This window comes from Pedobacter sp. KBW06 (genome assembly GCF_003852525.1).
Lineage (GTDB): Bacteria > Bacteroidota > Bacteroidia > Sphingobacteriales > Sphingobacteriaceae > Pedobacter.
The window spans coordinates 1282672-1513357 of record NZ_QAJL01000003.1; the positions used below are offsets into that span (position 1 = coordinate 1282672).

At 43.2% G+C, this 230686-nt stretch carries 171 protein-coding genes and 1 pseudogene (2 of these 172 running past the window's edge); 59 read left to right on the forward strand and 113 right to left on the reverse strand.

Annotation, left to right across the window (positions count from 1 at the left end; translation table 11 throughout):
* From DBR43_RS20195 to DBR43_RS20225, 7 genes are all read left to right on the forward strand, one after another.
* Positions 1 to 1125, forward strand: the 3' portion of a protein-coding gene (locus DBR43_RS20195) for a RagB/SusD family nutrient uptake outer membrane protein (RefSeq protein ID WP_124584088.1). Its footprint begins 279 nt before the window's first position; the window shows 1125 of its 1404 coding nt (coding positions 280–1404); its start codon lies beyond the left edge, outside the window; the stop codon is at positions 1123 to 1125.
* A 27-nt stretch (positions 1126 to 1152) separates the two neighbouring features.
* On the forward strand, positions 1153 to 1977 hold the full coding sequence (locus DBR43_RS20200; protein WP_233603058.1) for a hypothetical protein: 825 nt from the start codon (positions 1153 to 1155) through the stop codon (positions 1975 to 1977).
* Positions 1978 to 1982: 5 nt separating this feature from the next.
* Positions 1983 to 3374: a TlpA family protein disulfide reductase gene (locus tag DBR43_RS20205; RefSeq protein ID WP_124584092.1), complete on the forward strand. Its 1392-nt coding sequence runs from the start codon at positions 1983 to 1985 to the stop codon at positions 3372 to 3374.
* Between the two features lie 25 nt (positions 3375 to 3399).
* Positions 3400 to 4575, forward strand: coding sequence for an NHL repeat-containing protein (locus DBR43_RS20210; RefSeq protein ID WP_124584094.1), 1176 nt, complete (start codon positions 3400 to 3402; stop codon positions 4573 to 4575).
* Positions 4576 to 4607: 32 nt separating this feature from the next.
* A complete protein-coding gene (locus tag DBR43_RS20215) occupies positions 4608 to 5162 on the forward strand; it encodes a hypothetical protein (RefSeq protein WP_124584096.1) in 555 nt (184 codons plus the stop codon).
* A gap of 411 nt (positions 5163 to 5573) precedes the next feature.
* Positions 5574 to 6872, forward strand: coding sequence for a family 78 glycoside hydrolase catalytic domain (locus DBR43_RS20220; RefSeq protein WP_124584098.1), 1299 nt, complete (start codon positions 5574 to 5576; stop codon positions 6870 to 6872).
* Positions 6862 to 8067, forward strand: a complete 1206-nt coding sequence (locus DBR43_RS20225) for a glycosyltransferase family 2 protein (protein ID WP_124584100.1) — start codon at positions 6862 to 6864, stop codon at positions 8065 to 8067. The genes DBR43_RS20220 and DBR43_RS20225 overlap by 11 nt, the downstream gene beginning before the upstream one ends.
* Here DBR43_RS20225 and DBR43_RS20230 read toward each other — a convergent pair.
* The gene (locus DBR43_RS20230) at positions 8056 to 8436 is read right to left on the reverse strand and encodes a hypothetical protein (protein ID WP_124584102.1); all 381 of its coding nucleotides are present in this window, start codon (positions 8434 to 8436) and stop codon (positions 8056 to 8058) included. The two genes, DBR43_RS20225 and DBR43_RS20230, sit on opposite strands and share 12 nt — an antisense overlap.
* 264 nt (positions 8437 to 8700) lie before the next feature.
* Here DBR43_RS20230 and DBR43_RS20235 point away from each other — a divergent pair, with 264 nt between their 5' ends.
* On the forward strand, positions 8701 to 9270 hold the full coding sequence (locus DBR43_RS20235) for a Crp/Fnr family transcriptional regulator (RefSeq protein WP_124584104.1): 570 nt from the start codon (positions 8701 to 8703) through the stop codon (positions 9268 to 9270).
* 94 nt (positions 9271 to 9364) lie between these two features.
* Complete coding sequence (locus DBR43_RS20240) at positions 9365 to 9778, forward strand: MauE/DoxX family redox-associated membrane protein (RefSeq protein WP_124584106.1); 414 nt, start codon at positions 9365 to 9367, stop codon at positions 9776 to 9778.
* Between the two features lie 144 nt (positions 9779 to 9922).
* Here the strand turns inward: DBR43_RS20240 and DBR43_RS20245 are convergent, their stop codons facing one another.
* Complete coding sequence (locus DBR43_RS20245) at positions 9923 to 11122, reverse strand: GTP-binding protein (RefSeq protein WP_124584108.1); 1200 nt, start codon at positions 11120 to 11122, stop codon at positions 9923 to 9925.
* 109 nt (positions 11123 to 11231) lie between these two features.
* Between DBR43_RS20245 and DBR43_RS20250 the strand changes: the two genes are divergently transcribed.
* The 5 genes from DBR43_RS20250 (at position 11232) to DBR43_RS20270 (ending at position 14618) form a co-directional block, all read left to right on the forward strand.
* Complete coding sequence (locus tag DBR43_RS20250; RefSeq protein ID WP_124584109.1) at positions 11232 to 11612, forward strand: MerC domain-containing protein; 381 nt, start codon at positions 11232 to 11234, stop codon at positions 11610 to 11612.
* A 221-nt stretch (positions 11613 to 11833) separates the two neighbouring features.
* Complete coding sequence (locus DBR43_RS20255) at positions 11834 to 12463, forward strand: ABC transporter ATP-binding protein (protein ID WP_124584110.1); 630 nt, start codon at positions 11834 to 11836, stop codon at positions 12461 to 12463.
* Positions 12460 to 13686 (forward strand): ABC transporter permease, encoded by a 1227-nt coding sequence (locus DBR43_RS20260; RefSeq protein ID WP_124584111.1) that lies wholly within the window; start codon positions 12460 to 12462, stop codon positions 13684 to 13686. The genes DBR43_RS20255 and DBR43_RS20260 overlap by 4 nt, the downstream gene beginning before the upstream one ends.
* 57 nt (positions 13687 to 13743) lie before the next feature.
* A complete protein-coding gene (locus tag DBR43_RS20265) occupies positions 13744 to 14181 on the forward strand; it encodes a hypothetical protein (RefSeq protein WP_233603060.1) in 438 nt (145 codons plus the stop codon).
* A gap of 2 nt (positions 14182 to 14183) precedes the next feature.
* Positions 14184 to 14618 carry a Fur family transcriptional regulator gene (locus DBR43_RS20270; RefSeq protein WP_124584112.1) on the forward strand — a complete coding sequence of 145 codons (435 nt, stop codon included), beginning with the start codon at positions 14184 to 14186 and terminating at the stop codon, positions 14616 to 14618.
* Between the two features lie 9 nt (positions 14619 to 14627).
* Here DBR43_RS20270 and DBR43_RS20275 read toward each other — a convergent pair whose 3' ends face one another.
* The 6 genes from DBR43_RS20275 to DBR43_RS20300 all read right to left on the reverse strand — a co-directional run bounded on the left by DBR43_RS20275 (position 14628) and on the right by DBR43_RS20300 (position 23842).
* Complete coding sequence (locus DBR43_RS20275; protein ID WP_124584113.1) at positions 14628 to 15698, reverse strand: dipeptidase; 1071 nt, start codon at positions 15696 to 15698, stop codon at positions 14628 to 14630.
* Positions 15699 to 15709: 11 nt separating this feature from the next.
* Entirely contained in the window at positions 15710 to 16180 is a 471-nt protein-coding gene (locus DBR43_RS20280; RefSeq protein ID WP_124584114.1) for a RidA family protein, read from the reverse strand.
* Positions 16181 to 16213: 33 nt separating this feature from the next.
* A complete protein-coding gene (locus DBR43_RS20285; RefSeq protein WP_124584115.1) occupies positions 16214 to 17749 on the reverse strand; it encodes a SusD/RagB family nutrient-binding outer membrane lipoprotein in 1536 nt (511 codons plus the stop codon).
* Between the two features lie 11 nt (positions 17750 to 17760).
* On the reverse strand, positions 17761 to 20931 hold the full coding sequence (locus tag DBR43_RS20290) for a SusC/RagA family TonB-linked outer membrane protein (protein WP_124584116.1): 3171 nt from the start codon (positions 20929 to 20931) through the stop codon (positions 17761 to 17763).
* Positions 20932 to 21318: 387 nt separating this feature from the next.
* Positions 21319 to 21819 carry a peptidylprolyl isomerase gene (locus DBR43_RS20295; protein ID WP_069377787.1) on the reverse strand — a complete coding sequence of 167 codons (501 nt, stop codon included), beginning with the start codon at positions 21817 to 21819 and terminating at the stop codon, positions 21319 to 21321.
* A gap of 7 nt (positions 21820 to 21826) precedes the next feature.
* Positions 21827 to 23842 carry a thioredoxin domain-containing protein gene (locus tag DBR43_RS20300; RefSeq protein WP_124584117.1) on the reverse strand — a complete coding sequence of 672 codons (2016 nt, stop codon included), beginning with the start codon at positions 23840 to 23842 and terminating at the stop codon, positions 21827 to 21829.
* A 105-nt stretch (positions 23843 to 23947) separates the two neighbouring features.
* Here DBR43_RS20300 and DBR43_RS20305 point away from each other — a divergent pair, with 105 nt between their 5' ends.
* From DBR43_RS20305 to DBR43_RS20315, 3 genes are read left to right on the forward strand one after another with little or no spacing between them, the layout of a single operon-like run.
* Positions 23948 to 24130 (forward strand): hypothetical protein, encoded by a 183-nt coding sequence (locus tag DBR43_RS20305; protein WP_124584118.1) that lies wholly within the window; start codon positions 23948 to 23950, stop codon positions 24128 to 24130.
* An 11-nt stretch (positions 24131 to 24141) separates the two neighbouring features.
* Positions 24142 to 24651, forward strand: a complete 510-nt coding sequence (locus DBR43_RS20310) for a hypothetical protein (protein ID WP_124584119.1) — start codon at positions 24142 to 24144, stop codon at positions 24649 to 24651.
* Positions 24648 to 25745, forward strand: a complete 1098-nt coding sequence (locus DBR43_RS20315; RefSeq protein WP_124584121.1) for a mandelate racemase/muconate lactonizing enzyme family protein — start codon at positions 24648 to 24650, stop codon at positions 25743 to 25745. The genes DBR43_RS20310 and DBR43_RS20315 overlap by 4 nt, the downstream gene beginning before the upstream one ends.
* A gap of 10 nt (positions 25746 to 25755) precedes the next feature.
* Here the strand turns inward: DBR43_RS20315 and DBR43_RS20320 are convergent, their stop codons facing one another.
* The gene (locus DBR43_RS20320; protein ID WP_124584123.1) at positions 25756 to 26316 is read right to left on the reverse strand and encodes a GNAT family N-acetyltransferase; all 561 of its coding nucleotides are present in this window, start codon (positions 26314 to 26316) and stop codon (positions 25756 to 25758) included.
* A gap of 139 nt (positions 26317 to 26455) precedes the next feature.
* Between DBR43_RS20320 and DBR43_RS20325 the strand changes: the two genes are divergently transcribed.
* Positions 26456 to 26929, forward strand: coding sequence for a MarR family winged helix-turn-helix transcriptional regulator (locus DBR43_RS20325; RefSeq protein WP_124584125.1), 474 nt, complete (start codon positions 26456 to 26458; stop codon positions 26927 to 26929).
* On the opposite strand, the gene DBR43_RS20330 is transcribed toward DBR43_RS20325, so the two are convergent.
* Both DBR43_RS20330 and DBR43_RS20335 read right to left on the reverse strand, forming a co-directional pair.
* Positions 26926 to 27849, reverse strand: a complete 924-nt coding sequence (locus DBR43_RS20330) for a glycoside hydrolase family 25 protein (protein ID WP_124584127.1) — start codon at positions 27847 to 27849, stop codon at positions 26926 to 26928. The genes DBR43_RS20325 and DBR43_RS20330 overlap by 4 nt on opposite strands.
* A 77-nt stretch (positions 27850 to 27926) precedes the next feature.
* Entirely contained in the window at positions 27927 to 29297 is a 1371-nt protein-coding gene (locus DBR43_RS20335) for a dipeptidase (RefSeq protein WP_124584129.1), read from the reverse strand.
* A 162-nt stretch (positions 29298 to 29459) separates the two neighbouring features.
* On the opposite strand from DBR43_RS20335, the gene DBR43_RS20340 reads away from it, so the two are divergent.
* The 6 genes from DBR43_RS20340 to murA all read left to right on the forward strand — a co-directional run bounded on the left by DBR43_RS20340 (position 29460) and on the right by murA (position 36956).
* Positions 29460 to 30224: an inositol monophosphatase family protein gene (locus DBR43_RS20340; protein WP_158622557.1), complete on the forward strand. Its 765-nt coding sequence runs from the start codon at positions 29460 to 29462 to the stop codon at positions 30222 to 30224.
* Between the two features lie 47 nt (positions 30225 to 30271).
* On the forward strand, positions 30272 to 30787 hold the full coding sequence (locus DBR43_RS20345; protein WP_124584133.1) for a PH domain-containing protein: 516 nt from the start codon (positions 30272 to 30274) through the stop codon (positions 30785 to 30787).
* Position 30788: 1 nt separating this feature from the next.
* Positions 30789 to 32294 carry a PH domain-containing protein gene (locus DBR43_RS20350; protein WP_124584135.1) on the forward strand — a complete coding sequence of 502 codons (1506 nt, stop codon included), beginning with the start codon at positions 30789 to 30791 and terminating at the stop codon, positions 32292 to 32294.
* Positions 32295 to 32414: 120 nt separating this feature from the next.
* Positions 32415 to 34724: an ATP-dependent helicase gene (locus DBR43_RS20355; RefSeq protein ID WP_124584137.1), complete on the forward strand. Its 2310-nt coding sequence runs from the start codon at positions 32415 to 32417 to the stop codon at positions 34722 to 34724.
* Positions 34725 to 34905: 181 nt separating this feature from the next.
* Complete coding sequence (locus DBR43_RS20360; RefSeq protein WP_124584139.1) at positions 34906 to 35592, forward strand: DUF4290 domain-containing protein; 687 nt, start codon at positions 34906 to 34908, stop codon at positions 35590 to 35592.
* Between the two features lie 38 nt (positions 35593 to 35630).
* On the forward strand, positions 35631 to 36956 hold the full coding sequence (gene murA / locus DBR43_RS20365) for a UDP-N-acetylglucosamine 1-carboxyvinyltransferase (protein ID WP_124584141.1): 1326 nt from the start codon (positions 35631 to 35633) through the stop codon (positions 36954 to 36956).
* A 76-nt stretch (positions 36957 to 37032) separates the two neighbouring features.
* On the opposite strand, the gene DBR43_RS20370 is transcribed toward murA, so the two are convergent.
* The 4 genes from DBR43_RS20370 to DBR43_RS20385 form a co-directional block, all read right to left on the reverse strand.
* Positions 37033 to 38394 carry a pyridoxal-phosphate dependent enzyme gene (locus DBR43_RS20370; RefSeq protein WP_124584143.1) on the reverse strand — a complete coding sequence of 454 codons (1362 nt, stop codon included), beginning with the start codon at positions 38392 to 38394 and terminating at the stop codon, positions 37033 to 37035.
* 137 nt (positions 38395 to 38531) lie between these two features.
* Positions 38532 to 39638, reverse strand: a complete 1107-nt coding sequence (gene dprA, locus DBR43_RS20375; protein WP_124584145.1) for a DNA-processing protein DprA — start codon at positions 39636 to 39638, stop codon at positions 38532 to 38534.
* 536 nt (positions 39639 to 40174) lie between these two features.
* Positions 40175 to 40807, reverse strand: coding sequence for a 16S rRNA (guanine(527)-N(7))-methyltransferase RsmG (gene rsmG, locus DBR43_RS20380; protein ID WP_124584147.1), 633 nt, complete (start codon positions 40805 to 40807; stop codon positions 40175 to 40177).
* On the reverse strand, positions 40798 to 41919 hold the full coding sequence (locus DBR43_RS20385) for a glycosyltransferase (RefSeq protein ID WP_233603062.1): 1122 nt from the start codon (positions 41917 to 41919) through the stop codon (positions 40798 to 40800). The genes rsmG and DBR43_RS20385 overlap by 10 nt, the downstream gene beginning before the upstream one ends.
* A 130-nt stretch (positions 41920 to 42049) precedes the next feature.
* Between DBR43_RS20385 and tgt the strand changes: the two genes are divergently transcribed.
* The 5 genes from tgt (at position 42050) to DBR43_RS20410 (ending at position 49030) form a co-directional block, all read left to right on the forward strand.
* Positions 42050 to 43180 (forward strand): tRNA guanosine(34) transglycosylase Tgt, encoded by a 1131-nt coding sequence (tgt, locus tag DBR43_RS20390; protein ID WP_124584149.1) that lies wholly within the window; start codon positions 42050 to 42052, stop codon positions 43178 to 43180.
* Positions 43181 to 44284: an LptF/LptG family permease gene (locus DBR43_RS20395; protein WP_124584151.1), complete on the forward strand. Its 1104-nt coding sequence runs from the start codon at positions 43181 to 43183 to the stop codon at positions 44282 to 44284.
* On the forward strand, positions 44285 to 45178 hold the full coding sequence (locus DBR43_RS20400) for a DMT family transporter (RefSeq protein ID WP_124584152.1): 894 nt from the start codon (positions 44285 to 44287) through the stop codon (positions 45176 to 45178).
* A gap of 755 nt (positions 45179 to 45933) precedes the next feature.
* Positions 45934 to 48744: a TolB family protein gene (locus DBR43_RS20405; RefSeq protein WP_124584154.1), complete on the forward strand. Its 2811-nt coding sequence runs from the start codon at positions 45934 to 45936 to the stop codon at positions 48742 to 48744.
* Between the two features lie 4 nt (positions 48745 to 48748).
* Positions 48749 to 49030 (forward strand): lipopolysaccharide assembly protein LapA domain-containing protein, encoded by a 282-nt coding sequence (locus DBR43_RS20410; protein ID WP_124584156.1) that lies wholly within the window; start codon positions 48749 to 48751, stop codon positions 49028 to 49030.
* A gap of 6 nt (positions 49031 to 49036) precedes the next feature.
* On the opposite strand, the gene DBR43_RS20415 is transcribed toward DBR43_RS20410, so the two are convergent.
* Together DBR43_RS20415 and ispE are read right to left on the reverse strand one after the other, a co-directional pair.
* Complete coding sequence (locus DBR43_RS20415; RefSeq protein ID WP_124584158.1) at positions 49037 to 49453, reverse strand: OsmC family protein; 417 nt, start codon at positions 49451 to 49453, stop codon at positions 49037 to 49039.
* A 6-nt stretch (positions 49454 to 49459) separates the two neighbouring features.
* The gene (gene ispE, locus DBR43_RS20420) at positions 49460 to 50263 is read right to left on the reverse strand and encodes a 4-(cytidine 5'-diphospho)-2-C-methyl-D-erythritol kinase (protein ID WP_124584160.1); all 804 of its coding nucleotides are present in this window, start codon (positions 50261 to 50263) and stop codon (positions 49460 to 49462) included.
* Positions 50264 to 50694: 431 nt separating this feature from the next.
* Between ispE and DBR43_RS20425 the strand changes: the two genes are divergently transcribed.
* From DBR43_RS20425 to DBR43_RS20445, 5 genes are all read left to right on the forward strand, one after another.
* The gene (locus DBR43_RS20425) at positions 50695 to 51489 is read left to right on the forward strand and encodes a thymidylate synthase (RefSeq protein WP_124584162.1); all 795 of its coding nucleotides are present in this window, start codon (positions 50695 to 50697) and stop codon (positions 51487 to 51489) included.
* Positions 51486 to 51971 (forward strand): dihydrofolate reductase, encoded by a 486-nt coding sequence (locus DBR43_RS20430; RefSeq protein ID WP_124584164.1) that lies wholly within the window; start codon positions 51486 to 51488, stop codon positions 51969 to 51971. Before DBR43_RS20425 ends, DBR43_RS20430 begins: the two co-directional genes overlap by 4 nt.
* 114 nt (positions 51972 to 52085) lie before the next feature.
* On the forward strand, positions 52086 to 55046 hold the full coding sequence (gene secDF, locus DBR43_RS20435; protein WP_124584166.1) for a protein translocase subunit SecDF: 2961 nt from the start codon (positions 52086 to 52088) through the stop codon (positions 55044 to 55046).
* Positions 55047 to 55326: 280 nt separating this feature from the next.
* Positions 55327 to 56631: an NAD(P)/FAD-dependent oxidoreductase gene (locus DBR43_RS20440; RefSeq protein WP_124584168.1), complete on the forward strand. Its 1305-nt coding sequence runs from the start codon at positions 55327 to 55329 to the stop codon at positions 56629 to 56631.
* Positions 56609 to 57472 (forward strand): hydroxymethylglutaryl-CoA lyase, encoded by an 864-nt coding sequence (locus tag DBR43_RS20445; RefSeq protein ID WP_124584170.1) that lies wholly within the window; start codon positions 56609 to 56611, stop codon positions 57470 to 57472. The genes DBR43_RS20440 and DBR43_RS20445 overlap by 23 nt, the downstream gene beginning before the upstream one ends.
* Positions 57473 to 57501: 29 nt before the next feature.
* Here DBR43_RS20445 and DBR43_RS20450 read toward each other — a convergent pair whose 3' ends face one another.
* Positions 57502 to 57927, reverse strand: a complete 426-nt coding sequence (locus DBR43_RS20450; RefSeq protein ID WP_124584172.1) for a GNAT family N-acetyltransferase — start codon at positions 57925 to 57927, stop codon at positions 57502 to 57504.
* Positions 57928 to 58220: 293 nt separating this feature from the next.
* Between DBR43_RS20450 and DBR43_RS20455 the strand changes: the two genes are divergently transcribed.
* Positions 58221 to 60131: a gliding motility-associated C-terminal domain-containing protein gene (locus tag DBR43_RS20455; RefSeq protein ID WP_124584174.1), complete on the forward strand. Its 1911-nt coding sequence runs from the start codon at positions 58221 to 58223 to the stop codon at positions 60129 to 60131.
* A gap of 95 nt (positions 60132 to 60226) precedes the next feature.
* Here DBR43_RS20455 and fbaA read toward each other — a convergent pair whose 3' ends face one another.
* On the reverse strand, positions 60227 to 61306 hold the full coding sequence (gene fbaA / locus DBR43_RS20460; protein ID WP_069377817.1) for a class II fructose-bisphosphate aldolase: 1080 nt from the start codon (positions 61304 to 61306) through the stop codon (positions 60227 to 60229).
* Between the two features lie 108 nt (positions 61307 to 61414).
* Between fbaA and DBR43_RS33530 the strand changes: the two genes are divergently transcribed.
* Entirely contained in the window at positions 61415 to 61678 is a 264-nt protein-coding gene (locus tag DBR43_RS33530; protein WP_410522655.1) for a CBU_0592 family membrane protein, read from the forward strand.
* Here DBR43_RS33530 and DBR43_RS20465 read toward each other — a convergent pair.
* Complete coding sequence (locus DBR43_RS20465) at positions 61617 to 62273, reverse strand: TetR family transcriptional regulator (RefSeq protein ID WP_124584176.1); 657 nt, start codon at positions 62271 to 62273, stop codon at positions 61617 to 61619. The genes DBR43_RS33530 and DBR43_RS20465 overlap by 62 nt on opposite strands.
* Before the next feature lie 193 nt (positions 62274 to 62466).
* On the opposite strand from DBR43_RS20465, the gene DBR43_RS20470 reads away from it, so the two are divergent.
* The 3 genes from DBR43_RS20470 to accD all read left to right on the forward strand — a co-directional run bounded on the left by DBR43_RS20470 (position 62467) and on the right by accD (position 68509).
* Positions 62467 to 65730, forward strand: coding sequence for a SusC/RagA family TonB-linked outer membrane protein (locus DBR43_RS20470; protein WP_124584178.1), 3264 nt, complete (start codon positions 62467 to 62469; stop codon positions 65728 to 65730).
* A 34-nt stretch (positions 65731 to 65764) separates the two neighbouring features.
* Positions 65765 to 67555, forward strand: a complete 1791-nt coding sequence (locus DBR43_RS20475; RefSeq protein ID WP_124584180.1) for a RagB/SusD family nutrient uptake outer membrane protein — start codon at positions 65765 to 65767, stop codon at positions 67553 to 67555.
* Between the two features lie 108 nt (positions 67556 to 67663).
* Entirely contained in the window at positions 67664 to 68509 is an 846-nt protein-coding gene (gene accD / locus DBR43_RS20480) for an acetyl-CoA carboxylase, carboxyltransferase subunit beta (RefSeq protein ID WP_124584182.1), read from the forward strand.
* A 66-nt stretch (positions 68510 to 68575) separates the two neighbouring features.
* Here the strand turns inward: accD and DBR43_RS20485 are convergent, their stop codons facing one another.
* The 4 genes from DBR43_RS20485 to glmM all read right to left on the reverse strand — a co-directional run bounded on the left by DBR43_RS20485 (position 68576) and on the right by glmM (position 74311).
* Positions 68576 to 70870, reverse strand: a complete 2295-nt coding sequence (locus DBR43_RS20485) for a GH92 family glycosyl hydrolase (RefSeq protein ID WP_124584944.1) — start codon at positions 70868 to 70870, stop codon at positions 68576 to 68578.
* 352 nt (positions 70871 to 71222) lie between these two features.
* Positions 71223 to 71756, reverse strand: coding sequence for a GNAT family N-acetyltransferase (locus tag DBR43_RS20490; RefSeq protein ID WP_124584184.1), 534 nt, complete (start codon positions 71754 to 71756; stop codon positions 71223 to 71225).
* A 12-nt stretch (positions 71757 to 71768) separates the two neighbouring features.
* Complete coding sequence (locus tag DBR43_RS20495) at positions 71769 to 72923, reverse strand: cysteine desulfurase family protein (RefSeq protein WP_124584186.1); 1155 nt, start codon at positions 72921 to 72923, stop codon at positions 71769 to 71771.
* Positions 72923 to 74311, reverse strand: coding sequence for a phosphoglucosamine mutase (gene glmM / locus DBR43_RS20500; RefSeq protein ID WP_124584188.1), 1389 nt, complete (start codon positions 74309 to 74311; stop codon positions 72923 to 72925). The genes DBR43_RS20495 and glmM overlap by 1 nt, the downstream gene beginning before the upstream one ends.
* A 175-nt stretch (positions 74312 to 74486) precedes the next feature.
* Between glmM and DBR43_RS20505 the strand changes: the two genes are divergently transcribed.
* From DBR43_RS20505 to DBR43_RS20515, 3 genes are read left to right on the forward strand one after another with little or no spacing between them, the layout of a single operon-like run.
* Positions 74487 to 75218 (forward strand): class I SAM-dependent methyltransferase, encoded by a 732-nt coding sequence (locus DBR43_RS20505; protein ID WP_124584191.1) that lies wholly within the window; start codon positions 74487 to 74489, stop codon positions 75216 to 75218.
* Positions 75215 to 75778: a phosphatase PAP2 family protein gene (locus tag DBR43_RS20510; RefSeq protein ID WP_124584193.1), complete on the forward strand. Its 564-nt coding sequence runs from the start codon at positions 75215 to 75217 to the stop codon at positions 75776 to 75778. Before DBR43_RS20505 ends, DBR43_RS20510 begins: the two co-directional genes overlap by 4 nt.
* A complete protein-coding gene (locus tag DBR43_RS20515) occupies positions 75778 to 76506 on the forward strand; it encodes a ZIP family metal transporter (protein ID WP_124584195.1) in 729 nt (242 codons plus the stop codon). Before DBR43_RS20510 ends, DBR43_RS20515 begins: the two co-directional genes overlap by 1 nt.
* Before the next feature lie 8 nt (positions 76507 to 76514).
* On the opposite strand, the gene DBR43_RS20520 is transcribed toward DBR43_RS20515, so the two are convergent.
* The 9 genes from DBR43_RS20520 to DBR43_RS20555 form a co-directional block, all read right to left on the reverse strand.
* Complete coding sequence (locus tag DBR43_RS20520; RefSeq protein ID WP_317126000.1) at positions 76515 to 76979, reverse strand: MarR family winged helix-turn-helix transcriptional regulator; 465 nt, start codon at positions 76977 to 76979, stop codon at positions 76515 to 76517.
* Positions 76979 to 77140, reverse strand: coding sequence for a DUF5522 domain-containing protein (locus DBR43_RS33010; RefSeq protein WP_158622558.1), 162 nt, complete (start codon positions 77138 to 77140; stop codon positions 76979 to 76981). The genes DBR43_RS20520 and DBR43_RS33010 overlap by 1 nt, the downstream gene beginning before the upstream one ends.
* A 1-nt stretch (position 77141) precedes the next feature.
* Entirely contained in the window at positions 77142 to 78083 is a 942-nt protein-coding gene (locus DBR43_RS20525; RefSeq protein ID WP_124584197.1) for an MBL fold metallo-hydrolase RNA specificity domain-containing protein, read from the reverse strand.
* Positions 78083 to 78679 (reverse strand): dephospho-CoA kinase, encoded by a 597-nt coding sequence (coaE, locus tag DBR43_RS20530; protein WP_124584199.1) that lies wholly within the window; start codon positions 78677 to 78679, stop codon positions 78083 to 78085. The genes DBR43_RS20525 and coaE overlap by 1 nt, the downstream gene beginning before the upstream one ends.
* On the reverse strand, positions 78679 to 79626 hold the full coding sequence (locus DBR43_RS20535; RefSeq protein WP_124584201.1) for a CdaR family protein: 948 nt from the start codon (positions 79624 to 79626) through the stop codon (positions 78679 to 78681). The genes coaE and DBR43_RS20535 overlap by 1 nt, the downstream gene beginning before the upstream one ends.
* 81 nt (positions 79627 to 79707) lie before the next feature.
* Positions 79708 to 80049 carry a preprotein translocase subunit YajC gene (gene yajC, locus DBR43_RS20540; RefSeq protein ID WP_124584203.1) on the reverse strand — a complete coding sequence of 114 codons (342 nt, stop codon included), beginning with the start codon at positions 80047 to 80049 and terminating at the stop codon, positions 79708 to 79710.
* Positions 80050 to 80077: 28 nt separating this feature from the next.
* Positions 80078 to 80542 (reverse strand): DUF1573 domain-containing protein, encoded by a 465-nt coding sequence (locus DBR43_RS20545; RefSeq protein ID WP_124584205.1) that lies wholly within the window; start codon positions 80540 to 80542, stop codon positions 80078 to 80080.
* A 5-nt stretch (positions 80543 to 80547) separates the two neighbouring features.
* Positions 80548 to 81498, reverse strand: coding sequence for a transcription antitermination factor NusB (gene nusB / locus DBR43_RS20550; RefSeq protein ID WP_124584207.1), 951 nt, complete (start codon positions 81496 to 81498; stop codon positions 80548 to 80550).
* Positions 81499 to 81544: 46 nt separating this feature from the next.
* The gene (locus tag DBR43_RS20555) at positions 81545 to 82633 is read right to left on the reverse strand and encodes a Glu/Leu/Phe/Val family dehydrogenase (protein ID WP_074606233.1); all 1089 of its coding nucleotides are present in this window, start codon (positions 82631 to 82633) and stop codon (positions 81545 to 81547) included.
* A 113-nt stretch (positions 82634 to 82746) separates the two neighbouring features.
* Between DBR43_RS20555 and DBR43_RS20560 the strand changes: the two genes are divergently transcribed.
* Positions 82747 to 84549 carry an ABC transporter ATP-binding protein gene (locus DBR43_RS20560; RefSeq protein ID WP_124584209.1) on the forward strand — a complete coding sequence of 601 codons (1803 nt, stop codon included), beginning with the start codon at positions 82747 to 82749 and terminating at the stop codon, positions 84547 to 84549.
* A gap of 178 nt (positions 84550 to 84727) precedes the next feature.
* Positions 84728 to 85057 (forward strand): DUF3276 family protein, encoded by a 330-nt coding sequence (locus tag DBR43_RS20565; protein ID WP_069377834.1) that lies wholly within the window; start codon positions 84728 to 84730, stop codon positions 85055 to 85057.
* A 112-nt stretch (positions 85058 to 85169) separates the two neighbouring features.
* Here DBR43_RS20565 and DBR43_RS20575 read toward each other — a convergent pair.
* The 29 genes and pseudogenes from DBR43_RS20575 to DBR43_RS20715 form a co-directional block, all read right to left on the reverse strand.
* A pseudogene (locus DBR43_RS20575) lies at positions 85170 to 86306 on the reverse strand (redoxin domain-containing protein).
* A gap of 9 nt (positions 86307 to 86315) precedes the next feature.
* Entirely contained in the window at positions 86316 to 87506 is a 1191-nt protein-coding gene (locus tag DBR43_RS20580) for a thioredoxin family protein (RefSeq protein ID WP_124584215.1), read from the reverse strand.
* Positions 87507 to 87620: 114 nt separating this feature from the next.
* Positions 87621 to 89066 (reverse strand): RagB/SusD family nutrient uptake outer membrane protein, encoded by a 1446-nt coding sequence (locus DBR43_RS20585; RefSeq protein WP_124584217.1) that lies wholly within the window; start codon positions 89064 to 89066, stop codon positions 87621 to 87623.
* A 12-nt stretch (positions 89067 to 89078) separates the two neighbouring features.
* On the reverse strand, positions 89079 to 92552 hold the full coding sequence (locus tag DBR43_RS20590; RefSeq protein ID WP_158622560.1) for a SusC/RagA family TonB-linked outer membrane protein: 3474 nt from the start codon (positions 92550 to 92552) through the stop codon (positions 89079 to 89081).
* Positions 92553 to 92939: 387 nt separating this feature from the next.
* A complete protein-coding gene (locus tag DBR43_RS20595) occupies positions 92940 to 94103 on the reverse strand; it encodes a FecR family protein (RefSeq protein ID WP_124584221.1) in 1164 nt (387 codons plus the stop codon).
* Positions 94104 to 94206: 103 nt separating this feature from the next.
* A complete protein-coding gene (locus DBR43_RS20600; protein WP_124584223.1) occupies positions 94207 to 94785 on the reverse strand; it encodes an RNA polymerase sigma factor in 579 nt (192 codons plus the stop codon).
* A 104-nt stretch (positions 94786 to 94889) separates the two neighbouring features.
* Positions 94890 to 96017 carry a TlpA disulfide reductase family protein gene (locus DBR43_RS20605; RefSeq protein ID WP_124584225.1) on the reverse strand — a complete coding sequence of 376 codons (1128 nt, stop codon included), beginning with the start codon at positions 96015 to 96017 and terminating at the stop codon, positions 94890 to 94892.
* 41 nt (positions 96018 to 96058) lie between these two features.
* Positions 96059 to 96979: a hypothetical protein gene (locus DBR43_RS20610; protein WP_124584227.1), complete on the reverse strand. Its 921-nt coding sequence runs from the start codon at positions 96977 to 96979 to the stop codon at positions 96059 to 96061.
* 22 nt (positions 96980 to 97001) lie between these two features.
* The gene (locus tag DBR43_RS20615; RefSeq protein WP_124584229.1) at positions 97002 to 98459 is read right to left on the reverse strand and encodes a RagB/SusD family nutrient uptake outer membrane protein; all 1458 of its coding nucleotides are present in this window, start codon (positions 98457 to 98459) and stop codon (positions 97002 to 97004) included.
* A gap of 11 nt (positions 98460 to 98470) precedes the next feature.
* Positions 98471 to 101980 (reverse strand): SusC/RagA family TonB-linked outer membrane protein, encoded by a 3510-nt coding sequence (locus tag DBR43_RS20620; protein WP_158622561.1) that lies wholly within the window; start codon positions 101978 to 101980, stop codon positions 98471 to 98473.
* 205 nt (positions 101981 to 102185) lie between these two features.
* Positions 102186 to 103340 carry a FecR family protein gene (locus DBR43_RS20625; protein WP_124584233.1) on the reverse strand — a complete coding sequence of 385 codons (1155 nt, stop codon included), beginning with the start codon at positions 103338 to 103340 and terminating at the stop codon, positions 102186 to 102188.
* A gap of 109 nt (positions 103341 to 103449) precedes the next feature.
* The gene (locus DBR43_RS20630; RefSeq protein ID WP_124584235.1) at positions 103450 to 104049 is read right to left on the reverse strand and encodes an RNA polymerase sigma-70 factor; all 600 of its coding nucleotides are present in this window, start codon (positions 104047 to 104049) and stop codon (positions 103450 to 103452) included.
* Positions 104050 to 104166: 117 nt separating this feature from the next.
* Positions 104167 to 105294, reverse strand: coding sequence for a TlpA disulfide reductase family protein (locus tag DBR43_RS20635; protein ID WP_124584237.1), 1128 nt, complete (start codon positions 105292 to 105294; stop codon positions 104167 to 104169).
* 111 nt (positions 105295 to 105405) lie between these two features.
* The gene (locus DBR43_RS20640; RefSeq protein ID WP_124584239.1) at positions 105406 to 106434 is read right to left on the reverse strand and encodes a DUF4465 domain-containing protein; all 1029 of its coding nucleotides are present in this window, start codon (positions 106432 to 106434) and stop codon (positions 105406 to 105408) included.
* 14 nt (positions 106435 to 106448) lie between these two features.
* Positions 106449 to 107942: a RagB/SusD family nutrient uptake outer membrane protein gene (locus DBR43_RS20645; RefSeq protein ID WP_124584241.1), complete on the reverse strand. Its 1494-nt coding sequence runs from the start codon at positions 107940 to 107942 to the stop codon at positions 106449 to 106451.
* Positions 107943 to 108042: 100 nt separating this feature from the next.
* Complete coding sequence (locus DBR43_RS20650) at positions 108043 to 111438, reverse strand: TonB-dependent receptor (RefSeq protein WP_158622562.1); 3396 nt, start codon at positions 111436 to 111438, stop codon at positions 108043 to 108045.
* A gap of 273 nt (positions 111439 to 111711) precedes the next feature.
* A complete protein-coding gene (locus DBR43_RS20655) occupies positions 111712 to 112914 on the reverse strand; it encodes a FecR family protein (protein WP_124584245.1) in 1203 nt (400 codons plus the stop codon).
* A 64-nt stretch (positions 112915 to 112978) separates the two neighbouring features.
* Positions 112979 to 113572, reverse strand: a complete 594-nt coding sequence (locus tag DBR43_RS20660; protein ID WP_124584247.1) for an RNA polymerase sigma factor — start codon at positions 113570 to 113572, stop codon at positions 112979 to 112981.
* Between the two features lie 150 nt (positions 113573 to 113722).
* Positions 113723 to 114199, reverse strand: coding sequence for a hypothetical protein (locus tag DBR43_RS20665; RefSeq protein WP_124584249.1), 477 nt, complete (start codon positions 114197 to 114199; stop codon positions 113723 to 113725).
* A gap of 193 nt (positions 114200 to 114392) precedes the next feature.
* Positions 114393 to 116153 carry a cellulase family glycosylhydrolase gene (locus DBR43_RS20670; protein WP_124584252.1) on the reverse strand — a complete coding sequence of 587 codons (1761 nt, stop codon included), beginning with the start codon at positions 116151 to 116153 and terminating at the stop codon, positions 114393 to 114395.
* Positions 116154 to 116308: 155 nt separating this feature from the next.
* On the reverse strand, positions 116309 to 117187 hold the full coding sequence (locus DBR43_RS20675) for a family 16 glycosylhydrolase (RefSeq protein ID WP_233603064.1): 879 nt from the start codon (positions 117185 to 117187) through the stop codon (positions 116309 to 116311).
* A gap of 69 nt (positions 117188 to 117256) precedes the next feature.
* A complete protein-coding gene (locus DBR43_RS20680) occupies positions 117257 to 118657 on the reverse strand; it encodes a PKD domain-containing protein (RefSeq protein WP_124584254.1) in 1401 nt (466 codons plus the stop codon).
* An 11-nt stretch (positions 118658 to 118668) separates the two neighbouring features.
* Entirely contained in the window at positions 118669 to 120162 is a 1494-nt protein-coding gene (locus DBR43_RS20685; RefSeq protein WP_124584255.1) for a RagB/SusD family nutrient uptake outer membrane protein, read from the reverse strand.
* A gap of 16 nt (positions 120163 to 120178) precedes the next feature.
* Positions 120179 to 123298 carry a SusC/RagA family TonB-linked outer membrane protein gene (locus DBR43_RS20690; RefSeq protein WP_124584257.1) on the reverse strand — a complete coding sequence of 1040 codons (3120 nt, stop codon included), beginning with the start codon at positions 123296 to 123298 and terminating at the stop codon, positions 120179 to 120181.
* 219 nt (positions 123299 to 123517) lie between these two features.
* Positions 123518 to 126439: a triple tyrosine motif-containing protein gene (locus tag DBR43_RS20695; protein WP_124584259.1), complete on the reverse strand. Its 2922-nt coding sequence runs from the start codon at positions 126437 to 126439 to the stop codon at positions 123518 to 123520.
* A gap of 252 nt (positions 126440 to 126691) precedes the next feature.
* Positions 126692 to 129565, reverse strand: coding sequence for a TonB-dependent receptor (locus tag DBR43_RS20700; protein ID WP_233603066.1), 2874 nt, complete (start codon positions 129563 to 129565; stop codon positions 126692 to 126694).
* Between the two features lie 101 nt (positions 129566 to 129666).
* Positions 129667 to 130542, reverse strand: coding sequence for a hypothetical protein (locus DBR43_RS33235; protein WP_199757094.1), 876 nt, complete (start codon positions 130540 to 130542; stop codon positions 129667 to 129669).
* Positions 130543 to 131157: 615 nt separating this feature from the next.
* A complete protein-coding gene (locus DBR43_RS20710; RefSeq protein WP_124584263.1) occupies positions 131158 to 132177 on the reverse strand; it encodes a cytochrome d ubiquinol oxidase subunit II in 1020 nt (339 codons plus the stop codon).
* A gap of 4 nt (positions 132178 to 132181) precedes the next feature.
* A complete protein-coding gene (locus tag DBR43_RS20715) occupies positions 132182 to 133510 on the reverse strand; it encodes a cytochrome ubiquinol oxidase subunit I (protein ID WP_124584265.1) in 1329 nt (442 codons plus the stop codon).
* Positions 133511 to 133713: 203 nt separating this feature from the next.
* On the opposite strand from DBR43_RS20715, the gene DBR43_RS20720 reads away from it, so the two are divergent.
* A complete protein-coding gene (locus DBR43_RS20720) occupies positions 133714 to 134655 on the forward strand; it encodes a GLPGLI family protein (RefSeq protein ID WP_124584267.1) in 942 nt (313 codons plus the stop codon).
* The gene (locus DBR43_RS20725; RefSeq protein WP_124584269.1) at positions 134652 to 137318 is read left to right on the forward strand and encodes a carboxypeptidase-like regulatory domain-containing protein; all 2667 of its coding nucleotides are present in this window, start codon (positions 134652 to 134654) and stop codon (positions 137316 to 137318) included. The genes DBR43_RS20720 and DBR43_RS20725 overlap by 4 nt, the downstream gene beginning before the upstream one ends.
* On the opposite strand, the gene DBR43_RS20730 is transcribed toward DBR43_RS20725, so the two are convergent.
* Both DBR43_RS20730 and DBR43_RS20735 read right to left on the reverse strand, forming a co-directional pair.
* Complete coding sequence (locus tag DBR43_RS20730; RefSeq protein ID WP_124584271.1) at positions 137302 to 138738, reverse strand: M56 family metallopeptidase; 1437 nt, start codon at positions 138736 to 138738, stop codon at positions 137302 to 137304. The two genes, DBR43_RS20725 and DBR43_RS20730, sit on opposite strands and share 17 nt — an antisense overlap.
* Before the next feature lie 4 nt (positions 138739 to 138742).
* Positions 138743 to 139105 (reverse strand): BlaI/MecI/CopY family transcriptional regulator, encoded by a 363-nt coding sequence (locus tag DBR43_RS20735; protein ID WP_073233275.1) that lies wholly within the window; start codon positions 139103 to 139105, stop codon positions 138743 to 138745.
* 175 nt (positions 139106 to 139280) lie between these two features.
* Here DBR43_RS20735 and DBR43_RS20740 point away from each other — a divergent pair, with 175 nt between their 5' ends.
* Positions 139281 to 140135, forward strand: a complete 855-nt coding sequence (locus DBR43_RS20740; RefSeq protein WP_124584273.1) for a hypothetical protein — start codon at positions 139281 to 139283, stop codon at positions 140133 to 140135.
* On the opposite strand, the gene DBR43_RS20745 is transcribed toward DBR43_RS20740, so the two are convergent.
* On the reverse strand, positions 140107 to 142674 hold the full coding sequence (locus DBR43_RS20745) for a M1 family aminopeptidase (RefSeq protein ID WP_124584275.1): 2568 nt from the start codon (positions 142672 to 142674) through the stop codon (positions 140107 to 140109). The genes DBR43_RS20740 and DBR43_RS20745 overlap by 29 nt on opposite strands.
* A gap of 116 nt (positions 142675 to 142790) precedes the next feature.
* Here DBR43_RS20745 and DBR43_RS20750 point away from each other — a divergent pair, with 116 nt between their 5' ends.
* On the forward strand, positions 142791 to 143639 hold the full coding sequence (locus tag DBR43_RS20750; protein ID WP_124584277.1) for a DUF2911 domain-containing protein: 849 nt from the start codon (positions 142791 to 142793) through the stop codon (positions 143637 to 143639).
* Between the two features lie 50 nt (positions 143640 to 143689).
* On the opposite strand, the gene DBR43_RS20755 is transcribed toward DBR43_RS20750, so the two are convergent.
* The 12 genes from DBR43_RS20755 to DBR43_RS20810 all read right to left on the reverse strand — a co-directional run bounded on the left by DBR43_RS20755 (position 143690) and on the right by DBR43_RS20810 (position 161152).
* The gene (locus DBR43_RS20755) at positions 143690 to 145408 is read right to left on the reverse strand and encodes a sodium:solute symporter (protein WP_124584279.1); all 1719 of its coding nucleotides are present in this window, start codon (positions 145406 to 145408) and stop codon (positions 143690 to 143692) included.
* 88 nt (positions 145409 to 145496) lie between these two features.
* Complete coding sequence (locus tag DBR43_RS20760) at positions 145497 to 147935, reverse strand: PIG-L family deacetylase (protein WP_124584281.1); 2439 nt, start codon at positions 147933 to 147935, stop codon at positions 145497 to 145499.
* 95 nt (positions 147936 to 148030) lie between these two features.
* Positions 148031 to 148630, reverse strand: a complete 600-nt coding sequence (locus DBR43_RS20765; RefSeq protein ID WP_124584283.1) for a hypothetical protein — start codon at positions 148628 to 148630, stop codon at positions 148031 to 148033.
* Between the two features lie 112 nt (positions 148631 to 148742).
* Positions 148743 to 149369 carry an FMN-dependent NADH-azoreductase gene (locus DBR43_RS20770; protein ID WP_124584285.1) on the reverse strand — a complete coding sequence of 209 codons (627 nt, stop codon included), beginning with the start codon at positions 149367 to 149369 and terminating at the stop codon, positions 148743 to 148745.
* A gap of 56 nt (positions 149370 to 149425) precedes the next feature.
* Positions 149426 to 150037 carry a Crp/Fnr family transcriptional regulator gene (locus DBR43_RS20775; RefSeq protein ID WP_124584287.1) on the reverse strand — a complete coding sequence of 204 codons (612 nt, stop codon included), beginning with the start codon at positions 150035 to 150037 and terminating at the stop codon, positions 149426 to 149428.
* Between the two features lie 13 nt (positions 150038 to 150050).
* The gene (locus tag DBR43_RS20780; protein ID WP_124584289.1) at positions 150051 to 151403 is read right to left on the reverse strand and encodes an MATE family efflux transporter; all 1353 of its coding nucleotides are present in this window, start codon (positions 151401 to 151403) and stop codon (positions 150051 to 150053) included.
* Positions 151404 to 151409: 6 nt separating this feature from the next.
* Positions 151410 to 152699 carry a lysine N(6)-hydroxylase/L-ornithine N(5)-oxygenase family protein gene (locus DBR43_RS20785; RefSeq protein WP_124584291.1) on the reverse strand — a complete coding sequence of 430 codons (1290 nt, stop codon included), beginning with the start codon at positions 152697 to 152699 and terminating at the stop codon, positions 151410 to 151412.
* Positions 152700 to 152802: 103 nt separating this feature from the next.
* Positions 152803 to 155238: a GNAT family N-acetyltransferase gene (locus DBR43_RS20790; RefSeq protein WP_124584293.1), complete on the reverse strand. Its 2436-nt coding sequence runs from the start codon at positions 155236 to 155238 to the stop codon at positions 152803 to 152805.
* Positions 155210 to 156733: a pyridoxal phosphate-dependent decarboxylase family protein gene (locus DBR43_RS20795; RefSeq protein WP_124584295.1), complete on the reverse strand. Its 1524-nt coding sequence runs from the start codon at positions 156731 to 156733 to the stop codon at positions 155210 to 155212. The genes DBR43_RS20790 and DBR43_RS20795 overlap by 29 nt, the downstream gene beginning before the upstream one ends.
* An 86-nt stretch (positions 156734 to 156819) precedes the next feature.
* The gene (locus tag DBR43_RS20800) at positions 156820 to 159432 is read right to left on the reverse strand and encodes a TonB-dependent receptor (protein WP_158622563.1); all 2613 of its coding nucleotides are present in this window, start codon (positions 159430 to 159432) and stop codon (positions 156820 to 156822) included.
* An 81-nt stretch (positions 159433 to 159513) separates the two neighbouring features.
* Entirely contained in the window at positions 159514 to 160479 is a 966-nt protein-coding gene (locus DBR43_RS20805; protein ID WP_124584299.1) for a FecR family protein, read from the reverse strand.
* Between the two features lie 127 nt (positions 160480 to 160606).
* Entirely contained in the window at positions 160607 to 161152 is a 546-nt protein-coding gene (locus tag DBR43_RS20810) for an RNA polymerase sigma-70 factor (protein ID WP_124584301.1), read from the reverse strand.
* 268 nt (positions 161153 to 161420) lie between these two features.
* On the opposite strand from DBR43_RS20810, the gene DBR43_RS20815 reads away from it, so the two are divergent.
* Positions 161421 to 162410: a YhcG family protein gene (locus tag DBR43_RS20815; protein ID WP_124584303.1), complete on the forward strand. Its 990-nt coding sequence runs from the start codon at positions 161421 to 161423 to the stop codon at positions 162408 to 162410.
* 46 nt (positions 162411 to 162456) lie between these two features.
* On the opposite strand, the gene DBR43_RS20820 is transcribed toward DBR43_RS20815, so the two are convergent.
* The 12 genes from DBR43_RS20820 to DBR43_RS20875 all read right to left on the reverse strand — a co-directional run bounded on the left by DBR43_RS20820 (position 162457) and on the right by DBR43_RS20875 (position 180607).
* Positions 162457 to 163722, reverse strand: a complete 1266-nt coding sequence (locus tag DBR43_RS20820) for a glycoside hydrolase family 88 protein (RefSeq protein WP_124584305.1) — start codon at positions 163720 to 163722, stop codon at positions 162457 to 162459.
* A 29-nt stretch (positions 163723 to 163751) separates the two neighbouring features.
* Positions 163752 to 165569 carry a RagB/SusD family nutrient uptake outer membrane protein gene (locus tag DBR43_RS20825; RefSeq protein WP_124584307.1) on the reverse strand — a complete coding sequence of 606 codons (1818 nt, stop codon included), beginning with the start codon at positions 165567 to 165569 and terminating at the stop codon, positions 163752 to 163754.
* Between the two features lie 17 nt (positions 165570 to 165586).
* A complete protein-coding gene (locus tag DBR43_RS20830; RefSeq protein ID WP_233603068.1) occupies positions 165587 to 168706 on the reverse strand; it encodes a SusC/RagA family TonB-linked outer membrane protein in 3120 nt (1039 codons plus the stop codon).
* 118 nt (positions 168707 to 168824) lie between these two features.
* Positions 168825 to 170936, reverse strand: coding sequence for a chondroitinase-AC (gene cslA, locus DBR43_RS20835; RefSeq protein WP_124584309.1), 2112 nt, complete (start codon positions 170934 to 170936; stop codon positions 168825 to 168827).
* A 16-nt stretch (positions 170937 to 170952) separates the two neighbouring features.
* Complete coding sequence (locus tag DBR43_RS20840) at positions 170953 to 172383, reverse strand: sulfatase (RefSeq protein WP_124584311.1); 1431 nt, start codon at positions 172381 to 172383, stop codon at positions 170953 to 170955.
* 76 nt (positions 172384 to 172459) lie between these two features.
* On the reverse strand, positions 172460 to 176524 hold the full coding sequence (locus DBR43_RS20845) for a hybrid sensor histidine kinase/response regulator transcription factor (protein ID WP_233603074.1): 4065 nt from the start codon (positions 176522 to 176524) through the stop codon (positions 172460 to 172462).
* Between the two features lie 139 nt (positions 176525 to 176663).
* On the reverse strand, positions 176664 to 177095 hold the full coding sequence (locus tag DBR43_RS20850) for a DoxX family protein (protein WP_124584315.1): 432 nt from the start codon (positions 177093 to 177095) through the stop codon (positions 176664 to 176666).
* 61 nt (positions 177096 to 177156) lie between these two features.
* Positions 177157 to 177762, reverse strand: coding sequence for a TetR/AcrR family transcriptional regulator (locus DBR43_RS20855; RefSeq protein ID WP_124584317.1), 606 nt, complete (start codon positions 177760 to 177762; stop codon positions 177157 to 177159).
* A gap of 114 nt (positions 177763 to 177876) precedes the next feature.
* Positions 177877 to 178470, reverse strand: coding sequence for an alpha-ketoglutarate-dependent dioxygenase AlkB family protein (locus DBR43_RS20860; RefSeq protein WP_124584320.1), 594 nt, complete (start codon positions 178468 to 178470; stop codon positions 177877 to 177879).
* A gap of 157 nt (positions 178471 to 178627) precedes the next feature.
* Positions 178628 to 179200 (reverse strand): insulinase family protein, encoded by a 573-nt coding sequence (locus tag DBR43_RS20865; protein WP_158622564.1) that lies wholly within the window; start codon positions 179198 to 179200, stop codon positions 178628 to 178630.
* A 166-nt stretch (positions 179201 to 179366) separates the two neighbouring features.
* Complete coding sequence (locus tag DBR43_RS20870; protein ID WP_124584324.1) at positions 179367 to 179831, reverse strand: hypothetical protein; 465 nt, start codon at positions 179829 to 179831, stop codon at positions 179367 to 179369.
* A gap of 311 nt (positions 179832 to 180142) precedes the next feature.
* Complete coding sequence (locus DBR43_RS20875; protein WP_124584326.1) at positions 180143 to 180607, reverse strand: hypothetical protein; 465 nt, start codon at positions 180605 to 180607, stop codon at positions 180143 to 180145.
* A gap of 189 nt (positions 180608 to 180796) precedes the next feature.
* On the opposite strand from DBR43_RS20875, the gene DBR43_RS20880 reads away from it, so the two are divergent.
* Both DBR43_RS20880 and DBR43_RS20885 read left to right on the forward strand, forming a co-directional pair.
* On the forward strand, positions 180797 to 181492 hold the full coding sequence (locus DBR43_RS20880) for a LytR/AlgR family response regulator transcription factor (protein ID WP_124584328.1): 696 nt from the start codon (positions 180797 to 180799) through the stop codon (positions 181490 to 181492).
* Positions 181493 to 181541: 49 nt separating this feature from the next.
* Complete coding sequence (locus DBR43_RS20885; protein ID WP_124584330.1) at positions 181542 to 181916, forward strand: hypothetical protein; 375 nt, start codon at positions 181542 to 181544, stop codon at positions 181914 to 181916.
* An 18-nt stretch (positions 181917 to 181934) separates the two neighbouring features.
* Here the strand turns inward: DBR43_RS20885 and DBR43_RS20890 are convergent, their stop codons facing one another.
* From DBR43_RS20890 to DBR43_RS20915, 6 genes are all read right to left on the reverse strand, one after another.
* Complete coding sequence (locus tag DBR43_RS20890; protein WP_124584332.1) at positions 181935 to 182477, reverse strand: DinB family protein; 543 nt, start codon at positions 182475 to 182477, stop codon at positions 181935 to 181937.
* Positions 182478 to 182552: 75 nt separating this feature from the next.
* Positions 182553 to 184316 carry a cbb3-type cytochrome c oxidase subunit I gene (locus tag DBR43_RS20895; RefSeq protein ID WP_124584952.1) on the reverse strand — a complete coding sequence of 588 codons (1764 nt, stop codon included), beginning with the start codon at positions 184314 to 184316 and terminating at the stop codon, positions 182553 to 182555.
* A 181-nt stretch (positions 184317 to 184497) separates the two neighbouring features.
* Positions 184498 to 185367 (reverse strand): helix-turn-helix domain-containing protein, encoded by an 870-nt coding sequence (locus tag DBR43_RS20900; protein WP_124584334.1) that lies wholly within the window; start codon positions 185365 to 185367, stop codon positions 184498 to 184500.
* 137 nt (positions 185368 to 185504) lie between these two features.
* Positions 185505 to 185900 carry a hypothetical protein gene (locus tag DBR43_RS20905; RefSeq protein WP_124584336.1) on the reverse strand — a complete coding sequence of 132 codons (396 nt, stop codon included), beginning with the start codon at positions 185898 to 185900 and terminating at the stop codon, positions 185505 to 185507.
* A 63-nt stretch (positions 185901 to 185963) separates the two neighbouring features.
* Positions 185964 to 187343 (reverse strand): arginine decarboxylase, encoded by a 1380-nt coding sequence (locus DBR43_RS20910; RefSeq protein WP_124584339.1) that lies wholly within the window; start codon positions 187341 to 187343, stop codon positions 185964 to 185966.
* Positions 187344 to 187439: 96 nt separating this feature from the next.
* Positions 187440 to 190874, reverse strand: coding sequence for a pyruvate carboxylase (locus DBR43_RS20915; protein ID WP_124584341.1), 3435 nt, complete (start codon positions 190872 to 190874; stop codon positions 187440 to 187442).
* 183 nt (positions 190875 to 191057) lie between these two features.
* Between DBR43_RS20915 and DBR43_RS20920 the strand changes: the two genes are divergently transcribed.
* Positions 191058 to 191993 (forward strand): DUF6268 family outer membrane beta-barrel protein, encoded by a 936-nt coding sequence (locus tag DBR43_RS20920; protein WP_124584343.1) that lies wholly within the window; start codon positions 191058 to 191060, stop codon positions 191991 to 191993.
* 57 nt (positions 191994 to 192050) lie between these two features.
* Here DBR43_RS20920 and DBR43_RS20925 read toward each other — a convergent pair whose 3' ends face one another.
* From DBR43_RS20925 to DBR43_RS20940, 4 genes are all read right to left on the reverse strand, one after another.
* On the reverse strand, positions 192051 to 192749 hold the full coding sequence (locus DBR43_RS20925) for an ABC transporter ATP-binding protein (RefSeq protein WP_199757096.1): 699 nt from the start codon (positions 192747 to 192749) through the stop codon (positions 192051 to 192053).
* A 9-nt stretch (positions 192750 to 192758) separates the two neighbouring features.
* Positions 192759 to 194930 carry a TonB-dependent siderophore receptor gene (locus DBR43_RS20930; RefSeq protein WP_124584344.1) on the reverse strand — a complete coding sequence of 724 codons (2172 nt, stop codon included), beginning with the start codon at positions 194928 to 194930 and terminating at the stop codon, positions 192759 to 192761.
* Positions 194931 to 195029: 99 nt separating this feature from the next.
* Positions 195030 to 196454, reverse strand: coding sequence for an ABC transporter permease subunit (locus tag DBR43_RS20935; protein WP_124584345.1), 1425 nt, complete (start codon positions 196452 to 196454; stop codon positions 195030 to 195032).
* Positions 196455 to 196457: 3 nt separating this feature from the next.
* The gene (locus DBR43_RS20940) at positions 196458 to 197885 is read right to left on the reverse strand and encodes a DUF3526 domain-containing protein (protein ID WP_124584347.1); all 1428 of its coding nucleotides are present in this window, start codon (positions 197883 to 197885) and stop codon (positions 196458 to 196460) included.
* A 78-nt stretch (positions 197886 to 197963) separates the two neighbouring features.
* On the opposite strand from DBR43_RS20940, the gene DBR43_RS20945 reads away from it, so the two are divergent.
* The 4 genes from DBR43_RS20945 to DBR43_RS20960 are packed head-to-tail and all read left to right on the forward strand — an operon-like array spanning position 197964 to position 205732.
* On the forward strand, positions 197964 to 200165 hold the full coding sequence (locus tag DBR43_RS20945) for a peptidase domain-containing ABC transporter (protein ID WP_124584349.1): 2202 nt from the start codon (positions 197964 to 197966) through the stop codon (positions 200163 to 200165).
* A 28-nt stretch (positions 200166 to 200193) separates the two neighbouring features.
* The gene (locus DBR43_RS20950; protein ID WP_124584352.1) at positions 200194 to 202884 is read left to right on the forward strand and encodes a lantibiotic dehydratase; all 2691 of its coding nucleotides are present in this window, start codon (positions 200194 to 200196) and stop codon (positions 202882 to 202884) included.
* 3 nt (positions 202885 to 202887) lie between these two features.
* Complete coding sequence (locus DBR43_RS20955) at positions 202888 to 203775, forward strand: thiopeptide-type bacteriocin biosynthesis protein (RefSeq protein WP_124584354.1); 888 nt, start codon at positions 202888 to 202890, stop codon at positions 203773 to 203775.
* 10 nt (positions 203776 to 203785) lie between these two features.
* The gene (locus DBR43_RS20960) at positions 203786 to 205732 is read left to right on the forward strand and encodes a lanthionine synthetase LanC family protein (RefSeq protein ID WP_158622565.1); all 1947 of its coding nucleotides are present in this window, start codon (positions 203786 to 203788) and stop codon (positions 205730 to 205732) included.
* Between the two features lie 52 nt (positions 205733 to 205784).
* On the opposite strand, the gene DBR43_RS20965 is transcribed toward DBR43_RS20960, so the two are convergent.
* Both DBR43_RS20965 and DBR43_RS20970 read right to left on the reverse strand, forming a co-directional pair.
* Entirely contained in the window at positions 205785 to 205976 is a 192-nt protein-coding gene (locus tag DBR43_RS20965; protein WP_124584358.1) for a pinensin family lanthipeptide, read from the reverse strand.
* Between the two features lie 346 nt (positions 205977 to 206322).
* A complete protein-coding gene (locus tag DBR43_RS20970; protein ID WP_124584360.1) occupies positions 206323 to 207018 on the reverse strand; it encodes an alpha/beta fold hydrolase in 696 nt (231 codons plus the stop codon).
* A 469-nt stretch (positions 207019 to 207487) separates the two neighbouring features.
* On the opposite strand from DBR43_RS20970, the gene DBR43_RS20975 reads away from it, so the two are divergent.
* On the forward strand, positions 207488 to 208300 hold the full coding sequence (locus DBR43_RS20975; protein WP_124584362.1) for a DUF6266 family protein: 813 nt from the start codon (positions 207488 to 207490) through the stop codon (positions 208298 to 208300).
* Positions 208301 to 208341: 41 nt separating this feature from the next.
* Here the strand turns inward: DBR43_RS20975 and DBR43_RS20980 are convergent, their stop codons facing one another.
* Both DBR43_RS20980 and DBR43_RS20985 read right to left on the reverse strand, forming a co-directional pair.
* The gene (locus DBR43_RS20980; protein WP_124584364.1) at positions 208342 to 209274 is read right to left on the reverse strand and encodes an MBL fold metallo-hydrolase; all 933 of its coding nucleotides are present in this window, start codon (positions 209272 to 209274) and stop codon (positions 208342 to 208344) included.
* 5 nt (positions 209275 to 209279) lie between these two features.
* A complete protein-coding gene (locus tag DBR43_RS20985; protein ID WP_233603075.1) occupies positions 209280 to 211418 on the reverse strand; it encodes a carboxy terminal-processing peptidase in 2139 nt (712 codons plus the stop codon).
* Between the two features lie 582 nt (positions 211419 to 212000).
* On the opposite strand from DBR43_RS20985, the gene DBR43_RS20990 reads away from it, so the two are divergent.
* The gene (locus DBR43_RS20990; RefSeq protein WP_124584368.1) at positions 212001 to 212531 is read left to right on the forward strand and encodes an ankyrin repeat domain-containing protein; all 531 of its coding nucleotides are present in this window, start codon (positions 212001 to 212003) and stop codon (positions 212529 to 212531) included.
* 3 nt (positions 212532 to 212534) lie between these two features.
* Here the strand turns inward: DBR43_RS20990 and DBR43_RS20995 are convergent, their stop codons facing one another.
* Complete coding sequence (locus DBR43_RS20995; protein WP_124584370.1) at positions 212535 to 212969, reverse strand: PleD family two-component system response regulator; 435 nt, start codon at positions 212967 to 212969, stop codon at positions 212535 to 212537.
* A 144-nt stretch (positions 212970 to 213113) separates the two neighbouring features.
* Here DBR43_RS20995 and DBR43_RS21000 point away from each other — a divergent pair, with 144 nt between their 5' ends.
* Complete coding sequence (locus DBR43_RS21000; protein WP_124584372.1) at positions 213114 to 214325, forward strand: GAF domain-containing sensor histidine kinase; 1212 nt, start codon at positions 213114 to 213116, stop codon at positions 214323 to 214325.
* A 4-nt stretch (positions 214326 to 214329) separates the two neighbouring features.
* On the opposite strand, the gene DBR43_RS21005 is transcribed toward DBR43_RS21000, so the two are convergent.
* The 9 genes from DBR43_RS21005 to DBR43_RS21045 all read right to left on the reverse strand — a co-directional run.
* On the reverse strand, positions 214330 to 216042 hold the full coding sequence (locus DBR43_RS21005; protein WP_233603078.1) for a hypothetical protein: 1713 nt from the start codon (positions 216040 to 216042) through the stop codon (positions 214330 to 214332).
* Positions 216043 to 216099: 57 nt separating this feature from the next.
* Complete coding sequence (locus DBR43_RS21010; protein ID WP_124584374.1) at positions 216100 to 217389, reverse strand: MFS transporter; 1290 nt, start codon at positions 217387 to 217389, stop codon at positions 216100 to 216102.
* Positions 217382 to 218437 (reverse strand): glycoside hydrolase family 130 protein, encoded by a 1056-nt coding sequence (locus tag DBR43_RS21015; RefSeq protein WP_124584376.1) that lies wholly within the window; start codon positions 218435 to 218437, stop codon positions 217382 to 217384. Before DBR43_RS21015 ends, DBR43_RS21010 begins: the two co-directional genes overlap by 8 nt.
* Positions 218438 to 218443: 6 nt before the next feature.
* On the reverse strand, positions 218444 to 219931 hold the full coding sequence (locus DBR43_RS21020) for a RagB/SusD family nutrient uptake outer membrane protein (RefSeq protein ID WP_124584378.1): 1488 nt from the start codon (positions 219929 to 219931) through the stop codon (positions 218444 to 218446).
* 11 nt (positions 219932 to 219942) lie between these two features.
* Complete coding sequence (locus DBR43_RS21025) at positions 219943 to 223020, reverse strand: SusC/RagA family TonB-linked outer membrane protein (protein ID WP_199757097.1); 3078 nt, start codon at positions 223018 to 223020, stop codon at positions 219943 to 219945.
* A gap of 173 nt (positions 223021 to 223193) precedes the next feature.
* Positions 223194 to 224777, reverse strand: a complete 1584-nt coding sequence (locus tag DBR43_RS21030; protein ID WP_124584380.1) for a membrane dipeptidase — start codon at positions 224775 to 224777, stop codon at positions 223194 to 223196.
* A gap of 21 nt (positions 224778 to 224798) precedes the next feature.
* The gene (locus DBR43_RS21035; RefSeq protein WP_124584382.1) at positions 224799 to 225896 is read right to left on the reverse strand and encodes a hypothetical protein; all 1098 of its coding nucleotides are present in this window, start codon (positions 225894 to 225896) and stop codon (positions 224799 to 224801) included.
* Positions 225897 to 226031: 135 nt separating this feature from the next.
* On the reverse strand, positions 226032 to 230105 hold the full coding sequence (locus DBR43_RS21040) for a two-component regulator propeller domain-containing protein (protein ID WP_233603079.1): 4074 nt from the start codon (positions 230103 to 230105) through the stop codon (positions 226032 to 226034).
* A gap of 197 nt (positions 230106 to 230302) precedes the next feature.
* Positions 230303 to 230686, reverse strand: partial view of a nuclear transport factor 2 family protein gene (locus tag DBR43_RS21045; RefSeq protein WP_124584386.1) — the final stretch only. Its footprint extends 732 nt past the window's final position; the window shows 384 of its 1116 coding nt (coding positions 733–1116); the start codon falls outside the window, past its right edge; the stop codon is at positions 230303 to 230305.

Sequence of the window (230686 nt, forward strand, 5' to 3'; positions counted from 1 at the left end):
GCACAACGGCTAACCGGAGAACAAAACTGGCTGAATACTTATCAAACGGTCTATACTGCTAATCTGGTCCTGGAAAATCTGGAAAAGATCCGAAAGGAAGGAGGTAATGAATCCGCGGTCAATCCGGTAAAAGGCGCGGCACTGTTTTACCGGGCATTTGCGTTCTGGCAGATCGCGCAATTATATACAAAACCATATTCAGCTGCCACTGCAGGCCAAGATCCTGGAATTCCGCTCCGGTTAAGTCCCGACATGAATGACAAATCTTCCCGTGGTACTGTTCAGGAAACCTACGACCGCATTGTACAGGATCTATCAGATGCAATAAACCTATTACCAAATACGTCCAGCATTTCGAGCAGACCAAATAAGGTTGCCGCTTATGCGATGCTCGCCCGGGTTTACCTGACCATGCAGGACTATCCGAATGCACTGATCAACAGCAATTCCGCATTATTACTCAAAAACACTTTGCTTGATTATAACAATCTTAGCAAAACCTCATCTACTCCCTTCACCAGGTTCAACAATGCTGAGGTAATTTTCCATGCGGTCTGTGCCAGGTCAAATATCCTGGAGCCAGGTATCATCGCCAGCTTAAGTATCGCGAAAATAGACCGTACACTGGCAGCTTCCTATGTAGCCAATGACTTACGGAGTAAAATCTTCCTAAAAGCGAACTCAGGTCCTCTCCACATTGGAACGTTTCGCTTTACAGGAAACTATGAACCCACCACTTCTTCTACATTTTTCGTTGGCCTGGCTGTCGATGAATTATACCTGATTCAGGCCGAATGTTATGCAAGAGCCGGAAATACGGAAGCCGCTATGAAATCGCTCAACGATCTGCTTGTAAAAAGGTGGTCAACGGGAACCTACACTAGCATGAGCGCTACAACTCCCGAAGGGGCCTTATCTAAAATCCTGGAAGAACGCAGAAAGGAATTGCTGATGAGGGGATTGAGATGGAGTGATCTAAGGCGTCTGAACACGGCCGACATCGTAAGAAGGGTTGACGGAAACGGTGCAATCGCCGCTACTTTACCCGCTAACAGTCTTCTTTATGTTTTATTGATTCCGGCAGATGTAATCAATGTTGGTCATATTCCACAAAATGCAAGATAGTTTCAAAAAATGAAAAAACACCTTTTTATGATGATGATCATACTAACCGCAACCGGAATGTATGCTCAGGATGCTATTGGCATAAAGCCTTTAAAGGGACAGTCCTATTTTGAAGATGAAAGTCCTGTATTTCAACTCGATGAGGCACTAACTTCTAATAAAAGCAGTTGGCTGCGATATGATGTACTTAGTGGATACCGTGAAGGCCTTGCCCCTATTAAACGTGAATTCGGCGTAAATTTCAAAGCCCTGGTTGATACTGTAAACGGTCTTCATTTCGTCAAAATGTATAATCTTTCTATTGAAGATATGCTGACCCATGGGTTAAGAAAGCCTACCTACGTAGTACTGGAGGTTAAAGATCCTTCTAAGTACCGTTATGATCCAAAATATGGTTCTGAAATTGAGTGGCTGCGCAAACATGGCTACTGCTATGAATTGATGATTCCAAAAGGAACAATGAAATCGATGAAGATAGTAGACGAAAACATCGAGAGGATTTTTGGGGTCAAATGCAGTACTCAAAAACGAAAAGTGCCTGCTCTAGTACTTTTCAGGACGTCAACTGCGGAAAAATTCAAAGCCTCTGGTGGAAAAATGTTGCAAGATGACGAGAAAGGCATCTACCGTAATGTAAGCATCGGTACAATAGGTGGCCCATGGTATCGTAAAGATATTCTTCCTTTCATCAATGAAACTGGTTATAAAGGACTTATTGATGTCGATTTAGGGATAAATGTAGCATCACTTGCAGGCCTACCAGCTTTAAAGGAAGCGTTAAAACGCTATGATCTTGATATCAAAGAAGAACCACGTGAGATAGAAGTGTTTGTAATTACTGAATTAAAATGAGCCCTATGAAATATACACGCCAGCTTTACTTTCTCCTGTTATTGCTCTTTATCAATGGAATCAATATACAGGCTCAGACATTGGATGTTTCCGATAAAATAAAACTTATTCCAAACCTTCCTGATTTAAAAGTCGGAGATCAGCTTCCCGATTTTATCATCCCTAAAATAATCAGAAGCTCCCGGGAGCAGGCCAATACTGCAGACTTTAAAGATCAATTGCTAATTATTGACTTCTGGTCCATCTACTGCACAGGATGTATTGAAGCATTGCCAAAAATGGACTCTTTACAAAAGCAATTCGGCAATCAGCTAAAAATTCTGCCTGTTACGTTTGAAGCCAAAGAACTAGTTGAAAATTTCTGGAAAAAAAACAAATACATTCAAAATCTGAGCTTACCATCCGTAGTAGAAGATCAATATTTCAGTTCTTATTTCAGACACAAATCGATCCCACATGAGGTATGGATAAATAAAGGTAAAGTCATTGCCATCACCACAGCTCAATATGTTGATGAATCAAACATAAAGAAAGTACTCAGCGGTGCGGAAATAAACTGGCCTGTAAAAAATGATTTTTATAAATTCGATGCTACAAAATGGCCCTTGTTTATGCTGAATGAAGATCAGGTAGGTGCCAGTTCACCTATTCTTCAATATACCGCTATCCGTGGTTACAAAGAGGGCGTAAATTCAGAAGGTTTAAGTGGAGGATCAGGGATTGTCAGAAATGAAAAAAACAAGACCATCCGTACTTTTTTCCTTAATCAATCTATCTATAGCGCTTATTCTGTCAATTGGAATAAATTGATCAGCCTAAAGGATTTGATCAAACCAGTTTTATCGGCTACTGCGAATCAATTCTTATGGGAGGTAACAGATCGCTCCAGATATGTATATGACCATAAGAAGGCCTATCAGGCAGAATGGATTAGAAAAAATGGAATTTGTTTTGAGTCTTTAACGCCTGATACCGGGCAGACTGACGTTCAGATCGCAGCGTCTGTAGTCCGGGATTTAGACAGATTATTGGGCTTGCGGGTCCGTTGGGAAAAAAGGAAGGAGAAAGTTCTGGTATTGATCCGGACCACAAAGGAAGGCAAGCTTAAAGGCAAGCCCCCGGTGATCAAAGGCCAGAGATTTAAAGATGAACCATTATCGCAACTGATTTACACCATAAATCAACAAGAAGGAAACCCCTATGTATTTGATGGAACAGGATATAAGGAACTGGTAGACATCGAACTAAATATCACTTCCTGGACAGATATTCCATCAATAAGGAAGGAATTGAACAGATATGGTTTGGACCTTAAGGAAGAAGAGCGGGAAGTACACAAGTTTGTCTTTTCTGAAGTTAACGGCGGACTATTTATTCGAGATCAAATCACTAAATAATAATCTATAAACCAATTAACAAATTATGAAAAAAGTAAAATTGGCCATATTTGGCGTGTTTCTGGTGGCAGTAACAGGTTGTAAAAAGGCAGAGAACAATGCCCAGGCTCTACAGAAAGACCTATTCGTAAGCACCCTTGCCGGAACCGGAGCTCTTGGTTTTCAGGATGGTCCTGGAATGACCGCACAATTCAACAGCGTAAGAGGCATTACTATGGATCCTAATGGGAACCTCTACGTTTCGGATTTCCGTAACAATCGCATCAGGAAGATCACTCCGGATGGGATTGTCTCTACTTTTGCAGGAAGTACGGCAGGGTATGCCGACGGAACCGGAACCGCCGCAAAATTCAATAATCCCATTGGTATTATAGCAGACCGCAGTGGAAATCTGTATGTGGTTGACAACGGCAATTCCCGGATTAGAAAAATCACAGCGGCAGGAGTCGTTAGCACTTATGCCGGATCGGGAGAAGAGGGCCTTCTAAACGGAAATGCTTTGACCGCACAATTTTTAAATCCAAGATATTTAACGATCGATGCTTCCAATAATCTGTATGTGACAGACAACGGTAATAACTGTATTAGAAAAATCAGCAGCTCGGGTCAGGTAACTACGTTTGCCGGCTCCGGACAATTTGGAGCAGATGACGGTCCGGCAGCAACAGCAACGATCGCTGAGCCTACCGGGATTACCATAGATCCCAGCGGAAATATTTACGTGAGTCATTTAGCAGATTATGGCTTCATCAGAAAAATAACTCCTGGCGGACAGGTTATCAGGATTGCAGGTGACTTTACACCAGGAAGTTATCTTGATGGTGTAGCTGGAGTTGCAAGATTCAGAGACATTGCCAATATGAAGTCTGATGCCGATGGAAATATCTATATCGCAGACAGTGGGAATAGTGTGATCAGAAAATACGATCCAAAAACAAATATGGTCACCACCTTTGCCGGATTCTACAACTACGTTACAGATGGCAATGGCAGACAAAGGTCTACTGGAACATTTAAGGATGGCCCTGCAAATCAGGCTATATTTAACGTTCCTTTTGATTTTGAAATTGGACTGAAGGGAGAGTTCTACGTCGCTGACCAGACAAATAATATGGTTCGAAAAATAGTATCGGTAGATGCACCTTTAAGCCAGTCCGATTTAGATAAGAAAAACTGGAACAAACCTACCAACTGGAAGTAAACGCTAAACACTCATCATCAAACAAAATGAAAATGAAAAAAAACCTACTCATAATTACGCTCTGCAGTCTGTTTGCAATCTCAGCCAACGCACAAAATAATATAGATCATAACAACTCGAAAAAAGATAGCACTGCTTATCAGAGAAAAAATGAATTCAGATTAAACATAGGCCTGGATGAAGGAATACCTACCGCCTACATCTCCAAATATTCCTCCTTCGTAATGGGTGCGTCATTACAAGGAGAATATATGGCCTTAAAAGAACTCGGTGTTACGCTAAGTGCCAACTACCTCTATTTCCTTGGAAAAGATGGCGGTGATGGATTATCCATGCTTCCTGCTTTGGGAGGCGTAAACTTCTACATCACACCAAGAGTCTTTCTGTCCGGACAATTAGGTGCATCCTGGTACATAGGAAAAGAAAGTGAGAATAAGGCTTACCTCACCTATGCACAAGGCATTGGTTTTCAAGCTTCCAAACGTGTGAGTCTTTTAGCCAAATATGAAGGAATAAATGTAGGTCCTTCCAAAACCTACTCTTTTGCCGGTCTACGGGTTGCCTATAGATTTTTCAAAAGTAAATAACACTTAAATACGCTCTCAACGACCATGGGGTTTGCAGCCTTCAACTGCCCCCATGGTTTTAATGATCTGATTATGAAATATAACATCATTAACAACATATACAAGTATAAGTATGAGCGTAGACAAGTCATTGGTCCAGCATGCGGTGGGCTACTTAATTGCCATGTCGAGATTTTCCCTCCTTCTACTTATATACGGTTCCTCAATCAGGCATTTCTCGCTATAAGACGAACCAATCTGGACGTAATGAATCGCCCAGTTATTGTCTATGAGTTTCCAGATTCATCTGCAAGCCCTTCTGGGTCTGCACGTTCAGAGTTTAGAAGTCAATTTCTTCATTCAATTGAGGTTCACCGCAGCATGGGCCTAAATAATTTAACAACCAACAATTGACATTTAACCCTGAAACATATGAATGGAGTGACAATAGGCTATCCCCTGATAGTAAACGCCACATTTAAATGTAATGACAAGATCCTAAAAAGGATGTGGACTCTTGGATGCAGACGTATTCAACATACAGCGGCACAAATCTGCTATAATATTCCATATCAGGAACAATTGCATTTTACAGGTGATACCCGTATTCAAGCGCTTACTGCTTTGTATTTATCGGGCGAAGATCGCCTGATGAAAAAAGCGATTCTTGATTTCTACAATTCCAGATCTGCACGGCAGGTTACGAATGGCTATAATTTAGGCAGTCAACTCAAAATCATCCCAACCTTTTCTCTCTTCTGGATCTCCATAATTTATGATTACTGGATGCATAGAAAAGATGATGATTTCATCATTCAGTTCCTTCCTTCCATTCAGGGAATCCTGGATTGGTACGAACGGCAAATGAAAGGAGATCAGGAAATGGTTGGTGCCATAAAGTGGTGGAATGTGATCGATTTCTACCGGTTCAATGGCTGGGGAACGACTCCCGATCCTGAAAGTGCAAGATCTGCTATTGTTTCACTTCAATACGCCTATATACTGAAACAAGCTGCAAAACTTTTTATTGCTTTCGGAAATCCTGAACGAGGAAAAAAATATACAAATCTGGCAGAAAAAATCAATGACGACACCATGAAGTTATGTTTTAACGAAGAAAAAGCTTTAATGGCAGATACACCAGAGCAAATAACTTATAGTCAGCATGCCAATATCTGGGCAATTCTCAGTGGAGCTGTTGAAGGCAAAAAAGCAAAAAAAGTGATGATTCATTCTCTATTCGATAAGTCAATTACCCAGGTCAGCTTCTTTTACAAATCCTATTTAACTCAGGCATTGAAGAAAACCGAGCTTCAGGATCAGTATTATTCCCAGCTCAAACCCTGGGAACGAACGTTCGACCCGGAATTAAAAACGGTTCCCGAGCGTACTGAACCCGAATATCCCGAACGCAACGCATGGAGCGCACAGCCATGTTATGATTTTCTGACTACCATTTGTGGCATTACCTCTGCTGCTCCGGCTTTTGAACGTATTCAGATTCAGCCATCATTAGGTCCGCTGCTAGAAGTAGAGGGTACTATGTCTCATCCTCAGGGTCGAATTCTTGTAAAATATAAAAGGATTGGGAAAACAGGAATTCATGCTGAAATGGACATTCCGGAAAGCCTTCAGGGAAATTTTGTATGGGATGGTAAAATGTTTTTATTGCATGGCGGAAAGCAAACAATAGAATGTTCAGCTATGAGGGAACTGATGCATGAATACTAAGCCACTTGTATCCTGCATCATGATTGTAACTGGCGAATTTGAACTCCTTGTAGGTGGAATTACTTATTTTCTGGATCAGGATTATTCAAATTTGGAATTGATCATGATACAATGCGGTGGCGATTCGGTAGAATTATTAATTCCACATTGCCCAAGAATTCATTTTATCTATCAACCGGATCCGGCAACATCAGCCGAATCACGAAATAAGGCTTGTACACAAACAAGTGGAAATATTATTGTTCATTGGAATGAAGCGACCTATTATGCTCAAGATTGGATAAGCCGCCAGGTAAACGCACTTAACGCCTCGGGTGCGGATATCTGCGGGCTAAACAAAACGACAGAACTGGATTCATGGTCTGAATTACAAGAAAGACAATTAGAAAATCCGGATGAAACGATCGGCTGGATAGCCGGCGCAACCTTGTGCTACTGGAAAAAGTTATGGTTAACTTATCCATTTAGAAAATCTCAAACCGATGAAAACACAGATTTCATCTTTAATTCGGGAGGAAAAGTCTATTCTCATAACTATTCAAAGGGATATCGTGGCCAAATAGATCTTATCCCAATTCCCAACAAACGTACTTTATTACCCTTGGTATCTTGTATCATGACAACCAGCAACGCTACCATGCTGGTTCCATTTATGCTGCATTGTTTCCTCTGCCAGGACTATCCAAATGTAGAGCTCATCATTGTAGATGATAGTATTCTGACTGCTCCTGAGTTAATTTTGCATTGTCCAAATACCAGTTATTTTTTCCTTGAAGGCAGAGAGACCAACGGCGCGAAAAAGAATATCGCCTGTAGTCATTCAAATGGAAGCATCATTCTACATTGGAATGACCAGGATTGGTATGCTCATGACTGGGTCAAACATCAGGTAACGGCATTGCTAACTTCTGGTGCAGATATGTCCGGACTGAATCTGGTTCAAACCTATTCAATGCCTAATCAAAAGTCCGTAACAACAGAAAAAAGTTCATGGCTATTTGAGGGAACGATGATCTATTGGAAATCTATTTGGGAAAATTATAGATTTAAAACCCTTAAAACAGGGGAAAATGAAGATTTTCAACAACAGCCAGGGCTCAAAATTATTGCCCATGATTATATATCAGGTTTCAATACGAATACCTATGTAAAAAACCAGGACCGTCAGTTACCTGATGATCCTTTAGTGAATTAATGCATCCCTTTTCATTAAAGCTGCATTTATTGCAGCTTTTTTATTGCTGGCAAACAGATAAACGGAAATGGTCCCTTCTTCTCTTTTCACCACCTCCTCAAAGGCAAGCTCAGTATCTTCAATGCTAAATAAGTTAATCACCTCCAACGGCTCTCTACTTTGCTCATTAAAGTTTACCAAATAAGGATTTCTATCCTTATCACAGATAAAGTCCGGATTAAATGCAACTTCCATCACCTTTAATTTTTCATTTCTTGAAAACCTTTTTCTAAAAGCTTCTACTTTTTCTTTCGAGTCAAACACAGCTTCTATGTCATGAACGTGCTCATAATCTCCATAGAAGACGATGTAAACCTTATGATCCCTCATATAATAAAATTAAAATCTCTGTCCCTATACAGAAAAAACTTCCCCTATTTTGAGCGCTAAGCTATATAAATAGATTAAGTTTTTTATAAAAAAAATCGCACTGTACAAAATTGTGCAACTAATTGTAAACCAATTTACAATCGACCTGTAAGCAGAGTGCAATCTGCTCCTGAGAGCCAATTCCGAGAGATGGATTTGTTATTTTAGATAACAGAAATCCAAGGGCATTTCTAAGTATTTTAATGAACCGAATAACTTTTTTAAATGGAAAATGAAGATTTTTTCAATTCTCTGGCAGGCACAAGCAAAACAAGTAATGAACTTAGAACTCAATTCTATAAAATGGTGGAAAAGGAAGTCCACCCACGACATAAAACCATTTTAAATTCCGGACAAGTTTGTAACCACGTTTGGTTTATTGTTCAGGGATTTGCCATGGCTTATATTGAAAAAGAGGATAAAAAAATCCCATATCAGTTCTGGGATAAAAGTGAAATCATGGTTCCGGTGAACAGTTTTTTCAAACAACTTCCTGCAGATGGATGTATAAAAGTTTTAGAGAAAAGCACGCTGTTGGCTATTTCTTTTAGCAACATCAAAAAACTAACAGAAGCCTTTCCGGAATTCAACTTCTTCATGTGCAACTTACTTCTGAATCTTCAATATTCAGCCGAAAGGAGGATTTTTAACCTGACTTCCATAGACCCCGGAGAACGTTATGCACTCTTAATGAAGGAATCTCCCTTTATCATCAGAAAAGCATCTGTAGAGATGATCTCTGCTTATCTGGGCGTTTCCAGAAAAACCCTGAACCGCGTCCGGGCAAAAAGATAACTTAATCATTTTGGGACATATGGCCCTTTTGAAAGAAAGTCTCCGATAGTAACTTTAATTCATCATTTATTTATTAAAAAATTGAAGAACCAATATGAACACCTATCCATTTATCATCATCATTAGCATTTTGCTTATTATCATGTGGGCCTATGCCGCGATTTCTAAATTAGCAGACCTAAAGGGATTTAAACAAGCATTGGCCACGCAGGTGTTTCCGAAATGGATAGGAAAAATCCTGGTTTGGGTATTGCCCATCTCTGAATTGGGAATTGTGGGCCTTCTGCTTTTTCAGAAAACTCAGATCCTGGGAATGTATGCTTCATTTGGATTAATGCTGCTCTTTACCCTATATGTTGGAGGTGCAGTCTATAACATTTACGAACGTACACCTTGTGCATGCGGCGGATTATTCGCAAAGCTTGGCTGGACAAAACATTTTCGCGTGAACATCTTTCTCACGCTAATTTCAATCATTGGGATTGTACTTCTGGAGTCAGGCAGATAATTGATCGCCGGGAAAACCTTTATCTTCCGGGCGGCCCTTTATTACGATCCTGCATTTACCCTTTGTTGCCTATCGTTGTTTTTATTTCTGGCTGTTTAGGGCCTTGAGTCAGACCTTACAGCCAGAATAAAGACTCCATAAATATCAAAGCATTCGTTCAAAGGGATTTTTAAATTCTTCATGCTGTGCATACCTGATCAGCTCATCATCGTTCAACAAGCAGGAATTTAATTCCTTGTTCAGTTGTACTTTATCCAGGTCCTGGCCTATAAATACCAGTTCATTTAAACGATCTCCAAAATAACGGTCCCATTTCCGTTCAATATCATCCCGGTTATCCGCATAATCTACATAGTTAAGCCTTTCCTGTAAAGGCATACTTGCCCACCATGTGCCTGCATTTTCCACTTTCAAAGAGCCTCCTGCCTGAGAGAAATTCAGTGCACGATCAGGCATCGGTGCCAGCCAGAATAACCCTTTAGTCCGCAACACATTGTTTGGAAAACTGACATTCAGGTAATCCCAGAAACGTTCAGGATGAAAAGGGCGTGGAGAGCGAAAGACTGTGCTGCTGATTCCGTACTCTTCTGTCTCAGGTTCATGTTCAGTATTTAACTCTCTGATCCAACCCGCCCCCTGCGATGATTCTTCAAAATCAAACAGGCCGGTGTTCAATATTTCGGAAAGTGCAACCTTACTGAAGGCGGTTTCTACCTGTTTTGCCGAAGGATTCAATTTGTGGATCACTGCTCTGATCAGCTTTAGATCATCCCCGGTAATCAGGTCTGTCTTATTCAGGAGAATAACATTGGCAAATTCGATCTGATCGGTGAGCAGGTTCACAATCGTACGCCTGTCTGCGCGGTCATCTACCCAATCCCGGTCGAGCAGCAATTCATTAGTTCCAAAATCCTTCTTAAAGTTAAAGCAGTCGACCACTGTAACCATAGTATCCAGTCTGCTGAACCTGCTTAAATCGATTCCCATTGCTTCATCAACATAGCTGAAGGTTTGTGCCACCGGAATGGGCTCCGAAATCCCCGTACTTTCGATAATCAGGTAATCGAACCGATCTTCATTTGCCAGTTTTTCCACTTCGGCAATCAGGTCTTCCCGAAGGGTGCAACAGATACAACCATTACTCATTTCTACCAGTTTCTCTTCCGTTCGTGATAAGGTGTGCGTGTTTTCAACAGTGCGGGCATCAACATTGAGCTCACTCATGTCGTTTACAATCAGCGCGACCTTCAGGTCCTGCTTGTTGTGAAGAATATGGTTTAGCAAGGTAGTTTTACCGCTTCCCAGAAATCCACTGAGCACAGTAACAGGTAATAGTTTTCTCATATCATTGCAATTAAGTTGCAAATATACATTGCATTATTTCAAATGCAACAATATTGCTTTTATATTTGTAACTCAATAGTTCATACGCTTTATGTTTAAAAATTCTAAGATGAAACCCTTATTAAGATCCAGCCGTTTAGATCAGGTAGGCATGACAGCCTCCATAGCTTGTGCCATCCACTGTGCCGCACTTCCATTCCTCATCACCACCCTACCTTTATGGGGTTTAAGCTTCCTTGCTCATAGCTGGGTGGAAGTTAGCATGATCTGTCTTTCCCTCCTCATTGGTACCTGGTCATTGGCCCGCTCCTATCCTAAACATAAAAAAGTGCTTCCTGTCCTGGTTCTCATTCTTGGCTTTGCCTTAATCGGCTGCGGCCATTACCTCATCACCGATCTGGAAGCCGTTTTAATTCCCCTGGGTGGATTTACCATTGCCGCGGCGCACCTGATCAACTGGCGCTATACCCGCAGTTGTACACATCAATAATTTAAATGAATGCAGTAGCAAATACTTTACACGGATAGTACCTGCAATCTTATTGCATGTACTATTTTTGCAAATACACATCACATGAACAAGAAACTTATATTTGGCGTATTTTTACTTTTTGTAAGTATGATCAACCCAGGTTGTAACCATACACAAATGGATAGCAAACAGCTATACCTGAAATATGTAAAAAGCCGCATGATAAATAGCAAACATTTATGATCTCTTTAAAATCTGTATCACATAGTTATGCCGGCCAGAAGGACATCGGCTTTAGCGACTGGCAAATCAATGATGGGGAACAATGGCTGCTTCTTGGTGAATCAGGGAGCGGAAAGACGACCCTTCTCCATATCCTGACTGGCATATTAAAGCCAAAACAAGGAGAAGTACAGATCAACAACACCTCCATTTACGGGCTATCAGCTAAAGATCTTGATCAGTTCAGAGGCAGGAACATTGGCATCATTTTCCAGCGACCACACCTGATCAAGAGCCTTAGCATTTCAGAAAATCTTGTTTTAGCTCAAAGTTTTGCTAAGCTCCCTACAGATTTAAAACGTGTAAACGAGGTATTGGAGTCCTTAGGAATTGAAGGCAGGAAAAATGCCTATCCTGATGAATTAAGCCAGGGACAATTGCAAAGGGTTTCTATCGCCAGAGCAGTAATTAATAAACCAGCTTTACTGATTGCAGATGAGCCTACGTCCAGTCTGGACGATAAAAATGCGGCAACAGTACTGGAACTGCTGATGCAGCAATCCGGTGCCAATCAGGCTACCCTGGTAGTCGCTACGCACGACAAAAGAGTGAAGGATGCATTTACCAATACTTACGAACTATCATGAGCCCGTTAAAGATCAGTTGGAAGAGCTTATGGTCTAAACCGTTGTCTTCCGCACTAAATATGCTGCTAATTGCTTTTGGCACTGGAATTCTAACCATTTTATTGTTGGCTTCCAATCAGATTGCCCAAAAGCTGGACAACAATTCTAAAGACATTGACCTGGTAGTTGGGGCCAAAGGCAGTCCACTACAGTTAATCCTCAGCAGCATTTATTACATCGACTTTCCGACAGGGAATATCCCGTTAAAAGAAGCAACAGCGTTGTCGCGCAGCCCATTTGTAAAAAGAGCTGTTCCTCTTGCCCTGGGCGATAACTATAACGGAACCCGAATTGTTGGGACCGACAGTAACTTTGTAGCCATCTATAAATTGAAAGTGCAGACCGGAAAATTATGGACTAAGGATTTTGAAACAACCATTGGCGCAAGCGTTGCAGAAAGTCAAAAATTAAAAGTAGGTGATACCTTTTACGGTGCTCATGGTCTGACGGGCAGCAGTGATGTTCACAAAAGTCATCAATACACAGTATCGGGAATCTTGGCACCTCAGGGAAATGTGACAGACAACCTCATCCTAACCAATATCGCCAGTGTGTGGAAAATGCACGACGACCATGAAGAAGGGGAAGCCCATGAGCATAAAGAAGGTGAGAATCATCATAAAGAGGAACATGGTGATGAAGGAAAAGAACTGACCTCATTACTGATTCAGTATCGTTCTCCAATGTCAGTAGCCATCTTTCCAAGAATGGTAAATGAAACGACCAATATGCAGGCCGCTTCACCAGCTCAGGAGAGCACCCGCTTATTTTCTTTAATTGGTGTTGGAGTGGAAACCTTACAATGGTTTGCTGTATTGATTATGCTGATTGCAGCGATCAGTGTCTTTGTAAACCTTTATAATTCGCTTAAGGAGCGTAAATACGATCTGGCCATCATGCGTACACTCGGTGCTTCCAGGGGGAAACTCTTCCTGATCGTCATCGCCGAGGGTATTATTCTTACCCTTGCAGGTACACTAATCGGAATTGCTTTAGGTCATCTTGCACTTCAATTTATAGGAAACTACCAGGAGAGCAGTCAGGCGAGGTTAACCGGCCTGGTTTTCCTGAAGGATGAAATTTATTTATTTGTTGCTGGCCTAGCTATTGGTATATTTGCAGCTATTATTCCTGCAGTGCAGGCTTATCGGTCAAATATTTCCAGAATTCTGTCAAAAAATTAGAAGAAATATAAAAAGATCAATAAGTTAAGCTTAAGGATCATAAATAAACATATGATGATGAAACGATTAATTCTTGTAGTTCTATTGTTTACCGGATTTGCGGTTAAAGCTCAACACAATCCTGATGATCAGATCTTATCTGACAACTGGGATGTGGTAGGCGGTGTTGATTTTAAGATCGTAAAGGATTCAGAAATGTATGCAGTTTATACTCCTGAGATCAAGAAACATGCGAACAAAACTTTTGAACTGGAAGGTTATATCGTTCCCATTAAGGATGGCATGAAACAGACGAAATTCATGCTTTCAACGTTACCTATAAACCAATGTTTTTACTGTGGAAAGAATGGTGTTCCCATTATGGTATTGGTAGAAATGGCGGAGCCGATCAAATTCACCTACAAGACCATTGTAGTGAAAGGTACGCTTAAATTAAACCCAGGCAATGCGATGGATAACCCTCCTATTTCCCTGGTAAATGCAAAATCAATATAATCATGAGACTAGATCCCGTAAATATTTTAAAAGAGCACGACCTGAAACACACCAGACAAAGGGTGCGTGTACTGGAAGAAATTGCTTTGGATACTGTAGCCATCTCTCAGCCGGAGCTGGAGAAAAAGCTGGGTAAGGAAATCGACAGGGTAACTTTATACAGAATCCTGAACACTTATGAAGATAAGGGGATTCTTCACCGCATCATGGACATGAACGGGACGGCAAACTATGCCATCTGCTCCTCTTCCTGTTCAGAAGACCACCACCATGACGAACATGTACACTTCAACTGTACCACCTGTTCAAAGATCTATTGCCTTGAAGTAGTTGTACCTAAGCTGAAAATGCCAAAGGGCTTTACAGCAAAAACCGTAAACACTACTGCTTACGGTACTTGTGAAAAATGTAATGCCCTTGCGGAAAATCCAGCTTAATTGACGTCCTTAGCTCCAGGCTTTGTATAAGAAATTAAGCCAGTTTTGATGAAAAATATGGTCCAGGTCTTCCGCAGAATAACCTTTTGCGGAAAACATGGCAACCATCTTTTGCAAGTCTGAAATGGTATCCAGATCTAATGGGGATTGTTCTGTTCCAAAAGCCCCATCCAGGTCGGAGCCTATTCCTATATGATGTGCATTTCCTGCAAGCTGACAAATATGGTCCATGTTGGCTACCACCTTCTCCAGATCACAATTCATACTTTGTGGTGTAGATACACCCCTCTGCCAGTTAGGTACAAGCATCCAGGCATCTAAAGCACCCCCAATCACTGCACCGCGTTCAATCAGGGCAAGAAGTTGTTCATCACTATATTGACGGTTATGATTTACAAAAGCCCTGCAATTGTTATGGCTCGCCCAGACAGGTCCTGAGAAATGATTTAAGGCCTGCCAGAATGCGTCGTCACAAAGGTGTGTGGCATCCAGAATGATGTTCAGGCGCTCCATTTCTTTAAGTAAAGCCAGGCCCTGAGCACCCATTTCCCCGGTTGCATCCGTTCCATTGGCATACCTTCCCGGACCATAATGTGCCGGACCGATCGCTCTTAACCCATATTGATGCGCTCTTTCCAGGTAGCTGAGGTCTACGATAGAATCTGCACCTTCAAGGCTCAGGATATAGCCAATTGCCTTATTTTCATTAGGAGTTCCGTCATTCCATCGTTCATAATGCACTTTCAGTTGTTTCGCATTGCTGATCTGCACCATTTCCCCGGCTTCTTCCATCGTTTTATACCAGGAAAGCTGTGCCTGTGTCTGTGCCCATGCCTGCTCCGGAGAGTTCCAACCCGGAATAACACTTCCGGGCTTTACGTAACGGGCAATCTGCGTGGCGACAACAATACCGATGTTTCCTTTCCTGAGCTCAGGAAAGGAAACCGTAGACCTTTCCCGGTCAGGCTTATCCGTCATTCCCTTTTCCACGGCACGAATCGCCTGCACGGGCAACCTTAAATCTCTGTTCCATTCCATGGCATTCATACTGAGATCCAGGTGAGCATCTATTATAAACATAGTCTAACACATTATTGATGTAATTCAAAAACAGCTTCTACTTCTACCGGAATATTATCCGGCAAAGAGCCCATCCCTACTGCACTACGTACGCCGATTCCATTCTCATGTCCCCAAACTGAAGCAAATAATTCGCTGCATCCATTGATAATATAAGGGTGTCTTTCAAAGTCTGCGGAACAATTCACCATCCCTAACACTTTGATAACGCGTTTTACGACATCAAGACTACCAAAGTTAGTCACGATAGTAGACAACATGGTGAGTCCTACCTGGCGGGCTGCCAACTTCCCTGCTTCCATATCCATATCTTCCCCAATCCGGCCAATAATCAACGACTTATCCGTTTGTACCGGCCCATGTCCTGATAAATATAAATATTTACCGTCTACTAAAAACGGCTTATAAATTCCTAATGGCTGCGGGGCTGGAGGCAACACTAGATCTAATTTCAAAAATGCTTCTTGGGCTGATAAGTTCATGGTATTTATTATAAAAATTGAGTATTAAATTGTTTACTGTTTATCCCACCATACACGGGTGGTTAAGGTATTTGCTCCCTGACGCGAAATGGCATCCTGGAAATTTTTCGCATTGCTTGCGCCTTCGGCATTCGGGTAAATTAACCTTCTTGGAATGGTTCCGCCTGTTACATTCCCTGGATAATTGACTGGAACCAATATCGGATATCCTGTTCTTCTCCAATTGGAAAACACTTCATATTCATCGATATATAAGGCCGCCCAGATCTGGGTATGGATCTGCTCCATTTGCTGATCAAACGTTCCGGCAACATTGAATGGGTGAGCGGTAAGGTATTGATTGATTTTATCTGAGGAAATTGCATAAGCACTACCGTACATAGCAGCATTATCAAATGATCCGGTCACCCCCTTAACATAAAACTGGCTTGCAGTTCCAAGGGTGTTCCATCCGCGGGCTGCAGCTTCTGCGAGGTAAAGGTTGGTTTCCGCATTTCCAAGCACCAATAATGGCGCGTCAAGTCTGAATACGGTATTCTGGTTAGGCTCAGAATACGTACCCAGGTCATTCGCCGAAGGCGCTGTTCCGGTTCCATTTGGAAATCCTTTTTGAATGGCAGGACCAGAATCCTGTGTTGTTCCAACCCAAACCCCGGAATAAACACTCAGTCTCGGGTCGTTGTTATTTTTCAGATAATTGATAAAGGTTGCACTTAGCTTTCCACCTTCAATGTTATTTTTACCGAAAGAGTTCGCAGAAAAATCCCTGCTTCTTGATTCCCTTGCTGTAGGATTACGGTTCAGGTCTTGCGGACCATCACTATACTTCATGATCGCATTATCCTCTTTATTCAGAATAACGCCACCGGCGATTGCCTTTTTCACCCAGGTCTCAGAAAGAGCGGCATCCTTTTTAGTTAACCTTAAGCCAAGACGAAGCATCAGTGAATAGGCAAACTTCTTCCACTTCCCGGCATCTCCACCGTAAATAAAATCGTTACCTCCATATGAGGCTTTTGCGGCATCAAGTCCGCTGGCAGCTTCATCCAACTCTTTCAGCATATCTTTATATATGGTTTCCTGTGCATCGTATTTAGGGGTAAAGTTAAGACTCGTGAGCCCTTTTCCAGCTTCACTGTAGGGTACATCGCCATAAAGATCAGTCATTCTGTGGTAAATGTATACCCGCCAGATGCGTGCCACATTTAATTTATTGACCTCCGAAGGAGTTGCTTTAACTGCCCGGATCACTTCCTCAATTTCATTTACGGCAGTGGGATAACCGTCCGTGAAATAGGGCGCCTGATAAAAATCATTGGCAAAATATTTATCTCCTATCCCGGAAACTTCTTTATAGGTCGCATAATGCTGGATAAAGCCACCTAGATTTAACACCCCGGTCAGGTAATAACTGTTACTCATCGTGCTGAGCAGCGATTTGGAAAACAAAAATGCAGGAGTCGGCGTAGACAAGGAATTCGGGTTTTTATTCAGGTCACCAAAATCTTTTTTACATCCTGATATGGCCAGGATCATTACCGCACTTATATAGTATATGTATCTTTTCATCGGAATATTTTTTAAAATTTAACACTTAAGTTTAATCCATAACTTCTGGTACGGGGCACGCCAAACTGCTCAATCCCCTGGGCATTTCCTGCACTAAATACAGATTCAGGATCTACATTTGGTGTTTTCTTGTACAGAATAAAAAGATTACGACCTACGAGGGAAAGCGTTGCAGAACTCAATTTGGATAGCATTTTCACCTTACTAACCGGCAACTGATAACTCAGTACAACCTGACGAAGTTTGATAAAGCTGGCATCATACACAAACAATGAAGAGATATTCCTGAAACCATCACCGTAGTATTTTTCCAGCAAGGATGGGTCGATTACCATATTCACCGGTTTTCCGGATACATCTACTCCATTGATGGGGACTCCAGTATCCCGACCTGCAAGCGTCATTTTCGTTAAACCCATTCTTGTACCATACAAATCTGTCCCGGAATAAAGACTTCCTCCAAACTTGCCATCAATCAATACATTCAGGCTAAATCTTTTATATTTAAAATCGTTGGAAAAACCAACAGACCATGGATGCACACCTTGTCCAAGCTCTTCAAGCGGCCCTGGAACTGGTGTAGCTACGCCTCCTGAAACATTATATACTGTCTTTCCATTTGCATCCTTCAGTTCCCTTCTTCCCATAATGATACTATATGGACTTCCCACCTGGCTATAGATATAAGCATATCCGTTTACTGCACTAGCCATGACAATAGAATTCAGGTTCTCAGCAAGCTTTAATACTTTGTTTTTGTTATAAGCAGTGTTCACACTTGTGCTCCAGGAGAAATCAGGTTTGTCTATGATTTTTCCGGTGATTAAGAGCTCTACTCCTTTATTGCTGATCTCTCCCACGTTCAATAGGGCAGTACGGTAGCCCGAGCTTGTAGATACGGTAGTTTCTACAATGTCTTTGGTCGTACTCCTATCATACCAGGCAAAATCAATTCCCAACCTGTTATCGAATAAAGAAGCCTCAAATCCCGCTTCGAAAGTGGTAGAAGTTAATGGGCTTAAATTTGGATTAGGAATTCTGGTACTCGTTACCTGCTGCAGCTGCTGCCCCAGGTGCCCATTCTGAATCATCGTATAAGAAGGGTTTAACGCATAGGGTTCCGGTGTAGCTCCTCCAACCTGTGCCCATGAAGACCTTAACTTTGCAAATTGAATCCATGAAGGCATTTTAACAATCTGAGAAAGGATCACACTCGTTCCAATAGAAGGGTAAAAAATAGTGTTGTTTTTTGGAGCAAGTGTCGAAAACCAGTCCTGGCGACCAGTTACTGTCAAAAACACCAGATTTTTGTAGTCGAAATCCGCTGATCCGAATAAAGAAGAAGTCTTGGTTTTCCCATAAGGATAGGTTTGATTTACTGTTCCAAGGTTGGAAACAGAATAAAATCCAGGCGTAATAAAATCTTTCCCCTGAATGATCACCTCATCTCTGGTAGAAGACCGGTTATTGACGCCAAACAAAGCATTCAAAGAGAAATCTTTAAACAGATTTTGCTTGTTGTAATTGATCGTAGCCTCGGTGTTGATGGTGGTAAGGTTAGAACGTTCCTCTTTGGCACCACCTAAAGGGGTGTATAGAGACTTACTTGGAACCACTCCAAAATATTTAAAGTTGTTATAATCCTGACCAATTCTCGCATTGAAAAATAGTTCAGGTAATACATTTAATTTCACATTTACCATGGATAAAAAACGATTCCTGGTATCGTTCTTTTCAAACTTATTCACTACAAAATAAGGATTACTGGCAATGGGAACAGGGTTCCAGGCCACTTCATCTCCGTTCGCATCATATCCAGGAGAGAGGTTACGGATATCTACCGTATTTCCAATCAGATAAGTTCCCCAGTTCGGATTGCCATAAGCATCGTTTACCACGGTTCTGTTTTTAGCATTTTCAAGGTTATATTGTGCTACCGCATCAATTCTTAACCACTTGCTCAACACAAGTTCACCCGCAAAGTTGAAGGTCTTTCTATTGAAATTGGTATTGGGAACAATCCCTCTGTTGTTCATATCAGAAGCTGAAAATCTTCCATTGGCAAATTCATTTCCTCCGGTAAGCGCGAGTGTATTGGTCGTCGTAGTTCCGGTCTGGTAGAAATTCTGAATGTTGTTTTTTTGTGGACTGTAAGGTCTTTTGACCCCATCAAACTGGATCACATCAGAACCATCCATTTTGGCACCCCAGGAAGATCGTCCCGCAGCGATCGCTTCCGCCTGAGTAAGGGGTTTAACACCATTTTTACCGGACCCATATTCATATTGCCATTCTGGGATCACCAGTGGTGATTCCATTGTAAATGCAGAGTTAAAATCGATGCCGACACCTTTCTGTGCAGCACCTCTCTTGGTCTTAATGAGAATTACCCCATTAGAGGCCAATGAGCCATACAGGGCCGCAGCCGTTCCTCCTTTTAACACAGTGATGCTTTGAATATCGTCGGGATTGATTCCCGAAATCCCATCTCCTCTGTCTATGTTTAAACCATTGGCAATCCCGTCAGAAGTATAACCCTCAGTTTGTGGAAGCCCCAATAAGGTATTGTCAATAGGCATATCATTTACTACGTATAAAGGTTGGTTATTTCCATTCAGGGAACCGTTACCACGGATAATGACGCGGCTGGAACCACTCGGTCCTGTAGCTGTACTGGTTGCATTTACACCAGCAACTTTTCCTACCAGCGCATTGGCAAGATTTGTTTCCCTTGCCTGGGTAAATTCAGTCCCTTTCACCTCAGTCAGCGCGTAAGCCAAAGCTTTCCGGTCCTTCTTGATGCCCATGGCAGTCACGACTACCTGGTTTAAAGTGTTCTCCTCAGCAACAGACAGAACCACATCGATCATCGTTTCACTGTTTACAGATACCTCTTTCCTTTTGTACCCGACATAAGTGAAAATCAGGACCTGGGGACCATCTGGAATCCTCAAAGCAAAGTTTCCATTCTCGTCAGTCTTGGTTCCGGTTTTCGGATCTGATTTTAAAACCACCGATACACCAGGTATGGACAGCTGATCGTCGGAGGCGGTTACCCTGCCCTTGATTTCCCTTAAGTTTTTATTATAGGTTACCGGGAAGGCCTCTTTTGCAAAAACCCGTCCTGAGCATACCATTAACGGTATCAGCAACATTAAGCATAAATGTAGTTTTCGAATCATGTTTGGTTTTGGTTAGGTGGTTGATTGGTTGGTTGGTTCAGTTTATTAGTCTCAAATATAGAATTGTTTATTTCATATTGCATATTTTTTGCAATAAAATTTTGCAAATAAAATAAAAACAACCTAAAAGTAACATTAGAGTAAGAAAACAACGGAAGTATCAGAATTCAATTGCTTAAATTTCGAGAAAATTCGGTCCATTCAATCTCGAATTCAAAGTCTTAAATCCCTAAAAAAGAAAAACACTTATCGAAAGTCATCAAATTTGCAAAAAATATGCAAACTACTAAAAAAACAACAAACTGATCAACCAGTATGTTGAAAATTAACCAAAAAAAATAGCCTGTATCATACGATACAGGCTATTTTAATATAAACTAAGATCTACTAGTGACCTTCGTGACCATCAGCACCATGTGCATGGCCATGACTTAATTCTTCTTGAGTCGCTTCACGTACAGTAAGGATTTTACCTGCAAAAATCAGGTTTTTTCCAGCCATAGGGTGATTTAAATCTACAGAAACGGCAGTTTCATGGATCGCAGTAACACCTGCTCTGAAATGATTGCCCTGGTTATCCTGCAAAGGAATAACATCACCTACAGCAGGTAATCCAGCTTCCTTAAACATATCAATTGGCAAATCAGCAAAAGCTCCCGGATCCAATTCACCGTAACCATCAGCTGCAGTAAGCTCAAAGCCATACTCATCACCAACATTTAATCCTGCCAAATGCTCTTCAAATTTTGGCAACATCATTCCTGTACCATATAGAAATACAAGTGCATTTTGCTCATCTGCTTTCTCTACAAAAACTTGTTGTCCTTCTTCATTAGTCGTATGCAATTCGTACGTTAATGATACTACTGTATTGGGTTTAATACTCATTATAATGTTATTTAGTTATCAATTTTAATGCTTCATCAACAGTAGCTACTGGCAACTGGCATACTTTATTTCGGCAAATATAGATTTTTGTTTCAATGCTTCCCTTATCTTTTAACAAAGGAAGTGTTGAATTTGTTCCTGACAGAATAATTTTATTGGGAATATAACGACTATTAATTTCCTTTTTCAGCATTCCTGCATTTTTTCCTGTAATCGCGATCTCGCTTACACCGAACACTTCATTTAACAACTGAATGGCCCAGTTTGAATAAGCAGAACCATAGGTTTTAATCTGAGGCTGTACGGCAGCCAGCATTACAGTTGCCTGATCAACATAGCTTTCCTCGTCAAAAAGCAAACCTAAAGCGTGTAAATTTTGCGCCATAACGGAATTCGATGCAGGAATTACATTGTCCATAATTTCATGTTTCCTGGCAATTAGTGCTTCTCCATTCGACGGCGTATAAAAAAACATTGGGCTTTCAGGATCTGCAAAATTTGCAATCACCTGATCAGTCAGCTGTTTTGCCTCATTTAGCCATTTTTCATCAAAATCAGCCTGATATAAGCTGATCAGGGCTTCAATAAAAAAAGCATAGTCATCGAGGAAACCTGAAATTGTTGCTTTTCCGTTTTTGAAATTCCGGAACAGCATCCCTTCCGGAGTTTTTAACTTATCAAGTATAAAATCAGCTGCTCTTTTAGCCAGCTGATAATATTCCTTTTGATCAAAGATCTCTGAACTTTCCGCCAGCGCTTTAATTGCCATCGCATTCCATGCAGTCAGACATTTATCATCAAGTCCGGGCCGCAGCCTTTTACTTCTTTGGGTCAGAAGTTTCAGTTTGACATCGCTTAGCTTCTGTTTCAGTTCCTCCAGATGAATTCCTCTTTCTGCGGCAAATTCTTCATTGGTCTGTTTTCTCAACAGGATATTGGTTTGTTCCTCCTCCCAGTTTCCTTGCTCAGAAATGTGATAATAAGCAATCAGCAAAGCACGATCGTCAAAACTCAATGTTTCGAGTTCCGCCATATCCCAGACATAAAACTTTCCTTCTATACCTTCACTATCTGCGTCCAGCGCCGAATAGAACAAACCTTCGTCCGAAGTCATCTCTCTCGCCAGCCAGGCAATCGTTTCTTCAGCAACCTCTTTAAACAGCGGCAGACGGTGACACTGATAGGCTTCAGCGTATAGACTGATCAGCTGTGCATTGTCATACAACATTTTCTCAAAATGAGGCACATGCCAGTTTCCGTCTACCGAATAACGTGCAAAGCCTCCGGCGATCTGATCATAAATTCCCCCCAGGGCCATTTTCTCCAGCGTTAAAATGGCAGCGGCATCTGCCGCATCATCTTCGGCAAGGAAACTATAACGAAGCATAAATTGCCAGTTGTTGGGCATAGGAAACTTAGGAGCCCGGTTATAACCACCTTCAGACAGATCAAAATATTGTTTCCAGGGTGTTACCACCTCAGTAAGATGCTCCTTCGTATAAGCTTCTCTTTTTATATTTGGGATGATTTTCTCCGCGTTCCTGATCCCATCTGTTAAGCGATCGGCATATTGTATTGCTTTATCTGGTTCATGCTGCCAGAGATCAGCTACATTTTCCAGAATATTTATCCAATCTTCTTTTTTGAAATAGGTCCCTCCATAAATGGGCCTTTGATCTGGTAAACATAAACAGTTTAGCGGCCAGCCCCCACTGCCCGTCATCAGCTGGATGGCCAGCATATAAATCTGATCGATATCGGGCCTTTCCTCCCGATCTACCTTAATACAGATAAAATGGCGGTTCATCACTTTGGCAACCTCCGGGTTTTCAAAACTCTCCCGCTCCATCACATGGCACCAATGACAGGCGGAATAACCAATACTCACCAAAATCAGCTTATTTTCCTTCTTTGCTTTCTCCAAAGCTTCTTTCCCCCATTCATACCAGTTTACAGGATTATAGGCATGCTGTAACAGATAGGGAGAGGAAGCGTTAATCAGACGGTTAGGTTCCATATTCATGCTATAAAGGTAAAAAGATAAGAATCTCCATTATTTTTTATTACACAAAATGACAGAAAACACGAGGGATGGTGATATCTTTAAAGATAATTTACCAACAAGAACATGATCAGATTAAATAAAGATACTCCTTCGGAAGTACTACAGGAAGTAAAGAAAGGCGATTTAGTGACGGATACCTTCAGTAAGACTGGTCTGGTGGAAGACATTGAAACTTCTGATGATGGGCTATATAAGGTTTATAACTTTCACCTCGTTACCGGGAGAACAATTACAGTTAAAAAGTAAAAAATGGAAAAATGAGGTACGCAAGGGGTATCCTGTATGTGATTTATTTTCTGATGTATTTACCAGTAGTCATTCTGGGGGTAATGATCCTCTCCGTCTCTTTGTTATGGAGAGCCTTCCATGATGGTCAGGACGATCGTCTTTTCAGAAATGAATACCAGGAATTCCTGCAATCTATCGAAGGAAAATCCCTTTTTTGCTATAACAACAACACCAGAAGTCAGCTTTTTATTGAAACCATTGTCTTACCGGCTTTAAGTCCGGAGGTCAGCATCATTTTTCTAAATGGAAGGATTCCGGAGTCCGGTTTCAGCCGGAGATTCATTTCCCACATGCTTTATGACATTAACGATCGAACTGGCTTCCCGTATCTCCTGAAGGTTGTCAATGGAGAAATCCTTGATCAATCTGTCAATAATGGACTTTTCAATACATTTAACCAGAACAAAGCGCCTGATCAATTGTTACAAAAAATCAATGCGTTCTACCTGTGTCCGGAACATCAAGCCATCAGCTCATGAAAATCACTCATACCGAAATTTACCGCTTTAGCATCCCTATGGAGCCTTTTGTGATTGCAACAGGTACCATGCATTTTGCACAAAACGTGCTCATCCGTATTTACACCGATGCTGGCATTCATGGCGTTGGGGAGTGCTCGGCCTTCCCGATGATTGTCGGGGAGACACAGGAAACTTGTCTGGCCATGGCCAGGGATTTCGCACAGATTCTGATCGGTAAAGATCCGCTGGACATTCCGGAAAGAATGAATGATCTTCTGGGTTATGCTGCACATAATGGCACCATAAAGAGCGCTTTTGATATGGCCTTATTTGACATTGCCGCCAAACATGCAGACCTTCCTCTATACCGCTTTTTGGGAGGTCAGAAGCGAAGTGTGGAAACAGACATGACCATTGGCATTGATAGCCCTGAAAACATGGCGCTGTCTGCCTTAAAATACCAAAAACAAGGCTGTCGTATCCTGAAGATTAAACTCGGAAAAAAAGTTCATGAGGACATAGAAAGGGTCCGCCAAGTCCGGGAGGCAGTAGGTGATGTGATGACCATACGCCTGGATGCCAATCAGGGATGGAATTTTGACGATGCCCTATATGCACTGGGTGTACTGGCTCCTTTTAATATTGAATTCTGTGAGCAGCCGATGCGGACCTGGTTCGACGATAGGTTACCGGAACTTAAAGCGAATTCTCCCATCAAAATTATGGCAGACGAGAGCTGTTACAATCACCATGATGCCCGTAAACTGATCAATAGCCAGTCCTGCGAATACCTGAACATCAAATTCTCAAAATCCGGCGGTATCCTGGAAGCACAAAAAATCCATGAAATTGCCCTGCAAACCGGCACAAAATGTATGATTGGCAGTATGCTGGAAAGCAGGATTGCCCTGACAGCAAACCTTCATTTTGCCTTGTCCAGTCCGAATGTAGTTTTCTTTGACCTGGACACCTGCCTGTTGGGACATTTAGTTGACCCGGTAATTGGCGGATTAACCTACGACGGCTTCTTTCTCGATGTCCCTGAAAATTCCGGAATCGGTGCAGATGCAGATCCGGCTTTCCTGAAAACCTGCGAGAAATGGATCATTTAAACCACTAAACCTACAGCTGATAAGTCATAAAAACAGCCTGTTCTCCCGGTTCTCCGTCATACAGAGAAAACTGCAGGCCATCAATTTCAAATCCCTGACTCCGATAAAACAAGATTGCAGGGACATTGGTATTCTGAGTTTCGAGCATAATGAGCCTGAACTTCTCTTTTCGGGCCTGTTCAACGGCTGCTCTGATTAAAGCAGCACCAAAGCCCAGACGGTGAAACTCCGCGTTCACCTCCAGGTAATCAATCCATAAAGAATTGTTCCAGGTCCTTTCTTCCGCAATCAATACGCCTACCAGTTGTTCCCGATGATAGGCCCCCAGAGAATGTCCCTGGTCAATGATCAGGTTATAATCTTCCAGATCCTCGGCAGAGGCAGAGCGCTGTTTTTGATATGGAATTTCCAGCTTTCGCAACGAAAAAGAGAAGGAAAAATGAAGTTCATCACCCTCCCTGTTAATGTCGTAAACAGCATCAGAGCGATACCCTGTCTCCCCTAAAGAATGATATTCTTCTACCGTCAGTTTTTCAAGCACTTTGATTCGGATCATAATTTCCTCATTCATACTACCTCCTTTCTACAATATTAACAAAATCAACCCAAACTTTTTCCACAGCACTTGTTATTCCAAAACAAACTCATTAATTTAGTAAACTAAGTTTACTATAGACCCAATATTGGACTAATTATCCCTGACAAACCCAATGGAAGACCACCAAAAACATGCTGTTATCTTCAAACAGCTATACGTTCTCAAAAAGCTCACAGACGATTGGGGCGATAAAAACATCTGCAATCTCCACCAGCCGCATTTCAACATGGCATTTATGCCTTTTTTTATGGCCGTTGGCCTGAATGGAAAGTCCAGCAGTGCCATTGCTGCAAACCTGAAAGTCAGCAGACAGGCAGCAGGAAAAATCATGAAGGAATTGGAGCAGACCGGATTGATTAAAGTAGAAAAGAGTGCAACAGATGCCCGTGCAAACCTGTTGGAACTTACGGAAGCAGGAAGGGCTTTCTACCTCCAGGTGACCGAACAATCGGCCTTACTGGCCAGGAAATATGTAAAACTGATTGGGAAAAAACAATTGGAAATGATGACGGAGACGATGGAAAAAATGATCCATTTCCATGAAAAATTAAATCATTGTCATAACATGGGAGGAACGCATGGCTAATAGCTGAGGATCCTGGGAATCCTTAAACGTTCAAATGCCGTACTATCCCCATTAAAAGCATTAAAGTCCACCACATGATTGATCCCGGTAATCCGGGCTTTATCAGAATGCTGCCAGAAAGACCAGTTGGTATCACTGCTGACTTTCAGCTTTGCCTGATGGTAATGTGCAATCCACAAAGGATATTCATCAAAATGACCTTTCAGGTAGTCTTTATAAAAGGTTAGTCCGGAATAGATCATTGGTTTTACCTTTGTCCTCTTTTCAACATAGCTGATAAATTCCTGAAGCTCTTTCCGCATATTGGCGGGCGCAACTCCATTCAGCTGTTCAATATCTACCACCGGAGGTAAATCCCCCTCTTCGAATTTCACCGTTTGAAGAAAAAACTTGGCCTGCCATTCGCCCGATTTCTGGGGCCTGAAGAAATGATAAGCACCACAAATAATCCCAGCTTTTGCCGCTTCCCTCCAGTTCCGCTGAAAATAGGGATCAACACTCAATATCCCCTCAGTTGCTTTGATAAAAGCAAATTTCACCTGTACCTCATCCTCTTTCATCGCCCTGACCTTCTTCCAGTCGATCTTTCCCTGATAATAGGAAACATCAATGCCATGAATGCTGTATTTCTTGGGAATGCGAATGTCAAAGCTGGAATAGGTCCTGTAGTTGGGATCCTGGCCCCAATCTTTAATCCAGCGCCATGTTGACGTAAAGCCCTTAATCACATATCCATAGTAAAATGGAGAAAGCAGAACGAGCAAAAGTCCGGCGATAGCTATTTTCCATTCCATTGCCAAAGGCTTTTTCTTCTTTGTCACCTTTCTTTTTGCAGCAGGTCTTTTCCCCGGAATCGCGGACTTCGCAGTTCTGGTTGTTTTTCTGGGTGCAGGGGGCTTGGGTGGAACTAATGGCGGCATGGCGTAAAAATACAAAAGGGCAACCGATTTGGCTGCCCTTTTTTGAATAACTATATATTCCTTTTAAAATCAAGAACTTATTTACTCAACTCCGCAAAATATTTGTGGAATAAAGGCAAAGTCTCAATTCCCTTATAGTAATTAAAGATATCGTATTTCTCATTTGGCGAGTGTAAAGCATCGCTGTCTAAGCCAAATCCGAACAATACCGATTTGATACCCAGCGCACTCTCAAATAAAGCAACGATAGGAATACTTCCACCACCTCTGGTAGGGATTGGTTTCTTACCAAATGAATCCAGGATCGCCTGCTCAGCTGCACGATAAGCAACACTATCTGTTGGCGTAACTACCGGTTCACCACCATGATGAGCCGTAACTTTCACCTTCACATAATCAGGAGCAATGCTTTCAAAGTGCTTCGCAAAAATGGCAGAGATTTCTTCAGAAGTCTGGTTAGGAACCAAACGCATAGAGATCTTCGCATTTGCTTTTGAAGGCAATACGGTCTTGGCACCTTCGCCAATATAACCACTCCAGATTCCGTTCACCTCTAAGGTTGGTCTTGTTCCTGTGCGTTCTAAAGTAGAGTAACCTTTCTCTCCCCATTCTGAATTGATGTCCAGGTCTTCTTTATATTCATTCAGATCAAAAGGCGCTGAATTTAATGCAGCTCTTTCTTCCTCAGACAATTCCAGTACCTTATCATAAAAAGCAGGAATCGTGATGTGGTTGTTCTCATCATGTAATGAAGCAATCATCTTACATAAAATGGTTGCAGGGTTCGCTACAGCACCACCATAAACTCCGGAGTGCAAATCGCGGTTTGGACCAACAACTTCCACTTCCATATAAGCGAGGCCACGTAAACCGGTTTCTATAGAAGGATTTTCCATGCTGATCATTGAAGTATCAGAGATCAGCACTACATCTGCTTTCAGACGCTCAGTATTTGCTTTCACAAAAACACCAAGGTTTGCAGAACCTACTTCTTCCTCTCCCTCAATCATAAACTTAACGTTACAAGCCAGGGTATTGGTTTGCATCATCAGCTCAAAAGCTTTTACATGCATGTAAAACTGGCCCTTATCATCACAGGCACCACGTGCATAAATCTTACCATCACGCACCGTAGGTTCAAATGGAGGCGTTTTCCAAAGCTCCAAAGGATCTGCAGGTTGAACATCGTAATGTCCGTAGATTAAAACCGTAGGTAATTTTTCATCAATGATCTTTTCACCATATACTATCGGATAACCCGCGGTTTCACAAATCTCTACTTTATCGGCACCTGCGTCCTTCAGTTTCTGGGCAACAAAATCGGCTGTTTTAAGCACATCACCTTTATATTTAGGGTCAGCACTTACCGATGGGAAGCGTAATAACTCAAACAATTCGTCTAAAAAACGTTGTTTGTTTTCTTCTACATATTTTTTGATCTCTTGCATAACAAATGATTTTGGACAAATATACAAGGTAAAAGATAAACGGAGGTAACGATGTCATGATTAAGCCCTAAACCCTGAATCGTCCAATTCTTCCCGCCTACTGTTCAATTCCGGATGGAGAAATTGCCTTTCCTTTGCAAGGTCAGCAAACAAAGACATCAAATGGAAAAATTACTAAAACAAAGCAGTGAGATCATCATTAAGATAGGTAAAGAATTAAAAGCAACGCAAGTCCCCTCGGTACGGGCCGACAATAAAGAAGCCCTATTCGGTCAGTTTAATATCGCAAACAACTTCTCAGGCAATAAGATAAAAGCAGAACTGCAGAAAATCGCTCCGGAAATCAAATGGTCTTATGCCGAATTTGATGTGGAAAGACAAACGTCAGGAGCTATAAAAGGGCTATATTGGGTTTGCGATGCCATTGACGGTGCAATACATTTTCTTCAGGATTTTTACCCCTGGTGCATTACTTTAACGTTAATGGACGATCAAAAACCTCTGATGGCCTTAATTTATGATGCAGAAAGAGATGAATTGTTTAGCACGATCAAAGGACAAGGCGCTTACTTCAATGGCAGGCCCATCAGCGTAAACGGCAAAAAAAAGCTTTCAGATGCCATCGTGTCTACGGTCCATCCCAATAATATTCCGGAAGAGAACGCACTCGTCAACAAGACCCTTCAAAGTGTAAGTCAGATTATGCCAAAGGTCTTTGCTTTGCGCCTTTTAGGACCTGCATCTTTGCAGCTGGCGTACGTTGCCGCAGGGCGGATCGATGGGTTCTGGGAATATGGAAATGACATCTACGACTGGCTTGCCGGCGCTTTACTGGTAGAAGAAGCAGGAGGATATGCATCAATCACTGATTCCGGAATCATTGCATCCAACAAGGCCCTTTCTCTGGAATTAGGTAAACTACTCTAAAAAATAATTCCCTAACTTCGTTTCGAACGCCATTATAGCAAAAGGAAATGCAGGATTTTACAAATGAAACGTTAGATATAGACGCGCTTCCGAAATACGAAGAAGTAGCATTAAATGCATTAAGCAGGAAATACTGGAAGGTAGTATTATTAAATATATCCATTTTCCTGTTCATCCTCGCTGCGGCAATAGCCACAATTTTACTCCTGGTAGAAGAATTAAGACCTTATTTATACCTGTTTACCGGGATCTACCTCCTTTTCAGCATCCTTTTAATTACGCTTTACCGGGCCAGTATTAAAAGAATCGGCTATGCCATCAGAGAAAAAGACCTGATTTATAAAAGCGGAATCATTTCGATATCTACTTCTATCATCCCCTTTACGAGAATACAACACATTACTTTAAATGAAGGGATTTTCTCCAGGATGTTTCAGCTGGGCGCGCTCCATGTATTTACTGCCGGAGGCATTTCGGGAAGCATCACTATTCCCGGACTGGACATTAATCTGGCAAAAACCATCAAAGAGGAACTGAACAGACAACTGGCTAAAGTCGATTAAGATGGGAACTGATTTTTCTGAACCTAAAAGACAGTCGGCCGCCGGTGTAGCCGTAATGTTTGCTGATCACCTTCAGCGCAGTATTCGGGTATTGGTGTTTCCTATCATCCTGGTCCTGGTCCGCGCCAAAGGCATGAATCATTGGTACCTGATTGCCGGGTTCCTGGTCTTCCTTTTCATTCTGATCATCTATTCTTACCTCAGCTACCTCAGGTTCAGTTTTTTTCTGGATGAAGAAAAACAGGAATTTGTAATTCAAAAAGGCGTATTGAGCAAGGAACACATCAGCATCAGACTGGATAAGATCCAGCAGGTCAACATCAACCAGTCGCTCATTCAAAGAATCATAGGCGTCTATAGTCTCGATATTGACACTGCGGGCAGCGATAAAAAAGAAGCAAGCATCAAAGCAATTGACCACCATACTGCCACGATATTAAGAGAAAGACTTTTAAACAGAGACACTCCCGGTACAACAACAGAAAAATCAACAGACGGGCAGGGGCCAAACCCTGAGCCTCTTCTAAAACTGAGCACCACTACCCTCCTTAAAGTGGGCTTAACTTCTAACTACGGTGCAAGCGTAGCCCTTCTCATGGGTTTTATCTTCGCCATTATGGAGATGCTAAAAAACTATACAGAAGCTTTTCAGCTGGAAGAAAATCCAATAAAAGCACTTTCTACAGAAGGACTAAACCTGATTTCCATAGGGGTACTTCTTTTCTTTGCCCTGCTCATCATTCTCGGAACAAATATTTTACGGAATTTCATTAAATATTTCGACTTTGAAGTCATCAAAAAGAAAGCAGTACTGGCCATCACATCCGGACTTTTTGAAAAGAAACATACCTTATTGAAACCAGCCAGGGTACAGATCAGCAGCTATAGCCAGAATTACTTCCAGAAAAAACTGGACCTGATGAACATGAAGTTCAAACAGGCTTCTTTTGATTCTGCTGATGAGGACGACAAAGACAATAAAAAACACGACATTGAGATTCCGGGATGTGATGAAAACGAGAGAGATGAACTGTTAAAGATGATCTTTGAATGTATTCCCCCAAAAAACAGCACTTTTATTCCAAACTACCGCTTCCTTTTTTTAACAATAATGCTCAAGGTGGTTATTCCGATTTCTTTCTTTCTCCTTATCGGATCGGTACTGGTTCATCTGCGTCCTTATTTCTGGTGGATCATCCCCTACACCATTCTGGTGGTCATAATGCTGTATTTTGAATTTGCACATCACCGTTTATACCTGTCTGAAAACTTTATCATCAAAAAAAGCGGAATATGGGATGTAGAACATCAAATAATGGAACCGCATAAAATCCAGGGGATCACAACCAAACAATACTTCTGGCATAAAAAGGCCAACATTGGACATTTGGTATTACATACCGCTGCGGGAACGATTCATTTTAAATATGGGAATTATGCCGAGATTCACCGTATGGCGAACTATTGGTTGTATTATATAGAATCAGGGAAAAAAGATTGGATGTAACTCCAATAAAAGCCATAGTTTTCTTATTTTTGTGCGAATGTAGTTTCATGTGCCCCTCGCACATCGATATCAGCTACTTGGTTTAAACAATACCTTTAAAAAGCAGAACAGGATAGTATTTTGGATTATTTAGCAGGATTAAACCCCCAACAACGCGCAGCAGTAGAAAATACCCAGGGACCCGTAATGATTGTCGCAGGTGCCGGCTCCGGAAAAACACGTGTAATTACTTACCGGGTAGCACACCTGATTGAAAAAGGGGTCGATGCCTTTAACATTCTGGTACTTACCTTTACCAATAAGGCCTCAAAAGATATGCGTGAGCGTATCTCGAAAGTGATTGGTGCGGAAGCCAAAAATATATGGATGGGTACCTTTCACTCGGTATTCTCCAAGATATTAAGAGTGGAAGCAGAAAAGATCGGATACCCTTCCAACTTCACTATCTACGATACGGACGACAGTAAAAGCCTGATCAGGGCAATATTAAGGGAATTGCAGCTGGACGACAAATTGTACAATGCAAATTTTGTCTACAACAGGATCTCTTCCGCAAAAAACAACCTGGTTTCCCATACAGAATACATGGAGAATGCAGAAATTCAGGCGGAGGACATCAGCAATAAACGCCCTTTAATCGGTGTGATTTATGAGACCTATACCAAACGCTGTTTTAAAGCGGGAGCGATGGATTTCGATGATTTGCTGTTTAAAACAAATGTCTTGTTAAAGAACCATCCCGATGTACTGAACAAATACCAGCAGAAATTCAAATACCTGATGGTTGATGAGTACCAGGATACAAACTTTTCCCAATATACAATTGTAAAGAAACTGGCAGCAGCTTACCAAAACATCTGTGTAGTAGGTGATGACGCGCAAAGTATCTATGCCTTCAGGGGAGCGAACATTCAGAATATCCTTAATTTTGAACGCGATTACCCCGATTTAAAAGTCTATAAATTAGAGCAGAATTACCGCTCTACCCAAAATATTGTAGAAGTTGCCAATAGCATTATCGCCAACAATAAGAACCAATTGGAAAAGAATGTTTTTTCCGATAATGAATCCGGCGACCGCATTAAGGTACAACGTGCTTTTACAGATAATGAAGAAGGTAAAATTGTTGCTGAAGCGATTGTCCAGGAACGCAGTTCCAAAGGATATAACTACAATGATTTCGCAATCTTATACCGTACCAATGCGCAATCCAGAGCAATGGAGGAGGCTTTAAGAAAGCTAAATGTACCTTATAAAATCTACGGAGGACTCTCCTTCTATCAGCGTAAGGAAATCAAGGATTTAATCGCCTATTTCCGTTTAACTTTCAACCCTGCGGACGAAGAAGCGATAAAAAGGGTAATTAATTATCCCAAAAGAGGACTTGGAGATACGACAGTAGAAAAAATTCTGGTTGCAGCAGACCAACACGACATCACGATGTGGCAGGTGATCTGTGATCCTCAGCAATATATTGCAGGAAGGATCGCCAATCAGCTGAACGACTTTGCCGTAATGATTCAAAGCTTCGCTGCCGAAGCGAAAAAACTGGATGCTTACGAAACCGCTTTATATATTGCTCAGCATTCGGGAATATTAAAGGAACTACATTCTGATACTACGGATGAAGGTCGTGGCAGACATGAAAATATCCAGGAATTGTTAAACGGTATCAAGGAATTTGGTGAGCGTGAGGACATTGAAGACCGTAGCCTGGCTGTATTTATGCAGGATATTGCGCTATTGACGAATGACGATAAAGGAGACGATAAAAATAAAGATACGGTCTCTTTAATGACGATCCACTCTTCCAAAGGTCTGGAATTTAAAAATGTATTTGTAGTAGGTTTAGAGGAAAACCTTTTCCCTTCTCAAATGTCTTTAAACTCCAGAACAGATCTGGAGGAGGAACGCAGGCTCTTCTATGTGGCGGTAACACGTGCAGAAAAGAAACTGACCCTGACTTATGCAACGTCCAGATACAGATGGGGAACGCTAACCAACTGTGAACCGAGTCGTTTTATCGATGAAATCAATGCACGCTACCTGGAGATTGAAGTGGCAAAGCCAGCTAAAAGCACTTTAAATGACGATAGCTTCTCTTCGGAAAGAAGAAGCTGGACGCAGCAAAGGGATACTTTCAGCAAGCCAAAACCGGCATCAGCAGCAAGTACAAGCGGAACATCCACGGCACCAAGACCAAAAACAACCTCGATGTTGCCAAAAGCTCACGTTCCTACTCCTGGCTTTACCCCTGATGCAGCAAACCTGTTCCAAAATGGAATGGAAGTAGAACATGAAAAGTTTGGCTTCGGTAAAATTGTAAGTCTGGAGGGTACACTTCCGGATGTAAAAGCAACTGTATTTTTTCAAGGTCTGGGTAATAAGCAGTTATTATTAAAATTTGCTAAATTGCGAATTGTTAAATAAAATATATCTTTACAGAATCTGCATGAGTTTGAACATACCTAATCTAACTTTATTTCGTTATCTCCTGATACGACAAAGCTCTGGCAGAAAATAGCTTACTCAATAAGATTCAATATGCCCAAAAGGGCCGGCCGGACTAAAGACCCGGTCGAATATTAAAATAAAAAGTATAATTATACAGATGAATTTCGATTATAATACCACAAGAAACGAGTTAATCCTCGCCGAATACGGCCGTAATGTACAGAACATGGTGAAGTACATTATTGAATTACCCGACCTTGAAGAACGTAATAAATATGCCCAGGCAGTAATAGACCTTATGGGGTTTTTAAATCCTCATTTGCGTGATGTAGCTGATTTTAAGCATAAATTATGGGATCATTTACACATCATCTCCGGTTATAAGATCGATGTAGACAGCCCATATCCAAAGCCTAGTCCCGAGGATGCTTTGGTAAAACCAGAACACATCGGTTACCCTCAGCAGAAGATCACCTACAAACACTATGGCAAAACCGTAGAAACAATGATCGAGAAAGCTAAAGCAGTAGAAGAGCCGGAACGCAGAGCTGCAATGGTGCAGGGAATTGCCAATTTCATGAAAATGGCTTACGTGACCTGGAACAAAGACAGCGTGGCTGATGAAACCATTCTAAAGAATTTGCGTGAACTATCTGGTGGACAACTGCAATTAGACGACAACATCAATCTAAACAAAGTTGAATTCAAACCTGTAGTGGCCAGACCAGCGAACAACAACAATAACCGCGGAAGGAACAACAATAACGGTAAAGGCAGACAAAACAACAATAACAACAGCAATAACCGTACTCAACGCAACAACAATCCAAAACAAAGACACTAGATTTTACCAATTTTTATACTATACAAGCTCAATACAACATGAACGCATTCGAAATAATTGGTGGAAAAAAGTTAAAGGGTGAAATCCAGCCTCAGGGCGCAAAGAATGAAGCCCTGCAAATTATCTCAGCCGTTTTATTAACTGACCAGAAAGTCACCATCAGCAATATCCCTGATATTAAAGATGTCAATAAACTAATCGAACTTTTAGGAGATTTAGGAGTAACAGTAGAACGCTTATCCAAAGACACTTATACTTTTGAAGCAAAAAACATCAACCTGGAATTCTTCCAATCTGATGTATTTAAAGCCAAAGGAGGCAGCTTAAGAGGATCTATCATGATCGTTGGACCGCTTTTAGCCCGTTTTGGAAAGGCAGCTATCCCTAAACCGGGAGGCGATAAAATCGGCCGCAGAAGACTGGACACCCATTTCCTTGGTTTTGAAAAACTAGGCGCAAAATTTATCTACGACGCTAAAAAAGAGTTCTTTAACGTAGACGCAACAAACTTACAGGGTGCTTATATATTAATGGATGAGGCTTCCGTAACCGGTACAGCCAATATCGTAATGACTGCTGTAATGGCAAAAGGAATCACAACCATTTACAATGCTGCTTGTGAACCCTACCTGCAACAATTGTGTAAAATGCTGAACCGCATGGGTGCTAAAATCAGTGGAGTAGGTTCCAACCTGCTGACGATTGAAGGTGTTACCAAATTAGGCGGAACAGAACACCGCATGTTGCCTGATATGATTGAAATCGGATCCTTTATTGGCCTTGCAGCCATGACAGAATCGGAGATTACCATTAAAAACGTATGCTATTCTGAGCTTGGGATCATTCCTGAAGTATTCAGAAAGCTGGGTATAAAATTCGAATTAAGAGGTGATGATATTTTCATTCCTTCTCAAAAACATTATGTAATTGAATCATTTATTGATGGTTCTATGCTTACCATTGCAGATTCACCATGGCCTGGATTCACACCAGATTTATTGAGTATCGTACTGGTAGTTGCTACACAGGCTAAAGGTTCGGTATTGATTCATCAAAAAATGTTCGAAAGCCGCCTGTTCTTTGTCGACAAACTGATCGATATGGGTGCACAGATCATACTTTGCGATCCACACAGAGCGACTGTAAACGGAATCAACAAACAATATAAATTAAGAGGAATCAGCATGACTTCCCCGGATATCCGTGCAGGTGTTTCCCTTCTGATCGCCGCATTATCTGCAGAAGGAACCTCAACAATTTTCAATATTGAGCAGATTGAACGTGGTTACCAGGATATCGATACACGTTTACGTGCTTTAGGTGCCCAGATTAAACGTGTCGATGCTTCAAGCCCAAGTCATTAGGCCCATTCGAAAACACAGGATATAAAAAAAGTCCCGGAAAATATTCCGGGACTTTTTTTATGCTTCATCAATTCCCCTATCCGGAGATTGCATTGATGATGTCGTATTGCGTAATAATTTCAATTTTACCTTGTTCATCTTCTACCAGTACCGCACTATTTTCTTTGTTAATCAGTGCAGAGATCTTATCAATCGAAGTATTCATATCCACAAAAGGAAAAGTACTGGACATGATTTCCTGAACAGGAGCAGATTTTAAAGACGGGTTCTCCAGAAGCGCTTTAAGAATGTCACTTTCTGCAACCTTTCCTACCACCATCCCCTTCTGAGTTACCGGAATCTGAGATATGTTTAAAGTATTCATGTTATTGATCGCCTCAAGAATTGTCTTCTCACAGTCGATCGTAACGATGTCAGTTGCCTCTCTCTTTGCAAGAATAGCTCTTGCCGTAAGTTTTTCGTCTTTCAGGAAGCCGCGTTCTCTCAACCAGTCTTCATTATACATTTTGCCCATATAACGACTGCCATGGTCATGAAAGATTACAACCACTACATCCTCAGGCTTTAACTTATCCTTTAACTGAAGCAGTCCTGCAATGGCTGAGCCTGCAGAGTTTCCAACAAAGATCCCCTCCTTACGCGCAATGTCGCGGGTCATCAGTGCCGCATCCTTATCTGTTACTTTTTCGAACAGGTCAATGATGTCAAAATTCACATTCTTCGGCAGAAAATCTTCTCCGATACCTTCTGTAATATATGGGTAGATCTCATTCTTATCCAGAATTCCCGTCTCCTTATATTTTTTAAATACAGAACCATAAGTATCAATTCCCCAAACCTGAATGTTCGGATTTTTCTCTTTTAAGTATTTTCCGGTGCCGGAAATGGTACCACCTGTCCCAACGCCAACTACTAAATGTGTAATCTTTCCTTCCGTTTGTTCCCAGATTTCAGGACCTGTCTGCTCATAATGAGCCTGTGAGTTAGAAAGGTTGTCATATTGATTTGGCTTCCATGAGTTTGGAACCTCACGCTCCAAACGCGAAGAAACTGAATAATACGACCTAGGATCTTCCGGCTCTACGTTAGTAGGACATACGATCACTTCCGCACCAAAAGCACGCAAAGCATCTACCTTTTCCTTAGATTGTTTATCCGTAGTAGTGAAAATACATTTGTAGCCCTTAATGATCGCAGCCATAGCAAGACCCATCCCGGTATTTCCGGATGTTCCTTCGATGATTGTTCCACCAGGTTTAAGCTTACCGCTTTTCTCTGCATCTTCAATCATTTTGACTGCCATACGATCTTTAATCGAGTTACCAGGATTGGTGGTCTCGATTTTAGCCAGCACTGTAGCCGGGATTTCTTTCGTAATGTTATTCAATTTTACCAGTGGCGTATTGCCAATGGTTTCCAAAATATTATTGTACCACATGATACAAAAATACAAATTGAGGCTTAGAATTCTATTTACAAATGATAATTCAATATTTAATTTTTTAAATTAAAAATAAACAAAATAACATTTTATTCTACTAGTCCAATAGACTTATCTGCAATCTATTTTATAGGTCAGGAGGAAATATCCTGATTCAACTGGTACAACTTCCCGGGCAGAGAAGTCAAAATCCCCTGCATTTCCAGGTTCAATAAATGCAAAGCAAGCTTACTTTTTGGAATTTCCAGACGCAGCTCCAGCTCATCTATAGCAATTGCGCAACCTGTTAAAACCTGAAGAATCTGTTGCTCCTCCCTACTCAACTCAACCGGGAAATTTGATTTTACAGCCGGCTCCTCCGCTTTGCAATGTTCCCAGCCAAGGTAATAAGCAAGATCTCTCGCATGACTGATCAAGCCGGCCCTATTCGTCTTAATCAGGAAGTTACAACCTTCAGAGCTCTGGTCATTCACCCTTCCCGGAAAGGCAAAAACGTCCCGGTGATAAGAATTCGCTATATCTGCCGTAATGAGTGCCCCGCCTTTTGATGCAGCTTCCACCACAATGGTCACATCTGATATTCCTGCAATGATCCGGTTTCTCTTTGGAAAATTCTCCTTGTCTGGATTTGTGAGTGATGGGAACTCGGTAAGTAAACCACCATTAAGAACCATCTTCTTCGCAATATGACTATGAGCCTGAGGATACATGCGATCTAATCCATGCGCTAAAACCCCTACCGTCGGAATTCCATTTTGGAGACTTTCCTGATGAGCAGTCACATCAATCCCATAAGCAAGCCCGCTTACGATCAGCACCTCATAACCTGCAAGTGTCTCCGCAAGTTGCTTACAGAGCAGCTTACCATAGGCTGTGGCCTGACGGGTACCGACCACACTAATGATCCGGGGATGATTTAAATCTGCATTTCCCCTGTAGTACAATAAGACAGGGGCATCCGCACAGTTTTTTAGTCGGACTGGATAATTATCATCTGTTAGAAATAACACCTGAACCTGATATTTCTTAATGAATTCCAATTGAATTTTCGCTTTGACCATCGCCTCTTTCCCAAGAATCAATGTTGCAGTTTGTAACCCAATCCCTGGTACCTCCATTAATTCTTTCTTACTGGCACTAAAGATCGCTTCAGGACCAGGGAAATGTGCCAATAGATTTTTAGCGGTAATGTGCCCTACATTTTTGATCATGGTAAGGGCGATTTTATGGATTAAGCTCATTGGCTAACTTATAACTTATCGCTTGAATAATCACTATAGAAGAGAAATATCTTGCTGAAAAAGAAGCATTACCGCTCAAAGGCTGAAATCTTTTGGGCTGAAGAAGCCCAAAATTTTTCTATGCCTTTTCCCGGAACGCATCTTTTTCAGGAGAAATATTACTCTAAATAAAGTGTTAAGGGCGCTCTGCCTCAATAGCGATCGTTGTAATCAACAGAGAGGAGAAAGTAGGATAATGAGTTCCCACAGCCCAATGTTTCAGTTAATCGGAAGTAGAAAAAATTAGCATACCTGACTTCAACAACCGATAAATCCGGTTCATAGAGAAGAGGAGATTAAGGCATTAAAAATAACGTAGGCTTTTAATCCGGCCTGGAATGATTTTGAGCAGGATTCCTGTGATGATTGCATGCAGGATTTTATAAAAAAAGCAGATGTGCTTTGAAGACATTCGAATATTTGCCCTTCAGTAAATATTCGGGGATGAAAAGAGCATCTGCTTTTTTTACAGTATTTCTTCAAAGAGAAGAACCTTGTTATTGAGGAATATAAACCACAAATTTGGTTTCGAAAAAATCTTCTTTAAAATAGTCTGCCAGTGGGTACAACTCCGCTTTCAACCTTGATTCTTCAATTTCTTCGGCAAGATCACCACCTTTTAAGTAAAGGATACCATTAGGAATTGCGTTCTTAGAATCTTTATTAAACTTGCCTCTTACCCATGGATAAAAGTCAATAAGCCTTGTCACCGCTCTGGATACGACAAAATCATACTTATCTGTCACCTGTTCAGCCCTTAAATGACTGGCCTTCACATTTTTCAATCCCAGACCGGCTGCAACTTCCGTAACCACTTTAATCTTCTTTCCGATAGAATCAACAAGATGAAACTGGGTTTCAGGGAATAGAATGGCCAAAGGAATTCCGGGAAAACCTCCTCCGGTGCCTACGTCCAATACTTTTTCTCCCGGTTTGAAAGTGCAAAACTTTGCAATACCAAGAGAATGAAGGATATGACGAACATAAAGTTCATCAATATCTTTTCTGGAGATTACATTGATCTGGGCATTCCAGAAACTATATAAATCGTACAACTGATCAAACTGAGCAATTTGTTCATCAGTCAGATCCTTAAAATATTCTTGTATTAGCGTTGATCTTATTTCCACTTTACTTTTTTAACAAATATAGACAGAATGCCGTTAAACACGAGAAAAATGAACAAGAGAATGTCCAGGATGGGAAAACACCATCGTAAATCACTATAATTTAACCGCTTTAAAATGCGGGGATAGATGAAACATCTGACCACAATACTTACAAATAAAACACCTAAAGCAGGATATAATGTCGCTTTGAAGCACGACAATGCAGCAAAGAAAGCATAAAACAGAAACTGAAAGATGATCTGGCAGGAAAGGATAAACTTATGTTTCCCTTTGTATAGCTTTCCTGCTCCGAAATGTCTTTTCTTTTGTCTCAGGTAAGCGCCAAAGCTGGTATTAGGCTCAGACCATACATGACTTTCTTTATTGATCCTGATTTCTGTATTCCCGGAATGTGCATTCGCATTAACAAACAGGTCGTCATCACCAGAAGGAATGTGCATGTGGGCAGCAAATCCTTTGTTCTTGAAGAAAAGCGTCTTTTTATAAGCCATATTTCTTCCCACGCCCATATATGGCATGCCTTTAATCGCATAGGAAAGATAGTTTACAGCGGTAAAAAACGTTTCAAAACGAATCAAAGCATTTAGAATCCCCCGCTTTTTCAGGTATGGAGAATAACCTAAAACGATCTCGACCTTAGGATCTTCAGACTGCTGCATTCCCAATAACCAGTTGGCTGAAGCAGGAACACAGTCGGCATCGGTAAACACCAGCCAATCGTTGGAAGCAGCTTTGATTCCCATCGTAACGGCAAATTTCTTACCGGCAATGAATTTCTCCCCTTCTGAAATCGTTACGATCTTTAACCGCTTATATTGCCTGGCAAACTCCTCTAAAAGTTGTCTCGTTCCGTCCCATGAACGGTCATTTACAACAATTACCTCAAAATCAGGGTGATTTTGCTCCAGAACCGAAGGAAGGTAATTTCTTAGGTTATCTACTTCATTGCGTGCACAAATGACAACGCTTAAGGGTTTTGCATCAGTTTCAGGTATTGGTTCAACCGGAAAAAATGCCAGTTTCAGATGAACAAATAAGCTAAAGTATAATTGTATTAAGAAACAGAAGATCAATGAGCCGAGCAGACAACTCTCTATTAAGGTTAATTCCACGATGTTTTTTTGTAGCTGCCAAATTTCTGCTTTTTAATCTGTAATGTTCCTTTTTGTTGATAAAAAATTTAACCCGTTTATAGCGCTATTTTTGCTACTTTTGGCAGATTTTAGTGGAGCATACAGATTTATGAAATTTACCTTACAGGCAAACGATACACATTCAAAGGCAAGAGCAGGAACAGTAACAACAGATCACGGAGACATACAAACTCCTATTTTCATGCCTGTGGGCACTGCAGGAACCGTAAAAGCAGTTCACCAACGCGAACTTAAAGACGATATTGACGCCAAGATTATCTTGGGGAATACCTATCATTTATACCTGAGACCAGGCTTAGACATTATAGAAGGAAGCGGCGGCTTGCACAAATTTATTGGATGGGACCGTCCGATTTTAACAGATAGCGGCGGTTATCAGGTCTATTCCCTGAGTAAAGTAAGAAAAATCAAGGAGGAAGGGGTGACTTTTCGTTCACATATTGATGGTTCGAAACACCTTTTCACACCGGAATATGCCATGGATATCCAACGTACCATTGGTGCAGATATCATTATGGCTTTTGATGAATGTACGCCTTATCCTTGTGATTATAAATACGCGGCAAATTCCATCAACATGACTCACCGCTGGTTAAAACGTTGCTGCAACAGGTTTGACACAACGGAACCAAAATACGGATTCAATCAAACCTTATTCCCAATTGTACAGGGATCAGTGTATAAAGACCTGAGGAAAAAATCTGCTGAATTTATTGCAGGAATGAACCGTGAGGGAAATGCAATCGGCGGATTGTCTGTGGGGGAACCTGCAGAGGAAATGTATGGAATGACAGAAGTAGTCTGCGACATTCTTCCTTACGATAAGCCAAGATACCTGATGGGTGTAGGAACACCTATTAATATCCTGGAAAACATCGCTTTAGGTGTAGACATGTTCGACTGCGTGATGCCTACCAGAAATGCAAGGAACGGGATGTTATTTACCAGAAATGGTATCATTAACATCGGAAATAAGAAATGGGCGGATGACTTCTCTCCTATCGATGCGGAAAGTGACCTTCATGCCGACCAGGTTTATTCTAAAGCCTATTTAAGGCACCTGATGCATTCCAAAGAGATGCTTGGCGCGCAAATTGCAACCCTGCATAACCTGCATTTTTACCTGTGGCTTGTTAAAACCGCCAGAGAGAAAATTATCAGTGGCGAGTTTTACGCCTGGAAGAACAAAATGGTAACTATATTAGGTAATAAATTGTAAATGAACTTTATCAAGGGCAGGATTAAGATTATCGACTGGTATATCATCAGCAAGTATCTGGGTACATTTATATATACCCTGACATTGTTTGTAGTCATCATTGTGATCTTTGACCTTTCAGAGAAACTGGACGACTTTCTCGGTAACAACCTGACCTTCTGGCAAGTGATTTCCTTATATTATGCGGGCTCCATTCCCTTTTATGTGAATATGCTCTCCCCCCTGATCAATTTCATAGCAGTGATCTTTTTCACCGCAAAGATGGCCGATCAAACGGAGATTGTACCCATATTGAGCGGGGGAGTCAGCTTTAACCGGTTTCTATTGCCTTATTTTATATCTGCATTTATCATTTTTTCCATTAACCTGGCCTCGAATCTATACATTCTTCCATATACCAATCAGATCAAGAACAACTTCGAAAACACCTTTATAAAGAAGAATGATCCGACCAGTAAGACTGATATTCACATGAAACTGGATGATCATACTTACATCTACATGAGGAGCTTTGACAACAGGTCTAAGGTTGGGAGCCAGTTCTCATTAGACAATTTCAAAGGCGATATACTGACCAAGAAGATTGTGGCTGATGAGATCAAATGGGACTCCTTAAAACGATCATGGAAGCTAACCAACTATTCTGTAAGGAACATCGACGGACTTAAAGAAAGTATGGTTAATGGCGCCACAAAAACTAAAGACACCATTCTGGATATGCGTCCTGACGACTTCTCCGCGTATGACAACGTCTTTGAAAACCTCTCTAACAAAGACCTTTCCGATAAAATAAAAAAGGAAAGAATCAGGGGATCAGGCATCATGAACGACTTGCTTTTCGAACGTTACAAACGTTATTTACAACCCCTGTCGGCCTTCGTACTCACCCTGATTGGAGTCGCTTTATCCTCCAGGAAAGTCCGTGGAGGTGTGGGACTTCCGCTGGGAATAGGCATTATTTTAAGCTTCTGCTATATTGTATTGAATCAGTTTGCGAAGATGTTCTCTCTTAAAGGAGGCATTTCACCCCTATTTGCAGTGCTTGTACCTACCATATTTTTCGGGTTACTGGGCTATTATTTACTCCGAAAAGCACCAAAATAAATGAACAATCCAGTAGGTAGTCATCCAAATAGAAACCTGTTAATCTTACATTTCACCGTTTTTATCTGGGGGTTCACTGGCATTCTTGGCGCAGTTATCTCGATCAATGCAGTTCAGTTGGTATGGTATAGAGTACTCATTGCAAGCATTAGCTTACTGGCTTATTTTTTATTCAGCAAGACCAGCTTAAAGATTTCGAGGAAGCAATTTCTCCAATTTTTCTTTACCGGAAGTATTGTCGCCGCGCACTGGATTCTATTTTTTCATGCAATTAAAGTATCTACAGTCTCCGTCACACTCGTTGCCCTCTCTTCTTATACCTTGTTTACTGCGATATTAGAACCGCTGATCAAGAAAAAATCTATTTTAATACCAGATGTTGTCATCGGACTAATTATGATCCTGGGCATCTATATGGTCTTTAAATTCGAATCAGGTTATACCTTAGGGATTATTCTCGGCCTTCTATCTGCCTTAGCCTCGAGCTTATTCAGTACAATCAACTCAACATTGGTGCAAAAAAGCGACCCGAAAATCATTGGCTTTTATGAAATGACCGGTGCTTTTTTCTGGATCACAGTCTACCGTTTGTTCGACAAATCTCTCCTTGCAGAGTCCTTTAATTTAAGCGTTAAAGACTGGTCCTATCTGCTTTTATTGGGCACCATTTGCACGGCTTTAGCTTATGTTGCCGGGGTCTCTGTCATGCGTACTTTATCCGCTTTTCGGGTCGCGTTAATCACCAATCTTGAGCCTGTCTACGGAATCATTTTAGCCTTCATATTCTTTGGCAGCAAGGAGACCATGTCCATTGGTTTTTACCTCGGCGCCATCTTAATTATCGGAGCTGTATTTCTATACCCGATCTATAAAAAGCGCAGGAATTTAAGTTAGTTGTCTTTTCCGGATCAAGTACAAAAGCGGCCACTTTCCACTCATCAATCAGGTCACAAAAGCAACTCAGATTATCCAGAGAAAAGCTAAAAGTCAAGCCGGTTATTTAACCCAATCAGAGGGCATCACCCGACCCCGGCACAAGGGGAAATCTTTAAATAGTTAACAAAACCACAACGACGAAACATAAGTAAATTCAACCCGCAGCTACCAGAACACTCCGACAGAATGTCCTTAAAACCCCTGCAGGACAGACTCATATTCTCATAGAAATGCGCGCTTATAAAATCAAAACCAGCGGCATAAAGATGGGAAAAAAGGCATAAATCCTCATTGCAAAACAACAGCAATTCATCAGAAAATGAATGTTCTTTTTTTATAGAACGCAAATCCCCCGGGGGAGGGGAGAGAAAAATGAGCTCAAAATCACTACATACAATCAGGCAATTCATAGCCGGAAATGATGGATTCAGATGTATAAAAACCAAATATCCAGACTAATATTGGTATTGTAACTAATCATCAAATAGTGTACCTTAAGCCCTGATTCTTACCCCGCATAATTCAAAGTAAAAATCAACAAACGAACACTGATTATTTAGTAAAAAAAGCCAAAAACACAAGTGACAAATCTCAAAGATAAAATCACAACACAATGATTGCCAGGCAACTAAACACAATCAACCAATATTAAAGATCAAATAAAAAAAATCCCAAAAAAATCAAAAAACTAATTATTTTAGCATCTCAAAATAATGACGATAATAGAAAGAAATAAAAAACTAATACTCAGTATAATAACCACATCGGCATTAAGTTTAATATCATATACAGGCTTTTCCCAGATCTTCAACTCAGAACAAAACCCGCCGGGTGTAAAATGGAGACAAATTAACGCTTCCGGATTTAGAGTCATCTATCCCGATGAGCTGGAGAAGGAAGCACAAAGAATGACCAATACGCTGAGACACATCTACCCTTATGTCGGAGCGAGTATCGGACGGAAGAATACCAGCATCCCGATCCTGCTTCAAAACCGGGGAGTGATTGCCAATGGCTTCGTTCAACTGGGACCCAAGAAATCAGAATTCTACACCACCCCACCCCAGCAATTCGATAGCCAGGACTGGCTGAATAACCTTGCGGTCCATGAGCTTCGCCACGTGGCACAATTCGACAAACTGACCGGTGGACAGGCGCATCCTTTTCCTGAAGACGTTTACCTTGCCTGGTTTGGGGTAAGCATTCCGCTCTGGTTCTTTGAGGGCGATGCGGTAAGCACAGAAACCTCCTTAACCAATGCCGGACGCGGCAGGATCCCTTCCTGGATTATGCCTTACCGGACTCAGCTCCTGGAGGGAAAAAAGTTCTCCTACAGCAAGGTGAATTTCGACTCGGAAAAAGACCTTACCCCTGGCTATTATCAGCTTGGATACGTCATGGCTTCCAACCTCCGGAAACAGCTGGGAAGAAACATTTTTGACAGCGTACTGACCGACATCAAACGACGTCCGCTTCGTCCTTACCCCTTCTCCGGAAGCCTCAAAAAATTCAGCGGAAAAGGCAGCAAAGAATGGTTCGTCAATACCAGCGAAAACCTCCGGAAAGAATGGGAACTGCAGGCAGAAAAGACACCATCAAAATCCTACCCTTCCCTCAGCAAAAAAGCAAGCTATGCAACCAGCTGGTTCCTGCCTGTTAAAGTCAACGACCATCAAATCCTGACCTTAAAACAAAGTAAGGCAGAACCTGCACACTTCGCATTGATCGGCCCGGACCGGAAAGAAAAAAAATTACTGTCCATCGGATACCAGGAACAACCCTGGTTCAGCTATGCCAATGGAGTGATCGTCTGGGACGAGGTTAGGTACGACCCGAGGTATAGACAGCGGAGTTATAGTGTCATCAGCAGTTATGACCTCCAAAGCGGGCGGACAAAAAAGCTCAGCTCAAGAAGCAGGCTCTTCTCCCCTACTCTATCGGCCGACGGCAAAAAAATTATCGCCGTACGGTTTGACCTGAGTAATCAGTGTAACCTGGTAGAGATCGATGCCCGCAACGGAACATTGCTGCACACTTATCCGAATCCGGACAACCTGATCCTTCAGACCCCGGCATACCGGCCGGATGGAGAAGAGATCGCTTTCATCTCTGTCAGTGAAAAAGGAAAGGCCTTGCGCCTCATGGACCGCTCCGGAAAAACGAGCGTCCTGATCGAAGAATCCCAGCAGCAACTGAGCAGACCGGTTTATCTTCCTCAGGGAATCGCTTTTAACGCGCACTACAACGGGATCGACAACATTTACTACGTAGATCCTGCCAGCAAAAAGATAAGCGCTCTGAGCGCAGCAAAATACGGCGCCTTTAACCCAAGCCTCACACCCGACCGACAGGCCATTGTTTTCAATAACTATGGTGTTCAGGGTTACGAGATTGCCGAAAGCCCGCTTAAACCAGAACAACCGGGAGAAAACAACTTCGTCTTTCTGGGTGCTGCTGCGGCGGCCCAGGAAAATTCAGGCAATGTATTCTCAGCAATCCCGGACAGCACTTTTGTTTCTAAACCTTACCGGACTTTAGGAAACCTCTTCAGCGTACACAGCATCATTCCGGTCATTGAAGATGAATACCGCGGCGGTTTACAGATCAATTCAGACAATCTGCTCAGCACCATGAACGCTTTCGCCGGCGTAAATTATTTCCGTGACCTCAACCGTTTCGAGTATAATGCGGGATTAACCTACAAAGGGTTTTATCCGGTACTGAGCGCAGTCTACCGCAACCGGCCAAGAAGGACATTCTACAGCAGCAAATCAGGCGTACAGCAGGGCGACTGGCGGGAAAACTATGTCAAGGTTCAGGCTTCTGTTCCCATTAACCTGAATGCGCTGAATGACAGTTACAATTTCTCCCTGAACACGGCAACCAGCTATACCCAAAGGTACCTCCCTGAAAATATGCCGCAGAACTACATCACGACATTGAAGTTTCCAATGGAATATAGTTTTACTTTTACCCATACCACCCGTCAGTCGGAAAGGGACATTGCACCACAATGGGCGCAGATCCTTAGGTTAACTTACCTTCATCAGCCCTTTGATAAACAGCTGGGAGGTGATCTCTTTGCCGCAGAAAGTTTTCTTTACTTTCCGGGTATCGCCAGGAACCACTCCTTCCTGGCCAATTTTAGTTACCAGAGAACCTCAGGAATCAGAAGGTACGACCGGGAGATCAATACCGTCTACGGATACAGCAACATCCCTGCAAGGAGCAAACTGAGCAATACGTTGCTCCTCAATTACCGTTTTCCAATCGTCTTTCCCGATGCAGAGATCGGCCCCCTTGCTTACATCAGAAATCTTCGCGGAGGCTTATTCTGTCATTATGAAAACCTTGGAGATGAAACAAATCTCGCAGAACCTAAAACTTTTGGCTTCGAATTGCGTAGTAGTATGAACCTGCTTCGTTACAAACCACTGTTAGACGTTGGGGGAAGGGTCGTTTTTGTCAACAAAATATACAACCAAAACCCTATATTAGAATTAATTTTAAATTATAGCTTTTAAAGTCATGCGTACTAAAACAATTTTCATTATCATCTTCACCGTTCTCATTACCATCTTTTTAATGATCAATACAGATGTTGTTGAGTTCAACTTCATATTCGTCAAGAAAGAGATCTCTAAGCTGCTGGTTGTTGGGATATGTACTTTTATTGGCTTTATTCTTGGTTATTGGGTTGGAAGGCCAAAAGTAACGGTGAGCAGCTATGACAAAAAAGAAAATCCCCAGGTGAAACCTGAGGATCATAAAAAGATCATTAGCGACGAAGATCGCGATTATATCAGCTAGCCACTCTTACTGATGAATGGTATAGCTGAAGTTTATCGTAGCAGAACGTCCAAGGATATTGGATACCGAGCAATATTTATCGAAGGTAAGTGCCAGGGCACGCTCTACTTTTTGAACATTTAGCGCACCATACAATTCAAAATGAATGTCAATGACATCGAAAACCGGAGGCATTTCCTCTGTTTTTCTGGTAGCCTTGATTTTGATTTTCACATCGTCCAGAGGCTCCTTTTGCTTGTTTAATACATTGACCATGTCAATCCCACTGCAACCTCCAAGGCCGATCAGCAGCATTTCCATCGGTCTGAAGCCTTTCCCTTCTCCACCTATTTCAGGTTTAGCATCCAGCTCCACAGTATGTCCGCCGGAATTTTCTGCTTCAAAATTAAATTTACCGCTTTTTCTTATCAGGTTGATTTCCATAATTCACTAAACGTTGTAAAATACTTTATTGGTTTTTTCGAGTTCAGGAAGTTTTACCGCTGATCCAAAAATTGCATAGACACTAGACCCGCTTCCACTCATCGAAGCATAGATTGCCCCAGTCTGGTAAAGGCTGTTTTTTATGGCTTCAATTTCAGGATATTTCAAAAACACAGAATCCTCAAAATCATTTTTCAGGTTCGCTTTCCAGTCACTCAAAGGCAAATGTATTAAATCTTTTAGCGAAGTAATAGGTTTAGTAGACTTTATTCCATCATAAGCCTCCGCAGTAGAAACATGAACATCGGGTTTAACGAGTACCAGAAAATATTTGCTAAGGTCGATACTGATCTCACTGAACTCATCCCCTTTTCCTTCTGCATAAACCGCTTCGTTCCGGATAAAGAAAGCACAATCTGCACCAAGCCGCCTTGCATAATTTTCCATCTGCTCTTGCGAAAGAGACAATTTGAATTTATCATTCCATAGTTTGATCAGAAAAGCTGCATCAGCAGAACCTCCCCCAAGTCCCGCACCTATGGGAATATTTTTCAGCAAACAGATCTGCTGCGCTGGAAGGTCAAAATCTTTTTTCAGCAAATGATAGGCTTTGAGGCAGATGTTGTCTTCGGTATTTCCCGGAATGTCCGTACCGCGAATGGTACAACTTAAAACATCTGCATCCAGTGTTTCGACAACATCATAAATCTTTACCGGATAAAAAATGGTTTCCAGGTTATGATAACCGTCTGCACGTTTCCCGGTAACATGCAACCCAAGGTTGATTTTGGCGTTGGCAAATGCAAGCATTGATTTTCTGATTGTGTCGCAAACTTACATAAATGAAGGCAAAAGGTAAACTTATGTTTACCCGAGTTTATCTCTTTGTAAACGAATCGTAGGAATAGGCGCCTGGATTCTCCTAATACGCTCCTATTACGCTCTTAGGTTGGAAGGATATTGGAAAGCTATTCAAAGGTTGTTCGAAGTAGTTCAAAGGTTGTTTTATCCTTTCAATAGCTTTCCAATATCCTTCCAGGAACCTGTCAAGAGAGAAGGCTTCCCGGAGCGTATATAAAGCCTATACGAAGCAATCCCGTGAAATACATCCCGAAAAAAAGAACCAATTTGGACAATGCACAATTATTATTTTTTTAATTTTGCACGATCCTATGAAAACCAGGAGAACCGTAGTATCTTGCGGTGAAGCATTGGAGAAAGAAAAAGGAGCTTAACAATACATGAAACAATATTTAGATTTAATGCAGCATGTGCTGGACCATGGCGCACAGAAGCATGACCGGACGGGAACAGGAACCATTAGTGTATTTGGCTATCAGATGAGGTTCAACCTTCAGGAAGGCTTTCCAATGGTCACCACTAAGAAATTACACTTAAAATCCATTATCCACGAACTGATCTGGTTCCTGAGTGGAGATACCAATATAAAATATCTGAAAGATAACGGTGTAAAGATCTGGGATGAATGGGCAGATGCCGATGGAAATCTGGGACCAGTATATGGATCGCAATGGAGGTCATGGCCAACACCTGATGGCCGGAAGATCGATCAGATCAGTCAGATCATCAATACCATTAAAAACAATCCGGATTCCAGAAGAATTATTGTTTCCGCATGGAACGTAGCAGATATTGAAGACATGGCCTTACCTCCATGCCATGCTTTTTTCCAGTTTTATGTAGCAGAGGGCAAGTTAAGCTGCCAGTTATATCAAAGAAGTGCAGATATCTTTTTGGGAGTTCCTTTTAATATTGCATCTTACGCCTTATTGACCATGATGGTTGCCCAGGTATGCGGACTTCAGTACGGAGACTTCATTCATACTCTTGGAGATGCCCACTTGTACAATAACCATATTGAACAGGCCAGACTGCAATTGAGCAGGGAGCCGAAAAAATTACCACTAATGAAGATTAACCCTGAGGTCAAAGACCTGCTGGATTTCAAATTTGAAGATTTCACACTGGAAGGTTATGAGCCACACCCTCATATTAAAGGAGCTGTTGCCGTATGATCCTTTCAATAGTAGTCGCCATTGCCGAAAATAACGCCATCGGCAAAGACAACCAATTGTTATGGCACCTTCCTGCCGACTTAAAACATTTCAAAGACATCACCAGCGGGCATACCATCATTATGGGTAGAAAAACCTATGATTCTATTGGCAGGCCCCTTCCCAACCGACGTAATATTGTCATCACAAGAAACGCAGCACTGAATTTGCCCGGAACCGAAGTGACCAATAGTCTGGAAGAAGCATTGGGTCTTTGCAGCGCAGAAGAAGAGGTATTCATCATCGGTGGTGCCGAACTCTACAAACATGCACTGGAGGCAACAGACAGAATTTACCTGACCAGAGTTCACCATACTTATGACGCGGATACTTTTTTCCCGGAAATAACACCTGGAACCTGGAATGAAACAAGTATAGAAAATCATCAGCCAGATGAAAAAAACGGGCTTGCTTACACGTTTTCAACGCTTGAACGCAAATAGTTAAGCCCCCATAATAAAAACTTTAATAACGTGGCCTATTATTTAAAAAAATAATTAGATTTGCCGACTTGTTAAAAAAATATATAGCTTATATAGACTAATAATTACAAACAAATGCAGGGTAAAGGTTTTATTAAATTTATGGCAATACTTTTAGGTATTGTCTGTGTGTATTCTCTCTCATTCAACTTTGTCACTTCGAAAGTTGAAAAAGACGCAAAAGCTTATGCTAAAGGGAATGTGGATAAGGAAAAAGCTTATTTAGACTCCATGGCCACAGTGCCGGTGTATCCTGTTTTTGGATTTAACTACCAGTTCTGTAAAGAAAAAGAAATTAACCTTGGGCTAGACCTTAAAGGTGGTATGAACGTAACGATGGAGATCTCGTTATCTGAACTGGTTAAATCTTTAGCCGGCAACACCGATGATGCGAATTTCAACAAAGCATTGTCTACTGCACAAACACAACTAAATGCAGGTGGAAAAGATTTCATCGCTTTATTTGTAGATGAGTTCGAAAAACTTTCTCCAAATGTGAAGTTAGCCGATTTCTTCTCGAATCAGGACAACGCTAAATTGCTTAAAGCGAACGCCAGCAATTCAGAGGTAAAAAATTATTTGTCGAAAGAAGCGACAAGTGCGATTGACCGTTCCTTCATCATCATCAGAAGCCGTATCGATGGTTTCGGTGTGGTAAGTCCGAACATGCAGAAACAAGAAGGTACCAACCGTATCCTGATTGAGATGCCAGGTGTTCAGGACAAAGAAAGGGTTCACAAATTATTGCAAGGTTCTGCAGAATTACAATTCTGGCAGGTATACAACAATGAGGAAGTGTACTCGATCATGGAGAACATCAACAAAACACTTGCTTCAACGTTGAAAATTGCTGAAACTGATGCTCCGGCAACAGCTACAGATACTACAGCTAAATCTGAAAGTAAACTTGCAGGTCTGGCTAAAAATAAAGACACTAAAGATTCTGCATCTGTAAAAACGAAAGAACTTACAAAATCGAATCCTTTATTCGCGGTATTAAACGTTCCTACTTACCAGGGAGAAAACGGACAGACTTCATTACGTCCGGGACCAGTGGTAGGTTGGGTAGCTCAAAAAGATACGGCTAAAGTAAACGCTTACTTCAAAAGACCGGAAATTGCTTCTATCATTCCTCAGAGCTTCAAGTTCATGTGGAGTGTTAAACCAATGGATGTAGCCACCACCAATGGTGCTAAGGTTTTTGAATTGTATGCAATCAAAGCAACCGCTATGGATGGCAAGCCAGACTTAGGTGGTGACGCGATCAGCGATGCCCGTCATGATTACGATCAGAAAGGCAGACCGGAAGTAACCATGTACATGACTGGTGACGGTGCTACAAAATGGAAAAAAATTACAGCTGAAGCTGCGGCAGATCCAAACAACAAAAAATCTATTGCAATTGTATTAGACAATACAGTTTACTCAGCTCCTACTGTACAAAACGAAATCCCTAACGGTATTTCTTCTATCACCGGTAACTTTACCGTGAATGATACTCAGGATTTAGCAAACATCTTAAAAGCAGGTAAACTTCCTGCTCCTGCAAGAATCGTTGGTGAGTTCGTTGTTGGTCCTTCATTAGGACAAGCGGCAATTGACAATGGCTTACTGTCATTTGTTCTTGCCTTTATCGTGATCCTAGTTTTCATGGCTTTATATTACAACAAAGCAGGATGGGTAGCTAACCTTGCATTGGTGATCAACTTATTCTTCATCATGGGAATCCTGGTTTCACTGGGTGCTGTATTGACCTTGCCAGGTATCGCAGGTATCGTATTGGTAATCGGTTTATCCGTAGATGCGAACATCCTGATCTTTGAACGTGTAAGGGAAGAGCTGACTTTAGGAAAGCCAACACCAGTTGCCATCAAAGAAGGTTTCAAACATGCGATGTCTTCTATCATTGACTCCAACGTTACGGTATTGGTATTAGGTGTGATCCTTTTCATCTTCGGTACAGGTCCGGTTCAGGGTTTTGCAACCACACTTTGTATCGGTATCCTTTCTTCTCTATTCTGTGCGGTATTGATCTCACGTTTAGTATTCGAATGGTTACTAGAGAAAAAATCAAACATTACTTTTGGTAACAAACACACGATTCACGCTTTCAAAAACATTGCGTTTAACTTCGTAGGACATAGAAAAATCTATTATGCAATCTCTACTGCAATCATCGTTCTTGGTTTCATCTTCTATTTCAAAAATGGCGGATTAAACCTGGGTATCGACTTTAAAGGTGGTAGAACTTATATCGTTCACTTCGATAAAGGAATGCATACGGAAGATGTTAAATCTAAATTAGCGGAAGTATTCCCTGAGTCTGAAACCATCGTTAAAACTGCAGGTGCAGACAATGAATTAAAAATCACGACAACTTTCCACATCACTGATCAGAATGCCGGAGCAGATAAACTGGTAGAGAAAGCGCTGAAAGATGGTTTGGCTAAAACAGGTGTTAACTATACCATCGAAAGTAATGAGAAGGTAGGACCAATCATTGCAAGTGACATCGTGACCAGAGCTTACGGATCTATCCTGTTCTCTTGTTTAGTGATGTTTATCTACATCGTAGTAAGGTTTAAGAAACTGAATTATGGTTTAGGTGCGGTAATCGCGTTATTCCATGATGTGCTACTGGTACTTTCCTTCTATACGATCTTAGATGGTGTTTTACCATTCTCTTTAGAGATCGGACAGGATTTCATTGCGGCGATCTTAACAGTAATGGGTTATACCATGACAGAGACGGTAGTTGTATTTGACCGTATCCGTGAGAAACTGGCAGAAAGCGGAAAAGAAGACCTACATGGTGAAGAACGTAATAAACTGATCAATTTTGCCCTAAACAGCACATTGAGTCGTACTATTTTGACTTCACTAACTGTATTCTTCGTATTACTTGTCATCTTCATCTTCGGTGGAGCAAGTATTCGTGGATTTATCTTCGCCTTATTGATCGGTCGTGTAATCGGTACATACTCTTCGTTATGTATCTCTACTCCAATCGTAATTGACTTAGGAAAAAACAAGTAAGAAATTACTGATCCAAAATACAGAAAGGGCCGTATCAATGATACGGCCCTTTTCTTTTTAATCTAATCTGACACCCTTCTTCGAATGAGTTATATATCTCGTCTTATCCGACTCCTCATAAAAGAATATTCCTCTTCAGAGTGGTGATAGTACTCATGCGATGATGATTTATTTATCTATGTCTGTTTAAAACGAATGCAATTTGACATTATTTAAGCAATAATGGTTCTTTTTTGGACACCTTTTTGATGCTTATGTATCTTTACGAAAACAGATCATTATGGAGCAGCATTTCCCAAAAGGCAACAAAACCAGAATAGTAATTGTAGGCGGAGGATTTGGAGGAATAGAACTGGCAAAAAAATTAAGAAATAAGGATATTGAAATCATTATGGTAGACAAACATAACTACCATACTTTCCAGCCCCTGCTCTATCAGGTGGCTACCGGAGGCCTGGAAGCCGATTCCATTGCTTTCCCACTCAGAAAAATCTTTAAAGGACAAAAGAACCTGACCTTTCGCGTGGCTGAAGTGAAAAAGGTAGATCCCGAAAAGAACTATATAGAAACCTCCATAGGCACCATTGATTATGATCATCTGGTGATTGCTACAGGTTCTACCAGTAATTTCTTCGGCAACACGGAGATCGAGGACAATGCCATGCCGATGAAATCCATTCCCGAGGCATTAAACCTGAGAAGTCTGATTTTGCAGAACTTAGAAGCAGCGCAAATTGCACCGGATGCGCTGACCGTAAATGAGCTCCTTAGTTTTGTGGTGGTTGGCGGCGGACCAACAGGCGTAGAAACCGCAGGCGCAATCGCCGAGCTGAAGAAACACGTGCTGAAAAGCGACTATCCGGAGCTGGACATCAATAAAGTTCATATCTATCTCATTGAGGGCTCACCCGAATTACTGGGTGCCATGTCTCCACAGGCGCAAAAGAAAGCCCATGATTTCCTGACAGAACTGGGCGTAAAAATCATGACAGAATCCAGGGTCCAGTCTTTTAATGGAAAGGAATTATCACTCGCTGATGGCAAAAAAATCCCTTCCTCAAATGTCATCTGGTCTGCCGGAGTAAAGGGCGTCGTTTTAGAGGGTTTAAGTCCGGATGCCGTAGTAAGGGGAAACAGACTGAAAGTAAATGAGGTCAGCAAAGTAGATCATTATGAAAACATTTATGCCATCGGCGATGTGGCAGCAATGATCACAACAGAATTTCCGAACGGACATCCCGGCGTAGCCCCTGCCGCGATCCAGCAAGGTAAATTACTGGCTAAAAATCTATTGAATATCATAGAAAAGAAACCTACGGAAAACTTTAAATATTTTGACAAAGGAGCGATGGCAACCGTTGGTAGAAACCGTGCCGTGGTTGACCTTCATAAAATCAGATTTCAAGGTGTATTCGCATGGTTTACCTGGATGTTTGTACATTTGATGACGCTCGTAGGCTTTAGAAATAAACTCGTGGTTTTTGTAAACTGGGTTTGGAGTTATTTTAGTTACGACCGCGGAACCCGATTAATCATTCGCCCATACCACAAGAAAGAACAACATGAACCAGCAAAAGTCGATTAAACTAGTAGAATGCCCAAGGGATGCCATGCAAGGCATTCATCATTTCATTGATACCGACCTCAAAGCGGAGTATATCAATCTATTGCTGCAAGTGGGTTTTGATACCATCGATTTTGGCAGTTTTGTGTCTCCGAAAGCCATTCCTCAGCTGAAAGATACCGCCGAAGTACTCTCCAAACTTGACCTGAGCCAGTCAAAGTCTAAACTATTGGCTATTGTAGCCAATTTAAGAGGCGTAGAAGAGGCAGTGAAACATCAGGAGATCAGTTACCTTGGTTTTCCCTTTTCGATCTCTGAGACCTTCCAAATGCGCAATACCAATTCCACAATTGCGGCATCACTGGATACGGTGAAACAAATGCTGGAACTTTGTGACCAGCATGATAAAACCGCAGTAGTGTATTTATCCATGGGTTTCGGAAATCCATACGGGGATGAGTGGAACGAGGAAATTGTAGAAAACTGGGCTGGTATACTCGCAGAAAACGGTGTTAAGATTTTATCATTGTCTGATACCACCGGTGTGTCCTCTCCCGAAAGGATAAAAGCAATCCTACCTGGGCTGATCGCAAAATTCCCGCAGATAGAAATAGGTGTCCATTTACACAGTACTCCGGAAACCAGGATTGAAAAGATCGAAGCAGCCTATGAAAGTGGTTGCCTACGCTTTGACAGTGCATTGAAAGGCTTTGGAGGCTGTCCGATGGCCGCTGATGACCTGACCGGAAACCTGGCTACAGAAGACTTGATCTGGTTCCTGGAAAGCAAAGGAGAAAAACTAAACCTCAACATGGAAAAATGGAAAGCTGCAGTACAGCTCTCCTCAAAAATTTTCCTATAAATAACTTCCGGGTAGATCCAATCCGGCTTCTACCCTTTTTTAACCATTTTAAAATGCTGGATTCCGGCCTCTTCAAACTGCGGTCCTTCTGCTACAAAGCCAAACCGGGCGTATAAAGGCATCGCTGTTAACTGCGCATTCAAATAAATATAATGTGCATCCTCAGGAAGGTCAGACAATGCAGCTGCCACCAATGCCTGTCCAATTCTTTTCCCCCTGAATTCCTTCAGCACCGCAAACCTTTCCAGCTTATAACCATTGTCTGTTTTTCTCCAGCGACAAGCACCACAAGGCTGATTATCGATCAGGGCAAGAAAATGAACAGATTCCTCTTCATGCTCCCATTCCAGTTCAGGTGGACAATTTTGCTCCTCTACAAAGACCGTCTTTCTGATCGCGAATACCTTTTCCAGTTCTTCTTTATTCGTTGCTTTATTTACAAACAGTGTTTCCATATTGAATCGATTTATACAAATATGCTAAAAATCTAATGGATGACCTTTCAGGAATCAAAAACAAGATTATATATAAAATTTTGCAATAAAACACACAATAATGACAGACACACAATAGCACTGAAATAACCAACAAATCATTGTCATTCAAATACTTGATTAACAGGTCACATCTGTTTAAATTAGAGAAATGTCTTTAATTCAGAGGGGGGATACCTCTGTATTCTTCGTTTTACAGGGCTAAAAACAGCACTGAAAAACAGGAATTATATAGGACTAAACTGAAACAAAAGATGAATAAAACTATTCTCACAGCCTTTTTATGTTGTTTTTTAGGCTTCATTAACAAAACATCTTCACAGACCTGTCAGGGTAGCCTCGGCGATCCGGTTGTACACATTGATTTTGGAAGGGGCAGCAATTTCTTCGGCCCTCCCTTAGGAAGCAATACCACCTATAACTATGTAGCCTCCGGACAGCCTTCCGATGGTTCCTATACCATTGAAAAGAGTGTAAACAGTGGCGGAGCCTGGTATTTACTCCCCAATCATACTCCTAATGATCCAGATGGTTACCTGATGATGATCAATGCCAGTGTTACCCCTGGCATCTTTTACGAAACAGATGTAGCTACAGATTTATGCCCGAATACAACCTATGAATTTGCGGCCTGGGTATCGAACCTGCTGGTGTTTTCCGGGATCAAACCGAATCTGACTTTTATGATCCTGGCCATGGACAACCAGGTATTGAGTACCTATAGTACGGGTGATATTGCCGAAAGCTCCGGCCCTACATGGAAACAATATGGATTTCTATTTTCTACACCTGCTAATGTGAACAGGGTTAAGATCAGAATCATCAATAATGCAGCAGGTGGGACCGGAAATGACCTTGCACTGGACGACATTACCTTCAGGGCCTGTGGACCCGCCATTACGGTCGGTCTGGACAACACCGGACAGACAGAAAAAATGATTTGTGAAGAAGGTAGTTCGCCCACAACGATTTCCGCCCAGGTAACAGGATCTGCAAACCTTCAATACCTGTGGCAAAGGGATAGTGGCAGCGGCTGGATCGACCTGAATAATGAGACTTCCACACAAATGACCATTGCCGCGCAATCCCTCCCACCAGGCATTTACCAGTACCGCATGGTGATTGCCCAGGCAGCGAACTTTAGTTCGCCCGCATGCAGAACAGCCTCCCCAATCGTCAAGGTACAGGTAAATCCTACGCCAAAGCCCAGCTTAGCCAATCAGCAAAGGGTTTGCGTTGGAAATGTAATTACCCTGGAACTCAATGGTACAACAGGCACCTACTCCTGGACCGGGCCTAATAATTTCAGTTCAACGGAACGGTCACCGGTAATTGAAAAAGCGACATTGGCCCATTCCGGAGTTTACCAGGTAACTGTAACTTCTGCAGGTTGTTCTGCGACTGCTCAAACCTATATTGAAGTCTTTCCTCTAAAGATTGCAGCTGTTGATCAACAGGATGTCTCGATTTGTAAAGGCACTTCAGTTACCTTGCGCGCATCCGGCGGAACGACCTATAAATGGGCCCCGGCAGAAGGATTGTCCGCTACCGATGTAGCCAACCCAATTGCCTCCCCCGGCATTACCACGGTATACGGGGTCACCGTTTCCAATGGTGCCTGCGAAAGTACGGCTTATGTCGTTGTAAATGTCTTAAAAGAAGTAATGGCTGATGCAGGAAGCAACAGGGCGATAATTGAAGGACAATCCATCACGCTGAATGGTAAAGTTTCCGGCGATCATGTCCGTTATTTCTGGACTCCTTCCAATTATCTGGATGATCCCTCAAAACTAAACCCGATCGCCAGTCCGCCTGAAGACATCACCTATACCCTGAACGTCTGGTCTGAGGAGGGTTGTCCAGGCAGTACAGCTGATGTTTCGATTAAAGTATATAAGAAACTGGAAATCCCGAATACCATTACCCCCAACGGGGATGGTATCAATGACATCTGGAATATTGCCGCACTGGAATCCTACCCCGGGGCGGAGGTAAAGATTGTAAACCGTTACGGCGAACGGATTTTTAGTTCCGGATCTTCCGGTCCGAAAAGCTGGGATGGGAAACGCAAAGGAGTAAATGTCCCGGTAGGGACCTATTACTATATGATCGACCTGCACGACGGACAAAAAATCCTCACCGGGTCTATTACGATCTTAAGGTAAATACAACCCTGAAAAGTAAGATAACCGCTAAAAAGTCACTACAAAAAAGCGCGCTGAAAACAAATTCAGCGCGCTTTTAAACTCGTCAATAAAACTTATAGTTTATCGCTTGCGTCTTTACAGTTTAAATCTTCAAAAGCCTGAGTTAAACGTTTAACAAAAGCTTCTTCACCTTTACGTAACCATACGCGTGGATCATAATATTTCTTATTTGGTTTATCTTCTCCATCAGGATTACCGATCTGGCCTTGAAGATAAGCTTCATTCGCTGTGTAATAATCTAAGATACCTTCCCAGAATGCCCATTGCATATCTGTATCGATATTCATTTTGATTGCTCCGTAAGAGATCGCTTCTCTGATTTCTTCCTGAGAAGAGCCTGATCCGCCATGGAATACAAAGTTGATAGGTTTTTCAGCAGTCAATCCGAATTTTTCTTTGATAAAGTCCTGAGAGTTTTTAAGAATTACCGGTTGTAATTTTACATTACCTGGTTTATAAACTCCGTGAACATTACCAAAAGCAGCAGCTACAGTGAATTTATCACTTACTTTACTCAATTCTTCGTAAGCATAAGCTACTTCTGAAGGCTGAGTATATAATTTAGAGCTATCTACATCACTGTTGTCTACACCATCTTCTTCACCACCTGTTACACCAAGTTCGATTTCAATGGTCATTCCCATCTTGGCCATACGGGCAAGATATTTAGCCGAGATCTCCATGTTTTCTTCGATAGGCTCTTCAGATAAATCAAGCATATGAGAAGAGAACAATGGTTTGCCGTGCTCTGCGAAGAATTTTTCTCCATGGTCCAGCAATCCGTCGATCCATGGTAATAATTTCTTAGCCGCATGATCCGTATGTAATACGACTGCAACACCATAATGTTCCGCTAATAAATGAACGTGTTTAGCAGCAGATACCGCACCCAATACACAGGCATTTAAGTTATCATTATTCAATGTCTTTCCTGCGTAAAACTGAGCACCGCCATTTGACAGCTGAATCATAACAGGTGAATTAACCGCCTTAGCCGTTTCCATTACCGCATTAATGGTATTGGTACCGGTAACATTAACTGCAGGTAATGCAAACTGATGTTTTTTAGCCTGTTCAAATAGTTCCTGAACGGCATCTCCGTAAATTACGCCTTTATAGCCTTTTAAACTCATTTTTTATAATTTTTTATATGCCGAAGTTATGAAAAATATCACGCTGACCAAATCTAAGGACAACAAAATCTAAACTTATTTAATAACTTTAACCCGACACATCTTATTATGCTACAGACCTTATTCACTTGCATTGGCTGGCTTGGAGTCATATTCTGTACTTTGGGCTATTTCTTATTAAGCGTCAAGATCCTCACCGCAGAATCCCGGATTTTTCAATTACTGAACATTATTGGCGGGCTTTGCCTCGTGACCATTGCACTGGAAAGTAATGACCTGCCAAATGCCGTAGCAAACCTGCTTTGGATGTTTATAGGTCTGTATGCACTTGGCCGTCAACTAAAAACTCAACGGAATCCGTCGAAGAAATAGCAGGTGCGATCCCTAAAACCTGATAAGCCTTATTTTTATAATAATCCAGCCGCTCCCCGTAAGCCTGCTTATCGCTCTCCAGAGAAAGGTAAAAATAAGCGCCGTCTACCAATACAAAAATTAAATCAGCAGTCCCCTGAGGATCTGAAATCTTTAACATATTCGCCTTATTGCATTGATCGATGATTGTTGCCAGCGTAAACCGAAGCGAATCGAGAATCGCTTTATATTTGACCTTAATCTTCTTCTCCCGGAACGCCAGGGCATAAAAGGTATAGAAAAGCCCATCATCAAAAAGGAGGTTCCATTTTTTGGAGAAGAGCATTTCTATTGTTTTCTGCAGGTCCGCAATCGTAACCCCTTTCTTTTGTTCTACTGTAAAAATCAGCAGATACCTTTCTAAGATGTAATCTATGAGTGCGTAAGTCAGGTCTTCCTTAGTCTCAAAATAATGGATCACAAGGCTTGGATTAATGTCCATCACCTTCGCAATTTTTGCAATTGAGGTATTCTCGTACCCCTCTTTTTTGGCAACCTTATAAAACACTTTTATAATTTCCCGCTGTCTTTCTTCCTTAAGACTTTTTCTGCCCATACTGTTTAATAGTTCTGATACGGCAAACTACTCAAAAGTAATGTTATCACACAAATTTATTTTAATAGATTGAATGAATGTTCAATTAAATTATTAATTTGATCTTAACATTGAAATAACATGAGCACAAGAACTTAGCGCCGCCTTGAAGGGGATAAATTTCTAACCAAACAAACTTAATATTAATGTTATTATGAAAAAAAAATTACCATTTTCTCCCGAATGGAGGAACAAGGTGTATCCATTATTTTGGACGATCTGCCTCCTGCTGAGCAGCACCATTAGCTTTGCACAGACCATCACTTTAAAGGGTGTAGTTAAAGATGCGGAAAGCAACGGTCCCATTCCTTCGGTCAATGTCAGTGTAAAAGGAAGTACGCTGCGGGCCAGTACAGATGTAAACGGAAATTACACCCTGAATCAGGTCCCTTCCGGATCAGTCATCCTTTTTACCTACATTGGATACAAACAGGAAGAAAGAAAACTTAGCGGACAAACCCAACTTAACATCAGCCTGAGTCCGGATTACGGTAAACTAGATGAAGTCGTTGTAGTCGGTTTCGGAAGCAAGAAAAAGATAAACATTGCAGGAGCAATAGACCAGATTTCAGGTAAAGCCCTGGAATCCCGCCCTGCAGCCAATGTCGTACAGGCACTTCAGGGGTTGAGCCCGGGCCTGAACATCACCTATGGTGGCGGCGCACCGGGAACAGTACCTGTCATCAATATCAGGGGTTATACTTCCATTAACGGAGGATCTCCTTTAGTCGTTATTGATGGGATTCCTGCCACGAGTACCGATGATATGCTCCGCTTAAATCCTTCGGATATCTCTTCATTTACGGTATTGAGAGATGCGGCCTCAGCAGCGATTTATGGCGCCAGAGCAGCCTTTGGAGTGATTCTGATCACGACAAAACAAGGGGCCATTGGTAAACAAACCATCAGCTATAACACTTATGCCTCATGGGGGAAACCTACCCTCCTGCCTAAACCGGTAACCGATCCTTATATTTTTTCGAGGGTTTTGGAAACGGCCACAGACAATACCCCATGGGATTATGTAAATTATTCAGATGAGCATTACCGCTGGGCAAAGGAAAGATCTGAAAATCCTTCCATTGCAGATACCAGAATCAACCCCAATGACCCTACAAAATGGGCATATATGGGGAGCAACGACTGGTATGATTACTTCTTTAATAAAGCCAGTTTCTCTCAAAACCATTCCCTTGCCTTTTCAGGTGGAGTGAGTATCAACGAGAAACCATTAAGCTATTACCTTTCTGCCGATTATACCAAAGAGAATGGATTAAATAAGCTGACAGACGATTTCTGGGATAGATACGGACTGCGTTCCAAGCTTGGTTTCTCTCCCTTAAACTGGCTTAAACTCGACAATAACCTGAACGTTTACGAGACAAAAAAGGCATTGCCAAATGCCAGCATCACCGACCTTTATTACTTACGTCCAACGGATGTCGCTAAAAATCCGGACGGAACCTGGGCAAATACTGCCGCAGGTACCCTGGCAGCCCGTTTAACAGATGGTGGAAAGAACGTAGAGAATATGATCGGATTCCAGAACATCACCAGTGCAACCGCTACCTTTTTGAATGGCGACCTGCAGGTAAACGGAGACGCCTCTTTTAAAAGAGAACTTTGGAAATACCATTTCGATTCCAAGAAATATAACATTGGCTACGGTCCGAATGATGTCAGACTGGAAGGCGGCAATGGCTTTGTGACAGAAAACAATGGTTATTTGTATACCAATGCGTTTAACTTATACACCACCTACAAAAAGACCATCGGCGATCATTTCTTCAGTGCCATGGCCGGTTACAATAGTGAAAACTACCGCTACTCAACGGTTAACGCCTCAAGACAAGGACTGATCTCTTCTTCATTGCCTTACCTGAGCTTAACCAATGGAGAAATGAGCGTTGGGGCAGGCTACCAGGCCTACGCCACAACAAGCGCATTTAGCCGTTTAAATTATACCTTCAAAGAACGTTATATCTTAGAGGCGACAGGAAGATATGATGGGTCCTCCCGCTTTCCGGTTTCCAGACGCTGGGGATTCTTTCCTTCGGTTTCCGGCGCATGGATTGCAAGCGCGGAAGAGTTCTTTCAACCACTTGCCAAAGTGCTTTCCACTTTCAAACTCCGGACCTCTTATGGAAATCTTGGAAATCAAAACCCCTCTTCTGATCCATACCTGAGAGATTTTGGATACATCCAGACTTTGCCTGCAGGCCTTTCACCATATCTGATCAATGGAAGTCAGCAACAGGTCATTACCAATGCCCCTGCCCTGGCGGTAGATCCGAACACCTATACCTGGGAAAAAGTATCAACATTGAACATGGGTACGGACATCGGACTGTTTAAAGACAAGTTCCTCATTGCATTTGATTATTTCATTCGTGATACTAAGGGGATGCTCACAGCAGCACAGGAATTACCCGGCGTCCTTGGAACAGCTGTGCCTAAGCAAAATGCAGCAAATTTGAGAACAAAAGGCTGGGAAATCTCTATCACTTACAGAGACCGCTTTGACCTGGGTTCCAAACCTTTCAGTTTCGAAACGAAGTTTACGCTTGCCGATTCCCGTGCGATGATCACCAAATTCAAAAATGATCAGATGCTCTTTTCTAATTACAGGGAAGGCCAATACATTGGCGAAATCTGGGGATTACAGAATGATGGATTGTTTCAGAACAAAGAAGAAATTGCCGCTTTAAATCAAAAGAGCATTGTGCCATGGGGAGCCCTGGACATCGTTCCCGGCTGGCCTAAATATAAAGACCTGAACGGAGATCAAAAGATAGAAAAAGGCCTGAGCAGTAAAGACCCGAAAGACCTTAGAATTATTGGTAACAGTACAGACCGCTATACGGTTGGTGCAAATCTGAATATGGACTGGAATGGTTTCGATTTGGGAATCTTCCTTCAGGGTGTTCTGAAAAGAGATTTCTACCCGCATCATTACCTGTTCTGGGGACCTTATCAGCAGCCTTATGCCAACGTATACCCGTGGAACCTGAACTTTTACCGAGGCGCGGCTGATTCTCCGGAGCAAAGGGCAAAACACTCTGCTTCCTATATCGCTGCCGGTCTTGCCGATGCAAATCTTAATCCGGAATATCCGGTATTGCAATCCTGGCTGGCAGATGCCAACAATGGCCAGGGCTTAGACATCCCGCAAACAAAATACCTGTTGAATGGAGCTTACCTGAGAATTAAAAACATATCACTGGGTTATACCCTGCCTGCACAGCTCACCAAACGTCTTAAACTTGGCCGTCTTCGTGTGTATGTATCCGGAGAAAACCTTTATGAATTCTCTACAATCAAGAAATATGTAGATCCGGAAGCGGTAAACCAGGGTTCAAGTGCCTGGGCCTACCCTTTTCAGAGAAAGTATGCAGTTGGTCTGAATCTGGACTTTTAACCATCAGGTATTCATCATTATTAAAAAATCAGTCATGAAGAAATATATATACATCGCAGTCATAGTGCTCACAAGCAGTCTGACGGCTTGCAAAAAAGGAGATCTGGACCGCTTTCCACAAACACAAATTGCCCCAAACCTCTTCTTCAATTCAGAAGAGGACCTGGCCTTATACGTTAACGGCCTGATCTCACAGCCAGACCGGAACAGCTACCTGAACGACCAGAGCAGTGATAACGTGGCAACCACTGCTGCGGTAGAAGTAAAAAGTGTGATGGGAGGAAATGCCAATGCACAAAACATCACCTCGGGATGGAGCTGGGGCAGGTTACGTAACATCAATTACTTTTTAGAGAGCTACAATAAAGCCAAAGTAAGCGCCGAAATCAAAAACCATTATGCCGGACTGGCCAGGTATTACCGGGCAGAATTTTACCTGGACAAGGTGAAACGCTTTTCAGACGTTCCCTGGTATTCAAATACCCTGAACCCGGATGATCCCAAATTGCTCAACGCAAGGGATCCCCGCGCCCTGGTGATGGATAGTGTCATGGCCGACCTCGATTTCGCTTACAAAAACACAAGAGAAAAGGTCCTCAGCGGAACGCCTGGAAAATGGTCTGTAGCGGTCCTTTATGCCAGAGCTGCGCTTTATGAAGGTACCTACCGTAAATACCATGATGAGCTCAATCTAAAAAGCACCGCCAATACTTTCCTTGAAACTGCAGCAAGAGTGGCAGGAGAAATCATCGCTTCCAATAAATTCTCTATCTATAATACCGGCAAACCCCTACAGGATTATGCCGCTTTGTTTGGAAGTCAGGACCTGAGTACAAACCCGGAAATGATCCTGGTAAATGCCTTTGACATGAGCAAAAACAGAAGCCAGAATGTCAATTCCGTTGTTTTTGGTGATTATGAACAGGCACCGGCAAAAGACCTGATTCAAAGTTACCTGATGAAGGACGGCAGCCGCTTCACCGACTTGCCGGACTATAATAAAATCAGCTTTGTTAAAGAATTCGAAAACCGCGATGCCCGCCTGATGCAAACCATAGCCTATCCCGGATGGATCAGGGTTCCGGATACCAAGCCTTATATCCAGAGTTTAAATAAAAACTTTACCGGCTATCATCAGTTGAAAGGTTATGTAAACAGTACCGATGCCAGCATTCTGAATGGAGTAGATTTTCCGGTTTACCGCTATGCAGAAGTATTGCTAACCTATGCTGAGGCATTGGCAGAACTCGGTACCTTAAGCCAGGGGCAGCTGGACCAGTCGGTCAACCTGCTTAGAAAAAGAGCCGGACAACCCGACCTGAATATGGGAATGGCCAATGCCAATCCAGATCCGCTGATGGTACAGCAATTTCCAAATGTAAGCTCAAATATTGGTGTCATTCTGGAAATCAGAAGAGAGCGCAGAATAGAGTTTGCCTTTGAAAATACCAGATATGATGACATCATGCGCTGGAAAGCAGGAAAACTGCTTACCAAAAGTCCTGAAGGAATGTACTTCCAGGGTTTAGGTAAATATGACCTCACCGGAGACGGTGTGGAAGACATCATTCTGATCGACCGGTCAATGACCATTCCTGCGGAAGAAAAAAAGGAATCCAATTCCTTAGGCGTAAAATTCATGTATTACCGCACCGGTACAATCGGTACTGACGCCACAGTTTACCTGAAAAACGGAACTGCAGGAGGCCTTATCGTGACGGAATCTGCAACCCGTAACTTTGAAGAACCTAAGTATTATTACCGTCCGGTTCCACAACAACAAGTACTTTTAAATCCTAATCTGAAACAAATATTTGGTTGGTAAACACCTGTTTCTTAACTGCCTCATCATAAAGTATGAGGCAGTTATAAACTAGGGCTTCTGTTCTAATTTTTTTTTGTTTCTTTGTACTCGCATTTTTCAACAAATAACATGGCTTGGTTTAAGAGAGAAAAAAAAGGTATCAGTACACTGACAGAAGAAAAAAAAGAAGCGCCAGACGGTTTATGGAACAAGTGTCCTAATTGTAAAAAAGCACTCCACAGTGCAGATCTGGTTGAAAATAAATACGTTTGCCAATATTGTGACTTTCATTTAAGGGTAGGATCAAAAGAATATTTTCAGGTATTATTTGATAATGATGAGTTCAAAGAACTTTTCCCGAACCTGACTTCAGGTGACCCATTGAACTTTACAGACAGTAAACCTTATGTAGACCGCCTGGTAGAAAGTCAGGCTAAGACCGGCTTAAAAGACGCCATCAGGGCTGCACACGGTAAAATCGAAGGCCAGGACCTGGTAATTGCCTGTATGGACTTCAATTTCATTGGTGGTTCTATGGGATCAGTGGTAGGTGAAAAAATTGCCCGTTCTATTGATTATTCGATCAAACATAAAATCCCATTCCTGATGATCTCCAAATCCGGAGGTGCCAGAATGATGGAAGCCGCATTCTCTTTAATGCAAATGGCTAAAACTTCGGCTAAATTAGCGCTCCTAAGCCAGGCAAAAATTCCTTACATCTCTTTGCTCACCGATCCGACAACAGGTGGCGTAACGGCTTCCTATGCGATGCTGGGCGATATTAATATTGCTGAGCCTGGTGCATTAATCGGTTTTGCAGGCCCAAGGGTAATTAAAGAGACGATTAAGAAAGATCTTCCTAAAGGATTTCAAACTGCAGAATTTGTGCAGGAACATGGTTTCCTTGATTTTATTGTTGACCGCAGGGCGATGAAAGCTAAATTAGCTGCCTTCCTTAAAATGCTCAACAACTAATAAAATTCTACTACATAAAAAAAGCGGGAGTACATACTCCCGCTTTTTTTGTGCCCTGTATTTCCGTTATTTATTCGGATCAGTAGAGAAAGAGTAAGGGAAATCTGTTTCCTTAGTTCCTCTTTGTTTATTCGGTGTTGCAGACATGTTAAAGTCCAGCGTTGCACCTTTGGTGAGCTCTGAATGGCTCAACCAGTTTTTAGGATAAGCAGTACCGTTGTATTTCAGTCCCTGTACATACCTGTTGTCTGCACTGTTATTGGCGGCATTGATCGTTACCGTTTTACCATTTTCCAGGTTCAAAGTCACCTTTTTAAATAAAGGCGCACCCAATACATACTGGTCTGTGGCAGGTGTTACCGGATAAAAGCCCATCGCAGAGAACACATACCATGCAGAAGTCTGCCCGTTATCTTCATCTCCACAATAGCCATCAGGTGTCGCTTTGTACATGCGGTCCATGGTTTCCCTTACCCAATATTGCGTTTTCCATGGCGCCCCTGCATAATTATACAGATAGATCATGTGCTGGATCGGCTGGTTGCCATGTGCATACTGCCCCATATTGGCGATCTGCATTTCGCGGATCTCATGGATCACACTTCCATAATAGCTTTCGTCATAGATCGGAGGTAAGCTGAACACAGAATCCAGTTTGCTCACAAACTTCTCTTTACCACCCATTAATTTTGACAATCCGTCGATGTCCTGAAATACAGACCAGGAATAATGCCAGCTGTTTCCCTCTGTAAATGCATCACCCCATTTGAAAGGATTAAACGGCGACTGGAAAGAACCATCTTTATTTTTACCTCTCATCAACCCACTCGAAGGATCGAACAGGTTTTTGTAGTTCATGCTTCGTTTCGCATATAAGTCAAGTTCTGCCTTTGGCTTTTTCAAAGCTTTACCCAATTGGTAAATTGTAAAATCATCATAAGCATATTCTAAAGTACGCGCCGCATTCTCATTGATTTTCACATCATAGGGCACATATCCCAATTCATTGTAATACTTCACTCCTGCCCTTCCAACAGCCTCTAAAGGACCTTCATTATTGGCACCATGCGTCAACGCATCGTACAAGGTATTGATGTCGTAACCGCGAAGGCCTTTAATGTAGGCATCGGCCACTACTGAAGCAGAATTGTTTCCGACCATCACATTGGCATATCCCGGGCTCGACCATTCCGGCAACCATCCTCCTTCTTTATAATCATTGATCAGTCCTTCCTGCATTTCTTTATTGATCGAAGGATATACCAGGTTCAGGAAGGGATATAAGGCCCTGAAAGTATCCCAGAACCCTGTTCCGGCAAACATATAACCTGGCAGGATCTTTCCGTTATAAGGACTCCAGTGTACGATTTTATTGCTGGCATCCAATTCATATAGTTTATTAGGAAAGAATAAAGTGCGGTAAAAACTGGAGTAGAAGGTCCTGGTCTGATCTACCGTTCCGCCTTCTACGGCTACCCTGCTCAGGGTTTTATTCCAGATTGCTTTGGCTTTTGCTTTCGTTGCATCGAAAGAATCGTTCGCCAGTTCGCGTTTTAAGTTCAGTTCCGCCTGCTCAAAGCTGATGAAAGAGGAAGCCACTTTCATCGTTACCTTTTCTCCTTTTGCGGTTTTAAACCCGATAATCGCACCGGAATGATCGGCTTTGATTTCCAGTTCATCCTTCAGCAATTCTTTTCCTTTCCAGGCATTTGCCGAGCTGAAGTCCTTGTCAAAGTACGCCACAAAATAATTCTTGAAGTTTTCCGGAGTCAGCTTATGACTATGTCTGGTGGTATAACCGATGATTTTTCTTTCTTTCGGGAAGATCTTGATGTAAGATCCTTTATCGAAAGCATCCAGTACGACAAAAGAGCTGTCGGATTTTGGAAAAGTAAACCTGAACTGGGCCGCTCTTTCGGTCGGCGTAATTTCCGTTGTTACATCTGCATCTGCAAGGTAGACGCTATAATAATAAGGTTTCGCCACTTCCGCCTTGTGAGAATACCAGCTGGCACGATCGTCCTGCTCAAACTTCTTCTTACCCGTCACCGGCATAATAGAAAATTGTCCGTAATCGTTCATCCATGGAGATGGCTGATGGGTTTGCTTAAAACCACGGATTTTATCGGCATCGTAGGTATAAGCCCAGCCATCGCCCATTTTGCCAGTCTGGGGAGTCCAGAAATTCATTCCCCATGGTAAAGCAATGGTGGGATAAGTATTTCCGTTTGACATGGAAGGCTTACTGGCTGTTCCCATTAAAGGATTGATCCATTCTACAGGATCGCTCAGCTTGCCCACTGTTTGCGCAAAGGCCGAAGAGCAGCCCGCAATTAATAATGCTGTTAGGTATCGTTTCATCATTGTGGTCTTGGGTAAATAAAATTATAATATTTGGTTTAAAATCTTGCTTCTCACTTGTCAAATCGGCATAAAGCCTGAATTAAACATGAATATGGAGGAATTCTTCTTTTCTAATTTTCATCATATTCCTACTTAAAAAACGTTTTAGCTAAACTCTAAAGTAATAGATTTTTGTGGAATAACTAAATAAAAAGTATAACATTTTAGTTAAAGAGCCCTGGAGATAGTAAAACGTTTTATTTATTTTCAAATGAACCCTGAAAATCCAACCTGATCCTGGCCGGATTCAGCCCCGGACCGGCTAAAAATACAATGAAAAAAAGAAGCGATAAAGTGGATTAAAACCGGCTTAACGGACGGAAGCCAGGTAGACTTTATTTTTGATCTTTTCCGCCATCGAACTGGCTTCCTGATCGGACAATATCCTGTTACTCATCAGTAGAAAAGGAAAAGATGCATTCGGGTCAGCATAGGCCGGCTGCCGGTAAGGGAGAGACAGTATATGATAACCCAATCTTTCATAAAAAGCGATCCTTCTGATGGAAAAAGAATCTTCAGGATGTTCTACTTCCAGAATAATCGTTCCCGGTAGCTGTTCCTTATAATGGTTCAGTACGAGCGCGCCGTAATTCTGTCCGCGAAGTGCCGCATCAATTGCAAAATGTTCCACAAAAAAACAATCGTCAATTTCCCACCAGGTAATCAAACCAATGTTTTTATCCGCAGTATACACCAGGTCCAGGTGCATCTCTTTGGTATCCGGAATCAGCTGGAGCAGGGAAGCCCAGTCCCTCCGCTCATGCGGAGGGAAGGCATCCTCATATAATGTTCTGATAAAAGTCAGCGCCGGATCGTTTACCGACGTGATGCGTTGAAACTGCATAGAAAGATGGTTTTACGCAGTAACGTTTTGACTTACAATATGTTTTACTTTATCAATCACGATATCCAGTTCTTCCTTAGTATTGTATTTACTGAAAGAGAACCTTACCGAAGGCCGGTTTGGATCGGCGTTAATGCCAGTCAGTACATGTGAACCAATGTTGGACCCGGAAGAACAGGCACTGCCACCCGAAGCAGAGATGCCATTGATATCCAGGTTAAACAACAACATGTCAGACATGTCCATCGCCGGGAAAGAAACATTCAATACGGTATATAAACTTTTATCCGCATCGGTTTCTCCGTTAAAATTTAGATCTGCAATCTCTGTGCTCAGCCTGTTTTTAAGGTAATCTTTCAGTTCCTGAATATGCTGCTGATGACTTTCCATTTCTGAATAGGCGATCTCCAGGGCTTTCGCCAAACCGATGATGCCATATACATTTTCTGTTCCACCGCGCATATTGCGTTCCTGAGCACCACCATGAATGAATGGTCCGATCTTGATGTTATGGTTTACAAAAAGGAAACCTACCCCTTTCGGTCCATGTAATTTATGTGCTGCGCAAACGATGAAATGTGCTTTTAATTTCCTTACATCATGTACATAATGGCCCATGGTCTGAACCGTATCACAATGATAGATTGCCTCATACTGCTCACAGAGCTCTCCTACACGTTCAATGTCTGTTAGCGTACCCAGTTCGTTATTGGCATGCATCAGGGATACAAAACTGCGTTCATTGTCTTTCAACAATTCTTCCAGATGTGCATAGTCTATATTCCCTTTGTCGTCAATATTCACAAAGCTCAGCTTTTCGATCACCCCTTGCTTCAACAGCATCGTTAAGGTGTGCTCCACTGCATGGTGCTCTATTTTCGAAGTAATGGCATGTTTAATATTATAGGCTGCGATACCACAACGAATCGCGGTATTGTCGGCTTCCGTACCCCCGGAGGTAAAAAAGATCTCTGCAGGAGTCGCATTTAAAAGACCGGCAACTGTTTTTCTTGCTTTTTCCACCAATGTACGTACCTCCCTGCCCTGAGCATGAATTGCAGATGGATTTCCGTAATAATTAGTCATCACGTTCACCATCTCTGTGATCACCTCTGCATCAAGAGGCGTCGTTGCCGCGTTATCCAAATAGATCCTGTTCGTCTGCATTAGTTCAATTTTAAAATTTCTTTAATATCTGATATGATTTTCGAAGCAAGGTTCTCCGCAACGGTTTCGCTGCCAGCCTCACTGTAAATACGAATGATCGGCTCTGTATTTGACCTGCGCAAATGAACCCATTCTTTATCAAACTCTATTTTCAACCCATCAATTGTACTGATAGGCTGGTTTTTATATTTCTCCTGAACCTTCAGCAATAAAGCATCAATGTCCATTTCCGGAGTTAGGGTAATTTTATTCTTAGAAATGTAATAGGCAGGATAGCTACTTCTTAAAAGAGAAACAGACTTACCAAACTTTGCGAGGTGGGTCAGGAATAATCCGATTCCAACCAGTGCATCACGGCCGTAATGAGATTCCGGGTAGATGATTCCACCATTACCTTCACCACCAATGATTGCATTGGTCGCTTTCATTTGGTTTACTACATTCACTTCTCCAACTGCGGAAGCGTGATACGCTCCTCCTGCCCTTTCCGTCACATCTCTCAATGCTCTGGTAGAAGACAGGTTGGAAACCGTATTTCCCGGGGTATTTTTAATCACATAATCCGCTACGGCTACCAGGGTATATTCTTCACCAAACATGCCGCCATCTTCGCATACAAAAGCCAAACGGTCTACATCCGGATCAACCACAATTCCTAAATCTGCATTTTTCTCTTTTACGAGTTTGGAAATTTCGGTCAGGTTTTCCGGCAATGGCTCCGGGTTATGAGGGAAATGTCCATCCGGAGTACAATACAGTTCATAAACTGTTTTTACCCCCAATGCTTTCAATAAAGCCGGTACAAAAATTCCTCCCGTAGAATTTACACAATCAATGGCAATCTTAAAATTGGCTGCTTTGATCGCTGCCACATCTACCAGTGGCAAGGCAAGAACGGCATCTATATGTTTCTGTAAATACGTATCGTTATGGGTTACCTTACCCAGATCATCAACATCAGCAAAACTGAATTCTGCTTTTTCAGCGATCTCCAAAAGTTCTTTTCCATCTGCATCGCTGATGAATTCCCCTTTTTCATTGAGTAATTTTAAAGCATTCCATTGTTTAGGATTGTGACTTGCCGTTAAGATGATCCCGCCACCTGCTTTTTCCAGCGGAACAGCGATTTCTACAGTCGGCGTAGTGGATAAGCCAAGGTCAATGACCTCAATTCCCAAGCCCTGAAGTGTGCCAATCACGAGGTGGTTCACCATTTCTCCTGAGATCCTGGCGTCACGACCGACAACAATTTTTTTAATGTTCGTTTTATTGATAATCCAGGAGCCGTAAGCTGCCGTAAATTTAACGATATCAATAGGAGTCAAACCATTACCGGCAATTCCACCGATGGTTCCTCTTATTCCAGAGATAGATTTTATTAGTGTCAAGTTATTCGGTTTTTTTTTCAAAAATAGCAAAAAAAGAACAGAATGATTGATTTTTAAGGCCCTCAATCGTAAAATTAACATCATTAAAATTGGCGATGAAGCTCAAATAATCCTCTTTGTTGCATTTCAAAATACTATATTTGTCTTTTTCCTAAACATCAAAAATTCCGGCTCTATGCAGCGTAAATGGTTTCAATATTGGTTCAATTCCCCCTATTACCATATTTTATATAGTCAACGTAATGACGCTGAGGCAGAATTCTTAATCGATAACCTATCGGCTTATTTAAAACCTGCAGCAGATTCCAGGATTCTGGACATTGCCTGTGGCAGGGGACGTCATTCCATTTACCTGAATAAAAAAGGCTATGATGTGACCGGAATAGACCTTTCAGAGCAAAGCATAAAATATGCGCAGCAGTTCGAGCAAAAACACCTTCATTTCTTTGTTCATGACATGCGCAAACTGGCCTTCATCAATTATTTTGACATCGCCATGAACCTGTTCACCAGCTTTGGGTATTTTGATACGGAAAAAGACCATGTCAATGCTTTAAAATCCTTCAGAAAGGGCATAAAGCCTGATGGAACGCTGGTTATCGACTATTTCAACACCCAGAAAATCATTAAAAACCTCACGCAGCAGGAAACAAAAACTGTAGAAGGTATAGAATTCCACCTCCATAAATTTGTGTCGGAAGGAAAGATCATTAAACACATTAACTTTGAACACAGGAACAAAACCTTTGCTTTTGAAGAGCGGGTACAAGCCTTCCAGCTGGAAGATTTTGAAAGAATGTTCCTGAAGAGCGGCCTGCAGATCACCGAGACTTTCGGAAGCTATGGCCTGGAGCCATTTGACGAGACCAAGTCCGACCGCCTGATTTTAATCTGCAAAAAAATATGATAGAAAGCCTGCAGCAGTTTGATGTCGAATTGTTTCTTAAAATCCACAGAGGCCTCGCAAATCCATTTTTCGATTGGCTGCTGCCTTTAATGAGGAACCGTTATTTTTGGGCACCCCTCTACCTGTTTATCGTCATTTTCTGTGTAAAAGAGTACAGGAAAAAAGGATGGTACATCATCGGAATGTTGCTTTTTACGGTAGCCGTAGGAGATTTATTGTCCTCCAGGGTCATCAAACCCCTGGTTGCTCGCATCAGGCCCTGCAATGACCTCAGCCTGGCAGATGAACTGATCCGTCGTGTGCCCTGCGGAAGCGGATATAGCTTTCCTTCGGCACATGCCACCAATCATTTTGCCATCGCCCTTTTTCTCATCTTTGTCTTTTACGACAAATGGAAACCTATTTTGCCCATTGCACTGATCTGGGCCTTTATCATTTCTTTTTCACAAATCTATGTTGGGGTACATTACCCGATTGATACCATGGCCGGCGCATTGCTCGGCAGCTCCATCGGAATCGCAACATCTTTTATCTACAAAAAAATACAACCGCAAGTATAATGGAAGTCTGGAAGCTGTTTATTTTATTCTTTAGCGCCTTTTTAGGGGGCTCTGCCATCTTTCTGGTAAAGAGCGATAAGTCGCAGCTGCTAAAGCTCATCCTATCTTTTAGCGGGGCCTATTTATTTGCCATTACCGTATTACACCTGATCCCTGATGCCTACAGCGGTCCGGACCATGCAGAGATCGGCATCTTTATCCTGATTGGTTTCTTATTGCAGATTCTGCTGGAACAGTTCTCCGAAGGTGTAGAACATGGTCATATTCATAAACATGGGGATTCCAAAGCTTTTCCTTATGGCATCATGATCAGTTTATGCCTGCATGCCTTTCTGGAAGGAATGCCTCTGGCAAAAGACCAGCACAATGCTTTGATATTTGGAATTTCATTGCACCATATCCCTGCGGCTTTTGCACTGGCCAGCATCCTGATGCAAAGTAAATTCAACAGAAACAGTGTGCTTTTTTACATCAGCATTTTTGCGGTTATGGCTCCGCTTGGGTTTTATGTGAGTTATGGCCTGAGCAATGGCACCATTGGAGGCGTAGAAAACTACTTCAACAAAATCATGGGAATTGTGATCGGAATCTTCCTTCACATCTCTACCACCATCCTGTTTGAATCCAGTGTAGACCATAAAGTGAGTAAGCGGAAAATGATTGCCGTGTTATGCGGTGTAGGAATCGCCCTGATCGGTTATTTCTCTGCCGGCGGACATGCACATTAAGCAGCCGGTTATCCCCGCATTTTATCCAGCAACTGATTGAGCAGCGTTGCTTCCTCTTCGGTCAGGTTTTCGGAAACCGGTGCAGAAAGGTCAAGCTCCTGGTCCATCCTTTTCAAAAGTGCAAGCCCTTTATCGCTGATCAGGATATCTACCGCCCGTTTATCGTTTGGATTGATCTTTTTGGCAACCAACTCTTTCTGAACCAGGCGTTCTGTGATCCTGGAAGCATCACACATTTTATCCAGCATCCGCTCTTTCAGGAGGTTGATGGTAGAAGGCGCAGGATATTGCCCCCTCAGAATCCTCAGGATATTGAATTGCTGTGGCGTGATCTCATAAGGCTGAATCAGCTGTCTGAAATGTTCATTACACCAGCTATAGGTAAATACCACATTCACAATAGCCTGCTGGTAAATATTTTCAAATTTTGACGTTTTTGTTTCTTTCTGCAACTGCATCTCCAATCTTTTCATTAAGTATCGTTCTCTTCTTTTGGTTTGGTTTTCTTTTTACCAAATCCCCAGGGGCAATGTCTGCATTTATTCTTACAACAATAGCCTCTTTTCAAATGATAAGCTTCGGTGAAAACCATCAGCCCATCCTCATTTAGATAATAGTCTATCCCCTCTTCCATTTTAAGTCAGCAATTTAACTACCAAACTATCCGCATAATGTTTTTTTAATTGTACGCCATCTCCGTGATTGGTCCATACCTGCGTAGGTTTCACCTGCTCTATCGTATAAATGATGTCTTCCCAATCGGCATGGTCAGAAACATACAACTGGATTTCATTGTTGTTTTGCAGGTGTTTCCACCCGGTTGCAAAGACCCTGATCACATTGATCGCGCGGAAATAACTCCTGAACACCATCGGCGGCACAAGATAGACCATATTCGTATGGTTGTTCTTCATCACCTTCCTGTCGTACATCTCATATTTCCCCATGTCTATCCCATTCTGCTCATAAATCTTCACAAAAGGCATCATGCTATGGTGTACCAATATCCGTTTTTCCGGACAATATTTATTCATCAGACTGATCAGACGCTGGCATTTACCTAATGCATAAGCACCCAGCATGATGTTGCTCTGTGTCGCATTCAGTTTCAGAATTTCCTCTTCCGCTGCGGGATGCCTGGTATTGGGATCTGCAAAAGTCGTCTCTGTGATCAGCACATCTGCCTCACGGTATTCAATAGGCTCACAGGTATCATCAGGCTGAAGTTTATAATCTCCCGTATACAGGTACTTAACCCCCTCATACTCCATCAGAATCATCGCAGAGCCCAGGATATGCCCGGCAGGAATAAAACTGATTTTCACACCATTTAAAACAAATGTTTCCTCATAAGCTTTAAGGTGAAATTCTCCCCCGGCAAATTTCTTGTACCGGTGTTTCATAAAAAGTGCCGTAGCTTCTGTGCAGTATACGTTCAGGTTTCCGCCTATGGCATGGTCGCCATGGGCATGGGAAATCACTGCGTATTTTACGATTTCCTTAGGATCCAGATAAAAATCACCATACCTACAAAATAAACCTGTTTTTGTAGCAACTATAAAATCATCTAATATCATTAAGGGAGTATATTTAAAAATTGATGGTGAAGATCCATCAATTGTATAATTAAAGAATCTGTTTCATTATTGCGGACCAGCATATCCGCCATTTTTGCTTTCTCCTCATCGGAGAGCTGTTTATCCATCCTGGCCTGAACCTGTGCCTCAGTGACCCCGTCGCGCTGCATCACGCGTTGTAATTTGAGCGCTAAAGGGGCAACAACCAATACATTCCTATCGCACATCTGATAAGAACCGCTTTCAAAAAGCAGGGCTGCTTCTTTCAGCACATAAGGGACACTTGCCGGAATATCTTTTACCCAGTGTTCAAATGCCCGGAATACGGCAGGATGTACCAATGCATTTAATTTAGCAAGTTCTTCGGCCTGATTAAAGACGATACCTGCAATGTGTTTATTATTCAAGCTGCCGTCAGGAGCATAGCTTTCTGCGCCAAAAGCTGCTTTAACGCCTGCAACCAGGATCGGATCGCTGACCATGATCTGCTTCGCCACTGTATCTGCATAGAATACCGGAATGCCCAGGCTCTCAAACACCTTACACACGGTGGTTTTCCCACTTCCTATACCTCCTGTTATTCCTATTTTTAACATTATTTTTCTATGATAAAATCAATTTTTGCCGGTTGTGACTGTACCAGCTTACAATAATCGGGAAAGCGGATCAGCTTTACCCTCAGCTCATTGTGCTGAAAAATCTTCCACTCATTCATATCTACGACCGCCTCGATAAATTCCTCATTTACCTGCGGATATTTAGAAAGGGCAACCAGCAGGGTAATCTTCACCTTTTTAGGGTAAAGTTTAACATTGTAATACTCCTTGTTATTGATAACCTTAACGGGAACCTCTATTACTTTTTCCGTAAACTCGTCGACCGGCAGTTTGACATCTACACTTGTCGGAAAGATGTTCACGTTCTTCATCTTATTTTGCATCATCGCAATCCTGGCTACCGTTGTCGCCTGAATTTTCTCCATTTTCAGCGTATCTGTATTCCACTCGTTGATGTTTCGGATGTCCTGCTCAGGACCGGAGATCGTCACATAACTGGGATTGATCTGGATCTCGTTCGAAACGCCGTACTGTGGCATATAATGCAGGTTAGAAACCAGGTTTACAGGTACCCGTTTCACCCTTCTTTCAGAAAAATCGAAGTAAAGGGTATCGGGTTTTACAGAAATGATCTTTTGGGAAGTCTCCAGTTGCCGGTTCACATTGAACAGCTGCTCAGAAAAGAGCACAAAATTCCTGTTGTTTAGTTTTTCCAGGCTGATGGAGATCGATTGAGGTTTAATCCTCAGTCGGGCAAACAGGAGCTGCCATCCGGTTCCTTCCACCTGTAAATCTACCGTGTCCGACTGTAAAGGATGAAAAGCTTTCTTCTGAGGGAAATTTCGGTAGTCCAGAACCGTCTTTGCAGTATAGACATATTTATTGTTCAAAGCCATGAACAGCCATGCACCAACTGCCAGGAACAGGCAGGTGACCAGCGCCAGAAAACGCTTTTGCTCTACTTTTGTGAGTTTGATGATTGGCATGGTGGTAAAGTAAACAAATATACTGAAATGCAAAAGCCGCACCAAACAAGGATGCGGCTTTTACCAGTATAGCTGAAAAACCTATGCTTTAGGAGCGTCAGTTTTTGCAAGATCAACTTTAGGAACTGCAGCTTTCGTTGCATCCACAGAGACTGCGGTTTTATCAAAACGGATTTTAGCACCGCTTTCTACTTCGATTACAAACGTAGTATCGTTCATATCAACGATCCTTCCGTGAATTCCGGCAGTAGTTACGACTTTATCGCCTTTTTTCAAGTCTTCAACCAGTTTTTTATGGTCTTTTGCTTTTTTAACCTGTGGTCTGATCATAAAGAAATAAAATACGACCATGATTAAAACCATCGGTACCAGGGTACCTAGCATATTGCTGCCACCTGCTTGTAAGATTACTGTTGATATCATATTGTTGTTTATAAAATTTTTGTATTGCCTATTTTACTTCTTTGATCTCTCCTGTCAGGTGCAATTCTGCAACTGCCGGATTTGCATTGGAAGTCACTGTGATCACTTTATCCTGCATCCCAAATTTACCATGGCTATCAAAAACTACTTTAATCACGCCTTCTCCACCCGGTGGAATTGGTTCTTTCGGAGGTTCAGGAATAGTGCAACCACAAGTTGCTGTAGCATTGCTGATGATCAGCGGGCTTTTACCCGTGTTTTTGAATTTGTAACTGTAGTTTACTTTCTCTCCCGGAGCTATTTTACCGAAGTTATAGATTCCGCTATCGAAGGTAATTACAGGTGCATCGGCTGCTGCAACAGGATTTGCTGAAGCTTCAGTTGTTGCTGTTGTACCTGCCGCTGCAGTACTTTCTGCAGGAGTTTTTGCTGTGTTTTGCTGGCATGATGCAAATGTCATCGCTGCAATTGCCAATAACAAGATTTGTTTCATAATCGTTATTCTTCTATAAGTCCGCGACCGATTTTATGGATGCTGTCTGTCCGCTTCAGGTCACCTAAAATTTTGTCCAAGATACCGTTAATAAATGAATTACTTTTCGGAGTACTGTAATCTTTTGATAGATCCAGGTATTCATTAATCGTCACCTTAACTGGTATAGAGGGGAAGTTTAACAATTCACAGATCGCCATTTTCATCAAAATGGTATCCATTAAAGCAATCCTTTCCGATTCCCAGTTCTTGGTACGCTCTGCGATCAGGTCCTGATATTCCTTGTTGTTTTTCAAGGTATAAACAAAAAGATCTTCGACAAACTTTTTATCTTCATCCCAATCCTGACTGATCGGGGTCAGTTTATTTTTACGGGGATCTTCAGAGGTGAAATTTTTCAAAGTCTTGGCCACCATTCCCTGCATCACTTCTTTATCTACAGACCAGTTGATAAACTTGTCCTCAAAAGCCTGAATGATGTTGTGGCTTTTCAAAATAATCTTTCTGAAAATGTATTTGATAATGGTTTTGGATTCCTCCAGGCTGTTGTCCTCATCGGCAAGATAAGCCAGGTATTCAGGAGTAGTTTTCAGGGTATTGAAAATACCTTTTACAAATTCCGGGTCAGACAACCAGTTGATCTGGTATTTGTTGACCATATCAATAAAGGCTGGGTTCTCTTTCAGAGTTACCGCAAACTTATTGTGGAGCAGTTTCATGTTTGGATTGAGATCCTCTGCTGTAGGCAAATGTTTATTTGACCTTTCTGTAGCATCCGTGCTAGTGTATTCCGTGACCTCAACAAGGAGCGAAAGCATCCAGATGTACATTTCGTACACGCTGTCAATACTCTGCAATAATGCCTTCTTCGAAGAAGCTAAATCTCTCTTGTCTGTCATTTGCCATGCAAAAATATTCTGCAAAGCTTTAATTCTTAAGTGCCTTCTGTTTAACATGAATGTAAGAACGAGTGGTAAATTACCGGTTTATTAAAATTGTTTATTAAAATGATGATTTTATTTTTTTGATGTCGATGATTCTTTGTTCTGCAATGCGGTTCGCGGCCCATATTGTTGGGATGTTGTCTTTCTTAGACATTTTTATCACATCGCGCGTGGCATTGTAAATGTTTTCTGTAAGCTGTATCGTCCGTTTCTTTCCGAAACCGGTTAATTCTGAATAGCAACTGATCAATCCGCCTGCGTTGATCAGGTAATCTGGTGCAAATAAGATCCCTTTATCCAATAACAGTTTGCCATGTGTCTGCTCATCTGCCAATTGATTATTTGCAGAACCCGCGATAATCGCAAATTTCATTTTAGGAATGGTCTTGTCATTTACGGTAGCTCCCAAGGCACATGGTGCATAAATATCTGCATCAATTCCAAAGATTTTATCCGCAGCAATAGGTTTCGCTTTATAAGTACGTGCTACATGTTGTAAACGTTCTTCGTTGATGTCACTGATGTATACTTCTACATTCTCAGCCCTCAATAACTCTACCAGGTGCTCTCCTACATTTCCTATCCCCTGCACTACTACCGAGCGTCCTGCCAGCATATCTGTTCCAAACACCTCTTTTACGCAGGCTTTGATGCCAAGGAAAACGCCTTTTGCGGTATGTGGTGCCGGATTACCTGCCCCACCTAAAGATTCAGGAACTCCGGTAACATGACCTGTTTCCATACGGATATACTCCATATCTTTTGTGGTCGTACCCAAATCTTCTGCGGTAATGAACTCTCCGTTCAGGTTTTTGATGAACCTTCCGTAGCTGCGCATCATCGCTTCCGACTTTCCTTTTCTGGAATCCCCGATAATTACTGCTTTACCACCACCAATATTCAGGCCGGTAATCGCAGCTTTATAGGTCATTCCCCTCGATAATCTGAGTACATCTTCCAATGCTTCAGCCTCTGTAACGTAATTCCACATGCGTGTTCCGCCTAAAGCCGGACCAAGCGTGGTATCATGAATGGCTATAATTGCCTTCAAGCCAGTATCGGGATCATTGCAAAAAACAACCTTTTTATGCCCTGCGGCACTTAATTGGTCTAAAACTGAATTCACAAGAGAACTATTATCAGGCATATAATTTTGTTTATCAGATATGTCGCAAAACTAGCATAAAAAAAACATTATTTACACTGTTTTAACCAAAGTCTTAAAAAAAATTACCTTCATTTGGCTAACTTTACCAACTCATGAAACACCTTAGATTCTTAAACAAATACTTCTATAAATATAAATGGTGGATTATTCCGGGGGTATTTTTTGTAATCATCTCCAATATCTTTGGTGTAATCCCCGCTCAGGTCATTGGGCATGCTTTTAATCTAATTACAGAAAATATACAGATCTATGGTTTGTTCGAAGGTTTCGAACGCCGCAGCATCATCTATGATATCTTTAGTACCAGCCTGTTTTATTTCGGTTTATTGGTATTGGTACTTTATTTAATGAGGGGTCTTTTTCTGTTTTTCATGCGTCAGACCATTATTCTAATGTCAAGACATATAGAATATGACATGAAAAACGAGATCTATGCCCATTATCAGGAACTGAGCCTCGGTTTTTACCGGAGAAACAATACCGGCGATTTGATGAACCGTGCAACGGAGGATGTCAACAGGGTCCGCATGTATGTAGGTCCGGCCATCATGTATACCATCAATACGGCGGTACTGTTTGTACTGGTGATTTATGCCATGTTCTCGGTGAACAGTACACTCGCAATTTTCTCCTTACTTCCTTTACCCGTTCTGGTGGTCATCATTTATTTTGTCAACACCCTGATCAATAAAAGAAGTGAACAGATCCAGGAACAGCTTTCCAGACTGAGTAGCTTTGTTCAGGAAAGATTCTCCGGAATCCGTGTCATTAAGTCTTACGTAAGGGAAGGCCATACCAAAGATGTATTTGCCGCGGAAAGCCAGGGTTATAAAGACAATGCCATGGGGCTGGTTAAAGTCCAGGCTTTATTTTATCCGACCATGCTGCTGCTCGTTGGACTGAGCACCATCCTTACCGTTTATATTGGCGGGAAGCAGGTGATCGAAGGGTCAATCAGCGCGGGAAACATTGCCGAGTTTATTGTATATGTGAATCAGCTCACCTTCCCGGTATCGATGCTGGGATGGGTAACCACCCTCATCCAACGCGCTTCCGCTTCTCAGAAAAGGATCAATGAATTTCTGCAGCTGCAGCCCGACATTGTTTCAGGCAGCAGTGAAACTGTTCCGTTAAACGGAAACATCAGTTTTGAAAACGTTAGCTTTACCTATCCGGACACCGGAATCCAGGCTTTAAAAGACATTAGCTTTGAGATCGAGCAAGGTCAGTTTGTGGCCATCATCGGGCGTACAGGCTCCGGAAAATCAACACTTGCCAACCTGCTGATGCGCATGTATGATGTGGATCAGGGGAAAATAAAAATGGATGGCACAGCCATTGCCCAGCTGAACCTGCAGCATTACCGCAGTCAGTTTGGTTTCGTGCCTCAGGAGGTTTTCCTCTTCTCTGATACGATCCGAAATAACATCGCCTTCGGACTGGACCAGGTAACAGAGGAAGAAGTGACAGATGCCGCTAAAAACGCCGCTGTATATCAAAACATCATCAATTTCGACCTTAAATTTGAAACCATGCTTGGGGAAAGAGGAATCACCCTTTCCGGCGGACAAAAACAACGTGTGTCTATCGCCCGTGCCTTAATTAAGGAACCTAAGGTCCTGATCTTCGACGATTGTCTTTCCGCAGTAGATACCCGCACAGAAGAAGAGATTCTGAATAACCTTGGAAGAGTGATGAAAGGAAAAACTAGTATTCTCATTGCCCACCGGATTTCAACGATTAAAAATGCGAACAAAATTCTTGTTTTAGACGATGGCAGGATCATTGAACAAGGTACACATGCTGATTTACTCCAATTGGGAGGCGCTTATGCTGAAATGTATCAAAATCAATTACTGGAAGAGGAAAGTTCTGGTGATTCTCCGCTTGCATAAGGACTAAAAAAAATGAAAACATGCATTTTAGAGGTCTAAGTACCACAAAAAGCAATAAAATAACGATAAATTAACAATTTTGCACTGAGGAAAGGCATTCCGTGTAATTTTCTATTTTGAAGTTTAATAATTATTGCTTTATATTTACCCGAACCAAAAACCAAGATCAATACCAACCATGGGAGAATTTGACAACAAAGAGAGAGAAGAGGTTTTTTCGAAGAAAGTAAGGGCCGGTAAAAGAACGTACTTTTTCGACGTAAAAGCAACAAGATCAGGAGACTATTACCTAACTTTAACTGAGAGTAAAAAAAGACTGGAAGACGGTGTTTTTGTAAAGCATAAAATCTTCCTATATAAAGAAGACTTTGAGAAATTTGCAGAAGGATTAAATGAGACTGTTGACTATATTAAAAGCCACCAGGATGTTGTAGAAAAACGCTACGAGTATTCTGAGAACCACGAAGGCGCAGGAAACAAGAATCACAATGATGATTTTTCTTTCTAACATATAAAGAAAGGACAATGCCCCTCATGAAACAGGGGCTTTTTTATGCCCTAAAAAAAACGGCCATATTAAATATATGACCGTTTTGATTTGCTAAGTTACCCAGGGGAAATTATTTCAGCAATTCTTCCAGTTTATCATGTAGTGCTTTACCACGAAGATCTTTCGCTACAATGATGCCATTGGCATCCACCAACACAGAATGAGGAATCCCCCTGATGGCATATAACTTCACCATTGGGCTTTCCCAGTACTTTAAATCTGAGATCTGATACCAGGTCAGTTGATCAGCAGCAATCGCTTTTTTCCATGCGGCAGCTCCTTCTGTTTTATCCAGTGAAACCCCCAAAATATTCAGTCCTTTCTCATGAAATTTAGCATAAGCCGCAACGACATTCGGGTTCTCCTATCTGCATGGCCCACACCAGGAAGCCCAGAAATCAATCAGGGTATACTTTCCTTTTTTAACCACCTCATTTAAGGAAAGTGTTGTTCCTTCAGGGGTTAATGCACTAAAATCAGGTGCCTTAATTCCTACAGCCACCCTGGAAAGATCAGCCAGGCGTTCTTTCAGCTTAATTCCATAAGTACTTGCCTTTACCGCTTTGGAAAGTCCGTTATAAACAGATTCCGTAACTGAAGGTTCAATATCTCCGTTAAAAATCAGATAAGGGGTATAGTAAGACTGGGGATTTTTAAGGATAAAATCATTCGTCAGCTTTGCCTGTTCTCCTTCCAGCTCGTCGAATTGTTTGCTGATATTTTTAACCAGCGCTTCGTTTTTTGCGGTACTTGCATCACGGTATTCCTTATTCAGACTTCTGATCTTCGCTGTTGTTGGCGCCATCATCGCTGTAAACCTTTGGTAATCCTCATGAGCCGGAGAACCTGAAAGCGTGACTTTGGAAAGGTCTTCAGCATCCCCTTTCAGGACCATTGAAGAATTGTCTAAAAAGGCATTGTACCTGATGCGCTTATTTTCGACCCTTAAACTGTAAAAATCAGCCCCGTTTTTCACTTGTCCTTTCAGTTCAAATCTGTTGTTTTTTACAATTTGAAAAACAGTATCCATTTTACGCTGGTCGATGCTATGAATCAGCATCACTTTATCACCGTCTTTTAAGCCGGTCAATTCCCCTTTAATGGTAAAACCCTTGGTATTTTGTGCATGGACTCCAGCAATACCAACCAATGAAACTATGGTTAAGGAAAGCATGGAGACTTTTAATGTCTTTTTCATCTGTTGCATTTTATCAGCTTATAATGATTCAATCTTATCCAATAATTCCTGAGACAGCTTCTGAATTTTGGAAGTCTCCGCATCCGCAAGCAATCTTGATTTTTTCGCTGCTTTTAATCCCTCCTCTTTCTTTTTCAGAGAGAGACATACTTTAGCAAACGTACTTTGAATGGAATATTCCTCAGGTGCCAGTTCTACGGATCGCTTTGCCAACAGGTAGGCCTGCGCTAAAATCTCAGGATTTGAAGCAGCTTTATAGTCTGCTCTTCTGGCCAGAAAGCTCAGTTTTTCAGCCTCCGACTTTAAAACTCCTTTCAATGCAGCATCGGTCACCTTTTTATAATCGGCGGTTCTATTTTGTTCCAGATAAAAATCAGCTTCCAGCATCGCCCCTTGTATTCTACGGTCTGCTTTATCAGAAGTATTGAAAAAAGCCAGTTTCTTCATGAAGGCAGCTTCATCTTTGGCATAAATATAACCGTACATACTGCTGCTGATCAGTCGGTCTGTCAGTTCTTCTCTTTCGGCTATTGTACTCCAGGCAGTATACCTTCCTGGATTTGCCATGAAGTAAGCACCCAGACGATCCGTTTCTGATCTGGCCAGTGTCTTTACCGCTTTCCATCCCAATGCGGAGTTCAATTCCTGTTCTGTAATTTTTGTCACAATGTCTTTCCCGATTTGATCCGCAGTTCCACGTTCTGATTTTTGTAAAGTCAGGTAATAATCCAGAACAAAGGGGATATCCCGTTGTCCGGATTCATATTTCTTTTTCATAGAGGAGAAATTTTTACCTGGATCTGAGGCCATTTTCCCTTCCTCCAAAAATTCGGCAACGGGCATCCTGGAAGCCGTTCTATGGATCACTTCCCCTTTATCATTTACAAACAGGAAAGTCGGAAAAGAGCGCACATTGTATTTTTTCGCCAGCGCAATCCCCTCCCCTTTTTCCATATCAATTTTAGCATTGATAAAATTCTTATTGAAGAAAGCCCCTACAGTTGGGTCTACAAAGACATTCTGATCCATCCATTTACAAGGCCCACACCAGGAGGTATAGCAATCTATGAAGATCAGTTTATTTTCGGCAGCAGCCTTTTCCGTAGTTTCCTTCCAGTTTGAAGTCTGGTTAAATTTAATGCCTTCCTGTGCTTTTATGCTTCCGCCAATTAGCAGAAACAGGAACATGGTTATATTTTTTATGGTCATGTGTTCTTTTATAATATATAATAGGATTAAGAACCCGCATCAGCTTAGGCCTGTTTACAAGGCGGCAACTGATTGCAGGTTCCTTTATTTTATGGATTTGATCCAGCTGAGGATTTAACGATCGTACACCGGTATCGAAGGATTAAACTCCAGGACATTTGGTGGCAAGGGAAGGATATACCGCTTATCATTTGCCGGTAAAGTATACGTTTCTGTTCCGTTTTTATGGGTCACTGTTTTTGCGAAACGGGGATCTTTATTCAATCTTTTCAAATCGATCAGACGTGTACTTCCCTGCAAAGGAATTTCTCTTCTTCTTTCTTCAAGTGCCATGCGCAATGCCTCATCTTTAGTTGCTGCCATCAATGGCTGATTACCAGCGATACGCATATCCCTCAATTTGTTCAAATGCTGCAAAGCGAGATCTTTACTTCCGACCCTCGCCTCGCATTCTGCTGCGATGAGGTAAAGCTCCGGTGTGCCGAATCCATAGTTAAACTCTATATAAGCTGCCCAAAGCTTTCTCCCCGGAAAAACAGTAATTGCCCCGCCAAAATTAGCTTGTCCATCACAGAAGAGAAGTTTTAAACGCTGATCTGTAGCATTTGCCGGCAGATCCTTTTGATAAACATCCAATAAATCGGCACTGGCGTACAGTTCCGTAAATACATGTCCATTACTGGAAGAACCAAAGCGGCTCCAGATACTTTCTTTACTTTCATTTGGGCGAGGGAAGACCACCGTCTGATCTGCAATGGAGCAAACCCTTCCCCAGGTTCCCTTTTTATTTGTATAAGTGCGGTAATCAATCAGATTGCTATTTAATTTCAAGGCCTCATTTGCATTCTGCAAGGCTTCTGCATATTTTCCCATATACAGGTACATCCGGCTTAAAAAGGCATAACCAACACTTTTTGTCGGGTGGAAATTATTAGGAACCTTCAGTGCTAAATGAGGAAGTGCTTCATCCAGATCCTTCCGTATCTGACTGTAAACCTCTTCTACCGTACCTCTCTTATACTTCGCGTTGATATCTTCCGTCAACACCAGCGGGACTCCCAGATCCGTTCCTGCAGTGGCAGGATCGTAATGTGCAGCATAAGCATTGACAATGGTCAGGTATTCGAATGCTCGGCCAATTTGTGCTTCCGCTTTAAGCTGCATCCGGTCGGCCATTGTTCTGTCTTTTACATTTTCTATGTTATTGATAATGGTATTGTAAACAAAGATATGCTCATAGGCAGCTTCATAAAACCGGTCTGACTGCCCGGATTCAAAAACACGCCCGGGTTTAAACTCATATAAATTTCGTTTAAAGAGGTCATAACCTAGATAATCAGCAGATTTATTAGGGTCTTTTACTTCCCCGGATTGTGCATCATCGGTTAAGTAAACGGGATACGATGAAGAAACGCCATATAGTGCAGAATTATTTAATAACCTTTCGTAATCGTCATAAAACTCCGGGATCGTATACCCTTTAGGTTTTATATCCAGGTATTTTTTACATCCTGATAGGGCAACTATAGTGATGAATAAAATGGTGAATATCTTTTTCATAATGGTTTAGAATTAAAAATTAGCAGAAAGACCAAAGGTGTAAGTTGGCGGAAGCAGTATTCCTCTGGTAGGAGGAGAAAGCGGACTAAACGCAGAAGAATTGGTCGTTCCCAGCCATACTTCCGGATCCAGATTCTGTTTATTTGCCGACCAGCGCCATGCATTTTGTACCTGAAGGCTAAGCCTTAAACGCTGCACATGGTTTCTTTTCAAGAATTCATTCGCCAGGTTATAGCTCAAAGTGATGTCACGCAATTTGATGTAATCCGCCCGTTGAATTCCCTGATTTCCCGCTTCCCATATATTGGTGATAACAGAACTTGCGGCCGAAGCAAAGCCCGGTGCTATTCCCGGAATCGACTCGTCACCAGTTTTTTTCCAATAATTCAACGCACTCCTATCCATATTAGTGGTATAGTTTAACTCCGCATATTTGGTTAAATAAGGGGAGTAGACATCACGCATCACATGACCTCCGTAATAGATGAACATAAAGAACAGGTCAAAATTCTTATAACTCATGCTGTTGGACAAAGAAACCGCATAAGGAGGAGTCGCAGTCCCTTCATGAATCAAATCTGATACTGTTAGCTGATCAGTACTTTTAACTTCCTTTCCTTCTTTGGTTAAAGCAATCGGCTTTCCTTTATCATCCAGTCCTTTATAGCGAATGCTATAAATTGAATTCATCGGGACCCCTACTCTATTCTGCCCCCTGTCAAGATAAGAATAGACGCTTTTCCCTTCATTTTCCAGTTTGGTCAGTACATTTTTATTGTAATTGAAATTCAATGTAGTATTCCACTTAAAATCATTTGTCGTTAAATTTGTACTGGTTAACGAGATATCTGTTCCACGGTTTCTCATGCTTCCATAATTCAGCATCACAGAACTCCAGCCGATCGTAGGATCGGTAGTCTGAAAGCCCAAAAGATCACTCGTAGATTTATTATAAAACTCAACAGATCCGGAGAAACGGTTCTTAAGGAGGCTAAAATCAAAGGCAAGATTGGTTACATTCGTCTTTTCCCAACGCAGACCAGAATTTGGCGGACTTTGAACATAAGCCTGTGACTCATTCGTATTGGAATTAGGTCCTCCATCCTTGGTAATCATATAAGGACCATTCAATTTGGAGATGTTACCATTGATACCATAGGTACCCCGAACAATAAGACGGTCGAGCCAGTCGTTCTGATTTTCAGAAATCACATACATTAAACCTGCAGACCACAACGGTTTGTATTGGTATTTAGGATCTGTACCGAACAAATTTGACTGATCCATACGAATACTGGCGCTTGCAGTGATCTTATTGTCGTACGTATAAGAACCATTCCCGTAGAAAGAGACAAACCTGTTTTCTGTAGAACTGAATCCTTTCTCAAGTCTGGTTAATTGAAAACGATCATTGATAGACTCTGTGCCCAGTGTAGCTACCGCAAGTGCAGCTTCGTTGATCAATTTATAGCTCAGGTTATAATCATCGTATCCATATTTGTAGATGTTTGTCCCTGTGCTCAGAATCTTACGTTGCTCTGCACCAGCAATCATTTCCAGACGGTGTTTGCCAAATAACTTACTGAAATTAACCTGTGCCCTCAAAGTATGGGAGTTTTTATCACCGCGGATTTCACTCAGCTGTCCGCCAACAGGAATCAGATTCGTAACCGTTCCATCAGGTTTGATCAGCGTCGCATCATTGATCTGTGTTTTTACATTGTAGGCGTTTTTTGTATAATATTGCTTGAAATAATCATCGGTTCTTTCCTTTTGATAAAGCAGATTCAGTGACAGCCCATCTATGATTTTGATATTCGTTCCTATATTGATGTTCAGGTAATTGCTCTCATTATTTAAATGCTTGGTATTCATTTCATTTACAGGAGCAAAATTTTCGTCTTGTAAACGCAAACCATTCAGGCGGTTTATTTCAAACTGTGATTTGGAATTCAGCCAGTTTACCGGATTGCCCTGTGCATCTCTCAACATAAAATAAGAAGCTTTACCAGTATTCAACATCCCCGTTCCACTGATCCCATTGTCATAATCCTCATTCTGTTTGCTGCCCAGTACGCCAATATTCAATTTCAACCATTTGGTCAGATTGAGGGTATTGTTGAAATTGAATCCAATACGATTATTGCTTTGTACGCGATCATAGGGATTAGATCCCATATAATTACCACTAAAATTATAGGTATAAAAATCTGAACCTCCGGATAAGGAAAGGTTATGTTGCTGATCTATCGCAGTCTTACGGATAAACTCACTGACCACCTGGTCATAGCGATCATTGTTCCGGTAAACATCCAAAGCAGTCTGCAGCTCCGCTTCGGTCATGTGTCCTTCCCGCTGTTCGTAGAATAATTTATACACATCATTCATTGCCTTGCGCGGGTCTATCGCCGAATAAGAACCAGAGCGGTAATTGAACATTTCCCTTTGAAAATCTACCAGCTCGGCACTGCTCATTTTGTTGGCATAACCGCGGTCAGGAAGCGGGGTAAACTTGACCGTCCCGTCATAGCTGATCTTTAAAGGACCTTTCTTTCCTCTTTTGGTATTAATCACAATGACCCCGTTTGCAGATCTCGCACCATAAATAGAAGCCGCAGTCGCGTCTTTCAAAATAGTAACACTTTCCACATCAGCAGGGTTTATCGATTGTGGATCACCCTCAAAAGGCGCACCATCGAGCACATATAACGGCGCTGTTTCTCCACTGATGGTGGAGATTCCACGAATCTGTGTTTTCCGTACGCCACCAACTTTGTAACTGGTTAATCCCGCAGACATGCCCTCTATACGGTCCATGATATTGCCCTGTAATTTACCACTCAGGTCTTTATCCGCATTAATTACGCTGAAAGAGCCAGCCGCACGTTCTTTTGGAATGTCCTGGTAGCCGGTAGAAACCACGGATATCTCCGACAATAAAGCAGAATTAATTTCCAATGTGATCGTCATCGGGTTTTCCTGGTTTGCAGGCACCTCTTTTGATTTATATCCGATATAGGAAACCACCAGGATCGCTTTGTCGTCTACCGCATGGAGTTCAAATGCGCCATCCGAATTGGTGATCGCCGTCTTTTTGGTGTTCTTGACCTGCACGGTCGCACCCGGTAAAGGCCCTCCTTTTTCATCAAGCACCTTCCCTTTCAGCTCAATAAAACTGATGTAATTTTTCATCTGATCCAATACAGAGAAATCCTTTTTCTTGATTACGACCGTATTTTCAATGATCTTAAAGCTGAGGTCCTGCCCCTGAAAACAAGCCTCCAGCGCCTGCTCCAGTTTAACGTTCTCGAGATTCAGGTTTACTTTTTTTGCAGCTTTAATCAAATCACTATTGTACAGAAAAGTGAATTTTGTCTGTTTTCTGATCGATAATAATACCCGCTGCAGACTGGCATTATTTTCATGCAGTGTCACACGCTGCCCAAAGGTGCTGGCCGCAGCCTGCAGCAACGATATGGCGATCATTATTGCTATCAAATTAATCCGCATAATAATTTGTCTTCTCGTTAAGGATTTGAGAGCCGAAATCCAGATATCAATGACATGAAATGGTTTAAAATATGGCGTAAGGCGTGGCCTGTCCATACTTGTTGAAGTATTAATAAAATACATACATTTGTAAGGTTGGGTTAAATAAGTAAGGTCTATTGCTACGTGTTTTTCATCCCGATTTATCGGAACAAATGGAAGAAATGGTTAGCCCAACATTGATCCTGGTATCAACAGGATTCCGACCGGGGAAGTGCTTCAACACTTTCCCGGTTATTTATAGGCCAACATTTCAAGCTTCCTACTCTTTGGCTGGTAAATTTCTATTCATCTTTTTTTAGTTTATGGTTTATGATCTGTTGATTAAAGCGATACCACAATTTTATTTCTGGTATTGGTTTGCTTTTCTATTTTAAATTTTACGTTCAGGTACCTCAGCATCTCCAGGAAAGCGGCAGCATTGACGCTTCTTGGCACCTCTCCTGTAAATAAGGTTGGCGGAATGTTGCCATCGTAAACGACGTCTACATTGTACCACCTGGAAGCCTGGCGCATCACGCTCTTTAAATCGGTATCGTTAAAAAGGAACAAGCCGTTTTTCCAGCTCATCACTTCTTCTGTGTTGACTTTGAGCACAGACAACCTGTCTTTCAGCACGGCCTGCTCTCCGGGTTTAAGCAACACGCCCTCTTTTACCTTTGCAGGTTCAGAGACTTTCACGCGGCCTTCCAGTAAGGTGGTCCTTACCGCTGGTTCATCGGTATAGGCATTGACGTTAAAATGTGTGCCCAGCACTTCGACTTCCTGTTTGTCTGTCATGACGATGAAAGGAACACGCTCCTGTTTTCCTTTTTCTTCTTTTAGCTGTTTGGCGACTTCAAAATAAGCCTCTCCTTTTAGTTCTACTTTACGCTCATTGAGGTGGTCAAAGGTCAGCGGGAACCTCAGGGAAGATCCTGAGTTTAACCAGACGTTGGTGCCATCCGGCAAGACAACCTGGTATTGCCCACCGTATGGTGTAGTGATGGTATTGTAGGAATTGGGTTTATTTACATTTGAAAGGTGATAAACCAACCGGCCATCCTTGGATTTGGAAATGTTTACTCCAGACTGACTGGCAAGGGATCCGTTCTTCGCGTCCGACAAGGAAATCTCCGTTCCATTGTCAAGTGTCAGGATCGCCCGGTTTCCACCAGGCACTATTGTTTTGGCAACGACCAGCTGTTCTGCATCGCTGTTTGCGGGTGTTTTCGATAAATAAAAAATGATTCCTGCAGAGAGACTAAGCAACAAAACTGCAGCAGCGGCCAGCTTTGGCCATAAAGAAATCCGGCGGGGACCTTCTTCCGGCAGCTCTAACCTTTCCCAAACCTCATCCAGATCATGACTCCGGTCCTCCATGCTTAAATCTTCATTTAAACTGGCTGTCCTGCTCAGATGCCAGCTTTCTAACAGCGCCTGCTCTTCTTCAGTACAATTACCGGATAGGTACCTGTCTAATAGTTCTTTTGCATCTGGTTTTTTCATAATCAGAAAGGGCCATGGTTGCCCTTATAAAACAACAGACAGGTAAGTTGGCCGGAGGGGGTAAATAAAAATGAAAAAAAATTTAGGGAGGCCGCTCTTAGACTTAATAATGAGAAATTAAAAACAGGAACACCATCAAACCCAGCTTGATTCTCAATATTTTCAAAGCATGTTGTACGTGTTTCCTTACCGTTTGCTCAGAAAGATCCAGCTGTTCTGCAATTTCCTTGTGGCTCAACTGGGATTTTCTGCTGAGCTCAAAAACTTCCCTCATCTTAGGAGGTAAAGCAGAGATTTCCTTTTCGATCAGGACCGTCATTTGTTTTTCCCTGACCAAATGATCCGTCACACAAGCTCCTTCATCGATAAAAGCCTGCAGAGAACTCAAGTATTGGGAAGCGATCTTCCGATGGGAAATCGCATTGAAGACACGGTTTCGAATCGCAGCATACAGATAAGCAGATAGATTTTCCGGGAAAGACAAGCTTTCACGTTTGGTCCATAAAGTGGTAAAAAGCTCATGAACAATGTCCTTCGCTTCCTCACGATCCTGCATCCACTTATACGCATGGATGTGCAACAGCCATATATACCTGTTGTAAATTTCTGTATAGGCTTTTCTATCCCCCGACTTTAATAACCCGGCCAGTTCGTTGTCCGATATCGCCTGATAATTAAGCATTTTTGTAATCTCCCCAGGGCGAATATAGTAATTATAGGCTTATTCAAAAAAGAACTCCCATACCGGATAACCAATATGGGAGTTCTTTGTCATGCTGTTATGGCTTATTTCATCAACTCTTCCAGCTTTTTATGCAGTTCCTCTCCTCTAAGGTTGGCGGCAACAATTTTTCCCGCAGGGTCAATCAGGTAATTCTGTGGAATCCCCTTTACACCATATAGTTTTGATGCCGCGTTGTTCCAGCCTTGAAGGTCACTCAACTGAGTCCAGGTCAGTCCATCTGTTTTAATCGCATTTAACCAGTTGTCCTTCTTTCCCGGCTGATCCAGAGAAACACCAAGAACGGTAAAGTTCTTCTCTTTATACTTGTTATAGGCAGCCACTACATTTGGATTTTCCGCACGACAAGGTCCGCACCATGATGCCCAGAAATCCAGCAACACATACTTTCCACGGAACTCAGAAAGCTTAACCGGCTTATCGTTCACATCATTCTGCGTGAAATCAGGCGCAAGCGCACCCACTGCAGTAGACTTCGCAATCTCGATTTGTTTAGCAAAATCTAATCCGGCCTTACTTTCTCTCAGACGCTTGGTTAGCGCTAAAAACTTAGGCTCTACTTTAGCCACCTCCATATCATACTCCGAAGATTCCTTTAAAGCCACCAGACTAAAATAAGAATCCGGATGCTGCACGATAAAACCTTCCTGAATTTTCAACTTTTCGTCCGCCGCCGGCTTATGTCTGCTTTGCAAGCTCTTTACAAATTCTTCTTTTTGCTTTTGTTCATTGCTCGCCGCCGCCCATTCTGCATTCAGTCCGTTAATGATCTTTTCAGGCGCTGCAACTGCTTTTAAATATACTGCGTGCTCGGCATTGATCGGAGATCCCGTGATCAGCGCATTTTTTACGGAATCTTTGGCTTTTAAAGCAATCTCTCCTTTATCCAGGTAAAATGACAGGACATCCGGATTTTTTGAAGCTACATTTGTTCCCGAATGATCAAAAGTAATTTTAGCAGAGGTGGGCCCGGAAACCTGCCCTTTGAAGTTAAAAGCGCCGTTTTTAAGGACAGCGGAATCCTTAACCATGGCCCCATCCTGACGATAGCTCAGGTAAGCTTTTGAACCAGCAGCGGCCTTTGCTACTGCTCCTTTTAAATTAAATGCGGCATTTTGCGCATTGGCCAATACCGGAACGGCACATATTAGTGTTAAAACTAACTTTTTCATTTTGTTGATTGATTTGGTTGAATTATTAATTATTAATTTTCTTACTTGTAAGCGTCGAACCGCTCCCTATAGGTATTGCCCATCGCCTGAATGTCCCAGCCCTCCGACAGAAGATAGGTGACAAAGGCTTCATACTTTTTAGCCCTGGCCGGACTATTATCAAGGTATTTTCTTTTGATGTTTTCTTTTGATTCCAATGCCAGCAACCTCAGCCAGGAAGAGAAATCGTTCTCAAAAGAACTGGAGCCTGAAGCTTCAATAAATCCTCCTGTCATGGCCAGCAACTCATATGCGGCATCTCTCTTTTCAACGTCTTTATCTTTATCATACTCTTTTCTGATCTTATCCACAGCAGCACCACTATCATAGGCCTTTCCTGCATCTGCAAATGCTTTTACCGGTTCGGGAATGCGCAACGTAATCATCGAAGAGAGTTGTGCCCATATGGCATTGCTCAACACAGAATCCTGATAATAATGTCGCTCGGGATTCAGCACAGGCAAAGCATTGGTCATTTGATTTGGCCAGCAGATCACAAGCCTGCTCCTGCCTATCTTTTTGATATTCTCCGCAAAATATCCCCTTCCATAGCTTTTCACAAAGAATAATTCGAGTGGAAAAAATGTTTTTGCATATTTCGGATTCACACCAGACATCAATGCCTTCGTGTAAAGAATGGCGCTCTGTCGTTCCTGATCGGCGATTTTTTCCACGCCAAAGCGATTGTATGGATCGTTATCAAGAATCGCATTCGTCACTTCTTTCCAATCCTTAAAGTCCATCCGCATCCAGACATTATAACTCTGGTACAATTCCTTCACCGCAGGATCTGCATCCGCCGCAGGCGAAAAGGCATTTTCAAATTTTAAATCTTCCGTAGAATTGAGCACTTCTTCCTTTTTGCAGGACCACAGCAACACTGCCAGACTAAAGGCTATAAAGTATCTGTTTTTTAAGTTCATGTCTTTTAAATTTAGGCTAAGCTTATCTCTTGTTTAATGGCATTTCCGGGCTATTGATTTGTTCCGATAAAGGGATCTGAAGGACATAGCGGGGATCTTTCTCTTTTAAAGTATATACCTGTCCGTTTTTATAACTATGCGTTATAGAAGGCTTGCCCAATCTCCTCAGGTCAAACCACCTCAACCCTCCTTCAAATGCCATTTCAATCCTACGCTCTTCATAAATGCGTTTTAGAAGCTGGTTCTTATCTGCAAAGTCGGCCAATTTCAAGGGTACAAACTCCTCTTTCTTAATCCTGTTGACCAACAGATGATTCAAATCTGTAACCGCCAGTTCCAAACGGCCCAATTTGGCATAAGCTTCAGCACGCATCACATAGGCCTCACTCACTTTGAGTCCGATATGATAACTGCCGTTTTCCTGCTTGGCAAACATGTTATAAATGGTAGGCCCCGTCTGAATGCCATCCGCAGTGCTCAGGTCAGCAAAAGAATCGAAAATAAACCTTCTGTAATCCTTAACACCGTTCCGACGACATAAGTCTAACAGCTCAACGGATGGCTTACTGGCGGCCCTGTCATGGTAAAAAATATTGTTATTTGCTTTTCCGGCCATAAAGAACAAGATCTCGTTCTTATAATCAGAATCAATCATTCCATAATTATTTGTAAAAGCTTCGCTTTCCCGATCCTTCCCATCAATATGTGCCTGGGTCTCATTCATATTAAATAAGCCCCTGGTATTCATCACAACAGTTGATGCGGCAATGGCACCTTCATGATCTCCCATGAAAAGATTTACCCTCGCCTTGAACAATTGAAGCGAATTGTAATTGAAGCGAAACTTACTTTTCAGTGGTTTCCCCATCAGCAGTGCCGAGGCCTGATCAATGTCCGTCTGTATCTGAGCCCATACTTTCTCAATGGATGCCCTGACATTATTTTGTGTGTTTTGATGGATGTCGACAGCTGTTAAGGGCATAGGTACCCCCGGCTCTGCCAACGTTTCCGGCGCATAAACATCCGCATATAAGTTTACGAGATAGAAATAACTGAAGGCCCTCAATGCATATGCCTCTCCTTTTACCGTTTCAAAAAGCACCTTTTCCGAAGAAGAAGGAATGCGTTTGGAAAATTCATCCAACACCGTATTTGCATAGTACACGGATTTGTACAACTGCCCCCAATAAGGATCATCAGCCACTCCTGCCAACTGATGAGTTGATGCCCAGACAAACCAGGGTTCATCAGCGCGGTTCAGCGTATTACTTGTTTGCAGGTTGACAAAAGCATTATCCGTCATGAGTTCTGTTTTAAAATAGAAATCCTGCTTCGGGTATCCTCCAAGTAATACAGATTCATAGTCGGCAATCGTTACCGGCATCATGCTGTTGACCGGCTTGATGTCGAGCATTTTCTGGCAGCCGGAAGACAACAGAACCAGCATACCTATAAAATTCAAATAAAATATCTTTTTCATAATTTCAAGCTTTAAAACTGTACAGATAAAGAAACAGAGTAAGAACGGGGTAGCGGCAGGAAGGTATTTCCAAAGGAGACATTTGCACTTCGGGTATCATTGTAATTCATCAGCGAGCCGGTAGATTCCGGATCCTGCCCCTTTAGCGCCTTATTTTTCCATACATGAAGGTTATTTCCCTGAAGCATCAAACGGATGTTCTGAATTCCTTTTGCCCGCAGTGCAGGGGTAAAAAGGTCATAACTCAGCGAGAGGTTTTGCAAACGGACGAAATCTCCCTTTACGGTTCTCAAATCACTGTTGTCATACATATTTCCGTTATATGGACTTGTTCCGGTTACGGCAAGGTCCCATGGATCAGACTCCAGCTTTGGAACATTGGTATGCAGTTCATCCCCCGGTTGTCTCCATCTTTGCGCCCATTCTTTTGACATGTTCTGCGTGGCATCAGGAAAACCCAATGCATATCCCTGAGAAAGATTGCGCAAACGGATCACATTCCCGAAATTCCCAATCAATAAGGCAGAAAGGGTAAATTTCTTATAAGAAAAAGTATTGGTTAAACCACCCTGAATCATGGGCATGGTGGTCCCGGAATAGGTCAGTCCATCGACCTTGTTCATCCCATATAATACCTTTTCTCCTTCTTTAGTGGTATAGAATGATGCCCTTCCATCGGCATTAAGGCCTGCATAACGATACGACCAAAGTCCATTTATAGGTTTCCCCACTACTGCTGAAGCCGCAAAATCGGTCCGTTGTGCGCTGGTCAGACTGCCTACCGTTGGTACGGAATAGACTTCCAGCACTTTGTTTTCATTGTAACCCAGGTTCACATTGGTAGACCATCGGAAATCTTTTCCATCGATATTAATGGAATTTAAAGACAACTCAAAGCCCTTATTCCTCATCGAAGCCCAATTCACCTGTATAGAGTTGAATCCCGAAACCTGTGACACCTGCTTGGTTCCTAAAAGATCAGTCCCCCTTTTGTTGTAATATTCAATGGTACCACTCAATCTGCGCTTCCACAAACCAAACTCCAAAGCCAGGTTAGTGGTATAGTTCATCTCCCATTTCAGGTTTGGATTTTTAGGGGCAGAAATCACAAGGTAGCCCTCTTTATTGATCACATCCGTAGCCCCTATCCTGGCCACCAAATCAGAATAAGCCTGTGAGGCCACATTCCCCTGACTACCATAAGAACCTTTTAAGGTCAGATAGGTGAGCCAATCCTGATCCTTTAGGAAATTCTCTTCCTTCATCTGATAGTTTAATCCCAATGCCCATAATGGCTGAAAAAGCTTATTTGTCTTTATCCCAAAACGGTTTGATCCGTCCGTACGGGCATTCAAACTCATCGTATACCGGTTTTTATAGGTATAGCCGGCTACACCGAAATAGGATACCGCGGCAGTCTCGTTCAGGTTCTCTGTCCAATATGGAATCCCCATGGTCTCCATGAGTTCAAATTGAGGAACCTGCTGGTGCCCCCGGTTGTGTACATATCCATAGATATCTGTACTCACCTCTTTATATTTAGAGGTCCTGATCTCCTGACCAGCCATCACATCAAAGCGATGGTCGTAGCCGATCACCGGCATAAAGGAAAGCTGATTTCTAAAAGTCAGGGAGTTGTTGTTGTTTGACCTGTCCTGTCTGAAACCTCCGTCAAACCATATCGGAACGCCAATATAATCGACCGTTTTAAACATGTCTCTTTTTCTTGCGCGGACAAAATAGCTGTCCTCGGTAGCAATATCCTCATCTACGGTATTCTGCTTCGAAAAAGAGAACAAACTGGTAAAAATCAAATCGGGGATTAATCTCCATTCGAGGTCTACTGTCCCCCGCATCCCGAAGTTTTTGGAGGTTCTCCAGCCTTGCTCCCTGTTTTCCAGGAAATTGTATTTAAGACTGTTATAGTACAAGTGGTTATATCCACCATTTTCATCAAATACATTTTGTGCCGGAGTGGTATATATTGCCCATTCGTAAGGATTTTCACGGGAATCGGTGGCAAAGAAACTATTGTTTTCTCTTGCATTGATGTCCAGCATTCCTCCGATCCGGATGTTGTCCCTTAATTTGGTATACACTTTAACCGATCCGGTATACGTTTTCTGTCCGACTTTTTTTGCGGTAGCCTGGTCGTCCATCATGCTGCCCGACAAATAAAAAGTGGTTTGTTCCGTTCCCCCGGAAAAGTTCAGACTGTGTTTATGGGTAAAAGCATTCCTGAATAAATGTTTAAACCAATCTGTATTTACGGTTTCCAGCTGTTTTACTTTATCATCAAATTGCCCCCAGGTCAGCTTCCTATCGTGTACATCTATAAAATAGCGTTCAAAATCAGATACCGTTCCATATTCACCTGGTTTGGTCGTACTCGTGTTCAGGATCCCTCTGGAAATCATTTCCAGGTTTACATTGGTCCGCTCTTTGGAGTTCATCATATAGGCATCAGACATCTGAGGGCGCATGTTCACAGAAAGGTGACTGGAATAACTAATCCTGGTCTTCCCGGAAACTCCTTTTTTAGAGGTGATGACAATTACGCCGTTTGCCGCTTTTGTTCCATAAATGGCGGTTGCTGCGGCATCCTTTAACACATTGATCGACTCGATATCGTCCACATTGATCCCCCCGATTCCGGAAGCAATCAGGTTTCTGTTGTTCATAATGTCATCTACCGATACATTCAGGGGATCGTCCAGAATAATTCCATCGACCACCCAAAGTGGCTGAACATTACCGCTGATGGTAGAAGTCCCGCGGATCCTGATCTGAGGGATGGCTCCCGGTGCGCCTGAAGTACTCACAATCGTTAATCCGGGAACCTGTCCCTGTAACAGTTTATCGATATTGGGTTGATTGATGCTTTTCAAGACATTCATATCCACGGTCGTAATGGAGGAAGTCAGCCTGCGTCTTTCGATTTTCTGATACCCGCTCACCACCACTTCAGAAAGGTCAGACATATCTGCTTTGAGCTTAATCAGGAGCTGATTTCTGCCTTTCAAAGGTTCTTCTTTACTGATATAACCGACACATGAAAAGAGCAGCACAGCCTCTCCGTTTGGAACAGTGATGGCAAAAGCGCCGGACTGATCTGTGGCCACGCCTAGCTTACTGTCTTTGAGGCGAACGCTGATCCCGGGTAAAGGAAGGCCATTTTCATCGGTCACCTTTCCCTTTACTTCAATGAACAATGGTTTTTGAACCTCTGGTTTCCGTTGTACGACGACCGTATTCTGCTGGATAACATAGGTGATGGGCTGATCCTCAAAACAGACCTCCAATGCCTCTTTTAACGATACATTTTTCAGTTTAACATTTATTTTTTTTACGCCTTCCAGCGTTTGGGCGGTATATACAAAGTTGTAACCACTTTGGATCCGCAGTTCTTTAAAGATTTTATCCAGAGAAGCGTTTTGCTCAGAGATGGTAATGTTCTGGGCAACACTTTTTGCGGCGATCTGGAAGAAAATGGTCGTCATTAGAAGGATGGTTAACTTCATGATTCGCAGTATTTTATTTTGGGCATAAGCAGGCCGCTTAGACCTCAGGAGATCGTAAATATTCATTACATTTGGGTGGTTTGGTTTGTTGATTGATTGTTTTCTGCAAAATATCGGGTAAGCCAGGCCAGTGTCAGACCACGATGGCAGTCGGGTCTGGCATGTTTATTTGAACCAGGAAGCTTACCGTAGGTGTAAAGTAGATTTATGGCATAACTATAATTTTCCTCCCTTCGATTTTAAAGTGTACTGTTCTTGTTAATTCTAAAATATTCAATACTTCAGATACCTCTTTAAATCGTGATACCGTCCCTATAAAAGTATTATCAGTTGTTTTTCCTTGATAAACGATCTCCAGATTATACCACCTGGAAATTTTCCGCATGATGCTGCGGAGGTCCTCGTTTGCAAACATGAAATAGCCGTTTTTCCAGGCCACCGCTTCTTCTGTGTCTGCCGGAACCACATGAAAATGGTCATAGGCAAAGATGGATTGCTGGTTCGGTTTCAAAGTCAGTCTGTTGTTCAGCCGGATACTGCCCTCCAGTAAAGTTGTTACGATGCTTTCCTCATCGGGATAAGCGTTGACATTAAAGTGTGTCCCCAGTACCTCTATGATTTGTTCCCGGCCTTCCTGGTCCGGGCGGACGGCAGTGATGACCTTAAATGGCTGATGCTTGTTCTTTGCGACTTCAAAGTAGGCTTCGCCGCTCAGCTCTACAGTACGGCTCTTCTGATCCGTAAAAGTCAGGGGAAACTTGAGAGCAGAAGCGGCGTTCAGCCATACTTTGGTGCCATCTGGCAAATTGACCTGATACTGGCCGCCCCTGGGAGTGGTAATGGTATTGCTCGCTTCAGAGGGAGATCCGGAAGCACTGGCATCATAAACCAATTGCCCATCGGCCGTCTTTGTAATTTTAATTCCGGATTGTTTTGTCAAGGCCCCGTTTTCCGCATCGGTCAGGGAAATTTCAGAACCATCAGACAAAGTAAGAATTGCCTTATTTCCGCCAGGGAGAATCCTGGAAGCATGCTGCGAAGGATAAATTGCTTTTCCCGCCTCCCTGAAACCAGGGTAAAAATACCAGCCAAAGGCGATTAAAACCATGGCCGCAGCAAGCCACCTGAAAACAGGCTGGAATTTCAGAGTTGGCGGGGATAGTTTTTCTACGATCTGCTGGTCAATCTGACCAAACAAACGCTGACTAAATACCGCACGCTCCCCTTCTTCCATCCGGGCTACATACCCCTCTTCCTGCTCAAATGAATCGTACCATTGATCCAATTCTTCTGCCTCTGCTGTAGTCGCCAGATCTTTTTCATATTTTTCTATAAGATCCAGCAGTTTCTGATACTCCATAATTAATTCCCTAAGACCCCCCGTTCCTATAAGAGTCACCCGGACCTGAAAAATCCGCTACTCCCTTCTGGAACTATTTTATAAGAAATTGATTACCAGCTTAATAATTTTAAGATTGGAGGAGATAAAATGTAATGAGCAGTTCCAGTTTATAATCACCAAAATGCTCGTTCATGATTTTCATCGCTTTGCTGATGTGTTTCTCCACCGTGCTGACCGAAATTCCCAGTCTAAGAGCAATGGCTTTATTGGACAGTTTTTCAAATCTGCTCAACATAAAAACCTCCCTGCACTTTTCGGGCAGTGCTGCCGTACTTTCTTTTATTTTTTGTGACAACTCCTTAGCCTGTAAGGTATGATGAGGAGTAATATCTTCGAAATGAAGCTCCTGCTTCATCTTCGTTTCAAAATTGTACTGAACCTGTTGTGTTCTGATATAGTTTAAGACTTTATATTTTACGGCCGTCTTCAGGTATCCGGCAAGTGAAATCTTTATTTCCACAGACTTTCTTTTCAGAAAAAGGCTTACAAAAATATCTTGCGTGATTTCTTCGGCCGCTTCAATGGATTTTAATCTACGATAAGCAGTATCCACCAGCAGTTGCCAGTAGCGATGATAAATCTCTTCAAAAGCGACACGATTATCTTCATTCTGGATTAATTCCAGAAGTATCTCGTCTGTAAAGGTAGCTGATCGATAAGGATACATGATTTCCCTCAATGATAAAAAAAAAATACCAAGCTACCAATAATCGCAGGGAGCGCTGCGATTATTGGTAGCTGTCATTGAGCATGTTCCATTAAGATGGAAAAGGGGTAGTATCCCCTATTTGGAAAGTATGCTTTTCAACTTCTCCTGAAGCGCTTCGCCCCTCAGGTTCTTTGCAATAATTTTTCCATTTGGATCAATCAGGTAGTTTTGAGGGATGCCCTTGATGCCGTACATCTTTGATACCGCATTGTTCCACCCATTCAGATCACTCAATTGTGTCCAGGTCAGCGCATCTGCTTTGATGGCCTTTAACCAGGCTTCTTTTTCTCCAGGCTGATCCAGAGAAACGCCTAGCACCGTAAAGTTCTTATCTTTGTATTCCGTATAAGCCTTAACGACATTCGGGTTTTCCGCACGACAAGGGCCACACCAGGAAGCCCAGAAATCCAGCAATACATACTTTCCACGAAAATCAGAAAGCTTAACAGCCTTGTCATTGACATCATTTTGCGTGAAATCAGGTGCCACAACACCAACTGCCGTAGCTTTCTCAATTGCAATCTGTTTGGTAAAGTCCAGCCCTTCCTTACTTTCTCTCAGACCTTTAGATAAACGCAGGAATAAAGATTCAGCTTTATCCACCTCCATCTCTCCGGACAATTCCTTTAAAGCCTGCAGACTAAAATAAGAATCAAGGTGCTGCCCGATAAAGGCCTCCTGAATCTTCGCCTTTTCTTCTGAGGCAGGCTTGTATCGATCCTGCAAACCCTTCATAAATTCCTCTTTTTCTTTCTGCTCCTTACTTGCTCCCGCCCAATCAGCATTGATTCCCGCAATTATTTTCTCCGGACCTGCAATCGCTTTCCGGTATAACGCATGAGCTGTATTGATCGGGGAACCCGAGATCACCGCATTCTTTACAGAATCCCTGCTTTTCAATTTCAGCATTCCTTTATCCAGATAAAGCGATAACACATCCTGATTTTTTACCGAGCGGCCAGCTTCCTGATGTTCTAAGATAATTTTGGCTGAACTGGGGCCGGAAATCTCCCCCTTAAAAGTAAAGACTCCGTTTTTTAACACGGTCGAATCTTTTACCATGGCCCCATTTTGCCGGTAACTCAGGTAAACTCTTGATTTGGCTCCCGCCCCCGCTATTTCTCCCTGTACATGGAACGCCACATTTTGTGCATAAGACATTACCGGCAGGGCAGCTATTAATGTGAAGATTATTTTTTTCATAACTATCGTTTGTTTTTTATTGTTTTAAGTGCTTTTTATTCATTTTAATTTCCTTCGGAACTTGTATTCCAAATTTGCCTACTATGACCAAGCTCATGATCCTTCCTTTTTTTATTTCCTGAGTCTGATCCCGTCCAGGCAGAAATAAGGAGGAACAGGTGTAGAAGAAGAAAGATGAAATACGAGTTTATCTACCGTTCCTAAAGTTGCCAATCCTACTTTGAACCAATCCTGCTGTACATAATTTAATTCCGGATTTGCAGGATCTACTTTTGGCCGGATGGCCAGCCAATAATCCACATTTCCAGTGGGCGTTCCGGCCTTAAAGCCTTTCACCGTCAATTTCACGTACCCCTTTGAAATGCCTTCCGCAGCCTTAGTTGAATCCGCTTTTACTGCGGCTTCCGGTTTTCCGGCGAGTCTTGCAGACTCCGCTGCCGTATGTCCCGCCTGTGCCTTGGCCAGGTTTTCTTCCCCCGATAGCCGGATCACATTTGTCCCCCCGGGCCCCGGTAAACTAAAGCGGCCATAACGCGTGGTAGAAGTATTGGCAATGAGGATGTTTTTAACCTTCCCTCCCGTCATCAGGTACGTCTGAGTCTTTGGATCCAGCGTTCCTGAATAAGCAGAACCATAAGATTCCAGCAATACATTGTAAGTCGTATTGGCCACCAGGATGTGTTCCACCACCCCTGGTTTTTCCAGGGTAATGGCTGCATCTTCATCCTTTACACTCGCCACCAGGTAACTTCCCGTCTGGTTTGGTTTGGAAGTAAATACACTAAATATCGTGGAATCTATGCTCGCCTGCTTTTGAGCAGCCGTTAAGCCTCCCACAGGCGCAAAATCAGGACTCAGGTTCCATGGATAAGAACGCCAGTTCTTATTCGACAGCGCAAAGCCGCTGAACGTTCCATCCCCATTCTTTTTCACATTTACAGTAATTCTTCCGCTTCGATCATTTCCTACCTGAAATGGAGCGTCTGGAATCCTGTACGAGAATTCAGGAAGACCTTGTTCTTCAAAAGTAATGTCATCCGGATAGGGAATCCGGATTTCCTTTTTCTCTTTTGAGCAGGAAAAGAAAGAGAGCATCGCTGCCGCAATCAGCAGCATTCTATAAGAAAAGTTCTTTTTCATATGTTCAGTATTGTCTATTTTAAATCTGGGTTTTGTACCATCAAAGTATTGTTAACCATTTCCACACGCGGGATGGGCCAGCAGAGTTTATTCAGCTCAAAGGCTTTGTTCTCCTTAATGGCAACAATCCAGGGTTGTCCATCTTTTTTGAAGCGGACAGTAGCAAACATTTCGCTTCCATTTTCCATAAAGAGCTCCATAAAAATTTCTTTAAAGATCAGGTCCATCAGTTCCTCCGAATTTTGCGGGTTTAAAGGCGCCAATACAGGATTCGTTCTTTTGGAACGCATCTCATTGATTGGAGCAATCGCCGTTGAAATTGCAGCTCCCGTTCTTGCCAGTAACTCCGCCTTCATCAGGTACAATTCTGAATACCTGAAATAATAGGCCGCATACTTTTCATCCTTCGGATTCGCTTGTGCCCCCGCATACCTGCCCAACCTCGCCAGTTTTTTGAAGCAGTAACATTGTTTATCGTCCCAGGTTTCCGGTGCACGTACCGCTCCGGTAACTATTGGCCATCTGGGGTCTGCTTTAAACCAATCTGCGCCGTATTTCAGTCCGGCTGTTAAAGTTTTATCTATCGGTAAAGGCAGGCGGTCACCCCCATAAATAATTCCATAGGTATAGGTAAAACCACCTTTGGAAGCCCTGGAACCATCATCTTCCAGATACCTTACAAAAAGATTCTCTTTGGAATCCCATGCATTGCTATACACCTCAGCTAGGTTAGATTCCATGGCAAAAGAAGCGGAAGGATTGGCCAGGATTTCGTTTACCAATGTCAAAGACAATTGAAGATCCGCAACCGTATTCCGGTATCCTCCACGGTACAGCAATAATTTCGCCTTCAATGCTTTTGCAAATTGCTTTGACAGGTAACGCGGAGAACTGAACTCCCCTAAGTTTGCAATGGCATAATCCAGGTCCTCATAAATTTTCTGATAGCTTTCCCCTACAGTGGAGCGGGCTTTCAACACATTTTTAAGACTAATCACTTCATCCCTGTAAATGATGCCATACGCATCTGCATCTTCGGCCCACCAATGACCAAAATTCCAAAGCAAATTGGCATGAATCCAGGCCCTCAGACACCTGCCTTCCGCCAGCATAGCCGTCCTTTCCGGGAGGGGGACTGCAGCGTCTGATAATTTACCAATTCCCTGAATGGCAAAGTTTGCCGCATTCAGGCTCTTATAAAAACTCTGCCAGATCACAGGTATATTTGTTCCGGGATTCGACTCGTTATAAGTCAGGTCATAATCCGTCTGCGCCGTAATATTTACAAAGCCCGATTTTGTGGCCTGTGCCACATAAAGTGCTCCCGACCAACTGTCGTTCTGAAAACTGGCATACACCCCTCCAAGGGCTGCTTTTGCAGTACTCAAATCTTTAATCGCATTATCGCCGGTAAGGGAATGCAAAGGTTGCTCATCCAGGAAATCTTTGCAGGATGGCAAAGCAGAACCAATGAACAGCAGGAGTATAAAATATAATTTCTTTTTCATCAGTATATATTTGTTTTTTTATCGGTGATGAAGCGATCATGATCCTGATATACAATTCGTTGTGTAATCTGTAAGATCATGATGGTTTCATCAGGATAGCCTATTTAAAAGTGAACTTAATGCCTAGATTGTAATTTTTTGCCGATGGGTAATAGCTGCCATCAATCCCCATTCCCGTGCCTATAGCACTGGAGGACCAGTTTCCCTGAGGATCAAAGCCCGGATAACGCGTTAAAGTAAAGAGGTTACTCGCCTGGAAAGTCAGGTCAATTCCCTGAATGATTTTGTCTTTAAACATTTTTTCCGGCAAACGGTAGCTGATGTTCAACGCACTAAGCCTTACATAAGAAGCATCATACAGCCAAAAATCGGAGAACTCTCCATTTTCACCCAGTCCATAAGGTGTGATCCTTGGCATGGAAGCCTCATAAGGACTTAATAAAGTAGCACTTCTACCAGCAATCAGGTTACTATGATTATAACTTCCCATATACCCGGCATCATCCATTGGCATGCTCCAAAGACGTTTATTGCCGTAAGCATAAGTGAACGTGCCATTGATCATAAAGCTTTTATAAAAAAAGGTCATCCCGAATCCCCCGAACAGCTTGGGATCTGAACTTCCTAATTTCACCCGATCGTCTGCGTTGATGATTCCATCACCGTTCTGGTCTATAAAATAAAGATCTCCCGGATTTTCGGCCGCATCCCGGTAATATTGCTTTGTGCCCACAGACTTCCTTCCCTGAAGGGCGATGACCTCTTCAGCCGTCACAAATAAGCGGTTTGCCGTTTGATAACCAAACCATTGACCTGTCCTTTCTCCCTCTTTCACTTTCATATACGTCGTAACATCACTCGGGAAATTAAGCTCCCTCGTCACCCCGTTAATCTGCATAATCCGATTGTTGTTTCTTGCCGCATTAAAATCAAGCGTCAGGGTAAAATCTGTTCTTTTCAAAACATCAACACTGACATCGAACTCCATTCCGTTATTCTTCAATGAAGCAACATTAGAACTGACGCTGTTAAAGGAAGTACTCGAAGGCAAAGGTTTGCTATAAATCAATTTGTCTGTTTTTTTCTGGTAAATACCGAAAGAGCCCCGAACCCGTTCATCCCAAAGCCCAAAGTCAAGCCCTAAATCTGTCATTTGGGTTTGCTCCCATTGCAAGTCATTATTTCCTATCGAGTTCGGTGCAATCGCAGGGTTTTCATTATACCTGGACGAGCCAACCCGGGTCATCCAGTCGTAATCTCCAAGGTTTTGCGATCCCGCCTTTCCCGTTGAAGCCCTTAATTTCAAATAGGAAATGACTTTACGCAGCTTTTCATTTTTCATAAAATCTTCCTCTGTGATGAGCCAGGCTACCGCTGCAGAAGGAAAAATCCCCCAGCGCTTATCCGGTCCAAAACGGGAGGAACCATCACGGCGAACCGTTCCTGAAAGGATATACCGGTTGTTATACTTGTATTGCAACCTTGCAAACTGGGAGATCAGCCCGCTTGCTGTATAGCTCTCCCCAAGAGCTCCCCTCGTTGCTGCAGAGGGAAAGTCATTCAGGATGTCATCATCAGGAAAATTCGTGCCTTCCATACTATAGCCCAACGCAGTATTCTTCTCCATGGAGTAACCTGCCAGCCCCAATACGTCATGCTTTCCAAATGTCTTGGCATAGGTCAGCGTGTTTTCCCAGACACTCGTCTGGTTCTTGTTATTGCTCCAGGATCTGCTCCCTTCCGTATTAAAAGTACTGCCCCGGCGATCGTAATCCAATCGCTGTGTATTTGCATAATTGGCAGTATAAGCCGTTCTTAACAGCAGTCCGTCCAGAATGCTATATTCCAGAAATCCAGTTCCATTAAACAATTGTCCCGATCCGGATCTGGTATTCAGAAGTGTGGTGTATGGATTTTCAGTATAGGCATCCTTAGTGAACAAAGTTCCATCAGGATTGTAAACAGGGATATCCGGTCTGATCTTTTTCAGCACATCCAACATATAATCCTTATTGTTGGTATTTCTGGTAGAACCGCTTAGATTCAGGCCAAATTTAAAACCCTTTCTTAATTTAGCTTCCAGGTTAAGCCGACCACCATACAGCTTGCTTCCTCCCGTTTTTACAATACCATCCATATTGGTATTGTTCAGGGAAACATAGTATGCGATATTTTTAGTTCCGCCCCTTAGAGAGACATCATGCTGCTGTGTCAATGGATTCCGGGTCATTTCCTTCATCCAATTGGTGTTTCCCTCATAATATGCACCCTTTAGTTTTTTAAGGTCACTGGCTTTGAACTCACTGGTATTCAAGCTAAAAAAAGCCTGCTCATCAAGGAACAATCTCGTAAAGTAGTCGAAACCTCCCTGATTCATCACCTCAGCCCTTGCCGCTATATCTGCAAAATGCTCATATTCCGGCCCCTCCATATATTTATAACCATTAAAATCCTGCCGCTGATAACCGAAGCGGGTAGAGACTTCAATCGTGGGATTCATCCCTTCTTTTCCTCTTTTAGTGCTGACAATCACCACTCCGTTTGCAGCTCTGGATCCATACAATGCCGTTGCAGAGGCATCTTTGAGGATGTCGATACTTTCTACATCATTCAGGTTCAGGTTATATAGAGAATTGGCAATGTTTCCGGAGGTAGCCGTAGAATAATCCGGAACGCCGTCAATAACCCATAACGGCTGGTTATTTCCGGAAAGGGAGGAGGCACCCCTGATCACTACACTGATCGGAGAAGTTGGTGAAGCCGACTGGATCGCCACGTTTACCCCGGAGGCCTTACCTTGTAATAAGCTTTGAATCGTGGAACCCATTGGGGCATTTTGCACTTCTTTTTGTCCAAGACTGGCAATAGATCCGGCGATGTCCTTCTTTTTTGCGGTACCATAGGCCATCACCACAATCTGTTCCAAAGAACCCAGATTTTCTTCCAGTACGATGTGCAGCTCGCTCGCCCCTTTCAGTGCAATTTCTTTTTGCTTATAACCAATGAAAGAAACGATCAACACCGCTTTATCGTCGACATTTTTCAGCTCAAATTCTCCCTGAGCATTGGTCATCACCGCCTTCCCGGTCTCCTTTACCTTTACAGTGGCTCCTGGTAAAGGTTGTCCTTTTGCATCGGTGACCCGGCCTTTCAGCTCTTTTGGAGGGAGCGCCGCGGTTGTTTTGGCTTCTTTCCCCGGGGAAATCCTCTGGGCAATCACAATCGTTTTATTCTCTATGCTATAATCAAAAGGCTGGTCCCTGAAGCATAAAAGCAAAACTTCAGAAAGCTCAGCTTTCACCACATTCAGCGTAACTGGTTTTGCCGAACGCAACAGGCTAAAATTATAGAAGAACACATAACCGGTTTGTTTTTTGATGGAGGAAAAAACTTTTTCCAATGGCACATCTTTTCCGGTATAGGTCACCGTTTGTGAATAGCTGCTGGCAAAAACGTTCATCACGACCAAGGTTGTCAGAAAAAAGGTGAGTTTCATAATCAGTCCTAGTTGAGCTGAAAACTGCAGTTTTAGCATACGAGAAACCGGATGCCAAAATCTTTGTAAGTCATCATCATGGCGACCACTTTTCAGGCGGTCACCAGGTATAAAAAAAATCATACATTTGTTAGGTTTAGGTTGAAGAATAAGGTTTGTTGAACATTTTTTATTGAATTAAACCTGGACAGGGGACCTTCTTAAAAAGATCCTTCGCCAGGAGTGTTGCAAGCGCTCCTGGCTTTCTTTTGGTTTAATTCTTTGCGGGTAACATTAGGGCATAACGATTACCTCCCTTCCTTCAATTCTAAAATGAATCTGGCTCTTATTTAATATTTTGAGTGCCTGAACCAAGGTCAGGTCCTTCTGAATTGCCCCGCCGAATTCCAATGCCGGAACAGGACCTTCATAGCGGACCGTCACATCATACCAACGGGAGATCTGCCGCATCACGGTTTTGATGTCAGCACGGGTAAACTGCAGGTAGCCCTCTTTCCAGGCCAGGCATTCCTCCGTATCGGCGGGAACAACCTTTATTTTATCCTGACTGAGTATAGCTTGCTGTCCTGGCCGAAGCAGGAAACTTCCCGTCCCGGGCATTACCCTCAGACTTCCTTCCAGTAAGGTCGTCTTCGTACTCTCCTCATCATCATAAGAATTCAGGTTAAAATGTGTTCCCAGTACCTCAATCACCTGGGCTTTTCCGGCTGTGCCGGAGCCGGTACTCACCTTAAATGGCTGTTCTTTATTTTTCGCCACTTCAAAATAGGCTTCCCCCTTTAGTACGACATGACGTTCTTTGAGTTTACTGAAAGACTGCGGGAAAGTCAGAGCAGAAGCGGCATTGAGCCAAACCTTCGTTCCATCTGGCAAGTTGATCTGATATTGTCCACCTCGCGGTGTAGCAATGGTATTGAATTTTGGCTGCCCGTTGGAAGCTTCATTTTCCGCTCCTCCGGCAGCCCCGGTATCATAAATCACCTGCCCCTCTGCGGTCTTTCGGATGGTAATCCCTGCCTGCCTGGCAAGGGCGCCATTTTCGGCATCGGTCAATGAAATCTCTGATCCGTCGGCAAGGATCAAAATGGCTTTATTCCCTCCGGGAGCAATATCTGCCGTAACCTGTTCCGGAAAAACCCTTTTCGCTTCCGGAACCACTTGTTTATAAAAATAAAGGCCCACAGAAAGCGTTAACAATACCACCGCAGCAGCAAGCCATCGGAACCTCGCAAGAAGCGGTTTCCTGGTGATGACCACAGGCTTATCTATTCCAACAATTTTTGTCAGCATCCCGGACCAAACCAAGTCTCCGGTCATTTTCGTGGAAGGTTCCTGCTCCTCCAGCATCATTTCCGAAATCCCTTCCACAACAGCTTCCGCTTCCATCCCCGTCAATTCCAGCAACTGCCGGCTTTCCTCCAGACTGAGTGTCCCTTTTTCAAATTTTCCCAATAGCTGTTTTATCTGTTCCTTCATAGCTTCTGATACTAAGAAGCCGCAAAAGGAATTAAGGACTATCGGGAATTAAAAAAAAATAAGATTACTTCAATAAGGCCAGATAAGCCAATATACTGAGGGTCACGCCATGATGACGTAAATGTTCCCGAATAGACTTCAGAGAGATCACTAATGCATTTTTTACGGTATTTGGAGAAAGTTGGAGGGAGGCTGCAATTTCAGGAATATTTAATCCCTCGCCCCTGCTCATCAGATAAATTTTTTTTCTTTGTGCCGGTAGGCGGTCAACAGCATCGGTAATCAGCTGATTGATTTCATTGAGCTGAATCGTATCAATCGTCGTATTGCTTTCATGGGCTTGATCTTGTCTGAGGTTGTCAATGGCCCTGGCTTGCTTCAGTACCTTTCTAAGGTGACCAAGACATTCGTTTGAAGCATACTTGTACAACCATGCTTTTACATTCTCTACCTCATCCAGCTTATCCCTGTTTAACCAAACCCTCAAAAAAGTATCCTGAATAATTTCCTCAGCCGCAGCAGCCGATTTTGTAAAGCGCAAAGCGAACGCTTGTAATACAGGGAGATAATGATAGAACAAAACACCAAATGCCTGCTCGTCCCCTTCCGAAATTTGCTTCAACAACAGCCGTTCATTAAAAATTTGTTTTAATGTCATACCCTTAATTTCCCCCTACATATCCTGAAATGTCTTTTTAAGACCTGAAATACGTACCGTAATGTTAAATAATTATTTTGAAACCATTCGCATTGTAAAAAACAACCTCCAATGATCCCACAAAAATCCAACACTAAAAAAAGGGCTTCACTAGCTGCCTGGCTCAGTCTTATTCCTGTTTCGGTTCAATTTCAAGGTATCTGAAGGAGCATCTCCCAAATAAAAAACCACAGGAGGACCTGTCTTTGTTTGCTTTGGCCTGTCCCTGCATTCGCCTGAAAATTTGATGCTGTCGGTGAAGAAAACCACTTTCGAACTGTCCTCAAAATAATACCTTCCAAACACAGAAGTAAAGCAGTCATTTCCACACCAGGCAACGTAATTACTTACAAAGTGTTCCTTGTCTACAAAATCAATGATATTTCCCACCCACATTCCAACACTATCGGCATGGGGTATCAGTACATAATTACCAGGGTCGCTGGATGTCCCAAACAATTCTTTGGTTTCAAATCTCTTTTTCGAAAGCGTGTTTTCAGTTGCAGTATACTTATGTTCTTCTGTGTGGCGGCTGTTACAGCTTAAGGTAAGCGTAAGCAGCATAAGGTATAAAATAGCAGGCTTCATATGGTAATGACGCCAATATCCGCGCGATTCCATAAACTAACAACGTAAACTTTTTAAAGAGTTTCATTCTGAGCAGAAAACCAGTTTCATCCGCTAAAAACATCAATCTGTTACCTCTGCAGAAACAGCGATAAACAAAAAAAGATGGCCTCTCCAGGCCATCTTATCAATTTACAATTAAACACGAGAGCGTTTACTTTTCAAAGCGGATGCTGCTAAAATTGAAGCCTCCGGTATTTATATAAACTCTTAATTTCTGTATGCCTTTTGTTAGTTTGATTCCTTTCAGCAACAGGGGCTTGAAAAGCTCCGGCCCACCGGTTTCCGGAATATTTTTATTGTTCAGCACTGTTTTTCCGTTCACTAGTATGGAGATGTTTCCTTTATCATCCTTTGCAGCGACATTCAGTTTCAAATTATAAACTCCTGCCTCCTGTACATTGAGCGTATACTGCAGCCATTCCCCGGCTTCAGTATCACTTACAAAATATCCTGCTTTCGGGGCCTTTCTGATATCTACGCCATCATTCCGATAGGTTCTCCCCCGGTTTCCGATGGTTGTCTTTTGAGTGGAAACATGATAATCTGCCGTATCCTGGTCAAAATAAGCTTGTCCGTTGATCCCCAAATCATAATCTACCGCAGCAAGACTGGTTCCGGCTTTAATCACATTGGCTTTAAACGGTTTGGTTTCTGAAGAGAAAGGCTGGCGAAACATGGCATCTACCACATCAGCATGAAAGATATTGTGTTCTATTTTTAAATCTTCAGCCAGTTGCATCAATCCTTTTTCCGCAACAGCAGCCGAAGGTCTTGGGCCTTCCCCATTCCAGTACTTCAGTACCGCATCGTATTCCAGATTGCTCTTTACCTGCAATGGATTGTTATGCCCCAGCTTTTTCAATGGCCACCAGGCCCAGCCGATGTTGTTCTTTTCGAAAAGCCGGATCGCTTCGGTGAACCAGACGTTAGAGTTTTCCCCGGTTTCTCCCAGCCAGACCGGTACATTCTGCGCTGTTCTTGCCTTTTCCATTCCTGCCACAGAAGCCTGATCATTAAATGCCCAATATTTATGAAAGCTGAGCGCCATATTCGGATCCCAGACCGGGAAAATTCCGTTATAGTTATTGCCCCAGCCATTTCCCTCAATGATCAGCAAGTGCTTTTGATCCACCTCTCTTATCGCTTTGGTAATCTCTACCATCAGCTTTCTCAACCCTGCATTTTTTTGTTCTTTTAATCCGTTCTTATCATTTTCCCGATCTTCAAATCCCCAGTTCGGTTCATTGATCAGATCATAGGCAGCAACCCAGGGTTCATTTGCATATCGTTCTGCCAGCTTACGCCAGAGTGCTACTGTCTTTTGCTGGTTGGCTTCACTATCCCATAAAGAAGGAGTCTCCGGATTCCGGTCAGAAATGTTTAAGTCGTTCCCTTGTCCGCCGGGTGCAGCATGCAAGTCCAGGATGAGGTAGAGCTGGTATTCTTTACACCAGGCCAGCAAGCTGTCCGTCATCGCAAATCCCTGCTCAATCCAGGTATTTTGCCCGGGTACAGGCTCCTGATCTACCGGTAAAGTATACAAGTTAAAATGCATCGGAAGGCGGACAGAATTAAACCCCCAGTCTTTCATTGCCTTGATGTCTGCTTTACGCGTATGATTGGAAAGCCAGGCTTTATAAAACAATTTGGTTTTATCTTCCCCAATCAGGTCTTTTACCTTTTCCCGGATTTTAAACTGCTGGCCCCCGCCCTGCAGGCCTAACATGTAGCCCTCCTGAACCATCCATCCTCCGAAACCCATTCCTCTCAGCAGCACATTCTCCCCTTTTTCGTTTACGATCTTCTTTCCTTCTGCCCTTAGAAAACCCTGAGCAACAGCCTTTTTCAAATCGGAAAAAAGCAATATTATACACAACAGTGCAGTTAAAGGAATTACTTGTCTTATGTTCATATTTTTCATCAGCATATCACTGTTTTTTTTCGTGTTGTTTATTGATTCTCAATGGTTCTCAAGAACTCGTAAACTCAGTTTAGCGGTTATGAAATGATCATCAGCAGGTTCATTGCTTTGTAAGCGATTGCCTGGGATGGCTTCATTTGCGCAGGCTATTTTTCAATCATTTTATAATACCTGACGTAATCCAGTTCAAATTTTTGCGGGAAGATGGTATCGTCGATTCCTTGTGCACCTCCCCAGTCGCCCCCTACTGCAATGTTTAACAACAGGTGGAATTTCTTATCAAATGGCCATACTTTATAGCCTGATCCTTCATTCACAAACTCAAAGACTTTCTGGTTATCAAAATATCCCCTGACCGCATAAGGCGTCCAGTCTACCCGATACAAATGGAAAGCCGAGCTTGCTCCGGGAATCTTCATTGTACTCGTTTTTTGGGTATTGATTTTAAAATAATAGGCTTCGGTATGTGTCGTGAAATGGACGTTATCCTGATCATATCCAACATGCTCCATGATGTCTATTTCTCCTGATTTCGGCCAGTCTCCATAGGCCCGATCTGTAGGCAACATCCATATTGCGGGCCAGGTTCCTTTACCTGAAGGCAATTTTGCCTTTACTTCAATCCGCCCGTAAAGGACATCAAGCTTATTGCGGGTCACCAGTCTTGCCGAAGAATAAGCCATTCCGGCACTGTTTTCTTTTCTTGCTGTAATCGTCAGCAGGCCATCGCCAACCTTACTGTTTTCCAGGTTATTCGTGTAGTTCTGCTTTTCGTTATTTCCCCAGCCGCTCCCACCGAGGTCATAATCCCATTTTGAAGAAGATGCCGGACCGGTATAATCAAATTCATCATACCAGAATGGAACAGTTTCAAAGCTCCAGTTTTTGTCGACAGGAACATTGGTAACCGGGGGAAGGATAACTGGTCCCTCATCTTTGGAAGTGGAACAGGAAATTAAAGAAAATAAAGCTACAATTGAGGCAGTAAAGATGGTCATCATTGCTATTCTTTTGTTGATATACATACAAAGCTATTTTTAGAAAAAAGGAAGCCAGCCTGAATGCAAACGATTCAGCCTGGCCTTCCGGATTCCTTATTTAAATTCAAAATCGTCAATGTAGAAAATTCCAGGATTTGGATGTCCTTCTCCTCCCAGCTGAACTACAATTCTGTCGTACACCTTGTCTGCTGCATAGGCAGAAAAATCAAATTCCAGTTCGACCCAGCTGTTAAAGACACTGATTACTTTTGCGACGTCTCTTTGTGTGGTCCATGCATCACCTCCAAGTAAAGAGTTTTGAAGTTTGACCGCCACTTTCGGGTTTACTTTGGCAAAATCATTATAAGAAGGCAGGAAGACCTTCATTCTCAGCTTATTTTTGGTACTCAGGTCCAGTCTGTGGGTTAAGGTAGCCTGTAAATTTCCGTACTGAAAATCCACCCCATCTTTTTTTGCATAAAAACCAACCTTGGCAGAGGTGTTGCCCGTCAGCGGTGCAGGATTATCATAAGCCCTTTTATAAGTGATATTTTCCGCCAGCCAGGTCACATTCCCCGCGGCATCAAAATCATCACTCAGGTTTGCTGCTTTCAGGGGTTTTTCCACCACAACAGGTGGTTCCGGGACAAAGCCCTTTCTCGACAGGCGCAGGTACCAGGCCTGATCACCTACCGCCTTACTCGTAGTCCTCAGGTACATCTGATCATTGGTAATGGAAAGGATCTCATATTGAGAGGCCCCTGTATAATAGGCAATAAAACCATTGTCCGAAATATTGATAAACTTCTTACCCCCACTGAAGACCAGTTTCCAGGTCATATTAGCAGGCGGAGTATAATTGACCATTACATCTTCTGTAGCTCCGGTTACGCCCAGGTCTTTCGCATTGTCTTTATTGGCATAGGTTGTTCCGTTATTCGCATAAGTATATTTCCAGCCGTTTAGGTTGAACGTCATCTCATCATCGTAAATACCAAAAGCTTTCTTTTCTTCCGGTCCCGCTTTAAACCATTCATCCGTGCTCCCGGTGATCGGACCTAATCCAAGATGTCCTACCGTTCCCTTTTCTATCACCCAGGTCTTTCCGTTGACATTCGTTGCAGTACCTGTTAAGGCATCGTACTCAGGTCCCCTGAGCATATCAGTATTCGTTTGTGCAATCACCACCTGTTTGGTCACAGAAGCAAATCCTTCTTTTGTGAAGACGGTGAGTTTTACCGTATAGGTTCCTGCTTCCGGATAGGAACCACTAATGGTATTTCCTTCCCCTGAGGTGCCATTTCCAAGGTCCCAGATGGCCTTAAAGCCTCCGGATTCATTTTTAAAATCTACGATATTTGCGTTGGAGGCCTTAGGGCTTGCACTAAAACTTACAGCTCCGGGAGTGCCCCCCTTATCTACAGGAAAATCTGTCCGTTTACAGGATGCCATCATTAAAATCAGCCCTGCCAGCAGGCAAGTCCAGGATTTAAGGCAGTTATATGGAGTTCTCATCTTCTTTTTAATTAATTATATCCAGGATTTTGTGTGATTCCGCCTTTAGTAAGGTCGATTTCTTCTTGAGGGATTGGCAGGTATTCGCTCCTTCCAACTGCAAATCCAGTCAAAGCAGCTGCTGCTTTCTTCGTGCGTACCAGATCAAAGAAACGATGTCCCTCTGTAGCCAGTTCCATTCTCCGCTCGTTATAGATATTGTCGAGTGTAGCCGATACACTTGTCAAACCAACCCTTGCCCTCACCAGGTCCATTAAGGTCTGTGCCCTTCCCTGATCGCCACCGGAACGTACCAGAGCCTCAGCTTCCATCAGATAGGTATCGGCAAGCCTGATTTCTACTTCATTGATCGGCCAGTTTAGGTCAGCCGTACCGCTCGTTGCCCTTACGGCCGCCAGTGGCGCATATTTTTTAATAAAATAATCCGTATTCTGATACCTTGCCCTGTAAGTTGCACCCTGTGTTTTTAATTCATTACCGTCAATAATGGTATAGGCAAACCGCGGGTCGTTCTTCATGAAATCCACCAGACTTTCAGTTACCGGACAGAAGCCCCATCCATTGGAATAAATTGGTCCGTTATAGCCGTCTGCCCCGATAAACTGAGGTGCAACATTACCTTCACCGCCGTTTATGAAACCCCAATCTCCCCATGCCGCGTTATTGGAATGTGGAATTTCGAGAATCGACTCTGCACTGAATTTATTTCTCGGATCAAATACATCTCCGAAATTTGGAAGCAGCTGGTACCCATAATTGGTATTCACATCCTTTAAGATGCCTGCTGCTTCAGCCATTTTAGCATTATCATTGGAGTACAACAAGACTTTTCCGAGTAAAGCTTTTGCCGCTCCCTGGGAGATTCTGCCTTTTTCTCCCGCTGCAACTGAAGCAGGTAAAGCAGGAAACGCTTCTCTCAGGTCTTTTTCAATCTGTGCATACACCGATGCGGGATCCACCTGTTTCTGTCCATAAAGTTCAGCCGTGCCCATTATCTTGGTGATCAAAGGAATCCGTCCAAAAAACCTCACCAGGTCAAAGTAAAAATAGGCCCTCAGGAATTTTGCCTCTGCTTCAACACGGGTTTTGAAGGCGGGAGTTAAAGAGGTATTGAGTTCCATCTTGGACAGCAAAATATTTACCCGGTAAACCCCGGTAAAGTTTTTACTCCACAAACCTACCTGAGGCCCTACCCTGGAATCCATTTTAAAATTATCAAAGGCAACCCAGTTCGGCTGATCAGAAGGACTGCTTCCTCCGGCATAACAATCGTCTGAGGCAGCGCTCAGCAAAGGCATTTTCATCGTATAGCCGCCTGAGGTTCCCCATTGCATCACATCGTAGGCCGCAATCAGTCCCTGATATACTTCTTCATCGGTTTTATAAAAATTCCCTTCCAAAGCAGTCCCTCTGGGTGCCACTTCCAAAAAGTCTTTTTTGCAGGATGTTCCTGCTTGCATGACCACTACAATAGCGATCAGATATTTTATTTTATTGAATGTCATAATTTCTCTTTTTAAGTTAGAAACCTAAGTTTAAGCCAATGAAAAAAGTTCTTGCCTGAGGGTAATAACCGCGGTCAATACCAAAACTCCCCCCTCCGATCTCCGGATCATAGCCATTATACCTGGTCAGCGTTAACAGGTTATTTGCCATCGCATAGATCCTGACTTTATCCAGGCCAGCTTTCTTACTGATCGATTTCGAAAGGGTATAACCCAGCTGTACAGTCTTGATCCGGAAATAATCCCCATTTTCTATAAACATTTTAGACACCCTGCCGAAATTCTGATTGGCATCATCGGTGGTCAGCCTCGGAAAAGAATTGGTAGATCCTTCACCAGTCCACCTTCCTAAAGCTTCGGTAGTATAATTGGATGAAGGAAGGTCAAAGCGGCGTAAGCCATTAAAAATCTGATTTCCCGCAACACCCTGTCCGAAGACCAGGAAGTCAAATCCTCTCCAGGCAGCAGACAGTGTCAAACCATAACTAAAGTCGGGCGTAGGATCTCCGAGAAATTCTCTGTCGGCATCGTTGATCTTTCCATCTCCATTGAGATCTGCAAAACGGATATCACCAGGTTTTGCATCCGGCTGAATGGGATTTCCCGCAGCATTTTTATAATTTGCGATCTCTGAGGCATTCTGAAATAAACCTTCGGAACGGTATCCGTAAAAAGACCCGATGGCATGCCCAACTGCAGTCCTTGTCAGCTCCAGCTGTTGAGGAGTGATCCTGGCACCGGCAAGAAAATCTTTATCATCTCCAAGAAAATCAATCCTGTTTTTTATAAATGTCGCATTGGCATTGGCTTTAAAACTAACCTCTCCTATCGTTTTGGCGTAACCCAGCTCAAATTCAATCCCTTTATTGGTCAGGGTTGCTATATTTCCGATTGGTCCGTTGTTACCCACATAAAGCGGCACCCTTACATCCAGCAACATATCTGTTGTCTTTTTGGTAAATACGTCTGCAGTGAAAGTAAATGTCCCGAACAAAATGGCATCCAATCCAATATTTGTAGAGGTTGTTTCTTCCCATTTGAGGTCTGGGTTTGACAAGGCATTAGGACTCACCCCATTTACCAGAACCGGGAGAAGACCAGTACCAAGACTATAATTTCTACCTCCGCTTACGGTAGACAGGTACCTGAAATCACCGATCCTGTCGTTCCCGGTTACCCCGTAAGAACCTCTGAATTTCAGCAGGCTGATCACTTTGTTTTCAGGAAAAAAGTCTTCTTTCGAAGCTACCCATCCAAGAGATACGGATGGAAAATAACCATATTTATTATTTGGGCCAAAACGGGAAGAACCGTCTCTCCGGATGACCCCGGTAAAGAGGTACTTTTCTTTGAAATCATAGGTAAGACGCCCAAATAATGAACTCAGTGTACTCAGGTATTCGCCCCCATAAAAATTATTATCCAGACGGGCTACAGGAAATTGCAATGAGGCATCTTTCAGGTTATTCACCGGAATTCCTTCTTTCACACCACCCAGATTTTCGCCTTTATTCTTTTGTGCAGACATCCCCGCAAGCGCCTGAAAATGATGATCTCCAATGGTTCTTGAATAGGTAGCCGTATTCTCCAGCGTCCAGAAAAGTCCCCGGTTCATGTTACGGGTATAGGCATTTACTTTTGATTCTGAAGTCGAGGACAGGTAGAAGACAGGTCTGAAATTCTGATCACCCCAAAAGGCAAGATCTACCCCACCCGAAGAGCGCAGTTTGAGGCCTTTCAAAGGTTCTACTTCCAAAAATAAATTAGCTACCACTTTATCTGACCAGTTGTCTCCCTGCGCTACGGCCAATGCAGCCAAAGGGTTTAAGATTTCCGACTGCGCATATGGGGAAATTCCGTAAGGAAAACCCTCGCTGTTTCTAACCACCGGAAATTTGGTATATGGAGGCGCATTAAACTTCGCGGGATCACGCTCTACTGCCGGAGTGATCGGATCCATATTGATGGCCCTTACCAGGGGACTTCCATACTCATCATTTGTGGCGACACCAATACTATTAATTCTGGTGTAACCGATATTATTTCCAAAAGTAATCGCGTTGGTGATTTTATGTTGTGAGTTAAACCTCGCTGTAAAACGTTTGTATCTGGAGTTTTTACTTGCTACGATCCCTTCCTGATCAAAATAGCCCAGGGAACTGAAATAGGTAGACCTTGCAGATCCTCCCTGAAAACTCAGTTCCTGATTGTGCCATAAAGCACTATTGTTAAAAACTTCTGATTGCCAGTCTGTACCCTTACCCAGCGCAGCAGGATCAGGGAATACGATTGCTGTTGCCGGGTTTGCAGCTTTGGAGCCTGCTACGGCCGCTTCATTGTAAAGGGTTGCATACTGAGCGGCATTCAGTAATTTAAGCTTATGATCCGGTGCCTGGGTGCCTACAAAACCATTGTAATTCACTCTGATTCTTCCATCGGTATCCTTCCCTTTTTTGGTCGTCACCAATACCACTCCATTCCCACCTCTGGCTCCGTAAATGGAGGCAGATGCAGCATCTTTAAGCACTTCTATCGACTCAATATCTGATTGACTCAGGTAATCAATTCCACCTTCTACCTGCACGCCGTCCACAATAAACAGGGCGTCGCTGTTTCCAATGGTGGTTGTCCCCCTGATCCTCAGGGTAGCGCCTGATCCCGGTTGTCCGGAGGCACCAGTGATGGTAAGCCCGGCGGTTCTGCCTTGCAGCGACTGTTCGATCCTCGTTACCGGCATATTCTCCAGATCTGAAGCTTTTACACTGGAAATGGCTCCTGTAACTACACTTTTCTTTTGGGTACCGTAACCGATCACTACAATTTCATTTAGTGAGGTTTCATCTACAGTCAGCGCTACATCAAGACTACTTCCTGTTACGGTAATGATCTGGGGCTTCATGCCCAGCTGACGGAATTCAAGCTTTGCACCCAGGACAGCAGCGATGCCATACTTTCCTGCACCATCTGTACTGGTGGCTTTCGAAGTCCCTTGTATTGTGACGGTAACGCCCGGCAGTGGTTTCCCATCTGCATTGTCTGTTACCCTGCCCGTTACTGTTACTTCCTGTGCCCTGGAGGCAAATGGTGAGAGAAGTAAACAGCACACGAAGAAAATAAGAGTAATACTTCTTTTCATACGATTTAATTTAGGTTAATTAATATTTGGTTAGCTGGCCAGTGTATATTTTACACCAACAGAATCAAATCTATATCAGGAGGGAATTATTTGTATAAACAGGCAGACCTACACCGCCACTACAGCAGCCGGAGAAGCAGGACAACAGCGCTGCGGCAGGCCCTACATTACTACTACAACGAATACTCAAAAACCTAATTAACAGTAACTTAAAATAAATTAACCTGTTGCATCAGATCTAAAGATCGCAATGAGAAAATCATACAAATTAGTTTCGGACTGCAGGCGCAGTTTTTTCCTCAAACGGTAACGACCCACCTCTACTGCCTTAATGGTGATGTTCATCAGTTGCGCAATTTCCTTAGTAGAAAGATTCATTTTGAGGTAAGCACTCAGCTTGAGCTCATTGGGGGTAAGGTCCGGATACAGGTCCTTCAGTTTATTGAAAAAGTCTGCATTTACAGAGTTGAAATGCATAGAGAAATTATCCCAGTCCTGATCGCTCTTTTCCACATCACGGATCAGGCGGATCAGGTGCCGGAAACTTGGCGAGCTATCATTGATGTCGTGATTTTTAATGACGCTGGAGATCACATCTTTAATTTTAGCCAGGACCTTTCCTCTTTGCACAAGGTGCATGGTCATGGTCGACAATTCCCGGTTTTTATAATCCACGTCTGCCTCCAGCTTTTCATACTCCAGCCGGACGATTTCCTTTTCTGAACGGTCCATTTCCAACTGGTGCAGGTAACTCAGTTTTGCCTGCGCAATGCGGTGTTTCTTTTTCTGCCATTTAAACAAAAGGTATATGATCAGGCCAAACACCAGCGCGTAAAGAAAATACATCCATAAGCTCTGATACCAGGCCGGCAAGACTTCGAAGGTATAAGAAACGGGTTCAGATTCATTACCGACACTATTCCTTGCCTTTACGGTAAAGCTGTACTTACCGGCAGGCAGGTTGGTATAGTCTTTTTCTGTCTTTTGCAGCCATGGCGACCAGCTCTTATCGAAACCGACCAGCTGGTAGCTGAATTCAATGTTCTTGCGGTGCTCAAACAAGGTAGAAGAATATTCGAAATGCAGGGAATTGAAAGCATTGGCCAACCTCAGACTGCCGGAGAGGTCCTGCGCATTGCTGATCGTGTCCTGTTTCATAAAATAGCCGCCAAAAATCAGGCTATCCGTTTTCCCGATCAGGCGGATATTACCAATCACCACCTGAGGTCTGGAAATATTATCCAGGTATTTGGCATAATTAAGGTGATAGGCCCCTTTATTTGCGCCGATAAATACATTCTCAGGATTCATCACATAAATGGATTCAAAACCGCCAACTACCTTTCCATCTAACTGAGGAAAGTAATGAATAGAAAAGGGCTGATTTCCGCGGGCCTGTGTAAAATCAAGCACTCCTACTTTTTTATTGGAGATAAACCAGACATTTCCTTTGGCATCCTCCTTTAAATATTGAATGGGCATTCCCTCTAATGCACTGTTGAGCAAGGGAAAAGGCGCAAACCTGTTTTTTGCCGGATTATATTCATATACACCGTTTTCGGTAGCGATCACAATCCTGTTTTTGAGCTTAAACACATAGTTGTACATAAACGAAGGGAGTCCTTGTTTATCATTATACACGTCTTGCTTAATGATCTTTTTATAATCAGCAGAAAGCTCAAATTTATAGACCCCATGATAAGGATGAGAAGCCCAAATGTGGTTATCGTTATCAAAAGCAATAAACCTTAAAGACTCTGTGATTCCCTCTACCTTGTTTCCATTGGTAAAATTTCCGTTCTGATAACTGATTTTCTGAAGTCCGAGATAAGAGCCTGCAATAATGTCTGCGGATGGAAAGACATTGGAAACCGGCTGAAACAGCCAGGTTCCCGGCACCGAATAAATCTGCCGGGCTGCTTCCCCTTCAATCACAGAAAAACCATCTTCATGTCCCATCAGCAGATGATTGTTCAGTTCAGACAAACTCCAAACCTGTCCTTTGGTATTTTTAACTTCGGAAAACATTCCTTTGGAGAGACTGAGGTCTTTGATACCCGGCTCTACAGGTGTTACATAGAGCCCATTTGAAGTCCCGATATAGAGGCGGTTATTAAATCCGGCCACCGCATAACTGGTGATCTGTTTACTTCTGTCCGGAAAAATATTCTTGACGGCGCTGTTGATGGCGATATAATCAATTCCATCATCCAGTGCCAGCCACAGATTTTTATTCTGATCAATGATACAGCCCCTTACGTTATTATTCTGCAGGCCATCCCTATAGGTATATCGTTGTACCAGTTTGCCGGCTTTATTGATGATGATCACCCCTCCTGAGGTGGTCCCTATCAGATACTTTTCTCCATCAATTCTCTTTGCATAATAAATCCGGTCGTTATAAAAAACCCCGTCAAGCACTGTTTTCTTTGCAATGAGTTTGCGGTCATGCATCAGCAACAATCCATTCTTCAGCGTGGAAACCAATAAGGTGTCCTGGGCATATTCCATAATACCCGTTACCACAGAATTGTTCAGTATCGGATCAGTACAGTAAGGCTTCCATATATGATCTTCATAGACCATCAGTCCTTTTCCTTTGGAATGTGCAAACAGCTGTCCTTTTGCCTGGCCGGCAAACTCCCAGGAAACTTCCGGTTTGTAGACCTTTACCGCCCCATCTTTATAATGGATAATGGCCGTTGTGGTTCTGAAAACCACTTCGTCATTTAAAATCGTTAAGTTCCAGACATCGGCAAATTTGCGGTACTTCTCCGGAATCAGCGGAACAATGGAATGGTATTTTAGCACCCCATGATGATCAGGGAAGAAATATCCCAGTTCATCTTGTCCGCCAACAAAAATCCTGTTCTTAGTATCAATCTCTACCGAACGTACTGAAGTAAAATTAGGAAGCCGGATGAGGTTCCAGAATGATCCGTTAAAGCTGAGTAAACCTTCATTATTTCCGAAATACAAAATCCCGTTTTTATCCTGAGCAAGGTCCCAGTTCTGAATCCCGGCCTTATATTGTTCGTTATTATAATTTACAATCTGCGGACTCGCCATCTGATCCTGAGCTACTCCGGCTCCAACAAAACAAAAAAATAAAAGTGTATACAGCAGTAAAGGTTTTCCCATAAATGATCGCGCAAAAAAAATCCGTATAATGACTAATAAGCCAAAATACGGATTTTAAGGTAGATAACACTGCTTAAATTCAACCCCTGCCCCCTCCCCAGGCAATGCCGGAGTTGAATTGGAAGTTCTGAGCCGGACTAAAGCCTTTAACCCGGAAATTCCCCGACAAAATCAGTGTCTGCGAAAAGGCCCCGGAAGTTTGCCCCTTTCAGGGCAAAAATTCCAGCCTTTGAGCAGCGCACTAATTTTGCCCTACATGAAACTACCATCCCCCCTACGCATAATTCCTCTGCCATTTTTGCCCTTCGCACCGGTCCATTTTTGCAATCTCATGCTCAAACGAACCATAAAATATCTGCTCAATGCATTTGATCTGGTATCTACAATTGCATTTTCAGAAACATCCTGGCTCACAAAGTTATTTTGATTCAGTAAGTCAAAAGCCTGGAAAGTAACCTTTCCTCTCCTGTCAAACAGTTCCTTTTCCACATACATATTGATGACAAACGGGTTACTGGTTACATTTGCACTAATTCCCCTCACATAGTTTTTACTCGCACTATAGCCAAATAAATAAGTGTCCCAGAGATAAACTCTTCCGTCCAGATTCAACGCAAGGGTATTGGTATTACTGTTAGCGTTTATCAGCAGACTATTTGTTGATTTGGTATGATTATAAGAGACATTTGGATTGATTTCGAACCATTCTGTTGGATTGATCCTCGGACCGAAACGTTCCACCATCGTTAATACATTTGTGTTATTCTGTAAACCATTCGTCATAGACATACGGTGGTCGTAACTTACTGAGCCACTCAGAGCGAGGTTGTATTTTCTGTCATTCAACTGTTTATTAACCGAGTAGTTTGCATTTATCCTGTATATGCCATTCTGGTTCAGGTACCTCGTTTCATTGATATAATTGGTGATCCCGCCCGCAAGAGATTGTCTGATCTGAACCGTGTTTCTGATGACTGCATTATCCGTCATTGTACCGTTCAGATTGAGCGAGTAATTGAGTTTCGAGTTGGCGATATAATTATTGTAATTGGCATTAATGGTATGCGTAAAAGCAGCCAGCAGGTCGGGATTACCCACGATCGGATTCTGAGGATTAGACACATCTCTTACGGGCTGAATCTGATCAAAGGTAGGTTCTACCGCCGTTCCTGAATAATTGATCTGCAGTTTATGTTGTCTGGACCATAAATACTCGAAACGGGCGATCGGAATCATGTTAAAGCTGTTTCTATGGGTGGTTGTACCCAGGCTTTGTTTCGTCCCTGAAAGTACTGCAGGCACTGCAGTTAATCCAAGGGAGAACCTGACTTTAGAATTCCTGTCCATACCATAGCGGTAATTCAGCGCAATACGCCCCTGAGTAAAGGAATAATTATAAATGTTACTTAGCGAATCAATGATGGCCAGGTTTCCATTGGGTCCGATATTTCTCGTTGTCGCGGTATTGTCGTAACCGTTATAGTTGATCTGCGCATTAAATTCCAGCTGCGTATTTAAAGTCAATGGCTCCACATAAGTCAGACTACCTCTGTAATTGTCCTGAAGATTTTTACGGGCAATCATCCTGTTGACTAAAGAGTCCCGGTGTTGGGTCTCTGCAATATCGGTATAAAAGATATACCTGGAATCCTGGGTTTGTTCCGCATCCTGATTATTGCTGTTCAGTTCTATCTGAGTGGAGATATTTCTCCTTGGCTTTTTAAACAAATGCTGATAAAATATCGTTGCCCCGATTTGCGGTCTGGTATTCGTACTTAAATTTTTCGTGAATTCGTCCCTGTGGTTAAACCCATCCTGGAAAATCGTATCAATTCTGGAGTTCCGGGTAGAATTGTATCTGAATGTAGGTATGAATTTCAGAAAGTTATTGCTGTCGAGTTCGGCTTCAATCTCCAAACGGACATTATGGCTCTTGGTCAGGTTATCAGCAATGCTCCGTCTCACTTCATTGGTTACATTATCAACAGGTGCAGCTTGCGCATTAGGGTCAATTGCGGCAAATCGTTTTGCGGTACTGTTGTTAAGGGAATTCACGTCTGTGGTATTAAAACCATAATTTAAATTCACCTCCACCTTCTTGCTCACCTTATCCCGGTAACTAAAGGAACCAAGACCGTTTTGTGTGGTTCCCCCACTTCCGGTAGCAGCTCCACCGTTATTGTTATTTCCACCACCATTTCCACCTCTTCCACCGCCGCCACCGCCACCGGTATTACTTCCGTTATCTCCACTTGGAGCTACACCATTAACAGTATTGTTAAATCTTCCATTGACGCCGATGGTCTGGTTTCCGTTCACTCTCGTACCGAAAAGTCCGGATTCAAAGCGCTTATTGCTTCCCGCCCCTACGTTTACATTGGCCATATTTCCGACAGATTTATCGGTCCTGGTGGTAATGTTTAAAATCTTTTCCGGATCTCCGTCTTTAACGCCGGTTCTTGCCGCCTGATCCCCATAATCATCCACCACCTGAATCTTTTCCACGATCTCTGCCGGCAGGTTTTTAATGGCATTTGCCAAATCCCCGCCCAGGTATTCCTTTCCGTTTAATTTAGCCTTGGTTAAAGTTTGCCCCTGGTGGGTAACTGTCCCGTCCGTCCCCACTTCCATCCCTTCCATCTTCTTCAGCAATTCGTCTACCGTAGCGTTCTTCCTGACGATATAATCGCTGGCTTTGTATTCTACTGTATCCGTTTTATAAGTGATCGATGGCGTTCCGTTGATCACCACTTCATTCAGCTGGTTCTTTTCTTCCTTCAATGTGATGGGATCCATGACAATTCTTGGAACAGCATCATTTTGTTTATAGCGTACCGGTTTGGATGCTTTATACCCTATACTCTGGACTAAAAGCGTATAAGTAGCCGATTTAACATTTTTAAAAATAAAGATCCCGTCTGCATTTGTGCTCGTTTTCAGGGTGTCTTTATCTGAGGTCAGACTTACCGTCGCACCGATCACGCCCAGGTCTGTTGAATCTTTTACAATCCCGCTGATTTCCCGGGTTGGCAATGGAGGTGGAGGGTTCTGCCCTTTAGGCTGGTCCTGCGCAAAAAGAAAAGCCGAACTAAAAATAAGGCTGAATAAGAGGACTAATTTCTTCAAAGCTCCAGATTGTCGGGCGCGATGGACTTGCTGCAGCCGGAAAGCTGTGAGCTTGTAAGATTGGTTCATGTTGTCTATATGGTTGGTTTGTGTGTGTCTTTTTATTTCCGGGCTAAAGTATATTTACCCCAAAAATCGGTAGGGCTGGCCAGTGCCTGAAAATCAAAGCCGGAATTTCCTCCCCCTCTTGGTCCGAATCCACCACCGCCAAATCCACCTCTTCCGCCGCCGCCACCGCCGCCGCCAAAACCACCACCATCTAACCCTGGTATCTGTAATCCGTTTAATTTGATATTATAAGCAAACTCCGTACTGCTGTCTTTTGTAAGACCAAAAGCGGCCAGTGGAATCGCTATTTCATAGAAAAAGGCATTGTCGGCACCAACTGATGCGACCGCTTTAATTCCATGTTCATTATATATAGATATCAAGGTATCTGCAGTATTCTTAAATCCACTGATCCTGATTTCTTTGACCTGGGCAAGTTGTGTTCTCTGCACTGCGGCCATCATAGAATCGCGCTGTTGCTTGCTCTGCTGCTGGCCACCGCCTCCGCCCATCACTGTTCCCATCATCATCCTGCGGCCTCCACCCTGTCCGCCTCCACGGTTTGTATTGCCACGGTTTATTAACGGATAAGTCAGTGTGATGCTTTCTTTTTCCTTCTTTTTACCATCAGGATTTACAGAAAATGTGATCCCTCCGGCCATAATCTTCATGTTATTGGCCCCATCTGTAGATTTAATCGCTACATAAAGATTATTGTCATCATTGGCGATGGTATAATAAATATTTGTCCGCTTATTTAAAGCCTGAAAACTGTCGTTCCATTCTTTGTCTTTACCATCCACCCTGATTCCGGCAGGAGCAATTAGCCCGGCTGTCTGTACATCTGGTAATTTCTGCGCATATCCTGATAAACTGAAACCGGCAAGTAAAATGGTGTGGAAGGTGAATTTGAAAAATTTAGCTTTCATAACGGGTCAAATTAATGGCAGTATTTTGTATGGTTGATGTGGTTAAGACTTTGTAAAATGATTTAGGTTTAATCGCTATAATTAATTTTTTTCTTCTTCATTTAGTTTGTTACAATCAACAATAGATTTCCATAACAGGCGCCCTTCTGAAAGCGGTGTTCGATATCAGTAGATCCCCTGCTTGTCCGGAATATATCGTCGAAACCTACCAGCAACATCTATTTGACCGGAAAGATGTCCCTGGTGCATTCCCGATACATCTCAGGGACGTTCCGGTTAACTGTGGTCATCGAACAACAATCGAATAAGGTTACATCCGCAAAACAAGTATTGATACTTTTTAAACGAAAACCTGTCTTTTTGCGTTTTAATTGTATACCTTGAAAAAAAGAGCCAATATGATGATATACGGAGTAAAAGTTGGATTTTCAGAAATAATGATCATGATGATGGGCTTAATTATACTTTTCCTGGTGATCAGGGCCTTTATTTTTCAACCCAGAAGTTAAGTTGACATTTGAGCTGCCCGGTGCAGACACCATTAAGAGCATTTCCGGTCAGAAAGCATTTTACAATCTATAGTGGAAAAGAAGCTGAATTTAGGTTAAAACAGATCTAATGATCTGAAGGCAGCGCTCCCCGTTTCTGAAAAATATAGATCAGGTAAAATAAAGCAGGCAAAATAAAGATACTCCCGATCAACAATGCATAAGCCAGGGAGTCTATTGTTTTTGTTTGTCCCTGATGGGTCAGTAAGGAAAGGTTCTCACCATTCTTCAGCATCACAATATCCGGAAAATGACTGTAGGTCGCAGCAAACAATATCATGGAAACCTGAAAACCGGCCAGCAGCCTCAGCATAATCGGCTTGTCCCGCTCTAAAATAAAGAACATGATCACCAATGAAATACTGGCAGCAATAATGGCAATCAGGCCGGGAGTATCTCCGAAGATCCAGTTAAACAAAGGAATTTGTTCCAGATAAGCGGCAAAGAAGACCAGCGCCCCACACCCCATTACGATAAAAATGGTTCTTCGTGCTTTTCTGGTAAAGTGTTTCCGGTCGCTTTCGTTATCGGTTTGTCCGATGATAAAGATCGTGGCTAAAAATCCGCAAATGCTTACCGTAAAAATTCCAACCGCTATAGAAAACCAATTGAGCCAGCTAAAAACATAAGCCGATAAAAAATCATTTGCCAAAAGGTCGATCCTGCCCGAAACGGCACTTGCCGCAATGATCCCAAGAAAAAAGGGCGTAATCAGGCTGGAATATACAAAGATCGGTGTGTACACCTTTTGCATGTCATCTTCTACGGCATCGTAATTTCGAAAAACAAAAGCCGTTCCACGGGCAATGATACCGAGCAGCATGCAAACCAGCGGAATGTGCAGGTAAACGGAAACCGTGGTGTATATTTTAGGAAAACCTACAAAGAGAATCACAATAGCGATGATCAGCCACATGTGATTGGCTTCCCAGATCGGGCCTATTGCATCATACATGGTTTTACGGGTCCTGTCTTTATTTCCTTTAGAAGTAAAAAGCTCGATAATTCCTGCCCCAAAGTCGGCGCCGCCTAAAAGGATGTACAATAAAATGGCGGTCCAGAGAAAAATAATAACAACGTAGATCATAGGATTAGCTTTTAGGGACTTCAGTGGAAGAATCGTATAACTTACCCACCATGGTAATCTGGCGGTACAACAACAAACTCACAATTACAGAAAGCGAAATGTATACTCCTGTAAAAAGGTAAAAGGAATAGGCAATTCCGGGCATTGGTGTTACCGCATCGGCAGTCCTCATGATCCCATGAATGATCCAGGGTTGCCGTCCAACTTCGGTAACGGTCCATCCGGCCTCCAAAGCGATGAAACCCATCGGAGTAGCGATCACAAATAATTTCAGCAGCCAGTTGCTGTTCAGCCATTGTTTCTTCTTCCAGAGGGCGATAAAATACAATAGTGCAAGCCCTACCATGGCCATCCCCAGTCCAACCATCACCTGAAAAGCATAATGGGTTACACCTATCGGCGGCTGGTCTTCTTTAGGCACACTGTCGAGCCCCTTTACTTCTCCGTTAAAATCACCTGTGGCCATAAAACTGAGCAATCCGGGAATTTTGATGGCATAATCCACTTTTTTTCCGGCAGTATCGGGAATCCCTCCGATAATCAGCGGGGCATTTCTTTCGGTATGAAAATGGGCCTCCATGGCCGCGAGTTTCGCCGGCTGACGCTTTGCTACATCTTTGGCAGAGATATCGCCGCTGATGGGCTGTAAACAAGCCGCAATCGTTCCGAATACCGCGGCAATCTTAAAGGCTTTACTGTGGAAGGCCACATTTCTACCCCGAAGGATCATTAAGGCATGGACCCCGGCAACCGCAAAACCTGTGGACACAAAAGCAGCCACCGTCATGTGGAGTGCCTGGGAAAACCAGGCATCATTAAACATGGCCTTGATCGGATCAATATTGAGGTATTGCCCGTCTATATAATCGAAACCTGCCGGACTGTTCATCCAGGCATTTGCAGCGACCACCAGAATTCCAGACAGCAAACCGCTGATGCCAACCACCACACCTGTTGCCCAATGGAACCAGGGATTAATCCTGTTCCAGCCATACAGGTAAAAACCAAGCGCTATCGCTTCAATAAAAAATGCCGTTCCCTCTAAAGAGAAAGGCATTCCGAATATGGGTCCTGCATGTTCCATAAATTTGGGCCAGAGCAGGCCCAGCTCAAAAGACAATACGGTTCCTGAAACTGCACCGGTGGCAAAGAAAATCGCCACTCCCTTACTCCAGGCCTTCGTGACATCCCGGTAAACTACATTTTTGGTTTTAAGCCAGTAAAAGTGAGCCAGAGACATGAAAAATGGCATCACCATTCCAATACAAGCAAAAACAATGTGAAAGCCAAGGGAAAAGGCCATCTGAAGGCGGGCAGCTAAAAAATCGTCCATATTAAGGTTTTAATAAACGGTAATGGCTAAAAGAAATTCTGCGGGCAAAGTTAATGCTTAATGACTGTAGAACATATTATTTCCTGATTAATTAAACATAATGAAGTAAAAAAATTCTACGATTAATTAGTATTATTACGATACTTTCGTATGTTTACAATATTATCGTAGTTAACCCTCATTATTCAACCAAAAACAACCACATGAAAAAACAAATTCTTCTGATAGGCGGCCTTACCGCCTTACTTTTCGGCCCCCTTAAAGCCCAGAAAGCAGACAGCATCCGCGCAAAAGCAATTTACAGTTTTACCCATATCAAAGACACCATACAGCGTGATAAGGCATCAAGCGAAGAAATGGTGCTGCTTCTCGGTACAAAAACCAGTGCCTACCTGAGCATGGACAAAATCCAGTTCGACATTCAGCGCAAAAAAGACATTGAAGAACAAATCAAAAACGCTGTTCCCGGGAAGTTGAGCATCAACATCAAAGGCAGCCCGAAGAGCCTCACTTATGATGAGTTCTACCAATATCCTGCGGAAAAGAAAATCATCATCAAAAAAAAACTGGTTAACAATTACCTGGTCGAGGAAGCGCTTCCCGAAATCAACTGGAACATTAGCTCAGATACGAGTACCATTTCCGGTCTGAAATGTCAGAAAGCAACCACCCGCTTTAAAGGCAGAGATTATACAGCCTGGTTTTGTCCGGATCTTCCTTTCCAAAGCGGGCCATGGAAACTCAATGGCTTACCCGGATTAATTGTGGAAGCCCAGGATGCAAAAAAAGAAGTGGTTTTCAAATTTCAGGGATTTGAAAAGGTACACAATACCGCCGCAGTAAAACCAGAAGAACCAGAGTCCTCCATTGGTGGGGTCAGTATTGGTGGAAAGGTGAACATCTCCGGATTAACCAGTGCCGACCTGTTGAGCTCTCCAACCTTTTATTTGCCTAAAGGCAGTATAAAGACCACGCAAAAAGAATTTGATAAGCTGAGCGAGGCCATGAAAAAGGATCCCGATGGTTTCATCAATTCCTCACTGGCAGCGGAAGGACGTGGAATAACCGGACAAAGAACAATGACTAAAAGTAAATTCATCACAGAAACGGTTAACAATCCGATAGAACTACCTGAGGTAAAATGAGATTAAGCATGCTCCTGATCCTTTCTTTGTTCTTGACGAAGCAGGGCATCGCACAAAGCCAGATCCGGGGTCAGATTAAAGACCCTAAAGGCAAAGCCATAAACTCAGCCACCGTAACTTTGAAAAGCGGGGATGGAAAGATCATTGCCTATACCCGCAGTGATGAAAAGGGAGCTTATCAGCTCAAAGCAGCAGCAGTGCCGCCCGCCGGTTCTTCCCTTGAAGTGAGCAGCCTGGGTTATAAACGTGAAGTTCAGCCCTTTGGCGATCAGCATAAAAACTATGATTTTGTGCTCCATGAATCGGCCATCGATCTGCCAACGGTAGTCGTAAACAACAGGCCCAGACTGAAAGTAGATGGGGATACCCTAAATTATAAGCTATCGGATTTTAGCAATAAGCAAGACCGGGTATTGGGGGATGTCTTAAAAAAAATGCCTGGTATCGAGGTGGCTACAGATGGCAGAATCTCTTACAATGGCAAGAACATTTCAAATTTTTACATTGATGGAGACAACCTGCTGGACGACAAATACAACATTGCTACTAAAAGCATTCCAAAAGAAGCGGTAGATAAGGTTCAGGTGATTCAAAATGACCAGCCGATCAAAATGCTCAGGAATAAGATGAACAGTGATGATGTCGCCTTAAACATTACCATCAAAGATGAGGCTAAAATCAAGCTCATCGGCCAGGCCAGCCTGGGTGCCGGCCTTCCCAATCGTTTTGATGAAAACATCAATGGCATGATGTTCAACAAAAAATACAAGGGCATCAACTACCTGAAAGGAAACAACATCGGTAATGATCCGGCCAGAGAGCTGACTTCCCATAACTTTTCAGAACTCAAAGAGCGCCTGAATAATAATAAACCAGGTGCAATCTTATCTACCGGAGCTGCCGGTGTACCCGACCTGCCCCAGAACAGGTATCTTTTTAACCGTGCAGCCCTCCTCAACGTAAACAACCTCTTTAACCTGAAAAAGGATGTTCAGTTAAAAACAAACCTCTATTACCTCCTGGACCGGCAACAAAGAGATTATGATAAATTTACGGAGTATTACCTGCCTTCAGGAAATGTGAGTTTTACGGAAAAACAGTCCAATACCTCCAAACCAAATCAGTTCCGGGCACAGGCGAGCCTCAACATCAACCGAGAGAAATCTTACCTCAACAACACCTTCATCAGCAATTACAGCCCAATGAAATACCAGGTCGGTTTAAACACCAATGGCATTCCCTTCGGACAGCAACTCCGGCAAAAGGCATTTGATGTCTCCAATGAATTCAGTTACCTCAACACACTGAAAAACGGGAACATCTATAACCTGTACTCCTACCTCAGTTACAGCAATCAGCCGGAGAAACTACAGGTTAATTCGGGCTTAAATGAGGAGCAGCTGAACCAGGGAATTCCCTATTCAGCGCTCATACAGACCAGCAATACCCCTGCCTATTTTACCAATACCTACCTCTCCTTTAAAAAAGTATTTTCCGGAATTATCCAGACTTATAAAACGGGCTTTAGTTTCCAGGCGCAGCAATTAAATTCTGCACTAAACACCGTCCAGGAGGATTCACAAATACAACCGGCCGCAATTGAGGCCTTCAATAACCTGGAATGGAAACGGTCAAACCTGTATACGGAGGGATTGTATGAATATGAAACGGAAGACGAAAAACTGAAGGCCAGTCTCAGTGTACCATTGAGCTATCAGTACATTCAGTATCGGGATCCGGGTTATGCACTGGATCAAAAAATGAATAAGTTTTTTGTAAGTCCGGGCCTAAGACTCAAGTATCAGACAGGAGTAGAGAACTATTTGCAGTTTTCCTATGCTTTAAAAAATGAACTGGGGACTATGGATGATGTCTACCGGGGAGCGATCTTGAAAAATTACCGCAGTTTGTACGCCAACAACGCTCCCTTATCTGAGCAAAAGAACCATACGGCGGCACTGAGTTTCAATTACCGAAAAGCCATTACAATGTTCTTTTTTAATCTGCAGGCAAGCTATAGCAGGATCAACCTGAATACCATATCTTCCAGCATCCTGACCAACAACCTGCAGCAAAGAATCGTATTGCCTTACGACAATAACATCAGCGCGTATAATCTGGCCGGAAATGTCAGCAAGTATTGGTTTGAACTAAGGACAACCTTCAGTATGGGATTGAGCTGGTCGCAAAGCATGAATAACCAGTTTCAGAACAATACACTGCTGCCCTACAAGGCAATAAACAACGGCATAAAAGCAGGCTTTCAAAGTAAAATCAGCAATAACACCAATTTAAACTATGCTATAAATTACAACCAGATGGAGAGTAAAAGCACAGCAAATAAAGAGGAACCAATAAGATATCAGCAGATCAGGCAACAGGCAGAATTGTCTCTGATGCCCTTCAATGATTTTTTCCTAAACTTATCGGCTGAGCATCTTTACACCAAACAATCCGGACAAGGCAAGCTGAGTTATCTTTTCTCAGACCTCAGCGCCAGGTATAAGCTGAACAAGATCAATACTGATTTTGAGTTCGGGATCAGTAACCTTGGAAACATAAAAACCTATCGTGCAGTGTACCTGTCCAGCAATGCTTTTACTTCCGGTACTTATGAAATACCCGGCAGAATAGCGATACTTAAAGCTACTTTAACTTTTTAAAGTCTTTTGTATAAATACGAACCCCTTTGGTTTTTGGGTATTGATCCGTCTTTTGGACATTTACACTTTCAATATCAATGGGGTTCAATTCTCTCATCTTTTCTGCCGAAACCTCTACATCGTCAATATAAATTTTAATGTCCGGATCCTCCCCAATAAAGGTTACCTGAGCAGGTTTTGTGTCGCTCCTGTTTCCTTTAAGCACCAGCACTTTCACCGAATCTTTACTCGTTAAATGCATAGATCCGACTCCCCTGGTTTTGAAAACTGCCATCCTTGTTGCTACCGGAGCTCCATCGGCATTGGTTTCCCCTGCATCAATCCGCCTGATCTGTATGGTAGTTAGCCGTTTCCCGGTATCTGTTTGTGCTATGTTTACAGCTGTTTCCATTTCGGCTTTCTTGCTGGTTTGCTGCAGTTCAGGAACAATTTTTGAGCTTTTATTTTTCTCTTTAACGATCTTTTTTTCAGTTACCAGAACTGATTTTTCTGCCTTTGGCGCAGCTGACGATCTGCTGTTCGTTTTAAGGGCAGGCTGAAAACCAAGGTTCGCTTTTATCTCTGTTTTAAATAAGGTAAATGCAGTAGTCAGCACCAACAATACCGGTAACAAAAACACGTACCTGATTAACTGAACACCCGAAGATTTTCTGGAATTCATCATGATAATCCGCCTTTTTATTCCTGTGATATTGAAGTTATTCATCAGGACTGAAGGTGTTCCCGAAGAAACAGTATGGATCATACTGTATTGATAAGCTTTTCGGTCAATCCCTTTTTTCAGAATCTGCTGGTCTGTGATAAACTCTACATTTTCCTTAATTGCTTTTCTCATGTACCATACCCCTGGATTAAACCAATAAAAAACAGTGGTCAGTTCTGCCAGAAGAATATCTACCGTATGCCATTCTTTTACGTGTACCTGTTCATGCTCCAATACAGCATCCAGCTCTGTTGGCTGATGAAGATCAGGATTGAGGTAAATGTTCCGCCAAAAGGAAAAAGTGCTGATGTTTCCTTCCAGAAAACGAACCTCATACGCGTTCACCTTCCCAGGGACCGAACTTTGGTGCACCCGGTAGAGGGAGTAAAACCTGATCAGCATCCGGCCGGACATGATCAGCACACCTGCCCAGAAAATGACCCTGGCAATGAACCAGTAATCAAAACCTGCAGCATCAGTGGCTGCAATATAAAAAGTAGGCAAAACTGCAGCGATTGGTCTCAATGCTTCCTCGTGTTGGCCGAAAAGGGCCATAGGATCCACGAATGGATACAAAGAAGAAAACACAATTCCCGCAAGCAGGAAGAAACGGTTAAGCGTATAGAAAGTAAGCTTCCGGAGAATCAGGTAATAAGCCAGGCAAAAGAGGAGCAATCCGGCATTTACCTTCAACAGAAAAACAAAGAATTCGGGCATCACATCAGTTTTTAGGGTTTTCTATGAGGTTGATAATTTCCTTTAGCTCATCAGCACTAATCTTATTGTCTTTTGCAAAAAAGGCAACAAGCTCCTTATAGGAATTCTGAAAGTAGTCGTTCACAAAACCACTCATAAAGCGCTTTTTATATTCTGTTTCTTTCACCTTAGCACTATAACGGTAAGCATTTGCAAATTTCTCGCTCTTTAAAAATCCTTTGCGTTCCAGGTTTTTAACAGTGGAGGCCAATGTTGTATAAGGAGGTTTAGGCTCCTGCAGCAGCTCCATAAAATCCTTAATAAAGCCAGCACCAAATTGCCAAACGGCCTGCATGGCCTCTTCTTCCTGTATAGTTAACTTTTCCATAAATACGATATTATCGTAAATATACGAATTGTACGTTGACTTTATCAAAAATATTGCACTGCATTTCAGCCTGCATCAATCAACATAAAACAACAATAAATTAATTATTAGTTACAAATATTACTTTATAGAAATAATATTGTATAGATTCACCACTCATCAATCTCATTTAATTATGATTCTAAAAATTGATTTTAACCGCAACAACCTAAAAATCCCGGTTTACGGATTTGCATTCCTTCTGTTGTTTTTTGCCCAGGCCTGCAAAAAACAAAATCCCTTGAGCGATTCTTTGCCGGAGGAAGAAAAGAAAGAACCTTTGAAGGAGATCCTGATTCCTGTAAAAATTGAAACGGGAAAGCTGGTCACCGAACTGAAATACCAGGAGGGCAAATCTTTGCTGAATGAGATCAGTTATCCTAACGGAGAGGTATGTAAAATCGTCTACACGAAAACAGGTTATCCCCAAAGACTGGAACGGTATAAGAACAATAAACTATTCCGGTATTTTAGCTATGCACTGGACGCTGAATTCCGCATCAGCAAAATACAAAACTGGGACAACAGCAGTGCAGGTCTAATCCTGCTGAATCAGTATGTGGTCGGGTACGACAAACAATCCATCATCAGCACTAAAAAATATGATGCTGTCCCAAACCTCCTTGAAGAAGAAAGCCGGACTTATGGGACCACAGGAAATCCGGAAACCACAACCAGTATCAAAAAGAGCATCAGCGAATCACGGAGCTGGACTTACGACGATAAAACTGGAATATTCATTAACCTTCCTTACGCCAGTTTGTTCTTTCTGGAAGAAGCATATGCTGAGCTCAGCATGGGAAAGGGCAATCCCTTAAGCGCTTCTTCCCTCAAAAGCCCATCGGAAAACAAGACGTTCAGTTATATCTATAACAGCAATAACTACCCTTCAGAAATCACCATCAAAAAGGGAAATAGCACAGAAACCATGAAAATTACTTACAAAGTGATCAAACCGGACCTTACTTCTTCAACAGGCGTTCTGCCCTGAACAGGTAATCAACCGACTGCAGGATTTTGGCCTTTAGCTTAGGATTGTAATCAGGATGCGCTTTCAGGAAATTTGTCACCACCTGAACGGCTTCCTCAGTCTGATAATTGCTAAAAGTAGCGGACAACCAGTTCTGTGGAAAGAAAATATCTCCGGTAGTTTGAATTTCTGACAGCATCTCCAGGCTCTTAGGCAAGTACTTCACTGAAGTAGCTTGCCGGAGCGGATGATGCAAATAATATAAGGCAACCCCCACATTCGACTCCTTTGCGCGATTTGCTTTTAACTCCAGGCTTTTAAAAAACGCGTCCCGGTCTGCAGGAACAGAAGACACTGCCGGCATAATAAATTCGAAACGTTTCCTCCGGTCTTCATTGCTGATCCTGTCCAATTGTGCTTTCAGGATAGCTGAATTGTCCTCTTCCCGGAGTGCCAGTGAAAACGCTAAAGCCGTATAATCATCTTCAGAGAGTTTCAGGCCTTCAGGCGCCTTCCGGTCCTTCCAGATCTGATACAATTGACGGCCCGCTTCTTTAGATAAAAAGATATCCTGATAGGTTTTAAAAAGCAGCTTTTTATGGTTGGCTGAAGTCTGGTTCCCCATTGCTTTCCAAAGTGCCCGTTCCAGCGAAGCTGCTTGCTGCAACCTTCCACCTGCATCAGTAAATTCCCAGAAAATCGTAGAAATATAACCACTGATGAGCTTGAGGTTCAGCTCTTCTTTTTCTTTATCCAGCCCGGCAATGAAAAGGTTCAAAAGTTCAGCCGGCTTTACAGACCTGCCGCTCAACATGTTCTCATATAAAGAGATATAAGCTGAAGCGCGCTCCAGTGGTTTATCAATGGCATACAGACTTTTAAACATTCCCGGATCTACAGGCCATAAACCATAGCCCTGACCAGAAGAATTGAACTGTACAAATAAAGGAGCATCCATTCCGATCACCTCTTTCAGCTCTACCTCTGCCGCATTCAGATTTACCGTCAATTCTTTAACACTGCCAGGATAATGCAAGCTGACTTCAAAAAGCTGCGGCCAGATTTTATCTTTTCCATATTCCGGTTTTTGCTGAATGCTAAACCTGCTGATTTTATGATCTTTCTGTTCCAGCACATAATCTACAACAGGTCTGCCGGTATCATTTACCCAAACCTTGTTCCATTCCTGTAAATCCGCATCTGCATATTTATCCAGAATGGCAATCAGCTCAGGCCAGGATGCATTGCCATTGGAAAACTTCTTCAGGTACTCCCTTACGCCCTGCCGGAATTTCTCTTTCCCCATCAGGCGCTCCAATTGCCGCATCATGATCGGTGCTTTGTGGTAAATGATATTGCCATAAAGCGTTCCCGCATCTTTTAAATTATTTAAATCCTGTCTGATGGGATTCGCACCAATACTGCGGTCCACCCCATAGGCAGCAGGGAAATGGTCTACTAAAAATTTAAGGTCAAACACATCCTTTCCAGTAATGGCCTCCGTGCTCTTATCTGCCATAAAATTGGCAAAAACTTCTTTCATCCAGACATCGGTGAACCAGTTCATCGTCACCAGATCACCAAACCACATATGTGCCGTTTCATGGGCAATGAGGTTATTCCTGGAATTCCATTGGTCTTTTGTGGCACCCGCATCAAGAAACAAAGCCGATTCTTTATATTGAATTGCGCCTACGTGTTCCATTCCTCCAAACTGAAAATCGGGAATAGATACAAAGTCAAACTTTTGAAACGGATAAGGAATCCCCGTCCAGTCTTCCAGAAACTTCAGGGAACTTCCATGAATTTTAAAGACTTCGCTGAGGCTATGGTTGATTTTGGCCGTATCAGTTTCCCGGTACAAAAAGTTCGCCTGCAAATGATCCATCTCCCCTTTAGCAGATTTGAATTTACCCGCAGCAAAAGCGAAGAGATAAGTGCTGATCGTATCTGAGGTTTTAAAATGATAGGTTTTACGTGATCCGGCTAAAGTAGAGTCTTTTAGTCCGCCATTGGCAATTGCTTTCCAGTCGGCCGGAACTTTTAAGGTCAGGGTATATACGGCTTTCAAATCCGGCTGATCGAAACAAGGAAAGACAGTTCTTGCCCTGTCCGGAACAAATAAAGTATACAAATAATCCGAATTCCGGTTCAATGCACCATCTCCTGCAGTAAATTCCAAATCAACTACATTTTCTCCAACCTTTAAGTATTTAGCCGCAATGATGATGTGCTCATCCACATGCAAAAGTTCAATCGGGACACCGTTCACCGCAATGCTTTTAAGCTTCGCCGGATCCTCCTTAAAGTCAAGCTCTACCGAATATTTTTTTGATTTCAATTGAAAAGAAACCTTCTCCACAGCGCCGATTTTCTGATCCTTTTGGGCAGGAATATCCAGTTCCAGCTGATAATGAACTTTACTGATGACTTCCTTTCTATGATTGGCAAGTTGTTGGGAAACTCCCTTTTCCGGATAAACAACCGAGGCAGATTTTATTCCTGAACAGGAAACCAGAACGGCAGCAAATACCGGAAGAATATGACGTACATTAAGCATTTGGCTAATTTAAGTAATGATTTTCTAATTTATCTGTCAAGTTTAAGAACAAAGGATGGATATCACTGAAATAAGCATTCTTTAATGTAATTTAGTAGCAACAAAACTTAAATCAGATGAAAACATCATTAAAGACGGTACTGATTCTTGCATTAGCAGTATCATTAAACACGGAGCTTCAGGCCCAGGGCGTTAAATTGCCACAGGCGAGTTCTGCTCAAACCATCACACAAGGCTTTGGATTAGGAAAAGTGACGCTCTCTTACTCACGTCCAAATACAAAAGGCCGCAAAATTTTCGGAGCAATGGAACCTTTTGATAAGGTTTGGCGTACCGGAGCAAACGGAGCAACCTCCATCACTTTCAGCGATGCAGTAAAAGTAGGTGGTCAGGAATTAGCTGCCGGAACTTATGGTTTATTTACCATTCCCGGTAAAGATGAATGGACGGTAATATTCAACAAGGACTCCAAACAATGGGGTGCTTATGAATACAAAGAAGCAGAAGATGTGTTGCGCATCAAGGTTAAACCAGTGAAACTTAAAGAAAAAGTGGAAACCTTTACCATTCAGTTTGCCAATGTTCTTCCAACCACAGCTCAGATCCAACTGGCCTGGGAAAACACAGGATTAAACATTGACCTGTCTACAGAAATTGATGCACAGGTAATGGCAAGTATTGATGAAGCAATGAAAGGGGAGAAAAAACCTTATTTCGCGGCAGCACAATATTACTATGAAAATGGTAAAGACCTGAATAAAGCTTTAGAATGGGTCAATGCAGCGGAAGCAGCAGATGGCAAAGCACCATGGGTAAAATTATGGAAAGGCCGTATTCAATTGAAAAAAGGCGATAAAGCAGGTGCCATTGCAACCGCAGAAGCTGGAATCAAATTAGCTACAGAAGCTAAAATTGAAGAATATGTAAGGTTAAACAGTGCATTATTGGCTGAAGCTAAGAAATAAGCTTAACCGCATTTTATAGCCCATGGCTATTTAAAGAATCCCTGTTGTGCTTATGACAGGGATTCTTTTTTGATCTCTTTTGGTTTATCTTTTCCTATGACTCGTTGCAGGATAACCGCAACCAGCACCACCAGCAAACAGCCAATCACATTGAGCCATAAATAAGCCACCCATTTCTGCTGGCCAATAAAGATCACCGCTGTTTCTGCTACGATGGCTGCCAGGAATACAGCCCTTCCATTCACCTGCTTCAGATAGAACGCAACCAGGAATACCCCCAGGATAGTTCCATAAATGTAGGAGCCGAGAATATTCACCGCTTCCAGCAGATTTCCGATTTTACTGGCATACAATGCCATAATGATACAGACCACGCCCCAGAATACGGTTGCCCATCTGGAGGCTTGCAGGTACTCATGATCAGATCCCTTTTTCCGGATGAGTCGTTTATAAATATCAATTACCGTAGTCGAGGCCAAAGAATTCAATGCGCTGGCGGTAGAACCCATGGATGCCAGAAAGATAATGGCGATGAGTAAACCAATCAATCCCTTTGGCAGGTATTGCGTCACAAAGCTGAGGAAGATATAATTGTTATCGTTGATGTCTGCAGTCTTATCATTTTTGGTCATCAGATCGGTCACCTCTTTCCGGATCCCTTTCCCTTTTTCATCGGCAGCTTGCAGCGCCTTCCGCTGAAGGTCGATCTCGGTTTTATTGTCCTGATCCAGGGCCTGGTTCATCTTATCAACGACCAGTTGCTTTTCTTTAAAGGCGAGGTCATAATCGGCCTTTAACTTATTCAACTCCGGATTATATTCACTTTTCTCGAGCTTATTCAGTTCAAAGCTGTTGAAGAAAATAGGTGGACGGTTGTATTGATAAAACGTAAACACCAGCACGCCTATCAGTAAAATAAGAAACTGCATAGGGATCTTTACGAGCCCATTCATCAACAAGCCTAACCTGCTTTGATTTACGGAGGCGCCAGACAGGTAACGTCCCACCTGACTTTGATCAGTTCCGAAATAAGAAAGCTGTAAGAAGAAACCGCCAATCAATCCAGACCAGATCGTATAAGGGTTTTGGAAATCAAACTTAAAATCAATCGCATTTGTTCTCCCCATCTTTCCGGCAATGCTGAGCGCTTTGCCAAAACCGATATCTCCCGGTAATAAATGAACCACCATAATTCCCGCCGCAAAAAGTCCGCAGAAAATGATGCTCATTTGCAGCATTTGAGTATAGGATACGGCTTTTGTACCGCCATATACCGTATAAAAGACCACTAAACTTCCGATAAACAGTGTCGTATAAGTGGTGTTGATGTCCAGGATCGTGGAAAGGATAATCGAGGGCGCATAAATGGTGATCCCGGTAGAAAGACCCCTGGAGATCAGAAACAGAAAGGCCGTTAATGCCCTGGTATTTAAATCGAACCGTTGTTCCAGAAATTCATAAGCAGTGTATACTTTCAGCCGGTGATAGATCGGCACAAAGGTAATACACAATACAATCATCGCTAAGGGCAAACCGAAGTAAAACTGCACAAAGCTCATCCCCGAAGAATAAGCAAGACCCGGGGCAGACAAAAAAGTAATGGCACTGGCCTGCGTAGCCATCACCGAAAGGCAAACATGGTACCAGGGTAAACTTTGATTGCCCAGAAGATATCCCTGAATATTATGGGCCCCGCGACTCTTATAAACGCCGTAAACAACAATCACGACCAAGGTGAGGATCAATACGCCCCAATCTACACTACTCATTGAAAATATTTAGTAAATGCATAAAAAATCAGGATCAGGAAGATCAGCCAGCCAATCAGGAAACGATAAAAGCTCCTGTAATTCTCCATTATTTTTTGTTCGAGATTAAATTAACAAACAGACGGAAGGCACCCGGTACCCCGGCAGGCAATTGCCTGAAGAAAGCAAGAGAAGTATATACAAACCTTCCTTTGCCATAATCAGCAACAATCAGAGAACCGTTCTTTGCAGATTCTCCCGTGTCATGCATCTCCAGAATCGGGGTATATTTAGGATCAAGGTCTACCGCAAAGTATAAACCCCGCTCCTGCACCCAACCCTCAAAATCTTTGAGGCTGATTTTGTTCGGATAGTTTAACACCGGATGATTTGGTGCCAGCAAAGTTACTGCTGCATCTTCCTCCGTTACCCGGTCTCTGGATAAGCTAAAAGGATAAGGCCCGATATCATTCCTTTTCAATGGCGAATTTACATTGTACTGAACAAGCAGAACACCACCATTCTCCACATATTTCAGGAGTTTAGGCTGCATCGCATTGAGCTGTTCATTAATGTTGTACAAACGAACCCCGGTCACGATGGCATCAAAAGCGGAAAGGTCTCCCTGGATCACCTGTTGCTCGGAAAGCAGCTGCACCTCAAAACCAATCTGTTTTAAAGATTCCGGAACCAGGTCTCCTGCTCCTGCAATAAATCCGATCCTTTTACCTGCAGTTTTCAAATCCGTATGGTCGATTCTGGCTTCCGAAAAAGGGAATAAGGTTTGCACAGGAATGTGATCATAGCTCAGTACACGCAAGCCCTGATGAAAGCTTTTGCCATCCACCATTACATTTAAAGCGAAATCTCCGCCAGCTGATTTTGCGGAAGGACTCAGTTTAAAGGACACACTTTGTTGTTCTCCTTTTTTACCGAGCTTAAAATCAATCTTCTCCGGACTGATGCTCCATCCTTCAGGGAGTTGAGGAATCAATGTTCCGGCAACCTGATCGCGGAAGCCTTGCAGCTCAACAGGAATGGTTTTACTTTCATTCCCGTTAAACAGAAAAGCTTTCTCCCTAATGGTAGCCGTCACCGGAGGAGCAATTACCAATGGCTGGTATACCTCTCCTTTTACAGGGTCGGTAAATTTATAAATCACCGGGTATTTCTTCTCTATGATCTGATCACCGATCTTGATTTTGAATATTCCGTTAACCAGGGCATGGTTTTCAGGAAGGCCAATCAGGGCTAAATCATCCACTTCATAACTGCCTTGTCCATGCTTTTTTGCCAGCCAGTAAGGCTGACTAAGCTGATCGGTACTCCCAAATATCTTACGGTCCATCGCCATCATTCTGTTCGGAGAAAGATCGGCCTTCACCTTACTTTGCATTTCCTGAATATTGATGGAATATGGAAAATCTTCTTTTACCCTTGCAATGGCCTGTATTTTTACCGTGATGGAATCATTAACGGCATAGGCAGGATTTAAAGCCGCTACTTCTATCCAGATTCCTGAACAGGCAAGGATGAGTTCATCCAGTAACTCCTGTTTGAAAGGTTTTCCTTTAACCAGCTCACGCAGCTTTAAAAGTTTGGCTACCGAAGCGGAAGGGTTTGAAACCTGATAAGTCGCATTGATATCGTTTAACAATTTCTGAACTTCAGACATACCGGAGTTCCTGTTTAAAGTAAAATCGATTCCTTCAAAGAGATCTGATTTCGCTTTTTCACCAGCTACAGGGCTAAAATATTCAATTGCTGAGCCCCGCTGTCTGGAAGACCCAAATCCCTGGCTCTTATGGTTAGACCTGCTTTCTGCAGCAATCTCTCCATAACCTTTGCCCAATAGTGCATTGTACGAACCTACATCAATTTTCAGCTGATCTTCTGAAGTGGTATTCGTTCCTCCAAAATTAAAAGTATTCCAAACGATGCGTTTGGCCTGCCATGGCTTCACAAAAGCAAGTTGCTCCGGAAACTGTTTAGGATCTGCAGCGGCAGCAAAGGCTTCCCGCGCAAGGATGGCAGAACCGGAATGATGACCATGTCCTGCACGGGCATCTTCAGGAAAACGGGTAATGATGACATCGGGTTGAAACTTACGGATCACCCAGACTACATCGGAAAGAATTTTTGTTTTGTTCCAGATCTTAAAGCTTTCTTCCGGATTTTTTGAGAAACCAAAGTCGTTGGCCCTCGTAAAGAATTGTGCCGCTCCATCCATTCTCCGGGCAGCAAGCAGTTCCTGCGTCCGGATCAGACCTAAGAGTTCGGCCTGTTCTGTACCGATCAGGTTCTGGCCCCCATCCCCTCTGGTTAGGGAAAGATAACCTGCCTTTACCTTTTTTTCCTTGGCAAGGTAAGCCAGCAACCGGGTATTTTCATCATCGGGATGCGCAGCAATATACAAGACGCTCCCGCTAACATTTAAGCTTTCCAAGCCTTGTTTTATCTCGGCAGCGTTGAGTGTTGGACTGTATTGCGCCTTTATAAAAAAAGGAAACACAACGAGTAATGAAAACAGGTATTGACGAAATTTCATATACAGATCTTAATGTTCGAATGTAAATAAAACATCCCCAATCTGAAACTTAATTCCGTCAATATCCGTAACAATCCTGAAAAAGACGACTTGTCTTATAGGAGAATCTTGCTGCTTACTTCTTTATCAATGGTGATAAATCCGGGATATTTCACCAATGTTCCACCAACTTTGAAGCTTGGTCTGATTTTTAAAGTCAGAATTCCTTTTTTCTCTCCACCATTCTTATTGCCTTGTAGAAATTCAGTGATTTCATTCATCACCTTGCTATTGGTTACAAAAGGATAGATGTTTGCAATCATATCCAATGGAACTGTAGTAGATTGCCCGGGCTGAATGTTTACTTCCTGATTCACAAATCCATTTACAAGCTCCTGTCTGTTGATCAGGATTTTATATTCAAACTCATTGATCGCTGCTGCATTTGAAGTTGGGTTGGTAATTTCGAGGTTTAACCTCGCCTTTAATGGGATGTCTTTCCTTAACAGACCCAAGGCCAGCCCCGGAAGACTTCCTAAATTGAGATCCTGGTTGTTTAGCAGCCTTTTAACATCGGTACCTGCCAGAGAAATCTGATCAGCTGAATGGATTTTGTACGTGCATTTTTCCAGCGCTTTTATTTGGCTGGCTTGATTGCCAATCCCACAACTCTGAATAATAATTGCCGTCAGGCAAAGGAAAATGATCTTTTTCATGATATATCTGTTGTTTTCTTTGTGTGCAGATTTAAAGGTACAATAATAGCGCCATTTAGCTATAACGGACGAATCCCTCAAAAGATATCAGCAGAATTTATTTCCTTCCGGTTTAGCCGATCGCATTTATAACCTGAAAAATCTCCTGCTTCGATTTTTCAAAGATTTCTCCTCCAAACTCTTCGTTGTCCAGTGAAATGGTGCTTACGTCTTTGACCCCCATCATTCCAAACACGAACTGCAAATAGCTGGTTTGAAAATTCATACTCTCATTTTTTTCATGCTTCCCATAACCCGTATCACCTCTGCTGGAAAGGATGTACATCTTTTTATTTTCAAGCAAGCCTATGTAATCCCCGTCCGGTTTACCAGACCGGAACTTCCAGGTTTCATTGATCCGCATCACCTGATCAATATAGGATTTCAACCCGCTGGGGATCGACCAGTTATACATAGGAGTTCCAATCACATAGATATCATGTTCTTTCAATTCCCGAACCAATTCATTACTGAATTGCAACGCTGCCTGATTTTCAGCGTTCTTATCCTCTGATTTTAAAAAGGCACCTGCAATCCATTTTTCATCAATGGCTGGTATAACTTCAAGTCCGATCTCCCGGAGTGTAAAACGATCCTCCGGATACCTGCTTTTCCAGTTGTCAATAAATAACTGCGTCAACATTCTGCTATACGATCGTTCCCCTCTGACACTTGCGTTAATAATGAGTAATTTCTTCATTTGCTTTAAATTTTAGGAAAGCAAAATTCAGCATCAGGAACCTCAAAAATATTGACCTAGTTCAATGGCTTTTTATTTCTTCGCCTGATCCTGCTCAAAAATTCAGCAGAAATCCCCAGGTAGGAAGCAATAAGGTATTGCGGCACTTTAGCAGCAAGTTTTGGATAGTTTTGCAGAAAATCCAAATACCGGGATTCTGCATTATGGACATTGTTCATTACAATCCTTCGCTGCAAAGTACCCAGATAACTTTCCAAAATAATCCTGAAATATCTTTCCAGAGCAGGAATCTGCTCCAGCATCCTTTGAAAAGAAGCAAAATTAATCTGCAAAAGCTCGGTCTTTTCCAATGCCTGGATGTTGTATATGGAAGGTTCCTGCCTGCGAAAACTCTCTATATCTGTGGCCCACCATTCATCTGTCGCAAAGTAAAGAATTTCCTCTTGTCCGGTATCCGCATTGATATAGAATGCTTTTAAGGTTCCAGATATGATATAATTATCTGTACGGCAAATCTCTCCGTTTCTCAACAGGTAGTCATTTTTATCCAGCACCTTTTTCGTCCAGAATGAATTGATGAGCAGGATCTCCACTTCGCTAAGTCTGACCTGCTTCGAAATGTTATCGGTTAATTTCTGTATTGAGCTCAAATTGATCCTTAATGGCATTTTCCAGGTAAATTTATAAAATTCCCTCCTGAAAAACTGCCGGTTTGAAGCTCCGCCATAAAAAAACAAGTGTAACCAGGGTCATCATCAAATCAATCGCCGCGCTTCCCCAATACACACTGTCAATCCCGAAAAACAAAGGCAATACATACATGAGAGGAAGGTAAAATAGCGCCTGCCGGGAAATGGCAAGAATGCTGGCTTTCTTCCCTTCGTTAATCGCCGGGAAATACGATAGCGCCATCACAATCACAGGCAGGAGCGGCAATACAGACATATAGATCCTAAGGTTATGAATCAATTTACCGGTAATGACCATGTCGGGCATGATTGCAGAAAGTACCTGATGAGGAAAACACATCATCACCGCCCAGAAAGGAAGCACAACCAGCAGCCCTGTACCAATAAAGATCAGCAGGGATTGTCGGGCGCGAAGCAATTGTCCTGCACCATAATTCATTCCCGCAACCGGCTGTAAGCCCCTCATCAAACCAAACAAGGGGGTCAATAAGAACAGATAAAACCGGTTCACCACGGTATAAAATACCAGATCTGGTTCAGAACCAAAACGCGAGAGCGCATTAAACACCACCAGATTCTGTAATACCGCCATCACCGTAAAGATCATTTCCGGTAAGCCCAGAGACAAAATTTTCAAGGCAATGCTTTTATCGAAATCAAAAGAAGTCCATTTCGTTTTAAAGGATGCCTTCCCTTTGGAAAAATGCCATAAGCCCAAAACAGAATATAAGATCATTCCGACATTGGTTGCCCATGCGGCGCCCGAGACGCCCCAGCCAAGGGTAGCAATAAAAATGGGTTTCAATAAGACATCAATTCCTAAGCCGAGGCCAATCATCCAGGCAGCAGTTCTCATTTTGCCCTCTCCCCGAATCATCATGTTAACGGAGAAACCATGAATCCAAAACAAGGAACCCAATAAGGTGACCCTAAAATACTCGGCAGAAAGTACTGCCATTTCTCCCCTTGCCCCCATCATATGAACCAGCTGTTCCGCAAAAACGTAGGCAGGAATGGAAAAGAGCAGGGAACCAAACAGAGAAAGTACATTCACCGTCCCAAACACCCGATACAGTTTATCCTGTTGCCCGGACCCAAGCCACATGCTGATGGAAGCACTGGACCCGATCCCGATCAAACGGCCAAAACCGAGTGTAATCTGCGACAAGGGATAGGCAATCCCAACTGCGGCCAGGGCATTACTGTTCATCAGATGGCCCACAAGAATGGCATCCAGGAAATTGTTAAGCCCATACAGCACAATCGCCAGAACTGCCGGCCAGGAGGTTTGCCACATCACTCTTTTCAAAGGTCCGTTCAGGATGAAATGTTTTTGACTGGTCATCCGCTGTTATATTCCGAAATGCTGGAAGGCGATCTTGCTTTCCACTTTGTAAACTTCCCTTTTTGTAATGGCATTCAGGATGCTCGCATTGCGATAAGCACCCATTCCCAAATCCGGGGTAACAAATCCATGGGTATGCAACTCCGCATTCTGAACGAAAATATCATCCTCTTCCTTACCGATACTGTAATTGCGTTTCACATCAAACAAACCATCTTCAGTCCTGGCGATCCGACTTTCCATCCCTTTGATAAAGGCTGGTGTTTTATACTTATATCCTGTGGCCAGTACCACAAATGCAGCTTTATGGGTAAAGGATTGCTGTTGCTGTACCTGAGTGAAATGTAAGGTGTTCATTCCCGATGCATCCTGGCTAATCTGATCCAGCTGACTGCATGGCCTCAATTCGACATTCAAAGGTTTGTTGTCAACACTCATTTCATAAAGCTGGTCAAAAATCTCATTGATCAGGTCAAAGCTGATGCCCTTATAAAGTGGCGGCTGTTTCAACAGGATCGCTTTGCGCTTTTCAGCAGCCATATTATAGAAATAGTCTACATATTCCGGCGAGGTCAGTTCCAGTGTGAGTTTGGAATACTCCATGGGAAAGAAGCGGTCAGGGCGGGAAAACCAGCTCATGTGCAAACCATTTTCCGTTTCCGGCAAAAGGTCCTGAAAGATCTCAGCCGCACTTTGTCCGGAGCCAATTAAGGCGACAGATCCTCTTTTTACAATTTCTGCACGATTGGACAAATAATCCGAAGTATGAATCACCTGCTCAGCCGGGATGCCGCCATCAAGGTCTGGAAAACAAGGTGTAGTACCTGTCCCGAGTACAATCTTTGTTGCATAATAGATTTCTTCCCGGCCAGTCAGACTGTTGTTCACCTGTACACAGTAGTGTTTTTCGGCTGCAATGTACTCCACCTGCTCTACCCCCCTGCTAAACAAACAATTGGACAGGCTTTCGGCCACCCACTTACAATAGACATTGTATTCTTTGCGCAGGATGTAAAAGTTCTCCCTGATGTAAAATTTATACAGGCGGTCTGTTTCCTTTAAAAAGTTAAGAAAGCTGTATTTGCTGGAAGGATCTGCCATCGTCACCAAATCAGCCATAAAAGGCACTTGTAAAGTAGCCGAGTCCAGCATGAGGCCCGGATGCCAGTCGAACGCTGCCGAACGGTCCAGAAATAACGTGGATAATTCCTTTACAGGTTCACTTAATGCGGCAAGGCCGAGGTTAAAAGGACCAATTCCAATCCCTATGATATCGTATTTTTTTGTAGTGCTCAACTTAAATATATTTTACAAATGTGATGTTACTGATACATAACACCCTGTAAACCGGCAGGTCTGCCGGAGTACAAGGTGTATTTGAAATTAAACGAGAGAGGGTTTACAATAGGGAATTAACAGATTTACTTTCCGGACATTTTTCAAAATAAGATTCCCGGGTACAAAAGGTCAGACTGGCTGTTTTATGTGGCATTTCGATGATGCCCTGCAAGCTATATCCCAATTTAACAATCAGTTTATTACAGGCGATCGCATCACTGGATGCCTCTCCGATACACCTGCCTACCTCCGGCTGTGCAAAGATCCAATCCAATGCAGCCTGGAAAGACTGGAAAGAAAACTTCTTGTCTTTCTGTGTTTCTGCAACAAAGAAATGAGTTCCATGATCCGTTGGCAAGGCATCATAATGTGCCCCCACAACATCTCTCATAGGCCAGTAAGGCTCAAAGGTAAATGCAGGAACACCATTGATCTCACCGATAAAACTGTGCATCTCATCACTTGGCAATATGGTCCGGTAAAAAGTCTCGAGGTTTCGGATCGGACCGTTCATTTTCCAGAAAGGAATCGCATGTTCACGGTTGAACCATTCATGAACCAATTCCAGGTCACGGTCAATGTCGAAGGGACGAAGTGTGACCTTAATGTCCTGCGCTTCAAAATAACGGGTATAGACCACCTCTTTACCCAGAGGCTTGATCAGGTCATGACATAAGAAATATTTACTCAGTGGATTTGGGGCATCCCTAAAAACAGCAGGATATTCCATAGATACATCCGCCTCATTGATGTTTTGTAAGCTGGTCAGGTAATTGGCCTTGGTATCCCAGCTGCGGCTGTTCAGAATATAGCTGACCAAACCTGTTTCATCGGTATCCTCCAGGTCTTTGAACTCTTTGTAAACCAGATCCAGCAATCTTTTCTCCTCTGCGAGTCCCTGAGAACCAAAGGCATTTACGACTCCAAGAATATTATTCGTGGCCAGGTAATAGGTATATTTTGGTGCCAGGTAAGCCTCATTCATGATCGACTGGCTTTCCTCGGCAATACCGGGAATTGCAGCGCTCACCTCAGCCTGTCTGCCTTCTCTGAAAAAAAAACCTTGATTGTCCCTGAAATACAGCTTTGCCGGAAAAAGGTTTTTATCCAGCTCTACCATTACATTCTGCTGGTGGAACTCACAAGCGAGGCCATATTTGTTCAACATGCCAACAACAGGCCTGATACAGATGTGCAGGTATTGCTTAAACCAGAGTTCAGCAATATAGGAAACCGGCTTTCCCTGTTTTTCAGCGGCAGTCGAAATGAGCTTACTCAGCCTCGAAGGTTGCCCTAAGATCCCATCCTGACAAAGCGCAGCAAGCAGGGTCACATTCTTAGTACCGGCTTCTCCTTTAAAAGGATTGCGGCGAATGGAAATATTGAACCCATTCATCACTTTATTGTTAAAACGAACGGCGATAAAAGCAGGATCAACGATAAAATCAATTTCAGGAAAATCCCTTTGCAATCCCTTTCCCCATTCGGTTTTCAGCAATCTGCTGATGTCGTATCCCCGGTGTAATTCAGGATACAAATTGATCCTTTCCGAATTGGTGATTTTCACATGCAGGGAAAACTTAAACATCCAGTCACAATCCTCATTGTAGACGGTACGAACGGAAGACGTTGCGGTAAAAAATTCGCCCCATTGTCCTAAGCTAAACAACCTATTTTCCGCCTGCATCTGTTGTACTTCTTCCTGCTGAAGCAAATAACCAGCCTCCCAGGGATGCATAGGAACAACGGTAAATTCAGGATATTCCTGCAAGAGCCCAAAAACCAGTGCATCTTCTGCAGCCAGTTTTAAAAGTTCTTTTTTTAATACGACTGATGGTAAAATATCATCGGCTGTTTTTTCCAGGATGTTTTCATTATGGATCAGAAAATAATGAAGCTGAAACCTGCCACCCGTCTCAGGTGAATACTTCAACAGGTCTTCTTCATTAAAGCCGAGTTTTGATTTTGGCAATGGATGAACGATGTGTCCCAGCAGTAAGGATTGCTCTGCCTGGATAAAAGACATTTCTGTTTCATTCACCAGTCCTCCGTTTTCCAGGAAATGGTTCAGATAAGTCTCCAGGTTATCAATGCTGTTTTGTAAACGGGCCTGTGTGATCGCGGCATCAATTCCAGGATACAGGCTTTTTCCATAGCTTACCGTTAAACCGACAAAATCATGAGGATTAACTGATTTGATCTCATCCGTTTTCAGGTCCCGCTGAACAACAGGGAAATGGAAAAGATGGCGGCCACTTTCTGAAAAATATTTTAAAGGGACATAGACTTCCAGGTCAATGGAAGAAAAGTCTATCCTGAGGTGCTGCTCATATCCGGAAGCGATGAAATGATCCGCCACCGGCTGATCGTATTTGGGAATGCCCATATACCGGCTCCAGTTGCTGAATTCCCTGCAATAGCAATTCAATAATGCGGTATAGTTTACTGCAATCGCCTCTTCCAGCAACTCAGTTGTTTTCAATATAGTCGTTTCCATGTTTTTTAATCGTTAGGAGGATGTTTTTAATGTGAGTAGTGGTTGTAAATGGGTTGAGTAAGGTAAATTTCAGGTAAAATGCGCCGTTAATTTTAGTTCCGGCAACAAGCGCATCGCCCTGCTGGAGCATTTTAGCTTTGATGTACTGGTTCATTTTCGTGGCACTGACCGGTTTGATCAGGAATGGGTTATACCGGAATACCAGTGCAGAAAGATCGGAATGGTTCAACAAGTCAAAATCCGGATGCGCATCAAGAAGGACTGCTACCTGAGCAGCGGTTGCTATAATTTTATCGATGTAAGTCCCCAGCTTTTCTCTGCCCATAATCCGAAGGGTAAACCACAATTTCAGGGCATCAAAACGACGTGTGGTCTGAATAGATTTATTCACCTGATTTGGGATGTCATCCTGACTTTTTGGATTGAGGTAATCTGCATAATGGGTAATCAGGCCGAAATACCGTTTATCGCTCACCAGAAAAGCACTGCTGCTTACCGGCTGAAAGAAGGCTTTATGGTAATCCGTAGTCACCGAATTGGCCAGCTCCATGCCACGCAGCAAATGTCCGTGTTGATCTGATAACAATAAACCACAGCCATACGCTGCATCTACATGGAACCAGAGTTTGTATTTAGCGGCCAGCTGTCCGATCTCCGTCATGGGGTCGATGTTTCCAAAATCCGTAGTCCCTGCCGTGGCCACCACTGCAATCGGGATATTACCAAGTTCAATTTCCCTGCGGATGGCATCTTCCAGCAATACGGTATTCATGCGAAAAGAGCGGTCTGTTCTTACGCTGATCACAGATTTTTCGCCCAGACCAAGGATGGCAGCATTCTTTTGAATGCTGAAATGTCCGGCTTCCGAAACAAAAATCCTGAACCGGGAAGCCTCTGCCGGCAATCCGTTTTCTTTAATGTTATGCCCTAAATGTTCGATAGAAAAATGATCACGGGCCAGTAGCAAGCCCATGAGGTTACTTTGGGAACCACCACTGGTAAAGATCCCATCTGCCTGTCCGCCGAAACCAATCGCGCCGGTAGTCCAGTTGATCAGTTTTTGTTCAATCAATGTTCCGCCAGCACTTTGGTCCCAGGTATCAAGGGATGAATTAATCGCACTGATCATCACTTCGGCGGCAATTGCAGGGATTACAACGGGGCAATTCAGGTGGGCAACATATTTGGGATGATGAAAGGCGATGGCATGTTTGGTGTACAGTTGCTCGACCTCTGAGATGACCGTTTCATAATCCGGAAGTGGCTCATTGAGGTTAATGGACTCAAACTGAGGCCTGAGTTGAGCGGGACTTACCCCGCTGAACGGTTTTTTATTGTTATGCAGGAAACTGACCACAGATCTGCTGGCCAGACCTATCGCTTTGATATATTCATCAGAAGAACCTTCATAGAAAATATCATCAAAAGGGGTATTCGCTGCCAGGGCAGCAAGCACATCCTCATTTTCATAATTGACGTTTGAGTTTGCTATCATTTTCGTTGTTTCTAATAGGTGATGAAATCCTCATGAGCCCGGGGGGATGCTCATGAGGTTTCTTGATTATAGATGTAGGGTGGATGTTAATACGTAATGGAATAGCTCAGCATATAGGTTCTGCCTCTGCCATTGTATTGATAAAGTTCTGATGGAGCACCATAAAAGATCACTGCGCGCTGTCCCCAGAAGGTCAGGTACTGCTTATTGAATACATTTTGTACGCCTGCAGACAAGACACCAAGGGGAAGTTTCAGGCTTCCAAGAAGGTCTATGGTTGTAAAACCTTTCAACTCCAGTGCCTGATAGTCTTTCAGGTTAAAGGTATGTACCCCCTGAACACGGACAGAGAAATCATCGGCCTTCCAACCCGCATATGCCACTGCTTTTGAAGGATTATTGGTGATGATGGAATTTCTTTTCCAGCCATCGGCGGGTGTTTTAATTTCCGCAACAATCACATGTGCACTTGCGCCTACGTCAAATCCTTCAGGCGCCTGACGGTAACTGACTTCCGCTTCAAGCCCATAATTGCGGACATGCTGATCGCTCAGCGAAATGGTAAAGGTGCTGAAATTGGTCAGCAGTGCTTTATCGGAAAGCGAGTAATAAACTGCAGCCTGTGCATTGAAACCGGTTTTTGCAGGTCTCCTCCATCCCAGTTCAAACTGATTGGTCTTCACCCCGCTTAAAGGACTGTCTTTTACATTGATGCTGTTTAGTAATTTCCAGTGGTCTCCCTCTCTTTGATAGGAACCAATGCCATAAGTTTTTGCCGGATCAGGAACAGAAAAGCCCTGGGCAAAATTAGCCCATACCTGCTGCTGGTCGTTCAGTTTGTAAATCACACTTCCATTAAACAGAGTGACATTATAACTGTTCTTTCCACCCGGAATGGCGTCTGCAGAAGTACCCACACCATAGTTCACAGATACCTGCTGCTGAAAACGAACGAAATCGTCGACAGATACGCTCATGTGCTGGCGGCGAATTCCACCGGCAATAGCCAGTTGATCAGTTACCGCCCAGCTTGCCTGTGCAAAACCAGAGAATCCAACAATTCGGTTGTCCGGAAAACGGCCAAGGGTATTTGCAATCCGGTTGGTTAAACCACCGGTACTATAAGTAGTCGGCGCATCAAAAAATGCTTGTTTCCCAATAAAACTCTCCCTGTCGAAATCAGCACCATAGGTCAGGTTTACCTGATCAAACTGTTTGGAAAGCACCATTCGGAAACCCCAAAGGTTGGTGTTCTGACGGGAAGCTGCCAAAGGCAATGGCAATACATTTCCCGGTGATACGGTCAATTCCCGGGTTCTTACAATTCCTTCGGGAAAAGAAGGACTGAAATCCAATTTTTCTGTTCTCCAATAGCCCTGAAACTGGAAATTCTGTCCACCTAAAATATCAGTAATCCGGTATTGTCCGTTTACAAAAAATCTTTTGCTGCGTGGAACGACATCCGAACTAAAACCATCTCTGATGTCGAGCAGGGATGGGTCAGGAGCCTGGCCATTATTGGCATTTGCAGGTAAGCCTCCCGCCAGATTTTGTCCGAGGAATAAGCCCTTATCACTGTTGTATTTGGATTCGTAATACTGTGCATCAAAGTTAAGCGTCTGGTTTTTCCCTGGCTTAATGTCTACATTACCAAAGAGGTCTATGGTCCTGTTGTACTGAAAATCACTCTGTTTGGTATCAATCACGATCTGGCGATTCTTGCCATCAAAGGCACCGGCATTCTGCTGATAAGCAAAACCCAGCCTTCCTTTCACCACCTCATTTCCTGCAGAAATGGATTGCGCAAAACGCAGGTCATGATCGCCACTGTTGCGCAGGCCGCTTCTTCCGCCAACCTCGGTCTCCAGAGATAACTTTTGCGCTTTTGCCTTTTTAGTCACAATGTTAATGATCCCTCCGGTAGCATCACCACCATAAATAGCGCTGGCACCAGATAAGACTTCTATCTTCTCTATATTGAATGGGTCAATCGCATCGAACTGCCGGTTGGTGGCACGACTGCTGTTTAATGAAACACCATCAAGCATCACCAGGATATTTCTGCCACGCAGGTTCTGTCCGTAATTAGACCTCCCCTGGTTACCAATGTCAAGACTTGGGATCAGGATGCCCAATGCTTCTTTTAAAGGAACACCAGACCTGATCTGTGCCTGCAGCTTAGCACTGTCTACCACCCAGACTGTTCCCGGGATATCGCTGATATGCTTAGGCGTGCGGGAAGAGACCACCACCACTTCATCCAGATCTTCCATCTGCCGGATATTTTCAGTGGTCGCAGAAGGTACCTCCTTCGTCTCTATCGTAATGACATTATCTTTGACATCCAGTCTTTTCAGCGATTTGCCCAACAACTCGTTTAACAATGTTTTTAATGATTTATTAGCAGAATTTACAGTGACAATTTTATCGACGTTCAGCTTGGTACTGCTGTAAGTAATATTTACGCCTGCTTTATCACCGATGGCGGATAAGGCGTCGGAAAGACGTACATTCTTTAGCTGAATGTTTACGGCACGGTCTAATATACTCGTCTGAGCGGCTACATTTAAGGAGAAAAACAACATTAAAATCAGCGTATATGCTAATGCTGAAATGGCTTTTGTGTTTTTTTTCTTTTGGATCGGATCCTGACCGCAATATTTCTTGAAAATATTGCCGACAGTAATTAAGTGTTTCATATGTTTGTTAAGTGTTAAATTGATATACTCGATTGACATGCCCGGTGCGTAGTTTGGCGATGAAACACCGGGTTAATGTTTTTAATAAATTATAATCCTGTTCCTTTCTGTTTTATATTTAAATTGAATGGCAACAGACAAGCTGTGCATGACTCCTGATACCGTTGGCTGATCAAACTTTCCGCTAAACCGGTCTTCTTTCAACCCTGCTCTTTCGATGATAACTTTCACATTAAACCAGCGCTCCATTTTCAGCGCCACTGCAGAAAGCTTTTCATTGTCGAATACCAGTTTTCCTTCCTTCCATGCCGCATATTTTGCCGCATAAACATTGCTGCTGAGCAAGGGTTCTCCGGGAATATAAATCCCACGCTGATCGGGATTAACAAGAACCGATTGCTTCCCGGCCTGATCAGAGAAACTGACTTTTCCTTCCGTCACCACGATTTCGGTTGCTTTATCTTCAGGATAAGCCTTTAAATTGAAACTCGTCCCCAGAACTCTGGTGCTGGTTCGGGCAGTATGGATGAGGAATGGTCGGTTGGCATCTTTTGCCACTATAAAAAAGCCTTCTCCGCTAAAATCAAGGACTCTGGAAGAATCACTGAAATGTTCTGGGTATTTCAAACTGCTTTGCGCATTTAACTGAACAACGGTACCATCAGGCAAAATATGTCTCAATTTCTCTCCCTTTCCGGTTTTGACTTCAAGAAAGGTCAACGCAGCCTGGCGCTGATCAATTCCTTGTCCGGAATCCCGCAGGGCATAAAGCAAAGCTCCGGTTCCGATAATTACAGCAAAACAAGCTGCAGCTACAATCCTCATCCATGGTTTAAAAATTACCAGACGAGGTTTTTTAGTTAAATTAAGACGATGAGACAAGCTGTCCCATTCCTGATCTTCCATCAATTGGAGATCAGTATCTTCAGGAAAGTCAGTGTGAATAGAAGCTGTGCCCAGCCAGTCCTCTACCGCAGCTTTCTCCGCTGCGCTGCAAAGTCCGAGATGATATTGCTCTAAAAGTTCTTGTGTTATTTTGATACTCATCCAATAATAATCCGGTTACTCCCGGTGATTTGATAGTATAGCTGATTAACTCGGTCTTTTTCCTAAGACTGATTCTAAACAATATCGCAAGACACTGATATTAAGCTAAATAATTTTAAATTATTTTTTATCTGTTGTAATCTACGAGGTTTTCCCGGAGAAAATCAAGTACTTTATACAGGTGATACTCTACTGTTTTCTCTGAAACCAGCAGCATTTCGGCGATGGATTTCTTATCCAACCCTTTTTCCCTGCTCAAACGATAAATTTCACGGGACCTGCTGGGTAGCTGATCGACCAGAGAATTGACACTGGCAGCAAGCTCCCGGTATTTCAACAGATCTTCGGTATAGGTACCGGCATTAGTATGGTCCTGCAAGGCTTGCTGAAGAATCCTTTTTCTGTTGGCCGTAGTCCGGCAATATTGAAAGACTTCCAGCTTCGCAGAACGGAACATATATTCTTCTATTCCGGAGCTAAGCTTCAGCGTGTCCCTGCGCTTCCAGAGCGATTCAAAAATATCCTGGGTAAGCTCTGCAGCCACCTCCTTATCCTTCAGCGAGCAATAACAAATCCCAAATATTTTCTGCCAGTACGTACGATACAACTGCTGAAACGATCTTTCATCTAAATGAAAGGCAACTAAATCGCTATTGTTGGTGTGCTCTGACAAATCCCTGTGTTTTGGACAAAGGTATTATTTAGACTGATTATAAACAAGTGTAAGCCACAAATTATTCAACCTGGCCAAATCGCTTTCAGCTATTTCTTTTGCTGCAATTTCTCCTGCTTTAAATAAAGAAAAGACGATGGATGAGGCTGGATGAATTAAATTATAAAAATATTTATTAACCTATTGTGACAATATAAAGTAAAATAAGAAAATTAGACAAAAGGATACCTTTCTTATAAAAAACAGCATACTCAATTCAATGATAAAAATGAAGGACTTAGAAATGCACGACCGGCTTTATACCGAAATATCCCTTGTAGTCAGCAAGGCCAAACAAAGAGTTTACCAGAATAGCAATAAGATCTTACTGCAGATGTATTGGCAGATTGGAAAATTAATCATAGAAGATGAACAGGAGGGTAAAGCCAAAGCAATATATGGTAAGGCAACACTGAAAAATCTCGCTAAATTACTGACCATTAAATTTGGGAAGGGCTTCGATGAGCGAAATCTCAATAATATCCGCTCTTTTTTCAATGCCTTTCCAATTTGGAACGCAGTGCGTACCGAATTGAGCTGGACGCATTACCGCATCATCAGTCGCCTCGAAACAACATCACTAAGATCGAGGTACATACAGCACTGTGTTGAAGGCAATTGGGATACCAGAACCCTCCAAAGAAATATCAAAACCCAATACATTGGAAGGATACTGGAAGAAGATGATCCGGAAATACCTGCAGCAAAACAACTCATAAAAGATCCCTATATTTTCGAGTTTCTTGGAATTACAAAAGACCTGCCCGCTTCCGAGAGCAATATTGAAATGGCTTTAATCAACCATATTCAGCATTTTATGATGGAATTAGGAAAAGGTTTTGCTTTCGTCGCCAGACAGCAGCACATCGTAACAGATACCTCAGACTTTTTTATAGACCTGGTATTCTATAACTATTACCTCAAATGCTTTGTGCTGATCGATCTGAAAACTCAGAAACTTAGTCATGAAGCCATTGGCCAGATGGATATGTATGTAAGAATGTACAATGACTTGAAAAAAGGTCCCGATGACCAGCCTACACTTGGAATGATCCTTTGCACAGAAAAAGATGAAACCCTGGTAAAATATTCGGTATTGGCTGAAAATGAAAAATTATTTGCCAGTAAGTACCGGCTGTACCTTCCTGATGAATTGGAATTGAAACAATTGATGGATCAGGACCGTGTCAGGTTTGAACTGGACAACCTGGAAGAATAAAAGAAAGATCAGCCCCCACATAAATGAGGCTGATCTTCTTTAATACTTATCCTTTAAGTCTCTTATACCTTAACAAGGCTTCCAGGAAATAATAATCTGCATAAATCAAAGGAACATCGATCTCTGAGGTATGAGGAATACTCCCTACAGAATGCTTCAGAATAAATCCTGCATTCGTACCGGGCTCAGCTAAATAAGGCGCCTTTGATAAAGAATTGATCATTTGCTCCGCCTGCTGATAATAAGCTTTTCCACCTTTCCCCAAATAGGTACTCAGTTCAAAAAGTGCAGAAGTCGCCACCGATGCCGCGGAAACATCACGGGGAACAACGGCAAACTTAGCGGCATCATATTTCCAGTCCGGCTGATAGCCCTTTTGGTTCACGTTAAAATCCCAGTAAGGAATCTTGTCTTTCGGCAGGTTGCTGTTTTTCAAATAGAAATCAGCCATTTTCCTGGCCGTCTCCAGGAAACGCTTGTCTTTGGTTTCCCTGTACACCATGGTAAATCCATAAATTCCCCAGGCCTGTCCCCTTGCCCAGGTGGAATTGTCAGAATAGCCCTGATTGGTCTGGCTGTTCAGGACCTTACCGGTCTGCGCATCATAATTGATCACATGATAAGAACTGTAATCCTTTCTCACATGGTCTCTCATCGCGTTTAAAGCATGGCTAACCGCAATGTCTTTATACTTAGGGTTTCCGGTTACTTTCGAAGCATAGAACAACAGCTCCAGGTTCATCATATTGTCAATAATTACCGGATACTTCCACATCGTTTTCTTGTCCCATGACAGCTTTGGGTTCCAGGACTTGATTGAGCCAACTTTTGCATCATATCTGCTGCATAGTGACTCCGCCGACTGGATCAGGATGTCTTTATAAGCAGGGTTATTTGTTAAACGCAAACCATTTCCATAACTGCAATACATCACAAAACCTACATCATGATGCACTGTATTGTATTTGCCTTCTTCCAATGCTGCAGTCCATTGTTCTGCCGCTGCTTTCCATTTCGCATCACCGGTATATTCATATAAATACCATAGCCCTCCCGGAAAAAAACCTCCGGTCCAGTCGTGTACATCCGTATATTTCACAGATCCGTCCGGATTGGTCGTACGCGGAAACAGCTTCAGGTCCTTCGCCGTTGTCAGCATTTGGGTGTATTGTTTTTCCGCTACAGCAAAGTCCTTTCCGATGAGTTCTGTCTTGGGAGAGAACCATAAAAAGGAAGAAGCGCAGACAGAAAGTGCCAATGCCGAAGCCAGCAACAACGGCTGTTTTTTCTTAATTAAGTTGTTTAGTCTCATTTGATTGTTTTATAGGGTTATTATAGGTGTTACCAACCTTTATTATTTGGAAGCAAGAGTTTGTTCACCGAAGTTTCATACAATGGAATCGGGAAGAGCAAGTGTCTGACATCCACATTACTCCCTCCTATCGCGATATATTTGAAATTTGTCGGAGCCCCTGCAGTAGCGTCTGCAGCTGTCTTTTGCAGGTTTCCAATATAGTCTTCCCAGCGGATCAGGTCTGCCCTGCGCAAAGCCTCAAAGCAAAGCTCTTTCTCTCTTTCATTCTTAATCACAGCGCGGAAGGCATCTTTTGAAGCCGTTTGTGCTGTGGTTAAAGCCTCATCTCCCGCAACCGATATCGTTGCACCCGCTACCGCTCCTGTCCCTACCCCACCAGAAAACGTCACGGTAGGTACAGAGGTATAAAAAGCACCAAAATCGGTAATGTTGACGGCTGTAATTTTACCAGCGGTAATGGTCACTGTAGCCGTAGCATTCCGGCTTGCTCCTCCACCCGTAATGGTCACTACCGGAGGGTTCGTTGCCAGGTATCCGGCGCCACCTGCAGTTACGTTAACCGTTCTCAATTGTTCGCCCGACAAGTTCTTGCCGAAAGCCCGCTTTCTCAATTGGTTTACCGCGCCGATACCATCAGCACCGGGTCCATTCACCTCATTGTCTGCTTCAGCAAGCATCAGCAATACGTCCGCATACCTTAACAAAGGGAAATTTTGAGGGGTATAGTTTTTCTGTTTTTCCAGCAGTTCATACTCTCTTCTGAACTTGCCGGAATTTCGCTGATAGATTTCCGCAGCAGTCCAGTTGATCCGGGTGGTAGTTGCCCCATTATACCTGAATGGTGCAATGGCCCAGTCCCTGCGCAGGTCCCCATTCTCATACAGCCTGAACAATCCCGGTGTTGCCCCTATAAATCCATAGCCATACCCTTCTTTTTCATTACTGCATAAAATGCCATTGTTGTTTCCAACCCTTCCGGCTTCGGTATATGCATTTCCGATACGGTTTCCCCAGAACTCTACTTCCCAGATGCTCTCCTTAATGTCGTACTTATCCTGGGCATAATTGATAAAAATCTGTTTGTAATCGTTATTCAAAGCATGACCGGCAGCACCTGAAACGACTTTTTTGGCCCAGGACAAGGCTTCTGCGTATCTGGAAACATCTTTCAAAGGATATCCTGCCATGTAGAGATTCACCCTCGCCAGGATTCCCTGCACGGCACTTTTGCTCACACGACCACCAAATCCAATCTCCGTAATCGATTTCACCAAGGTTTCGGCCTTCGTCATATCCGCAATAACCTGGTTGTATACCTCCCTTGCCGGCGTTCTGGCCACATCAGTAGAAACAATAGAAGCAGTAGGTTTCAGGATCATTGGCACATCTCCCCAATTGCTGACCAGCAAAAAGTGGTAATATGCCCTTAGAAATAGGGCTTCCCCTTCAATCACCCCGCGCTTAGTTTCGTCCATAGCCGGCTTTTTGATATTGGCCAGTACCAGGTTTGCCCTTTCGATCCCCTGATAAAGCGATTGCCAAAGCAAACGGATATCCGGATCGGAGGAATCAAAGTTGAGCACCTGTGTGCCCGTTGCCTGGGTACTCCTTTGGTAATAACTTTCATCGGTAGCTGCGGTGAGCCTGGTAAAAATGGAATTTCCATACACATTCTCACTTCCCATAATGTCATAGACGCCGGTCAGCGAATTGTTCATCTGTGCCTCTGTTGCGTAATAATAATCCGGAGACAAAGTATCTGTTGGTTTGGTGTCCAGAAACTTTTTACAGGAAACACTTCCTGTAACGATGATGAGGACTAATAAATATCTTAAAGCTTTCATTTGATCAGATTTTAAAATTAAAATGAAGTATTGATACTGAACACAATTGCCCTTGCCCGTGGATAGGCCGAATAATCGAAACCTGGTGTCAATGCAGAATTCCTGACAGAAACCTCCGGATCCATTCCTGAGTAATTGCTGAAAGTATATAGGTTCTGTCCGGATACGGAAGCCCTCAGACTTTTTAACCTCAGCCTTTTCAACACATCTGCTCCAAAATTATAGCCCAGTGAAACTGTCTTTATCCTCAGAAAAGAACCATCCTCAATCACACGGGAAGAGTAAACCCTTGGCCCCTGTCCTTTTGCCCTGTTCAGCGTATTGCTTGGATTTTCAGGTGTCCAGCGGTCTGCATAATTTGCATATTGGTTCAGGTTGGTCTTATCCAGCATATTTCCCTCAAACAGCATTCTGTTGGCATTATAGATGTCGTTTCCATAAGACCATTGCAGGAAAATACTCAGGTCAAAGTTTTTATAGTTGAAGTTATTGGTTAAGCCACCTACATGTAAAGGCTGACCTCTTCCAATCACGGTCTGGTCTTTTGTATCCACTACATTATTTCCATTCAGGTCCTTATACTTTACATCACCGGGTTTGATCGTACTTCTAACATTTCCGTTATTCGGCACATTGTCTTTCAGGGTATATACGCCCGGGCTGTTTTCGTTGAAATCACTAAACTGATAAATCCCGTCAAACTGATAGCCATAGAACTGCCCGATCGGCTGGTTTACCCTGGCAATGTACAATGGTATGCCGTTATAGGAATTCTCCCAGGCCAGGGAAGTGGTCCTGAAATCCTGGCCCTGATTCAAAGCCAAGACTTTAGAGCGGTTAAAACTGATGTTGAAGCTCGTCGACCATTTAAAGTCCTTGTGGTCTATATTTCTGGTGTTCAAAGTAAATTCCAATCCCTGATTCCTCACCTTTCCGATGTTTTTGAAAGCGCTCACATATCCTGTCGTATAAGGAAGATCGGCATCCAGCAGCAAGTCGTAGGTCGTTTTACGGTAAACATCTACCGTTAGTCCGATCCGGTCTTTAAACATGCTCAGGTCGTAACCAATATCCGCCTGGGAAGTACTCTCCCATTTCAGGTCCGGATTTCCAAAAGCCAATGGTACTGCTCCGGGATTGATGGTATTGTTAAATCCATAGGAGGCCCCGATGGGTAAACCCAATACAGAGAGGTAAGAGAAATCTCCAACCCGGTTATTTCCGGTTACCCCATATCCAACCCTCAGCTTTGCATCATTGATAAAAGTCAGATTTTTCAGAAAGTCTTCACTGCTCATCCTCCAGGCCAGGGATCCGGAAGGAAAATAGCTCCACCTGTTTCCTGCCATAAATTTAGAGGAACCATCGGCACGGAAAGAGGCACTCAGAAAGTATTTTGATTTGTAATCGTAGGTGACCCTGCCCAGAAAGGAAAGCAGTTTACTGTTGGAACTTACCGCGGTTACCGGCTGCGGAATCCCCTCATCCAGGCCATCCAGACCAAGCGTTTCGTTCGGTACCTGAGTTGCAGAAAACCCATATCTGGAGAAGCGGTCTCCCTGAAAAGTAAGGCCTCCTAAAACATTCAGGTTATGCACCTTATTGATGCGCTTTGCAAAGGTCAGAATGTTCTCATTTAACCAGCTGCTATTTTGATTATAGATCATAGAGCCATTTACACCGGTTAAACTTCTTGGTCCGCCGTAATAAGTCTGGCTGTTATAGAACACATCATTTCTGCGCAGGTTATTCGTAATCCCTCCGGATACTTTTAAAGTCAGGTTCTTTGTAAAAGCGTACTGTGCATAAGCATTGGCACGTAAGTTATTGGTTGTGGCATTCCTCAATTCATTTTTCGTGGAAATCACCGGGTTCACGCGGTAATCATTGGAACCATCTACTCCCGGATCAAAGAGCTGATCGATTAAATCGCCAGTCCCGCTTGCTGAAGCAGGCCGGTATCCCCATACACTATACAGCAGGTTATTCGTTGCGGAGTTTGTTCCTGAACTTGGAATCGTTCCGCTGGTCTTGATATTGCTATAATCAAAACTTCCAAAAACCTTTAATTTGGGGCTGACTTCCTGTGTCAAAGACATTCTTCCCTGATAGCGGGAGAAACCTGAATTGATAATGATCCCATCCTGATCATTGATCGATCCGGAGATCACATATTTCGTTTTGTCGGTTCCGCCGGTCAGGGAGATGTTGTGCTCCTGTGAAGGTGCGGTTCTATAGATCTGACTTTGCCAGTCGGTCCCTGTCATACCTTTATAAGAATCAAGGGTTTTGCCATCTGTAAAATACAAAATTGGCGTATTTACAGGGTCCACCTCCTGCTGAAGTCTCACAAACTCATAAGGGTTCATCAGTTCCAGTTTTTTGATGTTTTGCTGAAAACCTACCGTTCCGGTGTAGGAAATGACAGCAGCCCCGATCTTACCACTTTTCGTGGTAATCAGGATCACTCCGTTTGCGCCACGCGCACCATATATCGCCGTTGCAGAAGCATCTTTCAAGACTTCAATAGATTCAATATCCGCCGGGTTAATGGCATTATTATTGGCGGTTTCAATAGGAAAGCCATCCACTACATATAAAGGAGAATTGTCCTGAGTGATGGAATTCTGACCACGTATGACAATGTTAAAGGAAGAACCCGGTTGTCCGTCATTGGAAGCCACCTGTACCCCCGCAACCCGGCCTGCCAAAGCTTCATCAAAAGATTTTACCGGTGCCTTTTGAAGGTCAGCCATATTCACACTGCCTACAGCTCCGGTCAGGTCTTTTTTCCTCACGGAACCATAACCAATCACCACAACATCGTTCAGCACTTTGCTGTCCTCGGCCAGGGTCAGGTTAATCACACCTTTATCGCCCACCGCAATTTCTCTTTGCAGATATCCGATATACGTAAAAACCAGGGTGGTGCTTCCCTTTACAGGAACCTGGATCGCATACTTTCCATCTTTATTCGTTGTGGCACCTCCTTTATTTCCTTTCAGGAACACGCTTACGCCGATTAAAGGAAGCCCGTCTGTACGGTCAGTGACGATGCCTTCTACCCTCCGCATGTCCTGGGCAAAGCCTGCACAGGCATACATCATGCACATCATAAAAAAGTACATTTTTTTCATACTCAGTAAGTTTAGATTTGGTTTTTAATAACCCTCCCATGGATTATTGATATCAAATTTGCATATCAATAATCCGAACCAGGGGGGCCTAATTGATTTTTATAAGGGTAATAATCGGTTAAAAAACGGCCATAATCGTAGATCCAGCCATCTCAGCCTGCGGAACTGCAATTTCAGTACTGATGACCTTTCCTGTTTTTGAGTCGGTCAGGCTCAGCAATATGCTTTTCTCTTTCTGTAAAGGATCGCTGACATAAACCAGCCTTTTGCCGGCTACATTTCTAACCATGACGATACATGCTTTATCTGTTTTTATGGAGAAAGATGGAAAGCTGATGCTTCCTGCCTGATAAAACACTGCCTGAGCAATGTCCAGCTGTTGATGATACACCGCCTGAAGCAGTTCGGTATTCGCAATCACCTGCACACGGCCCGGATCGTACTGCTCCATATCTTCCGCGGCTTTTACGCCAGGCAACACGATATAAGCATATTTACCATTTACAGGTTTCGCTCCGTGATTGATCCAAAGTTTAAATACATTTCCAAATAATTCTTTTTTTGGATGTGAATTATTGATCTGAAACCAATTGCCCTTCTGAAGGTTCGTGCTCAGGCTGAAATTTCCGCCCTCAGGAAAAACATAGGCAATGCCATCATGCCAGATCCAATCCTGAGCTTTTCCTTTTAAATTCAAGGTCTTTCCTGCCCCCAGCGGAAGCCGGTCTGAAGAACGCTGTACTGGTCCATTCAGCCAGCTTTGATTTAAGGTGGTTGTTACCGGTTCAGCGGCAGAACTGCGGATTCCGGCACCGAGGCATACCACTTCCTCATCAAAAAAGAACCATGATTTTTTTGCCGATAAGCTATCGTAATCCAGGGCATAGGCACTTGTGCCATAGGTCTTATCGGAAACTCCGCCTGCAAAAGCATTACTTCCTTCTTCTCCCCAGAATTTGGTCATCAGACGATCTGAAGGATAATCCCTGGCCGTAACTCCCGGAATTTTATCCCATTCCCAAACCGGCATGATGTTTTCATATTCCGGCCCGCGAACCTGGATATTTGTTGCCCCATCTGCCAGGGTTCTGCCCAGCAGGTTTTCTCCGTTTCCGCTTTCACTACGTTTTGTCCGGTTGCTCACCATGCGCACATTAAAGGAATAACCGGGACGCAAATGAAGGGTATAATCTCCGTTCCAGAAATGCTGATGCAGGGCCTGAACCTGATCTCCCGGCCCAACAATCCCCTCGGTTCTCGCAATGGCACTTTCCCATTCCTGCTGATGTTTAGGGTCGATCAGTTTCGCAACCTTTAACCGGCCGGACTCTCCTTTTTTATTTAAAATATTAGGCCTGCTTACCCCACGTCCTTCCACATTAAAATCAATATAGCTTCCACGAATGGTTTTCAGATAGCTGTCTCTATAGTATTTGGAGAACAGCTGAAGCTTATCTTCAGCAAGTGCATAAGGGGTATCTCTTACATATCCCGCCAGTTTTAAAACTCCGATGATAAATACTGCACCGTAACTGGAAATCTGGAGCTGCGGCCCATGCTGGAGGTAAGAATAATCATATTGAAGTCCCTCTTTATAATGAACAAACCTAATCGGCTCAAACAACTCCCGGGTAGACAAAGTCATCAGCGACTGATCCCTTGTTAATAAGCCGCGGTAAAAATAATGCAGGGCGATATCGGTCTTGTTTGCTCCGGTCTTTTTCTCCGGATCACCACGTTTCATGCGCTCCATTAATGATCCTTCCAAAGCTTTCGCCAGTTGTTTCTTTCCAACACGCATCTGAATCAGCAATTCCCCCAAAGCCTGGGGAGTCGCGATCTCGTTGTGCCACCAGTTGCTGCTTTTAGGATCGGCAGCATACCAATAACTGAAAGCATTGGAAATCCCCTGAAACAGCTGTTCATCCTGATAATAGCGGCTCCCTTTAGAGATGTAAGCCTGAATAAGTGTTTGTAATTTCAACAGGTGATCGCCCGGGATCCAATTGGTAATCGCCGTATCTTTATAATTGATGTCCTTCCAGCTTCCATCAGCTTGTAAGGACTTTAAATTTCTTGTTGCCGGTCCATCCAGCTGCCCAAGGGGCTTCAATAGGTCCAGCACGATCCTATTCATGATCGTATCATAGGTTTGGGCAGATTGTGCTTTCGTAAGTTCCGGGATCAGCAACCATAAAAACAAGCTACAGCAGGATAATAATTTCTTCATTTTGTGATGTTTTATATTATGGGTAAAGTCTTTCCATTTCGCGGCCCTTCAGGTCCATGCGGTGTTTGATGATCTGATTTTCGTCGCCGTAGCTGCTGTACCAATGTGGCTGATCGAGGCCCTTTTCCCAATGGGAAAGCATGGCCATTAATGCTTTCACTTTTGCCGGATATTTTTCCGACAGGTTGTTGTTTTCTGAAATGTCCTTACTAAGGTCAAAGAGCAGCACCTTGTCTTTCACACGGATGAGTTTCCAGGATGCCGACCTGATGGCCGCAGCAACTCCTCTCCTCCAGTACAAGGCCTGGTGTGGCTTCCCTTTATTGCCGGATGCGAGATAAGGAAGCAGGTTTACGCCATCCAGCTTCTTTAACCCTTTTTGTTTGCCTTTACCTGCAGCAAGTACCGTAGGAAGGATGTCCAGGGAAATGACAGGCCGATGATCTGTTCGGTTGGCCGGAATATGACCGGGCCATTTCATCATCATGGCTACCCGGATTCCGCCTTCCCATTTGGAACCTTTCATTCCTCTCAGTATTCCGTTATCTGAGGAGTTTACCGTTGCCCCTCCGTTATCATTGATAAAGACAACGATCGTATTTTCTTCCAGTCCGTTTGCTTTAACCGCTTTCAGCACCGCGCCTACGCCATCATCCAAAGAAGTCATCATCGCAGCATAAGCCCTTCTTCCGCTATCCGGGATATTCGCAAACCTGTCCATTAAATCTTTTCTCGCATTCATGGGCGTATGAACGGCATTGTAAGACAGGTACATGAAAAATGGGTTGTTTTTATTTTTCGTGATGAAAGCGGATGCTTTATCGGTAAACATATCTGTGAGGTAGGTAATTTCCTGCTCCGGAATTTCCTTCTGATTGTCGTACAAGGCATACTCCTTCTTTCTCGGGCCCTTATAGGGAAAGAAATCCCGGTGTCCGCCTGTAAAACCATAAAACTCATCAAAGCCCCTGCGCAAAGGGAAATGTTTCTGTTCTTCTCCCTGATGCCATTTCCCGATGGCAATGGTTCTATAGCCATTGTCCTGCATCTCATTTCCGATCGTCCTTTCCGCAGGGTCCATTCCTACATCGCTGAGCTGATATCCTGCTGCAACTTTGGTAGAAGTATTGTGTTCAAAGCCGAAACGTTGCTGATAGCGGCCTGTTAAAATACCTGCACGGGAAGGCGCACATACAGAAGCAGAGACGTAGGCATCGGTAAAACGGATGCCCTGCTTTGCAATCGCATCTATATTTGGCGTAGGAATCTGCGTTCCCCCATAACAACCAAAATCCGCGTACCCGGCATCATCGCTGACAATAACAATGACGTTGGGTTTTGTCCGCTTAGCTTTGCCGGGCAGCGGATCTCCCGGCCCCATTGCATTTGCTGAAGACATCGCCAGCAAAGCGCTAAACATCATGATGATCAATTGATTTTTCTTCATAATTCTTTTACTACAGAAATCAAATATTCGGTTTAATTTGCTGATTGAAGAGGAAAAATCGGTTAAAAAGGGGGGACTAATTTGTTTTTCTGGCGTATTCCGAAGGTGCCACATCGAATTGCTTCCTAAACTCTTTGCTAAAATACTTCCTGTCGTTAAAGCCAACCGCATAGGCCACCTCAGAAATATTCAGCTGATGTTCGGACAAAAGCTGAGCGGCCCTTTTCAATCGCTGAGATTTGATAAAATCTGTAATCGACAGGCCTGTCAGCGCTTTGATTTTTTTATACAACACCGTCTGACTCATCCCGATCTCCTCCACCAAACTTCCTACATTAAATTCCGGATCTTCCATATGCGCCTCCAGCAGCCTCATTAACTTGTCCAGAAACTGCTCATCGGGAGAGGTAATTTCGATTCTTCCCGGCATGAGTAAAACCTGCCTGTTGTATTTCTGCCGGAGTGCTTCGCGTCCAAGCAGAAGATTGCGGATACTGAGTTCCAGCACCTGTATGCTAAAAGGTTTGGTCAGGTAAATATCTGCGCCCGCTTCCAGCCCGTCCACCTGATGAAGATGTGAAGCCATGGCCGTCAGCATAATCACCGGGATGTGATTGGTCCGTTCTTCCTGCTTTAATTTCGAGCATAACTCCAGCCCGTTCATGCCTGGCATCGTCACGTCACTAATGATCAGGTCAGGGAGTTCTTCTATCGCCACATTCCATCCCTCCAATCCATCTGCACAAGCCAGTAAATGGTAAGAATGCTGTAAAGACTGCAGGATAAAACGGCTCAGTTCGTTGTTATCCTCAACCACCAGTATGGTATATTTCTTTTCCCCCGAAGGAACATCTTCATTACCGCCCGCAGCGGCAGAAAGGATTTCCGGAAGCGCCGCAGGAGCAGGAAGCAAATCCGATGGTACCGTCAGTTCTTCTGAACTAAAATGAGCTGAGCCCATTGGCAGCCTTACCGTCAGGCTGGTTTGTCCGCTGCCCTGGGCGCTAGCCTGCTCGCTGGAAACAGAAATCTCTCCATGATGGAGTTCTACAATGTTTTTTACCAGTGCCAAACCAATGCCCCAGCCTTCTGTAATTATTTTTCCAGATTTCACCTGATAGAAATTGCTGAATATCTTGTCCAGCAGTTCCGCAGGGATTCCAATTCCGTTATCCCGGATCACCAGTTTTGCCTGTCCGTTTTCAACTCCCGCAAAAAAGCTGATCTCTCCGCCATCAGGTGTATATTTAAATGCATTGGACAGGATATTATAGCAGACCTTCTCGAGTTGTGCCGGATCAAAAAAGAGCATTAACTCTTCCTCTGAAGATTCAAAACGGTAAGTTATATTTTTGAGTTCGGCAAGCGCTTCATAGCTGTTAAAGATCTGTCTGCAAAAAGCAATCAGCTCATTTTCCCTTACCCGGAGTGTCACATTTCCCGTTTCTATCTTGCGGAAATCCAGCAGCTCCGTAATTAAGCGCAGCAAACGGTCTGTGTTTTTCTTGATGCCCGACAGCTGATGATTGATGAGTTCATTGTCTTTACTCATGTGGATCAGTTTTTCCAGAGGCGCAAAGATTAAACTGAGTGGGGTACGGATTTCATGGGAGATCCTGGTAAAAAAGTCCAGCTTCATCTGATAAAGCTCCTGCTGCCTTTCATTGTTCAGGTGCTCATAATAAAGCTCCGACTCCAGGCGCTCCTGTCTGCGGAAGAAACGAAAGATCAGGTAAAGCAGGGTGCTTCCGGCAAGCACATAAAACAAATAGGCCCACCAGCTGCGCCATAAAGGCGGCAAAACCCGAATGTCTAATGCAGTAGGCTGTTCATTCCAGACGCCATCATTATTGCTTCCTTTAACCAGCAGTTTATATTTCCCTGCAGGCAGGTTCGTATAAGTTGCAGAAGGAATTGTCACATAGTTCCAGTCTTTTTCAAAGCCTTCCAATTTGTACGCATATTTATTGCGTTCCGGCTGGATATAATTTAAGGCCACGAAATCAATACTGAAGATGTCCTGATCGGCAGAGAAAGTAATCTCTTTAACGTTACTGATGTCCTGCTTTAACAGCTGATCAGGCCCTCCTACCAAAACAGGTTTATTGAAAAGCTTCAATCCGGAGAAATCAACCTTGGGAAGGTGTTCATTCTCTTTTATTTCTCTTGGGGTGAACGCCACCAGTCCGTTATAACTACCAAAATAAAGCTTTCCTTTTTCATCTTTATAGGCAGAGTTGAAATTGAATTCATTTGCAGGTAATCCATCGGTGATGTTGTAATTTTTAAAGGAACGCTGTTTCAGGTCAAACTTACTCAGCCCCCGGTCGGTACTCAACCACAAACTCCCCTCATTGTCTTCAAGAATGCCAATCACGTTGTCGCTGGCAAGGCCATTTTGTTTGGTATAAGTGGTAAAGGACTGCGTCTTTGGCTGATATAAGCTCAAACCGCCATGATGCGTTCCTACCCAGATGTTGCCATCATGATCTTCCTGAATACAGTTGATCTGGTTCGATTGCAGGCTGTCTTTATGTGCTGTGCTTTTCAGAAAAACTTTAAACTGTCTGGCTCCCGGCGACAAAAGATTGAGGCCTCTGGGGGTACCCACCCAAAAATTCTTTTTGCTATCCGAAAAAGAAAAACGAATGTAGCTGCTGCTGAGCCTTAAACCCGGCGAAGGCAAATCGGTTAATACCGAGAAGCTTTGCTTTTCGGGATCAAACAGGTTCAATCCTTTTGAAGAAGTACCCACCCATAAACGTCCCTCATGGTCTTCAGAAATACTGCTCACATAACCATAGCTCAGGCTAGTCCGGTTATTGGGATGATGCCGGTAATGTTTAAATTTCCCGGTTGCAGGATTAAACAACTCCAGCCCGCCCTGAAATAAGCCGATCCAGATCTGTCCTTTCCGATCCTTATAAATGGCTTTAATGGTATTGGAACTCAGGCTATTCGGATCTGAAGGATCATTTACATATTGTTTAAATTCACCTGTCACCGTATTAAAATAGTTCAGGCCCTGCCCTTCCGTACCGATCCAAAGGTTCTTTTTCCCGTCTGCGGCAATGACACTAATGATGTCGCTGCTGATGCTGTTCCTGTATTTACTGTACTTATACACGGTAAAAGGCACGGCATTTTTATGGGTAACATTTACTCCGCCAAACATCGTTCCGATCCATACAGAGCCATAATTGTCTTCATAAATGTCCTTGATGGAATTGTCGCTCAAGCTTTTTCGGTTCTCAGAATCATGTTTAAAACTCTTAAAACGGAGCGTTAGGGGATCCAGGATATTCAGCCCGTTCATGGTTGCCACCCATAAATGGCCATCTTTTCCAGGCATTATCTTACGAATGATGTCATTGCTGATCCCATCATTCCTCATTGGATCATGTCTAAATCGTATAAATGAACCGGATTCCGGAACAAAGAGGTTCAGTCCTTCCGCCTCCGTTCCAATCCAGATCCTCCCTTGCCGGTCTTCGGCAATGGTCTTGATGGAATTGCCACTGATGCTGTTTGCCCTGGAAGGAAGATGAACAAATGAGCTGAAAACATAACGGCCATTTTCAGGTGTCATTCTGGTCAGTCCCTCTGTGGTACCAACCCAGATATTTCCCTTGCTGTCTTCAAAAACAGCATAGACAATATTCCCTGCCAGTCCGTCTTTCTTAAAGTATTTCCTGAATTTTCGGCTTTTCGGATTTTCAAGGATGCTCAGTCCGTTGTAAGTACCAAACAAAACTTTCCCTTTACTCCCTGCAGCGATAGCAAGGATAATTTTATCACTGATGCCGTTTTGATCTGCTGGTTTATAAGTGATGCGCTCAAATTTTCCGGTTTCCGGAATATACCTGTTGAGCCCGTTCTGAGTGCCTATCCAGAGGTTCTTCTGCCGGTCTTCCGTAATGGCATAGATATAATCCTCAGAGCTGATAGAGGCCGGGTCGCTTTCCAGTGTTTTATATATTTTAACCGTTTTACCGTCATAGCGGTTCAGGCAATCCCTTGTTCCGAACCACATATAGCCCCTGCTGTCCTTACAGATGGCCAACACCGTACTCTGCGACAAGCCATTGGTAACCGATAAATGATCAAAGGAAAACTGACCAAACACAGTATTAAAAAACAAAACAATTGTTAAGGTTATAAATAGGTGTTTAGGCATGGTGATGGTCAGGAAGGCTTGGTTAGGTCCTGACAATTATACAAAAAAAATACGCTTAATGCGGGTAGACCTCTCACATTAAGCGTATTTTCAGAAAAGCAGACTAGCGTCTGCGTTTGCTCAGGTTATTGCTGATGATCTGATCAACGCTATATTTTCCGCTTCCGGAAACAAAAAGGAAAGCATAAACAATCAGGTAATGTAATGCCATTTCTTTTTTATCAAAACCATCAGGTCCATGAATGATAAAAATTGCGATCAGCATGGTCACGATCAAAGGAATCACAGCCAGTCTTGTTCCCAACCCTATTAATACGAGAATAGAACATAAAAATTCTGCAAAAACAGCCAATGCCAGTGAAGCAGGCTCACCAACCCCTATCGGATCTCCAAATTGAATAGGTGCCCCACTGGTGAGCATCTGTAATTTCTGATAGCCATGAAACAACATAAAAACGGCAATAGAAACGCGCAAGACAAGCAGCATAAAATGAATGCCTTCATGATTGAAATTGGTGTTGAATATTTTTTTCATCCGGGTAGATTATTTAGTTTGAATCGTTTATTAAATAGTGTTGTATATTAAAGCTATGAATTTATTTGCTCGTTATGGAAATAATAAAGCCTGAAATCGCATCCTGAAGGATCATTTTCTTCGAAGCATCCGGTTTTCCTTCTTTTTGAATCATCTGAATAGAAACCAGACCGTGAAGAATAGATAAATAAGTATGGTATTTAAGGAAATAATCTGTTTCCGGATGATTACTTTGCGCAATCGCTTCTTTGATCGTGGAAATCATGATGCCTGTAGCGGTCTTCATCTCTATGATCTGTTTTACGCGGTCACAAGCCGGAATCCCAAGGCCAAACATCAGTTGATAATATTCATTATGGTCAAACGCAAAATCCCAATAGGCATGTGCCATCGCTTCCAGCTGCTGAGCCGGAACCTCATATTGGTCTTTTACCTCCTGAAGGGTATCAGCCAGCTTTTGAAATCCTTCTTTTGTGAACTCCAGCAGGATGGCCTCCTTATTTTCAAAATGGTTATAAATTACCGGAATGCTGTACTCAATTGCATCTGCAATCTTGCGGATCGATAAAGATTGCCAGCCATCAGAGATGACCTGCTGCCATGCCGCTTCAAGAATACTTGCCTTAAATTCTTCCTTCTGCCTTATTTTACGTTCTGCAATTCCCATAGACTATGAATTTTTGTTAACACTGTTAACAAAAGTAATGGGTAAATTATATTTTAAAAAGGCTTTATGGAATTCTGACTTAAATACAACAAATAACCGCGCTTATCGCAGCAATTAATCGATAATCAGGCGGAAAGTAAGGTTAATCCGGGGCGAGGTCACCTGCACGGTTTTTGGTAAACGGTGTTCCCAGTAACGTTGTGTCTCTCCCTTCATGATCAGCACACTGCCATGGCTCAGGTCTACGGAAATAATGGGGATCTTTTCTACATAACGCCTGAATTGAAAAATCCGGTGCGCACCAAAGCTGACGGAAGCAATCAGCGGATATTTACCCAGGTTCTTTTCATTGTCCCTATGCCAGCCCATACTGTCGATCCCATCACGGTAATGGTTGAGCAGGCAGGCATTGAACCTGGCATGATACTTTTCTTCAATCCGGGCTTTGATCTTTGTCATCGTTTCCGTCCATGGCAAAGCATTCATCGTAATTCCGGAATAGCTATAGCTGATTCCTTCATCTCCATAAAATGCGGTGAACCTGGGCTGCAAAACAGTTTTGCCGAATATTTTAATGGGCTCCTGTTTCCAGGCAACTCCGGTTGTCAGCTCATTAAAATAGGTATTACTTTCTTCCTCATTAAAAAATCCGGGAAGGAATAAAGCCTCTCCCGGAATCGGAAGGAGGTTAACATGATCTCCGTACATCGAATGAAGTAAAATAGTTCTCTATAAAGATAAATTAAATTTAACTAAAAATATGCATCTGCTATAAAACAAGAATGCAGATGGAAAAGATACCTGAGTATGCTAATCACCTGCAATTCTGCCCCTATTGATCTCTTTTTTTCTCTACTCCTAACGCTTACTTTGCAATTGAAGCTTCAGCATTTCCCTTCCAGTCGCCAAATGCCTTTTTTGCCAATGCTTTTGCCTGGGCAAGGCTAATGTTACCAGCTATAGTGATATAAGTTCTTGAAGGTGTAATCTGCTGGTTATAAAATGTCTTTACTTCAGCTAAAGAAACCGCCTGTTTAGTACTTTTGTTCACTTTATCTACCATAACCTGATCGATTGCCGATTCCTGCAAAGCAGATGACATCACTAAAAACGCATTTTCAAAATCTTCGGCCGCTGCAGCTACATTCGCTTCATCAGCAGTAACGCTTACTTTAGGTGCAATTTCTTTCAGACTATTTGCAAAAACAACTTTACTTTTAGCACTTGCCCCTTCCGCTAAAATGTTGGTTAAGGCTTCAGTTACTGCTGCATTGGTATCCAGGGTTTCACCTTCTATTTTAACAGAGGCGAACACTTTTCCCATTCCGATATTTTCTGCCACTACGACCTCTATTCCGTTTTTTAATTTAAAACTTACCGGATCTTTCATCGTTACCTGCGCATCAATCTTACCGAACGCGAATACACCTATCATCATTATTAATGCTTTTTTAATTGTTATCATTTTTAATTTTATTTTTCTGGTTGATATACTTGAATTGATTACTCTTTAAACAACAATGCAGATGGGATAAATACCTGGGTACTTAAACCACCTGCCATCCACTCCTCTGATCTCTCTGCTCTTTGTTGCGCTCTCCAGCTTATTTTGCCAGTTCGGATGAACTGTTTTCTTTCCACTCACCAAATGCTTTCCTGGCCAATACTTTTGCCTGGGCAAGGGTAATATCACCGGCAATGGTGATGTATGTTTTTGCAGGTACCAGACTTTCATGGTTCCTGCCTGCAGCTGTCAATGCTTCAGCAGTTGCTAAAAAAGCATTTTCAAAATCTTCCGTATCCGCAGCTACATGTGCTTCATCAGTACCGAAACTTACTTTAGGCTCAAAGTCTTTACCATGATCAGCGATTGAGATATTGGTATTCGAAGCCAGCTGTCCGCCTTCGATTTTAACAGATGCCAATACTTTTCCCATTCCATTATTTTCAGCAACGATAACTTCTACGCCGTTTTTTAATTTAAAGCTTACCGGATCTTTCATGATCCCCTGTGCCTGAATGTTACTGAAAGTGAATAAGCCGATGATGATGAATAATAAGTTTTTCATATTGATGTTTTTTAGGTTGTGTTTTTTTAGGTTGTGAATTTTTGGTCGATGTTTTTACTTGATGCATCAAAGGTATGCCGGTTTTGCCGGGCAGGAAAGGCAGAATAGACGGAAAGGCAAAAGTGATCGGTGAACGGATATTTTTGCCCTTTGGTCATTTGTAAAGGCAAATCCCCACTGCTGCGATCATTCCTATCGTCCGGATAAAATGCCTTTTAAACAACAATGCAGATGGAGTAAGTACCTAAGTACTTAAACCACCTGCAAATCCTCCCCTCGAGTTCCTCTGCTCTTTTGTTGCGCTCTCCAGCTTATTTTGCCAGTTCGGATGAACTATTTTCTTTCCATTCTCCAAATGCTTTCCTGGCCAGTACTTTTGCCTGGGCAAGGGTAATGTCGCCTGCAATGGTGATGTATGTTTTTGCGGGTACCAGACTTCCATGGTTCCTGTCCGCAGATGTTAGTGCTTCAGCGGTTACTAAAAAAGCATTTTCAAAATCTTCGGTATCCGCAGCTACAGTTGCTTCATCGGTACCGAAACTTACTTTAGGTCCAAAGTCCTTACCACGATCAGCAATTGCAACACTGGTATTTGAAGCCAGCTGTCCGCCTTCGATTTTAACAGATGCCAATACTTTTCCCATGCCATTGTTTTCTGCAACGATAACCTCTACGCCGTTTTTTAATTTAAAGCTTACCGGATCTTTCATGATTCCCTGTGCCTGAATGTTGTTAAAAGCGAATAAACTGATTAAGATGATTAGTAAGTTTTTCATAATGTTTTTTCTTTAGTTTATGTTTTTCCGGTTGATTATTTATTGATTGATGAACCAAAGGTAAAACCCTTTTAAGCAGACAGGAAGGGGGTATCGACAGAAAGGATAAAATGAACGGTGAACAAGGCTTTTGACTCTTTCATTTTCCGATCTATTATAATTATATTAGTATAGGTTAACGAAATCCCGATGAATTGCTTAATTGTTGACGATAACAAAATTGCCCGGACTACGCTCAAAAAACTGATTAGCCTGGATCCCCTGTTAGTATTGGTTGCTGAATGCAGCAATGCAACCGAAGCCTATATCAAGATTCTGGAACAACCCATTGATTTGTTGTTTCTGGATATAGAAATGCCTGGAATGACCGGAATGGAACTGGCCAAGAGCCTGGGACAAAAACGGCCGCTCATTATTTTTACAACGTCAAACAGAGATTACGCCGCCGATGCCTTTGACCTGGACGTGATCGACTTTATCACCAAGCCGGTAACTACTGTAAGATTTTTACAATCCGTAGAAAAAGCAAAAGAATTCCAGAAAACCAAAATCTTACCCCAGGACCTTATAGAAGAAGATTTCATCTTCATCAGAGATTCCGGTACCGTAAGAAGACTGGAACTGGACAATATCCTCTATCTGGAAGCCCAGGGCGATTATGTGAAAATTTATGTGTCCAATCGATTTTACAACGTCCATACGACCTTAAAATCTGTAGAAGAAAAATTGCCGGCCAGTGTCTTTCTAAGGGTACACCGCTCCTTCATCATCAATGTCAGTAAAATAGATACCCTCGAAGGGGGTACGCTGATCATCAACAAAAGTCTGGTGCCTGTTTCAGATGCCTACCGTGCAACACTTAATAAAAGGATGCAGATTCTTTGATAATTGGCTTGTTTTTTGCTCAATATCTATACATTTCATCCCCTGTAAAATGTCGGCTCAAACTCCCTATACCGCTGGAAGTTACCAACTCATAGACCTCAGTTATATTGAGCAGCTCAGCAATGGCGACAAGGCCTTTGAAAAAGAAATTGTCCAGATTTTCGTGGAGCAGATTCCTCAGGACCTGGCCTTATTAAAGCAGCACTTTGCCGCCGGTGATTTCAGCAAGGTGAAACAAAGTGCACATTATATGCTGCCCAGCATTTCCATTCTTGGGCTGGAAACAAAATTAAAAGTGGAGCTGGAGGCATTGGAAGCATTGGAATCCGCATATAAAGTCCTAAAACGTCACATAGAAACCATTGATAAGGTCTGTAACGCAGCAAGGGCGGAAGCAATAGAATTGCTCCATTCCTATGCCTGAAGAATGGAGCAATCGCAACTACTGACTGTCTTTTTTCTTACCGAAAATATTGTAATAATTATAATCCGTCATCGGTGCGCCACTTAAGCCAAGGTGATGTGAAATGGTGGTCACCTGCCCGCGATGGTAAGTGCTGTGGTTCATCACCTGCTGGATATATTCAAAGTTGGCGAAGTCACAATTAAACCATGGATTGACCACAAGGTTATTTTCTTCAATAGATGCGGCGGTCATCTGATGCACATAGGCCGAAAATTCTTCCGACTGCTGAATGAGCGTCGCAAAAGCATCTTCTATCGACCCTTCGAATTCGCCCTCCGGCTCAAAGGCTTCTTTTTTAATCACCGACAACCAGTAGGCCTGCGTCTGCCAGATGTGAAGTATCGTTGGTTTGATACCGGAAAAGCTTGACCGTACTTCTTTATCCAGTACGTCCTCCGGATAGGTTCTCAGCCAATTGATCAGCGTGGTATTTGCCCATGCATTATAAGCCACATAATTCCTCATTAAGTAAGTAATTGCATTTGTAGCTGTTGCAGTATTAAGGTTGTCAGGTGTCATAATTATTTGGTTTGTTTTCTACTACAAATTAAATATACGACACTGACAACCTTATGGCAGTGTAAATTAAAAAATCTACAGATTTTTTTGTTTCCGCTCGTATTCTTCCTGAATCGCCATCAGCTCCGCATTGTTCTCCAGGTCATGTGCCTGATTGGAAGACATGGTCTGGGAAAAAGGAACCGTTTGCAGGATAAAGTCTTCCTCATGTCCTGGCTTACTGTAATCATAGGCCCAGCGGTGAACCACAGGCAGTGCTCCCGGCCAGTTTCCATGGATATGTTCCACGGGAGTAGTCCATTCCAGGGTATTGGAATCCCATGGATTTTGCGTTGCTTTCTTACCTCTGAAAATCGAATGAAAGAAATTATACAGGAAGGCCACCTGCACCAGTGCCGCAATGATGGCCGCCCAGGTGATCAACACATTAACCGACATCCATTTTTGCATGAATTCAAATTCTGTAAAAGCATAGTACCTTCTCGGTACCCCGTCCAGCCCCAAAAAGTACATGGGAAAGAAAACCAGGTAAGCACAGGCAAAAGTAACCCAGAAATGGAGGTAACCTAATTTCTCATTCATCATCCTGCCGAACATCTTGGGAAACCAGTGGTATACCCCTGCCAGCATCCCGAATACTGCTGCTGAGCCCATCACAAGGTGAAAATGGCCAACCACAAAATAAGTATCATGCAGGTTGATGTCCAGAACGGCATTTCCCAGATAAATCCCGGTCATCCCGCCGGAAATAAAGAAGGAAACCAACCCAATGGCAAACATCATGGCCGGTGTAAACCTGATGTTCCCCCTCCATAGGGTAGCCAGGTAATTGAAGGTCTTTACCGCAGAAGGAACGGCAATGATCAGCGTGGTGATCATAAACACCCCACCCAGAAAGGGGTTCATTCCCGTCACAAACATATGGTGCCCCCATACGATAAAGGATAAGATCACAATTCCGATCAGGGAGTAGACCATGGCATGGTAACCAAAAATCGGCTTTCTTGCGTTGTTAGAGATCACTTCGGAGGTGAGCCCCAATGCCGGCATGATCACGATGTATACTTCCGGGTGTCCAAGGAACCAGAACAGGTGTTGCCACAGAATCGGTGACCCTCCTTCATTCGGCAATACCTGGGTCCCGATCACAATATCCGAAAGGTAGAAACTCGTGCCCATACTGCGGTCAAAGATCAGCAGGATCACTGCTCCGGTTAATACCGGAAAAGACAATAAGGCCATCACTGCAGTCAGAAAAAGCGACCAGACGGTCAAAGGCAGACGCCACATGCTCATTCCCTTGGTTCTCATGTTCAGCACCGTGCTGATGTAGTTCACATTCCCCATCACCCCGGAGATGATAAAGATAATGATGCTGACCAGCCAAAGGGTCATCCCCAGCCCAGAGCCTGAAATCGCTTTGGGCAAAACAGACAATGGCGGATAAACGGTCCAACCTGCACTTGCAGGCCCGGTTTCTACAAAACAAGAACCCAGCATCACGAGACAGGCAACCAGGAAAAACCAATAAGAAAGCATGTTCATCAAAGGGGAAGCCATATCTCTGGCCCCGATCTGTAAAGGGATCAGCAGGTTACTGAAAGTTCCGCTCAGCCCGCTGGTCAGCACAAAAAAGATCATGATCGTTCCATGGATCGTCACCATGGCCAGGTAAAAGTCTGGTTTGATGCGTCCTCCTTCCGCCCAGTTTCCCAATAATACTTCCAGAACAGGAAACTCTTTGTCCGGCCAGGCCAACTGTAACCGGAAAAGAACGGACATCAGCATGGCGATCACCGCCATAAAGATCGCAGTGATCAGGAACTGCTTGGCGATCATTTTATGGTCAGTACTAAAGATATATTTTCGGATAAATGATTGCGGATGTTCCTGATGTTCCGCAGTGGAATTTGTGACTTCTGTATGCATTGACGGATAAAATATAAATACCCTGCAAAAGTCATTTAAACGAACTTTAATCTATGGTAGCAAACTCATATAATATGGTATAGATTCAAGATTAGGCCTTGTTCTTCCGGAACTCTTCCGGCGTCATGCCCACGAGTTTTTTAAAGAACTTGGTAAAATAAGAGTTGTCATTAAAGCTCAGCTCATCCGAAATCTCAGAGATGGTCATGTCCTGACTTACCAGCAGCCGTTTTGCTTCCAGCAGGATTCTGTTCCTGATCACCTCTCCTGCCTGCATCCCCAGGTATTCCTTGCATAAGGCATTTAGATGATTGGGTGTAATGTACAACAGGTCTGCATAATCTTTAGGCAGCCTCAGGTTCGTGAAATGCTGTTCAATTAATTTCTGAAAGTTCCGGAGTAAGGTATAATTGTATACCGGGAATTTGTGTTTTTCTGCAGGGCTTACCTGTTGCTCCATCCTCATGAATACATACAATAACATCACGCTCACCAGATCCTTTTGCAGCGGTTGCTCCTGGTTCACCTGCTCATAGATCCGCTCAAAAAAAGCAGTCATTTCATCTTCCAGATGAGCAGGAATCTGGAATGCGCCGTCTTGTGCAATGCCATTCAAAAAAGTAAACCCATTTAAGAAATCAGGCCTCAGCAATAAAGACTGGAAGAACTCCCTGCTGAAATTGATGACGTAACCATCAGGGTTTCCTTCAAACTCCCAGGTATGGATCTGCCCTGGAACCATAAAATAAATGTGCATTGGCCGTACTTCAAAGCGTGTAAAGTCGATAGAATGTGTTCCCGATCCGGAAGTAAACAACACCAGGTGGTAAAAATTATGCCGGTGTGGAAAGGCAAGGCTGCTGTGTTTGTGCAGGTAGCTGGCAAGATGATCTACCAGCAGTTCATCCTCTTTATAACCGGATAAGGTACAGCAATCGAGAACCGGAATCTGTTTTATCATGCCACAAAGTTATTGGGTTAAATCCTGCCAAAAGCGGTATTAAACCTTAGTTTAATGGTACTTATTACCGACAGGCAGGGCAAATGTTACCGACAGGCAGGGCACATGGTTCAAAATGGCAGTGATACCCTCCTGACTCAGTTGAACAACCTTGCTTCGAGGTAAAGAATCAGGGGCATTACAAATTTATGCTTGCGTTCATCTCCATCAGAGATACAGACCAATGCCCAGCCAAAATGGTCTTTTCTTAACCGGAGGAATTCGGTATGATCAGAAAGGTAAAAGAAATACTCCCCATTGGGATAGGCTTCGAAGTAACCTTCTATTTTCTCATTGCCCCTGCCGATGATCGCCATTTCTTTCCTCAGGTACTGAAAATGCATCCTGATGTGATTTTCCAGCAGCTCTTTTTTAGGGCAATCCCCGGTTCCGGACCACAGCCTGCCATACCTGTCCACAGCCAGTTTCATAAAAATAACGGCAGGCGCAAAAGCAGATAGAAAGAGTACACCATGACCGGCAAAATGATTCATCCTCCAAAATTAGCATCCGGTCTGGTCAACAGTGGGTAGTAATTAAGGGATTAATGGTATAGATTAAATATATCCTAAAATCTTCAGTGCCTGTTTGCTGTTTTGCTCCTCTGCAAAGACCCTGTAATTTAAGGTTTCATCCTTATTCCGGTCTATCAAAATGTGTTTAGGTCCCGGCAACAGGCAATGGTGAATCCCTCCAAAACCACTCAGCACCTCCTGATAAGCCCCGGTATGGAAAAAGCCGATGTACTGTGTCTTTCTTGTTTTGGGCATAAAAATCTTATCGTGCCCGGAATGGTAATAATCATCCCCGTCGCAGGTCATCCCTCCAAGGTAAACCTGCTCCTGTTCCCTTTCCAGGTTGTTTACAGGCAGCAGCAGGTATTGTTGTCCGATGGCCCAGGTATCCGGTAAACTGGTGATGAAAGAGCCATCGAGCATCAGCCATTTCTCATTGTGGTTCTGTTGCTTGCGGCCCAGCACCTTGTATACAATTCCGGATGCTTCGGCAACGGTATATTTCCCAAACTCGGTAATCAGGTCTGGCTCCGCAACGCCAAAAGTATGGCAAACGGCTTTAATCCTTTGGATGATGCGGGTTACAAAATCAAGGTAGTCGAATTTGAAATCAAAAGAATCCATAAAGGGCATTCCACCACCGATGTCCAATGTGCTTAACCAGGGGTTGATCTGACTGAGTTTACAATATAAGGCAACATGTTTATCCAGCTCTTCCCAGTAAAAACGGGAATCAGAAATGCCCGAATCGATAAAGAAATGCAGGGTAGTCAGCCTGAAATTTGGCCTCCCCTCTATCTTATTGCGGTAGAAGTCCAGGATCTCTTCCCTTCTGATGCCCAGTCTTGAGGTATACAGCTGGGAACTCGGCCGGTCATCTGAAGCAATCCTGACGCCGAGGTTTAGCGGCTGATCGATCTGCTCCGTATAGTAATGAAATTCGTCTTTATTGTCCAGAACGGGAACGATGTTCCGGTTTCCCTCCCGGATCAGCGCAACAATGCCCTGCTGATAGGCTGCGGTTTTAAATCCGTTACAAATGACCAGCGTATCCTGATCCATCTTGCCGGATGCCAGTAAAGCGCTGAGCAGAGGAATGTCAAAGGCAGAAGAAATTTCAATGCCAATCGGATTGCTTAATGCTTCATTCAGGACATAACTAAAATGAGAGCTCTTGGTACAAAAGCAATAAGTATAGCTGCCCTTGTATTTTTCAGCATTCATCGCGAGCCGAAAAAGTGCCTGCATGTTTCTGATCTTTTCGCTGATCGAAGGAAGGTAAGTGAAACGCAGGGGTGTTCCATACGTTTCAATTACCTCCAGTAAATTTATCCCATGGAAATGCAGGGCATCGTCCATAGTCTCAAAACCAGCACTTTCCAGCGCAGTATGTCCGCTGATAAATTCCAAATAGTTCTCCATAGCCATCCCTTTTTTTGGGATTGCAAAAGTAAAACTGAAGCCAGCTAAACCACTGGTGTTTTTTTGACTGAAATTGGTATTAAACGGAGATTGTCTTTATACTTCAAGTACCAGATCGTCCGTATTGACAATCGTCCCCTCCTTCAGTACAATTGATTTCACCACACAATCGGCTATTGCCGCAATATTGGACTCCATTTTCATCGCTTCAATCATGAACATTGGCTGGTTTTTCTTCACCGCATCCCCTGCTTTAACGAAAACTTTCGACAATAAGCCCTGCAGCGGAGAGCCGATATGTGCCGGGTTCAGCTTGTCTACCTTACGGTTTTCGGCAGTCGTCACCTTAACCGACTTATCCTGAATTTCGATATTTCGGGTCTGTCCGTTTAGCTTAAAGAAAACCGTACGCATCCCCTTGTCGTCTGGCGGGCCAATGGATAGTAAGCGGATCAGCAGGGTTTTGCCCTTGGCAATTTCTATTGTTGTTTCCTCTCCCGGCTTCATTCCATAAAAGAAATACTGCGTAGGGATCACCGAAACATCACCATACAACCTGAATATCCGGATGGCTTCTGCTGTTACTTTAGGGTAAAACTTATAAGCAAGGTACATGGTATAAGTCAGATCATCCCCAAACTCCAGCTTAAAGGCTTCAAATTCTGCTTCCAGATGCAATGGCTCGAGGTGCTTGTTCGGACGGTCGGTAAAAGGTGTTTTCCCTTTCAGCAGGATTTGCTGCAAAGCTTCTGGAAAACCTCCTGCAGGCTGACCGATTTCCCCCATGAAGAAGGAAACCACAGATTCCGGGAAAGCAAGCTGTTCCCCTCTGGCAAAAACATCTTCGGGACTAATGTCGTTGGCCACCATAAACTGGGCCATATCCCCCACCACTTTAGAACTCGGGGTCACCTTTACAATGTCGCCAAACATGGTATTCACATCGGCATAACGCTGTTTAATGAGTTCAAACTTATCCCCCAATCCAAGTGCAATTGCCTGAGGTTTTAAATTGGAGTATTGTCCGCCCGGAATTTCATGTTCAAATACCTCGGCCGAACTGGCTTTTAATCCGGATTCAAAAGGATAATAATACTCCCTTACCGTTTCCCAGTAGTTCGAATAAGCATTTAAAGATTTGATGTCATAGGCATTTTCCCGCTCATGAAAGCGCATCATTTCTACGATGGCATTAAAGTTCGGCTGTGCCGTACTGCCGGATAGCGCGCCCAGCGCACAGTCAATCACATCTACTCCTGCTTCGATGGCCATGAGGTAAGTTGCAGGCTGTAAGGAAGAGGTATCGTGTGTATGTAAATGAATCGGGATCTTAACCGTGTCTTTAAGGGCTTCAATTAAAATTTTAGCGGCATAAGGTTTCAGTAAACCAGACATGTCCTTAACCCCTAAAATATGACTTCCTGCATTTTCCAGATCCTTCGCCATCTTTAAATAATATTCCAGGTTGTACTTACTGCGTTTAGGGTCCAGAATATCTCCCGTATAACACAATGCACCTTCGGCCAGGCCATTTGTCTTTTTACGAACCATTTCTATGCATGGCGCAATGTTTTCCATCCAGTTTAAGGAATCAAAGATTCTGAAAATGTCTACGCCTTTCTCCCAGCTCTTCTCTACAAAAGATTCGATCAGGTTGTCAGGATAAGCCGCATAGCCCACCCCGTTACAACCACGGATGAGCATCTGAATTAAAATATTGGGCATGGCAGCGCGCAATTTTTCCAGTCGCCTCCAGGGGTCTTCATTTAAAAAGCGCAGGCAGACATCAAAGGTTGCCCCGCCCCAGGCTTCCATACTAAAGGTCTGGGAATGGTCTTTGGCAAACCCTTCCGCCACTTTGAGCATGTCGTAAGTACGCATTCTGGTGGCCAGTAAGGATTGATGGGCATCCCGGAAAGTAGTATCCGTATAGTGTATTTTCTTTTCTGCTTTCAGCCATTTGGAAAATCCCTCCGGCCCCAGTTCTGTTAACAGATCTTTGGTTCCTTTTGGATAATCGGCCCGGGCTGTCAGCGGTACAACCGGCTTTTCAAAACGTTTATTTTCATCGACCTCACGGACATCCGGATTCCCGTTTACAGAGACCTCACCCAGATAAGTAAGGATTCTCGTACCACGGTCCAGCCTCCTTTTCGATTCAAAAAGTTCCGGATGTTCCTGGATAAAATTCACAGTCGCCTTTCCCTGTATAAAAATGGGATGGCTGATCAGACTTTCCAGAAACTGCACATTATTTTTCACACCCCGAATCCTGAATTCTCTCAATGCCCGGTGCATTTTCCTGGCCGCATCGTCCAGCGTATGTCCGCTGGTGCTCACCTTTACCAGCATAGAATCAAAAAACGGACTGATTTTCATCCCGGGATAGGTACTTCCTTCATCCAGTCTGATGCCAAATCCGGTGGCATTTCTATAGGTAATTAAAGTGCCGTAATCCGGTTTAAAATTATCTGCCGGATCTTCTGTTGTGATGCGGCATTGCATGGCAAAACCATTACAACGGATGGCTTCCTGATTTTTAATCCCAATTTCTGCATCGGTCAGGTGATAGCCGTCGGCAATAAACAACTGGGTTTTGATCAGGTCAATGCCGGTCACCATTTCTGTTACCGTATGCTCTACCTGAATCCGGGGATTCACTTCAATAAAATAAATATTTTCCTGTTCGTCAATTAAGAATTCAACCGTCCCTACATTATTATATTTTACGGCTTTTGCGATCGAGGTGGCAAAATGATACAGCTGATCCCTCGTCTGCTGACTTAAATTCAGAGAGGGTGCCACTTCCACGACTTTCTGAAAACGGCGTTGCACAGAACAATCACGTTCAAACAAATGGACCACTTCCGAATAGTTATCTGCTACGATCTGCACCTCGATATGTCTCGGCCGGTTGATAAATTTCTCCAGAAAGACCGTGTCATCCCCGAAAGCATTCTTCGCTTCACTCCTGGCTTCAAAAAAACTCTTTTTCAGCTGATCGTCGTTTTGTACGATCCGCATTCCCCTTCCCCCACCCCCCGAAGCGGCCTTGATCATTAAAGGATAACCGATCCTGTTGGCTTCAGTCAAAGCGAGCTCAATGGTCTTAAGCTCAACTTCATTGCTTTCAATGATCGGCAGGCCTGCAGTTTTAGCCACCTTTTTTGCAGTGACCTTATCCCCAAGGGCCCGCATCACATCTGGTCGGGGACCGATAAATACAATTCCGTTCTCCGCACACTGCGCAGCAAAATCCTCATTTTCCGATAAAAAACCATACCCCGGATGTATGGCATCTGCTCCGGAATATTTTGCCATTGCAATCATCCCTTTGATGTCGAGATAAGGTTTCAAGGGTTCATGATCGGCCCCGATCTGGTAAGCTTCGTCGGCCTTGTACCGGTGGAGGGAATACCTGTCTTCATAAGTATAAACTGCCACGGTCTGGATGTTCAGTTCACTGCATGCCCGTTCAATACGGATTGCGATTTCGCCCCGATTGGCAATCAGTACTTTCTTAATGTTCATAAATTTGGTTGTAGATTGTATCAAAAATATCACATTCCAATTAAACCAACACTATTAAAATCAATTTAATATCAGACAGTTACCTTGTAAAAAATACACTATCCAAATAAACATTCCTTCCAAATAGGGGTAAAAGGGGAACCTGTTGTCACATACCTGAACAGATCAGAAAACAACTAAGACATGTTGAAAAAAAATCCCCTATTAAAGAGCATGCTGATGGTACTGCTCATTTTATCAGCAACAAATGTATTTTCCCAGTTACCCCCTTTAAATACCATTGATATCAATACCACCTATGTCCCCGAAAGTAAGTACAGGCAAAAAGACGGCGACCTGCAAAACACCGAAAAAACCCAGAAGCGAATCGACCTGGGCTATAGTTTCATGATCTCCAACAAAGTAGATACCAGTACCCGAAAAATGGACAACTGGACCGCAATGCTCAATGGAAGTTATACCTGGATGGGCAAGCCCTCCAATGAACATGACCTGATGCCCAACCGTTTATTCAGCACACAATTTGCAGTGGTTAACTACCATTCCATCAGCAGAAAATGGGGAATGGTGAAGGTCGTCCAGCTGGGCCTGAACACAGACCTTCGTAAATTCGACATTCATGACCTGTTCCTTAGCGGAGGTTTGCTGTTTATAAAAAACCAAAGCTCCAGGTTTTCCTTTGGTTTTGGTGTCTTTGTTGCCAATGCCACCAATGCACCACTCGTGTTACCGGCAGTTACCTTTCAGCTGAGATCGGAGGGCAAATTTAAATTCAATATAGACCTGCCAACTGAAGTCAGCAGCGCTTATGAGCCGAATAAGAAGATGGAGTTGAAACTGGCATTGAGGTTCAGGAACCTGAGTTACGATGTGGAGAATAAACTGAGTCCTAAAAAGCGTTACCTCAACTATATGGAACTTCCGCTTGGATTAGAAGGGAAATGGAAAAGCAAACGTTTTGACTTTACTTTGGGTGGAGGATATATGTTCATCAGGAATTTCCAGCTTAAAGAAGGTGGCATTAAAAACATGTTTAAAAGCACACCGACCAATAAACTAAATGGTAATATCTATGTAAATGCCGGAATCAGCTACCGGCTAAAGCCGGCCTCAAAATAACCTAAAAATGCCTTTCCATTTGGAAAGGCATTTTTAGGTTTAAGCAGGTCTTCGGATTTAAATCGTTTCCAGGTACAATTTCTGGAGATCTCCCGCAGAGATGTCTTTTGCATTTAACGTATGAACCAATGTGCCCTGACGCATAATCCCTATCCTCGTTCCTACATTTACGGCGTTAAAGATATCATGAGTAGCCATAAATACCGTTTTCCCCGCAGCTGAAAGCTGTTTTACAATTTCGCTGAACTCATGGGTGGCTTTGGGATCCAATCCACTCGTTGGTTCATCCATCAGAATTAAGCCTGCATTTTTTGCCACAGCAATGGCAATGCCCACCTTTTGACGCATCCCCTTGCTATAATTTCCAACGCGTTTATGAAAAGCTTCCGGCTGTAAGCCCGCCTGAAGCAAGTATTGCTCAAGGACCTCTCTTTTATATTTAAATCCGGCGATACGGCTAAAGAAATCCAGGTTTTCCAAACTCGTCAGGTTGGCATACAGCATCACCACTTCAGGAATATAGGCCAGAAACTGTTTGGTATCCGCCTGGTTCGGAGAAACCAGCATCCCATTAACCAAAGCCTGCCCGGAACTTGCTCCGGTAAAGCCTAAAAACAAATTGATAGTGGTGGTTTTTCCGGCTCCGTTTTGCCCAAGCAAACAGAACACTTCACCAGGTTCCACACTCAGATTCAGGCGGTCGAGGGCAATCTGGTCCCCATATTTTTTAGTCAGTTCTATGGCTTGTAACATCATAAGGATGGCTTAAAATTTTATACCTACAGAGAATTTTACGTTAAAGGGATCTCCATCGATATAATAGAAATTACGCCCTTCATAAGGATAACTGGAAATGATATCACCCGACGACATATACCGTTTTCCGGTAAGGTTATCCGCAATCGCACGGAAGAAATACTTGTCTTTTACATAACTGATCCCGGCGTCAAATTTGGTAAAATCAGGAATAAACTCTCCTTTTTCTGAAGTGCTTCTTTTGATCATCGTTGTTTGTCCCACGCTCAGGTTCAGGCTTGCCATATTCCTTAAAGGGAACTTATACTGGACCCAGGTATTGAGGATCTGCTGCGGGGTCTGCCCCAGCTGCTTCCCTACACGTGCAGCATCATCGTCTTTAGTAACGGTCGCTTTTACGAAGGTATAATTGGTCACCAACGAAAGCTGATCGGTGATGTTTCCGATGATATCGAGTTCTATTCCATTGCTCGTCACCTCGCCCAATTGCTGAGAAAAGCCGGGATGGGCCTGATCTGCAACCAGAACGTTGTTCTTAACGGTATGAAAACCGGTTAAAGTCGTATACAATTTAGAGCTGAACCAGGTCCTTTTCAGCCCGAGCTCAAAACTCCTCCCATGCTGAGGATCAACGGCATCTGATCCGATGAGTTCGTTTGCAGCATTAACAATCGCCTTCTGACCGCTTTGAGGAAAAAAAGACTGATCAAATAAAAAGAAAGCTGTGGTTGCACTATCGATCAGATAAGTCAGCGTAGCGCGTGGAGAAAGCGCTTTTTGCTTGTAGTTATTGGTTTTAACCACCCCTTTGGCATTGGTGGTCGTTTTCTCATTCGTATACCAGGTGTACCTCGCACCCAGCGTCAACAACAGTTTTTTATGCAATTCAATATTGTCGTAGATGAAGGCTGATTTTAAAAAGGTATTGTTGTTGATCCTGGTGAGGCGTGTCGTTTGACGGACCTGATCGGGATCCAGGGTATTTACCGGATTTGCCTGAGCATAGGGAAATTCGATCTTACCATTGTTCAGGACCAGGGAATCCCTGCTATTGGTATAATCGGCACCAAACAGCAACTGGTGACTGATCGGTCCGGTCTTGATTTTACCATTGGCAAACAACTGGCTGGAAAACGTTTTTCCTGCGCCCCTGTTAAAACTGGCCCTTCTTTTCGTCAGCCCCTCAGGGCTAAAATTCACCATGCTTCCTTTTGAAGTCATGTTCCAGCTCGTATAAGGAGCCAATAAATAAGAAGATTGTGAAGTCAGCTGCCAGTTGTCATTGAACTTATGAATGGCATAAATTCTGCCGGTTTGATTTTCGGTATAGCTGATTGGCAATCCCCTGCCAGCACTGTAATTCACACGTATAGGTCCTTTAAGCATATCTGCTTCACTGCGTACCTTGACGATTGCCGATCCGTTTTCACTTACTCCACGTATAAAATCATATTCGGCCAATACATAGGTATTCGGACTGAAATTATACTGCAATACCGGTGCAAACACATATTTCTCCGTACGCAGGTCGTTCAGATAGGTATCCTTATGCTGGTAGGCGGCATTGAATCGGTAAGAAAAACCTTTTCTCTGAACCTGGGAACCAATATCCACAGAGCTCCGGAAGAGGTTAAAACTGCCACCGTTAACCACTACATTCAATAGTTTTTGTCCCGGTGTCTTGGTCGCAATGTTAATCGTCCCTCCCGGCTCACCAAAGGAATTTAAAAATCCCGCAGGACCTTTTACAATCTCTATACTTTCTATGATTGCTTCGTCATCAATCGATGCCCCATAGCTGAAACGACGCGACATCCCATTGAGTGTGGTAAATGCAGCGAATCCACGGATTTGAGCGGTGGCGGAATTGTCAAAAGGCGTACTGTTGTATCCGAAATAAACACCACTCGCATTCCTGGCCACATCCCTGAGCTCAAAGCCACCTTGCTGCTGCAGCAAAGCGGAAGAAACCCTGATAATATTCTGAGGCGTCTGCAATAAAGGGGTTTGTAATTTCATGGTATTGGTCAGGGTATCTGCAGAAAGTTTGACCACTCTTTGTTTGACCACATTGACTTCCTTTAGTTTGTTGATTTTTCTGGATACGGTATCCGCTTTTTGCCCATAACTAAGGGGCTGGTAGATCAAATAAAGGAGGGTTAAGTAAATTATTTTTTTCATTAGTGTATATTGTTTTTTATGGTTATCAAGCTATCATCATCTTAATATTCATTTCGTCAGGTGATTTGCAAGATGATGATGGTTTCATTTATGTACGGGTTATTTGAGTATGCTGTTTTTCCGGGCAATCCATAAGATCAGGGCAATGACCAGCCAGATGGATAAGCTGTTGATGAAAATTCCCGCAGTTCTGGTTTGATCCTCTTCCGGCCGAAAAACGGGGAGCTTCAGTACCTCATCCCGGCTTAGTTTTTTATTGGCCAGCAGGTAACTGTTCATCAGTTTTACCCATCGGTTTTGAAAATTGCCGGCCTGTTGCTGGTAAAACAGGTAATCATTTAAATCCGTCCGGGCAGTTCCATTGATCAGGCTTTGCATTTGAGCTACCGGATTGATCCATGCGGTCTTGCTTAACCAGCTGTTGTGTGCCCTGGCTTCTGCATGGTATTTTTTAATATTCTCATTCATCCGCCTGCCCAACAGGTCATAATAGGCCACAAACCTCTTATTTCCATATTGGGCAGTATCTGAAGGTTGTTTTAAGGGAAGGTACCGGGGATTATTGCGGTAAAAATATACCAGCAATTCCTTGATCGGCATCTCCCAGGTATCCAGCATGATTTCCCGTTGATGGGATACCAGTTCGGTTCTTAAAGGCATCGGATATTTCAATGCGGCAAACTTATTCATGATGGCAGGCAGAATTAAAGTCAGCAGTAACCAGATGCCGAGAAGGACTAAGGAATTGATGCGGGAAGATTTGCGGAACACCACAACCAGCCAGCAAACAGAAAACCAGAATAAGAGATAAAGGGTCAATACGAAAAACCAGAGCAATACATCGGAAGCTGCTAAAAAAGTACCTGCAGGATGCATCAAAAGGCCGGCAACACTCAGGCCCCACCCAAGCATGCACACCAGCAACAGGCGGAACAACAGTTTATGAAGCAGAATCTGGTTTAGATTTCCGCTTTGCACATTGAGCAGGCGGTCTGTCTGCTGCTCCTTTTCCTTAGCAAAAAGATCGTAGCAAAGGATGATGATCAGCAATGGAAATAAATAGATCAGCACAAAAGAAAAATCAAAATTACCGGAAGCCAGCTTTTCCGGATTCGCAATCTCCGCATTTGGTGGGGTCAGGATGTCCCGTTTGCTGTTAATGATGTCAAAATAAGGAAGGATATCCCTTTGTCCGATGGCCATCAATGCCAGTCCCCGGGGAGGGTTGCTCGCCACCGGCGATGCCCGGTACTCGATCACCTGCGGCAGTCCTGCCTGTGCAGCCAGGGTCTTTCCTTTGGCTGTACTGGTATCTGCATCAAAACGTTCCAGCAATTCCTTAAAATGAGCCTGTTGGTTTTTCAGCAGCGTATCCAGCCCGGATAGCTGTTGCCCTACAAAGTGATGCCCCACAGTCAGGCTATAAAAGCCAATCAGCAGGAAGAATATCAGGATCAGGAGTTGTGAAGGCTGACGAAGAAATTGTCGCCATTCAAAGCTGAAAATTAATTTAAATAAGGGCATATCCTAAAACAATGAAGATTTCGAAACGAAGTGTAAAGACAGAGCGAGCAATAATACCCAGCAACAGATCGAGATGATTCCGGTTTTTTGCATCCCGGCGACCCTGTATAAAGCAGGAAAATCATATTGAAAATCCTTCAGCTGCCGGAAGAATTCCGGATCGGCAATATAAGCCTCCTGATGTTTCTGAGGGTGACTGGCCAGTTCCAGGTTTAAGTCCCGGATCAATCCGTTCCTGTATTTTTTTGCCTGCCTGAAAAAATCCTGATGGTGGTAAAAATCTGTCCCCGACATGGCCATGGAAAGCCGTTTCAGACTGATAAAAGGGTTCAGTAAACCGGCATTGTTTAGAAAAAACTGCTGCTGGTTAAAGGTTTGTTCCAGTTCGGCATAGTAATGGTCAAATACCTTATTCTGGTAATCTTCATTGTACTGCAGGATTAAGCCATCGACATTTACAGGCAGCTGAGCGGCACTATCTGCCTTATATTTTTTGAGCAGTGATTTCAGGTAAATTTCAGCCCTTTCCTGATAAGGCGGATCTCCGTTAATTCCTTTTAAAAACCCGACCTTAATGTGGTCCTTAAAAGCAGCTCTGGACATTAAAGGATAACGTTGATCGGCAAGGCCCGTTGCAATCTTAGGCAACAACACACCACTAAAAAGCCATAAGTTTAAAACAATCATGACCGCTGTTCCGGAGCGTTTACTCCATACAGAAACGAGCACACCGGCTAAAGTCACGAGCAGATAAAAGAGTAAATATCCGGCGGTGATGATCAGGAACCTGCCGATCAGCAATGTACCGGACGGAGCAAACAGTAAGAAAAGCAGCAGCAGTATAAATATGGGTAACACCAATAACACCACAAAAAGGTAATTGGCAAAAACCTTTCCCCAAACCAACTCCGTTGGTTTGATCCCCTGGGCCATCAACATTTTAAACGTACCCGATTCCCTTTCAAAAGTCAGGGAGGAGGAACTGATAAAAAACAACAGTAAAGGAATGAGCAATTGCATGATCAGGGCCAGTGTAAAAGAACCGAAGCGCATCAGTGCATCATTGCTTTCTGCATTGCTGTAATCAACCTCATGCTGCACATGTGCTTCCACCCTGTAGGTAGTGCCGAAATAATCATTTAGTCCGGGGTCAAAGGCACTGAGCAGGTTTAAAGGTTTAAAAAGATAAGTGCCGAAATGGGCGGCATCATGCGGATTGGTATGCTGGGCCTTAAACTGAGCCCTAAATTTCGCGTTAGACTGTTGCCTGCTCTGCTGGTCTTGCTGATACTGAAAAACGGTCAGCAAACTGCTGACAGCAAACAGGGTATAAACAATCACCGCTAAGGTGCTCATGATCCGGTCACGGTAAGCCAACCGGAATTCTTTCCAGACTAAACTGCGTAATGGGGTGGATAAGTTCAGAGACATTTACATAAATTAATTGCATCAAAGTTGCATTATAATTGTCATATTTGCAACAGTGTTGTATTTAAGATCGTATTATATATGTCTCCTATTTTCTCTTTCGGCAGGTTTCCTTTTTACAAACAACCAGATGCAATGGACTGCGGACCAGTCTGCCTGAAAATCGTTACGGAGTACTATGGAAAAACCTTTCCACTGGCGCATTTCCGGAAATTATGCAGTATCGGAAAACAGGGAACCACTATGGCCAATATGATCGCCGCTTCGAAATCATTGGGATTTAAGACCCTCGCCGCAGAATTGCCCTATCTCCAGTTGCGAAACAAAGTACCCCTCCCCTGTATCCTGCACTGGGAAAAAGAACATTATGTGGTTTTATACCGCATTACCGATAAATACGCCTGGTTATCCGACCCTGCAATGACTGGCAGGCTAAAAGTCAAAACCAAAGATTTTATCCAATCCTGGCAAATCGAAGAAGGAAGTGACCTGGGCAGGGCTTTACTGCTGGAAACAACTCCGGTCTTTCAGGAGCAGCAAAGCGTAGCAGAAAAACCGGCCTCCTTATGGTCCCTGCTCCCCTACCTCAGATTACATCGCAAAAGCTTAATTCCGATCGGCCTGAGCCTCATCCTGGCCAGTGTTTTTTCTTTAATCATTCCTTTACTCACACAGCTGATTGTCGACAAAGGAATCAACGGAAAAAACACCAATCTGCTGTTCCTGATTTGTATCGGGCAGCTGATGTTGTTTTCGGGACGAATGCTGATGGATTTCCTCCGGGCGCGCCTCCTGTTCAGATTGGGAGCAAGAACAAGCATCACCCTGTTGAAAGAATTTCTGGCGAAGCTGATGCAATTGCCTTTCTCCTTTTTTGACAACCGGCAGGCAGGCGATAACATGCAAAGGGTAAACGACAATCAGCGTGTCGAAGAGTTTTTAACAAATTCGCTGATCAGTTTTATCCTCTCCCTGATTACCCTCGTTGTGCTTGGTGGCGTATTGTGTTATTATAACTGGCAAATCTTTTTAATCTTCCTCGCCGGCGCCAGCCTGAGCGTCCTCTGGTCAAATTCATTTAAACAAAAAAGAAAGCTCATCGACCAGAAGAAATTTAAAGTACTCTCGGCAAACCAACAGCTTTTGCTGGAGATTTTTTATGCGATGCAGGAAATTAAGCTGACCGGAAGTGAAAAGGAAAAACAACAATTGTGGGAAGGCCTGCAGGACCGTTCCTATGGCTTAAAACTTGAGGCCCTGCAGCTGGATCAGCTGATGCAGGGGATTGGCTACTTCATTAATGAGGTCAAAAATGTATTGATCACCTATGCCGCCGCTATGCTCGTGATCAACAATGAGGTGACCTTAGGTGGCATGCTTGCCATCACCTATATCTGCGGACAACTCAATACGCCAATCACACAACTGGTAGAATTTGCCAGGGTTTCCCAGAATACAAAATTCAGCCTGCAGCGCATGGCTGAGGTGCAGCAGGAAATTCCGGAGGATTTTGGACTTATAGCGCAACCCATCCCTTCAAAACCAGAAGATATCCTCTTAAAACAAGTCAGCTTTCAATACGGAAATCCACAGGCCCCATTTGTCTTAAAAAATCTGGACTTATTGATCCCCGCAGGAAAAGTGACCGCCATCGTAGGCATGAGCGGAAGCGGGAAAACAACCCTCATTAAACTCTTGCTAAAGTTCTATCAGGCCAGCAAAGGCTCCATCAATATAGGAAACCGGTCTATAGATCAGGTCCAGGCCAGGGCCTGGAGGGCGGCCTGTGGCGTAGTGATGCAGGACGGATATATTTTTATGGATACGATTGCCAATAATATATACGCAGGTGCACTTGTCAAAAATGAAAAAAGGCTTCATGAGGTCGCCGGAATGGCAAACATGCATGATTTTTTTAGCGCCATGCCTTTTGGTTATCAGACTGTGGTAGGAAAAGACGGATATGGCTTAAGTGAAGGACAGAAACAACGTTTGCTGATTGCCAGGCTGATTTATAGAAATCCTGCTTATGTTTTTCTGGACGAGGCAACCAATGCACTGGATGCACACAATGAATTGTCTATCGTCAATAACCTGAATGAGTTTTTCAAAGGCAAAACAGTGCTGATCGTGGCACACCGGCTGAGTACCGTAAAAAATGCAGATCAGATTGTGGTACTGAATCAGGGCGAACTCGTTGAAAAAGGCACACATCAGGAATTGATCCAACTGAAAGGAAGCTATTACCACCTGATCAAAAATCAGCTTGAGTTAAGTAAATAATCCAATTTAAGACAAAACCCGAACACAAATGAGCATTGAAATATTCCCACATTCCTTAGTTAGATATGCTGGTATGGATTACCGGACTTTTGATGGTTTTAAATTTGGAGGGACCACAGACATTCTGCAAAAACACCAGCAAATCATTGCTGAAAAAGCAAAATTAAAGCTATTGATCTGTGATCAGTTGTACGATTTAATTACGGCACAGACAAATGACGAAAACAGACTGATCCTGATCAGGCTGAAACGACAGATTTATAACGATAAAAAAATAGTCCTCCAAAAGCTGGAGGATTCAGCCGTGTTATTCCCTGTTGAATTGGCTTTAGCACTCAAACGTTACCTCTATCTTGAGCAATCGATCACCAATTTCCATGATGCAAACCGAACAAACTTTCAGCATCAGCTGATTGGACAACATCGAAAACTTCAGGAGCTGGCCTTAGATCCGTCCTTACAAAACGGGCTCCTCTTATCCAGCCCTGTTTTACTGGAACAGCTTCCGGGATATCAAAAAAGCGCGGCGGAGGCTTTTCGCCAGAAGGAACACAGGATTAGTTTTAGTTTGCTCCGTTACCTGACGAGGATGTGTTTTAAGACCTCTCCTTTCAGCACCTTTACTTACACAGGGATCATGCGGCTGTCTGAAAAACAACAATTGGTACCGGAGTCATCCTCCAAAGTCATTGATCATAAAATCAGGCTCAACAACGGCTTGTTTGAATATTTAAAATCAGTACTGATCCATCATCCCCGGATCAATGAATTGATGAAGGTCAAACTCAATAAGACTGCAACAATCAGGGAAGAAAAGATCCATTTCCTGATCAACTTTAACAATATAGAATCCTTCCAGCAATTGCCTGCAACGGGATTACAGCTGTTGGTGTTTCATTATTTAAAACAGGAGAAACAAATACCCAGTTTAGCTCAGTTGACAGAGAAGGTATCGGAGGCTGTAGAAAATGCCGGTACCGGCACCATCAAAGCTTATTTGTTTAAGCTCATTGCTGCAGGATTATTGGAACTGGGAATGGAAACCTCCGGCATCAATCCCAAATGGGATGAACAGTTATTGAAATTCTTTCAGGAGATGGATACACAGGATGCAGATGTCAGGTTGCTTACCGGGTTGTTTGAACAATTACAGGAACACAAATCGGGGTATTCAAAAGGAAATACGGCGGCAAGACGGGCTGTTCTGGAAGCTGCAGAACATCAGCTGGCGACAGTTTTAAAAACCTTACAGGCTTCGGCCGGACTAACGGCTCCTTCAACTGCAATTGCCCCCCCTTCCGAATCCAGTCCACTTGCTGCATTTGAAACCATAAATTTTAAACCCCATCATTTTTCCGGCAGGCAGCTATTTTATGAAGATTGTTATACGGCTGAACCGGAGTTTTTAAACGAAAGCCTGATCAAAGAATTCACAGACAAAGCAGATCAGTTACTGAACCACCTGAGCCCGCTTGATCTGCTAAAAAATGAACGTCAGAAAATGACACTTTTTTTCCGGGAACACTACCCTGAAAACGCAGTGGTTAAAGTCGCCGATTTTTACCATGCCTATTATTTTCATGTAAAAAAACCAGAGAAGGAAAATCCGGCAGCATCAACTTCCCTGAACCCCGGCGACTGGGAAAAAGCGGTAAGCAGGAAACTGGCAGAGCTGACCGCGGACCAACCGGATTTCATCGACCTGGACCATCAATTTTTTGAACCCTTCTCAAATCCAAAGCCTGTCAATCATCAATACTCCAGGGCATTGTTTGTTCAGTTTTATCCTAAAAAACAGTCTGGTCATCCGAAAGGTCCGGAAGGAATTTGCGGGGTCATCAATTCCGTTCTGCCGGGCATGGGCAAAGTAAGCGGCCGATTTTTGCCTTTATTCTCCCCTGATGTCAGTGCTGACTTTCTCCGTTACAACTCAGCGCTTCATCCGGAAATGCTCAAAGCAGAGATCAATGATGCTTCCAGTTTCAATGCGAATATACATCCTCCCCTGCTTGATTATGAACTTGCTTTACCCGGAGGAAACAAGAGTTATCCGGAACATCAGCAAATGCAGATCGATGACCTGCTGCTCAGCTTTGATGAAAAAACAAATTTCCTAAAACTCAGTTACGGAGAAAAACAGGTTTACACCTATGACTTGTGCCTGGAATCATTTTATAACCGTTCCAATTTATACCAGCTGATGGCTCATTTTAATGAAGAAGAAAAGCTCTTTCTTCCGCCATTTATCAGCCTGGTAGATACGCATTACCTGAAAGCTGAAGAGGAACAGCCCGGAGAAATCCTCTCTCTTCCAAGGATCACCTATGAGAAAACAGTAGTTATCCGAAGAAAAACCTGGCGTATAAAAACGGATTCCATACCAGCACAGCGGCCAGGGGAATCAGATTACGACTATTTCATCCGGATCAACGACTGGCGCTTCGGTCATAAACTTCCGGCCAACATCTTCCTGTTTTTAAGAAAGAGATCCTTTTTCATCAAACCTTCCGCTCAAAAGAACACAAAAAAAGAAGGATTGAACGATGATTACAAGCCCCAGTTTATTGCTTTCGAACAGCCGCTGCTGATCGAATTGTTTAAGCGCTTACTGGCCAGGGCCGGAGATTATGTGGTCATAGAAGAAATGCTCCCCGGGCTCCCTTCCGAAAACCAATCTGAACCGATCAAAGAATACCTCCTGCAATGGTACAAATATTAAACTATGGAAACTAAATGGTTTGCGGTATACCTGTTTTATCCTGGTGATCTGGACCTGATGTTAAATCAGCTGGTTCAACCTTTTATACATGATTTTTTCAAAGAAGGATCAGCGGAAACCTACTTCTTTATCCGATACCGGGAAAATGGAAGTCACATCAGGTTGAGGATGAAGGTCCTTCCTGAAACGCAGGCAATGCTGGAATTGGAAATAAATCAGCGGGCAGCCGGATTTTTCGTCCGGTACCCGGAGTTAACGCTCCCTCAGGACTTAGCAGCGACAACTGCCCCACCCGGTCATAAAGTGGTTTACAGCAGCTATGAACCCGAAATAAAACGCTATGGAAACCTGCAAAGTATGCCATGGGCAGAGACACATTTCTGCAGGTCTTCTGTCTTCATTTTAGATTGGATCAAATCGAGAAAAACCGGGGCTTCAGTATTGGTTCAGGCCCTAAGCATGCACCTGATTTTATTGTATGCAACCGGCTGGGAATTCTCCCGCCTGCTTCAGGTATGCGATGTCTTTATCAATGGCTGGCTTCCAAGGTTATACGACCCGAATGAAGATCCTGTTCAGGAAAGCGCATTCTGGCTGAAGCAATTTGAATTGTCTTTTTCGCCTGCGAAAACGCAGACCTTAATCGCTTCGAAAAGTTTTTGGGAATCCATGACCGAGGATGCTGCAAGTGATAAAATCAGCCGGTATACACATGAAAACAAATCAATTATGAAAAATTATCTGTCTGCGGGATTTGAGGAAACAAAGCTGACAGAGATCGTTACCAGTATGATGCACATGAACAATAACCGCCTTGGCATCTCCAATTACGAAGAGGCTTATGGTGCTTATTGCCTGCGCCAGTCGCTGGACTTTATTGCCCAATCTTAATCTCTATTACATGTCTCTATTTCATCCGGCACAAACCGAAAAGATAAACGAACAACTTCAAGGCCTCAATAAGGAGCTGCTGTCTGCTGCTGTCAGAGACGATGCCGGTCTGTATTGGCCAGGTCCCTATTACGAAAGTACCGGTCAGCTTTCCTTTAAAACAACAGCAGATATCTTCAATGGCAGCAGTGGAATTGCCCTGTATTTTCTTGCTCTTTTTGAATATTCCGGCAGAAAAGAAGATTTACAAATCGCGGAAGACATCGTGAGCAGGACCCTGAAATCTGAGGAACTGCTAAAACCCCGTTCCTTTGGCTTTTATACCGGCCTTACAGGTGTCATCTATACCTGTATCCGGCTCTATGAGCTGAACAGGAAGAAAGAATACCTGGATACTGCCCTGGATCTGAGCCTAAGCAATCAGAAAAACATCATTGAGCATACCGCAAAAGCCGACTTATTGAGCGGATACTCAGGAAGCCTCTTTGTATTTACCTTACTCTATCATCACCTCCGCTCGGCTGCAATCTTGGCTATGATTCAGCAGATTGTGGACAGACTTGTGCAGGAAGCAAGGATTTCTGAAACAGGACTAAAATGGGATTACAACAGGTCGAAATCTGCATTCGACAGCCTGGCAGGTTTTTCCCATGGGGCCTCCGGGATTGCCTATTCGCTGATGCAGGTAGGAAATTATTTTAAGAACGAGGGGCTGATCTATCTTGCAGAGCAGGCCTTACAATATGAAATGCAGTATTTCCATCAGGAATCGGACAACTGGCTGGATTTGCGGTTGGGGAGTTACAGGTTGGGCCTGCCCGATGCTTATAAATGGGACCTGAACCTCTTTCTACCGGAAATGAAAGAGGTCAATTCCTGGGCACATGGTGCTGCCGGAATCGGATTATCCAGGTTGTATGCCTGGAAAATCAGCAAAAACCCGGTTTACTTTGCACAGTGTAAGGCCGCGCTTAACAGGTGCCTTTCCGATTTGAAAAAGATGGACAGAACAGATTTCAGCTTATGCAGCGGCTATTCGGGCATGATCCCTTTTCTTTTAAAATTTCAGGAGCTGAGCAAAAAAGAGCTCAGCAATGAAATCTGGTCTGTTATTGAGCAGGCGAGCCTTCAATATGAAACGACAGGCAGTTACAATACTTATATTTCTGCCAGTCCGCTTGATTTCGGCCTCCTGTCGGGAAAAGCGGGAATAGGTTATATGCTTTTACAGTTGCTAAATCCGGAAATGGATAATGCCGTTTATCCGGCTTTACCAGTTGCCCATGATGCTGTACCTGCTACTATTGGCCCGGATAAAAGGGCCATACAGCAAGGGATTTTTTCAGTGCATTATCCCAAAACAATTCAATTGCTAAATCTTTATGAACCCGGTTTTACTGAAACGCTTCATGCAGACGACCTCCGGGAATTTGAAGGAAAGATAAATCAGAAAATCAACCTGCTGTCTGCTTCCAAAGGCTGGGAGTTGATGGAAGTCTTTAAATTTGAAAAAACAAGGACCAGCTGCTGGAAGATACACAAAGGATATTTGTGTTACGCGAAGAAAAATGAATTCATCAGAAATCAGAATAAGCAGTTGCTGTTCAGCACGGATGAAGTACTGCTGGACTTAAAGCTAGGTTTATCTGATCATGTCAGGTTCTATCCCATCGCCTCCAGACTCAGGAAAATCATGGAATTAAAACAAAGTGATTACGCGGCATTGTTCCTCTCTGAGGAATCAGGACTCCATACAATTTACATTGGTCAGCTTCCTACATTAATCCTAAGCCATCTGCATAAAGCACTGAGCAGCGGAAGGAAACTGATGGATTCAATTCTGGATGATCTTCTGCAGCAGGACCAATGGACAATGGAACATGAGGCCTTAAAACAAAGGCTTCTCCTGCAAATCAGGTCGCTCATCCGGAATGGAATACTAAGTGTTAAAGCCTAAGTAAGGGAAGTCAGCAAAACTGACCTCCCTTGTTTTATATGTTGCTATAGAACTAGCAGATTACAGTAGTACATTTAACCGGATCCGCATGGTGGTCATCTGTAGGTTCAGTATGAGTTGGCTCAGAAACGTTACCCAAACCACCCGATAGGCGACTGGCAACTTCTGTATCAATACTGGTCACAAAGCTCTCTAATTGAAGGTCTTCAAGATTTAACTTGATTTTATCCATTGAATTGTTCATATGTAATAATTTTAAGAATGATGCCTACTGTGGTATCGGGTTTTTGGCTATCCCCGGTTGCAACAGGACTAAGTTAGCTATTTGCAACAAAGTTGCAAAACTTATTTAACTATTTTTTTTCCTCTCTTTTTTATGCTAATCTGCCGGGGTCTGGCAGCCTTTATCTGCAGCTAAAATTAAAATCAATACATAAAAACATATAGATATCTATAAATCATGACATCTATTATTTCAGAAGGATAAAATCTGCCATTCTATTTTATTTCCACCTAAAATAAAATACTCCCGGTTCAATACTGCAATTATTGCCCTATTAAACCGGGAGTATCAACTCTTAATTTTTTATTTAGCTCAGCGCTACTGCAGCCTCCAGTATCAGTGCGGTCACCTCCTTAGGATGGGAAGCCAATGAAGCATGACTTGCATCCAGATGAATGATTTTTTTCGCGTTGATGTGTTCTGCCATTTCCTGTTCCGTTTGCGGCGGAATCATATGGTCATGGTCTGAAACCTGATACCAACTTGGTTTACTTTTCCATGCCGGTTTAGTGGTTTGATCAGAAAATCCGCTTCCATGAATCGGCTTCTGAGATAAAGACATCACCAATGCTTCATCTTCGTTCAAATCCTGGCAGAAAGACCGATGAAACTCATCATATTTAATCCATAAAAAACCCTGACTATCCGGGTAGATGCCCGCAGCACCCTTTGGCGCTTCTCTTCTTCCAAAAATGCTGCCGAGGCTATCGCCTTCGTCGGGAGCAAAGGCGGCGATAAACACCAGGCCTTTTACTTTTTCATGGTTTCCAGCGCCCGTGATTACCGCCCCTCCATAGGAATGGCCGACCAGTAAAACATCACCTTCCTGGGCATCAATCAGGTCCCTGGTTTTGTTGATGTCATCCTGTAGGGAAGTCAATGGGTTTTGAACTGCTCTTACTTTGTAACCTTCTTTGCTTAAGGCAGGAATAACATGCCTCCAATGTGATCCATCACCCCATGCTCCATGAACCAGGATAATTGTTAAATTTTTGTTACTCATTGTTTTGTTTTTTAAGGTAGGTTTTGTCTTTAATTTAACAGAAACCGAAGAAAAAAGTTTATGGTTTCCTGTTAAATTAACGTTAACGGTTATCCGTTGTATTTGAACACCAAGTTGAAAGAAATAAAGGAACCTTACCCATAAACCAGGTTAAGAAAAAACCTTAACCTGGTTTAAGATCAGCAATTCATTCCCGGAAAAAATGATGATAAGAACTACCTATTGACACAATTGAACATTTTTTGTCAAAATGTTCTTCAAATCCGTTTAATATGCTGTTAATTCCTATTGACCAGCAATTGGTCGTCAATAGGTGGTTGATAGGTCCGTGATTGGTCTGCCAGACCTTTTAACGATGTTTTCGAGGCCAATTGAAAGATAGCATTAGGTTAACGCATATGAACATGATCTGCAAAACATTTCGTAACTTACTATCAATCAATTTAATCATTTAATTAAAAACATCAAAATGGGAACATTAAGAAATGGGTTATTTGGCGGATTCCATGGCAGAGTCGGCAACCTCGTAGGTTATACGTTAAAAGGTAAAAATGTCATCAGAATGATTGGCAAAAGCAATAAACCGCTTACCCCGGCAAGAAAGGCAAACTGTGAAAAGATGAAGGTGGTCAATGAGATCCTGAAGCCTTCACTTCCTGTGATCCGTACAGGGTTCCGCCTTGTGGTTGCCGGAACGGACAGAAACGAATACAATGAAGCGGTTTCTTACAATAAAAAGAACGCAGTTCAGGGCGAATATCCGAATATCAGTCTGGACTACACCAAGGTATTATTGAGCATGGGAACACTTCCTGTGGCTGCTAATCCAACCATCAGCCAGCTGGAGGAAAAAATCACCTTTAGCTGGGATAAACCGGACATCCCGATGAGCCAGTATGATACTGACCGTGCCATGCTGGTGATTTATTTCCCGGATTTAAAGAAGACCAGTTGCCAGTTAATCGGGGCACAAAGAGTAGAGGGAAAAGATGTAATTACCATTAGTTCAGAACATATAAATGAACGTATGGAAGCCTATATCTCTTTTGCTAAACAGGATGGCAGAGAGATCTCCAATAGTGTGCATGTGGGTTCTTTGAATACGACTCCCCTGGTTTCTACGGAAGTAAAACCCGAAGAAGCGGTTAAAACCGCTGAGGTTCAGAAAAAGGATCAACAGCAGGAAAATCAAAGCAATGAACCCGTTATTTGTCAGCAATCTCCTCTTTCTGCGGATTTAGGGCCTGCAAAACAAAACAATGCTTACGTCCCTCCTTCGTAATTGCAAAAGACAAGCTTTTAGCGGATTTTCAGGGCGAAAAACTAGAGCTCCAGGACCTGTTTAAACCTGGCGATATGAAAGCCATTCTTAAGTACTCTTTTTGTTTGCGGACTTTTTGGGTCCAGCAGGGGATTGGTATGGTTAAGATGAATGAAATAGATCTTATTTTTCTCAGATTCAGGAAGCGATTCAAACAGTTTCATGCTTTCCACCACAAAAGGGTGCGGAATTTCTGAAATGGGCCGGTTGTTGATTTCTTTTGCATCGTAAAAGGTCGCATCAATCAGTGCATAATCTACTTTCTTTATTTCCTCCACAATGTTTTTATCCCATTTCGACCATTTGTCGATATCCGGAATAAACAATGCTTTTTTATGAGGTCCTTCAATCAGGTATCCAACCGTTTCAGAATACTCATCCCGATGCGGCACCTTAAATGCTTTGACCTTTACATTGGGAGAAAGGATGTTTTCCTTTGCTTCTTCGATGGGTTTGATCTGAATATTGTTCAGGCTAACCAACTGGCTCCATGGCCCGCTGCTTTCCAGAAATTGCTTCATTTTCGGCATGGCATAAACCGGAACGCTTTTAGCATTGAGGGCTTCCCTGCCGAGGTACATTAAGCCGGTATAATGACCAATATGCGCATGGGTAATAAAAATACCATCGGGAACCTCCTTATTGCTGAATAAGGAAAGGTTCCTCAGGAGTTTTGCCTGCGCCGGAAAATCCGGTGTCGGATCAAACAGCCAGTTCAATTTATACTCCGGATCAATCAGGCCAAGGGAAGCCACCATTCTGGTTTGATCCGGATTTTTAAATAATTCCTTACAGCAGGCTTTGGTACAGCCAATATGAGGAGAACCTCCATCCTGAACATTCCCCAATACGATCAAGGCCGGTCTTTTCTGTTGTCCTTCCGCTTTAAAAAAGCTGATCAGGCCCAACAAAAGCAAGGTGCTCCATATTTTCATCCAGGTTATGCTTTTTTGTTTGCAGCAGCAAGCCCCATGAAGTCGGCCATTACTTTTACAGATTCATCTTCGATAAAATCAAAAGCATCGTCTTTGGTTGCTTTATCTCCTTTTTTCAAGACCGGAAGACCTCTGAAGACCCTTAATTCATTTCTTCTGGTAAAGCTTTCTGCCTCTTGTTCGTCACGTTCTTTTTTCAGTTTAGCTTCATTCAGGGTCACAGATTTTTCATTGTTCCGCTTTTTAGCATCCGCAAGGTTTTGCTTGAAATACTTGAAATACAAAGATTCCGCCATGCGTTTTTCGCTTCTTTTGATCAGTTCGGCCTTGATGGCAGAAAGGTTGCCCAATGGCTGAAAACCAGCACTGTTGATCACATCCCATGATAAGGCAGAAGGCTGGCTGCTTTCCCCTATTTTATCGGTCTGGTAACGGGAAGGGAACATCACATCCGGGTTCACCCCTTTCAACTGTGTACTGCTTCCGGTAATCCGGTAATATTTATCCATCGTCAGGTTGATCTGTCCTAAATTGATCGCTGCAGGGCTGATCTCTTTCTTCTGACTGGAATCTACCTGACTGATTAAAGCTGCCATTTTTTTCAGCACCTCAGGATTTACCAGCCTGTTTAAGTCAATCACAGACTGCACAGTTCCTTTACCATAAGTCTGACTTCCCATCACAATACCACGGTCATAATCCTGGATCACTCCGGTAAAAATCTCCGAAGAGGAGGCACTGGAACGGTCTACGATCACGCCCAATGGCCCGGTCCAGGAAAGCTCATTTCCGCTTAAAGTTTCGACCCTGGTTTTACCGCTTAAATTCTTTACCTGAACGATCGGTCCTTTATCGATAAATAAACCGGCCAGAGAAACGGCTTCCAGTAAAGCGCCGCCCCCGTTTCCACGCAGGTCCATCACGATCCCGTCTACCTTATCCTGATTTTTTAAGGTATCAATCAGTAATTTCACGTCGCGGGTGGTACTTTTAAAATTCTTATCTCCGGCTCTTGCGGCCTCAAAATCGAGATAGAACGCAGGCACATAGATCACCCCCACTTTATAATCCTTTCCGTTGTTGCGGACTGTTTTCACGCTTTTCTGGGCAGATTGTGCCTGCTGAATCACCTTTTCACGAATCAATTCCACGATTACAGGCTCAGATGAAAGCTCCTTGCCATCAGGAATCACTTTAAGGCGGACTTTTGTTCCTTTAGCGCCTTTAATTTTGGAAATACTCACATCCAATCTCCAGCCTACAATGCTCTCAAAAGCTCCATCTCCCTGAGCTACCGCCACAATCCGGTCGCCGGGACTTAGTTTCTGTCCTTTTGCCGCAGGGCCTCCGGGAACAATACTTACGATTTTAGGCACTTCATTCTCGATCATTAATAAGGCGCCGATGCCCACTATAGAGCGCGACATTTCTTCGTTAAATGCTTTGGCATTGGAAGCGTTAAAATAATTCGTATGCGGGTCTAATGAAGCCGTCAGGGCATCCATCAGCATTTGAAAGACATCCTGATTGTTTACTTTCGCCACCTGAGATTTTAAATCCAGGTAGTTTTTGCTCACGGTTTCTTTACTTTTAGCCGGTGCTGAACCTGCGAGGTTTAAATTGATCAGTTCATATTTAACCCTTTTCTTCCAGGTATCATTTAATTCCATTGCTGAAGCAGGCCATGCCTGTTTTGAACGGTCATAAACATAAGTATCATTCTGACCAAAATTCAGCTCTGTTTTCAGCTGGGCAACCGCAAAATCGAGCCTTTCATTCAGCCTTTTCGCGTACATGTTGTAGATGTAAAAAGGAACCGTTAAATCTCCGTTTTTAAAATCATCATCCAGCTGATACCTGTACTTTTCAAAATCTTTGATATCCGAGCTCAGGAAATAATTTTTCCCCTGATCCAGGGTCTTAATGTACTGATCCAAAACGATGGAAGATATCGAATCATTCACCCTGATCTTTTTATAATTGTAGTTTTCAATCAATGCAACCACTTCTTTGATGACGAATTGCTGTTGTATATCTGGTTTAATATTCTTTACTCCATCCACAATTGGCTGTGTTTTAGGTAGGGCCGCCTGGCAGGCAAGTACAGCCGTCGTTAAAAACACAAATGATAACCTTCCTAACATTTTCTTAAATAATTTAAAATTCAACTCTATTTTACTGACCTCAATATGTATCATTATATTTTTCAAATTCTATGCGAATACCCTGAATAACAGATTTTTTGTTAATTTATCTCCTAATATACTAAAAAAGACGATCCCGATATTCAGGCCAATCTCTTGTATCAATAATTTTAGCATACGTAGTCCGGTTATCAGCACTTTTCCTGATACATTTTCAGATTGCTTTTCAGGCTGCCTCTTGCAATGTGAATCCTGGTTTTCACCGTTCCAATGGGGATGTTTAGTTGTTTGGCAATTTTATATTTTTTCATAAACTTCAAAATAAAGGACAAATCTGGCATAGTAATGCGGCTGTAAATTTCTCAATATCTAAGGGATATCATCCATAATAATGAAGCGGCAGACTTTAAACTAAAAAAAGCAAGAAAGGTTTAAATACCATAAATGTAAAGTGCACGTTTTCCGCGGATACCTGATACTAATTTTAATGTATATTTCTATCCTAAAAAGTATGGAATTAATCCAAAAAAAAATCTGATATTTAACCTCAGTTCACAACAAAATTTTCGCTTATTATTGTTCATGACTCAGGTATTCCTAAAAAAGTTGTTTCAAGGACGTCAAAGCCCGCAAACGCTTGATACTATTCAAGCAATTATGCATGCAGCACGGGTAGGAAACACTACCATTTTGAAAGAAATGATCCGCCTTGGAAACAAGGTAGACTGCCGGAACTTGAAAGGTGCTACGCCATTGATTGTTGCCAGTTATCATAATCAGCTGGAGATTGCTGAAATTCTGGTAGCCGCAGGTGCAGATATTAATGCACAGGACAATGGAGGTCACACGGCGCTCATGGGTACCATACATGAAGGTTATAAAACCATGGCCGAATTTCTAATCCGCCATGGAGCAGATCTGAACCTGCAACATGAAAACGGGGCTACTGCATTAATGTTTGCGGTCATGTTTGATCAGAATGAAATCCTGAAAATGTTATTACAACATGGTGCTGACGCTTTCATTCTGAATGTCTGGGGCCGTTCAGCAATCGATATTGCCCGAAAACAAGACAATCAGGAAGCACTCTTTCTACTAACATCAATCACTTGACTATCAGTCGTATTCTAATGGAATCTCCGTATCTGCGAGTCTTTTTCCCTCGTTCCAATACCGTCTTAAAAAAATATCGATCCTTCTCATCAAATCAGTCAATTCAAAAGGTTTGGCAATAAAGGCATCATGACCATAGTCACCCAAAGACAATATATTACTGGGAAAAGCTGAATAAATGACTACAGGAATATGCCGGGTCAATTTATTCTCTTTTATCTGAATACAAAGCTCTCCACCATTTACTATTGGCGACAAGTACTCCAATAAGACCAAATCAGGCCGGAAGCTCAGGATTAACGGAACGATATTATTTATACCTGAATAAATCCTGTAGTCGAACCCCGATTGGTTAAAACACGAGGAGAGTTTTTTACGCATTTGCAGATCAGATTCGATCACCAGAATCCTAAATGGCTTGACGACTAAATTTTCCATAAGAGATTAATCTCTTATAAAATTATAAAATATATTGTCCCGAATCAACTGTTTTCATAGGGATCTTCGTAAGATGAAATACGTATTTTTAAGGTTTGCTTGCTGAAAAGCAATTTCTTAATTTTACGTGGTTTTTAAATGCCAATGATAAAATCTGATAATTTTTCCCAGGAGATCCTAAAGGATATTGAGGACATCAACCGCATCTCGGTAGTACCTACAATTTTAGAAGTTATTTGCCTGACTACTGGTATGGGTTTTGCGGCGATTGCAAGAGTAACGGAAGACAAATGGATTGCCTGTTCTGTTAAAGACGACATCCAGTTTGGATTGGGCAAAGGCGGGGAACTGAAACTGGAGACCACCATCTGTCATGAAATCCGACAAAGCGGACAAGAAGTAGTGATTGACCATGTAGACGATAATCAGGGTTTTTCTTCACACCATACTCCAAAGCTCTATGGGTTCCAGAGCTATATTTCGATGCCAATTATCCGGAAAGACGGCAGTTTTTTCGGGACCCTTTGTGCCATTGACCCAAAGCCGGCAAAATTAAACAATCCACAGATCATAGGGATGTTTAAGCTCTATGCAGACCTGATCTCCTTCCACCTCAGTGCCCTGGATAAAATGGAGGTCACGGAAAGCGACCTGGTAGAAGAACGTAAGACCTCCGAGTTAAGGGAGCAGTTTATTGCCATTTTAGGGCATGATTTGCGAAACCCGCTGGCTGCGGTATACAACAGTGCACAGATGCTGATGCGATTGCCTTTGGACGACCGTCCTCAGCGTCTGGTCCGGATCATTAAAGACAGTGCGCACCGTATGACAGGCCTGATTGAAAATGTATTGGACCTGGCACGCGGACGTATGGGAGAAGGGATCAATGTGAGCAAGAACAATAACCAGCCGATGAGGGAAATTCTGGAAGAAGTGATCTCGGAATTTCAGGCCATCTCCCCTGCCCGGACGATTCAGGCAGAGTATCATCTGGATGGGCCTGTGCATTGCGACGGGATGCGGATTGCGCAGTTATTCTCCAACCTGCTGGGGAATGCAATTACCCATGGTTTGCCCGAAACGCCAATTATGGTGAAGGCAGACAGCAATGAAAACAACTTCAGGCTCTCCATCACCAACTTCAGCGATCAAATCCCGGAAGAGGCCATGGCGCAGCTGTTTCAACCGTTTTCCAGAGGAAAAGTAAAACCCGGACAAGAGGGCTTAGGCCTTGGCCTGTACATCTCAGCCGAAATTGCCCGGGCACACCGTGGTAAATTAGAGGTCGTATCTAACGATAAAGAAACCTGTTTCTCCCTGCAAATCCCGGTTGATCCATCGATTTCTCTATCCTGATTTTTTAAGGTTTATACTGGTAATCCAGCACGATACCATTTATGGAAAGCTGGTTATTTTTAACCTTTGTCTTTTTTCCTGCAGGAACACAAACCAGCACCAGCGATTGCAGAGATGGAATCTGCACTTTAGCTCCCGAGCTTACATTTCGGGCGATAAAACGCTGGCTGATCAGGTCATACACGTCTGACTTTCCTTTTGCGGGCGTTTTAAAATTAATGGTTTTCGTTGTCCCATAGGGATTGTAAAACAACCAGGTCGGATAAGCATCCCCGCGGTAAAAATCAGTCGCCAGCAGGTCGAGGCCCAGGATGCCTTTAATCTCCGTTTCCTTGACAATGCTGCCGAAAATCCCGACATGACCGCTTCCGTAAACACTGAATTGTGAGACTTCAGGGTTTTGTCCCGGCATCCATTTAGGACCGTCCCCCTGTGCTACAGGCGCTTTTAAAGATTGGTATAAGGTATCAAAAGTAGAAGATTTCGCAAAACCTTCATAAGCAATCACCCCTTTGGTTACATCCGCGAAGCCGGGCAGGGTCTGATGTTCCTTTGGCATATACTGAGGGTAAAAAAATCTGGAGGCATTTACCGCATTTAACATCCATTTCCCGATTGCATTTGCATATTTGGGCTGGTACCTCACCAGGGGAACCAATGGCCATGCCGCATCAAAGGTATTCATCAAAAAAGCATAGCCGCCATGATCTACCGTACTTCCAACCGTTCCGGAAATGTCGAAACCATTCCAGTTGCCCACTAAGAATCCCCATCCTTCCCGGCATACCGCAGTTCCATCGAAAGTCCAGTTTAACATTTTTTGAATGTCAAAAGCAGTTCCCTGTTCTGCGTTCATTCTTGCTGCGAGGTAAGCGCCAAAAGGCATTAACAGTTCGTAGGTAGGATTGATCTTCTGGCTTTCCAAAGCTTTCATTGCTGAGATTGCTCCTTTGAGGTAACGGGGATCGCCAAACTTTTTATAGGCTGCGTACAAGACATAGGCATGCCCCGCAGCGGCATCCGGCTGTGCACAGATTTGTGTCGTCATTGGTTTCATCTTCCCATAATCAAAATAGGAATAATTGTAATTGCCATTTAAAATGGAATCCGCTTTATAGAATTTCTCCGCAATGCTTCTGGCCATCATTTCAAAATCAGGAGCAGCCGGATATTTATCGTAAATCGCATAAAACAATACATTCGGATAGACATCGTACCACCAGTCTCTTCCATATCCTCCACCCAACAGTGCCACTTCCGGTGCGGTGTTGTTCATCATGATGTCCCATCCGGTATCTTTATTGAAATAGTTTTTCAGCATGCCGACGTAATTCAGGCCCTGCTGGTTGCTTTTATCCAGTCCAACCAGGGTTGCGCCCAACACAGCGCCCATATTGGCCAGGGCCTCATGAAACATGCCTTTGTTGTGCCCTGCGCCCTGCCTCACATCCCCTACCGCGGTATACATGCCCATCACCGGCTGTTTGAAATTCTTGCCTGTGCTGTCCATCCAAACCATTGGCCAGTATTTGCCTTTGGCATTAAAATCATAAATCGTCCGGTCAAAATTAAGGGCCATTGCTTTCCAGTCGATGATCTGCAGTGGTTTGGGCAGGTCTGCCATCTGGTTTACACGGTCAATTTTAACCTGTTTCACCTGGGCATGGGAAAGTGCAGCAATAAATAAGGAAAGGAAGGTCAGTTTAAGTTTCATCATTGGGGTTCATCTAAGATATTAAAAAAAATTCTGCTCTGCTTCTGGCTGCTGTTCCGCTTAAACAGCAGCAGGAATAATCACTTTAGCCAGGCTTTCTTCTTCCAGCTGCAATTCTTCGTTCATTATTTTTCCCTTTTTAAGGATTCCTTTGGCCACCCAGTAAGAGCTTAGCTGCAATACCGCAACAATAATAATGGCATAACGAAGGGCCACTTCATTTGAAAAATAATAAGCCAGGAGCAGGAAGGTTCCGGCACCGGTAAGGCGGCCTACATACAGGCCCGCTTCGTGGTTCAATATATAGGCAAATTCACTCCTTTTTTCTTTTTTCGTCAGGATATCGATCACACTAAACTGAATCGGGAAATAAGCAAGATCCAGCAGCGGTTTCGCCAGTAAAAGGAACAGCATAAATAAGATCACACCGGTTTCGTTAAAGAGGATTCCGTTGATGAGGGCTGCGATGGTAAATAAGACCAGGCCTGTTCCGAACACGTAAATCCGATGTTCCGGCCCGGTTTTACGGCCAATGATGTACATCAGTACGGCGGCAAAGATGGCACCTACCGACTGTGCGGTTCCCAGCGCACCTTCTTTTCCAAGCAACAACATGATCAGCATGGCCGGAGCCGTCACCAAGAATCCTTGTACCAGGCCTTTCAAAACGGCCAGGGACATCAGCCTGTACCAATAGCTGTGAAACTTAAAATAAATAAACTTCTTACCAATGGGATTGGTAAACTTGCCGGTAAAACACATGACCGATGCCCCTATGGTTACCACAAATACAATACCCGTCACAATTTTATACGCCATTTTTGCATCTCCTGCGCCAGCATAAGACTCAATGAACCAGCCAATGATCACCGGAATGACCACGGCAATGATGGTATAGAAAAATGTTTCCAGACCATAATAGTAATTCCGGTTGCTGTCGTTGGTGGTGGCCAGGGCCAGGAAGTCCCGGTTTGCCCAGTAAAAGCCAAAGGACATGCCCATTACGATTCCTGCAATTCCAATCCCGGTAATGTCCAGTGTGGTCAGCGACATCATGATCATCATGGAAATTGCACTGAGCACCATTCCGAAGGAATAGAGCACTTTAATTGGAAAGCGGTTTAGCAGCCAGCCATTGATCAGAAAGGTTAAAGGGATTCCGGTATAAATCGTTAACTGGTACACGACTACCTTTACCGGGTCATTGGAGCTCCGCATCACATAGGCTGCCACAAAAATATCGATCACCGGCAATACGATGCTATAGATCAGATTGGTTAAAGTCAGGACTTTAAAATTATGGGACTGCGCTTTGAAATGCGCGATTTCAGACTTTAGTTTATTAATCATGCTCGTAGGATAAGGAGTTTAAGATTTCAGCGATGGAAAATTTAGCCCCGCAAACAAACTCGTCGGCAGCACCATAATAAATTGTGAGCTCATCTCCCTTCACCACATGACCGTTGGTGAATACCACATGGCCGAAAAAGCCGCTCAGCTCGTAGGTTGTGGCAGGGATCATGATTGGATCTTCAGATCTGGCAATGACAATGGAAGGATCGTTGAGATCAAGCAGAAAAGCACCCAGACAATACTGATGGGCCGCATTTGCACCATGATAGATCTCCAGCCAGCCTTTTTCCGTCTTGATTGGTGCCGCTCCTGCACCTACCCTTGCGCTGTCCCAGCTCCCTTTACGGGTGGTAATGATGCATTTGTGTTTGCCCCAGTGGATGCCATCCGGAGATGCTGCGATCCAGATGTAGTTCCCGCCGATATCGACACTACTGGGGCGGTGCAGGGCATAAAATTTCCCGTTGATCTTTTCTTCAAAAATGGCACAATCCTTATTGTGCGGAGGAATGATCATGCCTTCGGATTCGAAGTGTTTCCAGTCTTTGGTTGTGCGCATGCCTACCCCTACCCCTTGTTCTGAAACGGCGGTATAGGTCAGGTAATAGGTATCGTCCAACAGCGTCACCCTGCAATCTTCTATTCCAAAAGCTTCCTGGAGGGTTTCGCCCTGGAGGATCGGATAACCTTCCGGTTCATAAAAACGGATGCCATCCTCACTGCGCAGTAAGCGCAGGTGCGACAGTGTTGTTAAATAATCGATCCCCTTGTAGCGGATCACCCTTGGGTCATCTGCATTCAGCTCCGGATCATCCGCAGGAATTTCTATAATTTCAATCCCATCGTTCTTCAGTACCGGAAAAGAAATGATGCCTTCCTGTTGTGCAGGTCTTTCAGCTACGCGAACCAACAGCCAGGTCTTTCCTTCAAAAGTAAAGACCCCTGGGTTTAAGAGACAACTGATCTCCAATCCCGCCCTGCTTGGTTTTAAATCTGCCGGTGATAATAATGGGTTTTCTATAAATCGTTGTGCTTGATCTTTCATAAATATTTAGTAACCTGAGTTTTGGACAATTGCTTTTCCTGATTTATCAACTTCGCCTTGTGGTACGGGATACAGGTAATTGTGGTCCTGAAAATTCTTACCCAATACAGTCAACACTGTTTTTGCTGTTTTCCAGCGTTTCAGGTCGTTGAGGCGTTGTGCTTCAAAACCAAGCTCCACCCTTCTTTCCTGCATCAGCCAGTTTTTGATCTGTACTTTATCCGTCACCGCAACCGAACGATCCGGCAAGGTCCCTGCCGGGGCGGTACCTCCTGCAGCTGTTGGCGAGGTTCTGGCACGTCTGCGGATGTCGTTGATCAGGGCAATGGCAGCCGGATAGGCATTGGTTTCGTTATACGCCTCTGCTTTCCAAAGCAAGACATCTGCCATCCGGATCATGATTTTATTGCTTGGTCCGTCGTCATTGCCTTTATTGGCCCCGTTAAGCGATCCCAGTAATTTATTGACATTTTTATCTGTTACATTCACCGTATAGGCCAGCCTTGGGTCGTTCGCTTCAAAAGCATTCAGAAAATCCGGACTTGGTGCAAAAAAGCCCCAGTCTAACAAGGCACTGATGCCATTGCCTTTGCGAATCGTTTGACCGGAGATATGGTCGTAGGCAAAGATCACTTCATTATCGCTGAACTCTTTGGCTACGCTGAAGCTGTCAAAATAATTGGCATTCAGGCTGTAAAACCCTGTTCCTTCCAGCTCCGTTACCAGGCTGATGACCTCTGTCCATCGCTGGTTATACAAAGCCACTTTTGCCTGTAATGCAACCACTGCCCCTTTTGAAACCCGCCATTTGTCGACTGTACTCGAGAATTTAGCTGCAGGAAGTGCAGATTTAGCTTTGCTCAGATCTTCGTTGATCAAGGCCCAGGCTTGTGCCTGAGGGACGGTTCTCGCCACTTCATAAGCTTCGTTAAAAGTTTTGAGTGGTTTGGTAATGATGGGAACGTCTCCAAAATTGTTGACCAGGTCAAAGTAATAATAGGCCCTGAGGAAATAGGCTTCCCCAAGCAGTCGGCTTCGAAGCGCGGCATCCATTCCTATTTTGGCTACCAGCGCATCATCTGTCAGGTAACTCAGAGCCAGGTTGGCTTTCGAGATCCCCTGATAATTGAAGGCCCAGATGCCGTTGAAGCCTCCGTTTTCGGAGGTAAACCGGAAACCTGAAATATCGTCCATCCAGGGCTGATCACCATCAGGGTTCCATTTTTTCAGCACATCACCTCCGGCGATATCCTGCAGGATCACATCCGGACGGATCACTTTACCACCCGCCCAATCCCAGTTTCCCATCAGGTTTAAAGTATAGGACAGCATCCGGTAAGAAGCGTCTACGGAGGAAACTACGGTATTTAAAGTCGGATCTGTGCTCACCTGTTCGGGGGTGATCAATCCGATCGGGTCTTTATACAGTTCTTTTTTACAACCCGCGGTAAACATTAAGGTTACGGCGAATAAGGAGATATATAATCGTTTCATCTGAATATCTTTTAAAATTTAACATTTACACCAAACAGGAATGCGCGCGACTGCGGATAGGTTCCCATATCTACCTGATCGATAGACTCCGGGTCCAGGCCGCTATATTTCGTACTGGTGTACAGGTTCTGACCTGATACATACAGCCGGACATCCTTTACCCCCAGTTTTGTTTTCTGCAGCAGGTTGCCGAAAGAATAACCCAGCTCCACGTTTTTAATCCTGAAATAGGAAGCATCCTCCACATATAAGCTCGAAACCCGGCTCACACCGGTATCCGTAGTGCTGACTCTCGGCATCGTGTTCGATGTTCCCGGGCCATTCCAGCTTTGCAGCACCGCCGTAGAAGAGTTGAACGGCCTGCTGTCGAAGTCTGTGATTTTCTTCGCATCATTGTATTTGTCTACGCCCTGAACGCCCTGCATAAAGACAGAAAGGTCAAATCCTTTATAACTGCCGGACAGGTTAATGCCATAGGAGAATTTTGGGATTGGGTTTCCGAGGAAGGTCCTGTCGTTGTCGTTGATCTGTCCGTTTCCATCCAGATCTGCAAACCTGATGTCACCGGGCAGCTGTGAAGGATTGGTTGTTCCGGAAAGGTGTTGTGTGATCTCGGCCTGGGTCTGGTAAATGCCTTCCATTTTATAGCCATAGAATGCATTTAGCGGCTGTCCGGGAACAGTTCTGGTAAAGGGCCCGCTCAGGGTTGGTACATTTGGATGTAACTGGATCACCTCATTATTTAAGGTCGCCATGTTTCCACTCAGTGAGTAGTTAAAATCACCAATTGCATTGCGGTAACTGGCAGAGAGTTCAAATCCTTTATTTCTCACTTTACCTGCATTCACATAGGTTGGGCCTACCGAACCCACCATTTCCGGTAAGCTTAATTGCAAGAGGATATCGGAAGTTGTTTTTACGAAATAATCCGCAGAAATGGCCAGTTTATTACTGAACAGGTTAAAGTCCAGCCCGATGTTCTGCTGCGAAGTGGTTTCCCATTTCAGGTCCGGATTTCCATAACGGTTCAGCGAATAGCCCTCACCATCTTTGACCATGGTACTCAGGTACGCATAATTGGGGATCTGCTGATTGCCCAGTTTTCCGGTACTTGCCCTTAATTTCAGGTTCGAAATCCATTTGATCTCTTTCATAAAAGATTCTTCTGAGATGGCCCATCCGGCAGAAACAGAAGGGAAATATCCCCATTGTCTGTTCTCTCCAAATCTGGAGGAAGCATCTGCGCGGAGGTTGGCCGTCAGCATATAGCGGGAATCATACACATAAGTTCCGGAAGCAAAGACCGAGAACAAGGCCCATTCACTGGCATTTCCGCCATTCCAGAGGTCTCTGGCCGAGGATCCGAAGTCTATATATTGGAAACTATTGGTCGTATAATCGTATCTTTTTCTGGAAGCAGAAAGTCCTGATGCCGTATTTTTGATGTATTCTGTTCCCACAAGCCCATTGATGGCATGTTTGTTAATGGTTTTGACATAGTTTAAGGTATTGTTCCAGGTGAGGTTCAGTTCCTCGCCTCTTTCCTCATTCAATCCGTTTGGCCTGTTTTGTCTGCCTGCGCCCGGGTCAACTTCATTGGGGTCGTTGTTGTCGTCATCTCCAAAGTTTTGCAGGAATGCTTTATTGTGAAGGAAGTTCAGGTCCACACCCAGGTTTGTTCTTAAAGTCAGTGATTTATCTCCCAGAAAAGCATATTCTGCATAGGCATTTCCAAAAGTTTTCACATTATTTCTTTTGTCGTTGGCAAAATAAGCGAGTGCAATTGGGTTAGATGTTCTTTCATAATTGGGGTCCCATCCGCCATTGCTGTTGTTGAACTTGTAAAAAGGCAGGTCCGTAAAAGGGTCATCTGCTTTATAGCCTGGGTCTGAAGGATTTTTATACACGCCCAGTACCGGTGGCCTCAACAGCGCATGGCGAATGATGCCCGGTGCATCTCCTTTGGAAGACAGCCAGTCTTGTTTTGCCGAAGAAAGCTGCAGGTTCGTTCCTATTTTAAAACGGTCGGTTAGCTTTGCATTGACATTGGCCCTGAAATTAAAGCGTTCATACTGGTCATGATTGTAAACTACAATTCCATTTTGTTTGTAATAAGCTCCCGACAGCAGGTATTGCACCTGGTCACTTCCACCGCTTGCGCTCAGTTGTGCACTTTGGGACCTTCCGGTTTCAAAAAGCTCGTCCAGCCAGTTGGTATCCGACAGATCTGTTCTGCTTTTGGCAGCGGTATAAGGATTCGGATCAGGTTTACCTCCATTTTTCCAGGCCTGTTCCTGTTTACTCAGGTATTGGGCAGTATTTAACAGCGTAGGCAAATTAGCCACCCGCTGAATTCCGTTAAAATAATTCAGATCAAGCGTAGAGCGGTTAGCGGTTCCTTGTTTCGTTGTAATCTGAACAACCCCTCCTGCCGCACGTGCGCCATAGATCGCAGCAGAAGCCGCATCTTTCATCACCGATAGACTTTTAATATCCGAAGGATTTAAAAAAGAGATGTCCAAAGTAGGTGTTCCATCCACGATATACAGGGGGCTGTTAAAGCCAATGGTATTTTCCCCGCGGATGCGGATATTGATCGGATCGCCAGGTGCACCGGTGCTTTGGGTAACCTGTACCCCAGAGACCTGCCCCTGCAGCATCTGCGCTACATCAGGAACCCTTCGCTTCTCCCCATCGCCAACGTTCAGGTTTCCCATTGCGCCGGAAATTGTGCTCTTACGTAAGCTGGTATAGCCCACCACCACCACTTCATTCAAATCTGAAGTGCTCGGTTTCATGGAGAGGTTCAGTACCGCATTCCCCGTGTAAGGAACCGTTACCGGCAAATAACCTACATAATTAAATACCAGTGATTTTGGGCCGTCCGGGAGCAGGGTAATCACATATGCTCCATTGGCATCGGTTGCCGCTTTGTTTGGTGTATTGAGTTGCTGAACAACAACCCCGGGAAAGGGCTGCTGATTTTCATCAGTCACTTTTCCACTTAGTTTGACCTGGGCCAGAGCTGTGAGCCCTGATAGTACTATTAACAGTGACAAGCCCAGAGAGAAGAGTAGATTTCTTTTCATCTGTGATATATTTGGTTAGAACAAATTTATAGGAGTAGCCCCCCGAAGGAGTGTACTATAGTTACATTTTAGTTCACTATAGTTACAAAGAAGCTATATTCTTCCCGTATTGTTCTGACCAGGACTCATTTAGTTCAGGCTAATGAGTTCCAACCGTATATATCAGGTATGATTTAGAAATGTCTTTCCAGAAAAGCTTTGGCGTTTTGAAACATCAGACGATCTGTAATTTCTGTGGCAGTAAGGTCAATGCCGGGGTAATTGGGCAGTTCCAGTTCCAGCTCTGTTTTTAATGCCTCCGCAAAAGTTGCCGCTTCCGTTGAATTCCGGAAACAATGTATTGCGGCAATCATGCCATCGAAATCCGATCCGATACATAAATTATTCCAGGGGGCCGGTATGCCATACCAACCTGCAATTTCCCAGATCCGGACGAGCTGGTTCAGTACCAGGCGCACGTGATACCGGTAATCCGGAGACTCATCGGTTTTCTTTTTCGGGGCGAAAATGCTGTTGAGCTCTGCATCGGCTTCCTTCGAATCCTCTATATCCTGAGGTTCGGGATGAACCAGGTTGAGCGTGGTATTGCCATTGTCGATATGCCCGGTCTCAAACTGTTCGAATAAGGTTTGGATCTTTTGATCTGCATCAGGATCAGTCAGCAATTCATATTCCTCATGACTGTAAAAATCATTTTGCAAGGTTCCGGTTTTATCCTTTCCTCCCAGAATCCGCAGGTCCAGCGAAATTCCGATCAGGCCATTGCTATCCAGGATTTCCCGGATGTCTTCATTGTATAAATTTATGGAGAGCGGGTAGAAATCTGTTCCCTCCAGTCGCCCTCTGTTTTTAAGCCAGGTCAGTTTATAACCATAGCTCTTCCTGACAGGATTGATGATCATATTTCTATCTTTCCGAAATACCGTCCAGCTCTCCCCTGCCAGGCCGATATGGCTGGCTATAATGGGCATATGCGGAAAGTATTTTTTTCTGAACAGGTAGAAGATCCTCCGGGAAACGAGGCTCATGTGTTTGACATCGATGAACACCTTTTTAGCATAGGCATTTTCGATCATCCGCTTACCAAATGCCGTGATCCCGATTCCCTTAGGGAGCAGTGGCCCTTTTGTGAGCAGCTTATTGCCATAGGCATGGGTAATAAATTCGTTCGGTGTTAAATGTGCCAACGTGAAATACAAGACCTTAAAGCCTTTATTGATAAAGGAATTGAAATTAATGACTACCTGCTCAATGTCATTCACCCTGTTGTTAAGGTCGTAAAAAGTATGCCCTCCTTCCAGGTTAAAGACGATGTGTAAGGTATTGAAATCGGCCACATTGTATTCGTTCCAGTTTTTCAGGAATTTAACTTTCTTCCTGGCTTCGATCTGATCTTCCGGTCTTGGGGCAGCACTGATATTGGCAAATTCCTGCCCAAAAGTTTGCTGGTAAGAACTCGTCAGGGTGATCATATCCCTCAGTCTCTCCCTGCTCAGGAACTTTTTATAAATCGTGGCAGCGCCTATTTTTAACAGAAACTGATCGATCATCCCGATTTCCGGCGGGTGAAGGGTGAGACAAATCAGGTTGATATCTCCCTCCTGCATCAGCATTTTTAAGGAACATTGAGATTCCAGGATATCACCAATCAGGTGGTCCTTGGGGTTCAGGTTGCTCCATACGGAAAATTGCCTGCCATCCTGTGGCAGGAAGAGGGTTTTTAGTCCCGGGTGACAATGAAGATCGAAGAATGCCATACCTGTTGATTGTTATAAAGGTTATTTATTAAAGTTCATGACCAGGCCAAACTGCCAGGAGAAGACCGCATCATCGTAACGGATGTTCAGGTAATCCCGCCCAAGAAAGGCATGGGTAACAAATCCGACATCACTGGTTACCCAGGGCATCCAGGTGAAATAGGCATGTCCGCCAAGCCTGTATTTCTGAGCCAAAGGGTAACGGGAAAGGTTCTGATCCATAATATAGGTCAGCTCTGTCCTGAAGCTCATTTGCGTACGTGTGGTTTTTATCGTCGATCCTTTTTCTTTCTGGAGCAACCGGAACTGAGAAGCCCTGATCCATTGCAGATTGAGCAAAAGCCGGTTTAATCCGTAGGCATCTTTAAATTCATCACTCAAAGTAAGGGGTCCGCCGATATTGATTTCCCGCTGGTAGCCCAGGCCGGCACTGAGCAAATGGTCGTTCAGTGTTCTCGTAAGGCCGTTAAAGACCACACGGAAATAGTTGGTACTAAAATCGCCATTTTTATAGTTGTTTCTGCCGGGTGTATTGTTGAGAAAAAAGGAACCCGCCTGTCCGTTGGAGTAATGGTGAACCTGAAGTTTTACCCATAGATTTTTTGTGTTGGGCTGAACGACATTCGCTATCGGCGTTACCAGATAATCAAAGCCTAAACCGACATTATCGCTTGTAGGCAGCAAGGGGCTGGAATTGTCTCTGGTCATCCTGATCATGAAGCCGGCATCAAAGGTTGCCCTAAGCTTTTTCAGGAATCCGGGACTGTAATACTTCCCACGGTAGAGCGAGATCCGGTGGGCGATATTTCCTTCTGCCCAATAACCATCTTTCCCTTCCCCGTCCTGTAATGGGCTTTGCCGGCCTTTAAGCGGGTTAAACTGCGGGAGAATGCTGATGTAAAGAATCGGATCATGATCACGGTACAGTTTATGGAGCTCATTATAGGGAATACTGAGGGTATCGGCACGCCTTCTCATCACCTCCTGATCGGCCTTGTCCCTGAGGGTTTCGGTGGGCCCGACTTTATTTTTTCCTTCGGGAACCTGTGCCATTGCAGACATTGCGATACCATTTGACAGCACACAAATGGATACAAAAAGTTTGAGAGACGTTTTCATATTAAAGAAGTTGAGCGTTTGTATCCCTAAATTACAAAAGACAGCCTGAAAAACGTAAAATACTTTTTGACTGAAAAATCAAAAAAATATTCATTAACAACAAGTTAAGGAAAAAAAATCAATATTATTCATCACCTATAATGGATGGGTATGTTCCTCATATTGCTGCTGGCGATACTCGTTTGGAGCGCAGTGGTAAATCTTTTTAAACTCCCTGAAGAAGTAAGATTTGTTGTTGAATCCCGTGCGGTAAAATATTTCAGATACGGTGTATTGGGAATTAACCAGCATGTCTGCTGCATGTTTCAATCGAATTCTTTTAATAAATTCAGCAGGGGTCATTCCGGCCAGCGATTTCAGTCTCCGGTACAATTGCATTTTGCTAATGGAAAGGGCATCTTCAAGTGTGGCGGCATTGAGTTCCGGCTCATTCAGGTTTTTCTCGATCACCTTCAGCAGTTCTTCCAGGAATTTCTTGTCTGTATCTGCAATATCTGCATCCATGAACTGATTGGTGATGTGCTGATCTTTGATCAGGTGTTCCATCCGGAGCTGATCGTCGAGGAGTTTGCGAATCCTGACCTGGAGGTAATTGATCTGAAAAGGTTTAGGAATATAGGCATCTGCCCCCAGCTCATATCCTTCCGTCTTATGTTCTTCAGAGCCTCTGGCCGATAAAATGACAAATGGAATCCGGGCCATTGCAGGCGTTTGTTTTACCGTCCGGCACAATTCCAGTCCGTTCATATCCGGCATCATCACATCGCTGATGATCAGGCTTGGAATCGTTTTATGTAAAAAGGCCAGTGCTTCCAGTCCGGTTCCTGCTTCATAGACTACATAATGATCTTTTAAGACGTTCCTGATCAGGAACCGCAGTTCAGGTTCGTCCTCGACCAATAAGATGCTTAATTTTTCCGTTTGCTGCAGGTCGTCAATCAGGCTGTTTTTATTTCCCTCTTCTGCAGAAACCATTTCCGGCTGTTCATAGACCTCTACCAGTGATTCATATAAAGCAGATGGTGCAGAGGTGATCACTTTTGTTTCTGCAGTACCTGTTACTTCCCTGAGCTGTATTTTTATCCTGAAATCTATCCAGCCATTCTGCAGGCTCACCTGAATATCAGCGCCCATCAGGCTGATCAGTTCTTTCGTAAAAGCCAGGCCAATCCCGGTGCTGAATTTTTCTGTCTGCTGCTCGTTGCTCACATAGAAGCGGTTGAAGATTTGTTCCAGGTGCGCTGTTTTTAAGGTACAGCCGGAGTTGGAAACGCTCAGCTCCAGGAGCCGGTCCTGAGGATGGTACCAGACTTTAAAAGCCACCGTTTCCCCTTTTCCGGAATGTTTGAAGGCATTAGACAGGAGGTTGTATAAAATCTTTTCAAATTTATCTTTATCAATTGAGCCTGCCAGCCCCTGGGGAATACTCCTCAGGTATTCCTGTTCATTTTTTTCACTGGTGGGGATAAACAATTCGGAGAGACTATCCAGCATTTTACTGATGTCCAGATAATCCTCTTTCCTGGACAGGTAACCGGCCTCTGCTTTTCTGAATTCCAGCAGTTGCTGCACCAGATAGGTCAACCTTGCGGTATGCTGATGCACCATAGAAATGAAATAATTGTTTTCTTTCTTTCTAAGGTGTTCTACAGAGCCCATAATCATGGTTAAAGGGGTCTGGATCTCATGTGCGATATTGGTAAAGAAGTTCAGGCGCTGCTGATGCTCTTCCTCGTCTTTCTGCCGGAGCAGGTGTTCCATCTGCAACTGGTATTTCATCCGGAGTTTATTTTTCCGATACAGATGGAAGGCATAACCAGAGGCGACCAGGATCAGCACATAAGCAAAAAGCGCATAATAGGTTAACCAGAAATATTGCTCCACATGAAGTTTAAACACCTTGATCTCTGTCGTCCACAAGCCTTCCCCATTGCTCCACCTTACTTTGAGGATGTAATTTCCCGGAGGAACATTATTATAAATGATATTTCCGACGGAACCTGCATAGTTCCAGTTCTTATCCAGTCCTTCCAGTTTATAAGTAAATTCATTTTTAGCTTCATTTAAAAAGCTCATGGATTTCAGGCTCACCTGGAAGAAGTTATTTTTACGCGCTAAAGTGTATTCCGGAATCGGTGCCTGAACAGATTTCAGCACCTGCAAGCGGTTCTCATCCAGGTTTTTTCCACCCATCTGAATGTTGGAAACCAATACATTAGGCTGGAGTTTATTGGCTGTAATCCTTTCAGGGGCAAAATAATTAAATCCATAAATCCCTCCAAAATACAGTAGCCCATCTGCCGACTTCCAGACTGCGCCATCACTAAATTCATTGCTCTGCAGCCCGTCGCCCGACCTGAAATAAGCGACTGCCCCATTTTCCGGGTTCAATCTCGCAAGCCCTTTATTGGTACTGACCCAGATGCTGCCCGAATTCGCCCCGGCAATGGCATGAATGGTATTATTGGGCAGGCCTTCATTCATGGTGAATTTTCTGAAGGAGGGTTTTTCCCTGAAAGATTCGGAATGGCTGAGCATATTTAAGCCATAACTCGTCCCGATCCATAACCTTTTCCGGGCATCCAGATAAAGAGAAAGCACATCATTATTGGACAGGTCATTTGGAGCAGAAAAGGCTTTAAAAGTTTTAAACTTCCCTGTTTTTTTATGTAAGACGCTTAGGCCACCATACCTGCAGGCAATCCAGAGCCGATCCTCATCATCATTGCTCAGGGCATAAATGATGTCGTTCGCAGGGCCGTTTGCTCCGCCGGAAAGGTATTGTTTGAAATAGCTGATGCTTAGACGGCCTTCCCTGGTTTTGCTTAGTTTCAGATGAATCAATCCGCTGCCACTTGTTCCCAGCCACAGGGAGCTGTCTTTATCCTGCAAAATGGCATAAACAGAACCAAATGAAGGTAATTTCGCCGTTCCGGCAAGGTCAGTCCAGCTGATGTTTTGTTTTTTATTTAAATCATAAATTCCGAGTCCTTTGCCGTCTGTTCCGATATAGATATAAGGAGAACTGCCTTTTTTCAAGGCATAGACCGAATTGTTTTCCAGGCCATTGCCGGTATTGAGCACATTTTTCGCAGAATTGAAAGGAGAGCCGGACCAGAAATTATTTAAAATCACAATTCCTTTTCCCTTGGTCCCTATCCACAAATTCCCATCTACCTCCGCAAAGGCGCGAACAGGCTTGTTCAAATCTGCAATGCTGTTCTTATTGACCAGCCCGAAATAATTGATCTTCGGATAGATTTTGATCAACCCATCGCCATCGGTACCGATCCACAGGACATTGTCTTTGGCGACTTCAATACCCGTTACTCTGATATTGGCCAGTTGCCTGACTTCCTGCTGCATGAAGGCGGAAGGCTTAAAATCATTGTCGAACACTGCTATTCCCTGACCATCCCGGGCGAGGATATAATTCGAATGGTAATACCTGATCGATTTGATGCTTCCCGAAATGCCGTTTATTTTTTGAGGCTTTGATTGGGAATCTACAAGCCATAAGCCGTTGCTGATGTCCGTAAATAAAACCCGGTTATTGACCAGAAAAAAATTACTGACCTGCTTTGGGGCCTTGATCATATGGATCTGGCTTAAGCCCGATTTGCTGACTTTGCAGCTCAGCAGTGTCCCATCGTTTTGGAGGAACCACATCAGGCCATTCGCCCCTCTTTCCATTTTCAAGACCTTTTTGATTCCTGCCGGGAAAGAGATCGGCTTAAACTGGTTCCCTGTTAAATCAAACCAGCTCAATCCATAGGTTTTGCTGTAACAGAATACGGTTCCATCTTCCGCTATTGCCAGTTCATATTCCTTTTCAGCGATGCTTCTTTTTGTCGCCTGGTTATAAAAATAATGATAAAACTTGCCCTCAGGTTTTTCAAATCTGGTAATTCCCCCGATGGTACTGATCCAGATGTTGTCTTTTTTATCTTCTTTAATGTCCTGAATGACATTGTTCCCGATGCTGCCGCTTTTATTTTCACTGTTGTAATTGAAGACCCTGAAATCGGTGCCATCATACCTGTTTAATCCATCCCAGGTACCCACCCATAGCAATTGATCTTTATCCTGAAAAACGACATTTACGGCACTGTTTGACAAGCCATTTCGGTTATCAAACTGCTGAAAATAAAACTGACCGGGGTCCTGACCTATCGCTGCAAGCGTAAGTTTGGTAATGCCAATCAGCATAACCGTGAAACAAAATTTAAAGAAGCCCCTCATTGTAAAGTATTGGTATCCCAGGATATTGCATCCAATATACAACAAATCACAAGGATTCAGGCAGCTGCTCCCCCGGCAGAAGTGAAACGATACTGATACATTTAGCTCTTGACATCTTGATGTATAGGTATCAAAAAACCCGGGACCTGAGGTCCCGGGCTCTTCTATCTGGCATTTTCTATTAGTTGTATTATTTTTTTGGCTACACCGCTGGAGGATTGAAAATTTTGTCCGGTAATAATTCGCCCGTCAGTTTCAACGTGCGCAAGGTTCCTGCCTGAAAATTTAAATGTTCCACCTCTTTCTTCTATAGTCTTCTGAATCAGAAATGGAAAATGCTTAAAATATTCGCCATCTTGCTTTTCGTAAACATCGGGATAACCACTTATTCTTTTTCCTTCCACTAAATACTTCCCGTCTTTAGTTTTTAAATGGGCAATACCCGCCGTACCATGGCAAACTGAAGATATAATGCCCATATTTTCTTCATAGACCTTTAATGCGATATCCTGAATTTCTTTATTTTCGGGCACCTGGTACATCGCACT

Coding starts and splice junctions, on each gene's coding strand:
- DBR43_RS20200 (WP_233603058.1), top strand. CDS start 1,153: ATGATGATGATCATACTAACCGCAACCGGAATGTATGCTCAGGATGCT.
- DBR43_RS20205 (WP_124584092.1), top strand. CDS start 1,983: ATGAAATATACACGCCAGCTTTACTTTCTCCTGTTATTGCTCTTTATC.
- DBR43_RS20210 (WP_124584094.1), top strand. CDS start 3,400: ATGAAAAAAGTAAAATTGGCCATATTTGGCGTGTTTCTGGTGGCAGTA.
- DBR43_RS20215 (WP_124584096.1), top strand. CDS start 4,608: ATGAAAAAAAACCTACTCATAATTACGCTCTGCAGTCTGTTTGCAATC.
- DBR43_RS20220 (WP_124584098.1), top strand. CDS start 5,574: ATGAATGGAGTGACAATAGGCTATCCCCTGATAGTAAACGCCACATTT.
- DBR43_RS20225 (WP_124584100.1), top strand. CDS start 6,862: ATGAATACTAAGCCACTTGTATCCTGCATCATGATTGTAACTGGCGAA.
- DBR43_RS20230 (WP_124584102.1), bottom strand. CDS start 8,436: ATGAGGGATCATAAGGTTTACATCGTCTTCTATGGAGATTATGAGCAC.
- DBR43_RS20235 (WP_124584104.1), top strand. CDS start 8,701: ATGGAAAATGAAGATTTTTTCAATTCTCTGGCAGGCACAAGCAAAACA.
- DBR43_RS20240 (WP_124584106.1), top strand. CDS start 9,365: ATGAACACCTATCCATTTATCATCATCATTAGCATTTTGCTTATTATC.
- DBR43_RS20245 (WP_124584108.1), bottom strand. CDS start 11,122: ATGAGAAAACTATTACCTGTTACTGTGCTCAGTGGATTTCTGGGAAGC.
- DBR43_RS20250 (WP_124584109.1), top strand. CDS start 11,232: ATGAAACCCTTATTAAGATCCAGCCGTTTAGATCAGGTAGGCATGACA.
- DBR43_RS20255 (WP_124584110.1), top strand. CDS start 11,834: ATGATCTCTTTAAAATCTGTATCACATAGTTATGCCGGCCAGAAGGAC.
- DBR43_RS20260 (WP_124584111.1), top strand. CDS start 12,460: ATGAGCCCGTTAAAGATCAGTTGGAAGAGCTTATGGTCTAAACCGTTG.
- DBR43_RS20265 (WP_233603060.1), top strand. CDS start 13,744: ATGAAACGATTAATTCTTGTAGTTCTATTGTTTACCGGATTTGCGGTT.
- DBR43_RS20270 (WP_124584112.1), top strand. CDS start 14,184: ATGAGACTAGATCCCGTAAATATTTTAAAAGAGCACGACCTGAAACAC.
- DBR43_RS20275 (WP_124584113.1), bottom strand. CDS start 15,698: ATGTTTATAATAGATGCTCACCTGGATCTCAGTATGAATGCCATGGAA.
- DBR43_RS20280 (WP_124584114.1), bottom strand. CDS start 16,180: ATGAACTTATCAGCCCAAGAAGCATTTTTGAAATTAGATCTAGTGTTG.
- DBR43_RS20285 (WP_124584115.1), bottom strand. CDS start 17,749: ATGAAAAGATACATATACTATATAAGTGCGGTAATGATCCTGGCCATA.
- DBR43_RS20290 (WP_124584116.1), bottom strand. CDS start 20,931: ATGATTCGAAAACTACATTTATGCTTAATGTTGCTGATACCGTTAATG.
- DBR43_RS20295 (WP_069377787.1), bottom strand. CDS start 21,819: ATGAGTATTAAACCCAATACAGTAGTATCATTAACGTACGAATTGCAT.
- DBR43_RS20300 (WP_124584117.1), bottom strand. CDS start 23,842: ATGAATATGGAACCTAACCGTCTGATTAACGCTTCCTCTCCCTATCTG.
- DBR43_RS20305 (WP_124584118.1), top strand. CDS start 23,948: ATGATCAGATTAAATAAAGATACTCCTTCGGAAGTACTACAGGAAGTA.
- DBR43_RS20310 (WP_124584119.1), top strand. CDS start 24,142: ATGAGGTACGCAAGGGGTATCCTGTATGTGATTTATTTTCTGATGTAT.
- DBR43_RS20315 (WP_124584121.1), top strand. CDS start 24,648: ATGAAAATCACTCATACCGAAATTTACCGCTTTAGCATCCCTATGGAG.
- DBR43_RS20320 (WP_124584123.1), bottom strand. CDS start 26,316: ATGAATGAGGAAATTATGATCCGAATCAAAGTGCTTGAAAAACTGACG.
- DBR43_RS20325 (WP_124584125.1), top strand. CDS start 26,456: ATGGAAGACCACCAAAAACATGCTGTTATCTTCAAACAGCTATACGTT.
- DBR43_RS20330 (WP_124584127.1), bottom strand. CDS start 27,849: ATGCCGCCATTAGTTCCACCCAAGCCCCCTGCACCCAGAAAAACAACC.
- DBR43_RS20335 (WP_124584129.1), bottom strand. CDS start 29,297: ATGCAAGAGATCAAAAAATATGTAGAAGAAAACAAACAACGTTTTTTA.
- DBR43_RS20340 (WP_158622557.1), top strand. CDS start 29,460: ATGGAAAAATTACTAAAACAAAGCAGTGAGATCATCATTAAGATAGGT.
- DBR43_RS20345 (WP_124584133.1), top strand. CDS start 30,272: ATGCAGGATTTTACAAATGAAACGTTAGATATAGACGCGCTTCCGAAA.
- DBR43_RS20350 (WP_124584135.1), top strand. CDS start 30,789: ATGGGAACTGATTTTTCTGAACCTAAAAGACAGTCGGCCGCCGGTGTA.
- DBR43_RS20360 (WP_124584139.1), top strand. CDS start 34,906: ATGAATTTCGATTATAATACCACAAGAAACGAGTTAATCCTCGCCGAA.
- murA (WP_124584141.1), top strand. CDS start 35,631: ATGAACGCATTCGAAATAATTGGTGGAAAAAAGTTAAAGGGTGAAATC.
- DBR43_RS20370 (WP_124584143.1), bottom strand. CDS start 38,394: ATGTGGTACAATAATATTTTGGAAACCATTGGCAATACGCCACTGGTA.
- dprA (WP_124584145.1), bottom strand. CDS start 39,638: ATGAGCTTAATCCATAAAATCGCCCTTACCATGATCAAAAATGTAGGG.
- tgt (WP_124584149.1), top strand. CDS start 42,050: ATGAAATTTACCTTACAGGCAAACGATACACATTCAAAGGCAAGAGCA.
- DBR43_RS20395 (WP_124584151.1), top strand. CDS start 43,181: ATGAACTTTATCAAGGGCAGGATTAAGATTATCGACTGGTATATCATC.
- DBR43_RS20400 (WP_124584152.1), top strand. CDS start 44,285: ATGAACAATCCAGTAGGTAGTCATCCAAATAGAAACCTGTTAATCTTA.
- DBR43_RS20405 (WP_124584154.1), top strand. CDS start 45,934: ATGACGATAATAGAAAGAAATAAAAAACTAATACTCAGTATAATAACC.
- DBR43_RS20410 (WP_124584156.1), top strand. CDS start 48,749: ATGCGTACTAAAACAATTTTCATTATCATCTTCACCGTTCTCATTACC.
- DBR43_RS20415 (WP_124584158.1), bottom strand. CDS start 49,453: ATGGAAATCAACCTGATAAGAAAAAGCGGTAAATTTAATTTTGAAGCA.
- ispE (WP_124584160.1), bottom strand. CDS start 50,263: ATGCTTGCATTTGCCAACGCCAAAATCAACCTTGGGTTGCATGTTACC.
- DBR43_RS20425 (WP_124584162.1), top strand. CDS start 50,695: ATGAAACAATATTTAGATTTAATGCAGCATGTGCTGGACCATGGCGCA.
- DBR43_RS20430 (WP_124584164.1), top strand. CDS start 51,486: ATGATCCTTTCAATAGTAGTCGCCATTGCCGAAAATAACGCCATCGGC.
- secDF (WP_124584166.1), top strand. CDS start 52,086: ATGCAGGGTAAAGGTTTTATTAAATTTATGGCAATACTTTTAGGTATT.
- DBR43_RS20440 (WP_124584168.1), top strand. CDS start 55,327: ATGGAGCAGCATTTCCCAAAAGGCAACAAAACCAGAATAGTAATTGTA.
- DBR43_RS20445 (WP_124584170.1), top strand. CDS start 56,609: ATGAACCAGCAAAAGTCGATTAAACTAGTAGAATGCCCAAGGGATGCC.
- DBR43_RS20450 (WP_124584172.1), bottom strand. CDS start 57,927: ATGGAAACACTGTTTGTAAATAAAGCAACGAATAAAGAAGAACTGGAA.
- DBR43_RS20455 (WP_124584174.1), top strand. CDS start 58,221: ATGAATAAAACTATTCTCACAGCCTTTTTATGTTGTTTTTTAGGCTTC.
- fbaA (WP_069377817.1), bottom strand. CDS start 61,306: ATGAGTTTAAAAGGCTATAAAGGCGTAATTTACGGAGATGCCGTTCAG.
- DBR43_RS33530 (WP_410522655.1), top strand. CDS start 61,415: ATGCTACAGACCTTATTCACTTGCATTGGCTGGCTTGGAGTCATATTC.
- DBR43_RS20465 (WP_124584176.1), bottom strand. CDS start 62,273: ATGGGCAGAAAAAGTCTTAAGGAAGAAAGACAGCGGGAAATTATAAAA.
- DBR43_RS20470 (WP_124584178.1), top strand. CDS start 62,467: ATGAAAAAAAAATTACCATTTTCTCCCGAATGGAGGAACAAGGTGTAT.
- DBR43_RS20475 (WP_124584180.1), top strand. CDS start 65,765: ATGAAGAAATATATATACATCGCAGTCATAGTGCTCACAAGCAGTCTG.
- accD (WP_124584182.1), top strand. CDS start 67,664: ATGGCTTGGTTTAAGAGAGAAAAAAAAGGTATCAGTACACTGACAGAA.
- DBR43_RS20485 (WP_124584944.1), bottom strand. CDS start 70,870: ATGAAACGATACCTAACAGCATTATTAATTGCGGGCTGCTCTTCGGCC.
- DBR43_RS20490 (WP_124584184.1), bottom strand. CDS start 71,756: ATGCAGTTTCAACGCATCACGTCGGTAAACGATCCGGCGCTGACTTTT.
- DBR43_RS20495 (WP_124584186.1), bottom strand. CDS start 72,923: ATGCAGACGAACAGGATCTATTTGGATAACGCGGCAACGACGCCTCTT.
- DBR43_RS20505 (WP_124584191.1), top strand. CDS start 74,487: ATGCAGCGTAAATGGTTTCAATATTGGTTCAATTCCCCCTATTACCAT.
- DBR43_RS20510 (WP_124584193.1), top strand. CDS start 75,215: ATGATAGAAAGCCTGCAGCAGTTTGATGTCGAATTGTTTCTTAAAATC.
- DBR43_RS20515 (WP_124584195.1), top strand. CDS start 75,778: ATGGAAGTCTGGAAGCTGTTTATTTTATTCTTTAGCGCCTTTTTAGGG.
- DBR43_RS20520 (WP_317126000.1), bottom strand. CDS start 76,979: ATGAAAAGATTGGAGATGCAGTTGCAGAAAGAAACAAAAACGTCAAAA.
- DBR43_RS33010 (WP_158622558.1), bottom strand. CDS start 77,140: ATGGAAGAGGGGATAGACTATTATCTAAATGAGGATGGGCTGATGGTT.
- DBR43_RS20525 (WP_124584197.1), bottom strand. CDS start 78,083: ATGATATTAGATGATTTTATAGTTGCTACAAAAACAGGTTTATTTTGT.
- coaE (WP_124584199.1), bottom strand. CDS start 78,679: ATGTTAAAAATAGGAATAACAGGAGGTATAGGAAGTGGGAAAACCACC.
- DBR43_RS20535 (WP_124584201.1), bottom strand. CDS start 79,626: ATGCCAATCATCAAACTCACAAAAGTAGAGCAAAAGCGTTTTCTGGCG.
- yajC (WP_124584203.1), bottom strand. CDS start 80,049: ATGATATCAACAGTAATCTTACAAGCAGGTGGCAGCAATATGCTAGGT.
- DBR43_RS20545 (WP_124584205.1), bottom strand. CDS start 80,542: ATGAAACAAATCTTGTTATTGGCAATTGCAGCGATGACATTTGCATCA.
- nusB (WP_124584207.1), bottom strand. CDS start 81,498: ATGTTAAACAGAAGGCACTTAAGAATTAAAGCTTTGCAGAATATTTTT.
- DBR43_RS20555 (WP_074606233.1), bottom strand. CDS start 82,633: ATGCCTGATAATAGTTCTCTTGTGAATTCAGTTTTAGACCAATTAAGT.
- DBR43_RS20560 (WP_124584209.1), top strand. CDS start 82,747: ATGAAACACCTTAGATTCTTAAACAAATACTTCTATAAATATAAATGG.
- DBR43_RS20565 (WP_069377834.1), top strand. CDS start 84,728: ATGGGAGAATTTGACAACAAAGAGAGAGAAGAGGTTTTTTCGAAGAAA.
- DBR43_RS20580 (WP_124584215.1), bottom strand. CDS start 87,506: ATGACCATAAAAAATATAACCATGTTCCTGTTTCTGCTAATTGGCGGA.
- DBR43_RS20585 (WP_124584217.1), bottom strand. CDS start 89,066: ATGAAAAAGATATTCACCATTTTATTCATCACTATAGTTGCCCTATCA.
- DBR43_RS20590 (WP_158622560.1), bottom strand. CDS start 92,552: ATGATCGCCATATCGTTGCTGCAGGCTGCGGCCAGCACCTTTGGGCAG.
- DBR43_RS20595 (WP_124584221.1), bottom strand. CDS start 94,103: ATGAAAAAACCAGATGCAAAAGAACTATTAGACAGGTACCTATCCGGT.
- DBR43_RS20600 (WP_124584223.1), bottom strand. CDS start 94,785: ATGCTTAATTATCAGGCGATATCGGACAACGAACTGGCCGGGTTATTA.
- DBR43_RS20605 (WP_124584225.1), bottom strand. CDS start 96,017: ATGAAAAAGTTAGTTTTAACACTAATATGTGCCGTTCCGGTATTGGCC.
- DBR43_RS20610 (WP_124584227.1), bottom strand. CDS start 96,979: ATGAACTTAAAAAACAGATACTTTATAGCCTTTAGTCTGGCAGTGTTG.
- DBR43_RS20615 (WP_124584229.1), bottom strand. CDS start 98,459: ATGAAAAAGATATTTTATTTGAATTTTATAGGTATGCTGGTTCTGTTG.
- DBR43_RS20620 (WP_158622561.1), bottom strand. CDS start 101,980: ATGAAGTTAACCATCCTTCTAATGACGACCATTTTCTTCCAGATCGCC.
- DBR43_RS20625 (WP_124584233.1), bottom strand. CDS start 103,340: ATGGAGTATCAGAAACTGCTGGATCTTATAGAAAAATATGAAAAAGAT.
- DBR43_RS20630 (WP_124584235.1), bottom strand. CDS start 104,049: ATGTATCCTTATCGATCAGCTACCTTTACAGACGAGATACTTCTGGAA.
- DBR43_RS20635 (WP_124584237.1), bottom strand. CDS start 105,294: ATGAAAAAAATAATCTTCACATTAATAGCTGCCCTGCCGGTAATGTCT.
- DBR43_RS20640 (WP_124584239.1), bottom strand. CDS start 106,434: ATGAAAAAGAACTTTTCTTATAGAATGCTGCTGATTGCGGCAGCGATG.
- DBR43_RS20645 (WP_124584241.1), bottom strand. CDS start 107,942: ATGAAAAAGAAATTATATTTTATACTCCTGCTGTTCATTGGTTCTGCT.
- DBR43_RS20650 (WP_158622562.1), bottom strand. CDS start 111,438: ATGAAACTCACCTTTTTTCTGACAACCTTGGTCGTGATGAACGTTTTT.
- DBR43_RS20655 (WP_124584245.1), bottom strand. CDS start 112,914: ATGAAGGAACAGATAAAACAGCTATTGGGAAAATTTGAAAAAGGGACA.
- DBR43_RS20660 (WP_124584247.1), bottom strand. CDS start 113,572: ATGACATTAAAACAAATTTTTAATGAACGGCTGTTGTTGAAGCAAATT.
- DBR43_RS20665 (WP_124584249.1), bottom strand. CDS start 114,199: ATGAAGCCTGCTATTTTATACCTTATGCTGCTTACGCTTACCTTAAGC.
- DBR43_RS20670 (WP_124584252.1), bottom strand. CDS start 116,153: ATGAACATAAGACAAGTAATTCCTTTAACTGCACTGTTGTGTATAATA.
- DBR43_RS20675 (WP_233603064.1), bottom strand. CDS start 117,187: ATGTATATCAACAAAAGAATAGCAATGATGACCATCTTTACTGCCTCA.
- DBR43_RS20680 (WP_124584254.1), bottom strand. CDS start 118,657: ATGAGAACTCCATATAACTGCCTTAAATCCTGGACTTGCCTGCTGGCA.
- DBR43_RS20685 (WP_124584255.1), bottom strand. CDS start 120,162: ATGACATTCAATAAAATAAAATATCTGATCGCTATTGTAGTGGTCATG.
- DBR43_RS20690 (WP_124584257.1), bottom strand. CDS start 123,298: ATGAAAAGAAGTATTACTCTTATTTTCTTCGTGTGCTGTTTACTTCTC.
- DBR43_RS20695 (WP_124584259.1), bottom strand. CDS start 126,439: ATGGGAAAACCTTTACTGCTGTATACACTTTTATTTTTTTGTTTTGTT.
- DBR43_RS33235 (WP_199757094.1), bottom strand. CDS start 130,542: ATGAAAGCTAAATTTTTCAAATTCACCTTCCACACCATTTTACTTGCC.
- DBR43_RS20710 (WP_124584263.1), bottom strand. CDS start 132,177: ATGATCTACGTTGTTATTATTTTTCTCTGGACCGCCATTTTATTGTAC.
- DBR43_RS20715 (WP_124584265.1), bottom strand. CDS start 133,510: ATGGACGATTTTTTAGCTGCCCGCCTTCAGATGGCCTTTTCCCTTGGC.
- DBR43_RS20720 (WP_124584267.1), top strand. CDS start 133,714: ATGAAAAAACAAATTCTTCTGATAGGCGGCCTTACCGCCTTACTTTTC.
- DBR43_RS20725 (WP_124584269.1), top strand. CDS start 134,652: ATGAGATTAAGCATGCTCCTGATCCTTTCTTTGTTCTTGACGAAGCAG.
- DBR43_RS20730 (WP_124584271.1), bottom strand. CDS start 138,738: ATGCCCGAATTCTTTGTTTTTCTGTTGAAGGTAAATGCCGGATTGCTC.
- DBR43_RS20735 (WP_073233275.1), bottom strand. CDS start 139,105: ATGGAAAAGTTAACTATACAGGAAGAAGAGGCCATGCAGGCCGTTTGG.
- DBR43_RS20740 (WP_124584273.1), top strand. CDS start 139,281: ATGATTCTAAAAATTGATTTTAACCGCAACAACCTAAAAATCCCGGTT.
- DBR43_RS20745 (WP_124584275.1), bottom strand. CDS start 142,674: ATGCTTAATGTACGTCATATTCTTCCGGTATTTGCTGCCGTTCTGGTT.
- DBR43_RS20750 (WP_124584277.1), top strand. CDS start 142,791: ATGAAAACATCATTAAAGACGGTACTGATTCTTGCATTAGCAGTATCA.
- DBR43_RS20755 (WP_124584279.1), bottom strand. CDS start 145,408: ATGAGTAGTGTAGATTGGGGCGTATTGATCCTCACCTTGGTCGTGATT.
- DBR43_RS20760 (WP_124584281.1), bottom strand. CDS start 147,935: ATGAAATTTCGTCAATACCTGTTTTCATTACTCGTTGTGTTTCCTTTT.
- DBR43_RS20765 (WP_124584283.1), bottom strand. CDS start 148,630: ATGAAAAAGATCATTTTCCTTTGCCTGACGGCAATTATTATTCAGAGT.
- DBR43_RS20770 (WP_124584285.1), bottom strand. CDS start 149,369: ATGAAGAAATTACTCATTATTAACGCAAGTGTCAGAGGGGAACGATCG.
- DBR43_RS20775 (WP_124584287.1), bottom strand. CDS start 150,037: ATGCCATTAAGGATCAATTTGAGCTCAATACAGAAATTAACCGATAAC.
- DBR43_RS20780 (WP_124584289.1), bottom strand. CDS start 151,403: ATGACCAGTCAAAAACATTTCATCCTGAACGGACCTTTGAAAAGAGTG.
- DBR43_RS20790 (WP_124584293.1), bottom strand. CDS start 155,238: ATGGAAACGACTATATTGAAAACAACTGAGTTGCTGGAAGAGGCGATT.
- DBR43_RS20795 (WP_124584295.1), bottom strand. CDS start 156,733: ATGATAGCAAACTCAAACGTCAATTATGAAAATGAGGATGTGCTTGCT.
- DBR43_RS20800 (WP_158622563.1), bottom strand. CDS start 159,432: ATGAAACACTTAATTACTGTCGGCAATATTTTCAAGAAATATTGCGGT.
- DBR43_RS20805 (WP_124584299.1), bottom strand. CDS start 160,479: ATGAGTATCAAAATAACACAAGAACTTTTAGAGCAATATCATCTCGGA.
- DBR43_RS20815 (WP_124584303.1), top strand. CDS start 161,421: ATGAAGGACTTAGAAATGCACGACCGGCTTTATACCGAAATATCCCTT.
- DBR43_RS20820 (WP_124584305.1), bottom strand. CDS start 163,722: ATGAGACTAAACAACTTAATTAAGAAAAAACAGCCGTTGTTGCTGGCT.
- DBR43_RS20825 (WP_124584307.1), bottom strand. CDS start 165,569: ATGAAAGCTTTAAGATATTTATTAGTCCTCATCATCGTTACAGGAAGT.
- DBR43_RS20830 (WP_233603068.1), bottom strand. CDS start 168,706: ATGAAAAAAATGTACTTTTTTATGATGTGCATGATGTATGCCTGTGCA.
- cslA (WP_124584309.1), bottom strand. CDS start 170,936: ATGAAGAAATTATTATCCTGCTGTAGCTTGTTTTTATGGTTGCTGATC.
- DBR43_RS20840 (WP_124584311.1), bottom strand. CDS start 172,383: ATGAAGAAAAATCAATTGATCATCATGATGTTTAGCGCTTTGCTGGCG.
- DBR43_RS20850 (WP_124584315.1), bottom strand. CDS start 177,095: ATGAAAAAAATATTCAACACCAATTTCAATCATGAAGGCATTCATTTT.
- DBR43_RS20855 (WP_124584317.1), bottom strand. CDS start 177,762: ATGGGAATTGCAGAACGTAAAATAAGGCAGAAGGAAGAATTTAAGGCA.
- DBR43_RS20860 (WP_124584320.1), bottom strand. CDS start 178,470: ATGTACGGAGATCATGTTAACCTCCTTCCGATTCCGGGAGAGGCTTTA.
- DBR43_RS20865 (WP_158622564.1), bottom strand. CDS start 179,200: ATGATGATAGGTGTATTCGCGTTCGGTAAGATTGATGCGCAGGTAACG.
- DBR43_RS20870 (WP_124584324.1), bottom strand. CDS start 179,831: ATGAAAAACTTATTATTCATCATCATCGGCTTATTCACTTTCAGTAAC.
- DBR43_RS20875 (WP_124584326.1), bottom strand. CDS start 180,607: ATGAAAAACTTACTAATCATCTTAATCAGTTTATTCGCTTTTAACAAC.
- DBR43_RS20880 (WP_124584328.1), top strand. CDS start 180,797: ATGAATTGCTTAATTGTTGACGATAACAAAATTGCCCGGACTACGCTC.
- DBR43_RS20885 (WP_124584330.1), top strand. CDS start 181,542: ATGTCGGCTCAAACTCCCTATACCGCTGGAAGTTACCAACTCATAGAC.
- DBR43_RS20890 (WP_124584332.1), bottom strand. CDS start 182,477: ATGACACCTGACAACCTTAATACTGCAACAGCTACAAATGCAATTACT.
- DBR43_RS20895 (WP_124584952.1), bottom strand. CDS start 184,316: ATGATCGCCAAGCAGTTCCTGATCACTGCGATCTTTATGGCGGTGATC.
- DBR43_RS20900 (WP_124584334.1), bottom strand. CDS start 185,367: ATGATAAAACAGATTCCGGTTCTCGATTGCTGTACCTTATCCGGTTAT.
- DBR43_RS20905 (WP_124584336.1), bottom strand. CDS start 185,900: ATGAATCATTTTGCCGGTCATGGTGTACTCTTTCTATCTGCTTTTGCG.
- DBR43_RS20910 (WP_124584339.1), bottom strand. CDS start 187,343: ATGGAGAACTATTTGGAATTTATCAGCGGACATACTGCGCTGGAAAGT.
- DBR43_RS20915 (WP_124584341.1), bottom strand. CDS start 190,874: ATGAACATTAAGAAAGTACTGATTGCCAATCGGGGCGAAATCGCAATC.
- DBR43_RS20920 (WP_124584343.1), top strand. CDS start 191,058: ATGTTGAAAAAAAATCCCCTATTAAAGAGCATGCTGATGGTACTGCTC.
- DBR43_RS20925 (WP_199757096.1), bottom strand. CDS start 192,749: ATGATGTTACAAGCCATAGAACTGACTAAAAAATATGGGGACCAGATT.
- DBR43_RS20930 (WP_124584344.1), bottom strand. CDS start 194,930: ATGAAAAAAATAATTTACTTAACCCTCCTTTATTTGATCTACCAGCCC.
- DBR43_RS20935 (WP_124584345.1), bottom strand. CDS start 196,454: ATGCCCTTATTTAAATTAATTTTCAGCTTTGAATGGCGACAATTTCTT.
- DBR43_RS20940 (WP_124584347.1), bottom strand. CDS start 197,885: ATGTCTCTGAACTTATCCACCCCATTACGCAGTTTAGTCTGGAAAGAA.
- DBR43_RS20945 (WP_124584349.1), top strand. CDS start 197,964: ATGTCTCCTATTTTCTCTTTCGGCAGGTTTCCTTTTTACAAACAACCA.
- DBR43_RS20950 (WP_124584352.1), top strand. CDS start 200,194: ATGAGCATTGAAATATTCCCACATTCCTTAGTTAGATATGCTGGTATG.
- DBR43_RS20955 (WP_124584354.1), top strand. CDS start 202,888: ATGGAAACTAAATGGTTTGCGGTATACCTGTTTTATCCTGGTGATCTG.
- DBR43_RS20960 (WP_158622565.1), top strand. CDS start 203,786: ATGTCTCTATTTCATCCGGCACAAACCGAAAAGATAAACGAACAACTT.
- DBR43_RS20965 (WP_124584358.1), bottom strand. CDS start 205,976: ATGAACAATTCAATGGATAAAATCAAGTTAAATCTTGAAGACCTTCAA.
- DBR43_RS20970 (WP_124584360.1), bottom strand. CDS start 207,018: ATGAGTAACAAAAATTTAACAATTATCCTGGTTCATGGAGCATGGGGT.
- DBR43_RS20975 (WP_124584362.1), top strand. CDS start 207,488: ATGGGAACATTAAGAAATGGGTTATTTGGCGGATTCCATGGCAGAGTC.
- DBR43_RS20980 (WP_124584364.1), bottom strand. CDS start 209,274: ATGAAAATATGGAGCACCTTGCTTTTGTTGGGCCTGATCAGCTTTTTT.
- DBR43_RS20985 (WP_233603075.1), bottom strand. CDS start 211,418: ATGTTAGGAAGGTTATCATTTGTGTTTTTAACGACGGCTGTACTTGCC.
- DBR43_RS20990 (WP_124584368.1), top strand. CDS start 212,001: ATGACTCAGGTATTCCTAAAAAAGTTGTTTCAAGGACGTCAAAGCCCG.
- DBR43_RS20995 (WP_124584370.1), bottom strand. CDS start 212,969: ATGGAAAATTTAGTCGTCAAGCCATTTAGGATTCTGGTGATCGAATCT.
- DBR43_RS21000 (WP_124584372.1), top strand. CDS start 213,114: ATGATAAAATCTGATAATTTTTCCCAGGAGATCCTAAAGGATATTGAG.
- DBR43_RS21005 (WP_233603078.1), bottom strand. CDS start 216,042: ATGATGAAACTTAAACTGACCTTCCTTTCCTTATTTATTGCTGCACTT.
- DBR43_RS21010 (WP_124584374.1), bottom strand. CDS start 217,389: ATGATTAATAAACTAAAGTCTGAAATCGCGCATTTCAAAGCGCAGTCC.
- DBR43_RS21015 (WP_124584376.1), bottom strand. CDS start 218,437: ATGAAAGATCAAGCACAACGATTTATAGAAAACCCATTATTATCACCG.
- DBR43_RS21020 (WP_124584378.1), bottom strand. CDS start 219,931: ATGAAACGATTATATATCTCCTTATTCGCCGTAACCTTAATGTTTACC.
- DBR43_RS21025 (WP_199757097.1), bottom strand. CDS start 223,020: ATGAAAAGAAATCTACTCTTCTCTCTGGGCTTGTCACTGTTAATAGTA.
- DBR43_RS21030 (WP_124584380.1), bottom strand. CDS start 224,777: ATGGCATTCTTCGATCTTCATTGTCACCCGGGACTAAAAACCCTCTTC.
- DBR43_RS21035 (WP_124584382.1), bottom strand. CDS start 225,896: ATGAAAACGTCTCTCAAACTTTTTGTATCCATTTGTGTGCTGTCAAAT.
- DBR43_RS21040 (WP_233603079.1), bottom strand. CDS start 230,105: ATGCTGATTGGCATTACCAAACTTACGCTTGCAGCGATAGGTCAGGAC.